160 protein-coding genes, 3 tRNA genes and 2 CRISPR repeat arrays (1 of these 165 cut by a window edge) are annotated in these 230686 nt (G+C 73.3%); of the genes, 73 read left to right on the top strand and 90 right to left on the bottom strand.

Annotated elements, in window-relative coordinates; translation table 11 throughout:
- Window positions 1-2320: the 3' portion of an amino acid adenylation domain-containing protein gene (locus AC07GB_RS10460; protein WP_478843614.1), read on the top strand. Its footprint begins 4292 nt before the window's first position; only the last 2320 of its 6612 coding nucleotides appear in the window; its start codon lies beyond the left edge, outside the window; the stop codon is at window positions 2318-2320.
- A 124-nt stretch (window positions 2321-2444) separates the two neighbouring features.
- On the opposite strand, the gene AC07GB_RS10455 is transcribed toward AC07GB_RS10460, so the two are convergent.
- Together AC07GB_RS10455 and AC07GB_RS10450 are read right to left on the bottom strand one after the other, a co-directional pair.
- The gene (locus AC07GB_RS10455; RefSeq protein ID WP_478843612.1) at window positions 2445-2798 is read right to left on the bottom strand and encodes a DUF397 domain-containing protein; all 354 of its coding nucleotides are present in this window, start codon (window positions 2796-2798) and stop codon (window positions 2445-2447) included.
- Window positions 2780-3622: a helix-turn-helix domain-containing protein gene (locus tag AC07GB_RS10450; protein ID WP_478843610.1), complete on the bottom strand. Its 843-nt coding sequence runs from the start codon at window positions 3620-3622 to the stop codon at window positions 2780-2782. The genes AC07GB_RS10455 and AC07GB_RS10450 overlap by 19 nt, the downstream gene beginning before the upstream one ends.
- 115 nt (window positions 3623-3737) lie before the next feature.
- Between AC07GB_RS10450 and AC07GB_RS10445 the strand changes: the two genes are divergently transcribed.
- The 4 genes from AC07GB_RS10445 to AC07GB_RS10430 all read left to right on the top strand — a co-directional run bounded on the left by AC07GB_RS10445 (window position 3738) and on the right by AC07GB_RS10430 (window position 5865).
- Window positions 3738-3980 (top strand): hypothetical protein, encoded by a 243-nt coding sequence (locus AC07GB_RS10445; protein ID WP_478843608.1) that lies wholly within the window; start codon window positions 3738-3740, stop codon window positions 3978-3980.
- Window positions 3977-4192 carry a hypothetical protein gene (locus AC07GB_RS10440; RefSeq protein ID WP_478843606.1) on the top strand — a complete coding sequence of 72 codons (216 nt, stop codon included), beginning with the start codon at window positions 3977-3979 and terminating at the stop codon, window positions 4190-4192. Before AC07GB_RS10445 ends, AC07GB_RS10440 begins: the two co-directional genes overlap by 4 nt.
- 68 nt (window positions 4193-4260) lie before the next feature.
- On the top strand, window positions 4261-5007 hold the full coding sequence (gene recO, locus AC07GB_RS10435; protein ID WP_478843604.1) for a DNA repair protein RecO: 747 nt from the start codon (window positions 4261-4263) through the stop codon (window positions 5005-5007).
- Window positions 5008-5043: 36 nt separating this feature from the next.
- Entirely contained in the window at window positions 5044-5865 is an 822-nt protein-coding gene (locus AC07GB_RS10430) for an isoprenyl transferase (RefSeq protein ID WP_478843602.1), read from the top strand.
- A gap of 57 nt (window positions 5866-5922) precedes the next feature.
- Here the strand turns inward: AC07GB_RS10430 and AC07GB_RS10425 are convergent, their stop codons facing one another.
- The 4 genes from AC07GB_RS10425 to AC07GB_RS10410 all read right to left on the bottom strand — a co-directional run bounded on the left by AC07GB_RS10425 (window position 5923) and on the right by AC07GB_RS10410 (window position 9222).
- Complete coding sequence (locus AC07GB_RS10425) at window positions 5923-6333, bottom strand: Fur family transcriptional regulator (RefSeq protein WP_242717881.1); 411 nt, start codon at window positions 6331-6333, stop codon at window positions 5923-5925.
- Window positions 6334-6488: 155 nt separating this feature from the next.
- The gene (locus AC07GB_RS10420) at window positions 6489-7382 is read right to left on the bottom strand and encodes a metal ABC transporter permease (RefSeq protein WP_478843600.1); all 894 of its coding nucleotides are present in this window, start codon (window positions 7380-7382) and stop codon (window positions 6489-6491) included.
- 10 nt (window positions 7383-7392) lie between these two features.
- Window positions 7393-8175, bottom strand: coding sequence for a metal ABC transporter ATP-binding protein (locus AC07GB_RS10415; RefSeq protein WP_478843598.1), 783 nt, complete (start codon window positions 8173-8175; stop codon window positions 7393-7395).
- Between the two features lie 42 nt (window positions 8176-8217).
- Window positions 8218-9222, bottom strand: a complete 1005-nt coding sequence (locus tag AC07GB_RS10410; protein ID WP_478843596.1) for a metal ABC transporter substrate-binding protein — start codon at window positions 9220-9222, stop codon at window positions 8218-8220.
- A gap of 1174 nt (window positions 9223-10396) precedes the next feature.
- Between AC07GB_RS10410 and AC07GB_RS10405 the strand changes: the two genes are divergently transcribed.
- Both AC07GB_RS10405 and AC07GB_RS10400 read left to right on the top strand, forming a co-directional pair.
- On the top strand, window positions 10397-11776 hold the full coding sequence (locus AC07GB_RS10405) for a glycine--tRNA ligase (RefSeq protein ID WP_478843594.1): 1380 nt from the start codon (window positions 10397-10399) through the stop codon (window positions 11774-11776).
- Between the two features lie 69 nt (window positions 11777-11845).
- Window positions 11846-12055 (top strand): hypothetical protein, encoded by a 210-nt coding sequence (locus AC07GB_RS10400; protein WP_478843592.1) that lies wholly within the window; start codon window positions 11846-11848, stop codon window positions 12053-12055.
- Here the strand turns inward: AC07GB_RS10400 and AC07GB_RS10395 are convergent.
- The 5 genes from AC07GB_RS10395 to AC07GB_RS10375 all read right to left on the bottom strand — a co-directional run bounded on the left by AC07GB_RS10395 (window position 12052) and on the right by AC07GB_RS10375 (window position 18501).
- A complete protein-coding gene (locus AC07GB_RS10395; RefSeq protein ID WP_478843590.1) occupies window positions 12052-13578 on the bottom strand; it encodes a GMC family oxidoreductase in 1527 nt (508 codons plus the stop codon). The genes AC07GB_RS10400 and AC07GB_RS10395 overlap by 4 nt on opposite strands.
- Before the next feature lie 117 nt (window positions 13579-13695).
- Window positions 13696-14289, bottom strand: a complete 594-nt coding sequence (locus AC07GB_RS10390; RefSeq protein ID WP_478843588.1) for a TetR/AcrR family transcriptional regulator — start codon at window positions 14287-14289, stop codon at window positions 13696-13698.
- A gap of 71 nt (window positions 14290-14360) precedes the next feature.
- On the bottom strand, window positions 14361-15377 hold the full coding sequence (locus tag AC07GB_RS10385) for an aldo/keto reductase (protein WP_478843586.1): 1017 nt from the start codon (window positions 15375-15377) through the stop codon (window positions 14361-14363).
- Between the two features lie 112 nt (window positions 15378-15489).
- Window positions 15490-16944 carry an MFS transporter gene (locus AC07GB_RS10380; RefSeq protein ID WP_478843584.1) on the bottom strand — a complete coding sequence of 485 codons (1455 nt, stop codon included), beginning with the start codon at window positions 16942-16944 and terminating at the stop codon, window positions 15490-15492.
- Window positions 16945-17022: 78 nt separating this feature from the next.
- Window positions 17023-18501 (bottom strand): MFS transporter, encoded by a 1479-nt coding sequence (locus AC07GB_RS10375; RefSeq protein WP_478843582.1) that lies wholly within the window; start codon window positions 18499-18501, stop codon window positions 17023-17025.
- 107 nt (window positions 18502-18608) lie between these two features.
- Here AC07GB_RS10375 and AC07GB_RS10370 point away from each other — a divergent pair, with 107 nt between their 5' ends.
- Entirely contained in the window at window positions 18609-19550 is a 942-nt protein-coding gene (locus tag AC07GB_RS10370) for a helix-turn-helix transcriptional regulator (protein ID WP_478843580.1), read from the top strand.
- Window positions 19551-19612: 62 nt separating this feature from the next.
- On the top strand, window positions 19613-20764 hold the full coding sequence (gene dusB / locus AC07GB_RS10365) for a tRNA dihydrouridine synthase DusB (RefSeq protein WP_478843578.1): 1152 nt from the start codon (window positions 19613-19615) through the stop codon (window positions 20762-20764).
- Window positions 20765-20994: 230 nt separating this feature from the next.
- Here dusB and AC07GB_RS10360 read toward each other — a convergent pair whose 3' ends face one another.
- Window positions 20995-22980: an amylo-alpha-1,6-glucosidase gene (locus AC07GB_RS10360; RefSeq protein WP_478843576.1), complete on the bottom strand. Its 1986-nt coding sequence runs from the start codon at window positions 22978-22980 to the stop codon at window positions 20995-20997.
- Complete coding sequence (locus AC07GB_RS10355) at window positions 22973-24478, bottom strand: MGH1-like glycoside hydrolase domain-containing protein (protein ID WP_478843574.1); 1506 nt, start codon at window positions 24476-24478, stop codon at window positions 22973-22975. Before AC07GB_RS10355 ends, AC07GB_RS10360 begins: the two co-directional genes overlap by 8 nt.
- Window positions 24479-24651: 173 nt before the next feature.
- Here AC07GB_RS10355 and AC07GB_RS10350 point away from each other — a divergent pair, with 173 nt between their 5' ends.
- Both AC07GB_RS10350 and ppdK read left to right on the top strand, forming a co-directional pair.
- Window positions 24652-25902: an ROK family transcriptional regulator gene (locus AC07GB_RS10350; RefSeq protein ID WP_478843572.1), complete on the top strand. Its 1251-nt coding sequence runs from the start codon at window positions 24652-24654 to the stop codon at window positions 25900-25902.
- Window positions 25903-26366: 464 nt separating this feature from the next.
- On the top strand, window positions 26367-29105 hold the full coding sequence (gene ppdK / locus AC07GB_RS10345; RefSeq protein WP_478843570.1) for a pyruvate, phosphate dikinase: 2739 nt from the start codon (window positions 26367-26369) through the stop codon (window positions 29103-29105).
- Window positions 29106-29240: 135 nt separating this feature from the next.
- On the opposite strand, the gene AC07GB_RS10340 is transcribed toward ppdK, so the two are convergent.
- Both AC07GB_RS10340 and AC07GB_RS10335 read right to left on the bottom strand, forming a co-directional pair.
- Entirely contained in the window at window positions 29241-29993 is a 753-nt protein-coding gene (locus tag AC07GB_RS10340; RefSeq protein ID WP_478843568.1) for a DUF4232 domain-containing protein, read from the bottom strand.
- 150 nt (window positions 29994-30143) lie between these two features.
- Entirely contained in the window at window positions 30144-32897 is a 2754-nt protein-coding gene (locus AC07GB_RS10335; protein ID WP_478843566.1) for an AfsR/SARP family transcriptional regulator, read from the bottom strand.
- A gap of 243 nt (window positions 32898-33140) precedes the next feature.
- Here AC07GB_RS10335 and AC07GB_RS10330 point away from each other — a divergent pair, with 243 nt between their 5' ends.
- Window positions 33141-34676 carry an alpha/beta hydrolase gene (locus AC07GB_RS10330; RefSeq protein ID WP_478843564.1) on the top strand — a complete coding sequence of 512 codons (1536 nt, stop codon included), beginning with the start codon at window positions 33141-33143 and terminating at the stop codon, window positions 34674-34676.
- Between the two features lie 22 nt (window positions 34677-34698).
- On the opposite strand, the gene AC07GB_RS10325 is transcribed toward AC07GB_RS10330, so the two are convergent.
- From AC07GB_RS10325 to AC07GB_RS10310, 4 genes are all read right to left on the bottom strand, one after another.
- Entirely contained in the window at window positions 34699-35535 is an 837-nt protein-coding gene (locus AC07GB_RS10325) for a carbohydrate ABC transporter permease (RefSeq protein ID WP_478843562.1), read from the bottom strand.
- A gap of 3 nt (window positions 35536-35538) precedes the next feature.
- A complete protein-coding gene (locus AC07GB_RS10320; protein ID WP_478843560.1) occupies window positions 35539-36483 on the bottom strand; it encodes a carbohydrate ABC transporter permease in 945 nt (314 codons plus the stop codon).
- The gene (locus AC07GB_RS10315) at window positions 36480-37739 is read right to left on the bottom strand and encodes an ABC transporter substrate-binding protein (protein WP_478843558.1); all 1260 of its coding nucleotides are present in this window, start codon (window positions 37737-37739) and stop codon (window positions 36480-36482) included. The genes AC07GB_RS10320 and AC07GB_RS10315 overlap by 4 nt, the downstream gene beginning before the upstream one ends.
- A 134-nt stretch (window positions 37740-37873) precedes the next feature.
- A complete protein-coding gene (locus AC07GB_RS10310; RefSeq protein WP_478843556.1) occupies window positions 37874-39733 on the bottom strand; it encodes an APC family permease in 1860 nt (619 codons plus the stop codon).
- 225 nt (window positions 39734-39958) lie between these two features.
- Between AC07GB_RS10310 and AC07GB_RS10305 the strand changes: the two genes are divergently transcribed.
- Window positions 39959-40531: a hypothetical protein gene (locus tag AC07GB_RS10305; RefSeq protein ID WP_478843554.1), complete on the top strand. Its 573-nt coding sequence runs from the start codon at window positions 39959-39961 to the stop codon at window positions 40529-40531.
- Between the two features lie 13 nt (window positions 40532-40544).
- Here AC07GB_RS10305 and AC07GB_RS10300 read toward each other — a convergent pair whose 3' ends face one another.
- From AC07GB_RS10300 to soxR, 9 genes are all read right to left on the bottom strand, one after another.
- Window positions 40545-41477, bottom strand: coding sequence for an oxidoreductase (locus AC07GB_RS10300; RefSeq protein ID WP_478843552.1), 933 nt, complete (start codon window positions 41475-41477; stop codon window positions 40545-40547).
- Between the two features lie 196 nt (window positions 41478-41673).
- A complete protein-coding gene (locus tag AC07GB_RS10295) occupies window positions 41674-42450 on the bottom strand; it encodes an SDR family NAD(P)-dependent oxidoreductase (protein ID WP_478843550.1) in 777 nt (258 codons plus the stop codon).
- 64 nt (window positions 42451-42514) lie between these two features.
- Window positions 42515-42862, bottom strand: a complete 348-nt coding sequence (gene nirD / locus AC07GB_RS10290) for a nitrite reductase small subunit NirD (RefSeq protein WP_478843817.1) — start codon at window positions 42860-42862, stop codon at window positions 42515-42517.
- Between the two features lie 23 nt (window positions 42863-42885).
- Window positions 42886-45429: a nitrite reductase large subunit NirB gene (gene nirB, locus AC07GB_RS10285; RefSeq protein ID WP_478843548.1), complete on the bottom strand. Its 2544-nt coding sequence runs from the start codon at window positions 45427-45429 to the stop codon at window positions 42886-42888.
- A 1-nt stretch (window position 45430) separates the two neighbouring features.
- Entirely contained in the window at window positions 45431-46663 is a 1233-nt protein-coding gene (locus AC07GB_RS10280; RefSeq protein ID WP_478843546.1) for an NAD(P)/FAD-dependent oxidoreductase, read from the bottom strand.
- A gap of 213 nt (window positions 46664-46876) precedes the next feature.
- A complete protein-coding gene (locus tag AC07GB_RS10275) occupies window positions 46877-47524 on the bottom strand; it encodes a class F sortase (protein ID WP_478843544.1) in 648 nt (215 codons plus the stop codon).
- Between the two features lie 110 nt (window positions 47525-47634).
- On the bottom strand, window positions 47635-48174 hold the full coding sequence (locus AC07GB_RS10270) for a hypothetical protein (protein ID WP_478843542.1): 540 nt from the start codon (window positions 48172-48174) through the stop codon (window positions 47635-47637).
- Between the two features lie 204 nt (window positions 48175-48378).
- Window positions 48379-49197 (bottom strand): aminotransferase class IV, encoded by an 819-nt coding sequence (locus AC07GB_RS10265; RefSeq protein WP_478843540.1) that lies wholly within the window; start codon window positions 49195-49197, stop codon window positions 48379-48381.
- Window positions 49198-49246: 49 nt separating this feature from the next.
- Window positions 49247-49705: a redox-sensitive transcriptional activator SoxR gene (gene soxR, locus AC07GB_RS10260; RefSeq protein WP_478843538.1), complete on the bottom strand. Its 459-nt coding sequence runs from the start codon at window positions 49703-49705 to the stop codon at window positions 49247-49249.
- Window positions 49706-49768: 63 nt separating this feature from the next.
- Here soxR and AC07GB_RS10255 point away from each other — a divergent pair, with 63 nt between their 5' ends.
- The gene (locus AC07GB_RS10255) at window positions 49769-50416 is read left to right on the top strand and encodes an NADPH-dependent FMN reductase (protein ID WP_478843536.1); all 648 of its coding nucleotides are present in this window, start codon (window positions 49769-49771) and stop codon (window positions 50414-50416) included.
- Window positions 50417-50441: 25 nt separating this feature from the next.
- Here AC07GB_RS10255 and AC07GB_RS10250 read toward each other — a convergent pair whose 3' ends face one another.
- Window positions 50442-51830, bottom strand: coding sequence for a sensor histidine kinase (locus tag AC07GB_RS10250; protein ID WP_478843534.1), 1389 nt, complete (start codon window positions 51828-51830; stop codon window positions 50442-50444).
- Window positions 51827-52603: a hypothetical protein gene (locus tag AC07GB_RS10245; RefSeq protein ID WP_478843532.1), complete on the bottom strand. Its 777-nt coding sequence runs from the start codon at window positions 52601-52603 to the stop codon at window positions 51827-51829. Before AC07GB_RS10245 ends, AC07GB_RS10250 begins: the two co-directional genes overlap by 4 nt.
- Window positions 52604-52851: 248 nt before the next feature.
- On the opposite strand from AC07GB_RS10245, the gene cutA reads away from it, so the two are divergent.
- Window positions 52852-53187, top strand: coding sequence for a divalent-cation tolerance protein CutA (cutA, locus tag AC07GB_RS10240; RefSeq protein WP_478843530.1), 336 nt, complete (start codon window positions 52852-52854; stop codon window positions 53185-53187).
- Between the two features lie 29 nt (window positions 53188-53216).
- Here the strand turns inward: cutA and AC07GB_RS10235 are convergent, their stop codons facing one another.
- From AC07GB_RS10235 to AC07GB_RS10210, 6 genes are all read right to left on the bottom strand, one after another.
- Window positions 53217-54620 carry a DUF6177 family protein gene (locus tag AC07GB_RS10235; RefSeq protein ID WP_478843528.1) on the bottom strand — a complete coding sequence of 468 codons (1404 nt, stop codon included), beginning with the start codon at window positions 54618-54620 and terminating at the stop codon, window positions 53217-53219.
- On the bottom strand, window positions 54617-54820 hold the full coding sequence (locus tag AC07GB_RS10230; protein WP_478843526.1) for an Imm49 family immunity protein: 204 nt from the start codon (window positions 54818-54820) through the stop codon (window positions 54617-54619). The genes AC07GB_RS10235 and AC07GB_RS10230 overlap by 4 nt, the downstream gene beginning before the upstream one ends.
- Before the next feature lie 47 nt (window positions 54821-54867).
- Complete coding sequence (locus AC07GB_RS10225; RefSeq protein WP_478843524.1) at window positions 54868-55398, bottom strand: hypothetical protein; 531 nt, start codon at window positions 55396-55398, stop codon at window positions 54868-54870.
- Window positions 55395-57602: a hypothetical protein gene (locus AC07GB_RS10220; RefSeq protein ID WP_478843522.1), complete on the bottom strand. Its 2208-nt coding sequence runs from the start codon at window positions 57600-57602 to the stop codon at window positions 55395-55397. The genes AC07GB_RS10225 and AC07GB_RS10220 overlap by 4 nt, the downstream gene beginning before the upstream one ends.
- Entirely contained in the window at window positions 57599-57997 is a 399-nt protein-coding gene (locus tag AC07GB_RS10215; RefSeq protein WP_478843521.1) for a DUF6507 family protein, read from the bottom strand. The genes AC07GB_RS10220 and AC07GB_RS10215 overlap by 4 nt, the downstream gene beginning before the upstream one ends.
- A 302-nt stretch (window positions 57998-58299) precedes the next feature.
- Window positions 58300-60480, bottom strand: coding sequence for a molybdopterin oxidoreductase family protein (locus AC07GB_RS10210; protein ID WP_478843519.1), 2181 nt, complete (start codon window positions 60478-60480; stop codon window positions 58300-58302).
- A 234-nt stretch (window positions 60481-60714) separates the two neighbouring features.
- Here AC07GB_RS10210 and AC07GB_RS10205 point away from each other — a divergent pair, with 234 nt between their 5' ends.
- The 5 genes from AC07GB_RS10205 (at window position 60715) to AC07GB_RS10185 (ending at window position 67740) form a co-directional block, all read left to right on the top strand.
- The gene (locus AC07GB_RS10205) at window positions 60715-61500 is read left to right on the top strand and encodes a sirohydrochlorin chelatase (protein WP_478843517.1); all 786 of its coding nucleotides are present in this window, start codon (window positions 60715-60717) and stop codon (window positions 61498-61500) included.
- Window positions 61501-61546: 46 nt separating this feature from the next.
- Window positions 61547-62887 (top strand): deoxyguanosinetriphosphate triphosphohydrolase, encoded by a 1341-nt coding sequence (locus tag AC07GB_RS10200; RefSeq protein WP_478843515.1) that lies wholly within the window; start codon window positions 61547-61549, stop codon window positions 62885-62887.
- Window positions 62888-63005: 118 nt separating this feature from the next.
- Entirely contained in the window at window positions 63006-64268 is a 1263-nt protein-coding gene (locus tag AC07GB_RS10195) for an NAD(P)/FAD-dependent oxidoreductase (protein WP_478843513.1), read from the top strand.
- 81 nt (window positions 64269-64349) lie between these two features.
- Window positions 64350-66248 carry a DNA primase gene (dnaG, locus tag AC07GB_RS10190; protein ID WP_478843511.1) on the top strand — a complete coding sequence of 633 codons (1899 nt, stop codon included), beginning with the start codon at window positions 64350-64352 and terminating at the stop codon, window positions 66246-66248.
- A 115-nt stretch (window positions 66249-66363) separates the two neighbouring features.
- Window positions 66364-67740 (top strand): RNA polymerase sigma factor, encoded by a 1377-nt coding sequence (locus AC07GB_RS10185; protein ID WP_478843509.1) that lies wholly within the window; start codon window positions 66364-66366, stop codon window positions 67738-67740.
- A 2-nt stretch (window positions 67741-67742) separates the two neighbouring features.
- Here AC07GB_RS10185 and AC07GB_RS10180 read toward each other — a convergent pair whose 3' ends face one another.
- From AC07GB_RS10180 to AC07GB_RS10165, 4 genes are all read right to left on the bottom strand, one after another.
- Window positions 67743-69641 carry an ABC transporter ATP-binding protein gene (locus tag AC07GB_RS10180; RefSeq protein WP_478843507.1) on the bottom strand — a complete coding sequence of 633 codons (1899 nt, stop codon included), beginning with the start codon at window positions 69639-69641 and terminating at the stop codon, window positions 67743-67745.
- 26 nt (window positions 69642-69667) lie between these two features.
- Window positions 69668-71401, bottom strand: coding sequence for an ABC transporter ATP-binding protein (locus AC07GB_RS10175; RefSeq protein WP_478843505.1), 1734 nt, complete (start codon window positions 71399-71401; stop codon window positions 69668-69670).
- A 699-nt stretch (window positions 71402-72100) separates the two neighbouring features.
- Window positions 72101-73528 carry an FGGY family carbohydrate kinase gene (locus AC07GB_RS10170; RefSeq protein WP_478843503.1) on the bottom strand — a complete coding sequence of 476 codons (1428 nt, stop codon included), beginning with the start codon at window positions 73526-73528 and terminating at the stop codon, window positions 72101-72103.
- Window positions 73529-73698: 170 nt separating this feature from the next.
- Window positions 73699-74001, bottom strand: a complete 303-nt coding sequence (locus AC07GB_RS10165; protein ID WP_478843501.1) for a YtxH domain-containing protein — start codon at window positions 73999-74001, stop codon at window positions 73699-73701.
- Window positions 74002-74168: 167 nt separating this feature from the next.
- Here AC07GB_RS10165 and AC07GB_RS10160 point away from each other — a divergent pair.
- From AC07GB_RS10160 to AC07GB_RS10125, 8 genes are all read left to right on the top strand, one after another.
- Window positions 74169-74241: transfer RNA gene (locus AC07GB_RS10160), tRNA-Asn, on the top strand.
- 5 nt (window positions 74242-74246) lie between these two features.
- Window positions 74247-74319 (top strand) — tRNA-Asn (locus AC07GB_RS10155).
- Window positions 74320-74582: 263 nt separating this feature from the next.
- A tRNA-Ile gene (locus tag AC07GB_RS10150) sits at window positions 74583-74656 on the top strand.
- Window positions 74657-75535: 879 nt separating this feature from the next.
- On the top strand, window positions 75536-75769 hold the full coding sequence (locus AC07GB_RS10145) for a type II toxin-antitoxin system VapB family antitoxin (RefSeq protein ID WP_478843499.1): 234 nt from the start codon (window positions 75536-75538) through the stop codon (window positions 75767-75769).
- Complete coding sequence (locus AC07GB_RS10140; protein ID WP_478843497.1) at window positions 75766-76173, top strand: PIN domain-containing protein; 408 nt, start codon at window positions 75766-75768, stop codon at window positions 76171-76173. Before AC07GB_RS10145 ends, AC07GB_RS10140 begins: the two co-directional genes overlap by 4 nt.
- A gap of 945 nt (window positions 76174-77118) precedes the next feature.
- A CRISPR array of direct repeats spans window positions 77119-78004; the repeat unit is 29 nt; unit sequence GGGACCACCCCCGCACGCGCGGGGACCAC.
- Between the two features lie 534 nt (window positions 78005-78538).
- Complete coding sequence (locus tag AC07GB_RS10135; RefSeq protein WP_478843496.1) at window positions 78539-78817, top strand: hypothetical protein; 279 nt, start codon at window positions 78539-78541, stop codon at window positions 78815-78817.
- A 9-nt stretch (window positions 78818-78826) separates the two neighbouring features.
- Window positions 78827-82801, top strand: coding sequence for a DNRLRE domain-containing protein (locus AC07GB_RS10130; protein WP_478843494.1), 3975 nt, complete (start codon window positions 78827-78829; stop codon window positions 82799-82801).
- Window positions 82798-83241, top strand: a complete 444-nt coding sequence (locus AC07GB_RS10125; protein ID WP_478843492.1) for a hypothetical protein — start codon at window positions 82798-82800, stop codon at window positions 83239-83241. The genes AC07GB_RS10130 and AC07GB_RS10125 overlap by 4 nt, the downstream gene beginning before the upstream one ends.
- A gap of 1189 nt (window positions 83242-84430) precedes the next feature.
- Here the strand turns inward: AC07GB_RS10125 and cas2e are convergent.
- The 10 genes from cas2e to AC07GB_RS10075 form a co-directional block, all read right to left on the bottom strand.
- Window positions 84431-84793 (bottom strand): type I-E CRISPR-associated endoribonuclease Cas2e, encoded by a 363-nt coding sequence (gene cas2e, locus AC07GB_RS10120; protein WP_478843490.1) that lies wholly within the window; start codon window positions 84791-84793, stop codon window positions 84431-84433.
- Complete coding sequence (cas1e, locus tag AC07GB_RS10115) at window positions 84790-85764, bottom strand: type I-E CRISPR-associated endonuclease Cas1e (protein WP_478843489.1); 975 nt, start codon at window positions 85762-85764, stop codon at window positions 84790-84792. Before cas1e ends, cas2e begins: the two co-directional genes overlap by 4 nt.
- Window positions 85761-86519 (bottom strand): type I-E CRISPR-associated protein Cas6/Cse3/CasE, encoded by a 759-nt coding sequence (gene cas6e, locus AC07GB_RS10110; protein ID WP_478843487.1) that lies wholly within the window; start codon window positions 86517-86519, stop codon window positions 85761-85763. The genes cas1e and cas6e overlap by 4 nt, the downstream gene beginning before the upstream one ends.
- Window positions 86519-87262: a type I-E CRISPR-associated protein Cas5/CasD gene (cas5e, locus tag AC07GB_RS10105; RefSeq protein ID WP_478843485.1), complete on the bottom strand. Its 744-nt coding sequence runs from the start codon at window positions 87260-87262 to the stop codon at window positions 86519-86521. Before cas5e ends, cas6e begins: the two co-directional genes overlap by 1 nt.
- Window positions 87259-88458, bottom strand: a complete 1200-nt coding sequence (cas7e, locus tag AC07GB_RS10100) for a type I-E CRISPR-associated protein Cas7/Cse4/CasC (RefSeq protein WP_478843483.1) — start codon at window positions 88456-88458, stop codon at window positions 87259-87261. The genes cas5e and cas7e overlap by 4 nt, the downstream gene beginning before the upstream one ends.
- 94 nt (window positions 88459-88552) lie before the next feature.
- A complete protein-coding gene (casB, locus tag AC07GB_RS10095; protein ID WP_478843481.1) occupies window positions 88553-89371 on the bottom strand; it encodes a type I-E CRISPR-associated protein Cse2/CasB in 819 nt (272 codons plus the stop codon).
- Complete coding sequence (casA, locus tag AC07GB_RS10090) at window positions 89368-94131, bottom strand: type I-E CRISPR-associated protein Cse1/CasA (RefSeq protein ID WP_478843479.1); 4764 nt, start codon at window positions 94129-94131, stop codon at window positions 89368-89370. Before casA ends, casB begins: the two co-directional genes overlap by 4 nt.
- An 856-nt stretch (window positions 94132-94987) precedes the next feature.
- Window positions 94988-95565: a CRISPR direct-repeat array (repeat unit 29 nt; unit sequence GGGACCACCCCCGCACGCGCGGGGACCGC).
- Between the two features lie 801 nt (window positions 95566-96366).
- Window positions 96367-96858, bottom strand: coding sequence for a hypothetical protein (locus AC07GB_RS10085; RefSeq protein ID WP_478843477.1), 492 nt, complete (start codon window positions 96856-96858; stop codon window positions 96367-96369).
- 138 nt (window positions 96859-96996) lie between these two features.
- Window positions 96997-97695: a response regulator gene (locus AC07GB_RS10080; RefSeq protein WP_478843475.1), complete on the bottom strand. Its 699-nt coding sequence runs from the start codon at window positions 97693-97695 to the stop codon at window positions 96997-96999.
- Window positions 97696-97775: 80 nt separating this feature from the next.
- Window positions 97776-99002 (bottom strand): sensor histidine kinase, encoded by a 1227-nt coding sequence (locus AC07GB_RS10075; RefSeq protein ID WP_478843473.1) that lies wholly within the window; start codon window positions 99000-99002, stop codon window positions 97776-97778.
- A gap of 322 nt (window positions 99003-99324) precedes the next feature.
- Here AC07GB_RS10075 and AC07GB_RS10070 point away from each other — a divergent pair, with 322 nt between their 5' ends.
- The 16 genes from AC07GB_RS10070 (at window position 99325) to AC07GB_RS09995 (ending at window position 146713) form a co-directional block, all read left to right on the top strand.
- On the top strand, window positions 99325-99939 hold the full coding sequence (locus AC07GB_RS10070; RefSeq protein WP_478843471.1) for a flavin reductase family protein: 615 nt from the start codon (window positions 99325-99327) through the stop codon (window positions 99937-99939).
- A 534-nt stretch (window positions 99940-100473) separates the two neighbouring features.
- Complete coding sequence (locus AC07GB_RS10065) at window positions 100474-101457, top strand: LuxR C-terminal-related transcriptional regulator (RefSeq protein ID WP_478843469.1); 984 nt, start codon at window positions 100474-100476, stop codon at window positions 101455-101457.
- A 716-nt stretch (window positions 101458-102173) separates the two neighbouring features.
- Window positions 102174-103034, top strand: coding sequence for a 3-hydroxyacyl-CoA dehydrogenase family protein (locus tag AC07GB_RS10060; RefSeq protein WP_478843467.1), 861 nt, complete (start codon window positions 102174-102176; stop codon window positions 103032-103034).
- Window positions 103034-103705: an O-methyltransferase gene (locus tag AC07GB_RS10055; RefSeq protein ID WP_478843465.1), complete on the top strand. Its 672-nt coding sequence runs from the start codon at window positions 103034-103036 to the stop codon at window positions 103703-103705. Before AC07GB_RS10060 ends, AC07GB_RS10055 begins: the two co-directional genes overlap by 1 nt.
- Before the next feature lie 14 nt (window positions 103706-103719).
- Window positions 103720-103995, top strand: a complete 276-nt coding sequence (locus tag AC07GB_RS10050; RefSeq protein ID WP_478843463.1) for an acyl carrier protein — start codon at window positions 103720-103722, stop codon at window positions 103993-103995.
- A complete protein-coding gene (locus tag AC07GB_RS10045; protein ID WP_478843461.1) occupies window positions 103979-105088 on the top strand; it encodes an acyl-CoA dehydrogenase family protein in 1110 nt (369 codons plus the stop codon). The genes AC07GB_RS10050 and AC07GB_RS10045 overlap by 17 nt, the downstream gene beginning before the upstream one ends.
- Before the next feature lie 27 nt (window positions 105089-105115).
- Window positions 105116-106207 (top strand): HAD-IIIC family phosphatase, encoded by a 1092-nt coding sequence (locus AC07GB_RS10040; RefSeq protein WP_478843459.1) that lies wholly within the window; start codon window positions 105116-105118, stop codon window positions 106205-106207.
- An 87-nt stretch (window positions 106208-106294) separates the two neighbouring features.
- A complete protein-coding gene (locus AC07GB_RS10035; RefSeq protein WP_478843457.1) occupies window positions 106295-108172 on the top strand; it encodes an AfsR/SARP family transcriptional regulator in 1878 nt (625 codons plus the stop codon).
- A gap of 83 nt (window positions 108173-108255) precedes the next feature.
- Window positions 108256-114606, top strand: coding sequence for an SDR family NAD(P)-dependent oxidoreductase (locus AC07GB_RS10030; protein WP_478843455.1), 6351 nt, complete (start codon window positions 108256-108258; stop codon window positions 114604-114606).
- A 26-nt stretch (window positions 114607-114632) separates the two neighbouring features.
- A complete protein-coding gene (locus AC07GB_RS10025; RefSeq protein ID WP_478843815.1) occupies window positions 114633-124961 on the top strand; it encodes a type I polyketide synthase in 10329 nt (3442 codons plus the stop codon).
- Between the two features lie 15 nt (window positions 124962-124976).
- Window positions 124977-127826 (top strand): aminotransferase class III-fold pyridoxal phosphate-dependent enzyme, encoded by a 2850-nt coding sequence (locus tag AC07GB_RS10020; protein WP_478843453.1) that lies wholly within the window; start codon window positions 124977-124979, stop codon window positions 127824-127826.
- Window positions 127827-127894: 68 nt separating this feature from the next.
- Window positions 127895-129406, top strand: a complete 1512-nt coding sequence (locus AC07GB_RS10015; RefSeq protein ID WP_478843451.1) for an MFS transporter — start codon at window positions 127895-127897, stop codon at window positions 129404-129406.
- A 369-nt stretch (window positions 129407-129775) separates the two neighbouring features.
- On the top strand, window positions 129776-130981 hold the full coding sequence (locus tag AC07GB_RS10010) for an acyl-CoA dehydrogenase family protein (protein WP_478843450.1): 1206 nt from the start codon (window positions 129776-129778) through the stop codon (window positions 130979-130981).
- A 205-nt stretch (window positions 130982-131186) separates the two neighbouring features.
- Window positions 131187-139655, top strand: coding sequence for a type I polyketide synthase (locus AC07GB_RS10005; protein WP_478843449.1), 8469 nt, complete (start codon window positions 131187-131189; stop codon window positions 139653-139655).
- A gap of 13 nt (window positions 139656-139668) precedes the next feature.
- Window positions 139669-145161 carry a type I polyketide synthase gene (locus tag AC07GB_RS10000; RefSeq protein ID WP_478843448.1) on the top strand — a complete coding sequence of 1831 codons (5493 nt, stop codon included), beginning with the start codon at window positions 139669-139671 and terminating at the stop codon, window positions 145159-145161.
- A gap of 400 nt (window positions 145162-145561) precedes the next feature.
- On the top strand, window positions 145562-146713 hold the full coding sequence (locus AC07GB_RS09995) for an acyltransferase family protein (protein WP_478843447.1): 1152 nt from the start codon (window positions 145562-145564) through the stop codon (window positions 146711-146713).
- A gap of 100 nt (window positions 146714-146813) precedes the next feature.
- Here AC07GB_RS09995 and AC07GB_RS09990 read toward each other — a convergent pair whose 3' ends face one another.
- Both AC07GB_RS09990 and AC07GB_RS09985 read right to left on the bottom strand, forming a co-directional pair.
- On the bottom strand, window positions 146814-153299 hold the full coding sequence (locus AC07GB_RS09990; RefSeq protein WP_478843813.1) for a thioester reductase domain-containing protein: 6486 nt from the start codon (window positions 153297-153299) through the stop codon (window positions 146814-146816).
- Window positions 153300-153310: 11 nt separating this feature from the next.
- A complete protein-coding gene (locus AC07GB_RS09985) occupies window positions 153311-154702 on the bottom strand; it encodes a PucR family transcriptional regulator (RefSeq protein WP_478843446.1) in 1392 nt (463 codons plus the stop codon).
- A 254-nt stretch (window positions 154703-154956) separates the two neighbouring features.
- Between AC07GB_RS09985 and AC07GB_RS09980 the strand changes: the two genes are divergently transcribed.
- Window positions 154957-156285 (top strand): acyltransferase domain-containing protein, encoded by a 1329-nt coding sequence (locus AC07GB_RS09980; protein ID WP_478843445.1) that lies wholly within the window; start codon window positions 154957-154959, stop codon window positions 156283-156285.
- A gap of 75 nt (window positions 156286-156360) precedes the next feature.
- Here the strand turns inward: AC07GB_RS09980 and msrA are convergent, their stop codons facing one another.
- Entirely contained in the window at window positions 156361-156909 is a 549-nt protein-coding gene (msrA, locus tag AC07GB_RS09975; RefSeq protein ID WP_478843444.1) for a peptide-methionine (S)-S-oxide reductase MsrA, read from the bottom strand.
- A 231-nt stretch (window positions 156910-157140) separates the two neighbouring features.
- Here msrA and AC07GB_RS09970 point away from each other — a divergent pair, with 231 nt between their 5' ends.
- The 5 genes from AC07GB_RS09970 (at window position 157141) to AC07GB_RS09950 (ending at window position 163190) form a co-directional block, all read left to right on the top strand.
- Window positions 157141-158202 (top strand): ABC transporter substrate-binding protein, encoded by a 1062-nt coding sequence (locus AC07GB_RS09970; RefSeq protein ID WP_478843443.1) that lies wholly within the window; start codon window positions 157141-157143, stop codon window positions 158200-158202.
- Window positions 158203-158204: 2 nt separating this feature from the next.
- Window positions 158205-159278, top strand: a complete 1074-nt coding sequence (locus AC07GB_RS09965; RefSeq protein WP_478843442.1) for a FecCD family ABC transporter permease — start codon at window positions 158205-158207, stop codon at window positions 159276-159278.
- Between the two features lie 6 nt (window positions 159279-159284).
- Window positions 159285-160070 carry an ABC transporter ATP-binding protein gene (locus AC07GB_RS09960; protein ID WP_478843441.1) on the top strand — a complete coding sequence of 262 codons (786 nt, stop codon included), beginning with the start codon at window positions 159285-159287 and terminating at the stop codon, window positions 160068-160070.
- 173 nt (window positions 160071-160243) lie between these two features.
- Window positions 160244-162142: a serine/threonine-protein kinase gene (locus AC07GB_RS09955; protein WP_478843439.1), complete on the top strand. Its 1899-nt coding sequence runs from the start codon at window positions 160244-160246 to the stop codon at window positions 162140-162142.
- Window positions 162143-162416: 274 nt separating this feature from the next.
- Window positions 162417-163190: an FHA domain-containing protein gene (locus AC07GB_RS09950; protein WP_478843437.1), complete on the top strand. Its 774-nt coding sequence runs from the start codon at window positions 162417-162419 to the stop codon at window positions 163188-163190.
- Here the strand turns inward: AC07GB_RS09950 and AC07GB_RS09945 are convergent.
- The 8 genes from AC07GB_RS09945 to AC07GB_RS09910 are packed head-to-tail and all read right to left on the bottom strand — an operon-like array spanning window position 163165 to window position 170570.
- Window positions 163165-164064 (bottom strand): DNA-binding protein, encoded by a 900-nt coding sequence (locus tag AC07GB_RS09945; RefSeq protein ID WP_478843436.1) that lies wholly within the window; start codon window positions 164062-164064, stop codon window positions 163165-163167. The two genes, AC07GB_RS09950 and AC07GB_RS09945, sit on opposite strands and share 26 nt — an antisense overlap.
- Window positions 164065-164089: 25 nt before the next feature.
- Complete coding sequence (locus AC07GB_RS09940; protein WP_478843434.1) at window positions 164090-165133, bottom strand: pyridoxal-phosphate dependent enzyme; 1044 nt, start codon at window positions 165131-165133, stop codon at window positions 164090-164092.
- Window positions 165054-166067: a GHMP family kinase ATP-binding protein gene (locus AC07GB_RS09935; RefSeq protein WP_478843432.1), complete on the bottom strand. Its 1014-nt coding sequence runs from the start codon at window positions 166065-166067 to the stop codon at window positions 165054-165056. Before AC07GB_RS09935 ends, AC07GB_RS09940 begins: the two co-directional genes overlap by 80 nt.
- Complete coding sequence (locus tag AC07GB_RS09930) at window positions 166064-166891, bottom strand: Rossmann-like domain-containing protein (protein ID WP_478843430.1); 828 nt, start codon at window positions 166889-166891, stop codon at window positions 166064-166066. Before AC07GB_RS09930 ends, AC07GB_RS09935 begins: the two co-directional genes overlap by 4 nt.
- On the bottom strand, window positions 166888-167625 hold the full coding sequence (locus AC07GB_RS09925) for a class I SAM-dependent methyltransferase (protein ID WP_478843428.1): 738 nt from the start codon (window positions 167623-167625) through the stop codon (window positions 166888-166890). Before AC07GB_RS09925 ends, AC07GB_RS09930 begins: the two co-directional genes overlap by 4 nt.
- The gene (locus AC07GB_RS09920) at window positions 167622-168422 is read right to left on the bottom strand and encodes an ABC transporter ATP-binding protein (protein WP_478843426.1); all 801 of its coding nucleotides are present in this window, start codon (window positions 168420-168422) and stop codon (window positions 167622-167624) included. Before AC07GB_RS09920 ends, AC07GB_RS09925 begins: the two co-directional genes overlap by 4 nt.
- The gene (locus tag AC07GB_RS09915; RefSeq protein ID WP_478843424.1) at window positions 168419-169570 is read right to left on the bottom strand and encodes a FecCD family ABC transporter permease; all 1152 of its coding nucleotides are present in this window, start codon (window positions 169568-169570) and stop codon (window positions 168419-168421) included. The genes AC07GB_RS09920 and AC07GB_RS09915 overlap by 4 nt, the downstream gene beginning before the upstream one ends.
- Window positions 169560-170570, bottom strand: a complete 1011-nt coding sequence (locus AC07GB_RS09910; protein WP_478843422.1) for an ABC transporter substrate-binding protein — start codon at window positions 170568-170570, stop codon at window positions 169560-169562. The genes AC07GB_RS09915 and AC07GB_RS09910 overlap by 11 nt, the downstream gene beginning before the upstream one ends.
- A 212-nt stretch (window positions 170571-170782) precedes the next feature.
- Between AC07GB_RS09910 and AC07GB_RS09905 the strand changes: the two genes are divergently transcribed.
- The gene (locus tag AC07GB_RS09905; RefSeq protein WP_478843420.1) at window positions 170783-172042 is read left to right on the top strand and encodes an MFS transporter; all 1260 of its coding nucleotides are present in this window, start codon (window positions 170783-170785) and stop codon (window positions 172040-172042) included.
- A 34-nt stretch (window positions 172043-172076) separates the two neighbouring features.
- Here the strand turns inward: AC07GB_RS09905 and AC07GB_RS09900 are convergent, their stop codons facing one another.
- The gene (locus AC07GB_RS09900) at window positions 172077-173603 is read right to left on the bottom strand and encodes a GAF domain-containing protein (protein WP_478843418.1); all 1527 of its coding nucleotides are present in this window, start codon (window positions 173601-173603) and stop codon (window positions 172077-172079) included.
- Window positions 173604-173641: 38 nt separating this feature from the next.
- A complete protein-coding gene (locus tag AC07GB_RS09895; RefSeq protein WP_478843416.1) occupies window positions 173642-174679 on the bottom strand; it encodes a rod shape-determining protein in 1038 nt (345 codons plus the stop codon).
- Between the two features lie 227 nt (window positions 174680-174906).
- On the opposite strand from AC07GB_RS09895, the gene AC07GB_RS09890 reads away from it, so the two are divergent.
- On the top strand, window positions 174907-176262 hold the full coding sequence (locus AC07GB_RS09890) for an MFS transporter (protein WP_478843414.1): 1356 nt from the start codon (window positions 174907-174909) through the stop codon (window positions 176260-176262).
- Between the two features lie 24 nt (window positions 176263-176286).
- On the opposite strand, the gene AC07GB_RS09885 is transcribed toward AC07GB_RS09890, so the two are convergent.
- Window positions 176287-176646 carry a CU044_2847 family protein gene (locus AC07GB_RS09885; RefSeq protein WP_478843412.1) on the bottom strand — a complete coding sequence of 120 codons (360 nt, stop codon included), beginning with the start codon at window positions 176644-176646 and terminating at the stop codon, window positions 176287-176289.
- 227 nt (window positions 176647-176873) lie between these two features.
- Between AC07GB_RS09885 and AC07GB_RS09880 the strand changes: the two genes are divergently transcribed.
- Window positions 176874-180614: a S8 family serine peptidase gene (locus tag AC07GB_RS09880; protein WP_478843410.1), complete on the top strand. Its 3741-nt coding sequence runs from the start codon at window positions 176874-176876 to the stop codon at window positions 180612-180614.
- Between the two features lie 225 nt (window positions 180615-180839).
- On the opposite strand, the gene AC07GB_RS09875 is transcribed toward AC07GB_RS09880, so the two are convergent.
- Entirely contained in the window at window positions 180840-182303 is a 1464-nt protein-coding gene (locus AC07GB_RS09875; protein WP_478843408.1) for an acyl-CoA synthetase, read from the bottom strand.
- Between the two features lie 467 nt (window positions 182304-182770).
- Here AC07GB_RS09875 and AC07GB_RS09870 point away from each other — a divergent pair, with 467 nt between their 5' ends.
- The gene (locus tag AC07GB_RS09870; protein WP_478843406.1) at window positions 182771-183691 is read left to right on the top strand and encodes an ATP-grasp domain-containing protein; all 921 of its coding nucleotides are present in this window, start codon (window positions 182771-182773) and stop codon (window positions 183689-183691) included.
- On the opposite strand, the gene AC07GB_RS09865 is transcribed toward AC07GB_RS09870, so the two are convergent.
- From AC07GB_RS09865 to pgfA, 9 genes are all read right to left on the bottom strand, one after another.
- Window positions 183688-184305 carry a hypothetical protein gene (locus AC07GB_RS09865; RefSeq protein ID WP_478843404.1) on the bottom strand — a complete coding sequence of 206 codons (618 nt, stop codon included), beginning with the start codon at window positions 184303-184305 and terminating at the stop codon, window positions 183688-183690. The genes AC07GB_RS09870 and AC07GB_RS09865 overlap by 4 nt on opposite strands.
- Before the next feature lie 48 nt (window positions 184306-184353).
- Window positions 184354-184587: a Trm112 family protein gene (locus AC07GB_RS09860; protein ID WP_478843402.1), complete on the bottom strand. Its 234-nt coding sequence runs from the start codon at window positions 184585-184587 to the stop codon at window positions 184354-184356.
- Window positions 184584-185495 (bottom strand): DMT family transporter, encoded by a 912-nt coding sequence (locus AC07GB_RS09855; RefSeq protein ID WP_478843812.1) that lies wholly within the window; start codon window positions 185493-185495, stop codon window positions 184584-184586. The genes AC07GB_RS09860 and AC07GB_RS09855 overlap by 4 nt, the downstream gene beginning before the upstream one ends.
- Before the next feature lie 17 nt (window positions 185496-185512).
- Window positions 185513-186277, bottom strand: coding sequence for a class I SAM-dependent methyltransferase (locus AC07GB_RS09850; RefSeq protein ID WP_478843400.1), 765 nt, complete (start codon window positions 186275-186277; stop codon window positions 185513-185515).
- Window positions 186274-187620 carry a condensation protein gene (locus tag AC07GB_RS09845; protein ID WP_478843398.1) on the bottom strand — a complete coding sequence of 449 codons (1347 nt, stop codon included), beginning with the start codon at window positions 187618-187620 and terminating at the stop codon, window positions 186274-186276. Before AC07GB_RS09845 ends, AC07GB_RS09850 begins: the two co-directional genes overlap by 4 nt.
- On the bottom strand, window positions 187617-192047 hold the full coding sequence (locus AC07GB_RS09840; protein ID WP_478843396.1) for an alpha-(1->3)-arabinofuranosyltransferase: 4431 nt from the start codon (window positions 192045-192047) through the stop codon (window positions 187617-187619). The genes AC07GB_RS09845 and AC07GB_RS09840 overlap by 4 nt, the downstream gene beginning before the upstream one ends.
- Complete coding sequence (locus AC07GB_RS09835; protein ID WP_478843394.1) at window positions 192044-192781, bottom strand: class I SAM-dependent methyltransferase; 738 nt, start codon at window positions 192779-192781, stop codon at window positions 192044-192046. The genes AC07GB_RS09840 and AC07GB_RS09835 overlap by 4 nt, the downstream gene beginning before the upstream one ends.
- On the bottom strand, window positions 192778-193959 hold the full coding sequence (locus AC07GB_RS09830) for a glycosyltransferase family 4 protein (protein ID WP_478843392.1): 1182 nt from the start codon (window positions 193957-193959) through the stop codon (window positions 192778-192780). The genes AC07GB_RS09835 and AC07GB_RS09830 overlap by 4 nt, the downstream gene beginning before the upstream one ends.
- A 270-nt stretch (window positions 193960-194229) precedes the next feature.
- On the bottom strand, window positions 194230-195282 hold the full coding sequence (gene pgfA / locus AC07GB_RS09825) for a cell envelope lipid trafficking protein PgfA (protein WP_478843390.1): 1053 nt from the start codon (window positions 195280-195282) through the stop codon (window positions 194230-194232).
- 397 nt (window positions 195283-195679) lie between these two features.
- Here pgfA and AC07GB_RS09820 point away from each other — a divergent pair, with 397 nt between their 5' ends.
- Both AC07GB_RS09820 and AC07GB_RS09815 read left to right on the top strand, forming a co-directional pair.
- Window positions 195680-195841, top strand: coding sequence for a hypothetical protein (locus AC07GB_RS09820; protein WP_478843388.1), 162 nt, complete (start codon window positions 195680-195682; stop codon window positions 195839-195841).
- 7 nt (window positions 195842-195848) lie between these two features.
- Window positions 195849-197114, top strand: coding sequence for a PucR-like N-terminal domain-containing protein (locus tag AC07GB_RS09815; protein WP_478843386.1), 1266 nt, complete (start codon window positions 195849-195851; stop codon window positions 197112-197114).
- Between the two features lie 110 nt (window positions 197115-197224).
- On the opposite strand, the gene AC07GB_RS09810 is transcribed toward AC07GB_RS09815, so the two are convergent.
- Window positions 197225-197668: a MarR family winged helix-turn-helix transcriptional regulator gene (locus tag AC07GB_RS09810; RefSeq protein WP_478843384.1), complete on the bottom strand. Its 444-nt coding sequence runs from the start codon at window positions 197666-197668 to the stop codon at window positions 197225-197227.
- 149 nt (window positions 197669-197817) lie between these two features.
- Between AC07GB_RS09810 and AC07GB_RS09805 the strand changes: the two genes are divergently transcribed.
- Window positions 197818-198852, top strand: coding sequence for an NADP-dependent oxidoreductase (locus AC07GB_RS09805; protein ID WP_478843382.1), 1035 nt, complete (start codon window positions 197818-197820; stop codon window positions 198850-198852).
- Window positions 198853-198937: 85 nt separating this feature from the next.
- On the top strand, window positions 198938-199366 hold the full coding sequence (locus AC07GB_RS09800; protein WP_478843380.1) for an organic hydroperoxide resistance protein: 429 nt from the start codon (window positions 198938-198940) through the stop codon (window positions 199364-199366).
- Window positions 199367-199417: 51 nt separating this feature from the next.
- Here AC07GB_RS09800 and AC07GB_RS09795 read toward each other — a convergent pair whose 3' ends face one another.
- Window positions 199418-201982, bottom strand: a complete 2565-nt coding sequence (locus AC07GB_RS09795) for a M14 family zinc carboxypeptidase (RefSeq protein WP_478843378.1) — start codon at window positions 201980-201982, stop codon at window positions 199418-199420.
- A 123-nt stretch (window positions 201983-202105) separates the two neighbouring features.
- Between AC07GB_RS09795 and AC07GB_RS09790 the strand changes: the two genes are divergently transcribed.
- Window positions 202106-202891, top strand: a complete 786-nt coding sequence (locus tag AC07GB_RS09790) for an EI24 domain-containing protein (protein ID WP_478843376.1) — start codon at window positions 202106-202108, stop codon at window positions 202889-202891.
- Window positions 202892-202973: 82 nt separating this feature from the next.
- Here the strand turns inward: AC07GB_RS09790 and AC07GB_RS09785 are convergent, their stop codons facing one another.
- Complete coding sequence (locus AC07GB_RS09785; RefSeq protein WP_478843374.1) at window positions 202974-204299, bottom strand: pyroglutamyl-peptidase I; 1326 nt, start codon at window positions 204297-204299, stop codon at window positions 202974-202976.
- A 199-nt stretch (window positions 204300-204498) separates the two neighbouring features.
- Between AC07GB_RS09785 and AC07GB_RS09780 the strand changes: the two genes are divergently transcribed.
- Window positions 204499-205074, top strand: a complete 576-nt coding sequence (locus tag AC07GB_RS09780) for a hypothetical protein (protein ID WP_478843372.1) — start codon at window positions 204499-204501, stop codon at window positions 205072-205074.
- On the opposite strand, the gene AC07GB_RS09775 is transcribed toward AC07GB_RS09780, so the two are convergent.
- Entirely contained in the window at window positions 205006-205959 is a 954-nt protein-coding gene (locus AC07GB_RS09775) for a LysR family transcriptional regulator (protein ID WP_478843370.1), read from the bottom strand. The genes AC07GB_RS09780 and AC07GB_RS09775 overlap by 69 nt on opposite strands.
- Before the next feature lie 58 nt (window positions 205960-206017).
- Here AC07GB_RS09775 and AC07GB_RS09770 point away from each other — a divergent pair, with 58 nt between their 5' ends.
- The 3 genes from AC07GB_RS09770 (at window position 206018) to AC07GB_RS09760 (ending at window position 208169) form a co-directional block, all read left to right on the top strand.
- A complete protein-coding gene (locus AC07GB_RS09770; protein ID WP_478843368.1) occupies window positions 206018-206851 on the top strand; it encodes an NAD(P)-dependent oxidoreductase in 834 nt (277 codons plus the stop codon).
- Between the two features lie 23 nt (window positions 206852-206874).
- Entirely contained in the window at window positions 206875-207252 is a 378-nt protein-coding gene (locus tag AC07GB_RS09765) for a RidA family protein (protein ID WP_478843366.1), read from the top strand.
- A gap of 68 nt (window positions 207253-207320) precedes the next feature.
- Window positions 207321-208169 (top strand): NmrA family NAD(P)-binding protein, encoded by an 849-nt coding sequence (locus AC07GB_RS09760; RefSeq protein WP_478843364.1) that lies wholly within the window; start codon window positions 207321-207323, stop codon window positions 208167-208169.
- Window positions 208170-208172: 3 nt separating this feature from the next.
- Here the strand turns inward: AC07GB_RS09760 and AC07GB_RS09755 are convergent, their stop codons facing one another.
- Complete coding sequence (locus AC07GB_RS09755) at window positions 208173-209078, bottom strand: SGNH/GDSL hydrolase family protein (protein ID WP_478843362.1); 906 nt, start codon at window positions 209076-209078, stop codon at window positions 208173-208175.
- A 404-nt stretch (window positions 209079-209482) separates the two neighbouring features.
- Here AC07GB_RS09755 and AC07GB_RS09750 point away from each other — a divergent pair, with 404 nt between their 5' ends.
- Window positions 209483-209977: a DUF3145 domain-containing protein gene (locus AC07GB_RS09750; RefSeq protein WP_478843360.1), complete on the top strand. Its 495-nt coding sequence runs from the start codon at window positions 209483-209485 to the stop codon at window positions 209975-209977.
- A 99-nt stretch (window positions 209978-210076) separates the two neighbouring features.
- Here the strand turns inward: AC07GB_RS09750 and fabF are convergent, their stop codons facing one another.
- From fabF to AC07GB_RS09725, 5 genes are all read right to left on the bottom strand, one after another.
- Window positions 210077-211339, bottom strand: a complete 1263-nt coding sequence (gene fabF, locus AC07GB_RS09745) for a beta-ketoacyl-ACP synthase II (RefSeq protein WP_478843358.1) — start codon at window positions 211337-211339, stop codon at window positions 210077-210079.
- 89 nt (window positions 211340-211428) lie between these two features.
- Window positions 211429-211677: an acyl carrier protein gene (locus tag AC07GB_RS09740; protein WP_030358543.1), complete on the bottom strand. Its 249-nt coding sequence runs from the start codon at window positions 211675-211677 to the stop codon at window positions 211429-211431.
- Between the two features lie 71 nt (window positions 211678-211748).
- On the bottom strand, window positions 211749-212780 hold the full coding sequence (locus AC07GB_RS09735; protein ID WP_478843356.1) for a beta-ketoacyl-ACP synthase 3: 1032 nt from the start codon (window positions 212778-212780) through the stop codon (window positions 211749-211751).
- A 15-nt stretch (window positions 212781-212795) separates the two neighbouring features.
- Window positions 212796-213734 carry an ACP S-malonyltransferase gene (locus tag AC07GB_RS09730; protein ID WP_478843354.1) on the bottom strand — a complete coding sequence of 313 codons (939 nt, stop codon included), beginning with the start codon at window positions 213732-213734 and terminating at the stop codon, window positions 212796-212798.
- Between the two features lie 89 nt (window positions 213735-213823).
- Window positions 213824-215059 carry a PucR family transcriptional regulator gene (locus AC07GB_RS09725; protein WP_478843352.1) on the bottom strand — a complete coding sequence of 412 codons (1236 nt, stop codon included), beginning with the start codon at window positions 215057-215059 and terminating at the stop codon, window positions 213824-213826.
- Window positions 215060-215121: 62 nt separating this feature from the next.
- On the opposite strand from AC07GB_RS09725, the gene AC07GB_RS09720 reads away from it, so the two are divergent.
- Window positions 215122-215775 carry a pirin family protein gene (locus AC07GB_RS09720; RefSeq protein WP_478843810.1) on the top strand — a complete coding sequence of 218 codons (654 nt, stop codon included), beginning with the start codon at window positions 215122-215124 and terminating at the stop codon, window positions 215773-215775.
- Window positions 215776-215799: 24 nt separating this feature from the next.
- Here AC07GB_RS09720 and AC07GB_RS09715 read toward each other — a convergent pair whose 3' ends face one another.
- Complete coding sequence (locus AC07GB_RS09715; RefSeq protein ID WP_478843350.1) at window positions 215800-216615, bottom strand: serine hydrolase domain-containing protein; 816 nt, start codon at window positions 216613-216615, stop codon at window positions 215800-215802.
- Between the two features lie 111 nt (window positions 216616-216726).
- On the opposite strand from AC07GB_RS09715, the gene AC07GB_RS09710 reads away from it, so the two are divergent.
- Window positions 216727-217167, top strand: coding sequence for a MerR family transcriptional regulator (locus tag AC07GB_RS09710; RefSeq protein WP_478843348.1), 441 nt, complete (start codon window positions 216727-216729; stop codon window positions 217165-217167).
- A gap of 4 nt (window positions 217168-217171) precedes the next feature.
- On the opposite strand, the gene AC07GB_RS09705 is transcribed toward AC07GB_RS09710, so the two are convergent.
- The 3 genes from AC07GB_RS09705 to AC07GB_RS09695 form a co-directional block, all read right to left on the bottom strand.
- A complete protein-coding gene (locus tag AC07GB_RS09705) occupies window positions 217172-218041 on the bottom strand; it encodes a DUF4429 domain-containing protein (RefSeq protein ID WP_478843346.1) in 870 nt (289 codons plus the stop codon).
- A 75-nt stretch (window positions 218042-218116) separates the two neighbouring features.
- Window positions 218117-219328 (bottom strand): alpha/beta hydrolase, encoded by a 1212-nt coding sequence (locus AC07GB_RS09700; RefSeq protein ID WP_478843344.1) that lies wholly within the window; start codon window positions 219326-219328, stop codon window positions 218117-218119.
- 294 nt (window positions 219329-219622) lie between these two features.
- On the bottom strand, window positions 219623-220252 hold the full coding sequence (locus tag AC07GB_RS09695) for a TetR/AcrR family transcriptional regulator (RefSeq protein ID WP_478843341.1): 630 nt from the start codon (window positions 220250-220252) through the stop codon (window positions 219623-219625).
- A 126-nt stretch (window positions 220253-220378) separates the two neighbouring features.
- On the opposite strand from AC07GB_RS09695, the gene AC07GB_RS09690 reads away from it, so the two are divergent.
- Window positions 220379-221998 carry an MFS transporter gene (locus tag AC07GB_RS09690; protein WP_478843339.1) on the top strand — a complete coding sequence of 540 codons (1620 nt, stop codon included), beginning with the start codon at window positions 220379-220381 and terminating at the stop codon, window positions 221996-221998.
- A gap of 196 nt (window positions 221999-222194) precedes the next feature.
- Window positions 222195-222614, top strand: coding sequence for a peptidase inhibitor family I36 protein (locus AC07GB_RS09685; RefSeq protein ID WP_478843337.1), 420 nt, complete (start codon window positions 222195-222197; stop codon window positions 222612-222614).
- Window positions 222615-222663: 49 nt separating this feature from the next.
- On the opposite strand, the gene AC07GB_RS09680 is transcribed toward AC07GB_RS09685, so the two are convergent.
- Window positions 222664-223470 carry a potassium channel family protein gene (locus tag AC07GB_RS09680; RefSeq protein WP_478843336.1) on the bottom strand — a complete coding sequence of 269 codons (807 nt, stop codon included), beginning with the start codon at window positions 223468-223470 and terminating at the stop codon, window positions 222664-222666.
- A gap of 137 nt (window positions 223471-223607) precedes the next feature.
- A complete protein-coding gene (aceE, locus tag AC07GB_RS09675) occupies window positions 223608-226355 on the bottom strand; it encodes a pyruvate dehydrogenase (acetyl-transferring), homodimeric type (RefSeq protein ID WP_478843334.1) in 2748 nt (915 codons plus the stop codon).
- Window positions 226356-226767: 412 nt separating this feature from the next.
- Between aceE and AC07GB_RS09670 the strand changes: the two genes are divergently transcribed.
- From AC07GB_RS09670 to AC07GB_RS09650, 5 genes are all read left to right on the top strand, one after another.
- Window positions 226768-227199 (top strand): DUF3052 domain-containing protein, encoded by a 432-nt coding sequence (locus tag AC07GB_RS09670; RefSeq protein ID WP_058845858.1) that lies wholly within the window; start codon window positions 226768-226770, stop codon window positions 227197-227199.
- Between the two features lie 150 nt (window positions 227200-227349).
- Window positions 227350-227817, top strand: a complete 468-nt coding sequence (locus AC07GB_RS09665; RefSeq protein WP_030678694.1) for a peroxiredoxin — start codon at window positions 227350-227352, stop codon at window positions 227815-227817.
- 148 nt (window positions 227818-227965) lie between these two features.
- Window positions 227966-228541: a TerD family protein gene (locus AC07GB_RS09660; RefSeq protein WP_478843332.1), complete on the top strand. Its 576-nt coding sequence runs from the start codon at window positions 227966-227968 to the stop codon at window positions 228539-228541.
- A gap of 169 nt (window positions 228542-228710) precedes the next feature.
- Window positions 228711-229286 (top strand): TerD family protein, encoded by a 576-nt coding sequence (locus AC07GB_RS09655; RefSeq protein WP_478843330.1) that lies wholly within the window; start codon window positions 228711-228713, stop codon window positions 229284-229286.
- 125 nt (window positions 229287-229411) lie between these two features.
- Window positions 229412-230560 (top strand): DUF475 domain-containing protein, encoded by a 1149-nt coding sequence (locus AC07GB_RS09650; protein WP_478843328.1) that lies wholly within the window; start codon window positions 229412-229414, stop codon window positions 230558-230560.
- Window positions 230561-230686 lie beyond the last annotated feature (126 nt).

Here is a 230686-nt window from a genome sequence, read left to right as displayed (position 1 = left end):
CGTCGGGATGTTCCTCAACGCGCCTCCGGTGCGCGTGCGGTACTCGCCGGGCGACACCGTCGCGCAGGTCCTCAGGAACCTCCAGCGCCGGCAGGCCGCGCTGCTCGACCACCATCACCACAGCCTCGCCGACATCCAGCGCGGCACCGGCCTTCCGAAGCTGTTCGACACGGCCATGGGCTTCGAGTCCTTCCCGCTGGACCGGGCGGCCGTCGCCGAGGCGAGTGCCGCCGCCGGGTTCACGGTGACCGGTCTGCGCTCGTTCACCGCGAGCCACTATCCGGTGACGGTGTTCGTCTACCCCGACGGCCCTCACCTGCGCCTGGTCGTGCACTACCAGCGCCATGTCCTGGACCAGGCCGCGGCCGACAAGCTCGCCGCCCGGTTCGCGTACGTACTCGGCCGGTTCGCGGGGGACCCCCACGTGCGGGTGAGCGAGATCGGGGCGCTCGGCGCGACGGAGCGGGCGCGCGTCCTGGAGACGTTCAACGACACCGTCCGTGAGCGCCCCGAGGAGAGTGTCACCGAGGTCTTCGCCCGGCACGTCGCCGCGACGCCGGACGCCCCGGCGCTCACGGAGGCGGACGGCGTCACCCTGACGTACCGGCAGCTCGACGGCCGGGCCAACCGGCTTGCCCGGCTGCTGCGCGAGCGCGGCGTGGTCCAGGACTCGGTCGTCGCCGTGTCCCTGCCCCGATCCGCCGATTACGTCGTGTCCGCCCTCGCGGTCCTCAAGGCGGGCGGCGCCTATGTGCCGGTGGACCCGGGATATCCCACCGCGCGCCTGGAGTTCATGCTCCGCGACGCCGAGCCCGCCGCCCTGGTGACCAACGCGCGGACGGCGGTCGCGCTGCCCGCGGCGGACTGCCCCCGGCTCGTCCTGGACGAGCCCGGCACGGCGGCGGCCCTCGCGGCGGCGGGGGACGAGGCCCTGCCGCCGTCCTGGCACGGGCACCCGGACCAACTCGCCTACGTGATCTACACGTCCGGGTCGACCGGCACCCCCAAGGGCGTCGGCGTCACCCACCGCGGTGTGACCGGGCTGGCCGCGGACCGGCTCTTCGACGACGGCGCGCACGAGCGGGTCCTGATGCACTCGGCGCAGGCCTTCGACGCCTCCACGTACGAACTGTGGGTGCCCCTGCTCAACGGCGGCACCATCGTCGTGGCCCCGCCCGGGCGGCTGGACGTCGCCACCCTCGCGCGGGTCGCCGAGGAGCACAGGCCGACCGGCGCGCTGCTCGCGACGGGCCTGTTCCGGGTGGTCGCCGACGAGCAGCCCGAGGTCTTCGCGGGCTTCCGTGAGGTGTGGTCGGGCGGGGACGTGCTGCCCCCGGGCACGGCGGAGCGGGTCCTCGCGGCCTGCCCCGGGACCCGGGTCCTCAACCTGTACGGTCCCACCGAGACCACCGTGGGCGTGGCGGCCCACCGCATGGCGGGCCGCGAGGACGTCGGCGAGGTGGTGCCCATCGGCCGCCCCCTGGACAACACCCGGCTCTACGTCCTGGACGGGGCGCTGCGTCCGGTGCCGCCCGGGACGCCCGGTGAGCTGTACGTCGCCGGTGACCACCTGGCCCGGGGGTACCGGGGCCGGCACGCCCTGACCGCCGAGCGGTTCCTCGCCGATCCGTTCGGCGTGGCGGGCGAGCGCATGTACCGCACGGGTGACGTGGTCGCCTGGACGCCCGAGGGCCGTCTGGACTTCCGGGCCCGCGCGGACGCCCAGGTCAAGATCCGTGGCTTCCGCATCGAGCCGGGCGAGGTGGAGGCCGTCCTGGACCGGCACGAGGGCGTGGCCCAGTCGGTGGTGGTGCCGCGCGAGGACGCGACCGGGCAGGGCAAGCAGTTGGTGGCGTACGTCGTCCCGGAGCAGCTCGCCGCGCTTTCGGTGGAGGAGCTGCGGACCTTCGTGTCGGCGTCCCTGCCCGAGCACATGGTCCCGGCCGTCGTCATGGTCCTGGACGAGCTGCCGCTGACCGTCAACGGCAAGGTCGACAAGGGGGCGTTGCCCGCGCCCGAGGCCGCCCAGAGCGCGTATGTGCCGCCGTCCACGCCGCAGGAGCGGCAGCTGTGCGAGCTGATCGGGCAGGTGCTGTCCGTGGAACGGGTCGGGATGAGCGACGACTTCTTCCGCTTGGGCGGGGACTCGGTGTACGCGACGCAGCTCGCGAGCAGGATCAGTAAGGCGATGGGGGTGCGGGTGCCCATCCGGGCGGTGTTCGAGGCCGACAGTATCGCGGACCTCGCGCGGTCCGTGGCCTCGGCCCCCGTGGACTCCGCGCCCAAGCTGCGCCGCTTCAGCTCGGCTGGGACGTCGTAGCCTGCGGGTTCGCTGTGGCTGGTCGCGCAGTTCCCCGCGCCCCCTAGCGGGCGCCGCGTCGTCGTAGCCTGCGGGTTCGTGGGGGCTGGTCGCGCAGTTCCCCGCGCCCCTTTCGGGGCGCCTCTTAGCGGGCCACCTCGCGGATGAAGGCTTCCCAGGCGGCCCCGCCTATCACCAGGGCGGGGCCGCCTGGGACCTTGCTGTCGCGGACGGGGACGACCCCGTCACCCCCGTCCGCGACTTCAACGCAGTCCTCGCCGCCGTCGCCACTGCTGTAGCTGCTCTTGCACCAGCGGGCAGCGCCAGGGAAGCCGTGCGCGACTTCGACGCAGTCGCCGCCGTGCTGATCGCTGTAACTGCTTTTGCGCCAGCGGGCGGCGCCCACGAAGTCGTAGGCGACCTCGACGCAGTCACCGCCTTCGCCGTTGCTGTGGCTGCTCTTGCGCCAGCGGGCGTTGCTCAGGTCGTACTCGCGCATCGTCTGAAGTCCTTAGCCGCCGATTCGATCCGGTCGAGGGACAGCCCCGGCGACAGCGAGGCGCCCCTGAGCAGATCGTATGCGCGCTGCGCGCGCTTCACTACGGCTGGTTCGTCCAGCAGTTCGCCCCAAAACGACGTCTCTGTATAGGCGGTTGGCGGCGCGTCGTCGAACTCCATGAGCTTCAGAGTCCCAGCCATGGAGGCACACGCTCCCTCCGAGCGCGGCAGCACCGACACCAACACCTTGCGCTCACGCGCCAGCGTGGCGATGTGCTTCAACTGTTCCGCCATGGCGGAACAACCACCCACCGGTACGGTCAGCACGTTCTCGTGCAGGATCGCCCAGTACACCGGCCGTGTCGCGTCCGCGAGGATGCGCTGGCGGTCCAGTCGGGCGGACACCATGTCCGCGATGTACTCGTCGGCGGCGAACGGATTGGCCGCCAGGGTGACCGCCTTCGCGTAGGGCGCTGTTTGCAGCAACCCCGGGATGACCGACGGCGCGAACTCGCAGATCTGGGTGGCCAGGGCCTCCAGGTCCGCGACGGCGGCGAAATAGTCCGCGTAGCGCTTGTCGTCGATCAACTTGCGCCAGGTACGTTCGAAAAAGCCCTCGGTTTGCAGAACGGAGTCGATCCGCTGGGCCACATCCAACTGTGGCTTGCGAATGGCCTGTTCGAATTGGCCGATGTAGCCGCCGGACACAAAAACGCGGGCCCCCAACTCCACCTGGGTGAGGCCCGCGTTCTCCCGCCGTCGCTTTAACTCCGCCCCGAAGAACTCCCAGGCCGCCTGGCGTGACCCATGGGCACCTTTGGCCATGGATAACTCCCCTCCTCTGCGTCGAGGTTGTAGAGCACAGACTCCTGCCAACAGTAGACGCACTGCGTCACCGTGGAGACACGAAGCGTGAAATTCGACGGCTAAGGGGAGCCACGTGACGGCGAACAGCGCCGCCGGCGAGTCGCACTCGGCGGCATGTGTGGAGGAAGCGGAGGACACGGTGAAGGAATTGCGCGCTGCCCTGGGGAGGGCGGGAATCTCGTTGCCGTCGCTGCGGCTGGACCCGGCGACCGTCGCGCGGCAGGCGCCGTGCCCGCTGGTGGACCTCGGGCGGTGCTCGGTGGAGGCGGCGGCGCGTCTGGCCGCCTGTCTGCCAGGCCAGGGGGGACACCCATGAGGCTCCCCATCGGAACGTACGCGGTGGACACCCGGACCGGCCGGGTCGGCAGGGTGATGGGCCACGAGGGGCCGTACGTACAGCTGCGCCCGTACGGAGGCGGGCGGGAGTGGGACTGCGCCCCGGAGGCCTTGCGGACGGCGACCTCGGCAGAGCGCCTGCGCGCGGCGACGGCGTACGCGAACGCACGGAGCAGGGGGGAGGTGCCTTGACTGGGGGGCCGGCCGCGACGGGCTGAGCCCGGGCCCGGGGCGGGCGCGGCGTGCGGGACAATGGGCCCATGAGCCTGTTCCGTGACGACGGTGTCGTGCTGCGCACCCAGAAGCTGGGTGAGGCGGACCGCATCATCACGCTGCTCACGCGCGGGCACGGGCGGGTGCGGGCCGTGGCCCGCGGGGTGCGCAGGACGAAGTCGAAGTTCGGGGCGCGCCTGGAGCCGTTCTCGCACGTGGACGTGCAGTTCTTCGCGCGGGGCAGCGAGCTGATCGGGCGCGGCCTCCCGCTGTGCACGCAGAGCGAGACCATCGCTCCGTACGGTAGCGGCATCGTGACGGACTACGCCCGGTACACCGCGGGCACGGCCATGCTGGAGACGGCGGAGCGGTTCACCGACCACGAGGGCGAGCCCGCGGTGCAGCAGTATCTGCTGCTGGTCGGCGGGCTGCGCACCCTCGCGCGCGGCGAGCACGAGCCGCACCTCGTCCTGGACGCGTTCCTGCTGCGCTCCCTCGCGGTGAACGGCTACGCGCCCAGCTTCACCGACTGTGCCAAATGCGGCATGCCGGGACCCAACCGCTTCTTCTCGGTCGCCGCGGGCGGCTCGATCTGCGCGGACTGCCGGGTGCCGGGCAGCGTCGTACCGTCGGCGCAGACCCTGGTGCACCTGGCGGCGCTCCTGACGGGAGACTGGCGGACGGCGGACGCCTGCGAGGCCCGGCACGCGCGCGAGGGCAGCGGACTCGTATCGGCTTATCTGCACTGGCACCTGGAGCGCGGCCTGCGCTCCCTTCGGTATGTAGAGAAGTAGCGCGAAGAAACCCGAAGACACAGGGAGTAGTTCCTTATGGCACGACGCGGAATCCTCGGACGGTCCCGCCGTGAGTACACGTCGCCCGAGCCCCACCCCTCGGGCGCGCGGCCGCCGAAGATCCCCGGCGAGCTGGTCCCGCAGCACGTCGCCGTGGTCATGGACGGCAACGGCCGGTGGGCCAAGGAGCGGGGGCTCCCGCGCACCGAGGGGCACAAGGTCGGCGCCGAGCGGGTCCTGGACGTCCTCCAGGGCGCGATCGAGATGGGCGTCGGCAACATCTCCCTGTACGCCTTCTCCACCGAGAACTGGAAGCGCTCGCCCGACGAGGTCCGCTTCCTGATGAACTTCAACCGGGACTTCATCCGCAAGTCCCGCGACCAGCTCGACGAACTCGGCGTGCGCGTGCGCTGGGTGGGCCGCATGCCCAAGCTGTGGAAGTCCGTGGCCAACGAACTCCTGGTCGCCCAGGAGCAGACCAAGGACAACGACAAGCTCACGCTGTACTTCTGCATGAACTACGGCGGCCGCGCCGAGATCGCCGACGCCGCGAAGGCCATGGCGGAGGACGTGCGGGCCGGGCGCCTCGACCCGTCCAAGGTCTCCGAGAAGACCCTCGCGAAGTACCTGTACTACCCGGACATGCCGGACGTCGACCTGTTCCTGCGCCCCAGCGGCGAGCAGCGCACCTCCAACTACCTGATCTGGCAGAGCGCGTACGCCGAGATGGTCTTCCAGGACGTCCTGTGGCCGGACTTCGACCGTCGCGACCTGTGGCGCGCGTGCCTGGAGTACGCCTCGCGCGACCGCCGCTTCGGCGGCGCGATCCCGAACGAGGAGCAGCTCAAGAAGGGCTAGGCACACGGCAGAGGGCCCGCACCGTCGCGCTGACGGTGCGGGCCCTCGTGCGTACGGCTATTTCTTGGCGCAGTCGGCGCAGGTGCCGAAGATCTCGACCGTATGCGCCACGTTCACATATCCGTGCTCCGCGGCGATGGCCTCCGCCCACTTCTCCACCGCCGGGCCCTCGACCTCCACGGCCTTGCCGCAGACGCGGCACACCAGGTGGTGGTGGTGCTCGCCGGTCGAGCAGCGGCGGTAGACCGCCTCGCCGTCGTTCGTCCGCAGGACGTCGACCTCGCCCGCGTCGGCGAGGGACTGGAGCGTGCGGTAGACCGTGGTCAGGCCGACCGAGTCGCCCCGGTGCTTGAGCATGTCGTGGAGGTCCTGCGCGCTGCGGAACTCGTCCACCTCGTCGAGAGCCGCCGCCACCGCGGCTCGTTGCCGTGTGGCGCGGCCTCGCACGGGGGGTCCCGCCGTCGTCACAGATGCCTCCTCGGCGCTCGTCCGCACAGCTCTCACAGGTCGTCTCTCGCCCCGCCATTGTGCCAGGTCGGTACTCCACCGTGACCAGAGTGCTCTCGGTCAGTGATCCGGCCCGGTCTGGACCACACCGGATCACTGCCCCGGGGACGGCCGCCTCAGACCTTGATCTCGTCCGTCGTGCCTCGCGCGCCCGGCACGTCCGCCGTGCACGCCGCGTCGCCCCTGGCCAGGGACCGCGCCCTGCGCCGCGCGAGGGGAGCGGCCAGGATCGTCAGGGCGATGAACACCCCGATCGTCAGGAGCACGATCGTCGCGCCGGGCGGCACGTCCTGGTAGTACGAGGTGACGGTGCCGCCGATCGTCACGGTCACGCCGATGGCCACCGCGATCGCGAACGTCGCCGCGAAGCTCCGGGTGAGCTGCTGCGCCGCCGCCACCGGCACCACCATCAGGGCCGACACCAGCAGCAGGCCCACCACGCGCATGGCGACGGTGACGGTGACCGCGGCGGTGACCGCGGTGAGGAGGTTGAGCGCGCGCACCGGCAGGCCCGTGACCCGCGCGAACTCCTCGTCCTGGCTCACCGCGAACAGCTGGCGGCGCAGCCCGACGGTGACGAGCACCACGAACGCGGCGAGCAGGCAGATCGCCGTCACGTCGTCCTGCGAGACGGTGGAGAGCGACCCGAACAGATACGAGCTGAGGTTCGCGTTCGAACCGCCAGGGGCCAGGTTGATGAACATGACGCCGCCCGCCATGCCGCCGTAGAACAGCATCGCGAGCGCGATGTCCCCGCGCGTGTGCCCGTACCAGCGGATCAGCTCCATGACCACGGCGCCGACGATCGCGACGGCCGTCGCCATCCACACGGGGGAGGTGGAGAGCAGGAAGCCGAGGCCGACACCCGTCATCGCCACATGGCCGATTCCGTCGCCCATCAGGGCCTGGCGGCGCTGCACCAGATAGATGCCGACGGCCGGGGCGGTGATGCCGACGAGGACGGCGGCGAGCAGCGCCCGCTGCATGAACGCGTAGTTCAGGATTTCCATCGCCCGGTCCTCAGGTCAGCAGGCCGGTGCGGACGGGGGCCGCGTCGGCGTCGTGCGGATGTACGTGGTCGTGGCCGGGCAGCGCGTGCTGGCCCACGGCCTTCGGTGGCGGCCCGTCGTGCAGCACGCAGCCGTCGCGCAGGACCACCGCGCGGTCGATCAGCGGCTCCAGGGGGCCCAGCTCGTGCAGGACGAGCAGGACGGACGTGCCGCGCTCCACCTGGCGGCGCAGGGTGGCCGCCAGGACCTCCTGGCTCGCGAGGTCCACGCCCGCCATCGGCTCGTCCATGATCAACAGGTCGGGCTCGGAGACCAGGGCGCGGGCGATGAGCACCCGCTGGTGCTGGCCGCCCGACAGGGCGTTCACGGAGTCCTTCGCCCGGTCCGCCATGCCGACCTGCTCCAGGGCGTCGCGCACGGCGTCCCGGTCGGCCTTGCGCAGCACGCCGAAGCGGGCGCGCGAGAGGCGGCCCGAGGACACGACCTCCGTGATGGTCGCGGGCACGCCGCCCGCGGCCGTGGTGCGCTGCGGTACGTAGCCCACGCGCGCCCAGTCGCGGAAGCGCCGGCGCGGCGTACCGAAGACCTCGATCTCGCCGCCCGTCACCGGCACCTGGCCGATGACCGCGCGCACCGCGGTGGACTTGCCCGAGCCGTTCGCCCCGAGCAGCGCGACGACCTCGCCCGCGCCGACCGTGAGGTCGATGCCGCGCAGGACCGGGCGCGCGCCCAGCTCGGCGGTCACCCGGCGCAGGGATATGACGGGCTCGCCGCCGTTCCCGGCCTCACTCATGTCGTGCCCCTTTCCGGACGGTGTCCGGCCCTCGGCCGGTGGTCACTTGGCGCCGAGCGCGGCGCGCAGGGACTTCAGGTTCGACCGCATCACCTGGACGTAGTCGTCACCCCGGGACTTCTCCGTGATGCCCTCGATCGGGTCGAGTACGTCCGTCTTCAGCTGAGCGTCGCCCGCGAGCGTCTTCGCGGTCTTGTCGCTGACGAGCGTCTCGTAGAACACCGTCGTCACGCCGTCGGCCTTCGCCATCTTCTGGAGCTGCCGTACGCGGTTGGCGCTCGGCTCGCCCTCGGGGTCGAGGCCCGAGATGGCCTCCTCGGTGAGGCCGTAGCGCTCGGCGAGGTAGCCGAAGGCCGCGTGCGTGGTGATGAAGACCTTGGACTTGGTGTCCTTCAGGCCGTTCCTGAACTCCGTGTCGAGGCCCTTGAGCTTCTTCACCAGGGCCTCGGTGTTCTTCTCGTACGTCGCCCGGTGCTTCGGGTCGGCCTTGGCGAAGGCCTTGCCGACGCCCTCGGCCACCTCGCCGTACCTGACCGGATCCAGCCAGATGTGGGGGTCCTTGCCGCCGTGGTCGTGGTCGTGGCCGTGGCCCTCGTGGCCTTCGTCGTCGTGGCCCTCGTGGCTCTCTCCGGGGTGCTCCTCGCCGTGGCCGCCCACCTCGGTGCCGTGCTTCTCCAGGCTTGTGAGGTCCGCCGCGTCGATCTTCGTCTTGATGCCGGACTGGCTGATCGCTTCGTCCACGTTCGGCTGGAGGCCCTTCAGATAGAGGGCCGCGTCGGACTCCTCCAGCTGGGCGCGCTGCTTGGCGCTGATCTCCAGGTCGTGCGGCTCCTGGCCGGGCTCCGTGAGGCCGGTGACCTCGACGTGCTTCCCGCCGATCTGCTCCGCGAGGTACTGCATCGGGTAGAACGACGCCACCACGTCGAGCTTGCCCTTGTTGTTCGTGGCCGCGGCGTCGTCGGAGGCGCAGGCCGTGAGGGTGGCGAGGCCGAGGGTTGCCGTGGCGGCGAGGGCGGTGGTGCGTATGAGGGGGCGTCGTACGTTCATGACAGTCATTTTCAACAATTATGGAAACGATTGTCAACAAAGTCTGGCCTTCTGTGCGGGGCCTCACGCGGCGGGGCCTTGCGCGGCGGCGGGGCTCGCGTGTGGGGCCTGGCGCGGCTGCGCCCCGCCGTGGGCCGAGCCCTGCCCTCGCCGGCCGGCTCTTTCCCCCACCCGCCCGCCCCCCTCCGTGCTGCGTCCGCCCGTTCGCTCGTCGACTGGTTCAAGCACCGCGCTACCGCGCTTGTCCTCAATCGCCGGACGGGCTGGGTTGGTCGGCTGGGCGCCGTTGTCGTCTGCGTTGGTGTCTGCCGGTGTGCTGCGATTTCCCGCCGGCTTTCGGCCCCCCGGGGTCGCCTTCCGGGCCCGCTGTCCGCTTTCGGCCCCCGCTGGGTTTTCCCCGCCCGTCCCCGTCCTTGGGGTTGGGCGGGTGGCGGTGCGCGTGCCGCTGGGTTGGGGCTCTGTCTGGGTGCTGGGTTTTTCCCGCCCGCCCCTCTTTCCTTCTTGGGGTGAGTGGAGCGGATGGGCGACGGGCCGTAAGCCGCTAGGCCGGGGGCCGGCTGGGTGGCTGGCCAGGTACGGGTGGGCGGGTGGGGAGACCGCCGCGGTAGCGGCGGAGAGGTGGACGACGGGCGTGCGAGCCGCTAGGTCGGGGTCGGGCCTGGTCGCTGGGGCTGTGTGGGTGGGCGGGTGGGTGGAACCGCCGCGGTAGCGGCGGGGAAGTGGACGACGGTGTGCGAGCCGCTAGGTCGGGGTTCGGCCTGGTCGCTGGGGCTGTGTGGGTGGGCGGGTGGGTGGTGCCGTCGCGGTAGCGGCGGGGTGGTGGGCGGCGGTGTGCGAGCCGCTAGGTCGGGGTCGGGCCTGGTCGCCGGGGCTGTATGGGTGGGCGGGTGGGGGGAATCGTCGCGGTAGCGGCGGGGAGGGCGGCGGGCCGTGAGCCGCTGGGTCGGGGGCCGGGCTTGTGGCTGGGGTCGTGGGGGAGCCCGGGTGGGGGCAGGGGCGTGTGGGGGGAATGGGGCGAAGGTGGAGGAGAAGGGCGGGTGGGTGGGAGGGAAGCCGTCGGGGCGGGAACCGATTTGATCCGGGGGGTGCGGGCGCCGGTAACCTGAAGCATTCGCTCCTGGAGCCACCGCCCACAGGGCGGCCGCTCCGTCGTCGTCGTAATGAAGAGAGCACCGTGGCCGCCGACAAGATCGACACCATCGTCAGCCTGAGCAAGCGCCGAGGCTTCGTCTTCCCGTGCAGCGAGATCTACGGTGGCCAGCGCGCCGCCTGGGACTACGGACCGCTGGGCGTCGAGCTGAAGGAGAACATCAAGCGCCAGTGGTGGCGCTACATGGTCACCTCGCGTGAAGACGTCGTCGGTATCGACTCGTCCGTGATCCTGGCCACCGAGGTCTGGCAGGCCTCCGGCCACGTCGCCACCTTCACGGACCCGCTGACCGAGTGCACCTCCTGCCACAAGCGCTACCGCGCGGACCACCTGGAAGAGGCGTACGAGGAGAAGAAGGGCCGCGCGCCCGAGAGCCTCGCGGACATCAACTGCCCCAACTGCGGCACCAAGGGCCAGTTCACCGAGCCCAAGCAGTTCTCGGGCCTGCTTTCCACGCACCTCGGCCCGACCCAGGACTCCGGCTCGGTCGCCTACCTGCGCCCCGAGACCGCGCAGGGCATCTTCACCAACTTCTCCCAGGTGCAGACGACGTCGCGGCGCAAGCCGCCGTTCGGCATCGCCCAGATGGGCAAGTCGTTCCGCAACGAGATCACGCCCGGCAACTTCATCTTCCGCACCCGCGAGTTCGAGCAGATGGAGATGGAGTTCTTCGTCAAGCCGGGCGAGGACGAGAAGTGGCAGGAGTACTGGATGGAGCAGCGCTGGAACTGGTACACCGGTCTCGGCCTGCGCGAGGAGAACATGCGGTGGTTCGAGCACCCGAAGGAGAAGCTCTCCCACTACTCCAAGCGCACCGCTGACATCGAGTACCGCTTCCAGTTCGGCGGCAGCGAGTGGGGCGAGCTGGAGGGCGTCGCCAACCGCACCGACTACGACCTGTCCGCGCACGCCAAGGCCTCCGGCCAGGACCTGTCGTACTTCGACCAGGAAGCCGGCGAGCGCTGGACGCCGTACGTCATCGAGCCCGCCGCCGGTGTCGGCCGCACCATGCTGGCCTTCCTCCTCGACTCGTACATCGAGGACGAGGCGCCGAACGCCAAGGGCAAGCTGGAGAAGCGCACGGTCATGCGCTTCGACCCGCGCATCGCCCCGGTGAAGGCCGCGGTCCTGCCGCTGTCCCGCAACCCGGAGCTGTCCCCGAAGGCCAAGGGCCTGGCCACCGCGCTCCGGCAGAACTGGAACATCGAGTTCGACGACGCGGGCGCGATCGGCCGCCGCTACCGCCGCCAGGACGAGATCGGCACGCCGTTCTGCGTCACCGTCGACTTCGACACCCTTGAGGACAACGCGGTGACCGTGCGCGAGCGCGACACCATGAAGCAGGAGCGGGTCTCCCTCGACCAGATCGAGGGCTACCTCGCCACGCGCCTCGTCGGCTGCTGACGTATCGCTGGTAGCGCGAGCCCCCGGTTCCGGCAACGGAACCGGGGGCTCCGGTGCACACTGAGGGGCATGCAGCCGACGGCCACGACCAAGGTCAGCAGATGGGACCTGCACGGGCGCGGCCACGTCGTGCACCTGCGCAGGACGGGCCTGCGGCGCCATCTGGTCTGCGCCACGTGCGGCTGGCGCGCGAAGGCCCGCTTCCTGCCGTGGCTCAAGGCCGAGGAGCACCTGGAGCGCGCCCACCAGGCGACGGTGGACCCGGCGGGCGCGCCCTAGCCGGCGGACCGCACCAGGTCGGCCGCCTTCTCGCCGATCACGAGCGCCGCCGCGTTGGTGTTCACCGACACGATCGACGGCATCACCGACGCGTCCGCCACGCGCAGGCCGCGCAGGCCCCGCACCCGCAGCTGAGGGTCGACCACCGCGTCCGCGCCCGTGCCCATCGCGCAGCTGCCCGCCAGGTGGAAGTACGGCCCCGTCGCCGCCGTCAGGAACGCGCGTGCGCGCGCCTCGCCCGGCAGCACCTCCCGCGCCCCCCACCGGGCGAGGGGCCCGGTCGCCGCGATCTCCCGGGCCGTCTCGATGCCGTGCAGCATGCGCCGTACGTCGTCCTCGTCGGTCAGGTAACCCGGGTCGATCAGCGGGGGCGTGTCCGGGTCCGCGTCCGCGATCCGCACCGCGCCCCGGGAGCGCGGCACCGTGGCCACGCCGAGCGTGAAGCAGTTCTCCGGCGCCGCGAGCGTCGGCGGGTGGTACGGGACGTGGACGCACAGGAGCTGCATGTCCGGGCCGGGCAGCGACGCCTCGCTGCGCCAGTGCAACGACGCCTCCGACAGATTGACCTTGCCCGCCGGGATCGGGCGGTCCGCCTCGAACACCACCCCGCACAGCGGATGGTCCTGGAGCGCGCGGCCCACGCCCGGCAGTTCGTGCCGTACGCCGACGCCCGCCGCGCGCAGCTCGTCGGCGGGGCCGACGCCCGAGAGCAGCAGAAGCCGGGGCGAGTCGACGGCCCCCGCGCACACGATCACCTCGGCGCGGGCGCGCGCCGTGACCAGGGCGCCCCCGCGGCTGAACTCCACACCCGTGCACCGGTCGCCGCCGTCGCTCTCGAAGAGGAGGCGGCGCGCGCGGGAGTCGGCGGACACGGTGAGGTTCGGCCGGGTGCCGTCCAGGGGGCGCAGATAGGCGTCGGCCGCGCTCTGCCGCGCCCCCTCGGCGATCGTCAGGTCCGGCCACCCGACGCCTTCCTGGACCGCGCCGTTGAAGTCGCCGGTGCGCGTGTGGCCCGCCGCGACGGCGGCCTCGACGAACGCCGCGGACAGCGGGTTGGCGTCCTCGGGCCGCGCGGGCGCGACCCGCAGCGGCCCGGCGTCCCCGCGGTACGCCCGGTCGCCGCCGGGCACCGACTCCATCCGCTTGAAGTGGGGGAGCAGCTCGTCGTAGCCCCAGCCCGCGCAGCCCGCCGCCGCCCAGCGGTCGTAGTCCGCGCGGTGCCCGCGCAGGAACACCATGCCGTTGATGGCGCTCGACCCGCCGAGCGTCCGCCCCCTCGGGCACGGCAGCGAGATCCCGCCGACGCCCGGCTGCGGCACCGTGCGGTAGCCGTGGTCGGCGTCGCCGCCCATGAGTGACGGCCACGCGTACGGCGTCGCGAGATCCGACTTGGTGCGCTCGGGGCCCGCCTCGACGAGCAGCACGGTGCGGCCCCGCTCCTCGCTGAGCCGGGCCGCGACGACACAGCCGGCGGACCCGGCCCCCACGACGACGTAGTCGTACTCTCTCTCCGTCGTCACCACGTCAACTCCCCTACGCCTAAAGCCACTTGGCTGCTCCTGTCTGCCTGGGTGATGGGTGGGGCCAGGCAATCAGGAGGGGCGGGCGGGGCGCAGGGAAACGCCGAAACCGCGGGGAAGTCAGGGCCGGAGGGCGGCCAGTGTCAGCTCGACGACCGCCGTGAAGGCCTCGTCGATGCCGGGCGTGAACCACTCGCGGGAGTAGCCGGGGTCGTGGAAGCGGCCGGTGGCGTCGAAGACCGCGCGGGCCGTGAGCCCCGCGTCCGCGACGGGCGATGCCAACTCGCCCTGGGCCGCGCCCTCTTCGACGATCAGGCGCAGCTGCCCGACCAGGTCGGCGATGTGCTCCTCCACCACGCCGCTGTTCTCGCCGAGCAGCACCTCGTACGTCGCGAACAGCTCCGGGTCGTCGCCCGCCTTCTTGCGCTTGGCCGCGAACAGGGCCGTGAACCAGCGGCGCAGCCGCTCGTCCGCGGGCACCGAGCGGTCCTCCACGACCCGTCGCAGCTCGGCCGTCGTCCGGTCGAGCCAGCGCTTGGTGACCGCTTCCCGCAGTGCCGCCTTCGTACGGAAGTGGCGGTACACGGCGGCGTGACTGACGCCGAGCGCGCGGGCCACGTCCACCACGGTGGCCTTGGCGGCTCCGTGGCGGCGCAGCACGTCCTCGGTGGTGGCGAGGATGCGCTCGGCGGTCAGGGTCTCGGTCGTAGCCATGGTCAAGACGGTACCCGGCGTCTCGGTCGTAGCCATGGTCAAGACGGTACCCGGCGCCTTCGGCGCCCTCGTCAGCGCTCGCTGTCGAGATGTGCCATCTGCGCCTCGGGGTAGCGGTCGCCCGCGGCGGCGCCCGCGGGCACGGCCTGCTCGACGGCGGCGAGGTCGTCGGCGTCGAGCCGGACGTCCAGGGCGCCGAGCGCCTCGGCCAGGCGGTCCCGGCGGCGGGCGCCGACCAGCGGCACGACGCTCGCGCCGAAGAGCGGGCCCCGCGCGAGCACCCAGGCGATCGCGATCTGCGCGACGCTCACGCCCTTGGCCGCCGCGATCTCGCGCAGGGCGTCCACCAGGTCGAGGTTGCGCTGGAGGTTCTCGCCCTGGAAGCGGGGGCTGACCCCGCGGAAGTCGTCCGCGGCGAGCTTGCGGTCGCGCGCGAAGTGCCCGGAGATCAGGCCGCGCGAGAGCACGCCGTACGCGGTGACGCCGATGCCGAGGTCGGCGGCGGTGGGCAGGATCTCGTCCTCGATGCCGCGCGAGATCAGGGAGTACTCGATCTGGAGGTCCGAGACCGGCGCGACGGCGGCGGCCCGGCGCAAGGTCTCCGCGCTCACCTCCGACAGACCGACGTGCCGCACGTACCCCTTCTCGACCAGCTCGGCGATGGCGCCGACGGTCTCCTCGATCGGCACGTCCTCGTCGACGCGGGCGATGCGGTACACGTCGATGTGGTCGACGCCGAGACGCTGGAGCGAGTACGCCGCGAAGTTCTTCACCGCGGCCGGCCGCCCGTCGTACCCCGCCCAGCCGCCGTCCGGGTCGCGAAGGGCACCGAACTTCACGCTGGTGAGCGCCTTCTCGCGGTGCGCGGCGGGCGCGGTGCGCAGGGCTTCGCCGATGAGCAGCTCGTTGTGACCCATGGCGTAGAAGTCACCGGTGTCGAGCAGGGTCACGCCCGCGTCGAGCGCCGCATGGATCGTGGCGATGGCCTCGCCCCGGTCCGCCTCCCCGTACAACGCGGACATGCCCATGCAGCCGAGGCCGAGAGCGGAGGAGACGGGGCCGGTGCTGCCGAGCTTCTGGGTGCGCATGAGGGCTCCTGGGGGTGTGCTGGGTAGAGGGCGGCGCGACGGGCCCCGGCGAGGGGGTGAGCGAACGCCGTGCCTCCACGATGCACCCTCCAGTTACAGATTTCAAGTTTTGTTATCTGTAATCTGTAACTTGATCCTGAAGCTCGGGCGCCCGCAGCCGCTCCGCCGTGTGCTGTGCCGTCCTCCGGGCCCACGTGCCGCTCGTCAGGGCGCCCACGCACAGGACCGCCGCGCCGCAGCCCGTGATGATCCACCAGGCCGGGCGGCTCGCCGTCGTGAAGTCCTGCGCGTACGACGACGTGACGCCGGAGGCCAGGACCGCGCCGATGACCGCGACGCCCAGGGTCTGGCCGATCTGGCGGCTGGTGGAGGCCACGGCGGCGGCGACGCCTGCCTGGGCGCGGGGCATTCCGGCCACGGCGGTGTTGGTGATGGGCGCGTTCACGACGCCGAAGCCGATGCCGAAGACGACGTAGGACAGGAGGCGGGTGCCGCTGGAGTTCTCCGCCTCGAAGGCGGCGAAGAGGACGCCGGACGCCGTCAGGGCGACGCCCGCGATCAGGAGGGGCAGGCGCGGGCCCCGGCTGCCGACCAGGCGGCCGGAGAGCGGGGCGCACACCAGGGTCATCGCGGCCATGGGCAGCATCCACAGGCCCGCGTGCAGCGCGTCCAGGCCGCGTACGTCCTGGAGGTACAGGGTGGAGAGGAACAGGAAGCCGCCCAGGGCGGCGAACGCGCAGATCGCGATGACCGTCGCCCCGCTGAACGGCGCCGAGCGGAAGAACCGCAGGTCGATGAGGGGTTCCGCGCGGCGCGGCTCGTACAGGAGGAGGCCCGCGAGCGCCGCGACGGCGGTGGCCGCGAACAGCATGATCAGGGGTGAGGTCCAGCCCGCCACGGGCGCCTCGATGATCGCGTACGTGAGCGCGCCGAGCAGCACGATCACCAGGAGCTGCCCGACCGGGTCGGCGCGACGCGGCTTCGGCGCGCGGGACTCCGGGACGTACCGCCTGGTCAGGAACAGCGCGGCGAGGCCCACCGGCAGGTTCACCCAGAAGATCGCGCGCCAGCCCACCGCGTCCACGAGGAGGCCGCCCACCAGCGGGCCCGCCGCCATGGAGATGCCGACGACACCGCCCCACACCCCGATGGCGCGGGCGCGCTCGCGCGGCTCGGTGAAGGTGTTCGTGATGATCGACATGGCGACGGGGTTGAGCATGGAGCCGCCCACCGCCTGGATCATGCGGAAGGCGACGAGCGACTCCAGGTCCGGGGCCAGGGAGCACAGGAGCGAGCCGAGGGTGAAGACCGCGAGGCCCGTCTGGAACACCCGGCGGCGCCCGACCCGGTCGCCCGTCGAGCCCGCCAGCATCAGGAGCGAGGCGAGGACGAGGGTGTACGCGTCGATCGTCCACTGCATGCCCGAGATGCTGGTGTCGAACTCCCTGGCCATGGTGGGCAGGGCGACGTTCAGGGCGGTGTTGTCCAGGCTGACGATCAGCAGGCTCATGCAGCAGATCGCGAGCACGAGGTGGCGGCGGCGGGGGCTCAGGTCGGGCTCGGACATACAGTCGACGGTATCCCCGGGCTGGGCGTCACGCTCCGGGCGGCCGTGGCCAGGCCCGGCCACGCCGCGGCCCCGCCCTCAGCCCAGCTCGCGCGGCAGCCTGAGGCCCAGTGCCGCCAGGCCCAGCAGGCCCGCCAGCTGCACGCCCAGCACGACCGCGAAGGCCTCGCGCATGCCCAGGCCGGGTTCGAGCGCCAGGAACAGCGAGCCGAGCGTGGCGACCCCGACGGCCAGGCCCGCCTGCTGGGTCGTCGCGGCGAGCCCGCTGCCCGCGCCCGCCCGCGCGGCGGGCACCGCAGCGAGCAGCACGCGGTAGTACAGGGGCAGCTGGACGCCCTGGCCCAAGCCGCACAGGAGCAGGCCCGGGGCCAGCGTCAGCGGGGTGAGCGCGGACCACGGGGCCCACAGGAGGGTGCCGGCGAGCACGGCGAGACCCACGCCGTGCACCAGGGCGCACAAGACCAGGGTGCGGCCGCCGAACCGGTTCACCACGCGCGGCAGCAGCAGGGACGCGCTGAACTGCGCGACCCCCATGGGGATCAGCGTCAGGCCCGCCTTCAGGGCGCCGTACCCCAGGCCCTCCTGGAGCGTCACGGCGCTGACGAACATGAAGCCGCTGAAGCCGACGAAGATCGGTACGCCGACCAGCAGGCCCCGCGCGACCCCGGGCTCGCGCAGCAGCGACAGGGGCAGCAGCGGGCTGCCGCCGGTGCGCTCCGCGCGCCGCTCCACGGCGGCGAACGCCCACACCAGCAGGGGCGCGGCCAGGAGCGCGAGCACCGACCACAGCGGCCAGCCCGCCGAGCGGCCCTCGGTCAGCGGAAGCAGCAGCGCGATCAGCGCGGCGGCGAACAGGACGGTGCCGCCCACGTCGCTGCGCCGGGGCTGCTCGGCGCGGCTGTCCGGCACCGACCGCAGAGCGAGGGGCCACGCGAGGGCGACGACCGGCACGTTGATCAGGAACGCCATGCGCCAGCCGGTGCCCGCGACATCGGCCGACACCAGGACCCCGCCGAGCACCTGCCCGAGCACCATCGCGAGTCCGCTCACCGCCCCGTACAGGGCGACGGCCCGCGCGCGGCGCTCGCCGCGCGTCGTCGCGTGGATGGTGGCGAGCACCTGCGGGATGAGCAGCGCGGACGCGGCGCCCTGCGCGGCCCTGAACGCCACGAGCGACCAGGCGTCGGGGGCGAGGCCGCAGGCCAGCGAGGTGAGCCCGAAGCCGGCGACGCCCCACAGGAACAGCCGCCTGCGCCCGTACGCGTCCCCGAGCCGACCGCCGAGGACGAGCAGCACGGCGTACGCGAGGGCGTACCCGGCGGCGATCATCTCCAGGGCGGACGGCGAGGCGCCCAGGTCGCGCCCGATGTCGGGCAGGGCGACGTTGACGACGAAGAAGTCGGTGCTCGGCAGGGAGGTGCCGAGCAGGACGGCGAAGAGGCCGAGGGTGCTGAGCGCGGGGGCCGCGGCCGTGGCGGCCTTGCCCGCGGAGGGCGTCGTAGGAGTCGTCGGAGGGGTCTTCGTGGGAGTCGTCGTAGGAGTCGTTGTGCGAGTCACGGATACGACGATGGGCGGGCGCCGAGACGGGTACCAGAGTGTCTTTATCCTGGTAGTAGACGCACCTGGAAACGGGGCGCGGGCTGCGCGACGCTGGGAGCGTGACCATGACCGCAGAGCCCCTGACGCCCCCGGTGACCGCGGAGCCGCTGACGCCCACGGTGACCACAGCGCCCTTGACGCCCCCGGTGACCGCCGCGGACGACGACGCCACCCGCAGACAGGAGCTGGCCGCCTTCCTGCGCAGCCGCCGCGAGCGGATCACGCCCGAGCAGGTGGGCCTGCCACGCGGCGCCCGGCGGCGCACGCCGGGCCTGCGCCGCGAGGAGGTCGCCCAGCTGTCCGCGGTGGGCGTCACCTGGTACACGTGGCTGGAGCAGGGGCGGCCCATCCGGGTCTCCGCACAGGTCCTCGACGCCGTCGCCCGCGCGCTGCTCATGGACCAGACCGAGCGCGGCCACCTCTTCACGCTCGCCGGGGCCGTCGACCCGCGCCCCGAGACCGAGTGCCCGCTCGTGACCGGCACCGCCCTGCGCCTGATGCACCGCATGGCGCCCTACCCGGCGACCTTGCAGAACGCCCGCTACGACGTCCTCGCCCACAACCGCCCCTTCGCGCGGGTCTTCGGCGACCTCGCCGAGCTGCCGCAGCAGGAGCGCAACTGCCTGTGGCTGCTCATCACCAGCAAGCGCTGGCGCGAGACCTTCCTCGACCGGGACGAGATGCTGCGCGACCTGATCGCGAAGTTCCGCGCCGGCATGGCCGAGCACGTGGCCGAGCCCGCCTGGAAGGAGCGGCTCGACGGGCTGCTCGCACAGTCGGCGGAGTTCCGCGAGCTGTGGCGGCGGCACGAGCTGGGCGCGATGTCGCCGCACGTCAAACGCTATGAGCACCCCGTGGTGGGGCTGCTCAGCCTGGAGCACCGCACCATGTGGCTGACGCCGGAGACGCAGGCCTACCGCCTCGTCGCGTACGTCCCCGCCGACGACGCGACCGAGGAGCGCCTGGAGCGGCTCGCGGAGCTGGGGGACGGGCAGGTTCCCGACTGAGGGACAATGGATGCTTGCCCGCTTCTCGTCGAGAGTCCCGTACGTTCCCGGAGAGCAACCCGATGTCCCAGCCGCAGGCCTCACCGTCGACGCTGTCGATCGGCCCCCACGTGGTGCAGCCGCCCGTCGTGCTCGCGCCCATGGCGGGGATCACGAACGCGCCGTTCCGGACGCTGTGCCGGGAGTTCAGCGGCGGCAAGGGCCTCTTCGTCAGCGAGATGATCACGACGCGCGCGCTCGTCGAGCGCAACGAGAAGACCATGCAGCTGATCCACTTCGACGCGAGCGAGAAGCCGCGCTCGATCCAGCTGTACGGCGTCGACCCGGCCACCGTCGGCAAGGCCGTCCGCATGATCGCGGAAGAGGACCTCGCCGATCACATCGACCTCAACTTCGGCTGCCCGGTCCCCAAGGTCACCCGCAAGGGCGGCGGCTCGGCCCTTCCGTACAAGCGGCACCTGCTGCGCGCGATCCTGAAGGAGGCCGTGAGCGGGGCGGGTGACCTGCCGGTCACGATGAAGATGCGCAAGGGCATCGACGACGACCACATCACCTACCTGGACGCCGGGCGCATCGCCGTCGAGGAGGGCGTCACCGCGATCGCCCTGCACGGCCGCACGGCCGCGCAGCACTACGGCGGCACCGCGGACTGGTCCGCGATCGCCCGCCTCAAGGAGCACGTCCCGGAGATCCCCGTCCTCGGCAACGGCGACATCTGGTCGGCGGCGGACGCCGTGCGGATGATGCGCGAGACCGGGTGCGACGGGGTGGTCGTCGGGCGCGGCTGCCTCGGGCGGCCGTGGCTGTTCGGCGACCTGGTGGCGGCCTTCGAGGGCCGTGCCGAGGACCTGGCCCGGCCCACGCTGCGGACCGTCGCCGACGTCATGGTCCGGCACGCCGCGCTCCTCGGCGAGTGGATCGGGGACGAGGCGCGGGGCGTCATCGACTTCCGCAAGCACGTGGCCTGGTACCTGAAGGGGTTCTCGGTCGGGTCCGAGATGCGCAAGCGGCTCGCGATCACCTCCTCCCTCGCGGAGCTGCGCTCCGGGCTCGACGAGCTGGACCTGGAGCAGGGGTGGCCCGACGGGGCGGACGGGCCGCGCGGGCGGACCTCCGGCAACAACCGGGTGGTCCTGCCCGACGGGTGGCTCCGCGACCCCTACGACTGCGCGGGCGTCTCCGAGGACGCGGAACTCGACACCTCGGGCGGCTGACGGCCTTTCCGCCCGCCCGCTGTGGACGGCTCCGCCCTCCCTATGGGCGGCTGGTCCGCCCAGGGGGCGGAACGGGCGGGCACAGGGCGGACCCCGCGCCGCCGGGTAGCGTGCCCCGCCCGAACGCCGGCCCGAGCAGGACGGCCCGGGGCGCCTAGGCGCTGTGCCCACCCGTCCCGCCCTGCGGGACGACTGCCCACAGCGGGACGGGGCCGGGGGCGGGGAGGGGGCTAGCCGCCCGTCACCGCTGTCAGCAGGGCCAGGGGTGCCGCCGCCGAGCGGGCGTCCTGGACGCAGGCGTGGGGGTAGGGGACCGGCTCGGGGTGCGCGGCCCGCTCGTACCCGGCGAGGACCTCCGGGAGCCGGCCGCAGGCCGTGGCCGCCGCGTCCACCAGGGCGTGGGCGACCACCCGGGCCTCGTCGTGGAGCCCGTAGCGGGAGAGCCCGAGGGCGATGAGCGCGTTGTCGTGGGGCCACACCGAGCCCCGGTGGTAGGACAGCGGGTGGTACGCGCCCTGCCCGGAGGCCAGCGTGCGCACGCCCCAGCCGGAGAAGAAGTCGGGCGCGAGGAGGCGGCGCCCCACCGCCTCGCCGTACTCCTTGTCGAGGAGCCCCGACCACAGCAGGTGCCCCGCGTCGGAGGCGAGCGCGTCCACCTGCCGCCCCTGCCCGTCGAGGGCGAGCGCGGGAAAGCCGTGCGCGGCCATCCAGAAGTCCCGCTGGAAGCGGTCCCGCAGATCGGCGGCGGCCTGGGTGAGCAGGTCCGCGTAGACGGGGTCGTCCCAGACGGCCCGGGCGAGCCAGGCCGTGCGCCGCAGCGCGTCGTACGCGTAGCCCTGGGCGCCCGCGGCCATGACGGGCCCGGTCGGCCGGTCCCCGTCGGCGCCGCAGATCGCGCCGGGGGAGTCCTTCCAGTTCTGGTTGGCGAGGCCCCCCTCGTCGGCGCGGTACACGAGGTAGCCGCGCGCGGTGAGCCCGCCGTGGTCGAGCATCCAGGCGACGGCGGCGCGCGCGTGCGTCCGCAGGCGCAGCGCGAGGGCCGTGTCACCGGTGTGCTCGGTGTACGCGCCGAGCAGCACGAGGAAGAGCGGAGTGGCGTCCACGGAGCCGTAGTAGCGCCCGTACGGGACCTGGCCGAAGTGGGCCAGCTCGCCGTGCCGCACCTCGTGCACGATCTTGCCGGGCTGCGCGACCCGCCCCTCGGTGTCCTCCGTGGCCTGCGTCGCGGCGAGCGCGGGCAGCGTGGCGGCGGCCAGGCGCGGCAGGTACGGCAGCGCGAAGAGCGAGGTCAGGAGCGCGTCACGGCCGAGCAGGGTGAGGAACCAGGGGACCCCGGCCCCGGGCACCCGAAGCTCCTCGCCGTCAGGGCCGCGCGCGGGCACCTGGAGCGCGGCGAGGTCGCGGAGCCCGCGCGTGCACGCGGCCGCGAGGCCGGGCCAGGCCGAGGGCAGCGGCACGTCGGCGGTGAACTCCCGCCGCGCCTCGGCGAGCAGGGCGACGGCGGCGCCCGGCGACGCGGGCGCGGGCGGCAGCGGCGGCGCGCCGTGCGGCGCCGCGGTGACGGTCAGGGCGAGGCCGGCGGAGGCGTGCGCGGCCAGTTCGAGGGTCCAGACGAGCCGCCGCGCCCCGGTGCCCGTCTCCTCGACGGCGTCGGGCGCGGGCTCGGCGGTGACGGTGGTGCGGCTCAGCCAGTCGCCGCGGCGGTAGGCGAACTCGATGCCGCCGGGCCCCCGTTCGTCCCCGTCGTCCGGCGCCTGGAGGGCCCGCCGGGAGCGGACCGCGCCCGGCTTCGCGTACGTACGGTGGTCCGCGCGCAGCTCGAACTGGTCGGTGAAGTCGGCGTCGGCGGTCAGCGCGAGCCGCAGCGTCGTCGGCACCGGGCGGTTGCTGGTGATCCGCACCGCCTCGACCAGCGTGCCGTCGGTGACGGCCTGCTCGCGGAAGAGCGTGTACGCGGGCGGCTCCTGACGGCCGCCGCGCGGCACGAGCACGCAGCGCGCCACGTCCGCGTCCGGGCCCTCGCCCCCGGCGGGGCTCAGGACCTCGGGGACGGCGCCGTCCACGGTCAGCTGCCAGCGGCTCAGGTGCCGCGCGTCGCGCACGAAGAGGCCGTCGGGCGAGCCGCCGCCCGGGACGCCGCGGATGTCGCCGCCGGGACCCACGGCCGCGAACGTCGTACCGCGGACGAGGAGGTGGTGGTCGTGCCGGTCAGTCATGTCGAGCCCTCTCGCTCCTGCCAGGCCCCGCTGTGTGGTGTGCCGGCGCGTGGTCCGCGTCCAGACAGAGATCGAGTGCCAGTGCCGCGCTCCAGCTGAAGCCGCGGGTGCCGCAGCCGTGCCCCGTGTACGGATCCACGTACTCGGAGAAGCCGGAGGCCTCGGCCACGTCGAGCAGCGCCCCGCGCAGGGCGTCGGCCCTGCCCCGCTCGCCGTGCAGGCGCAGGCCGCGCTCGATCAGCCAGTTGATGTTGATCCAGGCCGGTCCCCGCCAGTATCTGCGGGCGTCGAAGGCCGGGCTGAGCAGGTCGTGGCTGGGGACGAGCCGGGCCCGGCCGCCGAGTTCGAAGTGCGGGCCGCACGCGGTGCGCACCAGGGCGGTCACGACGTCGCCGGGCAGCCCCGGCAGCAGCAGCGGGACGAGCCCGGTGACCCCGCGCTCGGCGACGAGCGCGCCGTCGGCGGGCCCCGCCCGCAGGTCGCGGCACCGGAACAGCCCGGCCGCCGGGTCCCACAGCCGCTCCACCAGGGCCCGGGTGAGCCGCTCCGCGCGCTCGTGCCGGGCCGTCGCGGCGACCCCCAGCTCGCCGGTGATGCGGGCGAGGGCGTGCTCGGACGCGATCAGGAGGGCGTTGAAGGCCGGGTCCTCCACGGCGAAGTCGCCCCGCCGCTCGTGGGGCGCGGGGTCGGCGGCGCCGTAGCCCCGGTCGCGGTAGTCCGCCGCGAGGCGTACGTACCGGCCGTAGTCGAGGTCCGTCGGCCGGTCGCGCGGGCAGCCGTGGTCGAGGTCGGCGCGGCGGAAGGTGCGCGGAAGGGCGGGCGGGACGCGGCTCAGCGGGCCGTCCCAGCAGGGGCTGTTGTCCATGCCCTGCTCCCAGGGGTGGACGACGGCGGCGAGCCCGGCGCCGCCGAGGTCGCGCCGGCGCAGCAGATAGCGGTGCCAGGCCGCGAGGCGCGGGTGCAGACGGGCCAGGAAGGAGCGGGCCCGGGACAGGCCGGGGTCGGCGAGGTGCACCAGCCAGGCGGCGAGGGCGTGCACCGGCGGCTGCACGATGCCGGAGGTCTGCACGCCGCCCGGCGCGCCCGCCGCGCGCCCCGCGGTGGCGGAGCGCCAGAAGTCGGGGCTCGGGAAGTAGGCGTCCAGGGGCACCGCGGGGTTGAACACGATGTGCGGGACGCGGCCGTCGGCCCACTGCGCGCGCAGCAGCGTCTCCAGCTCCAACTGGGCCCGCAGCGGCGACAGATGGCGCAGCCCGATCGCGATGAACGCCGAGTCCCAGGACCACTGGTGGGGGTAGAGGCCGCGGGAGGGGACGGTGGAGGCTCCGGTCCAGTTGCCGTGCAGGACCCGGGCCGCGGCCGTGCGTAAGGGGTCCGGGTCGCCCCGGGCGCCCGCGTCCCGCGGCGCCGCCGCGCCGGTCGTCGCCCGGTCGGCCCGGCCCGCGGCCGCCGGGGAGTCCTGCGCCGTCGCCGCGGCGCCCGTGGTGGTGCGGTCCACGCGTCACTCCCTCAGCCCGGCGGCGCGCGTCCTCGTGCCGACAGGCTGTCAGTTCGGCTGTTTCCAGCCTAGGGTTACGTCTACTCGACACGCAAAACCCAATATGTAACGCCGAGTTGACGCGCGCAAGGGGAGATGCGGGCAGGCGGGGAACAGGGAGGCGAGGAGCGGCCATGACGAGCGGGACACCGGTGCGCGGGACCGACCGGGCGAGCGCGGGCGACCTGCTGCACCTCGTGCGCAGCGGCCGCGCCACAACGCGCGGCGCCCTCCAGCAGGTCACAGGGCTTTCCAGGGCCACGGTCGGCCAGCGCCTCGACCGCCTCTTCCGCGCGGGCTGGCTGCGCGAGAACGCCGGCGCCCCCGCGGGGTCCCCGCTCGGCGGCAGGCCCGCCGCCCGCCTGGAGTTCGACGACGGGCACGCCGTGGTCCTCGCCGCGGGCCTGGAGACCCGGCACGCCCGCACGGCCCTGCTCACCCTCACCGGGGACGTCCTGGCCGAGCACACCGGGCCCCTGCGGGTGGACGAAGGCCCGGAGCGGGTCCTGGACGAGCTGGGCGCCCGGTTCGCGGCGCTGCTGCGCGAGGGCGGCCGTGCCGCGCGCTCGGTGTGCGGCATCGGGCTCGCCGTGCCGGGCCCGGTCGACAACGAGTCGGGCCGCGTGGTGCAGCCGCCGATCATGCCGGGCTGGGACGGCTACGACATAAGGGCCCGGCTGAGCCGCTCCTTCGCCGCGCGGACGGGCGCCCCGGCCCGCGCGGCGGTCCTCGTCGACAACGACGCCAACCTCATGGCGTACGGCGAGCAGCGCGCGTCCTACCCCGACTGCCCGGCCTTCGCCCTGGTCAAGGTCTCCACCGGCATCGGCGCGGGTGTCGTCGTGGACGGCTGCGTGTACCGGGGCGTGGACGGCGGCGCGGGCGACATCGGGCACATACGGGTGCCGTGGGTGCCCGGCAGCGCGTCCGCCCTGTGCCGCTGCGGCTCGTACGGCTGTCTGGCCGCGGTGGCCAGCGGGCGCGCGCTCGCCGGGCGGCTCGCGGCGGCGGGCGTGCCCGCGCCCTCGGGCGCGGCCGTGACGTCAGGGTCCGACGTGGCGGAGCTGCTCGCGGCGGGGCACCCGGAGGCGGTGCGCCTCGCGCGCGAGGCGGGGCAGCGGGTCGGCGAGGTGCTCGCCACGGTCGTGACGCTCCTCAATCCGGGCGTCCTGATGATCGCGGGAGATCTGGCCGGAACGCCCTTCCTGACAGGGGTGCGGGAGCTGCTCTACCAGCGGGCGCTGCCGCGCTCCACCGCTCATCTGGAGATCGTCACCTCGCGGCTCGGCGAGCGGGCGGCCGTGACCGGGGCGGGAGCCCTGGTGGTGGAGCACTTGTACGCGCCGCGGCGTGCCGAGGAACGGCTCGCGGCCCTCGGATTCTGAGCCGGGCACCGGGTGCCCCGACGCTCTCACCGCTCTCCTCGGAGGCCCCCGGGCGGCCCCTCGGAGATCTCTCGGGTGAGCCGAGAGGCGCTCAGATGCCAAAACTTCGGCAAGTCAGGGCGTGATTCTCGCCACCCCTGATAGCCCCTACGCTCAGATGAGCGGATCTTCCGCCGCTGCACCTTTCCAAGGGGTGGCACTGAGTGCCACGCGTTGACACTTCAAGCGATCGATCAAAATGCCACGCAGGGTAGCCATATTGAGCCCTTGAAGTGACGCTGCGCATCCATGTGTTCAAGAGGTGAAGCCACTCACGTCAAGATCATTACTCGCGCGTTACTTTCGATCTGCTGGCACACGGGTGGTTGCGACCGCATGACCCACAAGTGGACGTACCCAGACGCCTTCGATCTGGGTATGTTCCTCGCCGTCAGGGCAGCCGCGTCCTCGAGGAGTCGAGACCCGTGTCGGAAAACAAAGATCCCCACGTAGCTCAGGGCGTGAAGTTCGTTTACGACTTCACCGAGGGCAACAAGGACCTCAAGGACCTCCTCGGTGGCAAGGGTGCGAACCTCGCCGAGATGACCAACCTGGGCCTTCCCGTCCCTCCGGGCTTCACCATCACCACCGAGGCCTGCAAGGTCTACCTCGACAGCGGCGAGGAGCCCGTGGCGCTGCGCGACGAGGTGAGCGCGCACCTCGACGCCCTCGAGAAGAAGATGGGCAAGAAGCTCGGCCAGGCCGACGACCCGCTGCTCGTCTCGGTCCGCTCGGGCGCCAAGTTCTCCATGCCCGGCATGATGGACACCGTCCTGAACATCGGGCTCTCCGACAAGTCCGTACAGGGTCTCGCCAAGCAGGCGGGTGACGAGCGCTTCGCCTGGGACTCCTACCGCCGGCTCATCCAGATGTTCGGCAAGACCGTCCTCGGCGTCGAGGGCGACCTCTTCGAGGACGCCCTCGAAAAGGCCAAGGAGGCCAAGAAGGTCGCGGTCGACACCGACCTGGAGGCGGCCGACCTCAAGAAGCTCGTCACCAAGTTCAAGAAGATCGTCAAGACCGAGGCGGGCCGCGACTTCCCGCAGGACCCGCGCGAGCAGATGGACCTCGCCATCAAGGCGGTCTTCGACTCCTGGAACGGCGACCGGGCCAAGCTCTACCGCCGCCAGGAGCGCATCCCGCACGACCTGGGCACCGCCGTCAACGTCTGCTCGATGGTCTTCGGCAACCTCGGCCCCGACTCGGGCACGGGCGTGGCGTTCACCCGCGACCCCGCGAGCGGCCACCAGGGCGTCTACGGCGACTACCTCCAGAACGCGCAGGGCGAGGACGTCGTCGCGGGCATCCGCAACACCGTGCCGCTCGCCGATCTGGAGCAGATCGACAAGAAGTCGTACGACCAGCTCATGCAGATCATGGAGACCTTGGAGACCCACTACAAGGACCTCTGCGACATCGAGTTCACCATCGAGCGCGGGCAGCTGTGGATGCTCCAGACCCGCGTCGGCAAGCGCACCGCGGGCGCGGCCTTCCGCATCGCGACGCAGCTCGTCGACCAGGGCCTGATCAGCGAGGCCGAGGCGCTCCAGCGCGTCACCGGCGCGCAGCTGGCGCAGCTGATGTTCCCGCGCTTCGACGCGGAGGGAGCCGAAGGCGGGAAGGTGACGCAGCTGGGCCGGGGCATCGCCGCCTCGCCGGGCGCCGCCGTCGGCAAGGCCGTCTTCGACTCCTACACCGCCATCAAGTGGTCGCGCTCCGGCGAGAAGGTCATCCTGATCCGCCGCGAGACCAACCCCGACGACCTCGACGGCATGATCGCCGCCGAGGGCATCCTGACCTCCCGCGGCGGCAAGACCTCGCACGCGGCCGTCGTCGCGCGCGGCATGGGCAAGACCTGTGTCTGCGGCGCCGAGGAGCTGGAGGTCGACACCAAGCGCCGCCGTCTCACGGTCGGCGGCACGGTCGTCGAGGAGGGCGACGTCGTCTCCATCGACGGCTCCACGGGCAAGGTCTACCTGGGCGAGGTCCCGGTCGTGCCGTCCCCGGTCGTCGAGTACTTCGAGGGCCGCATGCACGCCGGCGCCGACGACGCCGACGAGCTGGTCCAGGCCGTGCACCGCATCATGGCCTTCGCCGACGGCAAGCGCCGCCTGCGGGTGCGCGCCAACGCCGACAACGCCGAGGACGCGCTGCGCGCCCGCCGGTTCGGCGCGCAGGGCATCGGCCTGTGCCGCACCGAGCACATGTTCCTCGGCGAGCGCCGCGAGATGGTCGAGAAGCTGATCCTCGCCGACACCGACGGGGAGCGCGAGGAGGCCCTCAAGGCCCTGCTCCCGCAGCAGAAGCAGGACTTCGTCGAGCTGTTCGAGGCCATGGACGGCCTTCCGGTCACCGTCCGCCTGCTGGACCCGCCGCTGCACGAGTTCCTGCCCGACATCACCGAGCTGTCGGTCCGCGTCGCGCTCGCCGAGTCCCGCAAGGACGCCAACGAGAACGACCTGCGCCTGCTCCAGGCCGTGCACCGCCTGCACGAGCAGAACCCGATGCTGGGCCTGCGCGGCGTGCGCCTCGGCCTGGTCATCCCCGGCCTGTTCACCATGCAGGTCCGCGCGATCGCGGAGGCCGCCGCCGAGCGCAAGAACGCCAAGGGCGACCCGCGCGCCGAGATCATGATCCCGCTGGTCGGCACCGTCCAGGAGCTGGAGATCGTCCGCGAGGAGGCCGACCGGGTCATCGCCGAGGTCCAGGCCGCCACCGGCACCGACCTGAAGCTCTCCATCGGCACCATGATCGAGCTGCCCCGCGCCGCCGTGACGGCGGGCCAGATCGCGGAGGCCGCCGAGTTCTTCTCCTTCGGTACGAACGACCTCACCCAGACGGTGTGGGGCTTCAGCCGCGACGACGTGGAGGCCTCCTTCTTCACGGCGTACCTGGAGAAGGGCATCTTCGGCGTCAGCCCCTTCGAGACCATCGACAAGGACGGCGTCGGCTCCCTGGTCCGCAGCGCCGTCGAGGCGGGCCGGGCGACCCGCCCCGACATCAAGCTCGGCGTCTGCGGCGAGCACGGCGGTGACCCGGAGTCGGTGCACTTCTTCCACGAGGTGGGCCTCGACTACGTCTCCTGCTCGCCCTTCCGCATCCCGGTCGCCCGCCTCGAAGCCGGCCGCGCCGCCTCCCAGGCCCAGGGCAGCGACCACCGCTAGAGCCCCGGGGCCGCCGCCGTGTCCCCGACCCTCAACCGATGCGGCGGCGGTCCCGGTCCACGATGAAGGGGCGGCACCTTGTGCGGGGTGCCGCCCCTTCGGGCTGCCCGGGACTGGGGGGTGTCCGGGCAGGTCTCAGAAGCCGTACGGCCGGGCCGTGTTCCAGTTGGTCACGTCCGCCTCCGACCAGGTGAACTTCGACGGCACGCCCTTGGCGTCGAAGGCGTCCTGGCCGGTGCCGGGGCCGGTGTCGCCGGTCTGGTCGCGCAGGGCCAGGGACAGGCTCACCGACGTGTGGCGCTTCGCGCCGCCGATGAAGAGGTTCACGGCGGAGTAGACCTTGCCGCCGGGCTTGACCGTGAGGCGGGCGGTGCCGCCGGGGGCGTCCTTGGCCGAGTGGCCGAGGACGTTCACGCTGTCGCCGAGCATCACCGACGGGTACGAGGTGACCCAGCACGGCTTGGCGTCGGCGTTCGTCGCGGTGATCAGCAGGTGCTCGCCGCGCTGCTTCGCGAAGCGGTGCGTGACGGAGTACGACATCTCGTTGCCGTCGCACTGCCGGACGGCGGTGGAGCGCGCGGCGCCGACTGCGGCGCCGGAGCCCTTCGCGACCGAGGCCGACGCGGCGCCGGAAGGACCGGTCTGGCCGCCGCCCGCCGCGGCCTGCCCGCCGGTCTTCGCGGCCGTGCCGGCCGTGCCGGCCGTGCCCTCGGACTCGCCGGACGTGTCCGCGGACTTGCCGGACGTGTCCGCGGTCCTGCCGACCGTGCTCACCCGGTTCTTCCCGGCGCCGTTGTCGTCCGAGCTGCCGCAGGCGGTCAGCGACAGGGCCAGGGCGGCGGTGGCCGTGGCGGCGAGAGCGGTGGTGCGGATACGCGACGTACGCATGGAAGGTCCCCCTGTGCGGTGGTGCTGGTCGGTGCGGTCCTCGCGGGGTCGCCCCCGCTGTGAGCACTACTTTCGTCGCCCCCGCTGGCGTTCCGCTTACGCCCGGCTGATGTCCCGCTTACGTGCCGCGCCGCCCTGTCGCCACCGCTCTCAGGACTGCGCCGTGAGCCGCATCAGCGCCGTGTCGTAGCGGGCCCGCAGGCTCACGTCCGCCGAGACGCGCAGCAGCGCACCGAGCGCCCCGACCGCGCCCTCGTCGAAGCCGGAGGCTTCCGCTTCCCGGGCCGCGGTCTCCAGGCGCCGCACGCCCTCCCGCTCGTCGCCCAAGCCGATGAGGGCCTCCCCCGCCGTGGTGAGGAGCAGCACCCGGGAGGCCGCGGAGGCCTCCGCCGGCAGGTCCACGGCCAGGGCCGCGGTGGCCGTGTCCAGGGCGGGCCGCCACTCCTGGAGGACGAGCCGGTGGCGGGCGAGGTGGTGCAGGGCGAGGCGCTCGGTGTGCCGGTCGCCCGCCTCGCGCGCGAGCCCGGCGGCCCGCAGGCAGCCCTCCGCCGCCTCCTCCGGGTCGCCGAGGGCGGCCTGGACGAGCGACAGATTGATGCGTGCCGTCGCCTCGCCGGGGACGTCCTTCGCCCGCGCGGCAAGGGCGGTGGCGGCCTCCAGGTGGGCCAGGGCGTCGCCGGTGCGGCCCTCCTCGGCGAGGACCCAGCCGAGCAGGGCCCGCACCCGCGCCTCGGCCCGCTCGTCGGCGTCGGCCCGGGCCGCGTCGAGCGCGGTCTGAAGGAGCGGGGCCCAGCCGTCCCGGTGCCGCCACACGATGTGCGGCCACAGCGCGAGCACCAGCCGCCAGGTCCTGCCGTGCAGGGCGGCGGCGCGGGCCGCGGCCACCGCGAGGGTCAGGTCGTCGCGCTCGGCCGCGTACCAGGCCATGGCCTCCTCGCGGTCCCTGAACTCCCGTACGGCGGCGGGCCGGTGGAAGTCTGCGGGCAGCTCGAAGCAGGCCTCCTCGCCGGGCTCGGCCGCGGCGATCGCGGCGAGCGCGGTGGCCACGAGGTGGTCGAGGACCCGGGGGACCGCGTCGGGCCCGGCGTCCAGGCCGCGCGCGTACAGCCGCACCAGGTCGTGCAGTGACCAGCGCCCCGGCGCGGAACGGGTGACGAGGTGGGCCGCGGCGAGGCGCTCCAAGGCGGCCTCGGCCGCGTCCGGCCCGGTGTCCGCGAGAGCGGCGGCCGTGAACCGGTCGACGTGCGTGCCCGGGTGGCGGCCCAGGTGGGCGAAGTGGTGCGCGGCGTCCGCGGGCAGGCGGCGCACGGTGAGCCGGAGGGCAGCCCGTACGCCCGTGTCCTCCACGTCGAGCAGGGCCAGGCGGCGCGACTCGTCGGACAGTTCGGCGCTCAGCGCGCCGAGGGAGAGGTCCGGCTGGTCCGCGAGCCGGGCGGCGGTCACCCGCAGCGCGAGCGGGAGCCCGCCGCACAGTTCGGCCAGGCGCCGGGCGGCCACGGCCTCGGCGCGCACCCGCTCCTCGCCGAGGACGGCGGCGAGCAGGGCCGTGCCGTCGTCCGGTTCGAGGACGTCCACCGGTACCGGGCGGGCCGCGTCCGAGGCGATCAGACCGCGGAGCCGGTCCCGGCTCGTGACCACCGTGACGCAGCGGGTGCCACCCGGCAGCAACTCCCTGACCTGCGCGGAGTCGCGGGCGTTGTCGAGGACGACGAGGAGCTGCCGGTCGGCGGCGAGCGAGCGGTACAGGGCGGACGCGCCGCCGGACGACTCCGGTATCCGGCGCGGCGCGACCCCGAGCGCGAGGAGGAACTCGCGCAGCACTTCGAGGTGGTCCGGCTCGCCCGTGTCGCTGAAGCCGCGCAGGTCGGCGTAGAGCAGGCCGCCGGGGAACGCGGCGCGTTCGCGGTGCGCCCAGTGCACGGCGAGCGCGGTCTTGCCCACGCCCGCGGGCCCGGTCACCAGGCACACGGGCGCCTCGCCCGCGGCGGCGCGGGACAGCGCGGTGAGTTCGGCGGCGCGCCCGTGGAAGCCGCGGGGCATCCGGGGCAGCAGGTCGACCGGGGCGGCGGGGCCGGGAGCGGGGCCGGGGCCGGGAGGCGGGGGCACGGGCGGGGCGTCGGCCGTGGCCGTGGCGGAGGTGGTGGCGGTGGCCGTGGTCGTGTCACCCGCCCCGCGCAGCGCCGCCGCGTAGGCGTCCGCGAGTTCGCGGCCCGGGTCCACGCCCAGCTCGTCCGCGAGCAGCCGCCGGGTGCGGTGGAACCAGTCGAGCGCCTCCGAGCGGCGCCCCGCCCGCTGGAGCGCCCGCATCAGGGCGGCCGAGAGGGACTCGCGCAGCGGATGGGCCTCGGCCTCGGCGCGCAGCACGGCCGCCGCCCGGTGGTGCTCGCCCTGGCGGGCGTAGGCCGCGGCGAGGAGTTCCACGGAGGCAAGGCGCAGCTCTTCGAGGGCGTGCGCGGCGGCGAGCAGCGGCGGGCTCGGGTAGGCGCCGGTCAGCGCGGGCCCCTGCCACAGCGACAGGGCCTCCTCGTACATGGCCACGGCGTCGCCCGGCGCGCGCTGCTCGCGGGCCAGCGTGACCAGTTCCTCGAAGCGGTGGGCGTCGAGCAGCGACTCTGGCATCCGCAGGACGTACGCCGGGCCCCGCGTGACCAGCTCGACCCCGAACACCTCGGCGCCCGCGTCGGTCAGCAGGCCCCGCAGCCGCGACACATGGCCCTGGATGACGCTGCGGGCGCGCGGCGGCGGCTCGTCCTCCCACAGGGTGGCGGTCAGCCGCTCCACCGGGACGGGCCGGTTGGGCCGCAGGAGCAGCGCGGCGAGGAGGCTGCGCCGCTTGGCGGGGCCGAGGTGCAGCTCACCGGCCTCGGTGCCGACGGACACCGCTCCGAGCAGCCGGAACTCCACGTACGCAACCTTTCAGGGGAAAGCGGTCAGTTTATCGGAGGGCCCGCGGCCGCCATCCCGCAAACGGTTGGCCGCCTTCCCGTACCGGCCGGCCGCCATCCAGCACCGGTCGGCCGCCTTCCCGCACCCGGTTGGCCGCGTTCGCGCCACCTTTGGCGCGTTCCGAGTGCGGCGGGCGGAGGCGATGTGCCCGCTTTCGCGTCCCCCAGTGCGGTACGTCCACACGAACGAAGGGAGCTATACGTGGCTCACTCCGCACCCCGGCGCCTCGTCGTGCCGCTGCTCGCGCTCGGCCTGACGGCGACCCTCGCGCCCTCCCTGGCCGCGGGCCCGGCGGCGGCCGCGCCCGGCGGCCCCACCGAGGCACGCGACCTCTCGCGGTTCACCCAGCAGAAGCTCACGTGGAAGAGATGCGCGGCCGACAAGCCCGCGAAGTTCCAGTGCGCGACGCTCAAGGTGCCGCTCGACTACGCCGCGCCCGAGGGCAAGACCCTCAAGATCGCGGTCTCCCGGGTGAAGACGAGCAAGCCCGGCAAGCGCCACGGCGTCCTCACCTTCAACCCGGGCGGGCCCGGCGGCCCCGGGCTCGACCTGCCCCTCGAGGCGTCCGAGGGGCTGCCCAAGGCCGTCCTGGAGAAGTACGACCTGCTCGGCTTCGACCCGCGCGGGGTCGGCAAGAGTTCGCCGCTGAGCTGCGGCCTCACCCGCGCCGAGCAGAGCTTCCCGCGCCCCACCCGCTCGCGCGCCGAGTTCGACCGGAACGTGAAGTGGGCCAGGACCGTCGCGGACAAGTGCCGGACGAAGAACCGCGGCGTGCTGCCGTACATCAACACCCGCAACACCGCGCGCGACATGGACGTCCTGCGCGCGACCGTGGGCGAGAAGAGGCTCTCGTACTACGGCGTCTCGTACGGCACCGCGCTCGGCGCCGTCTACACCCAGCTGTTCCCGAAGCGCGCGGACCGCGTCCTGATCGACAGCGCCGTCGACCCGGAGCGGATGTGGCGGGGGATGTTCCGCATCTGGTCGGAGGAGGTCGGACCGGCCTTCGAGCGCTGGTCGAAGTGGACCGCCGAGCGCGACGCCACGTACCACCTCGGCACCTCCCCGCGGAAGGTCCAGCGGACCTTCTGGAAGATCGTGGAGCGGGCCGACCGCGAGCCGATCGTGGTCGACGGTGAGAAGCTCGACGGCGCCGCCGTGCGCGACTACGTCCGGCCCGCGTTCTTCAGCGTCCGCGGCGGGGCCGAGCTTGTGCGCAAGCTCAAGCGTGCCGCCGGGGGCGCCACCGTGTCGGGACCGCCCGCCGCGCCGGTGACGGACAACGAGTTCGCCTCCCAGTTCGCCGTGGTGTGCGCCGACGCGGCCTGGCCCCGCGACCCGGAGACGTACTACCGCGACGTGGTGCGCGACACCGTCCGCTACCCGCTGTACGGGGACTTCACGGCCGGCGTCACGCCGTGCGCCTTCTGGCCGAAGGGCGCCGAGCCCGCCACGAAGGTGGACAACGACGTCCCGCTGCTCCTCGTGCAGAACGAGTGGGACTCGCAGACCCCGCTCTCCGGCGCGCGGAACATGCACCGGCTCCTCAAGGGCTCGCGGATGATCACCGTCGACGAGGGTGAGGGCCACGGCGTCCTCTTCGGCGACCACCGCTACCCGTGCGCGGAGAACCCGTCCATGCGCTACCTGGCCACCGGCAAGCTGCCGGCCAAGGACGTGACGTGCCGCGTCACGCCCGGCCAGCGCCGCGCCGAGGCCGCGCCGAACGCCTTCTAGCGGTCCCGCGGGGGTGGGGCCGTCAGTCGTCGATGCCCGACCGCTCCACCCCCGCCACGATCCACCGCTGGAAGAACAGGAACACCACGAGCAGCGGCAGGATCGACACCGCGGCCGCGACGAACAGCTCGTGCAGCCGGATCACCTGCGAGGTCGTGAACGAGGCGAGCGCCACCTGGACCGTCCACGCCTCGCGGTCCTGGCCGATCACCAGCGGCCACAGGAAGGAGTTCCAGGCGCCGATGAACACGATGGTCCCGACGGCCGCGAACACCGGCCGCGTGTTCGGCACGACCACGCGCCAGTACGTCCGCCAGTAGCCGAGCCCGTCCACGCGCGCCGCGTCCTCAAGCTCCCGGGGAAAGCCCAGGAAGTACTGGCGGAAGACGAAGCAGGCGAAGGCCGAGAACAGCGTCGGCACGATCAGGCCGCGCAGGGTGGAGACCCAGCCCAGCGACGACACGAGCACGAAGCTCGGCACGAAGGTGACGGCGGCCGGGACCATCAGCGTGGCGAGGATCGCGTAGAAGACGTGCTGGGCGTAGCGGTAGGGGATGCGGGCCAGGCCGTAGCCCGCGAGCGAGGCGAGCAGCAGCGTGCCGGCGGTCGTCAGGACGGCGATGAGCGCCGAGTTGAGCAGGGAGCGGGCCATGGGCACCGTCGAGTCCCGGAACAGCTCGGTGACGTTCGAGAAGCGCAGCGTGGACGGGAAGAACGTCCAGTCCGGCGAGGTGATGTCCTCCTCGGACGCGAGCCCGTTGCGCACCAGGAGGTAGAACGGGACCAGGAAGAGCAGGGCGAGGGCGATCAGCAGGGCGAGCCGCAGCGCCCTGCCCACGCGCACCCAGGCGTCGTGCATGGCTCAGGCTCCCTTCTCGTCGCTGCGGCCGAGCCCGAACCAGCGCGCCTGCCCGACCGTCACCACCGCGATGATCAGGGCGAGGAGGACCGCGCCCGCGCTGCCGAGGCCGAGGTTCTGCCCCTGGCCGAGCGCGGTGTAGTAGAGGTAGACCAGTGGCGGTCTGGCGTACGGCGGGTAGCCGCGGGCGTCGGAGAGCAGGTTGTAGAACTCGTCGAAGGCCTGGAAGGCGTTGATGACCAGGAGCAGCGCCACGGCCACGGACGTGGCGCGCAGCTGCGGCAGCGTGATGTGCCGGAGCACCTGCCAGCCGGGCCGGGCCCCGTCCACGGCGGCCGCCTCGTACAGCGTCGGCGAGATCCGCTGGAGCCCCGCCAGGAAGAGCACCATGTAGAACCCGGCCTGGAGCCACAGGCGTACGGTGACGATCACCAGCCAGTACCAGGGCGGGACCGTGGTGGACAGCCAGGCCGTCTGGTCGGCCCCGAACCAGCCGAGCACGGTGTTCGCGAGCCCGAACCGCACCCCGTTGAAGATCGACATCTTCCAGATCAGGGCGGCCACGACATAGCTGCACGCCGCCGGGAGGAAGAAAACCGACCGGAAGAACGCCTGGGCCCGCCGCAGCCGGTTCACCATCAGGGCGAGCGACAGGGAGAGCACGAACGTCGTCGGCACGATGAAGGCCGTGAACACGGCGAACGTCCACAGGCTGTCGGTGAACGCGTCGTTCCTCAGCATCGCCGTGTAGTTGTCGAGGCCGACGAACTCCGTGGGCGAGACCGTGTTGTGGGCGTCGAAGAAGCTGAGGTAGACGCTCCAGCCGAGCGGGACGTACGTGAAGACGAGCAGGCCGAGCGCGAAGGGGCCGACGAACACCCAGAACCACAGGTTGCGGTTCTGCGGCCCGGCGAGCCGCCGCGCCAGGCCCGGCCCTTCGCCGCTCACGCGGACTTCTTCCGCACGCGGGACAGTTCCGCCGACACCTTGCGCACCACGGACCGCAGTTCGCTCTCCGGGTTCGCGCCGGACTTGATGACGCGGCTGAGCGCGTCCTGGTAGGCGACGCGGCTCGCGGGCGTCCACAGGAGCGGCTCGGCGTGGCCGTTCTCGGTGGAGAAGCGCACGGCGTCGGCGGCCGGACCCTCGGTGAGGGCGTCGGCCTTCTTCGCCAGGGAGAGCCGGGCGGGGATGTGGAAGCCGTAGCCGAGCGCGAAGTCCCGCTGGTACTCGGTCTTGTCGATCCACAGCCACTTCACGTACTCCTTGGCCGCGTCCTTGTGCCGCGTACGGGCGCTGACGGCCGCCCCGTACGCGCCCACCGGCACGGCGGGCCTGCCGTCGGGCCCGTCCGCCGGGAACGCGAGCACCCCGAAGTCGTCGCCGAACGCCTTCTTCACGGCGGGCAGCGCCCACAGGCCCGACCACTGCATGGCCGTGAGCCCCTGCACGAACGCCGACGGGTCGGACCAGTCGGACGGCGCCCCGAGCAGCAGCGCCTTCGCCGCGTACAGCTCACGCACCTTGGCGAGCGCGCGGGCGGCGGCCGGGTCGTCGAAGCCGACCTTGCCGTCGTCGGTCACGAGGGTGAGGCCTGCCGCGTACAGGGGAGTGCCGCCGAGGACGCCCGCGCCGCCGTCGTTACCGAGGAAGAGCCCTTTGACCTTCTTGTCGGTCAGCTCCTTCGCCGCGTCGACGAGCGCGTCGAGGGTGCGCGGCGGCTCGACGCCCGCGTCGGCCAGGAGGCTCTTGCGGTAGTACAGCAGCTGCATGTCGACGACCTGCGGGACCGCCCAGATCCGGCCGTCGTACGTCTTGGGCGCGAGCGCCACCGGGTTGAAGTCGTCCTTCACCCCGTCGAACAGGTCCGTGAGGTCCACGACCTGGCCGCCCCTGATCTGGTCCAGGCTCGGCCCGTTGACCTCGAAGACGTCGGGCCCCGACTTGGTGAGCAGCGCGGCGGCGGTCTGCTCGTCGTAGTTGCCCGGACGCCACTGCACCGCGACGTCCGCCTCGCGGTACGCGGCCGCGTACCGCTTGACCGCCTGCTCGGTGCCGGTCTCCCCGTACTGGTGGTACCAGTGCGAAAGCTTCGGCCCCTTGCCGCCCGAACCGCCGCCGCCGCGGCCGGTGTTGGACCCGCACGCGCTGAGCAGGCCGAGCGCCGCGCCCGCGCCGAGCAGTGTCCTGCGACTGATGGTCATGACGTGTCCCCCTGCGTGGATCGACGGGTACGTGTCGGGCCCAACGATCAACCATGCAGGGGGATTACGACAGGCGTATTGCGGCCGTGTGTTTGCCTGGGGCGCAGGTGCGGGAAAGCCCGTCCGGCACCCGGTCAGCGCCTCGCGGCCAGGCGGAAGCGGAGGCGGCAGATGACCGCGTCCGTGTCGCGGCGGACCGCGTGGGCGAGGACGGCGCCGCGCTGGTTCTGGAGCAGCCGCTGCCACAGGTGCGCGGGCTCGACCTCGGGGATGAGGACGGTGACGCGGGTGCCGGGGTGGTACCGGTACACCTTGCGGACGTAACCGGCGACGGGCCGGCCGACCGTGCGCGCCGCGGAGGGGAGTTCCACCAGGTCGACGCCGGGGTTCCACAGCTCCCAGTCGCGCCGCAGCGCCGCCGTGGCCGCGCGGTCCTCGGGGTCGTCGTGCGTGACGGTGACGGCGCGGACCTCGTCGCCCAGGGACACCGCCGCGTTGAGGGCCTCGCAGGTGAGCCGGGAGAGGCCGGACACCGGCACGATCACCAGGGAGTGGTCGCGGTGCGGCGGCTCGGGGACGCGGCCGAGGCCGAGGTCCTCGCCGATGCGCCCGTACGCCCGGTGCACGACCTCGAAGCCGCACACGATCGCGGGCAGCGCGAGCACGATCAGCCAGGCGCCCTCGGTGAACTTGGTGGCCGTGACGACGACCGCGGAGACGCCGGTGAGGACCGCGCCGAAGCCGTTCAGGAGGGCCTTCGCGGGCTTGCCCGCCGCCCGCCAATGGATGACCATGCCGGTCTGGCAGAGCGTGAAGCCGACGAAGACGCCGATGGCGAAGAGCGGGACCAGGGTGTTGGTGTCGCCGCCGGAGAACACCAGGAGGGCCGCGCCCGCCACGGCGAGCGCGAGCACGCCGTGGCGGTGGACCTGCCGGTCGGCCTTCAGGGCGAACACGTGCGGCAGGTAGTTGTCCCGGGCCAGCAGGCTCATCAGGACGGGCAGGCCGCCGAAGGAGGTGTTCGCGGACAGGGCGAGCAGGATCATCGTGGCGAACTGCACCACGTAGAAAGCCCAGTTGTGGCCGAGCGAGGCGTCCGTGAGCTGCGCGAGCACGGTGACGCCCTCCACGGGCTGGAGCCCGAAGCGGGAGATCAGGACGGACAGGCCGATCAGCATGACGCCGAGCAGCGCACCGAGCGCGACCTCCGCGTGCTGGGCCCGCTTGACGCGCGGGGAGCGGAAGGACGGCACCGCGTTGGCTATCGCCTCCACGCCGGTGAGCGCGGAGCAGCCGGACGCGAAGGCCTTGAGCAGCAGCAGCGCGCCGACCGTGGTGGCGTTGTCGGCCAGGGCGGAGGCGTGGCCCGCGGCGGCCTCGGTGGAGACAGGCCCTTCGCGGAACAGACCGGCGGTGACCATGGTGAGGATCGCGCCCACGAACACGGCGGTCGGCACGATGAACACCCGCGCCGACTCGACGATGCCGCGCAGGTTCACCGCGGTGATCAGCACGAGCACGCCCAGGCAAAGCCACAGCCGGTCGCCGTACAGGCCGGGGAAGGCAGAGGTCAGGGCGGCAACGCCCGCGGTCACGGCGACGGCCACGTTCAGGACGTAGTCGAGGACGAGGGAGGCGGCGGCCACCAGGCCGGAGCGGCGGCCCAGGTGCGTCTTCGCGGCCGCGTAGGAGCCGCCGCCGTCGGGGAAGGCGGCGATGACCTGGCGGTAGGAGGCGACGAGGACGGCGAGCAGACCGGCGATCGCGAGCGTCACGGGCAGCGTGAAGCCGAGGCCGTGGCCGCCGGCGGCGGCGAGGACGAGCACGATGGCCTCGGGCCCGTAGGCGACGGAGGCCATGGCGTCCAGGGAGAGGGCGGCGAGGCCCTGGAGCGCGGTGAGGCGATGACGGTCACCCGGGTCCGGGACGCCGGAGCCGGTATCGGGGGGCTCCTCGATGGCCGGGGCGCCGGGGCGCTCGGAGACGGTCGTCATGGTGTGTGCCTTTCGAACGGAAGCGGCCGCGCACGCGGCTGACCTCAGCGTCGGCGGGCGGAGGGGGACCCGCGCCCCTTCTTGGCGGCTCCTTGGCGCGCCTGAGCTGCTTCTTGACGTCTTGTTGAGGGCGACTGTCAGCTCCGCGTCAAGGTGTGGCATGGATGTGTATGCGGTACGTCAACAGCGCGTCCGGGCCCCAGGGGCCGCTCTACCGTGCGGGCCATGGGACTCGACTGGAGGGCGCGGGCCGCGGCGCACCGCGGGACGACGCGTGAGCACCGGATGCCGACGCGGGACGAGGTGGTGAGCGACCGGCGCTGGGGCGCCGACCTGCGGGCCGCCGTCTTCTGTTCGCTCGCCCTGCTCGCCCTGATCGTCCTCGTGGACCTGGCGGCGGGCACGCTGAGCGCGCTCCGGGTGGCGCTGTGGGTGGCGCTCGCGGTGCTCCTGTACGTGATCCTGCACCCGGTGCGGGTCACGGCGGGCCCCGGCTGGCTCGCGGTGCGCGGCCCGCTGCGGCAGCGGCACGTGTGCACGAACCTGCTGACCAGCGTCCACGTGAGCGAGACCGTCGCCGCCCGGCTCGTCCTGTGCGATTCGCTCGGCCACCGCGTCGAGTTCGACCCCAGGGTCCTGGCCGAGAACCCGCTGCTGCTGCACCGCCTGGACGCGGGCGCCCGCGTCGCCCGGGCGTCGGGGCTGCTGCGCTGCGGGGTCGCTGAACTCGCCCGGCTCACGGCACGCGTGGACGGCAAGCGCGCGAAGGCGGTCTTCGAGGCGTCGGGCCTGAGCTGAGGCGGCGGCGCGGTCAGGCCTTGAGGGCCTCGTACCGTACGCCGGTCAGTTCCTCCGACGCCTTCCACAGGCGTACGGCGGCCCGGTCGTCGAGGGTCCACTTCGCGCGCAGGGACGGGGCGGGGGCGCCGCGCCAGTTGAGGAAGCGGGGTCCGATGAAGGAGTCCGGGCGCACCCCGGGCGCCGTGGCCGCGTACAGGACGGGGAGCGCCCCGGCCTCCGCGGGCTGGGCGATCAGGCGGTTGCCGAGGGCGGCCGCCGCCTCCGCCGCCTTGCGGCCCTCCATCTTGGCCCCGGCCGCCTGGAGGTTCGTCGAGGCGTAGCCGGGGTGCGCGGCGGCGGCGACGAGGTCCGACCCGGCGGCCGCGACGCGGCGCGCCAGCTCGTGCGTGAACAGCAGGTTCGCGGACTTGGAGCGTCCGTAGACGAGCCAGCGGCGGTAGCGGTGCTCGCTGTTGAGGTCGCGCATGTCCACGGTGGACAGCAGGTGGAGCATGCTGGACACGGTGACGACGCGGGCGCCCGGGGTGCGCAGGAGGTGCGGCAGGAGCAGCCCGGTGAGCGCGAAGTGCCCGAGGTGGTTGACGCCGAACTGGGTCTCGAAGCCGTCGGCGGTGCGGCGGCGGGGCAGGGCCATCACGCCCGCATTGTTGACGAGCAGGTCGAGCCGCTCGCCGTGCTCGCGGCCGTGGCGCTCCGCGAACTCCCGTACGGAGCCGAGGTCTCCGAGGTCGAGCCGCCACACCGCCGCGTCGGCGCCGGGCACCTCGGCGGTGAGCCGGGTCAGGGCCGTGGCGCCGCGCGACTCGCTGCGGCAGGCGAGCACCACGCGTGCGCCCCGGCGGGCCAACTCCCGTGCCGTGCAGTACCCGATCCCGCTGTTGGCCCCCGTGACCACGGCGTGGCGTCCGCTCAGGTCGGGCATGTCGGCGCTGGTCCATCCCATGCGGCCGAGCGTACGCCGGAACGGAAGGGCGGACGAGCGGCGGTTTCAAGTCGTCCGAGGCGAGGTGGAGCACGGCGGCGGCCGAGGAGTGACTTCGTGCGCACGTGCGTGGCGGTTTCAAGCCCGTCCGGCGTTTGAGGACGAGGCCGGAGGCCGATTGCCCGCGCAAGACGCCCCCGTCAGGAAGAAGCCCCCGTCAGGAAGAAGCCCCGCCGTCGACGACGAGGTCGGTGCCGACCACCGAGGCGGCGTCGTCCGAGGCCAGGTACAGCACCGCGGCGGCGATCTCGGCGGAGTCCACGACGCGGCCGAGGGGCGATTCGTTCAGCATGCGCGCAGCGCGGTCCTCCTCGCTCTCGCCGGGCCGCAGCGACATGGAGGTGGCGGACGCGCCGGGGGAGACGGCGTTGATGCGCACGCCGTCCTGGATGTGGTCGAGGGCGGCCGCGCGCGTCAGCGCGGACACCGCGGCCTTGGAGGCCACGTACCCGGCGATGCCCGGACGGCGCTTGTGGGCGCCCAGGTTGGAGGCGATGTTCACGATGGCGCCGCCGCCCGGCTGCTCGCGCATCTGGCGCACCTGGGCCTGGAGGGCGAACAGCACGCCGCTGACGTTGACGTCGAGCAGGGTGCGCCAGTCGTCCTCGGAGAGGTCGGCGACGGGCGCGCCGCCCTTGAAGACGCCCGCGTTGTTCACGGCCACGTCGAGCGAGCCGAAGCGGTCGACGGCGGCCCGCACGAGCGCCTGGACCTCGGCGGGGCTGGTGACGTCGGCGACGTGCGCGAGCCCCGTGCCGCCCGCCTCCTCGATCAGCGCGACCGTCTCCTTGAGCGGGGCTTCCGAGCGCCCGGCGACGACGACGGCCGCGCCCTCGGCGGCCAGGGCGAGCGCGACGGCGCGGCCGAGTCCCGAGCCGCCGCCGGTGACGAGGGCGGTGCGGCCGGTGAAGCGGTTGCGGGCGGCGACGGGCATGGCGGACTCCTACGGAAGGCGGACGCGGCGGGCCCGGCCCCATTCTGGACCGAGCGATCCAATACTAGGCTCCGAGCCGCGCCGCGTACACCCCCACCCGCACCTCGTCGTCGTCCAGGCACTGCCCCGTCGCCAGGTCGAAGCGCTGCTTCAGCAGGGGCGAGGCCACGAACACACGGCCGTCCGCCGAGCCGAGCAGGCCGCGCGAGAGCACGGTCGCGCCGGAGAACGGGTCGCGGTTGTCGATCGCGTACAGGCGCCGCGAACGGTCGAGGAACACGGCCGCCTGCCGCCGCCCGTCGGGCAGCAGCACGGCCACCCCGCGCCCCGGCGTGAGCCGGGAGGCGGCGCACACGGTCAGCCAGCCCCCGTCGAGCCGCAGCTGCACACTCGTACCGGTCGTACCAGTCATACCCGTCGTGTCGGTCACCGTCGTCACGCGGAGGTTCCTTCCAGGTCGGCGGCCCGGCGGGAGCCGATGGCCAGCAGGGGCAGGTCCGGCTTGATCTGCTCGCGCTCGGGCACGAAGGCCACCATCGGGTCGGGGGCCCCGGGGGCGTTCACGAACGACACGAAGCGCGCGAGGCGTTCGGGGTCGTCGAGGGTCGCCGCCCACTCGTCGCGGTAGTGCGTCACGTGCTCGGCCATCAGCGCCTCCAGTTCCGCGCCGAGGCCCAGCGAGTCGTGCACGACGACGTCCCGCACGTGCTCGACGCCGCCGTCGATCCGCTCCAGCCACGTCGAGGTGCGCTCCAGGCGGTCCGCCGTACGGATGTAGAACATCAGGAACCGGTCGATCAGACGCACGAGCCCCGCGTCGTCCAGGTCCTGTGCGAGGAGGTCGCCGTGGCGCGGGGTCGCGCCGCCGTTCCCGCCGACGTACAGGTTCCAGCCGCCCGACGTGGCGATGACGCCGAAGTCCTTCGAGCGGGCCTCCGCGCACTCCCGCGCGCAGCCCGAGACGGCCGACTTCAGCTTGTGCGGCGCGCGCAGACCCCGGTAGCGCAGCTCCAGGTCGATGGCCATGCGCACCGAGTCCTGCACGCCGTAGCGGCACCAGGTCCAGCCGACGCAGGACTTCACCGTGCGCAGCGCCTTGCCGTACGCGTGCCCGGACTCGAAGCCCGCGTCCACGAGCCGGGCCCAGATCAGCGGGAGCTGCTCGACCCGCGCCCCGAACATGTCGATGCGCTGCCCGCCCGTGATCTTCGTGTAGAGCCCGAAGTCCCGCGCCACCTCGCCGATCACGATGAGTTTCTCCGGGGTGATCTCGCCGCCGGGCACGCGCGGCACCACCGAGTAGGAGCCGTTCTTCTGGAGGTTGGCGAGGAAGTGGTCGTTGGTGTCCTGGAGTGCCGCCTGCTCGCCGTCGAGCACGTAGCCGTCCACGCCGATCGCGGGCGCGAGAGAGGCGATGATCGAGCCGACGGCGGGCTTGCACGTCTCGCAGCCCTCGCCGCCGCGCGCGCCCTTTCGCCCGTGGGTGTCGAGCAGCTCCGCGTACGACGTGACGCGACGGACCCGGACGATCTCGTACAGCTCGGCGCGGGTGTGCGGGAAGCAGTCGCACAGCCCCTGGTCGCCGGCGTCCGGGAGCAGCTGCCCGATGAGCTTCACGCAACTGCCGCAGCCCGTACCGGCCTTGGTGCACTTCTTCACCTCGGGCAGCGTCGCGCAGGCCTGGACCGCGGCCTTCGTGACGTTGTGGCAGGTGCAGATCACCGCGTCGCCGGGCAGCGCCTCGGGGCCGAGCGCCTTCGCCGCGCCCGCGCCCGCGGGAAGGACCAGCTGCTCTGCGGGGACCGGCGGCACCTGCCCGGTGAGCGCGCGCAGCGTGCCGTACGCCTCGGCGTCGCCCACGAGGACGCCGCCGAGCAGCTCGCCGTCCGCGCCGACGACCAGCTTCTTGTACGTGCCCGAGCGCGAGTCGGAGTAGACGACGTCGAGGCAGCCGTCGGCCGCGCCGTGCGCGTCGCCGAACGACGCGACGTCCACGCCGAGCAGCTTCAGCTTCGTGGACAGGTCGGCGCCGGTGAAGGCCTGCCCCGTGCCGGAGGCGATGGCGTCGGCGGCCGTGCGCGCCATCTCGTAGCCGGGCGCGACCAGGCCGTACACGCGCCCGTCGGCGGCCTGCGCGCACTCGCCGATCGCGTACACCGCCGGGTCGCCGGTGCGGCACAGGCCGTCGACGGTGATCCCGCCGCGCTCGCCCACCGGCAGGCCGCAGTCGCGGGCCAGCTGGTCGCGGGGCCGGACACCGGCGGAGAACACCACCATGTCGGTGGCGACCTCCGAGCCGTCGGACAGGCGCATCGCCGCCACCGCGCCCTCGTCCGAGGCGACGATCTCCTGGGTGCCGACGCCCGTGTGCACGCTCAGGCCACGCCCGGTCAGGGTGCGCAGGAGGGCCGCGCCGCCGCCCTCGTCCACCTGCGCGGGCATCAGGCGGGGCGCGAACTCCACGATGTGCGTGGCGAGTCCGAGGCCCTGGAGCGCGCCCGCCGCCTCCAGGCCGAGCAGGCCGCCGCCGACCACCGCGCCCGTCGTGGCGTGCTTCGTCGCGTACTCCTCGATGGCGAGGACATCCTCGACGGTGCGGTAGACGAAACAGCCGGTGGCGTCCCTGCCGGGCACCGGCGGCACGAAGGGGTACGAGCCGGTGGCCAGCACGAGCGTGTCGTACGCCACCGTGAACCCGGAGCGCGCGGTGACCGTGCGCGCCTGCCGGTCGACGTGCTCGGCCGGGTCGCCCACACGCAGCTCGATGCCGTTCCGGGCGATGAACCCGGCGTCGGTGAGGGAGAGTTCGTCCGGGGTGCGGCCGTCGAAGTACGAGGTGAGCCGGACGCGGTCGTAGGCGGGGCGCGGCTCCTCGCACAGGACGACCACGCGGTGCGTGGCGGTGACCCCGCGCTCGGCCAGCTCCTCCAGGAAGCGCTGGCCGACCATGCCATGGCCGACGAGGACAAGGGTGGGCATGTCAGTGACCTCCGTCGTGGGTGAGCAGATGCAGCGGCGGCGCGCCGTCGTCGGGCAGGGGCTCGTCCGCCTCCCAGGCGCGGGCCAGGGTGCCCACCGCCGCGAGGTCGCCGAGCAGGACGCCGCCGACGAGCCGGTCGCCGCGCACGACGACCTTGCGGTACGTGCCGCGCGTGGCGTCCGCGAGCCGCAGCACGTCGTCGTCGGGGCGGGCCTCGGGCTCCCCGAACGCGGCGAGGTCCAGGGGGCGTTCGGCGTCCGGGAGCGTCAGCCGGGTCAGCGAACGGGTGCCCGCGTACGGCCGGGCCGACTCCGGCGCGGTCAGTGCCGCGGCGAGCGCGTCGGCCTGGTCGAGCGCGGGCGCGGCCAGGCAGGCGGCGCGGCCCGCGTGCTCGGCGCAGTCGCCGACGGCGTGGACGCGCGGGTCGCCGGTGCGCAGGGCGTCGTCGACGACGACGCCCCGGCGGACGTCGAGGCCCGCGGCGCGGGCAAGCCCGACGCGGGGCCGGACACCGCAGGCGAGGACGGTCAGGTCGGTGTCCAGGACGTACCCGTCCGCCAGCTCGACGGCTGTCACCGTGCCCTCGTCGCGGCGCACGCCCCGCACCCGGCACTCGGTGTGCACCTCCACGCCGAGCCGCGTCAGATGCTCGCGCACCAGGCCGGAGGCGGCCGGGTCGAGCTGGCGCTCCATCAGCCGGTCGCCCTGCTGGGCGAGCACGACCCGGGCGCCCCGGTCGGCGAGCGCACGGGCCGCGCAGACGCCGAGCAGGCCGCCGCCGATGACCACGGCACGGCAGCCGGGCGTCACGGCGGCCGAGAGCGCCAGGCAGTCGTCCAGGGTCCGGAACGCGTGCACGCCGCCGGGCAGCTCCGTGGCGCCCGGCGGGAACAGGCCGCGCAGCGGGGGCAGCACCGGGTTCGCGCCGGTGGCGAGCACCAGGGTCTCGTACGGCACGCGGGAGCCGTCCGCGCACAGGACCAGGCGGTCCGCGCGGTCGATCCGCACCGCCCGGGTGCGCAGGTGCGCGGCCGGGGCGGGCAGGGTGATCACCTCGGGGGCGAGCCGTCCCGCGAGCACGTCCGTGAGCAGGACGCGGTTGTACGGGGCGTGCGGTTCCTCCCCGATCAGCAGCGCGTCCGCGCCGAGCCGCGCGGCGAGCCGGGCTCCCGCGAGCCCGGCCCCCACCACGACGACCCGGGGCGCCGGGCCCTTCCCGCAGTGACTGGTCATGCCCCGCAGCCTGCGGGCCGGGTGTTACCCGACGGCCACCACGGTGTTTCCCCCGGGGAACGGTGACCTCCGGCCCCGGCGCGGGGCGCTGTGAGGTGGGGGGCAGCTCCGGGCTGTGCCCACCCGTCCCGCCCTGCGGGACGATTGCCCACAGCGGCAGCGGACGGCGGGAGAGCGCTCCGCGGCGGGGAAGGGCCGCGCGGGCAGGGCCCGCTATGGGCGGGAGCCCGTCAAGTGGGCGAAGACCACTACGTTGCCCTGGTAGCCCGTGCGCTTCGAGTACGCCCCGCCGCAGGTGATCACCCGCAGCTCGGCCCGCGCGGCGGCCCCGTACACCTTCTCGTCGGGGAAGGACTTCGCGTCGTAGACCTCCACCGCGTCCACCGCGAAGAGCGCGACCGTGCCGTCGCGCCGCTCCACCTCGATGACCTGCCCCTTCTTGAGGGCTCCGAGGCGGTAGAAGACGGCGGGCCCGTCCGCGGTGTCGACGTGGCCCGCGACGATCGCCGTCCCGCGCTCGCCGGGCGTGGTGCCCGCCTCGTACCACCCGGCGAGGTTGTCGTGCCGCGGCGGCGGCACGTCCAGGCTGCCCTGGCGGGTCAGGCCGAGCCCCATGAGCGGCGCGTCCACGCCGATGGCGGGGACCCGGACGCGGTCGGGCGGCGACGGCGGCAGGGGCGCGGCGGCGGGCGCGGACCGCGCCCCGGGCGACGCGGCCTGCGCGGCCGACGGCTGCGGCGGCGGACGCTCCGCCGTGCCGCTGGTCAGGAGCCAGGCGCCGCAGCACAGGGCGAGCGCGCTGACGGTCGCTATGAGCGCGGACCCGGCCTTGCCGCGGGCCGCGCGCGGGCGGTCAGCCATGGCGTCCCCTCGTCGGTTCGGGGCCCCTCCCCGCCGCCGCGGCCGCGAGGGACACGGCGGCCCGGCGGGGGGAGGGGTCGGTGGTACCTGCGGACAGCGGAGGGTGTCCGTCAGATCCTGTCGCCTCTCGCCCGGCGATGCAGGAGCCAGGTACCGCCCGCGGCGGCGACGGCGAGAGCAGCCACGCCCGCCGCGGTCCGCGCGGGGTCGGGACCGAGCGCGCCGCCGACCCCCGTCTTCACGTGCCCCCTGGGATGCACGGGCTCCCGCTCGCGCGCGGCCGCCGTGGAGGTGAGCGTCACCGTCAGGTCACCCGCCACCTGCCGGCCCCGGGCGGCGGAACCGGAGCAGCGGGCCACGATCTCGTACGTCCCGGGCTGCGCCGAAGGCGGCACCTTGAACCGCCCGGAGGCCTCGGCCGCGCCGGTCGCGGAGGCCAGGGCGAAGGTGCCCGCGCCCACCGCGCTCGCGTCGCCCGCGGCGGTGCCGTCCGCTCCGCAGGCCGCCGTGCGGACCGTGACCGTGGTGCCGGGCGTCACCGGCGTCGGCGTGATGTCGAGGCCGCCCGCCGCCGCCGCGGGCCCTGCGAGCAGGCCCGCCCAGGTGACGGCGAGCGCGGCGGTGGTCGTCAGCTGGCGGGCGGTGCGCATGGGGCGTGCTCCTGTCGGGCCGCGTACGGGACACACCTCCGAGGTAACGTGCACTCCGGCCCGCACGCCTGCTGATGCCTCATCAGAAATGCCGTCCCGGTCCACTCCCCGGCGCCACGAGGACAGCGTTCCAGCAGGTCACCGGCGTACGGGCGGAAAGACCCCGAAGGCGCGGCGCGGCACCTGTGAATGGGTGACCCGGCCTCAGATCACGTCCCGGGGCACCGCCTCGTACAGGCCGGCGACCGTCGCCATGAGCTGCTCGTCCACGGGGAAGTCCTGGCCGTCGACGCGCCGGACGGGGGAGACGCCCCAGGAGTTCGTGACGAAGGCGGCCCGGTAGGAGGGCAGGTCCCGCAGGAACACCGGCCCCCTGCGGGTGGGGAGCCCGGCGTCCGCGAGCCGCGGTTCGAGCAGCGCCATGGTGATGCCGCGCAGGTGCGGGGCCTCGGGCCAGACGATCTCGCGCCCGTCGAAGAAGGCCACGTTCGTCACCGCGCCCTCGCTGACCGCGCCGTCCGGGCCGGTGAGCAGCGCCTCGTCGTGGCCGAGACGCCCCGCCTCGCGGCGGTGGTACGCCTGCCCGAAGCCGCCCAGGTGCTTGAGGTGCGCGACGGGACGTACGTACGGGACGGACTTCAGGGACTGGGCCCGCTCGGCCATGGCCGCGGGCAGCTCGACGGGCGGGCGGACGGTGACCATCAGGGACGGCTCGCCGTCGGGGGCGTGCACGTAGACGCGCACCGCGGCGTCCTGGAGCGGCGGCGCCCCACCGTCCCCGGCGAGCACGTGCCGGATCGCCGCGCGGACCCGGTCGCCGTCCAGGCCCTGGTCGAACAGCTCCCGGCTCGCCGCGTCGAGCCGCTCCAGGTGGAGCGCGAGGCCGCGCACCCCACCGCCCCTGACCTGCATCGCGGTGAAGTGCCCGAAGCTGTCCAGAGCGCGTGCGCGCAGCTGCTCCGGGGTGGCGGGGGCCCCGTCGATCTCCAGGCGGTCGGGGGCGGCGGGGTTCGATGTCGTCATGGGGGACACCGTACGTACGTGATCACCGGCCCGGGCGGGCGGTGCGCGGTCAGTCCTCGATCAGCCGGCGCGGGCCGGGGCCGTGCGCGGCCAGCTCGTCCCACGGGTTCGACAGGGCGCACCGGTCGAGCGAGAGGCAGCCGCAGCCGATGCAGTCCGTGAGGTTGTCGCGCAGCCGCTCCAGGGTGCGGATGCGCTGGTCCAGGTCCTCCCGCCAGCACTCGGATATCCGGGCCCAGTCCGCGCGGGTCGGCGTGCGGTCCTCCGGGAGCAGGGCGAGCACCTCGCGGATCGTGGCCAGCGGGATGCCGAGCCGCTGCGAGGTGCGGATGAAGGCGACGCGGCGCAGCGTGTCCCGGCTGTAGCGGCGCTGGTTGCCGGTGGTGCGGCGGCTGCTGATGAGCCCTTCCCGCTCGTAGAAGCGCAAGGCGGAAGGTGCCACTCCGCTGCGCTCGGCGAGTTCGCCGACGGTGGCTTCCTTGGCGTCCGGCGCGAGGTGCGAGGTCATGACGACAGATTAGTCGCGGAAGCCGCTTGACCTGAACCAAGGTTTAACTAAGAGGCTTGCCGCATGAACACCACCACTGACGCCACCCCGTCCACCGCCACCGATGTCGCCGCCGTCCTGTCCGCCACGGCCGCGCAGCCCGTGAAGGTCGCCGTCGTCATCGGCAGCAACCGCGAGGGCCGCTTCGGCCCGGTCGTCGCCGAGTGGCTGCTGCGCCACGTGCGCGAGCACCAGGGCTTCGAGGTCGACGTCATCGACCTCGCCGACGTCGACCTGCCCACGTCCCTGTCGTACCGGCCGGACGCCGGGACCCGCGCCGAACTCGACAAGGTCTCCCCGAAGCTGGCCGCCGCCGACGCGTTCGTCGTCCTCACCCCCGAGTACAACCACTCCTACCCCGCGTCCCTGAAGAGCCTGATCGACTGGCACCGCCCCGAGTGGGAGGCCAAGCCCGTCGCGTTCGTCTCCTACGGCGGGCTCTCCGGCGGCCTGCGCTCGGTCGAGCACCTGCGCCCGGTCTTCGCCGAGCTGCACGCCGTCACCGTCCGCGAGACCGTCTCCTTCCACAACGCGGGCTCCCTCTTCGACGCCGACGGCAACCACAAGGAGCCCGCGGCCGCCGACGCCGCCGCGAAGACGATGCTGGACCAGCTCGCGTGGTGGGCGTGGGCCCTGCGCGCCGCCAAGGAGGTCCGCCCGTACGGGAGTTGATCCCGTGTGCGGCTCGCGCCGGGGCTCAGGCCTGCGGCAGCCGGACGACCGCGACCGCGCCGCCGTCCGGCGCGTTGGCCAGCTCCACGCGGGCGCCGACCACCGCCGCCTGGCCGAGCGCGATGGTCAGGCCGAGGCCCGTGCCCTGGCCGCGCTCGCGGGCGCCGGTCTTGAACCGCTGCGGGCCCTCGCGCAGCAGGTGCTCGGGGAAGCCGGGCCCGTGGTCGCGCACGGTCACCACGGCCCCGTCGACGCAGAGGTCGACGGGGTCGCCGCCGTGCCTGCGGGCGTTGCCGACGAGGTTCGCCAGGATCCGCTCCAGGCGACGGGCGTCCGTACGTACGACACGCTCCGACGCGCGGCTGAACCGCACGCCCCGTCCCGTCGACTGCCCCGCGAAGAGCCCCCGTTGGACCATCCCCTCGACCAGTGTGCCGAGCGGGTGCGCGTCCAGGTCGGGCCGCTCGGCGTCCGCGTCCAGGCGCGCCACCTCCAGCAGGTCCTCGGTGAGCGTGCGCAGCGCGCGCACCCGGTCGCGCACCAGCTCCGTCGGGCGGCTCGGCGGCAGGAGTTCGGCGGCGGTGTGCAGGCCGGTCAGCGGGGTGCGCAGCTCGTGCGCCACGTCCGCGGTGAACCGCTGCTCGGCCTCCAGGCGCCGCTGGAGCGAGGCGGCCATCGTGTCGACGGCCGTCGCCAGGTCGGCGACCTCGTTCCGGCCGTGCCGGAAGCCGGGCGGCAGCGGATGGCCGATGCGGGCGTCCAGGTCGCCCTGGCTGATGCGGCGGGCGATGGCGGCGGCGGCCCGCAGGTCGCGGCTGAGCCGGCTGGCGAGCCCGGCGCCCCCGAGCGCGGCGAGCGCGACGACGACGGCACCCGACACCAGGAGCTGCTGGTCGAACTCGGCCATCTCGCGGGCCTGTTCCCTCAGCGGGAGCCGTACGGAGAGGACCCGGTCGCCGACCGGGCGCGCCGCCCACACCGCCGGATCGGCGGATCCCATGTCGAGGTACGTGCCGCGCCGCCCGGCGAGCGCGGCCGCGCGCAGCGGCTCCGGCAGGCCGGGCGCGTCGAGGGCGGCGTGCGTGCCGTCCCGGGTGCCGTCCTGGTCGACCTGGCCCGTCAGCTCGTACAGCTGCCGCACCCGCACCAGCTGCGCGGTCGCCCCGGAGCGCGCGCCCGCGCCGACCTGGTCGAGCCGCGCGTGGTGGATGAGGAGACCGATCGCAACGGCCACGACCGCGCAGCCCGCGGCGAGCAGGGCGGCGATCTTCCAGCGCAGGCCGAGCGTGTTGAGCACGGCGAGCACGCGGCGCGGGGCCCGCACGAGCCACCGGGCGCGGGTGTGGCCCTTCTCGGCGGCGAGGTTCCCGGCAGCGGCGCCGCTCTCCGTGCCCTTGGCCTGGCCGGGCGTCACGAGCGGGGTCCCGGGTGGGCGGAGGGCGTGGCCGACGGCGTGGGCGGTGGCGTGGACGACGGCCCGGGCGACGGCTCGGACGACGGCTCGGACGACGGCTCGGACGACGGGGAGCCGCCGCCGTGGCCGGGGGAGCGGTCCGGCCCCCGGTAGTTCTTGGTGTCGCTGACCGTGGACATCCGCTTGCCGTCCCAGTGGTAGCGCACGGCCTGCTCGCCGCCGTCGGCGCACGGGCTGCGGACCAGGAGGTCGGTGCCGAGCACCTCCACGGAGATCCGCTTGCCCGCGGTGAAGAGCACCGGGTAGACCTTGCCGCCGCGCTCGGCGTAGGCGACGACCGCGCTGCGCCCGCTCTCCAGGTCGATCGCGAGCAGGAGTTCGGGCCTGCCGTCCCCGGACAGGTCGACGAGCACCGGCGGCCGGATGCCGGAGCGCCCCGGCTTCTCGATCATCGGCCGGTCCGCGAGCGTCCTCAGGCGCGGGTCCGCGCGCAACAGCTCCCGCACGTCGAGCTTGGCGAGGCCGCCGGGGCCGAGCGCCCCGAGGCCGTCGAGCGGCTCGGGCGGCGGCAGCCTCGTCGCGGTCTCGGCGCCCGGCGCCGACGGCGTCGTACCGGACCAGCCGGGCCACAGCGGCTTCGGGCTCGGCTGGACCGACACCGGCGGCGCGGGCTCACCCGCGTCGAGGCCGCCACTCGCCCCGCAGGCGCAGAGCACGGCGACGGTCAGGACGGCCAGGGGCACGCCCAGGAGGAAGCGGAGACGCAGAGTCATGAGGGGACCGATGGACGACGGAGGCTGGGCGGCGGCCGGCCCGGGCAAGCACCGGGAGTGCGGCACGGGACCGGCCACCCGGCGTCGACGCTAGGAAGGGCGCATCACAGAAACCGGGAGGTTGTGTAACAGACATCACCAAAGCTGGGGAAAACCCCAGCTCGGGACCTTCGGCCAGGCCGGTAGCCTCCCCAGCGCACAGGCCCCTCCCCGCGCGCGGGGCTACCCGTACGAAAGGAACCCACGCCGTGACGGAATCGAGCACCCCCGCCTTCCTGCTGGTCCTGACCACCACCGACACCGCCGACAAGGCGGACACCCTGGCACGCGCCGCGGTCGAGGCCCGCCTCGCGGCCTGCGCCCAGATCAACGGCCCCGTCACCTCCGTCTACCGCTGGGAGGGCGCCATCGAGGAGGCCCGCGAGTGGCAGGTGCTCCTGAAGACCACCGACCGGCGGTACGAGGCGCTGGAGTCCTGGCTGCGCGCGGCCCACGACTACGACACGCCGGAGATCATCGCGACCGCCGTCGTACGGGGGAGCGCGGCGTATCTGGAATGGGTGGAGCAGGAGACGCGCGCGTGAGCGGGGCGCCGGGGGGGGCCTTCGCCGACTCACACGGCTTGGAGGTGGCGGGTGAGGGCCTCCAGCGTTTCCCATGCGGCGGCGTCGCTGCCGTCGCCCAGCGGATAGTGCAGAGCGGGGTGCGCGGCGGAGCCGAGCGGCACGGGAACGACGCCGAGCGGCGGGCGCCGGGCGTGAGTGAGGCCGATGCCGCGTACGGCGTCCGGGCCGAGGGTGAAGGACGCCGGGACGGGCGGGGCTTCGAAGCGCGGGGGGACGAGCAGGTCACGCCGTGCGGCGCGGACCGAGACGAGCAGTGACATCAGGCCGTGCTCGGCGGCCAGGGCCGTGGCCAGGGCCGGTACGGACTCCAGGGGCATGCCGTCGTGAGGGCCGCCGTAGCCGAGCGTGAGGGTGATGTCCTCCTCCACACCCGCGGTGGTCCGCAGGACGCTGACCGTCGCCAAGGCCGGGCGGTCGGCGTGGCCGACGGCGATCAGCCACGTGGGCCGCGGGGCACGGCTGCGGGCCAGGCCGGTCAACTGCCGGGTGGACCACGGGAGGCTGACGGGCTCGGCGGTGCCCCAGCCCGCCGGTGGGGCACCGGTGAGCACGCGGAACGCGGTCTCCAGGGCGCCGCCGATGACGAGGCCCTCGTCGGCGTCGTGCCGGGTGTGGAGGGACAGGACGAGTTGCCGCTCCCGCCGGTCCGGGGCGGGCCGGAAGGCGTCGGCACCCCGAGCCACGCCGTCCGCATCGCGTACCGGCGCGAACGTCCCGTCCCGCCAGTGGAGTTCGACGCCGGAGAGGCCGTCGTAGTAGCCGTCGCCGGGGCCCTGGACGACCCAGCGGTTCGGGTGGCCGTGCAGGGCGACGCGCGCGGGCAGCGTGAACCCGGCGTCGGGCGGGGTGACGATCTGCAACGCCCGGCCGGCGGCGGTGGCCTCGCGCAGCGCGTCGGACAGCCAACTGCTCATGGCGATGACCGGCCGGTCCTGAATGACGACGGCGGCCGTGTCGGTGAGGGCGTCGACGGCCGGAGGAACATCGGCGACCGCGTCGGCCTCCTCGGCGGCGACGGCCACGACATCGGTGTGCGCGACGTCCGACGGCCACACGGTGCCGCCCAGAATGGCGACGAGGCGCCCCGCGAACGAACCAGCGAGCCTCTCGGCTTCCGCCACGGCGACAGAGGCGCGGGCCTCGGTCCACCAGAACGGCACATCAGGGACAGCCACGCCCGCACCGAGCAGCCGCTCGGCCTCACCTGCCGTGTGCACGAGCACGGGCACCTCGACGGACACCAGCCCCCGCCCGTCAGGCGCGCACAACTGCACCACCGCACCGTCAGCCAGAGTCCGGACCTCCAGGTCAGGACCGCCGGCGAGCAGCCCGGCCAGCACGGCCGCGGGGTCGGGCATGGTGGGGGTGAGGGCTATGACGTCTCTGGTCATGCGTACTTCGTTTTCTGTGGTGTGCGGAATGCGGTGACGTGCGGCATTGCGGCGACACAGATGTTACGTATCAAATTCACCGACCCAGGAGCGCTCAAGAACGCCTTGGGCAAGTACTCGGAGTCAACCTCGACGGGGAAGCCGACGTCGTAGGCCACGCATGCGATGGCGAGCGGCCCGAGCGCGACCAATCCGTCCACGCCGAGTGCACGCTCCTCCTGCCCTGTCCAATGCGGAGCCCCAGCCGTTACAGGTGCGCGTCGATGGCGTCCAGTGCTGCCTCATCCAGGTGCCGCAGCGGTTCCGAAGCCGCGTACGCCTCGTGAGTTGCGAGCGGTACGCGGAGCGGCCCGAAATCCACTACGCCGTTCTCCACTGAGAATCCGCCACCTCGTTCAAACAGCAGCAACAACGGCTCGAACGGATCCGGGTGCAGCCCGGCTCGTTCCGGCATCGTCAAGTGAAGGGCCGCCCAGTGCGCAATCGCGGTACACAGTCGCCTCGTCCGGAGCCCGGGAACATGGTCGGACGTGAACTCGTCCAAATCCTCGACCAGGTCAGCGGGCGCACGCACCGACGCCTCGACGCGCAGGGCGATGTCGAAGAAGGGCCACTCATCTGTGGCACCGGTTTCCTGGGCCCACAGCGCCGCACGCCGAAGGTACTCACGGAGCAGCGCGGCGCGCGATGCCGCATGGCTGTCAGCAGCGTCCCAGTCCGTCCAGTCGATGGACTTCAGGCGATCCACCGTGGATTCGACCAGCGTCGTATCCGTCATAGCCCAAGCCCCTTCTTCGCCGCGTTGACTACTTCGTCCAGATTGGACAAGTCATCGGCCACCCTAACGCTTGGGGGCGTGAGCCCCCAGGTCGACCAGAGCTTGAGTGTTCCGTCAACCGTGATCGGGCCGCCGCGGAGGGAAATCGGCGCCACGTCGTGCGCACCCAACAGATGACGGGGCACGGTGGAAGGGCTACCGCTCCACGCGTCCGGATGAGATGAGCGGTAGGGGAGGCCCGCCTCCATAAGCGCGTGCTCCACGTACTCATGCGCGATGAGCCCCTTGAAACTTCCCTCATCAATCGGCTTGAGGCGGCCTTGCTCCGCCTTCTTCCAGAGATCCGCGATCTCATCGTAGGCAGTGAAGTAAACGTTGTGCCGCACCTGGTCGGGGCCGATCTGAACGTCGTGCCGCTTGAGGAAGAGGTTCTGCTTGGCCTTCTCGACTACTCCCGGTGGGAATCCCGTGTTCTCGGCGATCCTGGCGACGTCCTCAGTGTTGGCTCGGATGCGGTCGTACTGTTTCACGGCATCCAAATCAGGCCGGTCCGCGTAATGTACGAGTTCGCCTTCGTGCGTGCCCCAGTTCTCGTTCCCGAACTCGCCGTGGTCCTCTGGACTGCGCGGGCCAGCCGGGGGTTCATCGTGACGTCCACCTCCATGTCCGCCACCGGCACCGCCAGTTGGCCCGTCGCCGTGCCCGGACGTCGGCGTAGCGTCGTCCGCGCGGGAGAGCCCGCCGGACGCGTGCTCACCGGTTGAGGCGTCCCCGCGCCCGCTCGGTGTGACATCACCGTGACGCGTCGGCTCGCCGGGCAGGTCGTGGCTGGCATGGGGAGCCACCCCGTCACCCCCACCGACAGCCCGCTCGGGCCCTCGCGCCCCCGCCCCGGCGAGTTCGTATCTCCGGGGATGCTCAGCCGCGGCGGCACGCGCGGAGGCCGGACGTTCGTGCGGGACGGGGCCGGTCTGGCCGGCGCCGTTCCTGGTGACGGTGAACTGGCCGTCCTCGACGCGGACTTTGGAGATGCCCTTGAACTCAAGGACGGTGTGGACGCCCGGCCCGCCGACTGTGGCGCCGAGGCGGACACGGGTGGCCAGGTCGGAGACCTTCGGCAGTTTGCCGACGGCCTTGCCGCCCAGTGTGATCCCCGCCGAGAGCGGGTCGGCGTACGTGCCGACCTTCGCTCCGACGCCCGCGGCCTTGGCCACGGCACCACCGCCCTTGGAGACGACCGCGAGCGGCCCCGCCCCCAAGGTGAGGGCGTTGAAGGTCGTCGCGCCCGCCGCGCGGAAGGGATTCTCCTTCCACTGGTCCCAGGCGACCACGCCCTTGGCGAACTCGCGGGCGGCCGTCTTCTGCCGCCGTTCCCCCGCGCTGTCCTGGTCCGCCGCGATGGTCTTGTCCAGCACCCAGTCGTACGGCTTCAGGGTGTACTGGCCGATGCCCCCGGCGACGTCGCCCAGCCCGCTCCAGGCGTCCTTGGCCGAGCCTCCGATACCGACCAGGTGTCCCAGGCCCTTCAGCGCCGTGAGGCCGCCGTCGATGACGAAACCGTCCCAGACGTAGCGCTTGGCGATCCGGTGGACCTCCCAGAACTGGAGGGATTCCTGTGCCGGGGTGCCCCAGGGCAGCTCCTTGGCCTTCTTCAGCAGGCCCGCGTCATAGCCGTACGGCACGACCTTCTTGGTCGCCTTACGGCCGCTGCCGTCGTCCTCGACGAACCGGGGGCCGCCCACGAGCCCGGAGATCTTGGTCGCGGCTCGGCGCTCCGCGGCCTTGAACGCGCTCTCCGCCTCGGACACCGCGTCACGCAGCTCGTTGCTCCGGCGGGTCTTCTCGCCGTCCTCCTCCCAGTCGTCGTCGCCCTCGACGTCGGCGGCGAAGGCGACGGCCCGCTCCTTCAGTTTCGCCAGGCGCAGCGCGAGCGGCCGTGCCTCGGCCGCGTACGTCTCCAGCGCGTCGGCCACCGTCTCCAGTTTGGCCGCGAACGCGTCGGCCTTGTCCATCACCGGGCGCGTGCTGGCGAACAGGTCGTCGGCCTCCGGCGCCACGTAGTAGGCGCCCAGCGCCTGGAAGCGCGCGTGCACGTCCGACCCGCCGTTACGGATGCCGGTGGCGTCGCTCCGCAGCGCCGAGACGTCCTTCTCCAACTGCTCGAAGCTGCCGGAGTACTGAGGTATGCCGTCGGGGTCGATCACTGCTTCTCGGGCCCGGTCTTCTTGCGGGCGGCGTCAAGCAGGGCTTTGACGTCGATGGCCTGCTCCGCCTTGCGCTGGGCGTTCGAGGCCTGCTCCAGGTCTCCGGCGATGTACGCGTTCGTCGCCTCGATCGCCCCGTTCACCGACTTCGCCGCCCGTGCCCCGAGATGGAGCACGTCGCCCGTGGTCCTCTCGACGAACAGCGCCAGCGCGGTGCCGACCGGCCCGGGCGGGCCGGGCGCACAGACCTCGGGACCGATCGTCCCGGCCCAGGTCGCGGCGCTCTTCACGTCCTTCCCGTACGCCTTGACGTCCTTGGCCATGTCGTCCATCGCCAGCTTCACCAGCGACACCACCGAACTCACCCCGGACGGCGAGATGTCCCACCCCGTCACGCCGAACCCCCTGCTGATCCCTGTGCGCAGCGCATGCGTAGCGCACCGAACATACTCTCGCTAACGCGGTTGCAGACGCAACGCGGTTGGGGCAGCGGTGGCGCGATTCCGTCAGTGGGAGAGGTGTCCGCCCTCTTCGCCCTCGTGCCAGACCTCGGAGAACGGAAGCTGCGTGAACACCACGTCCATGGCGCCCGGTTCTGCGAACGAGAGGATGCCGAAGGGGCCACCCCTCCCGGGCCCTGAACTGGCTGACAGCGCCGCCCTGTTGGTGTCGTGAAGGGGGGCGGCGCCGGACGTCGTCAGGCGCGCTCAAGGCGGACCGCGCACACCTTGAACTCCGGCATCCGCGACACCGGGTCGAGCGCGGGGTGGGTCAGCACGTTGGCCCGCCCCTCGCCGGGCCAGTGGAACGGCATGAACACCGTGTCCGGCCTGATGCCCGGCGTGACCCGCGCCGGGACGGTGGCCCGGCCGCGGCGCGACACCACGGCGACCGGGTCCCCGTCGGCCACCCCGATCCGCGCGGCGAGCCGCGGGTGCAGCTCCACGAAAGGCCCCGGCGCCGCGGCGTTCAGCTCGGCCACGCGCCGCGTCTGCGCCCCCGACTGGTACTGGGCGAGCACCCGGCCCGTGGTGAGGATCACGGGGTACTCCGCGTCCGGCTCCTCGGCGGCGTCGCGGTGCGCCACCGCCACGAACCGGGCCCGCCCGTCCTCGGTGGCGAACCGCTCCAGGAACAGCCGGGGCGTCCCGGCCTCCGCAGCCCCGCCCGCGCCCGAAGCCTTGCCTGCGCCCGGCCCGTCCGGCCCACCTGGCCCGTCAGGGTCCTTCGGGCAGGGCCAGAACACCCCCTCGCCGTCGCCTTCCGCGAGGCGCGCGTACGTGATCCCCGCGTAGTCCGCGATCCCGCCCGCGCTGGCCCGGCGCAGTTCCTCGAAGACCTCCTCCGGCTCGGCCGGGAACCCCTTGCCGTGGCCGAGCCGGTCCGCGAGGCCGTGGAGCACGCCGAGGTCGCTCCGCACCCCGGCCGGGGGGTCCACCGCCTTGCGGCGCAGCAGCACCCGGCCCTCCAGGTTCGTCACCGTGCCCGTCTCCTCGGCCCACTGCGTCACCGGCAGGACCACGTCGGCGAGCGCGGCGGTCTCCGAGAGCACCACGTCCGCGACCGCCAGGAAGTCCAGGGACCTGATCCGCTCCTCCACGTGCGCCGCCCGGGGCGCCGACACCACCGGGTTGGAGCCCATGAGCAGCAGCGCCCGCACGTCCTGACCGAGTGCGTCGAGCAGCTCGTACGCCGAACGCCCGGGCCCCGGAAGGGAGTCCGGGTCCACGCCCCACACCGCCGCCACGTGCGCCCGCGCCGCCGGGTCGGTCAACTTGCGGTAGCCCGGCAGCTGGTCGGCCTTCTGGCCGTGCTCACGGCCGCCCTGTCCGTTGCCCTGCCCGGTGAGGCAGCCGTATCCGGACAGGGGCCGCCCCGGCCTGCCCGTCGCCAGGCACAGGTTGATCCAGGCGCCCACCGTGTCCGTGCCCTTCGACTGCTGCTCGGGGCCGCGCGCGGTCAGCACCATGGCGTGCTCGGCCGCACAGAACCGCCGTACGGTCTCCCGCAGTTGAGGCACCGGAACGCCCGTGATCCGCTCCACGTACTCCGGCCAGTGCGCCATCGCCGCCGCCCGCGCCTCGGCCCAGCCGCTGGTGCGCGCGGCGACGTACTCCTCGTCCACGTGCCCCTCGGCCACCACCAGGTGCAGCAGGCCGAGCGCGAGCGCCAGGTCCGTGCCGGGGCGCGGCGCCAGGTGCAGGTCGGCCTGCTCGGCGGTGCGGGTGCGGCGCGGGTCGACGACGACCAGCGTGCCGCCGTTGTCCCGCATCTCTGTCAGATAGCGAAGCGCGGGCGGCATCGTCTCCGCCAGGTTCGAGCCGACGAGGATCACGCAGCCGGTGCGGGCGACGTCCGCCAGCGGGAACGGCAGCCCCCGGTCCACCCCGAAGGCCCGCTGCCCCGCCGCCGCGGCGGACGACATGCAGAACCGCCCGTTGTAGTCGATCTGCGACGTCCCCAGCACCACCCGCGCGAACTTGCCGAGCGCGTACGCCTTCTCGTTCGTGAGCCCGCCGCCGCCGAACACCCCGCACGCGTCCGCGCCGTGCGCCGCGCGGGTGCGGGCGAGCCCCTCGGCCACGCGGTCCAGGGCCTCCTCCCAGGTGGCCGGTACGAGCCTGCCCGTGGCGTGAGATCGGACGAGGGGCTCGGTCAGGCGCACCCGGGAGGAGAGCACCTCGGGCGCCGTACGGCCCTTGCCGCACAGCGCGCCCCCGTTGACGGGGAAGGCGGGCCGCTCCACAACCTTCACGCCTTCGCCCTCGCGCGCAAGCCCCATGCCGCACTGGAGCGCGCAGTACGGGCAGTGGGTGGGCGTGACGGCGGGCGTGACGGCGCCTCGCGCGGCGGCCTCGGCGGGGTGGAAGGGCTGCATGCGCCCACCCTCCGACGCCTGTGTTTCCCCCTCGCCCCCGCCGGGTTACGCCCGCGGTACGCGGACCTCCGCGCCCGCCCCGGCCCCTTGTGAGGCCCCTGCCGCCGCTGCCGACGGACCGCCCAGGCCGACGCGGACCCCGCCGCCGTCCCGCCCCGGCCCCGTGAGGCGGACGAAACCAGCCGTGACCGCGCCGCAACGGCCAGGCAACGTGCCCACGCCACGCTCAACTCCATGACACCGCCCCCGCACCCCAGGCCCGGCGACCTGCACCCCGCCCCCACCCTGGTCGTCGTGGCGCACGGCAGCCGCGACCCCCGCGCCCGGGCCACGGTCACCGCGCTCCTCGACGCCGTCCGCGCCCTGCGCCCCGGCCTCGACGTCCGCCTCGGCCACATCGAGCTGAACGAACCCCTGCTCGACCACACCCTCCACGCCCTGAGCCACCGCGCCCGGCCCGCCGTGCTCGTGCCGCTGCTCCTCAGCCACGGCCACCACGCCAAGCGCGACATCCCCGCCACGGCCGCCGCGCACCCGGGTGCGGGCACGCGCGTCGCCGCCCCGCTCGGCCCGCACCCGCTGCTCACCGAGGTCCTGCACGCCCGCCTCACCGAAGCGGGCTGGCCCGCCGCCCCCGAAGGCCACGGCGTGGTCCTCGCCGCCGCGGGCTCCCGCGACCCCGCGTACGCCGCCGACACCCGCCGCGCCGCCGCCCTGCTCGCCCGCCGCCTCGGCGTCCCCGTCACACCCGGCTACGCCGCGCCCACCGCCGCGACACCCACCGGCGTGCCCGCCGCCGTGCGCGCCCTGACCGCCGCCGGGGTCCGCCGCGTCGCCGTCGCCTCCTACTTCACCGCGCCCGGCCGCTTCGCCACCGAGGCCGCCGCCGCCACGCCGTGGCTCGCCGCCGCCCCGCTCGGCGCGCACCCGGCCCTCGCCGCGCTCCTGCTGCACCGCTACGACCAGGCGCGTTCCACCGCCCCCGCCCCGGCGGACGCGCGCTGCCCGGCGCCCGCCTGACGGGGCCGCGGCGCGCCCCGGCGACACCTGCGTCTACTGTCGGGGCATGGCAGGCACCGCACCGCACGCGCAGACCGAGCACCCGGCGCACTCCTCCCCGTATGACGCCGCCGCCACCGAGCGCTTCGCCGCCGAGCCCGACAAACGGCCGGGGCGCACCGCCTTCCAGCGCGACCGCGCCCGCGTCCTGCACTCCGCCGCGCTGCGCCGCCTCGCGGGCAAGACCCAGGTCGTCACGCCCGGCACCCGGAGCCAGGCCTGGGACGCCAGCGCCCGCACCCGCCTCACCCACTCCCTGGAGTGCGCCCAGGTCGGCCGCGAGCTGGGCGCCGCCCTCGGCTGCGACCCGGACCTGGTGGAGACCGCCTGCCTCTCCCACGACCTCGGCCACCCGCCCTTCGGGCACAACGGCGAACAGGCCCTGAACGACCTCGCCCAGGACTGCGGCGGCTTCGAGGGCAACGCCCAGTCCCTGCGCCTGCTCACCCGCATCGAGCCCAAGCGCTTCGTGCCGGGCCCGGACACCGACGACCTGGTCAGCGTGGGCCTGAACCTCACCCGCGCCGCCCTTGACGCCGCCACCAAGTACCCCTGGCCACGCGGTGCCCACCCCACCGACCCGGACTCCGTGAAGTTCGGCGTCTACGAGGACGACCGGCCCGTCTTCGACTGGGTCCGCAAGGGCGCCCCCGGCCACCGCACCTGCTTCGAGGCACAGATCATGGACTGGTCGGACGACGTCGCGTACTCCGTGCACGACGTCGAGGACGGCCTGCACGCGGGCCACATCGACCCGAACGCGCTGCACGCCGAACCCGAGCGCCAGGACGTGTTCGCGGTCGCCATCGGCCGCTACGTCCCCGCCGACACCGACCCCGAGGAGCTGGCCGCGGCCCTCGACCGCCTCCAGGACCAGGAGTGGTGGCCGCACGGCTACGACGGTTCCGCCGTCGCCCAGGCCCGCCTGAAGGACGCCACCAGCCAGCTCATCGGCCGCTTCTGCCTCGCCGCCGAGGCCGCGACCCGCGCGCGGTACGGCACGGGCCCCCTCACGCGCTACGCCGCCGAGCTGGTCGTCCCGCGCGACGCGCGCCTGGAGTGCGCCGTCCTCAAGGCCGTCGCCGACCGCTACGTGATGCAGCGCCCCGCCCAGACCCGGCTCCGCGCCGACCAGCGCGTCTGCGTCGCCGAGCTGGCCGACGCGCTCACCGCGCGCGCCCCCGAGGGCCTCGACCCCCAGTTCCGCGCCCTGTACGACGCGGCGCCCGACGACCGCGCCGCCAAGCGCGTGGTCATCGACCAGATCGCGTCCCTCACGGACGCCGCCGCCCGTTCCCTGCACGCACGGCTCACCGCACCCCACCGGAATACGCACAGCGGTGAGTGACCATGTGAATGAGCACAGGATGTGACGGAAAGTGGCCGGATTGGGGTACAGCCCCTTCCGTCATCACGCTGCGTGCGGGACTCTCCCAGTGGACTCAAAGGTTTCGAGGAGGCATCAAGTGGTCGACGCGGATCAGACGTTCGTCATCGTCGGAGGAGGTCTCGCGGGTGCGAAAGCGGCGGAGACGCTCCGCGCCGAGGGCTTCACCGGCCGGGTGATCCTCATCGGGGACGAGCGCGACCACCCGTACGAACGCCCACCGCTCTCCAAGGGCTACCTCCTCGGCAAGGAGGACCGTGACAGCGTCTTCGTCCACGAGCCCGCGTGGTACGCGCAGGCGGACGTCGAGCTGCACCTCGGCCAGACCGTCGTCGCCATAGACCGCGCCGCGCACACCGTCCGGCTCGGCGACGGCACCGTCATCCGCTACGACAAGCTGCTCCTGGCCACCGGCGCCGAGCCCCGCCGCCTCGACGTGCCCGGCACCGGCCTCGCGGGCGTGCACCACCTGCGCCGCCTCGCCCACGCCGACCGCCTCCGCCACGTCCTGGCCGCGCTCGGCCGCGACAACGGCCACCTGGTGATCGCAGGCGCCGGCTGGATCGGCCTCGAAGTCGCCGCCGCGGCACGGGAGTACGGCGCGGAGGTCACGGTCGTCGAACCCGAGCCGACCCCGCTGCACTCCGTCCTCGGCCCCGAGGTCGGCCAGATGTTCGCCGACCTGCACGCCGAGCACGGCGTCCGCTTCCACTTCGGGGCCCGCCTCACCGAGATCACCGGGCAGGACGGCATGGTCCTCGCCGCCCGCACGGACGACGGCGAGGAGCACCCGGCGCACGACGTGCTCGCCGCGATCGGCGCCGCCCCGCGCACCGCCCTCGCGGAGTCCGCGGGCCTCGCCCTCGTCGACCGCGCGGACGGCGGCGGCATCGCCGTGGACATCAGCCTGCGCACCTCCGACCCGGACGTCTACGCCGCGGGGGACGTGGCCGCCGTGCGCCACCCGCTCTTCGACACCCGCCTGCGCGTGGAGCACTGGGCGAACGCCCTGAACGGCGGCCCGGCCGCCGCCCGCGCCATGCTCGGCAAGGACGTCACCTACGACCGCGTGCCGTACTTCTTCTCCGACCAGTACGACGTCGGCCTGGAGTACTCGGGCTGGGCGCCCCCGGGCACGTACGACCAGGTGGTGATCCGCGGCGACGCGGGCAAGCGCGAGTTCATCGCCTTCTGGCTGAGCGAGGGCCAGGTCCTCGCCGGGATGAACGTGAATGTGTGGGACGTCACGGAGACCATTCAAAAGCTCATCCGCGCGGGCGCCCGCCCCGACCCCGACGCCCTGGCGGACCCGTCCCGGCCGCTGCCGGAGCTGCTCGGCTGACCGCCGCCGGACGGGACGCGGGCCCGCGTCCCGTCCGGCACTCCGCTCGGGCGCGCACGCCGGGGGCCGTAGAATTCCCGCGTGGCTGGGCGGATCAATGACGAGGATGTGAAGGCGGTTCGGGACGCGGTCCCGATCGACGCCGTGGTGTCCGAGTACCTCCAGCTGCGCAACGCGGGCGGCGGGAACCTCAAGGGCCTGTGCCCCTTCCACGACGAGAAGTCCCCGTCGTTCCAGGTCAGCCCCAGCAAGGGCCTCTTCCACTGCTTCGGCTGCCAGGAGGGCGGCGACACCCTCACCTTCGTGATGAAGGTCGACCACCTGACCTTCTCCGAGGCCGTCGAGCGCCTCGCCGCCAAGGCGGGCATCACCCTGCGCTACGAGGAGGGCGGGTACAACCCCTCCCACCAGCGCGGCGAGCGCATCCGCCTGATCGAGGCGCACAAGGCGGCCGCCGACTTCTACGCCGCCCAGCTGGAGAGCGCCGAGGCCGAGATCGGCCGCAAGTTCCTCGCCGAGCGCGGCTTCGACCAGGCCGCCGCCGCACACTTCGGCGTCGGCTACAGCCCGGCCGGCTGGGACCACCTCACCCGCTTCCTGCGCGGCAAGGGCTTCACCGACAAGGAGCTGACCCTCTCCGGCCTCTCCCAGGAGGGCAGGCGCGGCCCCATCGACCGCTTCCGGGGCCGGCTCATGTGGCCGATCCGGGACATCGGAGGCGAGGTCGTCGGCTTCGGCGCCCGCAAGCTCCGCGACGACGACAACGGCCCGAAGTACCTGAACACGCCAGAGACCCCGATCTACAAGAAGTCCCAGGTCCTGTACGGCATCGACCTCGCCAAGAAAGAGATCGCCAAGTCCAGCAGGGCCGTCGTCGTCGAGGGCTACACCGACGTCATGGCCTGCCACCTCGCCGGGGTGCCCACGGCCATCGCGACCTGCGGCACCGCCTTCGGCGGCGACCACATCAAGATCCTCCGGCGCCTGCTGATGGACAACGGCTCGGCGCGCGTGATCTTCACGTTCGACGGCGACGCGGCGGGCCAGAAGGCGGCCCTGCGTGCCTTCGAGGACGACCAGAAGTTCGCCGCCGAGACGTACATCGCCATCGCGCCCGACGGCATGGACCCCTGCGACCTGCGCCTGGCCAAGGGCGACTCCGCGGTCACCGACCTGGTCGAACCCCGCACCCCGCTCTTCGAGTTCGCGCTCCGCCAGATCGTCGCGCGCTACGACCTGGAGACCCCGGCGGGCCGCGCCGCCGCCCTCGACGAGGCCGCGCCCGTCGTCGCCCGCATCAAGAACAGCGGCGCGCAGCACGAGGTCGCCGTGCAGCTCGCGGGCATGCTCGGCATCCTCGACACGCAGTTCGTCGTCAAGCGGGTCGCGCAGCTCGCCCGCTGGGCACGGGACCGCGGCGGCAAGGGCCCGGCCCCGCAGCGCGGCCCCCAGGGGGTCGCCCAGGCCGCGCCCGCGCTCCCCTCCGGGCCCGCGCTGAACCTCCGCAACCCCGTCTACGCCACCGAGCGCGAGCTGCTCAAGCTCGCCCTCCAGCGCCCGGAACTGGTCTCCCCGGCCTTCGACGCGTACGGCGTGGACGAGTTCACGGCCCCGCCCTACGCGGCCGTGCGCCAGGCGATCCTGGAGGCCGGGGGCGCCGAGTTCGGCACCCAGGACCCGCAGGAGTACCTCGTACGCGTCCGGGACGCCGCGCCCGACGACGCGGTCCGCGCCATGGTCACCGAGCTGGCCGTGGAGGCGATCATGCGGCGCACGGTCGACGAGGCGTACGCGGGGGAGCAGCTGGTCACCGTGCGGCTGCGGGCCGTCGACCGCCGCATCCGCGACGTCCAGGGCACCTTCACCCGCCTCGGCGGCGGCCACGGCGACCCCCAGCAACTCACCGCCGTGCAGAACGAGTTGTGGGTCCTCCAGCAGTACGCCCGCGCACTGCGCGAACGGGGCGCGGCGGCCCTCTGACACTCGGGGGCCTGGAGCGGCCCGCGAGGGGTAACCGGGTGGTTACGGACCGGACTCAAAAAGTCACCGCACGCCCCTCGTGGCGGCCGTGTGTCGTACTCCACACTGGGGTGCGGTGCCTGAGTCCTCGGAGCGCGGCCGGACCGCAGACAGCGGAGGCGAGTCCGACACTTCCGCGGTTCCACACATCGTGTTCGGGACGGACAGCGGCGAGGCCGTCAATGCCGGTCCCGTTGTACCGCTGCCACACGCCTCAGCAGCGATCACCCTGGAGGTCGCCCCCGTGCAGACCCAGACCCTCACCCAGACCGACACCGCGCCGGGCGCGGACGTGGAGGCGGAAGCCGACGTCATCACGACCGTGCCGCAGCAGGGCCGTGGCACCCGGCACCCGGAGCTGGCGCCGGACGACCGCCTGGCAGGCCCCTCCGCGCCCGGGGCCGAGCCCGCCGAACCCCCTGAGGCCGCCGAGGCCGCCGAGCCCCCTGAGACCGCTGAGACCACCGAGACCACCGAGACCACCGAGATCGCGGTCGAGGCGATCGAGGTGCCGACCCCGCGCGGCCGGGCCGACACCGGCGGGCCCTCCTCCGACCTGTTCCGCCAGTACCTGCGCGAGATCGGCCGCATACCGCTGCTCACCGCCGCCGAGGAGGTCGAACTCGCGCGCGCCGTCGAGGCCGGGCTCTTCGCCGAGGAGAAGCTGGCCCACGCCCCCGACCCGGACTCCCAGCTGGCCCTCGACCTGGACAAGCTGGTCGTCATGGGCCGCATGGCCAAGCGCCGCCTCATCGAGGCGAACCTCCGCCTCGTGGTGTCCGTGGCGAAGCGGTACGTGGGGCGCGGCCTGACGATGCTCGACCTCGTCCAGGAGGGCAACCTGGGCCTCATCCGGGCGGTCGAGAAATTCGACTACGCGCGCGGCTACAAGTTCTCCACGTACGCGACCTGGTGGATCCGCCAGGCCATGTCCCGGGCGCTCGCCGACCAGGCCCGCACCATCCGCGTGCCGGTGCACGTCGTCGAGCTGATCAACCGGGTGGTGCGGGTGCAGCGCCGCATGCTCCAGGAGCGCGGGTACGAGCCGACGCCCGAGGAGGTCGCCGCCCACCTCGACCTGCCGCACGAGCGTGTCAGCGAGGTGCTGCGCCTGGCGCAGGAGCCGGTGTCGCTGCACGCGCCCGTGGGCGAGGAGGACGACGTGGCGCTCGGCGACCTCATCGAGGACGGCGACGCGGCGAGCCCGGTGGAGTCGGCCGCCTTCCTGCTCCTGCGCGAGCACCTGGAGGCCGTGCTCTCCACGCTCGGCGAGCGCGAGCGCAAGGTCGTCCAGCTGCGCTACGGCCTCGCGGACGGCAGGCCCCGCACCCTGGAGGAGATCGGCCGGATCTTCGGCGTGACGCGCGAACGCATCCGCCAGATCGAGTCCAAGACCCTCAACAAGCTGCGGGACCACGCCTTCGCGGACCAGCTGCGCGGCTATCTGGACTGAGGTCAGCCGACCTCCGCCACCGCCTGGGCGAACTGCGCCGCGTACAGGCGGGAATACGCCCCGCCCACGGCGAGCAGCGCGTCGTGCGTGCCCTGCTCCACGATCGCCCCGTCCTCCATCACCAGGATGGTGTCGGCGTCGCGGATGGTGGACAGGCGGTGCGCGATCACGAACGACGTGCGCCCGTGCGCGAGCCGCGCCATGGCCTTCTGGATGAGGACCTCGGTGCGGGTGTCGACCGAGCTGGTCGCCTCGTCGAGGACGAGGATCACCGGGTCGGACAGGAACGCCCGCGCGATGGTGATGAGCTGCTTCTCGCCCGCGCTGACGCCCGTGCCCTCGTCGTCGATGACGGTGTCGTACCCGTCGGGAAGGGTGCGGATGAACCGGTCGGCGTGCGCGGCCCGCGCGGCCTCCTCGATCTGCTCGCGCGTGACCTCCCCGGAGGCGCCGTACGCGATGTTGGCCGCGATGGTGCCGCCGAACAGCCAGGTGTCCTGGAGCACCATGCCGATGGAGCCGCGCAGCTCGTCCCGCGTCATCCTCGTGACGTCCGTGCCGTCCAGCGCGATGCGGCCGCCCGTGACCTCGTAGAACCGCATGAGCAGGTTCACCAGCGTGGTCTTGCCCGCGCCGGTGGGGCCGACGATGGCGACGGTGTGGCCCGGCTTCACGACGAGCGACAGGTCCTCGATGAGCGGCTTGTCCTCGGCGTACCGGAACGACACGTGCTCCATCTCCACGCGGCCGCGCAGCTCGGCGGGGCGCTCGCCGGGGACGGGGTCGGGCTCCTGCTCCTCGGCGTCGAGCAGCTCGAAGATCCGCTCGGCCGACGCGACGCCGGACTGCACGAGGTTCGCCATCGACGCGACCTGCGTGAGGGGCATCGAGAACTGCCGCGAGTACTGGATGAAGGCCTGGACGTCACCGATCGACAGCGCCCCGGAGGCCACCCGCAGCCCGCCGACCACGGCCACCAGGACGTAGTTGACGTTCGACATGAAGAACAGCAGCGGCTGCATGAGCCCGCTGTTGAACTGCGCCTTGTACGACGCCTCGTACAGCGCGTCGTTGTGCGTGGCGAACGCCTTCGCGGACTCCTCCTGGCGGCCGAACACCTTCACCAGGGCGTGCCCGGTGTACATCTCCTCCACGTGCGCGTTCAGCTGGCCGGTGGACTTCCACTGCTGCACGAACTGCGGCTGCGAGCGCTTGCCGACCTTCGTCGCCACGACGAACGACAGCGGCACCGTCACCAGGGCGACGAGCGCGAGCAGCGGCGAGATCCAGAACATCATCACCAGGACGCCGACGATCGTCAGGAGCGAGCTGATGAGCTGGCCCATCGTCTGCTGGAGCGTCTGGTTGATGTTGTCGATGTCGTTCGTGGCCCGGCTGAGCACCTCACCGCGCTGCCGCTTGTCGAAGTACGACAGCGGCAGGCGCGACATCTTCGCCTGGACGTCGCCCCGCAGCCGGAACACGGTGCGGTTGATGGCGCGGTTCGACAGGCGCGTGCCCACGGTCATCATCAGGCCCGCCGCCGCGAACACGGCCGTGGCGAGCAGCAGCACCTCGCCGACCGCGCCGAAGTCGATGCCCTGGCCCGGCGTGAAGTCGAGTCCGGTGAGCATGTCGGCCATGCCGCCCTCGCCGTGCGCGCGCAGCCGCTCGATCGCCTCGCCCTTGGTCTCGCCCTCGGGCATGGTCCGCCCGACGATGCCCGCGAACACCAGGTCGGTGGCGTGCCCGAGGATCTTCGGGCCGAGCACGGACATGGCGACGCTCAGGATCACCGCGCCGAGCATCCCGTACATCGTGACCCGCTCCGGCCGGAACTGCGCGAGCAGCCGCTTGCCGGAGCCCTTGAAGTCCATGGACCGGGAGTCGGGTCCCATCATGGGTCCACCCATGCCACCAGGGGGCATTACGCGGCCTCCGCTTCCGTCAGCTGGGAGAGGACGATCTCCCGGTACGTCTCGTTGTCAGCCATCAGCTCGTGGTGGCGCCCGGTGCCCACGACGCGGCCCTCGTCCAGGACGACGATCCGGTCGGCGTCGCGGATCGTCGACACGCGCTGGGCGACGATCACGACCGTGGCCTCGCGGGTCTCGTGCGCGAGCGCGGACCGCAGCGCCGCGTCGGTGGCGTAGTCCAGGGCGGAGAAGGAGTCGTCGAACAGGTAGATGTCCGGGCGCTGCACCAGCGTGCGCGCGATCGAGAGCCGCTGCCGCTGCCCGCCGGACACGTTCGTGCCGCCCTGCGCGACAGGCGCGTCGAGCCCTTCCTCCAGGGACTCCACGAAGCCCTTGGCCTGCGCCACCTCCAGGGCGTGCCACAGCTCCTCGTCGGTGGCGTCCGGGTTGCCGTACCGCAGGTTGCTGGCGACGGTGCCCGCGAACAGATACGGCTTCTGCGGTACGAGGCCCACGGTCCGCGCGAGCAGCGCGGGCTCCACGGCGCTCACCGCGACGCCGTTGACCAGCACCTCGCCCTCGGTGACGTCCATCAGCCGCGGTACGAGGCTCAGGAGCGTCGACTTGCCGCTGCCCGTGGAGCCGATCACGGCGGTCGTCTCGCCGGGCCGCGCGGTCAGGTCGATGGCCTTCAGCACCGGCTCCTCGGCGCCCGGGTAGCGGAACCCGGCGCCGCGCAGCTCCAGGTGGCCGTGGCCGCGCAGCTCGCGGACGGGCTCGGCCGGCGGCACGACACTGGTCCCGGTGTCCAGGACCTCCTGGATGCGCTCGGCGCACACCTCGGCCCGCGGGATCATCATGAACATGAACGTGGCCATCATCACGGCCATGACGATCTGGAGCAGATACGCCAGGAACGCGGTGAGCGCGCCGATCTCCATGGCACCGCTGTCGATGCGGTGCGCGCCGAACCAGACGACGGCGATCGACGACAGGTTCACCACCGTCATGACCACCGGGAACATCAGCGCGAGCAGCTTGCCGCTGGCGAGCGAGACGTCGGTCAGGTCGCTGTTGGCGCCCCGGAAGCGCTCCTTCTCGTAGCCGTCGCGGACGAAGGCGCGGATCACGCGGTTGCCGGTGATCTGCTCGCGCAGCACGCGGTTCACCGTGTCGAGCCGCACCTGCATGGTGCGGAACAGCGGACGCAGCCGGCGCACGATCAGGCTGACGCTGATGCCGAGCACCGGCACCACGGCGAGCAGCACGCCGGACAGCGGCACGTCCTGGCCGAGCGCCATGACGATGCCGCCGACGCACATGATCGGCGCCGACACCATCAGCGTGAACGCCATCAGGACCAGCGTCTGCACCTGCTGCACGTCGTTGGTCGTCCGCGTGATCAGGGTGGGCGCGCCGAACTGGCCCATCTCGCGCGCGGAGAACGACTGCACGCGGTCGAAGACGGCGGCCCGCATGTCACGGCCCAGCTCGGCGGAGGTGCGCGCGCCGTAGAGGACCGCACCGATGTTGCACACCATCTGGACCACGGTGACGGCCAGCATGACGGCGCCGAACGACAGGATGTAGCCGGTGTCCCCCTTCACGACACCGTTGTCGATGATGTCGGCGTTCAGGGTGGGCAGGTAGAGAGAGGCGCAGGTCTGCAGGAACTGCAGGAGCACCAGCAGGGCGATGGGCTTTTTGTACGGTCCCAGATGGGTCCGCAGAAGTCGTATGAGCACGCTCGTCTCTCGGCAGGTTCTCGGCGGGTTCTCGGCGGGTTCTCGGCAGTTGGGGCGGCGCAGTCGGGGCGGCGGGCGAGAGCCGCCCACCATCCTGCGTCACCGACCCCGGGCACGTGCAACCGATTAACCCATGACCGGGTCAAAAATCAGCCCTGGTCAAGTTCTGGGCACACTGAATGCTTTGCTTTCCTCACGGAACGTGGCGGAATGGCATATTCCGGGCGGGGGGTTGGGGTCGGGCGGGTGTCTGGGTCGGGGCGGGGGTTCGGTGCTCGGGGCCGGGGCCGGGGCCGGGGCCGGGGGCGCGGGGCCCGGCGGAGGTGGAGCCCCGCCCTGAGCCGGGCTCGGGGGCTGCGGGGCCGGAGCGGGGGCGGGGGCTTGTGGCGCGGGGGCGCGGGGGTCGGATCTCCGACGCGGGGTCGCGGGGTCGCCGGGGCCCCGGGGCTGCGGGGCCCCGGGGCGCGGATCCTCAGCGTGGGGCCGTGGGGCCGTGGGGCCGTGGGGCCGTGGGGCCGTGGGGCCGTGGGGCCGTGGGGTCGTGGGGTCGTGGGGCCGTGAGCCCCTGAGTCCGTGAGCCTGTGAGGTCGTGAAGCCGTGGGGTCGTGAGGTCGCGGGGCGTGGGGCCGGGGGGCGCGAGGTCGCGGGGCGTGGGGCCGGGGGGGCGCGGGGAAGGTGTGGGGCGCGTGCCTCGGGCGGTCAGGGCGTGAACGCGCCCGGGTGCGCCTGCTCGCGCACCGCTACGTACTGCTGGCGCACCGCCTGCCCCACCGCCAGCTCATCGCCCGGCTCGAAGACCTGTGTGACCGCGCCCTGCCACTGCGGCAGCTGCCCGGTCAGCGCCCAAGTCGCCTGGCGCGCGGCGCCGATCGCGGCGTAGTCGGCGGGCTGGACCACCACGACCTGCGTGCCGAAGAGCATCGGCGCGGCGACCCGCACGGCCGGCAGATCGGCGGCCGACCCGAGCAGGAACACCCGCCGCACCTCAACGCCCCGCGCCCGCAGCACGTCGAGCGCGTCGCCGAGCCCGCAGAGCATGCCCTCGAAGGCCGCCCGCGCCAGGTGCTCGGGCTTCATGGACTCCCGCCGCAGCCCGGTGAGGGTGCCCGCCGCGTGCGGCAGGCTCGGCGTCTTCTCGCCCTCCAGATAGGGCAGGAGGACGAGCCCGTGGGCGCCGGGGGTCGACTTGAGCGCCAGGTCGGAGAGTGTCTCCAGGTCCGGCACGCCCAGCATCTCGGCGGTGCCCCGCAGCGCGCGTACCGCGTTCGACGTGTGGACGACGGGCAGGTGCATGCCAGTGGCGTCGGCGAGCGAGGTGATCGTGCCGGTCGGGTCGACCAGGGCCTCGTGGTGGACGGCCATCACGGAGCCGGAGGCGCCGAGCGACACCACCGCGTCACCCCGCATCACGCCGAGCCCGAACGCCGCCGCCATGGTCGCGCCCGTGCCCGCCGATATCAGCAGCCCCTCGGGCGTCGTCCCCGCGGCGTCCGCGGGCCCGATGACCTCGGGCAGCATCGCCTGGTGCCCGAGTGCCAGCTCCACCAGGTCGGGCCGGTACCCGCCGGTCGCCGCCGACCAGTAGCCGGTGCCGGACGCGCCGCCCCGGTCCGTCGTGCGCCGCGCGGGCCGTCCCAGGAGCTGCCACACCAGCCAGTCGGGGGCCTGCATGAGCAGGCTCGTACGGAGCGCAGCCTCCGGCTCGTGCTTGGCCAGCCAGCGCAGCTTCGCCACCGGCTGCGCGGCCTGCGGGACGGAGCCCACGGCCTGCGCCCAGGCCTGGCGGCTGCCGAGCCCGTCGACGAGGTCGGCGGCGGCGACCTGGGCGCGCGGGTTGTTGCCGACGAGCGCGGGCCGCACCGTCGCGCCCTGCGCGTCGAGGGGCACGAGGGCGTGTTCCTGCGCGCACACGCCGATCGCCTGGACGCCTTCGAGGAGCCCGCCGCCCGCCGCCTCGCCGAGGGAGAGCAGCCAGGCCTGCGGATCGACGTCGCTGGGCCGCGCGCCCTCGGGGCCCTCCAGCGGATGCGGGGCGTACCCCTGCCTGAGTACGGCGCCCGTGTCGGTGTCACAGACCACGATGCGTGTGAAATCGGGCGAACTGTCCAACCCCGCGACTATCCCCATGCCAAGGATTCTGCCGCACCCGGGGGGATGCCCCGCACATACGTCCGGGAAGTGCGCCGGGAGGGGCCCCGGGCACGCGTCCGCCCCGGGCGGAAGCTCCGACCCGGGGCGGCACACCGTACGAACCGCACGAAGGGACCCTTCGGGCGCCTAAGTGCTGCCAGGTGTGGCTAGGTGTTGCTGGTCCCCCAGTCGTCCTCGACGTCCCCCTGCCCGCGCTCGCGCAGCGACCGCACGCGCTCGGCCACGGACTCGGGCATGCGGTCGCCGACCTTCTCCGAGACCGTGTGGAACGCCTTGCCCGCGACCTCGCGCCCCTGGAGGGCGGCGGACTCGACGGTGTTGCGCACGGCGGGGTTCTGAGAGACCTCGCGGAAGGATTTCTTCAGCTGCTCGTAACGCTCGCGCCCGGCGCGCGTCCCGAGTACGTACCCCAGAGCCAGACCTGCCACGAACGTGAGCCGGTAGCGCATGACGGCCACCCTTCCCTTGCCTCGACTGCCTGCGTCGGTCGCCTGGGGATACCGATTGGCGGAGCACCCCCCTGCTTGCGCTAATGTATGTGTCGCAGCGAGCGCACGCCGCCCGGGAATCCCCAGGTAAGTGACATTGTTGCAGTGACTCCGTCACCAGGAGTCATTCCCCTGTAGCTCAATTGGCAGAGCAGCCGGCTGTTAACCGGCAGGTTACTGGTTCGAGTCCAGTCGGGGGAGCGCGGTCTCCTGTAGCTCAATTGGCAGAGCAGCCGGCTGTTAACCGGCAGGTTACTGGTTCGAGTCCAGTCGGGAGAGCTGTACGACGAGGACCCCTGAGGCACCACCACGGCGCCCAGGGGTCTTCGCGCGCGCCGGAGCCGCCCCCCGACCCGGCCTCGACGCCCCCTCCACGAAGCCCTTCGCGCCCGCGCGCACGAACTCGTTCCGCCCCTGGTGGAACCACACGGGCCGCAGCGGGGTCCTCATGGTCGTGCGATGCCGACCAGCCGGAGCAGGAGATCGTATGAGCGGCTATGCTGCGGCAGACGGCGCGCACAAATGTGCGCGACGCGCCGTTAGGGGCGGTAGCTCAGCCGGTTAGAGCAGCGGACTCATAATCCGTCGGCCGTGGGTTCGAGTCCCACCCGCCCCACTGCACGGCGCAGGTGCAGAAACGTGACACCTGCCCCTGAGCAAGGCCCCCGCACAACGGCCCCACCGGCCTCGACCCGGCTGGGGCCGCTGTCGTCTGGGGGCCGGGCTCGCGACGCGAGGGCCGCAGCCGGGAGGGCTTCCCCGCACGCGCGGGCCCCGCCCGACGTAAGCGAGCCAAGGCCGGCCCCGCCCTGGACCACCCCGCACGCGCGGGGACCACCCAAAAGCCTATGCGGGACGGGTCTTCAGCCAGGGGCCGCCCCCGCACGCGCGGGGACCACACCTGATCCTCCCCGGCGCATTCGCCCGCACCCGGACCACCCCCGCACGCGCGGGGACCACCCGCCCTCTCCACCGAGTACGTGAAGATCACTGGGACCACCCCCGCACGCGCGGGGACCACAGGCCGTGACCTGCGGCTCTACGTGGCCAGCAGTGGCTTTCCCCTTACTTTTTGAGATACCGGCATTCCACCTGGACATGCGCAAACCCCTGCCATATGCCGCAAACCCTCCAATCGCGGAAGCCTGGCGACGAACTCATGCTGATTCACGTCTGTAAGAGACGCGACGGCGTGAGCCTTGGTTGGCCGTCATCGAGGGAACTGGGTGCATCCCTGCGCCGTGGGTGGCTCTCCGCCGGTGTGAGGGTTCGCCGCTCCCGCGGCTTCTCCGGTCTGCCTGCGCTGCGGATCTGAGCCCTTGGTCAATGATCGAGTGGTCAGGGGTGTGGGCGTCTGGTGCGGAGTGTTGCGTGTGCGGTCTGCGGGCGCCCCTTCGGTGGGCGCGTCGTATCTGCCTCGTATGTGACGGGCTGCGGTGGAGATGTTGGCGACGTACATTGATTACGTACATCACGGACTCATGGGGAGGCTGGTATGTCCGTCACTCAGATCGATCTCGATGATGAGGCGCTGGCCGAGGCGATGCGGCTCATGGGTGCCACAACGAAGAAGGAGACCGTCAACGCGGCTCTGCGGGACTATGTGGCGCGGATCAAGCGGCTGGAGGCTGCGGAGAAGCTGGCCGAGCGGGGCGAGCGGGGCGAGTTCGAGGCCGCGGCTGCGGCGCACACGGCTGCCAAGCGCGCCCGGCGGGCAGCCTTCGAGTGATCACGTACCTTCTCGACACTTCCGCCCTGTGGCACCTCTTCCGTACGGCGGGGGCGTTGCGGCCCTGGGAGGGGCACATCGCCGCTGGCGTGTTCCATATCTGTGAGCCCACGCGGGCGGAGTTCCTCTACTCGGCCACAAGCCCGGCCCACCGGGACGATCTGGCCGACGAGCTGGATGCCTTCTGCCGGTTCTCGCCGGTGCCCAAGAACGCGTGGCGCTGGGTCGATACGGCGCAGTACAAGCTCACCCAGCGAGGGCAGCATCGTGCCGCCGGTGCCATCGATCTCCTGGTGTGCGCGACAGCGGTCCATCATGGCCACACCGTGCTCCACGTGGACAATGACTTCGCCACGGTGGCGGCGGTGCTCAAAGACGTGCAGGAACGGGACGTACGCGCCTGACTGTGCAGGACATCTGATCGCGGTCGAGCGTGTCGATAGGAACCCACTGAGCGAGCGGTAGCTGGTGGCCCCAGGTGGCTGATCGCCTCCCTGATGAAGTCGGCCGAGCCAGTCGTCACTCGCGTCTTTGACCAGGCTGACGCCCGCGCCGCCGGTCGTCACAGCGCGTCCATCGCGCTCGTGGACGGGGCGCAGCGCCAACTCGACCTGTTCTCGCGGGACTTACTTCCTGGGTCTTTGAGGCGGCTTAGCGCAACCCGCACCGTGTCGGCCCGCTCAGCGAGAGAAGCCTGGCTGCGGCAGAGAGGGGGACCAGGGCCCCGAGTGGTGGCTAGCCCGTTCTCGTCGTGACTCATGCGCAGGTAACTGCCGCAGCCAGGCGCCCCGCGGGCACGGCCTTCGCCTCCAGGTTGTCGTATCTCCCAGTCGTCACAAAGAGGTCTGGCCGGCGATGTGTGGCCAGCTGTGATGATGGGCGTCTGCCTGATCAACAGTGTGAGCGCCTGCGACGATGTGAGCATGCCGACGCCTGGAACGCCTCTCCCGGCTGTGCTCGTCCCCGACTGCACCGAACTGGACGCTCACCCCGCGGCCTACAGAAGCGCCAAGGGCAATGGCGATCTTTGTCTGCGTTGCTCGCCAGGGCCGACGTTGGAAGGTGGAGCTTGATGCCATGGCTGGCAGCGGGCCCACCATCCCAGACGAAGCAGTGACAGTCCTTCGGCCCGCGGCTGAAGCATTGGTACTCACTGACGCAGTGACGCAGGTCAACTTCGGGCCTGACTACATTTCCCTGTGGGCGATCAAGAGCGAGGAAAGGGCGCGCGAGATCGCGGCTGCGTTCCATGCCGCTCTGCACGGCTTCCGGCAGCTCTACATGCTGTTCCGAGCCAGCGAAAAGGGACCTAGCCTCCGACACGGTGCTGTCCCCTGCCCTCTGGCCAGGGAGCCACCCCCGCACGCGCGGGGACCACAAAAATGGCTTTGGCAGAACGCCCTTGCTCCTGCGGGACCACCCCCGCACGCGCGGGGACCACATGTTGTCCGCGGCCTTCTTCACCGACTCCGCGGGACCACCCCCGCACGCGCGGGGACCACCGGGGCCGCTTCGTCATGCCCGGGGACAGCTCGGGGCCACCCCCGCACGCGCGGGGACCACCGGCTGCGGGACCGGTCGCTGCACACCATGCGGGGGCCACCCCCGCACGCGCGGGGACCACACGCGTCGGCGAACGACTACCAGCACGCCCTCGGGGCCACCCCCGCACGCGCGGGGACCACGACTCGATCAGCGCGTCGATCAACGCCGCATCGGGACCACCCCCGCACGCGCGGGGACCACGCGCACGGCACTGGGCGACTTGAGGTAGAGCAGGGACCGCCCCCGCACGCGCGGGGACCACCCGTCTTCCGAGTCGCCCCGCTGGAGGCCACCGGGGACCACCCCCGCACGCGCGGGGACCACGAAACCCTGGCCCGCATCAACGCCGGCGAATTGGGACCACCCCCGCACGCGCGGGGACCACCCGCCTCCAGCTCCCCTTCCGGGTCCGTGGCAGGGACCACCCCCGCACGCGCGGGGACCACTCCCGACGGGCGACCCGGTCCGTCAGCTCGGTGGGACCACCCCCGCACGCGCGGGGACCACGAGGCCGCTGAACAGGGAAGGAGCCCCGGATCGGGACCACCCCCGCACGCGCGGGGACCACATGCCGCAAGATCGTGATTCTCAGGCACGACTGGGACCACCCCCGCACGCGCGGGGACCACTGCACCCCCTACAGCTATGGAGTGCGGAAGACGGGACCACCCCCGCACGCGCGGGGACCACACGGCGTGACCTGCGGCTCTACTAGGGCCGCAGTAGGTTTTCGCTTACTTCTTGGGATACCGGCATTCCCCTCACAGGCGGGTAAACAGCGGTCATACGTCGCAAAAGCCCTCCCTACTTGCATCACCCCGGCGACGAACTCCCCCTGGAGCCAAGCCCGTAGAGGCCCATCGGCGAGAGCCCTGGTCGGGGGGCGACCGGCACGGCTGGGGGCACTGCTGCCCCCGTGCCGCAGATGGTGCGCTCCTGTTGCCACCATGCCGTACTTGGCGCCACCGCGTCAGGCGGATCACGGCGGGAGCGCCGGCAGGAGGCCTGCGCGTCCGGGTGGCAGGCGGTGTCCGGGAGGTGTGGTGGCGGTCGCGCGCGGCGAAGGGCCTGGCTTTGCGGACCTTTGCCCCACCCGTTTTGGGACCAATGGCCCCCTGTCATCCCTGAAAGCGCCGATACCTTTGCCCCTTCTTGACACTTTCTTTAACCGGGAGGGGACCCGTGTCAGAGAGTCCGCCGAGGCGTTCGTTCCGGAGGGTGGCGGTGCTGAGCACCTGTCTCGCGCTGTCCGGGCTGCTCACCTTCGAGGCCGTCGCAGCCGGAGCAGCCGGAGCCGTCGGAGCAGCCGGAGCCCCCGCCGCCCCCCGGGCCGGCAAGGCCGACAGCGGCGCGCCCGCCGGTACGCCGAAGCCCGCGACCGATGCCTCAGGCGCCGTGCTGAAGGCGCGCCTCGACGGCAAGCGCGTCGAGGTGGTCGGCGGGCGCACCGAGACCCGAACCCTGTGGGCGAATCCGGACGGGACCCTGACGGAGGATCAGTAGGCCGGACCGGTGCGATTCCGTGCGGAGGACGGCTCCTGGAGAAGCGTCGACATCAACCTCGCCGAGCGAGCGGACGGCAGTGTCGCCGCCAAGGCCCATCCGCTGGGCCTCACTCTCGCGGGCCCCGCCCCCGAGCGCGCCGACGCGGCGGCCACCCGTCGGCTTCGAGCCGATGAGCCGGTGCCCGCAGCCACTCCCTTGGTGGCCCTGAAGTCCCCGGAGGGGCAGCGTGTCGAACTCGGCTGGCGGGGAGCCCTGCCCGCGCCCCGGATCGACGGCACCAAGGCGACCTATCGCGAAGCCCTGCCCCACGCCGATCTCGTCGTGGACGCCACTCGTACGGGCTTCGAGCAGTTCCTGTCCCTCAAGTCCCGCGCGGCCGTCGACGAGGCGGGCACCCTGCGCATGACCCTCACCGCGAAGGGGCTGACCGCCAAGGCGTCCCCGGGCGGCGGCGTGGCCTTCACCGACACCGAGACGGGGAAGACGGCGGGGACGCTGCCCGCCCCCGTCATGTGGGACGCCCGCGTCGACGCGCGCTCCGGCGAGCACCCGCACCGCGCGCCGGTCGAGATGGCCTTCGCCCAGCGCGGCGACATGATCGACCTGACGCTCACTCCGGACGCGAAGTTCCTCGCCGACTCCGGTACGCGGTTCCCGGTCACCGTCGACCCGTCCGTGAACCTGCTGTCCACCTTCACCACGTTCGTACAGGAGGGCTGGACCACCGACCAGTCCACCGCCAAGGAGCTGAAGCTGGGCAACAACGGGCCGGGGCAGGTCGCCCGCTCCTTCCTGAAGTTCGACAACCGGCCGGTGAAGCACGCCGAGATCAAGTCGGCGACGCTCAAGCTCTGGAATCACCACGCGTGGTCATGCCAGGCCCGCGCCGGGGAAGTATGGGACACCAACTCGGCCAGCACCGCGACCCGTTGGGGCAGCCAGCCCAAGTGGAACCGCAAGTGGGCGACCTCCACACAGACCAAGGGCTTCGGCAGCGGCTGCGAAGACGGCTGGGTGAGCGCCGACATCACGAGCCTGGCGCGGGCGTGGGCCACCAACCCGTACAACGAGAACGTCCTGGGCATCCGGGCCGCCGACGAGCAGGACCCGTACGCCTGGAAACGCTTCAACTCCCGCAACGCCGCCGACGGCGTGCCCGTCGTCTCGGTGACCTACAACCGCCTGCCCGCCGCGCCGAGTGCCGTGAAGATCGACCCCTCGGCGTCCAACACCTTCAACAAGCGGACGTACGCCACCTCCCCCACTCCCACCTTCTCCGCGAAGGCCTCCGACCCGGACGGCGGCACCGTCAAGGCACAGTTCGAGGTGACCGCCGACCCGGGCCCCGGTGACGCGGGCTCCTACTCCTGGACCGGCACCAGTACGGGCGTCGCGTCAGGCGCCGTCGCCAAGGTGGCGCTCCCCGCCGACAAGAAGCTCGGCTCCTTCGCGTACCGCGTCCGAGTCCGCGCCCACGACGGATCCGCCTACGGCCCGTGGAGCGAGTACGCGCCCTTCAGGGTGAACGCGCTCAAGCCCGTACGCCCCACGATCAGTTGCGACGGATATCCGCAGGACGAGTGGACCGACAAGAACGGCGAGCTGAGCTGCACCTTCACCACCACCTCCGGCGACGACCCGGCGGGCACCGGCGGCAAGCCGCAGACCGTGAGGCTCAAGGCCGCCAAGGGCAGGCACACCCTGCACGCCCGCACCGTCGACTCGGCCGGGCTGCTCTCGGGCACGAGCACGTTCCAGTTCGGCGTCGGCCCCGAGCCCGCCGCGCTGGTCGTCCCGGACGTACCCACCACGCTCCAGGAAGGCGCGACCGACACCCCGACCCCGCTGCTCTCCGGTGTCGTCACCTCCGCCGACCGGACGCGGGTGAGCGGCGAGTTCGCGCTCTACGGCGCCTCCGGCACGGCACTGTCCGGCGTCGTCCTGCCGCCCTCCACCGAGGAGAGCGGCAGCCGTGTGGCCACGGTGATCCCCGAGGACACGCTCGTCCCCGGCACCAAGTACCAGTGGGCCATGCGCGCCTGCGGTGAGACCGCGTGCTCCCCGTGGACCCCCAAGCGCACGTTCACTGCGAAGGCACCGAAGGCCGACCCGGCCCCGGACACCCGTACGGTGGAGATCGCGGCGCTGACGGACGCCACCGCCCCGGTCGGCGCCGAGGACTGCGCGGGCAAGGACTGTGCCGCCGTGCGTGACGAGACGCTGCGCGTGGGCACGCCCGGCGGTGTCTCCTGGCGCTCCTGGCTCAAGGCCGACCTCGCCGCCGTCCCCGCCGGAGCGCGGATCACCGACGCCCGTCTGAAGCTGCACCGCGCGGACTGCTCCGCCGACGACGACTGCGCCGAGCCCGCCGGGACCCTGAGGGACCTCGCCGAGGCGTGGGACCCCGAACAGAGCGGCCAAGCCCTGGCCGCCGTGAGCGACGAGGCGTTCGAGACGGAGGAGGGACTGCCGCTCGCCCTCGGCGACCTGAACATCGGCCCGCTGGTGGAGGGCTGGCTGGAGACGGGCGAGAACCACGGCCTGAGCCTCCAACTCGGCGACGAGAAGGGCGCCGCCCCGGGCGTGGTCCACCACTCCTCGCGCGCCGCCGACCCGGCGGAGCGCCCGAAGCTCGTCATCTCCTACATCCCCGCGGCCGCGCCCGGCGTCCCCCAGGACGTCAAGGCCGTCCCGGCCGACGGCGGACTCCTCGCCACCTGGAACGCCCCGCGGGACTCGGGCTCGGCGACCGACGCCCTGAAGTACACCGTGGTCCTGCGCGAAGGAAAGGACGAGATCGCCCGCCAGACGGTGGAGGACACCCGCGCTGTCTTCTCCGGCCTCGCCAACGGAGCCGCCCACACGGTCACGGTCACAGCGACCACTGAGTTCGGCACGTCGAAGACGGCCGCATCCCAGACCGCGAAGCCGGTGGCCGTCACCTCTCAGGACCGCTACGTCCAAGCCGTACGGGACTACTTCGCGGCCCGCGCCGCGCTCCTCAAAGGCACGCACTCCACCGCGGAGAGGGCCGCGGCCGCGTCCCCGTACGGGGCGATGTTCCGGGACCTCCTCGCCGACCAGGAGCCCGAGCTGACCCGGGCCCGCGAGGCCCACGCCCGCCACGCCCGCCACTTCTCAGAGGTCAAGGCCACCCTCGACGACCTGCTCACAGGACCGGGCCCGGACGGCACGGTCGTGGTGCGCGGCCGGGGCACCGAGCGGACCGTCCTCACCCACAAGGACGGCACGCAGGAGCCCGAGGAGGGCGAGGGCCCCGGCCGGTTCGTCTTCACCGACGGCGTCCTGCGCATGGAAGCCGACGACGCCGCCGTCGAGGTCACGATGCCCACCGACCAGGCCGCCGTCCAGGCCGCCACGGTCGCGCCGCCCGCCGAGGACAGCCTGGCGGAGGTCGCGCCTCCCGAGGACGAGGCGCTCCCCACCGGGCTTGACGAGGACGGCATGCTCGCCGACGACCCGGCCGCGTCCGGGCCGCCCCTCGTGTACGCCGTGCCGAACCACAGCGGCACCGCCTCCTGGGCCAAGCGCAACGTCAACATCGGTTGGGACCACGGCAACGACTGCGCCAACTTCGTCTCCAAGGCCCTGCACCACGGCGGCAAGATGAAGATCCGCAAGGGACCGCGCAGGAACCTGTCGAGCTGGTACCGCGGGAAGATCTTCTGGAAGCGGGTCGACAGCTTCACGTGGGCCGCCGCGGCCAACCTCCGCAAGCACCTGAAGAACCACCGGGGCGGCCGCGAGATCTCCCGCTACGACGCGCGGCCGGGCGACGTGATCTTCGCGTTCTACCGGAAGGACCGGCGGTGGAACCACGCCGGCGTCGTCACCGGCGGCAAGCGTGGCAACCTGAACATCACCCAGCACGGCAGCAAGAACCACACCACCCTCAACCAGTGGCTCAAGCCCGAGAAGATCACCGGAGTCAGCATCATCAGGCCGGGGAGGCGCAAGTGAGGGCAGCACGTGTCGCGGGCTCGCTGGCCGCGGCGGCGCTGCTCCTGAGCGCCTGCACCGCGGCGGACCACACCCCTCCGTACGTCAAGGACGGCACGGCCGACCTCGACCTGTCCGTGACGGGGCAGCCGGTCCCCAAGACGCTGGCCCTCGTCGAGAAGGCCCTCGTCCGCATCCAGCGACACGACGCCGACGGCCTCGCGGAACTGTCGTACGACGGCGAGCACGCCACGGAGACGGACGGCGCATGGGTGGCGAAGTGGGGTGACGCCGCGCGGAAGCCCATGGTCGCGAACTTCCTCGTCAGCCCGCAGAAGTACGTGGACGTGAAGATCCGCTTCAAGGGGGTGAAGGGAGCCCTGTCCCTCACCCTGCAAGAGGACACGGGTGACTGGACGTACGGGATCGTGACGCGGGAGGGCTTCTACGAGGACGACTGATCCGCCCGGCGAGCGGGGGTGGCCCCGGTGTCCGTGTGCCGCCGGGGCGGCTGCCCTCGGGGGGCGGCCCGTACGCACGCGTGCGGTCCGCCGCAGCCACCGGAACGAGGGGCTGCGGCTGGCTGGAGGTTGCGTTCGCGGTACTGCTACGTCCGGGTGGTGGTCGGTGAACGCTTCGCTTCCGCTCCGCGATCTCGTCGTACTCGCGGCTGGGGCGGGGGCTGTGGAGGGACTCGGTGCGCTGGGGGTAGGGGGAGACGACGGCCTCGGCGTCCGCCGCGCCCTACCTGGCCGACCGCGTGGTGGGACGGCGAGCAGCCGCAGATCACCGAGCACCCTTCTCCGCCCGGCGCCGACGCCCGGCGCCCTCGACAGCTCCCCACTTGCACACGCCCGAAGCGACGACTGCCGCGGGCTGCCCACCGCGGCTGCTCGGCGCTGAACCGGAGGCCAGGCCCCAGGGCCTCCTCCCTGACCCTGGCCATGCCGCACTCGCCTGCGTCCAAGTGTCCGGAAGCTTCCTCTGGGCTTCAGGCGGTGAGGGCGCGATGTCGCTTGCCGACAAGCGCGGCGATCGGTGCTTCCGTGGCCGACCAGCTGATGAAGGCCGCGCCGTTGGGGTCCCGTGGCGCACGGTGTCTAGGGGCCGTGCTGCTGGCGGAGGGGGGCTTGGGGCCGCACCAGAGTCTGGGCCCGCCCTTTGGGCCGGGGGGCTGTCTGCTTGTATTCCGCTGGCCCAAGGGCATCCCCTCATGCAGGGGCCACCGAGAGAGCCTCCCGGCCCACCGCCCGCCTGCTCGGGACCGGCCAGGCACGTGCGGGGACCACGAAAGTGCGGTCGCGTACGTGCGGACTGAGACGGGACGACCCCTGCACGCGCAGGGACTACGTGTCCTTCGTCCGGCGCCGACCGAACAGCGGGGGACCACCCCCGCACGCGCGGGGACCACAGGCCGGGCAGGTGTCGACCGGCGCGAGCATCGGGACCACCCCCGCACGCGCGTGGACCACCCACCACCAGCGAGAGGAGCCCGTGATGGGCCTGGGACCACCCCCGCACGCGCGGGGACCACAGGCCGCCGCCTGGGGTTTCACACGGCGCGGGCGCTGTTTCCGCGTACTTTCATGGATTCCGGCTTAGCGCTCGAAACGGTAGAGGCGGGGCGAGCGCCCGCATAGTGGTCTCCTCTCATCGGCCGCCGAAGCGCCGCCGTTTCGCTGCCTTGCTCCAGCCTTGCTGTGGGGGAGTCGCGGGGTGGCCGCTGGGCGAAGGCGAGGGGAGCGTAGGGCGGTTGAGGAGGGCGAGGCCTTCGTGGTCGGTGGGGTGCCAGGTGTGTTCGTGGGTGTCGAAGGTGAAGCCCTGTTCGTTGTCGGACTGGTAGGCCAGCAGGGCCCGGCCCTTGCCCCGGTATTGGCGGACTTCGTCCCACAGGGTGTCGCGGACCCGGGCCGAGGGAGAACCGAGGAAGACGCCGGGGGAGATCTCCAGGAGCCAGCGGGTGAGGAAGCCGCGGAGGCCGGCGGGGCAGTTTGCCAGCACGATGACGGTCACCAGATCGGCTCCTCCAGGAGGCTGCCGGCTCCCGCGGAGCGACCGTAGTTGCGGCCGCCCTCGATGTGACGGTCGCCGTCGGACTGCAAGGTCACCTGGTCTGCGGTCTCGTCCGGCGCCTGACGGCTGTGAGGTTCGAGCAGGCGCTTGATGTCCGTTACGCAACGGTCGAGCAACCCCGTCGTGTTGATCCGGTCCCGCAGGGCGCGCCGGGTGCGGGAGGCGACGTCGTCTTCGCCCTGGGCTGCCGCGTCGAAGGCGGCGGGGATGCCGATCTCGGTCTTGTAGAGGTCGGCGATGTCGAGGACGAAGGAGCGCTCGTGCCCGGAGTGGACGAAGCCGAGGCCGGGTGAGCAGCCGAGGGCCACCACGACGGCATGGGCGATGCCGTACATGCACTGGGCGGCAGCCGTGACGGCTTGGTTGGGGGTGTCTCCGGAGCCGAAGTCGCCGTGGTGGTACTCGCGTCGCCGCCAGGGCACGCCCGTGCGGGCCGACTCGCGGCGGTAGCACTCCTTGACCCGGCGGCCCTCCATGTTCAGCAAGTCCTGGCGCGTCCGGGTCGAGGGGTCGTCCTGGGGAAAGCGCAGGTGGTACATGGCTCGTGCCACCTGGAGGCGTGTGCGGAGGTTGGCCCATGCTGTGGCCTGTGCTTCGACGAGCCTGGAGGAGCGGGTCAGGGCCCGTCCGCCCGCGTAGAAGCGCACGCCTCGTTCGCCGACCCAGGCGACCCCGGCGCCGCATTCGCCGAGTACGGACATCGCCTGATGGGTCACGCGCGTGCCGGGGCCGAGAAGAAGGGTGCCGATGGGGGCAGACGGGATGTGTGTCACTCCGTCCGCGTCGCTCGCGGTGATCGCGTTGTCCTCGCGGTGGACGGTGCACCGCTCCAGGTAGATGCAGGAGACACGATCACCGACTCGGGTCAGTTCGCGCGGGGCGGAGGCGCCTCGGGCGCCGACGGTGCTCATGACGCCCGGGCCGGGGTGAGCGTCATCAGGCCGCAGCCGTACGCCTTCGCCTTCCCCAGACCATGGGTGAGGGTGTGGCGGAAGGCCTCCAGGTCGGTGATGCGAAGCCGTCCGTCGAAGGTGACCCGGGTGAACTCCACGGGCCGGTTCGTGGACCTCCCTCCGTTCCTGGCTCCCTGGTGGCCCGTGTCATCCGCGCTCCGCTTGCGGAACTGCAAGGGAAGGCGGTCGCGCACGATGACCTCATGCTCGTGGCCGTGCTCGGTGAGCCGGCGCGCAGCAGGGGTGCGCACCACCTCGAACCCGGCCCGCTCCTGGCGCTGGAGCAGCCAGTTGATCTGATGTGCGGGGGTGACGTGCGCGGCACGCTTCGTGCGGGACTTCGGGGCGTCCTCTGGTTTACGGATGTTGTGGACGGGGTTCGCTGTGAGACGGAAACCCCAGATGTCGCCGACCGCGAGGGCGCTGAGGAACTCTCCGTACGCGAACGTGCTCCACCCCTGCTCTTCCAGGGCGGGCCAGCCCGCTTGCTCGACGAGATGTGTCAGGTCGGGCCGGGCGGGGCTGACGATGAACAGGTCGGTCCGCCCGCCGGCCGCCGGGTCGATCCGCCAGAGCACACGCGGCCCTTGGCCATCGCGCGGCGGGAGATCGGGGAAGGACATGTTGACGGCACCATGGAGGAGATGAGGTGACCCGAGGAGCCGACGGGCCTGCGGGCGGCCGGTGTTGATGCGGAAGCGGGTCAGATACATCAGGGAGTCCTCGGAGAAGGCGGAGCGTCCGGCTCGGTGGGGTCGAGGCGGCGGAGGCCGACGGTCGGGTCATGCGCGGAGGGCGCGTCGACGTGTCCCGTCAGGACGCCGCGCAGGTCGTACTGCCGGTGGCGCGGGTCGTAGCTCACCGGGGAGTCCCTCAAGGACAGGTGGGGGTTCTCGCCAGGTGGACAGTCCACGAGCAGGTCCAGCTGGTCGGGAGCGGCTGGGCTCCCGCCACGCTTCGCCTGCCGCGCATACCAGGGGGACGCCTGCCAGGGGGCGCCCCGCAGAGCCTCCTCCAAGGTGACGCCCTGCTGCGGCGGCCCCATGTCGAGCGGGCGGGACGGCGGGCAGGAGCGACGGCCGAGGTAAGGAAGGAAGCGCGGGGCGCGCACCGCCTCGTACAGGCGGTGCACCAGACCCTCGTCGCCCTCGACTCCGGCGACGAAGACGGCGTCGCTGAGGTAGAACCGCTCGGACAGGGGCATGGCCTTGCCCGAGTCGGCATGGTGGGCGGTATGGAAGTCCCGTAGTCTGGAGCCGGGTTGATCGACCCGCACGCCGAATCGCAGCGCCACCAGGTCGGAGAGGTCCGCATCGCGCGGGCGCCCCTCGGCGGCGGCGAGCAGTCCGAGCACGCCGCTCTTGGTCGGCGCGTTCTCGGTGCTGCGGCGGGCGAAGCGGGCAGCCGCCCCCCAGGACTGCAAGGGGCCGGCGAGCCGCAGCAGCAGCACCGTCATGCCCAGGACCCCACCCGCCGCGCCACCGCCGCTGTCACATCCCGCAGCAGGACCTCCAGCGTGACACCTGCGCCGAGCGGCGCCAGCGCCTGTGTGTCCTGACCGACGCGGAACACCCAGCTGTGTTTGTCGGAGGCGATGCCGTACTGGCGCTCCAATTCTGGTACGTACTCGGCGAGGCGGGAGCAGCTCCCGCGCAGGAAACCGCCGCCGTCCCCTTGCGGCACGGGCTCCTCGAAGGCCCCGACGAAGCTGACCGGGCGGCGGTCGCGGAGCTTGACGATGACGGCGGCGGGCAGGGTGTGGTTGCCGAAGGTGTTGATCTTTCCGGTGGGCAGGGAGGTGATGAACGCCTCCAAGAACGCGCTGACGGCCTTCTCCACCGGAGCGCTCGGCGGTTCCCCTTCCTTGAGCCCGGCCCCGAGGTTGCGCTGCAACTCGTCCACGTCGACGGCGGCGTAGCGGTAGAGCGTGGCGGAGTTGAAGTCGACGGTTCCGATCATCCCGGCGCCGGACTCGTCGTCCGGGCTCAGGTCGTCGACCGCTGTGTAGTAGTCGGATTCGACCTCCGACTTGTGCACGCCAATGGCGTGCGCCACCTGGACTGCCGCCTCCACCCTGAGGTCCGCGGAGTCCGCGACCATCCGTCCGAACAACGCGATGTCCACCGAGTGCCGGGTGTCCACGGCCTGCTTGGCCCTCGCCTTGTTCTCCTTGGTTTTGAGGTGCTCCTTGAGCACCTTCACATCGCCGTGGGGCCCGCTGCCCTCGACCACGAACTCGGCGAGGGCGTCCAGCTGCGCTCTGCCCAGGAACATCAGATACGGGGCTTCGGGTGCGGCGGTCTCGCCCTCACCGCTCTTCAGCTTGCGCTTCGGCGGCTCGATCTTGGAGCCAGTGGCCGCTTCGAGGGCCACGGCGGCCAGTTGTGGCGCCGACTCCTTCAGAGAGGCGTCCTTGGCGGTGATCCGCTCGGCCAGGGCCTGGGCGACCCTCTTCGTCCGGACGCCGAGTGCGTCGGCGGGCAGGAAGCCGTTGAACGCCTTCCGCGTGGCGCTCTTCCACGCCTGGCTGGAGACGCGGGCACGCCGTACTCCGCCGAAGATCGCTGACTTGGGCATCCCGGTGTCGTCACGGTTGATGTTGCTCGGCGGGACGGTCTGCAGGATGTGGATGTCGAGGATGGTCCGGGTCACGGTGGTTCCGTTCTTCTCGGATCGGCCCGCGGCGTTCGGCCCGCGCGCAGGTAGGTGGCCAGGTGCGTACTGTGGTGCGGCTCCGCGTGGGGGGCTATTCGCCCGCGTCCGCGGCTGTCAGGTCCAAGCCCTCGGCTGGGGAGTCGGGCGCATGCCGCGCGTCCTCGGCCGTCACCGACGGGTCGTACACGCGGTGGAAGCCCCGCCCCCACTCCCGCCTCACGTCGGCTTGGAACCTCGGCTGCTGCCAGCGGTCGATGTGGTCGGCGAGGAGGCCGTAGTCCAGGGGGATGCGGGCGGAGCGCAGCAGCAGCACCATCTCGCGGAGGCGGACGGCCAGTGTCTCGAAGTCGGTCGAGCTGCCGATGCGTACGAAACGCTTGCGCACGGCAGGGTTGAGTTCCGTGTCCGGGACCATCCTGGGCCGCTCTGTCTCATCCTGGGCATCGCCTGGGCCCGGGCTCTTTTCGCCGTCACGGTCCTTCGTGCCTGCCTTGCCCTCGGCCAGGCGCCGCGTGGCACGGCCCAGAGCCCAGCGGGGGACGTGCATCGCCTCCTCGCGCAGCGACTGCTGGTGCAGAGCCCACAGCGTCACAGCCAAGTGGACCGCGCGGTCCTCGCGGGCCTCCCGCTCTTCACGCCACATCTTTTCCGGATACGACAACGGCTCCGGCGTGCTGGCCTCTCGCTCCCGCGCCGCCTGCTCGCGGAGCCTCGTCAACGCCTCCAGATCATCGAGACCCCAACTGGTGGGCGAACTGTGGGGATCCCGCCCGACCTCGCGGCGCAGCCTGGCCACTGCCGCGACCGAGGACGCGAGGTCGCGTCGGTACCCGGCCTGCAGCCGCCCGACGGTCTCCGCAGCCGCTTGCCCGGCGAGGGAACGTGTGGTGCCGTTGCTGGCTGAGGTCACGGTGTTACCTCCGTACGGATGTCAGTGGCGGCCCGGGATTCGGGGAAGCGCGGCGCCGGCGTTCCGGCAGCGGGTGGCCCGAGGACCTTGTCGAGCCGGGCGCGGAACCAGCTCTCGGCGCGGCCCGTGTCCAGCAGCCGCACCCCGAGCTTCGGGATGTCCACGAGGCGCCCCTCGTCGGCGGCGGGTCCTGCGGAACGGAGGAGCTGCGTGCCGAGCCTCGTCATGTGCCGCCGCACTGTGGCCCGCCACTCCTGCCGAGCCGTGTGCAGATCGGGAAAGGTGAGCAGGTCCTTCAGCCACGCTCGGTACGGGCCGTCGAGCGTCCCGAATCCGAGGTCACGCGCGGTGTCGTCGGGCGCGGTGGGGGCGGCGCCCGCAGCGCGGGCGAGGTTCGCGGCGAGCTGCCCGAGCGCGGTCACGGCCAGATCGGCTTCGCTGACGGCGTCCAGGGCGGCGGCGCCGTAGACCGGGTCCTTCTCGTGGAGGGTGATGACGGGCAAGACGACGGAGTCGTCGGCGATCTCGTCGATCACGGACTGCTGGGTCCCGTACTTGGCACCGATCAGCCGCAGCCGCACCAGTTTGCTGGGGAGGATTTCCCCATTGGTGATCACTTGGGTGATCCAGTCGGTGATGCCGGAGCGCAAGGTCACCGCGGCCTCTCCGCGCCTGGCCACGTCCGACGCCTGCTGCCGGGCGGGCAGCAGGGAGGCGAGCCCCCGCCAGGCAGCCTTGCTGGGGTCGTGCCGTTGGGGCATGTAGACCAGCGGGCGTTTCTGCTTCTTCTCCTGGGTGGGGCTGCGGCGCCAGCTGGACATCGGCTCCAGCGTCCAGGGGGAGGACATGGCGAGCCGGTCGCCGTAGCCGAGGACCACGCCGGTGACGACACCGCCTCGCGCGTGCAGCCGGACCCTGCGGCTCTGCCAGGTGTACAGGTCCCGCAGGCCCCGGGGGCCGCCGGAGGCATCATCACGTTCCTCGGCCCCGACCCGCGGGCGCCGCCACACGGGCCGGTCATCGTCCGCGCTCGGTACCGCGTGCCGTTGGTACGCCTCCTCGAAGGCGATCAGGTTGAGCAGCAGCGTTTCCCGCAGCGTGTCGCCCTCGGCGAAGATCCCGCCGAGGTCTCCCAAGGAGCCCACACCCAGTGGATAGACCTTTCCCGCCTTTGCGCGCGTGTCGCCGACCATGGCGGACTTGATCCCCGAGGTGTCGTAGGCATGGGCGTGCACGAGCCAGCGCGCCGCCTCCGCGTACGACAACTGATCGACTCCCGGGCGCCGCATGGCGAAGAAAGGCTCCCCCACGGGGACATCCGCGACGATGCGGCTGAGCGGGGCCAGCTCGTCCTTGGCCGTGCGGAGCTCCGCGACCTGGTAGAACGGGTCGTCGGGGTGGAAGAGGTCGAAGCGGTCGCGATGACGCTTCAGGTAAGCCGCGACAGCGGAGAACGGGTCGTCCGCGAGCCAGAGGTCCTCCCACGCCTCCAGCTCGGCGGGCCCCTCCAGCGCGTCGTACAGGATGGCGAGCAGCAGCCTCAGCAGGGCCAGCTCCTGCGTGGGGATGTCGCCCACGAGCCGCCGCAGGTGGTGAGCCTCTTCGAAGAGACCGAGCAAAGAGACCTCGTCCACCGTGCCGTCGGCACGCTGGACGGGGAGCCACGGCGAGGACACCAGGTCGAAGGAGGGGGGTTCGGCGGCCCGTACGCTCATCGCGGCCTCCGACTCCTGCGCACGTCCGCCAGCAGGGGGAGGGACGTCGGGGGTGCCCCGCGTTTCGACAAGTCCCCTGACACCGTGCTCACTTGGGCTTCCCTTCTCTGCCGCTTCCACTGCCGTTCCTTCTGGACCAGCAAAACCCTCCGCGGGCATGCCGGGAGCCGTCACCCGCAGCCCGTCGGTCCGGCTGTAGGTGAGAAGGAAGCCTGCCAGACGGGTCTGACAATCGGAGTCCAGGACGAGAATCAGCTCGCCGGCGAGCCAGGGGCACTCCTTGACCTGCCAAGCGGGAATCAGGAAGCGCTCCAGCTCACCGATGGTCCGGTCGACCATCCACCGAGTGCTGAAGCGTCCGGGGAGCGTGAGGGCGCTCGCCGCCACCGCCTCGGCCGCGCGGCGCGACGGTGGGAAGTCGACGGGCAGCTCAAGCCCGCCGCGCCCGTCCTCCGCCCCGTCGTCCAGCCACGGGACGGTCGTGAGTCGCCTGTCGGCTTGCTGCTGTACGACCAGCACCTCCAGCGTCTCTTCGGTGTCGCGGACTTGGGCGCGCCCGGCAGGGCCGTCGTCCGCGTCGCCGGCGTGCGCGTTCAGCCAGCCGTACACCGGCCTCCCCGGCCGCTGTACCGGACTGAGCAGGAAGCTCCCGGCCCGTTCCCGCTTCTGCCCGAGCAAGCGGTCGTGCTCGACCCGTGCCTCGGCCATCGGGTCGGCCCAGGATGCGGGGCCGACCGGCTCGTCGCCGTACACGGCCTGGACGAGTGGGCTGATCCCGTCGGGAAGCACCAAGGCCTCGCCGTCCATGAAGGGGCCGAGCACGGCCAGGGTACGCAACAGCGTGTACGCGCTCCGGTAGACGGCCAGCGTCCCGGGAACGGGCTGGGGCGGCTCGGCTCCCCAGTCCACACCCGTGATCAGGCAACGCGGCCGGGCCAGGCGCGCAGGCCGCGGCCTCACATGCCGATGCAGCCGCCCCATGCGCTGTAGCACCAGGTCCACCGGCGCCGCGTCCGTGACGAGGAAGTCGAAGTCGACATCGAGTGACTGTTCGAGAACTTGGCTGGCCACTACGACGTGCCGGTGTGGCCGATCTGCGCCGTCCGGCCCGAACATCCGCAGCATGGTCGCGTCCTTGGCGGCGCGGTCCGCGGCCAGGAACCGCGAGTGCGCCACGGTCACGGCGTCCGCCCCGAGCCGGGCCCGCAGCGCGTCAGCTGCTTCCAGCACTCGGTCGACGGTGTTGCGGACGACCAAGGCGCAACCACCGGCGGCCAGTTCGTTCTCCAAGCGATCGGCGAGGACGGCGAGGTCGTCGTCGATGCGTTCGATCCGTACGTCGGTACGGCGGCCTGAGGCGGCAGGAGGCGTCGCGGTGATTGCCGTGTGCCCGGGAGCGGCCGCCGTGAGGAGTGGGTACGCCGTGTCGGAGACGCGGCTCCCGTCGTCATTCCCACCGGAATAGGCGGCGATGAGTGCCTTCCTGCGAGCCGCGGGAAGCGTCGCCGAAAGCAGGACGACCGGGACGCGGTAGGCCGCCAGCCACTCGAGCACGCGGTCCAAGTACCGTCCCATGTAGGCGTCGTACGCGTGCACCTCGTCGATGATGACGACCTTCCCCGCGACCGCGAGGTGCCGCAGCGCCAGGTGTCGGCTCTTCAGCCCCGCGAACAGCACCTGGTCGATGGTCGTCACCGCGAAGGAGGCGAGGAGCTGCTTCTTCCGCCCGCGCAGCCACTGATGTGCGTGCAGCCCGGCTGGTCGGTGCGCGGCCGGCGCCATGGACTCCTCGCCGTCGAGGTCCACGGCGGCGATGGTCCGCTGCCCTTGGGCGAGCAGGCCGGCCCATTCGTTGTTGAGTGCGGCCTTGGCATGCGCGAGGACCACAGACCGCGGCGTCTTTGCCCCCTCGGCCTCTGGAAGGCGGCTCAGCCATGCTGTCACCCGGGAGAACATGGCATCGCTCGTGGCGCGTGTCGGCAGGGCGACCAGGACGCCGCCCGCTCCCGCGCGAGCGGCGAGGATCTCCGCCGCCGCGAGCGCCGCCTCCGTCTTCCCTTCACCCATCGGGGCCTCGATCACCACCAGGCCGGGCGTCGGCATCGTCCGGGCCATTTGAACGGCGGCGCTCTGCACGGGCCGGATCTCCGCCCCGGACAGCTGGGGAAACCGCCGCGTGAACAACTCCGCGGGCGAGCCAGGTGGATCCTCGGGTGCCCACGGCCCGGGCAGCGCGAGCCCCTCCCACGCTGCCCGGAACCGCCGCCGCTCACCGACAGGGCCTTCCGGGCGCCACGAGTCGGGGTCGTACGGAAAGAGCTCCGGTGAGCTGGCGATCCAGTCGGCGAGGATCACCACGGCGGTCAGCGCCACCTGCGCGGGCTGAGGCAACCGCACATCGCGCCACTCCGGAAGCCGCTCGGTCACACCTGCCAACTCGGCGCAGGCGTCCATCAGTTCGTATTGAACGCGGCGCCACGCCGCCTCACTGGCACCGGGATGCCGCAACAGATGCGGCCGTAGCTGAAGGTCATGGATCTGCTGGTGATCGGGGGGAACCCCGTGGTGCCCGCCTGCCACCACAGCGAACTGCCCTGCTACCCGATTGCCCAGCCTGAACCGCTCGGACAGCCACTCCTGCAGCAGCAGCTGCCCGGCGAGTCCGTGCGGTGCGAGTCGCCTGTCCTGCCCGTACTCCTTGAGGAGAAGCATGTCGAGCCCGGCGTCCCGCATGAGGCCCGCCAGCGGCTCGACTTGACAGGCGAAGGCGGGTGTCGCCTTTCCGACGTCGTGGGCGGCCCCCAGGAAGCGGACCAGCCGAAGGGCGTCGTCCTCCGCGCCGGGCAGCGCCGCGGCCACCAACTCCACGACCCTCGGAGGCACCCAGTGCTCCCACAACCGCCCGGCTGTGGCAGCGCTGTCCGCCAGGTGCCGCCACAGGGGCAGTGAAGTGACCGACGAGCGCTCGTGCTTAGCCCACACCTGGCGGGCGGCCGGAGACAATGCGGCGAAGGGCACTGGGGTGTCCGGGATGTCTGGGGTCATGGATTCAGGGAACATGCCTGCTATGTCCTGAGTGCGCGACTACGAGAAACGCGCTGATCGGGCTCGGCAAGGTGTTATACGGGCATGACGGGACCCGGTGCGGGCCCGGGGAACCCCTGGCGCCGACGCACGGGCCGGCACCAGGGTGTCCCGCCGTGACCGTCAGGCCGAGCGCGGGCGGAACACGCCCGCATAGACCAGTACGACGATCACGATCACGGCGCCCCACACCCAGGGTGCGTACGGGGAGGGTGTCGAGGGGCATACCGCGATCAGTGCCATGAGCAGGGCGTGCGCGGCGGGTTGAGCTTGAGCTGGTAACGGAGGCTCGGACGGGGATGCGGGCGCACTTCGATCGTCCACGGATATACCATCCTGTCGTGTCGTCGGAGCTCGGCTCCTGCGGCCTTCCGGACCCCCTGGCCTCTCGATCCGACGAGCTGCGGTCAGGGGGTCTGGTCTGTTGGGGCCAAGTCCGTGTGATGGGTGCGGAGTTGAGCGTAGCGTTCGTAGGGTGCTGCGTCATGAGTTCTGTTGATTGATCTCTCCAGCAAAATGAGCTTCCCAGTTCAAACTGGGAAGCGCAGTCGGCAGCCCCGGCTCACCCCGCCCACCTCTGCCGTGCTCGGCGCGCGAGCTGCTTCGAGGGGGCGCGAGCGCGACAGTGGGATTTCCGTTGCCGGGGTGAGCTGTTGGCTGCCTGGCGCAGCGCCGGTGGGCACCTTCTGCTCGTCGGCGGGGGTCGGGCGCCGGCTCATGGAGTTCACGGATGCGCCAGCCCGTCGCAGGGTGACAGCCGCCTCGGTCAGGCGTAACCCCGCATAGGCGGGGAGCACGTTGCCAACTGAGCGTCCCAGGGGCCACCCCCGCACGCGCGGGGACCACGCCAGGGCGATCCTGCCCTACGCCGACGGCTCGGGACCACCCCCCCACGCGCGGGGACCGCCGTCCGCCTCCGCGGCGGCGGTGGATCCACGCGGGACCACCCCCGCACGCGCGGGGACCGCGGCCGCCTGGAGTCCATGAACCAGCGCTCTACGGGACCACCCCCGCACGCGCGGGGACCGCGAGACAGGCGTAATGGTCGGCTGGTCCTCACCGGGACCACCCCCGCACGCGCGGGGACCGCCCCCGCCGCGTTCAGCTTCGGGATCATCGGCCGGGACCACCCCCGCACGCGCGGGGACCGCGCTCGGCAGCGCTCCGGCCCCACCGCCGCGGCGGGACCACCCCCGCACGCGCGGGGACCGCCGAGTCGACCAGTCCGAGGGCTTCGAGGGCGCGGGACCACCCCCGCACGCGCGGGGACCGCCCTCACGGCACGACCGGGAGGTTCAGAGATGGGGGACCACCCCCGCACGCGCGGGGACCGCGCGGTGGTCGCCTCGCTTACCGCAGAGCTGGTGGGACCACCCCCGCACGCGCGGGGACCGCAGGCCGTGGCCTGCGGGTCTATGTGGTCGGCAGTGGGTTTTTGCTTGCTTCTTGAGATATCGGCATTACATCTTCATCTGCCTGAATCCCTGCAATGTGCCGCAAAATCTCTCTCCAATCGCAGCAGCCTCGCGGCGAACCCACGTGGAAGCCGCGACTGTACAGACGCATCGGCGGGAGGCTTGGTTGGGTGTTGTCGATAGAGCTGAATGGTGCCCCTGGGGCGGAGGTGGTCCCCCGTCGGAGGGTGTTCGTCGCCAGCGCGTCGTATGTGTGCAGCGGCGTGCTACGGCGCACGGCACCCTCCTTGGGCGGCCATCGACGGGACTTGGTGCGTCACCGGTTTAGGTTCGAGTCCCGCCCTGCGGCGCGGCGCAGGTGAGGAGTGGCCTGCCACGCGGCGAGGCACACTCGATCCGGCCGGGGCTGTTGCCGTTTCGGGCCGTCGGGTTGGCTTTGCGGGCCGGGGGCACGGCCGGGGAGGGGAGCATGCCGGCGCGAGCGGCTCTTCGTGGCTCCCGCCCGGGTTCGCCCGCGCCGATATGTCGTCGGCAGGAGCATCCCCCTACCCCTCGGGAGCGAGCGCGGCGCCCCGCAGCGCGAGCCCGGTCGCCTCGTGGCGGCCGGGCTCGCTGGCAGGTTCACTGCGGTGTGCTGGGAGGGAGGCGCCGCGGTGGTGTGGTGGCTACCGCGGGCGGCAGGGATGCGGCTTCCGGGTTCCTGATTTCGTGGAGGCCGGAGCCTTGGGGTTCCGTGTGCCGGGCGGGGTGCTAGGCCCGGTGGAAGCCGCGCTGCCAGGCCTCAGTACTTGTTCAGGCGCCAGTTGCTCCAGTGTCCGGGGGCACCCCCCGTGCTGCCCCCGTTGAAGCGCTCCTTGTACCAGGCCCTCCCGTCCGTCCCCTTACAAGTGATGGCGAAGTTCCAGCCGTTGACCCAGGCCATGTCGATCGAGCCGTTGCCGGGCTGGGTGCACTGTCCCCCGAGGGAGGTCCAGCCGCTCGTGCCGCTGCCGGAGCCCCACTTCGTGTAGGCCTGCTTGTTCGTGCCGATGACGAAGACCTGCCACTGGCCGTTGGGCAGCTTGTGCTTGACCTGGCTGTTGCAGTAGAAGCTGCCGCCCCAGTTGCTGTAGTGGCACCATCCGCCGCTCTGGTAGGTCGTGCCCGGGTCCGACACGGCCACGGCCGCGCCGCGGCTCTCGGTGCCCGTGGCCGCCTGGGCCGTCACGGCCGCGCCTCCGAGTGCGAGCGTGGCCCCCATGGCAAGGCCCGTCAACGCGTGTGATGTGCGCACGGTGATTCCCCCTCTTTCGCTTGCCGGTTGTGCGGTCGAGACGAGAACCTAGGCGGCGGGCGGCATGGTGCGCGTCATGCGCTCGTTAGATGTTGCTCGTCAACCGAGCGTGCACCGGGGGTAAACCAGGGTCGCAGCTCAGCGGTCAGGCGACGGGCGGCCGGGCGGGCCCGACGCGGAGCCCGGCACCACGAGCCCGCTCTCGTAGGCGACGACCACGGCCTGGGCGCGGCTCTTGAGGTCCAGCTTGGACATGACCCGGTGCAGATGCGTCTTCACCGTGCCCTCGCTGAGGAAGAGCCGGCCGGCGATCTCGTCGTTGGTGAGGCCGCGCGCCACCAGGGTGAGCACGTCGAGTTCCCGCGCGGTCAGTTCGGCCAGCTGCTCGGGCCTGCGCAGCGCGCCGCCCGGACGTGGCGTGTACGCCTCGATGAGGCGGCGCAGGACCGTCGGCGCGAACAGCGCGTCGCCCCCGGCGATGGTGGCGATGGCGCCGAGCAGCCGCTGCGGCGGGGTGTCCTTGAGGAGGTAGCCGCAGGCGCCGATGCGCAGCGCGTCGTACACGTACTCGTCCACGTCGAACGTGGTGAGGACGACGACGCGCGGTGGCGGGGCGAGGTCCAGGGCGAGGATGCGCTCCGCAGCGGTGAGGCCGCTGATCCCGGGCAGGCGGACGTCCATGAGGACGACGTCGGGCCGGTGCCGCTCGGCCAGGCGGACGGCCTCCTCGCCGTCCGCGGCCTCCGTGACGGACGTGAATCCGGGCGTGGCGCGCACCAGCGCGGCCACCCCCGCCCGGATCAGGTCCTGATCGTCGACAACGAGAACACTGGTCATGTACGAACTCCCCCTTATGGTTCCCCGCCGTCCGGCGCGTGGTTCCCCGCCGTCCGGCGCGTGGTTCCCCGCCGTCCGGCTCATGGTTCCCCGCCGTCCGGTGCGCCAGGTGCCGGCGGCGCGGCGCTGGTCGGCAGGGTGAGCCGCACTTCGTACCCCCCTGCGCGCCGCGGCCCGGCGGACAGCGAACCCCCACAGAGGTTCGCCCGCTCCTGCATGCCGATCAAGCCGTACCCGCTCTCCGGCGCCGAAATGGCCGGTTCGTGGCCGTCACCGGACGTCCTTCCGTCGTCGCGTACGACGACCGTCACCTGGTCCTGCTCATAGCTGATGTGCACGTACGCGCTGGTGGGCGCGGCGTGCTTGACCACGTTGGTCAGGGCCTCCTGGACGACGCGGTACGCGCACAGGTCCGGGCCCAAGGCGAGCTTGCGGGCGGTGCCTTGAGTCCGGACGGTGACGCGGACGTTGGCCGCCTGGAGCCGTTCGGCCAGCTCGCCGACCCGGGCGAGGCCGGGCGGGGCGTGCCGCGGCGCGCCGCCCCCCTGCTCGTCACAGACGTCGTCCACGCGCAGCATCGACAACAGGCGCCGCAGCTCGTCCAGTGCCTCCCGGCTGGAGTCCGCCACGGCGGACAGGGCCGACCGCGCCGTCGCGCCGTCGGAGTGGAAGACGTACGCGGCCAGGCCGGCCTGCACGGAGATCGCCGACAGGTGGTGGGCGACGACGTCGTGCAGTTCGCGGGCGATGCGGACCCGCTCGCCGAGGACGGCGTTGCGCGCGTGCGCGGCCTGCTCGTTCGCCAACTGGGCGCTCAGCCGCCGCAGTTCGCGATTGCGCTCCGTGACGAGGCGCATCGCGTGCCCGAAGGCCAGGGCGATCGCCGGGATGAGGACCCCCTGGGCGAGGACGAGGATCGCGGGGAGGCGCCCGCACACCCCGTTGTAGAGGATCACCGCGCCGGTCAGCGCGGCTGAGGCGAGTGACACGCGGGGCGCGCGGGTCGCGGCCACGCTCACCAGGGCGATCATCGGCGCCCACCAGTTCAGGGACGGCTGGTAGCCGAGCGCGAGATATCCGGTGTACGCCGCGCAGGAGACGACGAGGGCCACCGCGGGGGCCGAGCGGCACCACGCCAGGGGCAGGGCGACCAGGACGGTGAGCAGGTACGCCCACGCGTCGAACGGCTCCCACCCCTCCGGGTGGTACACGTGCCCCGCGACGCTGCCGCTCACCGCGACCCCGGCGGCGAGCGCGGCGTAGACGATCCGCTGAACGGGCACGGACCGCACTGATCTCACCTGCATCGGGGGATGGTAGGCCCGCGCCCGACTCCTGTCGTCAGTCGTACGGTTGACCTGCCGTCAACTGACGGCGGACGCGGTGGGCCCGGATGCCCGCGCGCACGCCACCACCGGCACACAGAGCGTCTGCGCCCATAGCCGAAGAGCCGCGGCCCGTCGGCGAAGTAGGCGCAGCCCGGCGCGCGAGGCCCGTGGGTGCCTCCGGCGTGGCTGTGCTCCGGGGCCAAAACCGGGGGGCTGCCTTGGTGACTCGTCCCAACATGGGAATCCGGGGGCTCCATATACTTTCGATATATCGAGGAGTCGGCTAGTCGAGGAGTCGGTTATGGTTGCCCCGTTCGACGCGACGGAGTTTCGGCGGACCCTCGGCTATCTGCCGACCGGGGTCACGGTCATCACCACCACCGGGGAGTTCGGCGAGCCGGTGGGAATGGCGTGCAATTCCTTCATGTCGGTCTCCTTGAATCCGCCGTTGGTCATGATCTGTGCCGGGCACGCGTCGGCGACCCTCGTCGACCTCCGGCGGAGCGGCGGGTTCTGCGTCAATATCCTCGGCAGCGGCCAGGGAGAACTGTGCCGCCAGTTCTCGATCAAGGACATCGACCGGTTCGCCGGTGTTCCGTGGACCGATTCGGCCGTCGGCCCTGAATTGAGCGATGCCGTCGCCTGGATGTCGTGCGCCATCGAGGTCGAGCACGAGGCGGGGGATCACGTCATCATCGTCGCCAGGGTGACCGCGCTGCGGGTAAACCCGGACGAGCCTGCTCCGCTGGTGTTCCACCGCGGGAAGTTCGGGTCGCTCCGCGAGGCCGCCGAACCGCTCGCCGCGGCGGCCACGCTGCCCCGGCAGGCGACCGGTGGCAGTACGCGCGTACCGGCGGCGGCCGCGGGCGCGTATGGATACGCGCGGGGATACGCGTACGGATACGCGCACGGATAAGGGGCGCAGGCCCCCCGCGTCCCGTACCGCGGGTCCGCTCTTGGAACCGGGCGGGGCATGCGCTGTCCAGATTCTGGACTTCTGACAAATGCGGATCCCCGGAATTCATAGGTCCGGATAACTCCGTCATGGCGGAGGCCGGTGCGGCCGCCGGCGGCGGGCGAGGAAGCCCCTGCCGTCAGGGCCCGGCCCCCGGGAGCCGCGAACGGCCCGCCTTTCCCCAGTTCAGCGAGGTGTGAGCGGGAAGGCGGAAGCTTGCGTTCGGCGCGCCCGCCCGTGCCTTGGCGAAGGACCCGGTCCCCGTGACGCACACGGGAGAGCATTGCAGAAACGGTTTTTCTTCCCTCATGTCGCCCATCGAGGCGGAGAAGCGAATAAACCAGACCAACGGCAGCAACCACGGCCAAGGGGTGCCTGGCTCATCGGGGGTGAGTCCTATACATTGGCGTATTGGTAGAAACATCGAACACCGCTCAGGCAGATCATCCCGTCCGGGGGGAATTGGAGGGGATACTAAGTGAACTTGGAGCGCCTTTGTTTCCCAAGCCGGTTGCTGGGGTTTTTGAAGTTTATGAATGGAGTTTAGACAGGGACGGCTTCGCCGTCGACGACGTCACGCACGAGCTGGGCTTCCGTCCCGCCGAGAGCGAGGAGATCGTCGCCAAGCTCCTGGAGCTCCAGCTCATTCAGCCGTCCCGGGACCGGGATGCCTGGTTCGTCCCGACGGACCCGGGCATCGCCTCCTCGCAGCTCCTGAATCAGGGCGAGCTGGATCTGCTCGAACGAAAACTGGCGGTGGGCCAGCTCAGGAACGATCTGGCGCGGCTCTCGCTCCTTTTCCGGTCGAGCAAGTTCGGCAGCCAATATACAAACTCGTTCGACATTGTGAAAGTCCCCGAGACGGTCAGATTGCTCCTCTCGGAAGCGGCGGCGAACAGTTCCCAGGAAGTCGTCTGCATGCAGCCCGGCAGCGGCTGGCCCGCCGATGAACTGGTCGAGGCGCAGACCCGGGACTTCCAGATGCTCAAGCGGGGGGTGCGGCTGCGAGTTCTGTACCAGCACGCCGCCCGGTTCGACACACCGACCCGCGAGCACGCGGGGAAGCTGATCGAATCCGGTGCCGAGATCCGTACGGCGGGCGCGCTCTTCGGCAAGATAGTCATCTTCGACCGCACTGCCGCGTACATCCCGGCGAGCGGCGATGACGGCGGCGCCGTCGTCGTGCAGGAGCGCTCGCTCATCGACTTCCTCCACTCCTGTTTCGAGCATGTCTGGGCGACCGCGAAGGAGTTCGACACCCGGCGCGCGGAAATCGATGTCATCGGCGGCGACATGAAGAAGGAGATCGTCAAGATGCTGATCTCCGGGGCCAAGGACGAAGCCATCGCCCGACGGCTTGGCGTATCGGTCCGCACCTGTCGTAAACACATTGGTCAGGTCATGCAGATGTTCGGCGCGACGAGCCGCTTCCAGTTCGGCTACCTGGTGAAGGAGGCGAACCTGGAAGAGGACGTGTAACGCGCGACCCAAGGACGCCGTTGCGGCGCCCGGCCTTGCGCAACACGGCCGGGCGCCGCGCGGCCACGCGCTGCCCCGGGGCCTGGCCCGCACCGCCGCACCGGCCGGCCGCCCTGCCCCGGGGCAGCCGTGTGCCCAGGTCGGGCGGGGGTCGGGAGAGCTTCCTCAAGTGGAAGTGCAGCTTGATGAGCGGGCTACGGGGTGGAGCCGCCGGGTGTTCTGTCAGACACTATGGGCCGTTGCAACAGTGCAATCGCGGAGTTGTTCACTGAACACCAAGGGGGCCGCGTTCATCTCTTCATTCCTCGTTTCGCAGACATGTCGGAGCAGTACCTGTTGTGCTTCCGAAGTCACTGCGCCGGGGTAATCTGCGCGTAGGGCGGCGCACGCGAGTTCCGCGGCCCGCGACCCACGCGAACACCATGTGAATGATTTATACTTCTTGGTTATTGCCTTTGGGTCGAGTGTTGTAAAGTCCTCACTGGTGAGTGCTTTATGGTCGGCGCCGCGCCAGCTGCGGCCCTGCCGATCCGGCGATCCATTTTCGTGTCCGCATACATCAAGCGCGGTTCTCTGAATTCGGACGTTGTCTTCCGGAAATTCCTTCTCGGACGTAAAGCTGAGGTGTGCTCAATGAGCGGGTCTGTCGTGTGTGACGCCGGCCGGGGGCCGGGAAACCCCCCGGCCGCTCGGGAACGGACGGGTGTGGTCGCCCGATGACCGGTGACGGGGGAGAGCGGCGGCTCGCGGTCTTCGGCGCGGGCGTGATGGGCATCGGCATCGCGACGCTGGCCGTCGGCCGCGGCGTACCGGTGACGCTGGTGGACGTGGACCAGGAGCGCCTGGGCACGGCCCGGCGCCGGCTCCGCGACGAGCTGCGGCTCGCCCAGATGATGGGCGCCCTGCCGAGGAGCGGCCCGGCCGGTGAGCTACAGCTCGCGGACTCCGTGGCCGCCGCGGCGGACGCCACCTGGGTGATCGAGGCCATCACCGAGGTCGCCGAGCTGAAGACCAAGGTGCACCGGGAGATCGCCGGCGCGGTCGCCCCCGGCACGCTGCGGGTCACCAACACCTCGTCCATCCCGGTCGACGAGCTGGCAGGGCAGGTTCCCGCCCCCGAGGACCTGGCGGGCATCCACTTCATGAACCCGCCGTACCTCATCGGCACCCTTGAGGTCGTGCGCGGGCCGCGTACGTCGGAGCGGACGATGACGGCCGTCCGGGAACTCCTGGCCGTCCTCGGCCGGAAGGGCATCGTGGTCGGCGACGGCCCCGGCTTCGTCACCAGCCGCGTACTGCACCGCATGATCAACGACGCGGCGAACGTCGTCGAGGAGGGCCGGGCCACGGCCGAGGACGTCGACGCCCTGATGGAGGGCTGCCTCGGCCACCCCACGGGCCCGCTGCGGACCGCCGACCTGATCGGCATCGACAACCTCGTCGACTCCCTGTGGGTGCTGCACGAGCGCACCGGGGACGAGGGCTGCCGCCCCAGCGAGCTACTCCTGCGCAAGGTCGCCGAAGGCCACCACGGCCGCAAGACCGGGCGCGGCTTCTACGAGTACGAGGTGCGCTGATGGCCGGTCAGGTACAGCTGGACGAGGGCGTCCTCGACTACGTGCGCTCGGTGTCCCTGCGCGACGACGAGATCCTGCGCGACCTGGTGAACGAGACGGCGTTCATGCCGTCCCTGAACGCCATGGTGACCATGCCCGAGGAAGGGCAGCTGCTCGCCCTCCTCGTCGGCCTCACCGGCGCGTCCCGGGTCCTGGAGATCGGCACGTTCACCGGCTACAGCACGCTGTGCATGGCGCGCGCGCTGCCCGCCGGCGGGTCCATCGTCACCTGCGACATCAGCGCGCGCTGGACGAAGATCGCCCGGCGGTACTGGGAGCGCGCCGGGGTCGCCGACCGGATCGAGCTGCGGCTCGGCGACGGCGCCGAGAGCATGGCGGCCCTGCTCGCCGAGCACGGCCCCGAGACCTTCGACCTGGTCTTCATCGACGCCGACAAGACCGGCTACGCCCGCTACTACGAAGAGGCCCTGACCCAGCTGCGGCCCGGCGGCCTCGTCGTGCTCGACAACACCCTCTACTTCGGGCGGGTCGCGGACCCCGAGGCGCACGACGCCGACACCGAGGCCATCCGCGCGCTCAACACCGCCCTCCACGCCGACAGCCGGGTGCAGCTCTCGCTGCTCCCCATGGCCGACGGCATCACCTTGGCACGCAAGAACAAGGCGCAGTGAGAAAGGGACTTCCCATGACGGACTCGACCACGGAACTGCCTGTCGCCGCCATCGAGCAGCAGATCGGCGCGTTCCTTGAGGCCAAGACCAAGACGACCTGGGAGCCGGAGGTGGACCTGTTCGCCTCGGGCGCGGTCTCCTCGCTCTTCGCCATGGAACTCGTGGTGTTCGTGGAGAGCACCTTCGACGTCGAGGTGGAGGGCCCCGACCTCGCCCTGGACAACTTCCGCACCCTGCGGACCATGAGCGCGCTCGTGACCCGGCTGCGGGGCGGTGGCGCCGGTGCTTGACGCCCTGACGGCGCTGGTGACCGAGACGGTCGGCGACGCCGCGAGCGAATGGGACGTCACGGGTGAGATCCCGCTCGGCGTGCTGCGCGGACTCGGCGCCAAGGGCGTGCTGTGCGCAGAGGCGAAGCCGCAGTTCGGCGGCCTCGGCCTGACCGGCCTGGACAACGCCGCGCTCACCGCGCACACCGGGGCGCTGTGCAGCTCCCTGCGGTCCGTGATGACCTCGCAGGGCATGGCCGCCTGGACGCTCCAGCGGTTCGGTGACAAGGCGCAGCGCGCGGAGTACATCGGCCGCCTCACCGGCGGCGAGCTGGCCGCGGTCGCGTTCAGCGAGCCGGGCGCGGGCAGCGACCTCGCCGCGATGAGCACCGGGATCCGCCGCGAGGGCGACGACATCGTCGTCAGTGGCACCAAGACGTGGATCACGGTCGCCGGGTACGCCGACTGGATCCTCGTCTTCGGCCGCCACGAGGGCGGCGGCGCCGTCGCCGTCGTGCCCGCCACGGCCCCCGGCGTCACCGTCACGCGGGTGCCCGAGCCCCTCGGCTGCCGCGCGGCCGGTCACGCCACCGTCCAGCTCGACGACGTACGGCTGCCCGCCGAGCACCTGCTCGCGGTGGCGGGCCAGCCGGTCGTCATGCTGACCACCATCGCGCTCACCTACGGCAGGCTCTCGGTGGCCTGGGGCTGCGTCGGCATCCTGCGCGCCTGCCTCACGGCCGTCGCCCGGCACGTCAAGAGCCGCGAGCAGTTCGGCAAGCCCCTGCTCCAGCACCAGCTCGTCGCCCGGCACCTGGCCGAGCTGTACGCCGCCGAGCGGACGGCGACCCTTGCCTGCGAGCGGGCGAGCGCCGGCTGGGACAGCGGCTCGCCGGAGCAGGTGCCCGCAGCGGTCCTCGCCAAGCACGTCGCGGCCACGAACGCGGCCCGTGGCGCGGCCTCCGCCGTGCAGGTGCTCGCCTCCGCGGGGGCGGTGGGCGGACACGTCGTGGAACGGGCCTTCCGGGACGCGAAGTTGATGGAAGTCATCGAGGGCAGCAACGAGATCTGCCAGCTGATACTCGCCGAGCACGCCGCCGCGGCGGCGGCCTGAGCGGTCCCACGGAACGGGGGAGCGAACATGTCAGAAGCACAACCGATCGTGAAGTGCCTGGTCTGGGATCTCGACAACACCCTGTGGCAGGGCACACTCGTCGAGGACGGCCACGTCGAGGTCGACGACACCCTCCGCAAGGTCGTCACGGAGCTGGACGCCCGGGGCGTCCTCCAGGCCGTGTCGAGCCGCAACGACCACGACGAGGCGTGGGCCAAGCTGGAGGAGCTGGGCCTCGCCGAGTACTTCGTCCTTCCGCACATCGGCTGGGGCCCGAAGTCGGAGTCCGTACGCAGCATCGCCGAGCGCCTCAACTTCGCGCTGAAGACGGTCGCGTTCATCGACGACCTGCCCACCGAGCGCGCCGAGGTCGCCTACCACCTGCCCGAGGTGCGGTGCTACCCGGCCGAGCAGGCGGCCCAGCTGCTCGACCTGCCCGAGTTCAGCCCGCCGGTGGTCACCGTCGACGCGCGCAGGCGCCGCGAGATGTACCAGGCCGGGTTCCAGCGTGACCTCCAGCGCGAGGAGTACCAGGGCGCCGACGAGGAGTTCCTGCGCTCGCTCGACCTGGTGATGCGGATCGGCAAGGCCAGGGACGAGGAGATCACCCGGGTCGAGGAGCTGACCCTGCGGACCAGCCAGATGAACGCGACCGGCGTGCACTATTCGGACGCGGCGCTCCGCTCCCTGCTGACCGACGCCGGCCACGAGGTGCTCGTGGTCTCCATGGCCGACCGCTTCGGGCCGCACGGCGCGGTCGGGGTCATGCTGATCGAGAAGGCCCCGGGCGCCTGGCGCGTCAAGCTCCTCGCCACCTCGTGCCGGGTCGTGTCGTTCGGCGCGGGCGCGGTGCTCCTGCGCTGGCTCACCGACGCCGCCGCGCGCGCCGGTGTGCACCTCGTCGCCGACTTCAGGCGTACCGAACGCAACCGGATGATGGAGGTCGCCTACCGGTTCGCGGGCTTCGCCGCCGCCGAGTGCGCCTGCCTCGCCTCGTTCTCCCCGCCCGAGGGAACCGAGTGCCTGCATCTGGAGCCGGTCCGCCAGGACCCGCCGACCACCCTGCGCGTCCTCGCCCCCGAGCCGCTCGTCGGCGGGCGCGAGGCGGAGTGGCGGTAGGCGGGCACCTCACGCACGGCTGACGCTGAACACGCACGATCTACGGGGGATGTCTTGCAGTTCTTGGTTCTGGGCCCGTTGCAACTGATGGACGAAGAAAAGCCGATCGCGCTCGGCGGCGACCGCCGGCGGGCGACGCTCGGCCTGCTGCTGCTCAACGCCAACCGGGAGGTGGCGACCAGCAAGCTCCTCGACGGGCTCTGGGGCACCGACGAGACGCCCGTCACGGCGCGCAAGGTCCTTCAGAACGCCGTACGCGGGCTGCGCGTCACCTTCGCCGAGCACGCGCGCGGCGACGCACGGCCGCCCGCCCTGCTGACCTGCGCGCACGGCTACCAGCTGCAAGTCGACCCCGAGCAGGTCGACATGTTCCGCTTCCACCGCCTCGCGCAGGCGGGCCGCGCGCAGCTGGCCGCCGCACGCCCCGGCGCCGCCGCGGCCACCCTGCGCGACGCGCTCGCCCTGTGGCGCGGCCGCGCGCTCGCCGACCTCGTCGAGTCCGGGCACTCCTGGGCGGAGCTGACCGCCCTGGAGAACGCGCGCCTCGACGTGCGGGAGGACTACTACGAGGCCGAGCTGGCCAACGGCCGCCACCAGGCCGTCCTCGGCGACATCGAGGCCATGGTCGAGGCCGAGCCGCTGCGGGAGCGAGCGTGCCACCAGCTGATGCTCGCGCTCTACCGCGGCGGACGGCAGGCCGACGCCCTCGCCGCCTACCGGCGGGTGCGGGTGCGCCTCGCCGAGCAGTTCGGGCTCGAACCCGGCCGTGAGCTGCGCCTGCTGCAACACGCGATCCTCGTGCACGACCCGTCCATCGCGGCGCCCTACGCGCCCCCGCGGCCGGTGGTGATCTCCCGCGCCGGGCAGGAGCCGGAGCCCCGCGAGCGGCCCGTCGCCCGGCCGGTCCAGCTCGTCCCGGCCCAGCGCTCCGTCGCCCGCGGCGGCGTCAGCACCGTACTGATCCGCGCCGACTACGCCACCGGACGGCGGACCGGGGACGTCGGCAGGGCCCTGGAGCGCACCGCGAGGGTCGTGCACGAGGAGGTGGGACGGCTCGGCGGCGTGGTCGCCGGGTCGACCGGGTCGGTCACCCTCGCCCTGTTCCGCTCCGCCTCACCGCGCGCCGAGGGCGCGCAGCAGGCCGCCGAGCGCGCGGTCCGGGCCGCGATGGCGCTGCGCCAGCGGATCTGCTTCGACGTGCCGGACGGCGAACGGCCCGCGCTGCGCGTCGCGGTGGCGACCGGTGAGACGCGGGCGCGGCCCGGCGGACCCGGCGGGCCTGTCGGGGAGTCGCTGCCCGTCAACGGGGCGCTGCTCGTCGACAGCGAGTCCCTGCTCCAGGCCGCCGAGGACACCGAGATCGTGGTGTGCGGCCGTACCAGGAGACTGACCGGCGCCGCGATCGCGTACGGACGTGAGGGCGGACCCCGGCCGCGCTGGACCGTCAAGGGGCGCTACCGCGACTCCTCCGCCCGGGCGGAGGTCTTCGACCGCGAGCCCGAACTCGGCGTCCTCGGCAGCCTCCTGGAGCGGGTCCGCCGCCGCGCGCGGCCCCACCTCGTGCTGGTCACCGGCGCCCCGGGGATCGGCAAGTCGCCCCTGCTCGCGGCGTTCGAGCGGCGCGTGGAGAACGCGGCGACGCTGCGGCTCACCCCTGGCGGGCCCGTGAGCGCGCCGCACGTGGCGAAGCTCGCCGAGCACGGCCCGCTGGTGGTGTTCGCCGACGATCTGCACCGGGCGGGCGACGCGGTCCTCGCCTTCGTCGAGGAACTCCTCGGCGCGCCGCAGCCGCTGCCGGTCCTCGTGGTCGCCGCGGCCCGCCCGGAACTCTTCCGCAGGCGCCCCGGCTGGGGCGCGGGCCAGCGGCACGCCAGCCGCATGACCCTCGAACCGGTGGCGGCCGAACCGCGCGCCGAGGCACCCCGGGCTCCCCAGCTGGCGAGGCTCTGCCATGTCGCCAGTTGAGAACGCGCCCGCCGGTTGGTCCCGGGGGCCAAATTCGCCGCCCGGTCCGGTGTTCTCGAACCCGGCTGCCCACCACCCCCGCAATGTTGACTGGCCGAGCTGAGTACCCCGGCCGGAGGAGTGACGAGACGATGGAGAACGAGGGCAGGCTGCGGAACTACCTCAAGCAGGCCGTCGGCGAGTTGCAGGACACGCGCGAGCGCCTGCACGAGCTGGAGCGGGCGGCCCGCGAGCCGATCGCGATCGTCGGCATGGCCTGCCGCTTCCCCGGAGGCGTCGTCTCGCCGGACGGCCTGTGGGACCTGGTGACCGAGGGCCGGGACGCCATCGGCGCCTTCCCCGCCGACCGCGGCTGGGACGTCGAGGGCCGTTACGACCCGAACCCCGGCGTGCCGGGCACCTATTACGCCCGTGGCGGCGGATTCCTGTACGAGGCGGCCGAGTTCGACGCCGAGTTCTTCGGGATATCCCCCAGGGAAGCCCTCGCGATGGACCCCCAGCAGCGGCTCCTCCTGGAGACGTCGTGGGAGGCCCTGGAGCGCACGGGCGTCGACCCGCAGGCGCTGCGGGGCAGTGACACCGGCGTGTTCGTGGGCCTCATGGGCCACGGCGGCCAGCGGTACGGGCTCGGCGCGGAGGAGTCAGGGCAGGGCGGCGAGGGGTTCGGCGGGACCGGCAGCGCGGCCAGCGTCGCCTCCGGCCGGATCGCCTACCTCCTCGGCCTGGAGGGTCCCGCGCTCACCGTCGACACGGCGTGCTCGTCCTCGCTCGTGACGATGCACCTGGCCGCCCGGGCGCTGCGCGGCGGCGAGTGCTCCCTCGCCCTGGCCGGCGGGGCGGCGGTGATGGCGACCCTGGACACGTTCGTCGAGTTCAGCCGCCAGCGCGGCCTCGCCGAAGACGGCCGCTGCAAGGCGTTCTCCGCCGCCGCCGACGGCACGGGCTGGTCCGAGGGCGCGGGCATGGTCGTCCTGGAGCGGCTCTCCGACGCCCGGCGGCTCGGGCACCCGGTGCTCGCGGTGATCCGGGGCAGCGCGGTGAACTCCGACGGCGCCTCCAACGGCCTGACCGCGCCCAACGGCCCCTCCCAGCAGCGCGTCATCCGCCAGGCCCTCGCCGACGCGGGCCTGACCCCCGCCGACGTGGACGTGGTCGACGCGCACGGCACCGGAACCCGCCTCGGCGACCCGATCGAGGCTCAGGCCCTTCTCGCCACCTACGGCCAGGAGCGCCCCCGGGAGCGGCCCCTGTGGCTCGGCTCCCTGAAGTCCAACATCGGGCACACCCAGGCCGCCGCCGGAGTCGGCGGCGTCATCAAGATGACCCTCGCGCTGTGGCACGGCGTCCTGCCGCGCACCCTGCACGCCGACGAGCCCTCGCCCGCCGTGGACTGGGAGTCGGGCGCGGTGGAGCTGCTCACCGAGGCGCGCGACTGGCCCGGGAGCGACCGGCCGCGCCGCGCCGCGGTGTCCGCGTTCGGCATCAGCGGCACCAACGCCCACCTGATCATCGAGCAGGCGCCGGAGGCGGAGCCCGTGCCCGCGCCGGAATCCGGGGACGCGGACCTGCCGCTGCTCCTGTCCGCCTCGTCGGCGGCGGCGCTCGCGGCCAGGGCGGAGCAGGTGCGCGCCCTCGTCGCGGCGGAGCCGGGCGTGCCCGTGGCCGCCGCGCTCGCCACGCGCGCGCCGCTGCTGTCCCAGCGGGCGGCCGTGACCGGCGACGGCCCGCTCGCGGGGCTGCTGGCCCTCGCCGAGGGGCGGCCCTCGCGTGACGTCCTGACCGGTGCCGCGCGCCCGCGCGGCAAGACGGTGTTCGTCTTCCCCGGCCAGGGCTCGCAGTGGTCCGGCATGGCGCTGGACCTGTACCGCGACTCGGACGTCTTCCGCGCCCAACTCGACGCCTGTGCCGCCGCCTTGGAGCCGTACGTCGACTGGGACCTCCTCGACGCGCTCGCCGGGCCCCTCGACCGGGTCGACGTGGTCCAGCCCGCCCTGTGGGCCGTGATGATCTCGGTCGCCGCGCTGTGGCGCCACCACGGCGTGACCCCCGACGCGGTCCTCGGCCACTCGCAGGGCGAGATCGCCGCCGCGTACGTCGCCGGAGCGCTGTCCCTGGAGGACTCCGCGGCCGTCGTCGCCCTGCGCAGCAAGGCCATCACCCGGCTCGCGGGCACCGGCGGCATGGCCTCCGTACAGCTCCCGCGGGACGAGACGGCCCGGCGGATCGCGACGTACGGCGGATCCGTGGAGATCGCCGCCGTCAACGGGCCCGGCAGCACGGTCGTCTCGGGCACACCCGAGGACCTGGCCGACCTCGTCGCGGCCTGCGAGGCCGACGGCGTCCGCGCCCGCCTCGTCCCGGTGGACTACGCCTCGCACTCGGCCCACGTCGAAGCGCTGCGCGAGGAGATCCTCACCGCGCTCTCCGGCATCGCGCCGAAGCCGTCCCGGGTCCCCTTCCACTCCACCGTCACCGGCGAGGTCGTGGCCGGGCCCGAGCTGGACGCCGCGTACTGGTACGGCAATCTGCGCAGGACCGTCGGCTTCGCCCAGGGCACCCGCGCCCTGCTCGACCAGGGCCACGGCGTGTTCGTCGAGGTCAGCGCGCACCCCGTCCTCGTCAACGCCATCGGGGAGACCGTCGAGGAGGCGGAGGCCGCCGACGCGGTCGTCCTGGAGTCGCTGCGCCGCGACGACGGCGGACGGGCCCGCTTCCACACCGCGCTCGCCAAGGCGTACGTCCACGGCGTCGACGTCGACTGGAAGATCCCGCCCGGCGCGGCGGCCGCCACGGAGCTGCCCACCTACCCCTTCCAGCGCAGGCGCTACTGGCTGGAGGAGCCCGCCCCGGTCGGCGACACCTCGGCCCTCGGCCTGCGCCCGGCGGACCACCCGCTGCTCGGCGCGGCCCTGCGGACCGCCGACGCGGACACCCTCGTCCTCACCGGACGGCTCTCCCGCACCGCGCAGCCGTGGCTCGCGGAGCACGGCCTCGGCACCGCGGTGCTGCTGCCCGGGACGGCCCTGGTCGAACTGGCCCTGCACGCCGGGGACCGGGTCGGCTGCGGGCACCTCGCCGAGCTGACCCTGCACGCCCCGGTCGTCCTCGACGCAGACCTCGACCTCCAGGTCCTCATCGGCGCCGAGAGCGACGACGGGCGCCCCGTGAGCGTGCACACCGCTCCCGCGGGGACCGACGACTGGGCCCGCAACGCCACGGGCCTGCTGACGAACCAGAGCCCCGCGGCGCCCGGCGACCTCACCGCCTGGCCGCCGCCCGGCGCCACCGCCGTCCCCCTCGACGGCTTCTACGAGTCCCTCGCCGCGCGCGGCTACGCCTACGGCCCCGCCTTCCAGGGCCTGCGGGCCGCGTGGCAGGACGGCACCGTGCTCTACGCGTCGGTGGCGCTGCCCGCCGAGCAGGACGTCACCGGCTTCGGCCTGCACCCCGCGCTCCTCGACGCGGCCCTGCACGCGGCGGGCCTGGCCGCCACCGACGGCGTCCGGGCCCCGTTCAGCTGGAGCGACGTGCGCCTGTACGCCACCGGGGCGCGGGCCGCCCGGGTCCGGCTCACCCCGGCGGGCCCCGACGCGGTCGCCGTGCTCGTCACCGACGAGGCCGGGCAGGCCGTCGCCTCGGTGGGCGAGCTAGCGCTCCGCCCGGTGGACGTGGGCGCGCTCGGGCACCGGCGCGTGGACACCTCGGCCCTGTTCGCCCTCGACCTGGTGCCGGTCGACCTGCCGGAGCCGCCCGCCGAGCCGACCTGGGTCACGCTCGCCGCCGACGGCCGAGGCCACCCGGCCGAGCCGGGGGCGGCGACGGCCGCGCTGTGGACGTGCCCCGGCGGTGAGGTCGAGGACGTCGTCGACCTGACGCTGCACGTCGTACGGGAGTGGCTCGCCGAGCCGCACCTCACCGACGTCCCCCTCGTCGTCCTCACCCGGGCCGACGACCTCGCCCACCGCGCGGTGACCGGGCTGCTGCGCACCGCGCGCGCCGAACACCCCGGCCGGCTGCGCCACATCGACATCGACGACCACCCGCTCGCCCGCGAGGCCCTGCCCGCCGCCCTCGCCTCCGACCACCCGGAGCTGACCCTCCGCGGCGGTGCGGCGGCGGTGCCCCGGCTCACCCGCGCGTCCGCGTCCCCGGCCCTGCCGGAGCCGGCGGAGCGGCCGTGGCGCCTGGGCCTGACCTACCGCGGCGACCTCGACAGCCTGTCCCTCACCCCGTGCCCGGAGGTGCTGCGCCCGCTGGAGCCGGGCGAGGTCCGGATCGCCGTGCGCGCGGGCGGCCTGAACTTCAAGGCCGTGCTCCTGGAACTCGGCATGGTGGCCCGGGACGAGTGGTCCTCGCTCGGCGAAGGCGCGGGCATCGTCCTGGAGACCGGCGCCGGCGTCACCGGGCTCGCCCCCGGCGACCGGGTGATGGGCTTGTTCACCGGCGGCCTCGGCACGGTCACCGTCACCGACCGCAGGCTCGTCGCGCCGATGCCGAAGCGCCTGACGTTCGCGCAGGCCGCCGGGGTGCCGGTGGTGTACCTGACGGCGTACTACGGCCTGGCGGACCTGGCCGGACTCACCGCGGGTGAGTCGCTGCTCCTGCACGCGGCGACCGGCGGCATGGGCTTCGCCTCCCTCCAGCTCGCCCGGCACTGGGGTGCCGAGGTCTTCGGCACCGCGAGCGCCGGCAAACGGGACGTGCTGCGCGCCTGGGGCTTCGACGACGACCACCTCGCCGACTCGCGCAGCCTCGGCTACGCCGAGCACTTCACGAAGGCCACCGGCGGCCGCGGCGTCGACGTGGTGCTCAACTCCCTCGCGCACGAGCACGTCGAGGAGTCCCTCGCCCTGCTGCCGCGCGGCGGCCGGTTCATCGAGATGGGCAAGACCGACATCCGCGACGCCGAGGAGATCGCGGCGGCTCATCCGGGCGTGCGCTACCGGGCGTTCGACGTGATGGAGGCCGGCTTCGACCGCATCGCCGAGATGCTTGAGGAGATCCGCGTCCTGTTCGACGAGGGCGCGCTGCGGCCGATGCCGCTCACCACCTACCCCGTGCACCGCGCGCCGGAGGCCTTCCGGTACCTCAGCCAGGCACGGCACGTCGGCAAGATCGTCCTCACCCTGCCCGCGCCGCTCGACCCCGAGGGCACGGTCCTCGTCACCGGCGGCACCGGGGTGCTCGGCGGCCTCGTCGCCCGGCACCTGGCCGCCGGACACGGCGTGCGGCGGCTGCTGTTGACCAGCAGGCGCGGCCCGGCGGCCGACGGCGTGGACGACCTGGTAGCGGACCTGCGGGCCGCGGGCGCCGAGGTGTCCGTGGTGGCGTGCGACGTGTCCGACCGCGAGGCCGTCGCGCAGCTCGTCGCCTCCGCGCACCGGCTCACCGGCGTCGTGCACGCGGCGGGCGTCCTGTCCGACGGGGTCCTGGAGGCCCTGACGCGGGACGACCTGAACGCCGTGCTGCGGGCGAAGGCACGCTCGGCGTGGCACCTGCACGAACTGACGCAGGACCACGACCTGGCCCTGTTCGCGCTGTTCTCCTCGGTCGCCGGGGTGCTCGGCAGCGCGGGCCAGGGCGGGTACGCGGCGGCCAACGCCTACCTCGACGGCCTCGTGGAGCACCGGCGCGGCCTCGGTCTGCCCGGCACGTCGATCGCGTGGGGCCTGTGGGCGCGGGAGAGCGCCATGACCGGCCACCTCGGCGAGGGCGACAAGGACCGCCTGGCCCGGATGGGCCTCGGCGCGATCGACGACGAGCAGGGCCTCGCCCTGTTCGACGCGGCGCTCGCCCTGCACCGCCCCCTCGCGGTGGCGGTACCCGTCGACGTGGCCCGGCTGCGCGAGAGCGGACAGCCGGTGCCGGAACTCCTCTCGGCCCTCGACCCGGCCGCCTCGGTCCGGCGGCGGGTCGTGGCACAGGCCGCGGCCACCACCCAGGCGGACCGGCTCGTCGAACTGCCCGAGCGGCAGCGCCGCAAGGAACTCCTGGAGCTCGTACGGGAGTCCGCCGCGGTCGTCCTCGGGCACGGCACGGCCGAAGCGGTCGACGAGGACAGCGCGTTCAAGGAGCTGGGCTTCGACTCGCTGACGGCGGTGGAGCTGCGCAACCGCCTCGGCAACGCCACGGCGCTGCGGCTCCCGCCGACGGTCGTCTTCGACCATCCGACACCGGCCGGGCTCGCCGCGTTCCTGGACGGGCTGCTCGTGCCCGCGGCGGAGACGACCGTGGGGTCGCTGGTGACGGAACTCGACCGGCTCGCCGTCGCGGACCTGGACGAGGACGAACGGGGCCTGCTCGCCAAGGGACTCCAGGAGGTGCTGCGCCGCCTCACGGCGCAGGCCGAGGCGGGCGGCGACGAGCGGGACTTCACCGAGGCCTCCGACGACGAAATCTTCGACTTCATCGACGGCGAACTCGACATCGCGTGATCTCGCCTGTTCCGAACGAAAGGGGGCTGCCCGGGATGTCCACCGAGCAGAAGCTTCGAGAGTATCTGCGGCGGGTCACGACGGACCTTCAGCGGGCACGTCGTGAGCTGCACGACGTGCGGGCCGCCGCCCGCGAGCCGATCGCGATCGTCGGCATGGCCGGCCGCTTCCCGGGCGGTGCCCGCACCCCCGAGGAGCTGTGGGAGCTGCTCCGCGACGGCCGGGACACGCTCACGGAGTTCCCGGACGACCGCGGCTGGGACCTCGACCGGCTCTCCGCACCGGACCCGGGGACGCCGGGCACCACGTACCTCACCAAGGGCGGCTTCCTGGCCGACGCGGCCGGGTTCGACGCCGAGTTCTTCGGCATCTCGCCGCGCGAGGCCCAGGCCATGGACCCGCAGCAGCGCGTCCTGCTCGAAGCGTCGTGGGAGGCCCTGGAGAACGCCCGCATCGACCCGGCGTCGCTGCGCGGCACCTCGGGCGGCGTGTTCGTGGGCGTGATCCCGCAGGAGTACATGCCGCGCGCGGGCGAGACGCCCGAGGAGCTGGAGGGCTTCGTGCTCACCGGCGGCACCACGAGCGTCGCCTCGGGCCGGATCTCCTACGTGCTCGGCCTGCTGGGCCCGACGATGACCCTCGACACGGCCTGCTCGTCGTCGCTGGTGTCGATGCACCTGGCGGAGCAGGCCCTGCGCGACGGGGAGTGCGACATCGCCCTCGCGGGCGGCGCCACCGTGATGTCGGGGCCCAGCGTGTTCGTGGAGTTCGCACGGCAGCGCGGCCTCGCGCCCGACGGCCGCTGCAAGGCGTTCTCTGCCGCCGCCGACGGCACCGGCTTCTCCGAGGGCGTCGGCGTCCTCGTCCTCGCGCGCCTCTCGGTGGCCCGCGAGCGCGGCCTCCCCGTACTCGCCCTGGTCCGGGGCAGCGCGGTGAACTCCGACGGCGCCTCCAACGGCCTCACCGCGCCCAACGGCCCCTCCCAGCAGCGCGTCATCCGCCAGGCCCTCGCCGACGCCGACCTGTCACCCGCCGAGGTCGACGTGGTGGAGGCGCACGGCACCGGCACCAAGCTGGGCGACCCGATCGAGGTCCAGGCACTGCTCGCCACGTACGGACAGGCGCGTACGGAGGACTTGGACGACCAGCCTTTGCTGCTGGGCTCGTTGAAGTCGAACATCGGTCACACGCAGGCCGCGGCGGGTGTCGCGGGTGTCATCAAGATGGTCATGGCGATGCGCCACGGGATGGTTCCCAGGACCCTCCATGTCGACGAGCCCACGCCTGCCGTGGACTGGACGGCCGGCGCGGTCGAGCTGGTCACGGAGGAACGCCCCTGGCCGACGACAGGACGCCCGCGCCGCGCGGCGGTCTCTTCGTTCGGGATCAGCGGCACGAATGCCCACGTCATCCTTGAGCAGGCTCCGGCGGAGGAGCCCACGGCGGAGGCGCCGAGGGGCTCGCTGCCGGTGGTGCCGGTGGTGGTGTCGGCTCGGGGTGCGGGGGCGTTGCGGGCGCAGGCGGGGCGGTTGGCGTCCGCGGTGGGTGAGGGGTTGTCGCTGCTGGATGTGGGTGTGTCGGCGGTGCGTTCGCGTGCGGTGGCCTTCGAGCACCGGGCGGTGGTACTGGCGGCTGACAGCGAGGAACTGGTCACTGGTTTGGGGGCGTTGGCTCGGGGTGAGTCGGGGCCGGGTGTGGTGTGCGGGGTGGCGGGTGAGGGCCGTACCGCGTTCTTGTTCACGGGGCAGGGTGCTCAACGTTCGGGTATGGGCCGGGAGTTGTACGGAACGTTTCCGGTGTTCGCGGCGGCTTTCGACGAGGTGTGTGCGGGGTTCGAGGGGTTGTTGCCGGGGTCGTTGAAGGAGGTGGTCTTCGACGGTGTCGGGCTGGATGAGACGGGGTGGACGCAGCCGGGGTTGTTCGCGGTCGAGGTGGCGTTGTTCCGTCTGGTGGAGTCCTTGGGTGTGGTGCCGGACTTCGTGACGGGGCATTCGATCGGTGAGCTGGCGGCGGCGCATGTGGCGGGGGTGCTGTCGCTGGCGGATGCGTGCCGGGTGGTGGCCGCCCGGGGCCGTCTGATGCAGGCTCTGCCTGCGGGTGGCGCGATGGTGGCGGTGCAGGCCGGTGAGGCCGAGGTCCTGGAACTCCTTGCGGGGCATGAGGACCAGGCCGGTATCGCGGCGGTCAACGGCCCTACCTCCCTGGTGATATCCGGAGCCGAAGACGTGGTCACGGGTATCGCGGAGGTGCTGCGGGAGCGGGGCCGTAAGACCAGCCGGCTCACGGTCAGTCATGCCTTCCATTCGCCGTTGATGGATCCGGTGCTGGAGGAGTTCGCGGCGGTCGTCGAGGGTGTGACCTTCCAGGCGCCGGTCATTGCGATGGCAGCCGACGTGGAGGAAGTGTGTTCGCCCGGGTACTGGGTGGATCACATCCGGCGTGCGGTGCGTTTCGCCGATCACGTCGTACGCCTTCGGGAGCAGGGCGTGACCCGGTTCGTGGAGATCGGTCCCGATGGCGTCCTCACGGCGATGGGCGCGCAGAGTGTGGAGGCGTCGTTCATCGCGTTGCAGCGCCGTGAGCAGCCCCAGGTGCGCACCGTGCTGGCCGGTCTGGCGCAGGTGCACGCGGCCGGGCATGAGGTGGAGTGGGCGCGGCTGTTCACCGGCACCCCCGCGGCCCTGGTGGACCTGCCGACCTACCCCTTCCAGCACCAGGACTACTGGATGGCGGGCCCGTCGTCCGGCGATGTCGTGTCGGCGGGGCAGGTGGCCGCGGACCATCCGATGCTGGACGCGGTGGTGCGGGTCGCCGGTGCCGACGAGGTCGTGTTCACCGGGCGCCTCTCGGCGCGGACCCACGCCTGGGTGGCCGAGCACGAGCTGGGCGGGCGCGCCCTGGTGCCGGGCACCGCGCTGATCGACATGGCCGTCGCGGCGGGCGACGAGGTCGGCTGCGCCGGTGTGGACGAGATGGTGATCACCGCGCCGCTGCGCGTCCCCGATTCGGGTGGCGTACGGGTCCAGCTCGTGGCGGGCGAGCCGAGGGACACCGGCCACCGGCCCTTCGCGATCTACTCCTGCCCGGAGGCGGGCCACGACGGCCGGGACGCCGAGGAGGAGTGGACCTGCCACGCCACCGGCGTGCTGGCCGCCGAGGCCCCGGAGCCCGCGTTCGAGCTGAGCCAGTGGCCGCCCGCGGGCGCCGAGGCCATGGCCACGGACGGGTTCTACGACCGGCTCGCGGAGAGCGGCTACGTCTACGGCCCGCTCTTCCGCGGCCTGCGCACGCTGTGGCGCAAGGACAGCGCCGCGGGCGCCGAGTACTTCGCCGATGTCGCGCTGCCGGAGGGCACGGACACGGGCCGTTTCGGCATCCACCCGGCCCTGTTCGACGCGGCGATCCACCCGCGCGTGGTCGCCGCGATCGCCGACGCGGGCGAGGACTTCACGCTCCAGCTGCCGTTCGTGTGGAACGGGATCCACCTCTACGCCACCGGCGCGTCCGCCCTGCGGGTGCGTGTGGTCATCGACGCGGGGACCGACGGCAAGACGTCCTGCCAGGTGCAGCTCGCCGACGAGGCGGGGCAGCCGGTCGCCGAGGTGCGCTCGGTGGAGGCACGCCCGGTGTCGGCCGACCAGCCGGCCGGGCGGGACGAGAGTGCCGGTTCGCTCTACGGCGTGGACTGGGCGGCCGTCGACGCGGCCCCGGCCGAACCGGCGGGCCGCTGGGCCCTGCTCGGCACCTCCGCCGTGGCGTTCGGCGAGGCGCTGCCGGTCGACCGCTGCGCGACGCTGGAGGACGCGGCCGGGGCCGACGTGCTCCTGTTCGCCCCCGCCGGGCAGGCGGACACCGACGTCGTCGCCTCGGTCCACGGCGCGGCCGCCGCGACCCTCGACCTGGTGCGGGAGTGGCTGACCGACGAGCGGTTCCTGTCGGGCCGCCTCGTCGTGGTGACCCGCGGCGCCGTGCGCGACGGCCAGGACGACGCCGCGCCCGACCTGGCGGGCGCCGCCGTGTGGGGCCTGCTGCGGTCCGCGCAGGCGGAACACCCCGACCGGATCGTGCTCGCGGACGTCGACGACGACCCGGCCTCGCTCACGGCCCTGCCCGCGGTGCTCGCGGCGGGCCACGACCAGGTCGCGGTGCGCGCCGGTACGGTGACCGCGCCCCGCCTGGCTCCGCAGGCCGCGACGGACGCCGCCGCGCCGGACCTCTCCCCGGAGGGGACGGTGCTTGTCACGGGTGGTACCGGTGCGCTGGGCGCGCTGTTCGCCCGGCATCTGGTCACCGCCTACGGCGTCCGGCACCTGGTCCTCACCAGCCGCCGGGGCCCCGAGGCCCCCGGGGCACGGGAGCTGGAGGCGGAGCTGACCGCGCTCGGCGCGCGCGTACGCGTCCAGGCCTGTGACGCCGCCGACCGCGACGCGCTCCAGGCCGTCCTGGACGCCATCCCCGCCGAACACCCCCTCACCGGGGTCGTCCACACCGCCGGCGTCATCGACGACGGCATCATCACCGCCCTCACCCCCGAACGCGTCTCGGCCGTCCTGCGACCCAAGGCCGACGCCGCCTGGCACCTCCACGAACTCACCCGCGACAAACCCCTCGCCCTCTTCGCCCTCTTCTCGTCCCTCGCGGGCACCCTGGGCAACGCGGGCCAGGCGGGCTACACGGCCGCCAACCACTTCCTCGACGCCCTCGCGCGGCACCGCCACGCCCACGGCCTGCCCGCCCTCTCCCTCGGCTGGGGCCTGTGGGCCACGGAAGGCGGCATGCAGGCCGGGGCCGCCGACCAGGTCGAGCGGACGGGCCTGCGGGCCATCTCCCCGGAGGGCGGGACGGCCCTGTTCGACCGGGCGCTGGCCCTCGGCCGCCCGGTGACGCTTCCGGCGCGGCTCGACCTGCGGGCGCTGCGGTCCGGCGCCGTGCCGGTCCCGGCGATGCTGCGCGGCCTCGTCGGCCGCCCGTCGCGCCGGGTGGTCCGGCAGGGCGGGGGCGACCAGCGGGCGCTGGCCGCACGCCTCGCCGCGCTGCCCGAGCAGGACCGCCACGAGCACGTCACCGAGCTGGTGCGCACCGAGGTGGCCGCCGTGCTCCAGTTCGGCGCGGGCGAGCGGATCAGCGAGACCGTGCCGTTCCGGGACCTGGGCTTCGACTCCCTCACGGCGGTCGAGCTGCGCAACCGGCTCTCCGCGGTCACAGGGCTGCGGCTCTCGCCCGGCGTGGTCTTCGACCACCCGACGACCTCGGCGCTCGCCGCGTACGTCCTGGGCGAACTGAGCGGCGACCTGGCGGCACCGGCCGCGGCCGTCGCGGCGGCGGTCCCGGGCTCCGGCGGCACGAACGAACCCATCGCGATCGTCGGCATGGCCTGCCGCTTCCCCGGCGGGGCCAGTACGCCCGAAGGGCTGTGGCGGCTCGTCGCCGACGGCGTGGACGCGATCGGGGACATGCCGGACGACCGCGGCTGGGACATCGAGCGGCTGTGGGACCCCGACCCCGACAAGCCGGGCACCTTCTACACGCGCGAAGGCGGGTTCCTCCACGACGCCGCCGACTTCGACGCGGGCTTCTTCGGCATCTCGCCGCGCGAGGCCCTCGCGATGGACCCGCAGCAGCGACTGCTCCTGGAGACCTCGTGGGAGGCCCTGGAGAGCGGCGGCATCGACCCGCGCTCGCTGCGCGGCAGCGACACCGGCGTCTACACCGGCCTGACCGCGCAGGAGTACGGGGCGGGCGCGGGCGCGGCCGAAGGGGGCGCCGACGGCTACCTCCTGACGGGCTCCACGACGTCCTTCGGCTCCGGCCGGATCTCCTACGTCCTCGGCCTCGAAGGCCCGACGATGTCCATCGACACGGCCTGCTCCTCGGTCCTCGTGTCCCTGCACCTCGCCTCGAACGCGCTGCGCAGCGGCGAGTGCGGCCTCGCGCTCGCGGGCGGCGCGACCGTGATGGCGCAGCCCATCGGGTTCGTCGAGTTCTCCCGGCAGCGCACGCTCGCGCCCGACGGCAGGTCCAAGGCGTTCGACGAGTCCGCCGACGGCACCGGCTGGTCCGAGGGCGTGGGCCTGTTCGTCCTGGAGCGGCTCTCCGACGCCCGGCGCAACGGGCACACCGTGTTCGCCGTGGTCCGGGGCAGCGCGGTCAACTCCGACGGCGCCTCCAACGGCATGACCGCGCCCAACGGCCCCTCGCAGCAGCGCGTCATCCGCCAGGCCCTCGCCAACGCCGGTGTCGCGCCCGCCGACGTCGACCTCATCGAGGCACACGGCACCGGCACCCAGCTCGGCGACCCCATCGAGGCCGAGGCCCTCATGGCGACGTACGGCCGCGAGCGGCCCGCCGGCCGCCCCGCCTGGCTCGGCTCGGTGAAGTCCAACATCGGGCACGCCCAGCACGCCGCGGGCGCCGGCGGCCTGATCAAGGCGATCATGGCCATGCGGCACGGCGTGCTGCCGAAGACCCTGCACGTCGACAAGCCGACCTCGGCCGTGGACTGGTCGTCGGGCGCGGTGGAACTGCTCACCGAGGCCCGCCCCTGGCCGGACCTCGGCCGGCCGCGCCGGGCCGCGGTGTCCGCGTTCGCGCTCAGCGGCACCAACGCGCACGTCATCCTGGAGCAGGCCCCCGACCCGGCCGCCTCCCGGGCCGACGTGACCCTGCCGGTGGTGCCGTGGGTGCTCTCGGCCAAGTCGCCGCGGGCCCTGCGCGCGCAGGCCGAGCGGCTCCTCGCCGTCCTGGAGTCCGGCACCGGGCCGAACCCGCTGGACGTCGGGTTCTCGCTGGCGCAGCGCTCCGCCTTCGACCACCGCGCGGTGCTCGTCACCGGGGGCGGCGCCGAGGCCGTCGCAGGCCTCCGGGCGATCGCCGCCGCCGACGCGCCCGCCGCCGGTGACGGCCGGACCGCGTTCCTGTTCACCGGGGCCGCGGACGGCCCCGACCGCGAGCTGTACGAGACGCTGCCCGCGTACGCGACGGCGTACGACGAGATCCTGGCCGGGCTCGGTGAACAGGGCGCGCGTGCGGCCGGGTTCGCCGCGGAGGTGGCGCTGTACCGCCTGGTCAGGGCCTGGGGCGTCACCATCGGCTGCGTCGCGGGCACCGGCGTCGGTGAGATCGCCGCCGCGCACGTCGCCGGGGCGCTCTCCCTGGCCGACGCGGGCCGCCTCCTGACGGACGGGGACGCGACGCACGTGACGTACGACGAACCGCGGATGCCCGTGGTGTCGCTGCGCACCGGCGGGCCGCTCACCGCCGCTGACACCCTCGGCCTCGACGGTTCCGACGGCCGGGACGCCGCCGCGCGGTGGCTCGCCGAGCACGGCGTGACCCGGTGCGCCGAGTCCGGCGCCCTGACCCTGCTCGACGGCTCGGTGCCGCTGCTCGCCGCGGGGCGACCCTCCCTGCACGCCGTGCTCGACGGCGTGGGGAAGCTGTTCGTCGCCGGTGCGGCCGTCGACTGGGCGGCCGTGTTCGCGGGCACCGGAGCGCGCCGGACGGCCCTGCCCACCTACCCGTTCGAGCGCCGGAGGTACTGGGCCGCCGAGCCTGGCACCAGCGGTGGCATCGGCGCCGACGACACCGGGCGACACGCCCTGCTCGGAGCAGCCGTCGCCGTGGCGGGCCGGGACGAGACGGTGTTCACGAGCCGTCTGTCCCTGACCAGCCAGCCGTGGCTCGCCGACCACGTCGTCGCCGGGGTGCCGGTACTGCCCAGCGCCGCCCTGGTGGACCTGGCGATCGCCGCCGGGGACGCCACCGGCTGCCCCGACCTCGCCGAACTCACCGTCACCGAACCGCTCGTGCTGCCCGGCGACGGCGCCCTGCGGACGCAGGTCGTGACCGGCGGCCCCGACACCACCGGGCGGCGGACCGTGGGCGTCTACACGCGGCCCGCCGACGCCACGGACGGGGACGGCACCACGCAGGAGTGGACCTGCCACGCCACCGGCGTGCTCGCCCCCGCCGCCGACCGGCCCGACGCAGGACCGGCCCCCTGGCCGCCCGCCGACGCCAAGGCCGTCGACTGGGCGTACGAGGACCTCGCCGACGCCGGTCACCAGTACGGCGAGGCGTTCCAGGGCCTCACGACGGTGCTGCGCCGGGGCGACGAGCTGTTCGCCGAGGTCCGCCTGCCCGAAGGCGCGCTCGCGGACGCCGGCGGCTTCGGGATCCACCCGGCTCTCCTGGAGGCCGCCGTGCAGCCGTTGCTGACCGGCGGAACCGGGGCGGGCCCGGACGGGGCCCCGCTGCTGCCGCTCGCCTGGGAGGGCGTCGCCCTGCACGCCACCGAGGCGACGGTCCTCCGCGTGCGCCTGGCCCCCGCCGGTCCTGACGCCTTCCGCCTGGAGGCGGTCGACGAGACGGGGCTCCCCGTCCTCGTGGCCGACACCGTGCGGCTCCTCCCCGCGGCCCTGACGCCGAGGGACGGCACCGCGGCGCCCGTGTCCGCCGGCACCGCCTCGCTGTTCGCACTGGAGTGGACCCCGGTCGGGTCGGTCGCCGACGACGAGCCGGAGAGCCTGCTCGCCCTGCTCGGCGACGCCACCGGCGGCCCCGCGGGGATCGCCGGGATCGCGCCGCTGCGCTTCGGCGACGTCGACGAGGCGGCGGCGTCCTTCACCCCCTGGGACGTCCTGCTCGTCGAGCCGTCGACGCCGGAGACGGCCGGGGACCCGGTCGCCGCCGCGCACCGGGCCGTGACCCGGGCCCTCGGCGTGGCGCAGTCCTGGCTGGCCCAGGAGGACCTGCCGGACAACCGCCTCGCCGTGGTCACCCGGGGCGCCCTGGCCGCCGTCGCCGACGACGCCGTACGGGACCCGGCCGGTGCCGCCGTGTGGGGTCTGCTGCGCTCGGCCCAGGCCGAGAACCCCGACCGGATCGTGCTCGTCGACCTGGACGACGACCCGGCGTCCGTCGACCAGCTGCCCCTGGTGGCCCAGGCGGGCGAGCCCCAACTGGCCGTACGCGCCGGGAAGTTGTACGCACCGAGGCTGGCCCCTTCGGCCGCCCCGGCCGTGGCGCCGCCCGCCCTCGTGGACGGCGGCACCGTCCTGGTCACCGGCGCCGACGGGGAGCTGGGCGCGCTGTTCGCCCGGCACCTGGTCACCGCGTACGGGGTGCGGCACCTGGTGCTCGCCGACCCGGGCGGCCCCGGCACGCCCGCGGAGCGGCTGCGGGACGACCTCGCGAACCTGGGCGCGACGGCCACCGTGGTGGCCTGCGACCTGGCCGACCGCGAGGCCGTGCGCGCCCTGCTCGCGGGCATCCCGGCCGAGCACCCGCTGACCGGGGTCGTGCACACAGAGAACGTCCTGGACGACGGCGTGTTCACCGCGCTCACCCCCGAGCGCGTCGCCGCCGTCCTGCGGCCCAAGGTGGACGGGGCCCGGCACCTGCACGAGCTGACCGCCGACGCCCCGCCCGCGCTGTTCGCCCTGTTCTCCTCCGTCGTCGGCCTGCTCGGCAGCCCAGGACAGGCCAACTTCGCCGCGGCCAACGCCTACGCGGACGCCCTCGCCACGCACCGCAGGGCGAGCGGCCTGCCCGCGGTGTCCCTCGCCTGGGGCCGGATGGTCGAGGGCGGGCAGCCGGGCCTGCGCGTGATCGCGGGGGACGAGGCGTGCGCGCTGTTCGACGCCGCCCTGGCCACCGGGCTCGCCGTGGTCGCGCCCGCGCCGCTCGACCTGGCCGCCCTGCGCCGCGACCCGGCGCAGGTCCCGGTGGTGCTGCGCGGCCTCGTGCCGCGCGGCGAGCGCCGCAGGGCAGGCGCGGAGCAGACCGTCGACCGGTTCGCGGCGATGAGCCGGGCCGAGGCGGAGACGTACCTGCGCGACCTGGTGCGCGCCGAGGCGGCCGCGGTCCTCGGCCACGCGGCGCCCGACCACCTCCGGTGGGAGGTGTCCTTCCGGGACTCCGGCTTCGACTCGCTGTCCGCCGTGCAGTTCCGCAACCGGCTCGGCGAGCGGACCGGCCTGTCCCTGCCGACGACGCTGGTGTTCGACTACGCCTCACCGGGGGCGCTCGTCGAGCATCTCCTGGAGAGGCTCGCCCTCACCGACGGCGTCAGCCCGCGCTCGGCCCTGGCCGAACTGGACAAGCTGGAAGCCGTCCTGATGGCCGTCCCGGTCGGCGCGGCGGCCGGCGAGGAGTCCGGCCGCACGGAGATCGCCACCCGCCTCGACGCCATCCTCACCCGCTGGAACAAGGCCTGGACCGACGCGCGGCCCGACGCGGTCCCCGGCACCGGCGACACGGACCTGGCCGCCGCGATCGAGACCGCGACGGAGAACGAGGTCTTCGACTTCATCGACCGGGAACTCGGCCGCGCTTCCGCCCGACCCAACCGCTGACCACCAGGAGACACGGTGAACCCACCCACCCGCTACGCCGAAGCCCTACTGACCGGCATGCTCGGCACCTTCGGCCTGAACGTCGAGTACGTCCGGGCGGAGAAGAACTCCCTGTACCACCTCGACGAGACAGGCGCCGAGGTGCGGGTGCTCGACCTGGTCGGCGGCTGGGGCTCGCTCATGCTCGGCCACAACCACCCGGAGATCGTGGCGCACGCCAAGCAGCTCCTCGACACCGGCGTGCCCGTGCACTCGCAGTTCTCCGAGCACCCGACCGCCGACCGGGTCGGCGCGGTCCTCAACGGGATCATCGCCCGGGAGTTCCCCGGCGCGGAGCCCTACCCGGTGATCTTCGCCAACAGCGGCGCGGAGGCCGTCGAAGCGGCCGTCAAGCACTGCGAGTTCGACCGCGCGCTGCGCCTGAAGAGCCTGTTCGAGCAGATCGAGTGGAACGCCGACGCGGCAGTGAAGGCGGTGCGCGCCGGCGCCGCGCGGCTGCCGGACGACACGTCCCTGCTGCCCGGCGACGTACCGGCGCCGACCACCGCCGAGGAGTTCGGCGCGCTGCTCGGCGCGGTGGCCGCGCACAACATCGGCCTCGCGGGCACGAGCCCGGTGTTCTTCGCCCTGGAGCGGGCGTTCCACGGAAAGCTCCTCGGCAGCACCCAGTTCACCTTCAACCCGCTCTTCCGGGCGGCGTTCGCCTCGCTCGGCCTGCCGGTGACGTTCGTACCGCCGAACGACGCGCCGGCGTTGCAGAGCGCCGTCGACGAGCACCAGCTCGCCGCGCTCGACGTCGAGGTCGTGGACGGCCGGGTCACGCTCGTCGAGCGGCCCTTCCCCGTCATCGGCGGGCTGATCGTCGAACCCGTCCAGGGCGAGGGCGGCATCCACGCGCTGACGCCCGAGTACGCGGCCCGCGTCCGGGAGATCTGCGACGCGGCCGGGTGCCCGGTCGTCATCGACGAGATCCAGACCGGCATGGGCCGGACCGGGAAGTTCTTCGCCAGTTCCCACATCGGGCTGCTCGGCGACTACTACCTGCTCGGCAAGTCGCTCGGCGGCGGCATCGGCAAGACCTCCGCCATGCTGGTCCGGCAGTCGCGCTACCGCCCCGAGTTCGAGCTGGTGCACAGCTCGACCTTCGCCAAGGACGGCTTCACCACGTCCGTCGCCCTGCGCACGCTCGAACTCCTCGAAGCCGAGGACGGGGCCGCCTACGACCAGGCCGCCGAGCGCGGCGAGCGCATCCTCGCCATGCTGCGCGAGCTGGCCGACGCATACCCGGACGTCGTGCTCGACGTCCGCGGCAAGGGCCTGCTCATCGGCCTGGAGTTCACCGACCAGAGCCAGGCCGCGTCCCCGGTCATCCGCGAGAAGGCGGCCGCGGGCCTGCTGGTCTTCCTGATCGGCAGCTACCTCCAGCTCGTCCACCGCATCCGTACGGGGCCCACGGCCAGCGTGCCCAACATGCTGCGCATCGAGCCCTCCATCCACATCACCGACGAGGAGATCGAGCAGCTGCGCACCGGCCTCACCGAGGTCTGCCGGATCCTGCGTCACCAGGACGCGCTGCCGCTGATCCACCCGCTGACCGGCACCGCGCGACAGCCGCGCGAGATCCAGGACTTCCGGGAGCGGCCCGCCGGCCCGGCAGCGCCCGAAGGCCCCGCCACCCACAAGGCCGCGCTCGTCGGCTACCCGCTGACCCCGGGCGCCCTGCGGGAGCTGGACCCCTCGCTCGCCGGCCTGGACGACGACGCCCTGCTCGCCTACGTCCAGCGCTCCGAGCTGCTCAAGGACCTGCCCGCGACGGCGCCGGTGCGCTACACCTCGCCCCAGGGCACCTCGGTCGACCTCACCGTCTACCCGCTCCTGGTGTCACAGCAGCAGCTGCGCGCCTACCGGACCACAGGGCAGACCTTCCTGATCGGCCTCGACCTGGACCGCAGGGTGCGCGCGGCCAAGGCGGACGGCCACGAGACCGTGGGCATCGGCTTCGGCCTCGGCGCGGTGAGCGAGCACGGCCGCGCCCTGCGGGTGCCCGGGGTCACGCTGACCGCGGGCAGCACGCTGGCGGTCGGCGCCACCCTGGCCGCCCTCGAGAAGCCCGCGCTCGAACGCTTCGGCGACCTGGGCGGGTTGACGGTCGCGGTCGTCGGCGGCGGTGGCCGCGTCGGCTCCGCGCTCGCCGCGCTCAGCGCCGAGCACGTCGCGAGGATCGTCCTCGTGGGCAGCGGCCGGGAGGGCTCGGCCGACCGCCTGCGCGCCACGGAGCTGAGGATCTACCAGGACGCGTGGACGCGGATCGCGGCCGGGGGCGAGCTGACCGGCATCGCGGCGGCCCTCGCCGCCGAGCCGCTCATCGCCAAGTGGCTGGCCGACGGGCGCCCCGGTGACGAGCCGAGCGCCGAGGCCGTCGCCGCGCATCTCGCCGATTCCCACGACGTCAACCCGTACGTCCTCACGACCGAGGACCATTTCGAACTGCGGAATGCGCACGCGGTGATCGCGGCACATTCGAGTCCGGTTCCGGTACTCGACGAGAAGCATCTCGGGCAGGGCGCGATCGTCGCCGATCTGTCCTTCTTCGGCACCGGTGCGGAATCGGCCATTGTCGCCGGGCGTGACGATTTGCTTTACCTGCGGGGTGGTGTTCTTTCCGGACCGGAGGATACGATTCTACCGCGTGGTTTCAATGGTCCATTGAACACGGGTGAATTGCTGGCGGGGGCTGCGGAAGTAATCGTCCTCGCACTGTCCGGCGCTGACGGAACGTTGAGCGATGGCGCCATCACCCAGGAACGGGTGCACGCACTCATCGATCTCGCCCAACAGCACGGGTTCGAGGCGATTTCCGCCTGACGGCTGCCGGGAATTCAGTTCGCCGGACCATCGGCCGATGGTCCGGCCTGACCGAAAAAGGTAAGTGAATGTCAGAGTCAGCAGATACCCGAGCGAAGGTGGCGGCGGAACTCTCGTCCGATCCGCACTACGCCAAGCGCTGGTTAATCCTCGCGGTCATCGGTGTCGCCCAGTTCACGATCTTCCTGGACACCACGGTCGTCAACATCGCGCTGCCGTCGGCCCAGGCCGACCTCGGCTTCGGCGACGGCGACCGGCAGTGGGTCGTCACGGCGTACGCGCTCGCCTTCGGCAGCCTCCTGCTGCTCGGCGGCAGGGTCGTCGACCTGATCGGCGCCAAGCGGTCGCTGATGATCTCGATCGTCGGCTTCGGCATCATGTCGGTGCTTGGCGGCGCCGCCAACGGCTTCGCCATGCTGGTCACGGCGCGCGCCCTCCAGGGCGCCTTCGCCGCCCTGGTCGCCCCGGCCGCGCTGTCGTTCCTGCTGACCGTGTTCAAGGACCCGAAGGAACGGGTCAAGGCGTTCGGTGTCTACGGCGCGCTCGGCAGCGGCGGCCTCGCGCTCGGTCTGCTGCTCGGCGGCGCCCTCACCGACTGGCTCGACTGGCGCTGGTGCCTGTACGTCAACGTCATCTTCACGGCGGCGGTGTTCGTCGGCGCGATGCTGACCATGCAGAACCGCCAGGCGGAGCACCGCCCGGACAAGCTCGACCTGCCCGGCACGGTGACGGCGTCCGTCGGCCTGTTCTGCCTGGCCTACGGCCTGTCCAACGCCGACGACGGCGAGTGGGGCGGCGCCGACGTGTGGGGTCTGCTCCTCGCGGGCGGCGTCCTGATCGTCGCGTTCGTCCTGTTCGAACTCCGTACGCGCACCCCGCTCCTTCCCATGCGGATCGTGCTGCACCGCAACCGCGGCAGCGCGTACCTGGGCATGTTCCTGCTGGGCATCGGCCTGTTCGTGCAGTTCCTGTTCCTGACGTACTACCTCCAGCTCATCCTGGACTTCTCCGCGATCGAGAGCGGGCTCGCCTTCCTGCCGATGATCGTCGGCATCGCGATCGGCGCGACCACCATCCCACCGGTGCTCGAACCGAAGCTCGGCTCGCGCGTGCTGATCCCGGGCGGGCTCGTCCTCGCCGCCGTGGGCTCGTTCTGGCTCGGGCAGCTCACCGTCGACAGCTCGTACGCCGGCGGCATCCTCGCGCCCATCTTCATCGCGGGCGTCGGCTTCGGGCTCGTGGTCTCCCTGGGCGCGGCGGTCGCCACGGTCGGCGTCGAACCGCAGGACGCCGGTGCCGCGTCGGCCCTGGTCAACACCGTGCAGCAGGTCGGCGGTTCGATCGGTACGGCACTGCTCAGCACCCTGGCGGTCACCGCGGCGGACAACTTCGTCGAGGGCAAGCCGCCCACGCCGCAGCTCGCCGCCGAGGCGTCCGTGGAGAGCTACACCACGGCGTTCTTCTGGGGCGCGGTGGTGTTCCTCGCCGGAGCGGTCATCTGCGGCCTCCTCTTCGACCGCCACGTCACGGCCCAGCCCGATGCTGAACTGGGGGATGCGGCGCCGGTCCCCGGCATGTGAGCCGCCCTTCGTCCGCGGGTGCGTAGGGGCTGACCGCGCAGTTCCCCGCGCCCCTTGGGTGCGCCCCCTATTGAGTCGACCTTTGTCTGCGGGTGCGTGGGGGCTGGTCGCGCAGTTCCCCGCGCCCCTTGGGGTGGTGCCCTTGCACCCCAGGGGCGGGGGGCCGTGCGGGAGTGACCCTGAGGGGCGCGGGGAACTGCGCGCTCGACCACGACACACCCGCAGTCGAAAAGAACGGCCGCCGCGTTGGCCCTTGGTTCCAAGGACCAACGCGGCGGCCGCATTTGGTGTCAGGGGCCCCTGGGGCCGCAAGGCCCCACTCGATTGACTAGCCCGCACGGAGTGATGCGACCTACCGAGGAGGACTTCGTGACAGCAGTGGCCGGTGAGCGGGCTGACATCACAACCGGAGCGGCAGCGGTGGACGCGGCGGAGCTGTTGCGGCGCGCCCGCGAGCTGGGTCCGCTGATCCGCGAGCACGCGGTGAAGACCGAGCAGGACCGCAGGCTCGCGGAGGAGGTCGTGGACGCGCTGCGGGACGCCGGTCTCTTCCGGCTCACGACGCCGGCCCGGTTCGGCGGCTACGAGCTGCGGATGCCGGACCTCCTGCCGATCGTCGTCGAGGTCGGCAAGGCCTGCGGCTCGGCGGGCTGGAACCTGTCCATCGACACCGCGTCGACCCGGTTCGCGCTGAACGCGCTGCCGGAGACCGCGCTCGAGGACGTGTTCGACGGCAACCCCGACGCGTACGTGATATCCACGGCCCACCTGTCCACGACGAAGGCGTGGCGCGCCGAGGGCGGGTTCCGGGTGACCGGCACCTTCCCGTGGAGTTCCGGCTGCGAGATCGCGGACTGGGCGTACATCCCGGTCGTGCACGTCTACGACGGCGACGAGCAGACCACGGACCTCGTGGGCGTCGTGGTGCCGATGAGCGACCTGCGGATCGAGCGGACCTGGCACTCCGCGGGCCTGTCCGGCTCCGGTACCCACACCGTCGTGGCCGAGGACGTGTTCATCCCGGAGCGCCGGGCGACCCCGTTCAGCCTCACGGACCTCGTCGGCGAGGACCACCGGGACAGCATGCTCATCCAGGGCAGCGCGCAGTCGCTCGCCGCGATCGTGGGCGCGGCGCAGGGCGCCCTCGAGGTCACCAAGGCGCACCTGGACAAGGGCCGTCCGATCACGTACGCCAACTTCGAGCGGGCCGCCGACGCGCCGTCGGTGCAGATGTGGTTCGGCGAGGCCGCGCACCTCATCGAGACCGCCCAGATGCATCTGACGGAGGTCGGCAGGGCGCTCGACGGCATTCCGGAGACCCAGCAGATGCCGTGGGCGGAGCGGGCGCGGATCCGCATGCACGAGAAGTCCGCCCAGGAGAAGTCGCGGGCGGGCGTGGAGAAGCTGCTCGACGCGGTCGGCGGCAGCGCCTTCGCCCTCTCGAACCCGCTCCAGCGCCTGTGGCGTGACATTTCGGTGATGAGCCGGCACAACGCGCTGAACGCGCCGCTCATCCTGGAGGACTACAGCCGCGCGGTGCTCGACATCCACCCGGCGGTGACCCTCCTTTACTAAGACGCCTGCCCGGCCCTGTAAAGGTGTCCGGGCCCATGCGTCGCCCGCGCGTCGATATGACCCGGTGGCCGGAAGAATACGGCGGCCGGGTCATAACGGCGCACTTTTCTTTTGTCCGCCCTAGTTCCCGGCCACCAGATTTCACATCGCGTTTTGGTTCCCGACGACAAGCCGGGCCGTGCGCACGCCCTGTTGACTGCCGGACATGAGACAGATCGCCGTGGTCGGAATGGCTTGTCGGTTCCCTGGGGCCGGCGACAGCCACGAGTTCTGGCAATTGCTGCGCAGCGGGGCCGACGCGATACGTGAGGCCCCCGCCGACCGGTGGCCCGGCGCCGGACTGCCGCACCGCATGGGCGGGTTCCTCGACGACGTCGACCGGTTCGACGCCCCCTTCTTCGGCGTCTCGCCGCGCGAGGCCGCCGCCATGGACCCGCAGCAGCGCCTCATGCTCGAACTGGCCTGGGAGGCCCTGGAGGACGCCCGGATCGTCCCCGCCACGCTCGGCGGCGGCGACACCGGCGTGTTCGTCGGCGTGATGTACGACGACTACGCGGCGCTCCAGGACCGCCTCGGCGAGGCCGGGATCGGCCGCCACACGATGACCGGCACCCGCCGGAGCATCATCGCCAACCGCGTCTCGCACCATCTGGGCCTGCGCGGCCCGAGCCTGGCCGTCGACACCGCGCAGTCCTCCTCGCTCGTGGCCGTCCACATGGCGTGCGAGAGCCTGCGGCGGGGCGAGTGCGGCGTCGCCGTCGCCGGGGGCGTGAACCTCAACCTCCTGGCCGAGACGACGCTCGGCGCCGCGCGGTTCGGCGGCCTGTCACCGGACGGCCGCTGCTTCACCTTCGACCGGCGGGCCAACGGGTTCGTCCGGGGCGAGGGCGGCGGCGCCCTGGTGCTCAAGCCGCTGGCCGACGCGCTCGCCGACGGCGACGACATCTACTGCGTCCTCGACGGCGGCGCCATGAACAACGACGGCGCGGGCGAGGGCGACCACGCCGGGCTCACCGTGCCGAGCGCGTCCGCGCAGGAGGAGGTCGTACGGCAGGCCTACCGGCGCGCCGGCGTCGCGCTGCGCGGCGTGCAGTACGTGGAGCTGCACGGCAGCGGCACCCGGGTGGGCGACCCCGTCGAGGCCGCGGCGCTCGGCGCCGCCCTCGGGCAGGCCCGGCGGCCGGACGCCCCGCTCGCCGTGGGCTCGGTCAAGTCCAACATCGGGCACCTGGAGGGCGCGGGCGGCATCGCCGGGCTGCTCAAGGTGGTCCTCAGCATCCGGCACCGGGAGCTGCCGCCGAGCCTGCACTTCACCGCGCCGCCCCCGGACATCCCCCTCGACGACCTCCGCCTGCGGGTGCAGACCGAGCTGACGCCGTGGCCCGAGCCGGACCGGCCGCTGGTGGCCGGGGTCAGCTCGTTCGGCATGGGCGGCACGAACTGCCACCTGGTGGTCAGCGAACCCCCGGCGACGGGCCCGGCGGCAGCACCCGGGGCCGGCCCGGCGGACGGTGAGCGCCCGGCCCCCGCGGCCCTCGCCTGGCCGCTCTCGGGCCGCACCCCCGAAGCGCTGCGCGCCCAGGCCGCCAGGATCCTGTCCTTCGTCGACGCACAGGCGGCGGCGCCCGCCGCCGACATCGGCCTGTCCCTCGCCACCACCAGGACCGCCTTCCGGCACCGCGCCGTCGTGACCGGCGGCGAGCGGGCCGAACTCCGGCGCCGCCTGGCCGGGTTCGCCGGGGGCGCGGCCGTCGCCGGAGTGGTCGAGGGCCAGGCCACGGCGGCCGGCAGGACGGTGTTCGTCTTCCCCGGGCAGGGCTCGCAGTGGGCGGGCATGGCCGTCGGACTCCTCGATGCCGTACCGGAGTTCGCCGCGTCGATGCGGGCCTGCGAGGAGGCCTTCGCGCCCTACGTCGACTGGTCCCTGAGCGAGGTCCTGGGCGACGCCGCCGCCCTGGAGCGGGTCGACGTCGTCCAGCCCGCGCTGTTCGCCGTGATGGTGTCCCTGGCCGCCGCGTGGCGCTCCTGCGGGGTCGAGCCCGCGGCGGTCGTCGGGCACAGCCAGGGCGAGATCGCCGCCGCGTGCGTGGCGGGCGCCCTGTCCCTGGAGGACGCCGCGCGCGTGGTGACGCTGCGCAGCCAGGCCATCCTCGCGCTCTCCGGGCGCGGCGGGATGGTGTCGGTCCTGCGCTCCGCCGCCGAGGTGCGCGACCGGCTCGCCGAGTGGCAGGGCACGGTGTCCGTCGCGGCGGCCAACGGCCCCTCGTCCGTGGTGCTCTCCGGCGACGCCGACGCCCTGGACCACCTCGTCGAACGGTGGACCGCCGAAGGCGTCGAGACCCGCCGGATCGCCGTCGACTACGCCTCCCACTCCGCCCACGTGGAACAGATCGAGGAGCGGCTGCACACCGCCCTCGCCGGGATCAGCCCGAAGACCTCGGACGTGCCGTTCTACTCCACGGTGACCGGCGGCCTCCTGGACACCGCCGCACTCGACGCGGCGTACTGGTACCGCAACCTGCGCCGGACCGTGGAGCTGGAGCGGGCGACCGAGGCGCTGGTGCGCGACGGGCACGGCGTGTTCGTCGAGTGCAGCCCCCACCCGGTGCTCGTGCCGCCGCTGCGGGAGACGGTGGAGCGGGCCGGGGTCACCTCCGGCGTCGTCACCGGCTCGCTGCGCCGGGGCGAGGGCGGCCCCGAGCGGTTCCTCACCTCGCTCGCCGAACTGCACGCGCGCGGCGCCGACGTGGACTGGTCGCGCGTGTTCGCCCTGCGCGGCGCCCGGACCCTTCGCCTGCCCACGTACGCCTTCCAGCGCGAGCGGCACTGGCTGGACGGGGCCGCGGCGCGGGCCACGGCCCCCGACGCTCCAGCGGCCGCGCCCGCCCCGGCCCCGGCGCTCCCCGCCGGGCCCGACCTGCTCACCCTCGTACGGTCGACGGTCGCGGTCGTCCTCGGGCACGCGGGCGCCGACGCGGTGGAGCCGGGCACGACCTTCAAGGAGCTGGGCTTCGACTCGCTGTCCCTGGTGGAGCTGCGGGACCGGCTGAGCACGGCGACCGGCCTCACGCTCCCGGCGGGGACGCTGTTCGGCCACCCGACACCCGCCCGACTCGCCGCGCATCTGCGTACGTTGACGCCCGGCGGGGAGCAGGCCACGCAGGCGCGGCCGGCCGCCGCCGTCGCCGCGGCGGCCGACGAGCCGATCGCGATCGTCGGGATGGCCTGCCGCCTGCCGGGCGGCGTCGCCTCGCCCGAGGACCTGTGGCGCCTGGTCCTGGACGGCACCGACGCGATCTCGGAGTTCCCCGCCAACCGCGGCTGGGACACCGCCCGGCTCTACGACCCCGACCCGGACCGGGCGGGCACGTCCTACGCCCGGCACGGCGGATTCCTGCACGACGCCGACCAGTTCGACCCCGAGTTCTTCGGCATCTCGCCGCGCGAGGCCCTCGCGATGGACCCCCAGCAGCGCCTCCTCCTGGAGACGTCCTGGGAGGCCCTTGAGCGGGCCGGGCTCGACCCCGCGGGGCAGCGCGGCGCGGCCGTGGGCGTCTTCGTCGGGGCGATGGCGCAGGACTACGGCCCGAGCCTGCACGCCGCGCACGCCGAGTCCGACGGCTACCGCCTGACCGGCAGCACGATCAGCGTGGCCTCGGGCCGCATCGCCTACACGCTCGGCCTCCAGGGCCCCGCCGTCACCGTGGACACCGCCTGCTCCTCCTCGCTCGTGGCGCTGCACCTCGCGGCGCAGGCCCTGCGCGCGGGGGAGTGCTCCCTGGCCCTCGCCGGAGGGGTCGCGGTGATGTCGACGCCCGGCATGTTCGTGGAGTTCAGCAGGCAGCGCGGCCTCTCCGAGGACGGCCGGTGCAAGGCCTTCGCCGCCGCGGCCGACGGCACCGGCTGGGCCGAGGGCGCGGGCACCCTGGTGCTCGAACGGCTCTCGGACGCGCGGCGCAACGGCCACCGCGTCCTCGCCGTGGTGCGCGGCAGCGCGGTCAACCAGGACGGCGCGTCGAACGGGCTCACCGCGCCGAACGGCGTCGCCCAGGAGCGGGTGATCCGCCAGGCGCTCGCCGGTGCAGGCCTGTCCGGCGCCGACGTCGACGTGGTCGAGGCGCACGGCACCGGCACGACGCTCGGCGACCCCATCGAGGCCGACGCGCTCGCGGCCACCTACGGCCGTGGCCGGCAGCCGGAACGCCCGCTGCTGCTCGGCTCCCTGAAGTCCAACATCGGCCACACCCAGGCCGCCGCCGGCGTGGCCGGGGTGATCAAGATGGTGCAGGCCCTGCGGCACGGCACGGTGCCGAGGACCCTGCACGTCGACGAGCCGACCCCGCACGTGGACTGGGCCGCGGGCGGCCTGGAGCTGGTGACCGAGGCGCGCGGATGGCCGGAGACCGGCCGGGCGCGCCGGGCCGGGGTGTCCTCGTTCGGCATCAGCGGCACGAACGCCCACGTCGTCATCGAGCAGGCCCCGCAGGAGGCCGTCGAGCGGGCCCCGCGGGAGCGGGCCGCGCGGCCCCCGTCGGCGCGCCCGGAGCCCGGCCCCGTGCTGCCCTGGGTGCTCTCCGCGAGCGCGCCGGACGCCGTCGCGGATCAGGCGGCGGCCCTGCTGTCCTTCCTGGACACCCACCCCGGCCTCGACCCGGAGGACGCCGGGTTCTCGCTGGCCGCCGCCCGCTCGGGGCTGCCGCACCGGGCCGCCGTCGTCGCGGCGGACCTGCCCGCGCGGCGCAGGGGACTCGCGGCGCTCGCCGAGGGCAGCGACGCCCCCGGCGTGGTGCGCGGCACCGCTCGCGAGCCGGGCGGTGTGGTGTTCGTCTTCCCCGGCCAGGGCTCCCAGTGGGCCGGGATGGCCGTGGAACTCCTCGACGCGGCCCCGGTGTTCGCCGCGTCCATGCGGGCGTGTGCCGATGCCCTCGCACCGCACGTCGACTGGGACCTGTTCGAGGTCCTGGGCGACGGCGCCGCCCTGGAGCGGGTGGACGTCGTCCAGCCCGCGCTGTTCGCCGTGATGGTGTCCCTGGCCGCGCTGTGGCGCTCCTACGGCGTGGAGCCCGCCGCCGTGGTGGGCCACTCCCAGGGCGAGATCGCCGCCGCCTGCGTCGCCGGGGCTCTCGGCCTGGCGGACGCGGCGAAGGTCGTCGCCCTGCGCAGCAAGGCCATCCTGGCGCTCTCCGGCACCGGCGGCATGGTCTCCGTCGCCCTGTCCGAGGACGCGGCGGCCGACCGCCTGCGCCCGTGGGACGGCCGGATCTCCGTGGCCGTCGTCAACGGCCCGGGGGCGGTCGTGGTCGCCGGGGCCCTGGACGCCCTCGACGAACTCGTCGCCTCCTGCGAGGCCGACGGGGTGCGCGTCAAGCGGCTCCCGGTGGACTACGCGTCGCACTCGGCGCCCGTGGAGCGGATCGCCGACGACCTGGCCGCGCTCCTGACCGGCCTCACGCCGCGCCCCGCCGAGATCCCCTTCTACTCGACGGTGACCGCCGACGTCCTGGACACCACCGCCCTGGACGGCGCGTACTGGTACCGCAATCTGCGCCGGCAGGTCCGCTTCGCCGAGACCGTGGGCGTGCTCGCCGAGCGGGGGCACTCGGTGTTCGTCGAGGTCAGCCCGCACCCGGCACTGACGACCGCGGTCGAGGACCTGGTGGAGCACGCGGTCGCCGTCGGTTCCCTGCGCCGCGACGACGGCGGCCCGGAGCGCTTCCTGACCTCGCTCGCCGAGGCGTACGTACGCGGCGTACGACCCGACTGGCGGGCCGTCTTCCCCGGCGCCCGGCCCGTTGACGTCCCCACCTCCGCGTTCCGGCGGCGGCGCTACTGGCTGGAGCCCGCGCGGACCGGCGCGTCGGCGGACGTCGAGGCCGCGGGCCTCGCCGCCGCGGACCACCCGCTGCTCGGCGCGGTGGTGGAACTGCCCGGCTCCGGCGTCGTCCTGACCGGACAGCTCTCCGTGCGGTCCCAGGCGTGGCTGGCCGACCACGGGCTCGGCGACACGGTGGTCCTGCCCGGCGCGGCCTTCGCCGAGCTGGCGATCCGCGCGGGCGACGAGGTGGGCTGCGACCAGGTGGCGGACCTGACCTGCGAGGTGCCGCTCGTCCTGCCGCCGCACGGCGGGGCCGACGTCCGGGTCACGGTCGGCGACGAGGACGAGTACGGCCGCCGCCCCCTGGCCGTCCACGCCCGCCCGGCGGACGGCTCCGGCGGCTGGACCCGGCACGCGAGCGGCCTGCTCGCCGCCGGGCCCGCCGAGGACTTCGACCTGGCCGCGTGGCCGCCCCCGGGCGCCGTCGCGGTGGACTGGGACGGCGGCTACGACCGCTGGACCCGGCTCGGCTACCGCTACGGCCCCGCGTTCCAGGGCCTTCGCTCCTGGTGGCGGCGGGGCGAGGAGATCTTCGCCGAGGTCGCGCTGCCCGAGGCGGTCGCGGCGGACGCGGGCCGGTTCGGCCTGCACCCGGCGCTGCTCGACGCGGCCCTGCACGCCGCCGTCGGGGACGGCCCGGACTGCCTCCTGCCGTTCTCCTGGCAGGGCGTGTCGCTGCGGGCCACCGGCGCGGCCGCGCTGCGCGTGCGGATCGCGCCGGAAGGGCCGGACACCCTCGCGCTGTGGCTCGCCGACACCACCGGCGCCCCGGTGGCGTCGGTGGAGTCCCTCGCCCTGCGCCCGATGCCCGCGGGCGAGCTGACCGCCGGGCCCCCGGACGCGCTGTTCCGGGTGGACTGGGCCGAGGCACGCGCCCCGGAGACCCCCGGCGCGCCCCCGTCGTGGGCGGCCGTCGGCACGGACGACCTCACGACCGGCGCGCCCCTCCACACCGACCTCGACGCGCTCGCCGCCGCGGGCCCGATACCCGACACCGTCCTCGCCCCGATCGCCGAGACCGACACCCACGCCGTGGCGGGCCACGCCCTGAGCCTGATCCAGGAGTGGCTGGCAGACGACAGATTCGCCACATCAAAGCTGGTCTTCGTCACCCGCGACGCGGTAACGACGACCGGGCCTGAACCAGGGGCGCCCCAAGGGGGCGCGGGGAACGCCGCGACCAGCCACAACGCAAGCACAGCGGCCCGCACCCGCGACGCGGTGATTACGGACGGGGCCGGGCCGGGGGCGCCCGATAGGGGCGCGGGGAACTGCGCGACCAGCCACAACGGACCCGCAGAGGCCAACGCAAGCTCAGCGAACCGCACCCGCGACGCGGCGGCCGCAGGGGCCGCAGGGGCCGCGGTATGGGGCCTGGTCCGCACCGCGCAGCGTGAGCACCCCGACCGCTTCGCGGTCGTCGACCTGGACGCCCACGAGGCGTCCACCGCCGCGCTGCCCGCCGCCCTCGCCACCGGCGAGCCGCAGCTCGCGCTGCGCGACGGACAGCTGCTCACGCCCCGGCTCGCCCGCGCCACGGGCCTGCCGGCGGCCCGCCCGGACCTCACCCCGGGCACGGTCCTCCTCACCGGCGCCACCGGCACCCTCGGCGGACTCTTCGCCCGGCACCTGGTGACCCGGTACGGCGCCACGCACCTGCTCCTGACCAGCAGGCGCGGCCCCGACGCCCCCGGTGCGGCCGAACTCGCCGCGCAACTCACCGAGTTGGGCGCACACGTCACCGTGGCCGCCTGCGACGTCGCCGACCGGGACGCGCTCGCCGCGCTCCTCGCGACGGTGCCCGCCGAGCGGCCCCTGACCGGCGTGGTGCACGCCGCCGGGCTGCTCGACGACAGCGTGCTCGAGGCGATGCGGCCCGAGCAGCTCCACCGGGTCCTCAGGCCCAAGGTCGACGCCGCGCTGAACCTGCACGAGCTGACGCTGGGGCTCGACCTGTCGATGTTCGTGCTGTTCTCCTCGGTCGCCGGGATCCTCGGCCTCTCCGGGCAGGCGAACTACGCGGCGGCCAACGCGGTTCTCGACACCCTCGCCCAGCGCCGCGCCGCGCGGGGCCTGCCCGGCGTGTCGCTCGCCTGGGGCCTGTGGGCGGAGGCCAGCGGCATGACCGGCCACCTCGCGGACGCCGACCTGAGCCGGATGCGCCGCGCCGGACTCGCCCCGCTGACGTCGGCGGAGGGCCTGGCCCTCTTCGACGCGGCGGTGGCCTCCGGCACGGCCCTGCTCGTCCCGGCCAGGATCGACCCGGCCGCCGTGCGGGCGCAGGGCGCGGTGCCCGCGCTGCTGCGCGGCGTGGTCCGCGAGCGGGTCCGCCGCGCGGAGGCCGCAGCGGGCGGGACGGGCGGGTCGGCGGGCGGCGCCCCGCTCGGCGAGCGCCTGGCCGCGCTGCCCGCCGACGAGCGCGCGGCGGCCCTCCTCGACCTGGTGCGCGAGCACACCGCCACCGTCCTCGCCCACGGCACGGCGGGCGAGGTGGACGCGGCCCGCACCTTCAAGGAGCTGGGCTTCGACTCCCTGACGGCCGTGGAGCTGCGCAACCGCCTGGGCACGGCGACCGGCCTCCGGCTGCGGGCGACCCTGGTGTTCGACTACCCGACGCCGGCGGCGCTCGCCGCCCACATCGGCGCGTCGCTCGGCCCGGCCACGACCGCCGTACCCGAACCGGCCGAACCGGCCGCTGCGGCACCCGACCATGAGTCCGCGCCGCCGGGCGGCGAACTCGACGGCCTTGAGCTCGACGAGCTCTTCGATCTCATCGATGGCGAACTCGGCACGTCCTGAAGCGGGGGTCTTTGTGCAAAGCGAAGAGAAGCTGGTCGACTACCTCAAGCGGGTCACGGCCGAACTGAAGCAGACCAAGCAGCGGTTGTCGGACGCCGAGCGGGCGAGCCGGGAGCCGATCGCCGTCGTCGGCATGGGCTGCCGCTTCCCCGGTGACGTCGGTTCGCCGGAGGAGCTGTGGCGGCTGCTCGACGCGGGCGGCGACGCGATCACCGTGTTCCCCTCCGACCGGGGCTGGGACAGCGAGGGGCTGTACGACCCGGACCCCGACACGCCAGGGCGTACGTACACCCGGCGCGGCGGATTCCTGCGCGGGGCCACGGACTTCGACCCGGAGTTCTTCGGCATCTCGCCGCGCGAGGCGGTGGCCATGGACCCGCAGCAGCGGCTCCTCCTGGAGACCTCGTGGGAGGCCCTGGAGCGGGCCGGGGTGCGCCCGGCCTCGCTGCGCGGCGCCCGGGTCGGGGTGTTCGCGGGCGCCATGTCGCCGGACTACGGACCCCGTCTGCACCAGGCCGCCGGCGGCGCGGAGGCGCATCTGCTGACCGGCACCACCAACAGCGTCGCCTCCGGGCGGATCGCGTACACCTTCGGCTTCGAGGGGCCCGCGGTCACCGTCGACACGGCGTGCTCGTCGTCCCTCGTCGCGCTGCACCTGGCGGTCCAGTCGCTGCGCAGGGGCGAGTGCGCGATGGCGCTCGCGGGCGGCGCCACGGTGATGTCGACGCCGGGCATGCTCGTCGCCTTCAGCCGGCAGCGCGGCCTGTCGCCCGACGGGCGCTGCAAGTCCTTCGCCGACGCCGCCGACGGCACCGGCTGGGCCGAGGGCGCGGGCATGCTCCTGGTGGAGCGGCTCAGTGACGCCCGGCGGCTCGGGCACCCGGTCCTCGCCGTGGTGCGCGGCAGCGCGGTCAACCAGGACGGCGCCTCCAACGGCCTGACCGCGCCCAACGGCCCCGCGCAGCAGCGGGTGATCCGGCAGGCCCTCAAGGACGCGGGCCTGACCACCGCGGACGTGGACGCCGTCGAGGCGCACGGCACCGGCACCAGCCTCGGCGACCCCATCGAGGCGCAGGCCGTCCTCGACACCTACGGCGCCGAGCGCGACCGCCCCCTGTGGCTCGGCTCGCTCAAGTCCAACATCGGGCACACCCAGGCCGCCGCCGGGGTCGGCGGCGTGATCAAGATGGTCCTCGCGCTCCAGCACGGCGTGCTGCCCCGGACCCTGCACGTGGACGCCCCGTCGTCGCACGTGGACTGGTCGGCGGGGGCGGTGAACCTGCTGACCGAGCGCCGCGAGTGGCCGGTGACGGGCGAGCCGCGCCGGGCCGCGGTGTCGTCGTTCGGGATCAGCGGCACCAACGCGCACCTCGTCCTGGAGCAGGCCCCCGAGGCGGAGGAGACCGCGCGGGAGGAGCGCGTACCCCTGCCCGCCGTGCCGCTGGTGCTGTCCGGCAGGACCCCCGAGGCCCTCGCCGCCCAGGCCCGGCAGCTGCTCGGCGCGGTGGACTCCCTGGACCCGCTCGACGCGGCCTTCTCCCTCGCGACCACCCGGACGGCGTTCGAGCAGCGGGCCGCCGTGGTGGCCGGGGACCAGGAGGGGCTGCTCACGGGCCTGCGGGCGATCGCGGGCGGCGGCTCCGGCTCCGGCGTGGTGCGCGGCATCGCGCAGGGGGGCCGCACGGCTTTCGTGTTCGCCGGGCAGGGCAGCCAGCGGCTCGGCATGGGCCGCGAGCTGTACGCGGCGTTCCCGGTGTTCGCGGCGGCGCTCGACGAGGTGTGCGCGGGCTTCGACGGGCTGCTCGAACGGCCCCTGCGCGAGGTGCTGTTCGCGGAGCAGGGAGCGGACACCGGCGCCGGGGACCTGCTCGACCGGACCGGGTGGGCGCAGCCCGCGCTGTTCGCGGTCGAGGTGGCCCTGGCGCGGCTCCTCGGCTCCTGGGGCGTCCGCCCCGAGATCCTCGCCGGGCACTCGATCGGCGAGCTGGCGGCGGCCTTCGTCGCGGGCCTGTGGACGCTTGCGGACGCGTGCCGCGTGGTGGCGGCGCGCGGCCTGCTGATGGAGCGGCTGCCCGGGGGCGGCGCGATGGTGTCGGTGCAGGCCACCGAGCAGGAGGTCGCCGAGGCCCTGGCGGGCACCGCCGGTGACGCGGTCGGCATCGCCGCGGTCAACGGGCCCCGGTCCGTGGTCGTCTCGGGCGCCGAGGAGGCGGTCCTCGGGGTCGCCGGGCACTTCGCGGCCCTCGGCAGGCGCACCAGGCGGCTGCGGGTCAGCCACGCGTTCCACTCACCCCTGATGGACCCCATGCTGGAGCCCTACCGCGAGGTGCTCGCCGGGGTGGCCTTCCACGAGCCGGTCCTGCCGATCGTGTCGACCGTCACCGGTGAGCCGCTGACGGCGGAGACGGTCTGCTCGCCGGAGTACTGGGTGCGCCAGGTCCGCGAGCCGGTGCGGTTCGCCGCGGCGGTGCGCCGCCTCCAGGACGACGGGGTCACCCGGTTCGTCGGCGCGGGCCCCGACGCCGGGGTGACCACGATGGCCGAGGGCTGCCTCACGGAGCGGGAGGGGGCGCCCGCGCCGGTCGCGGTGCCGGTCCTGCGCGCCGACCGGCCGGAGGCCGCCACGGCCCTGACCGCGCTCGCCGCCGCGTACGCGCACGGCGTGGACGCGGACTGGCACCAGGTCTTCGCCGGGTCCGGCGCGCGGGCCGTGGAGGTGCCCACCTACGCCTTCCAGCGCGAGCGGTACTGGATGGACGCGACGGCGGCGGCCGGGGACCTGCGGGCCGCGGGCCTGACCGCGGGGGAGCACCCGCTGCTCGGCGCGGTGCTCCCGCTGCCGGAGTCCGGCGCGACCGTCCTGACCGGCCGGCTGTCCCTTGAGACCCAGCCGTGGCTGGCCGACCACGCCGTGTTCGGCCGGGTGGTGGTGCCCGGCGCGGCGTTCGTGGAGATGGTCCTGCGCGCGGGCCGCGAGGTCGGCTGCGGCCTGCTCGACGAGCTGACCCTGCACGCCCCGCTGGTCATCGGCGAGCGGTCCGGCGCCCGGGTCCAGGTCGTGGTCGAGGACGCCGACGACTCGGGCCACCGGGCGGTGTCGGTGCACGCGCAGGCGGACGGCGGCGCGTGGGTCCGGCACGCGGAGGGCTCGCTGGCCGACTGGGCCCAGCCCGCGGGCTTCGAGGCCGCGGTGTGGCCGCCGGAGGGCGCCCAGGAGGTCGCGCTCGGCGACCTGTACGCGGGCCTCGCCGCGCGGGGCTACGACTACGGCCCGGTCTTCCAGGGGCTTTCGGCGCTGTGGCGGCGCGGCGACGAGGTGTTCGCGGAGGTCGCCCTGCCCCCGGAGGCAGCGGCCGACGCGGACCGCTTCGGCCTGCACCCGGCGCTGCTCGACGCGGCCCTGCACACCATCTGGTTCGGCTCCTTCTTCGACGGCGCGGACGGCACGGACGGCGCGGACGGAGCGGGCGGCACGGACGGCGCGGGCGGGGTGGACGGCGCGGAGGGCGCGGTCCTGCCCTTCGCCTGGTCGGGCGTGTCCCTCTCGGCGACCGGGGCGGCCGCGCTGCGGGTGCGGATGGCGGGCGCGGGGACGGACGCGGTGTCGGTGCGGCTCACGGACACCGCCGGGGTGCCGGTGGCGTCGGTCGACGCGCTGCGGGTGCGGCGGATGCCCGCCGAAGGGCCGGGCGCGCCCGCGGACTCGATGTTCCGCGTCGACTGGCCGGCCGCGCCCGCGGAGGCCGCCGCCGCTGCCCGCTGGACGCTCGTACAGGACCTCGCGGAGGTTCCCGACGACCCGGGTGTGGTGTTCCTGCGCTGCCCGGCCGGCCCTGACGCCCGGCGGGTGACCGCCGACGTGCTCGCCGTCATGCAGGAGTGGCTCGCCGACGCGCGGTTCGCCTCCGGCACGCTCGCCCTGGTGACCGAGGGCGCGGTCGGCACCGCGCCGGGGGAGCCGGTCGACGGGCTCGCCCAGGCGGGCGTGTGGGGCCTGGTGCGCTCGGCGCAGACCGAGAGCCCGGGGCGGTTCGCCCTGGTGGACGTGGAGGAGGCGGCGGCCGGGCCCGTGGCGTGGGGCGAACTCGCCGCGCTCCTCGGCCAGGAGCCGCAGCTCGCGCTCCGGCGGGGCCGGGTGCTCGTGCCCCGCGTCGCCCGGGCGGAAGCGGCCGGTTCCGCCGCGCCCGAGGGGGCGTTCGGCGCCGGTACGGTGCTCGTCACCGGCGGCACCGGCACGCTCGGCGGGGTCGTGGCCCGGCACCTGGTGAGCGCGCACGGGGTGCGGCGCCTGGTGCTCGTCAGCCGCACGGGCGCGGACTCGCCGCGCGGCGCGGAGCTGGCGGCCGACCTGACCGAGCTGGGGGCCGAGGTCGTCCTGGCCGCCTGCGACACCTCCGACCGGGCCGCGCTCGCCCGCGTGCTCGCGGACATCCCGGCCGACGCCCCGCTGACGGGGGTCGTGCACGCGGCCGGTGTCGTCGACGACGGGGTGCTCACCGACCTGACCCCGGAGCGGCTCGACGCGGTCCTCGGCCCCAAGATGGTCGCCGCGTGGAACCTGCACGAGCTGACCCGTGACCTGGACCTGTCGGCGTTCGTCCTCTTCTCCTCGATGTCCGGCCTGATCGGCCCCGCGGGCCAGGCCAACTACGCGGCGGGCAACGCCTATCTGGACGCCCTCGCGCAGCACCGCCGTGCCCGGGGCCTGCCCGGTGTGTCTCTCGCGTGGGGCATGTGGGCCGAGCGCAGCACCATGACCGAGCACCTGACGGACATGGACCTGGCCCGCCTCGCCAGGTTCGGCGTGACCCTGTCCTCGTCGGAGCAGGGCGTGGCACTCCTGGACGCGGCGCTCGGCCTCGACGAGCCGGTCCTGGTGCCGGTGGCCCTTGACCTGGCGTCGATGCGCGCCCAGACGGACGTGCCGCCGATCCTGCGGCGGCTCGCGGGCCGGGGCGCCGCGCCGCGCGCCGCGCGCCCGGCGCCGGTGGGCGCGGGTTTCGTCGCCGACCGGCTCGCCGGTCTTGGGGAGGAGGGCCGCTACGAGGTCCTTCTCGACCTGGTGTGCACGGAGATGGCCCGTGTCCTGGACTATCCGGCGGGCCGGACGGTGGCTCCCGACCGGGCGTTCTCCGAGCTGGGCGTCGACTCGGTGGCCGCCGTGGAGTTCCGCAACCGGCTCGGCGCGGAGACCGGGATGCGGCTGCCGCAGACGCTGGTGTTCGACCATCCGACGGCCGTCGCCGTCGCCCGGGAGCTGGTCCGCGAGCTGGCGGACCGGGCACCGCGCCCCGTGCCGGGCTCGGTCCTGACGGAGCTTGACCGGGTCGAGGCGGCCCTGACGGAGTCCTCGGCGGCCGGGCCCGAAGGGGAGGAGATCGCGCAGCGGATCGAGGGCCTCCTCGTGAAGCTGCGCACGCTGCGGGACGCCGGCAGGTCCGGGCCGCGCCTGGACGTCACGGACGCGACGGACGAGGAGCTGTTCCAGTTCCTGGACGGCAGTTGAGCGGGGAGCCCGCCGTGACCGCGCGCTGAGGCGCCGCGGGCGGCGGGCCCGAGAGCCGCGGAGGGTCCGCTCGGGGCATCGGCCGATGTTCCGAACGGGCCCTCCGCTTCTGCGTGTCCTTTTCCGGGGGCTTCACGCATGCCGCTTCCGAAGCTTCACGAATGCCGCCGGAACGCGCCGCCCACCGCGCGGTAATTCCGTACGAGGCGCGCGGTTACCGCGACATGACCGCGCGCGGGGGAAAGCGTGCCAGTCTGCCGATGCCCAGTCACATTCGCTTTCCGGTACGGAGGCACCCCATGTCAGGTTACCCGATGGCGCGGGCCATTCCTGCGCGATCACAGAGCAATTCCGTCTGTTTTCGGCCGAGTTCAAGCACGGCGATTTCCGGGCGGATCGCATGCTGACGCGGCTGCCGTCCCTGACGGGTCTGCGCTTCGTGGCGGCTCTGATGGTCTTCGCCACGCACGTCGTCTGGTACACCCGGCTCATCCCGGGCGACACGGGGGTGCGGCTCAGAGACGCCTTCGCCCTCTCCGGCTCGTACGGCGTCGGCTTCTTCTTCATCCTGAGCGGCTTCGTCCTGGCCTGGACGGCGCGCCCGAGCGACACGACGCCGTCGTTCTGGCGCCGCCGCCTGGTGAAGATCGGGCCCCTGCACTGGGTCACCTTCGGTCTCGCGGCCGTCTTCGTGCTCAGCACGGACCGGCCCACGCGCACCGTCGACTGGCTCGCGTCCCTGACCATGCAGCAGGCGTGGTTCCCGGACGTCCGGACGAATTCGGCCGTCAACGGGGTGAGCTGGTCGCTGGCGTGCGAATTCTTCTTCTATCTGGCCTTTCCCGTCCTGTTCCCCGTGGTGCGCCGCATCCGCGAGGAATGGCTGTGGCCGGCGCTCGCCGCGGTGGTCGCGCTGATCGTGGGGGCTTTCCTCGTCGCCACGTACGCGGTGAGCGACCGGCCCGGCCTCATCGGCTTCGGTCTGACCGGCGAGGTCTCCTTCGACCAGGTGTGGTTCGTGTACTTCTTTCCGCCGGTCCGTGCCCTCGAATTCGTCCTCGGCATCGTCCTGGCCCGGATCGTCGCGGCGGGCAGGTGGCCGCGCGTCGGCCTGGTACCCGCCTTCGCGCTCGCCGCGGCCGGTTATGTGCTCGCCCTGAAGCTGCCGTACCTGGCGGGCACGGCAGGGGTGTCGACGGTGTGGACCGCGCCGCTCATCGCCGCCGCGGCGGTCGCGGACCTGCGGGGGACCGCGTCGGTGTTCCGCCGGCCCACGATGGTGTTCCTCGGCGAGATCTCCTTCGCCTTCTACATGGTCCACTGGATCATCATCATGACGGCGGCCGAGTGGATCGGGCCCACCCGCACCTTCTCGCTCGCGACCGGCTCGCTCATGGTGCTCGTCCTGCTCGCGGCGGCCGTGGTGTCCGCCACGATCCTGTACTGGTGCGTGGAGAGGCCCCTGATGCGGCGCTTCGGCCGGCACCGCCCGGCCACGGTCACCGCGGTTCCGCCTCCGGCGAGGGTGGAGGGGCAGCGCGTGCTGGACTGAGCGCCTCTCGTGCCGGAGGGCCGGACGCGTCTCGGGGACGCGTCCGGCCCTCCGTGCCTAGCCCCAGCGCTTTACCGGAGGTGCCGCGCCGGGCCGTCGTTCAGCCGCGTGCCGACTGTGGCTGGTCGCGCAGTTCCCCGCGCCCCTGGCGGGTGCGGGTGCTGTTGGGGTCCGGGGCGTGCGTCCCGCGCTCCTGGGGGGTGCCCTCGGGGGCCGGGAAGTATCCGGCGTTCGCGAAGAACTGCGTGTACGTGGCGAACAGTTCGGCGTCGATCTCCGGGCAGGCGATGCCCGTACCGGCCAGGGCGTCCTCCGTCTCGCTGACGTCGACCCGCATGTACAGGGCCTCACCCGCGGTCATGTAGGCGCGGAAGATGTCGATCGTCGGGAAGAGCGCGTTGTCCCGGTCGTCGCGGACCGTGGCCTCGAACTCGTCCCAGGACACCTCGTCCAGGACGTAACCGGAGGCGCGAAGGCGCGTCACCATGTCGGCGAAGCTGACCGCCACCGGGTTGAACAGGTGGAAGGTCCGGCTCTCCGCCGTGCGCGACAGCTCCAGGACGGCCGCGCTGACGTAGTCGACCGGCACCATCGGGAACAGCGCGTTCGCGCCCTTCGGCACCTTGCGCGCCTGGAGGCTGCCCTTGAGGCTCAGCCAGACGAAATCGCGGGTCTGGCAGGCGCCGTCGGTCCGCGCCCCGGAGATCACGTCGGCGCGGTGGACCGACACGGGCAGACCGCGCTCCTGGGCGAGCCCGATGATCTTCTCGGCGACGTACTTGCTCTGCCGGTAGCCGTTGGTCAGCTCCTCCGGCGGGCCGGTCGGGTCCGCGGGGGTCAGACCGGCGCCGCCGGGCGCCGCCTTGGCGAAGACGCCGGTGCTCGACACGTAGTGCAGCGGCACCGTCCGGTGCAGCGCGGCGAGCCGGAGCGCCTCCTCGGTGCCGGTGACGTTGGCCGCCTTCAACGACTGGTACGGGTGCAGCCAGTTGACGGTGGCGCCCGCGTGGTACACCGCGTCGACCTCGCGGGCGAGCCGGTCGTAGCGCTCGGCGGAGAGGCCGAAGCGCGGCTCGGAGAGGTCGCCCGGGAGCACCTCCAGACGGGCGGGGTCGATCTCGTCCCAGATGCCGTACCAGGTCAGGCCCGCGCGCAGCCGGTCGAGCGCCGCCGCCTCGTCGGCGCCCCGGACCAGGCAGTGCACGGTGGCCCCGGTCGACCGCATGAGGTCCCTCAGCAGGAAGCCGCCGACGAACCCGGTCGCGCCGGTGAGGAACACCTGCCCGGGGTCCGCGACCACGGTGACGACCTCGGCGGCCGGGACCACGTCGTCGGCGAGCCGCACCTCGGCCGCGAAGTCCACCGTGGACCGGGCGGGCGCCTCGGTGCGGCTTGCCAGTTCCGCGCGGAGGTGGCCGATGAGCGCCTCGGGGGTGTTGTGGTCGAACAGCAGGGTCGGCGGCAGGCGCAGACCCGTCTCGCTCTCCAGGCGGTTGCGCAGCTCGACCGCCGTCAGCGAGTCGAACCCGAGGTCCGTGAAGACCGTGGTGGGGGTGATGCCGTCGGTCCTGCCGTGGCCGAGGATCGCCGCCACCGACGTACGCACCAGGTCGAGCAGCAGCTCACGCCGGCCGGGCTCGTCCAGCTCGGCGACGCGCTCGGCGAGCTGCCCGCTGTGCGCGGCCGCCGCGGCGACCACGCGCCGGTCGGGCCTGCGGACCAGGCTTCGCAGCACCGGGAAGAGCGGCCCCGGCTGCCGTTCGAGCAGGGCGACGTCCAGGTGCATCGGGACCGTCACCGCGTACGGGGAGGAGAGCGCCGCGTCGAACAGCTCGGGCCCTTCCTCCGGCGAGATGGGCCGCAGGCCCGACTGCGTCGCCCGGCTCCAGTCGACCTCGGAGAGCCGCGAGGCCATGCCGTGCTCCTGCGCCCACGCCGCCCAGCCGAGCGAGTCGGCCGGGAGCCCGTTCGCCCTGCGGTGCTGCGCGAGCGCGTCGAGGAACAGGTTGGCGGCCGAGTAGTTCGCCTGCCCCGGCGAGCCGATGACGCCGGCGACGGAGGAGAAGAGGGCGAAGAGGGCGAGGGGTTTGTCGCGGGTGAGTTCGTGGAGGTGCCAGGCGGCGTCGATCTTGGGTCGCAGGACGGCCGAGACGCGTTCGGGGGTGAGGGCGGTGATGATGCCGTCGTCGATGACTCCTGCGGTGTGGACGATCCCGGTGAGGGGGTGTTCGGCGGGGATGGCGTCCAGGACGGCCTGGAGCGCGTCACGGTCGGCGGCGTCACAGGCCTGGACGCGTACGCGCGCGCCGAGCGCGGTCAGTTCCGCCTCCAGCTCCCGTGCGCCGGGGGCCTCGGGGCCCCGGCGGCTGGTCAGGACTAGATGCCGGACGCCGTACGCGGTGACCAGATGCCGGGCGAACAGCGCGCCCAGCGCACCGGTACCACCCGTGACAAGGACCGTCCCCTCCGGCGCCAACTCCGGCGCGGCCGTGGCGGCCGGGCGCACCCTGGCCAGCCTCGGGGTGCTCGCGCGGCCCGCGCGGAGGGCCACCTGCTCGTGGCCCGAGGCGATCGCGGCGGCGAGGCGCTCGGCGCTCGCCGGGTCGCCGTCGAGGTCGATCAGGGTGATCCGGCCGGGGTTCTCGACCTGGGCGGACCGGGCGAGGCCCCATACCGGGGCCGGGCCGAGGTCGACGTCCTCGCCGTCGTGCGTGGCGACGGCGTTCCTCGTGACGAGGACGAGCCGGGACGTCTCCGAGGCGAGGCCGGCGCGGACCAGTTCGAGCGCCCGCAGGGTGCTCCGGTGCGCCGAGTCCACCGTGTCCGCCGTGCCGGCCGTCGTGTCCCCGGCCGTCCCGTCGAGTACGGCCACGAGGACGTCCCCCGCGGCGTCCGCGACGCTCTCGACGCGCCGCCCCAGGCCGCCCAGCGGAGTGTCACCGAGGATGGCCAGGCGGGTGGACGTGAGGTCCTCCGGGTCGGGCAGGGCGACCGGCGACCAGACCACGTGGAACAGCGAGTCACCCGTCGCCCCGTCGGCGCGCTCGGCGGGCGCCACCGGGGTCGGCCGCAGCGCGCGGGCCTCGGCGACCGGCTCACCCGAGTCGTCGGCCAGCCACAGCCGGAACGCGTCGTCGCCCTTGGCCCTGAGCCAGACCCGCAGCGTGCGCGGCCCGGAGGCGTACAGGTTGAAGCCGTGCCAGGAGAGCCCCGTGGTGTCGCGTCCCGCGGCGAGCAGCGGGTGCAGCGCCGCGTCGAGGAGCGCGGGGTGGATCCCGAACGTGTTCAGGTCCGCGTCGTCGGGCAGCCGCACCTCGGCGAACAGGTCGTCGTCCCGCTGCCACAGCGCGCGCAGCCCCTGGAACACCGGCCCGTGCGCGTAGCCCTTCTCGTCGAGCCGCTGGTAGAGGCCGTCGAGCCCGACCGGAGCCGCGCCCGGCGGCGGCCAGGCGTCCAGGGAGACCAGGGGCGCGGGCTGCGCCTCGGTGAGCAGGCCCGTGGCGTGCGTCCGCCACGGCGCGCCCTGCTCGTCCCGGTCGGGCCGCGAGCTGATGGTGATCCGCCGGTACGCGTCCTCGCCCGCGGCCCCGATGGCCACCTGCACCTGGACGCCGCCGCTCTCGGGCACGGTCAGCGGGGTGCCGACCGTCAGCTCGGCGACGCCTGAGCAGCCGGCCTCGTCACCGGCGCGGACCGCCAGCTCGACCAGGGCGGCCGAGGGCAGCGCCGCGGTGCCGCCGACGCGGTGGTGGCCGAGCCAGGGGTGGGCGTGCAGCGAGAGCCGCCCGGTGAACACCGCGCCGTCACCACCGGCGAGTTCGACGGCCGTGGTGAGGAACGGATGCCCCGGCGCGGCGAGCCCGAGCCCGGCCGTGTGCCGCGCTGCCGCGGAGGTGCTGTCCAGCCAGTAGTCCTGGTGCTGGAAGGGGTAGGTCGGCAGGTCCACCAGGGCCGCGGGGGTGCCGGTGAACAGCCGCGCCCACTCCACCTCATGCCCGGCCGCGTGCACCTGCGCCAGACCGGCCAGCACGGTGCGCACCTGGGGCTGCTCACGGCGCTGCAACGCGATGAACGACGCCTCCACACTCTGCGCGCCCATCGCCGTGAGGACACCATCGGGACCGATCTCCACGAACCGGGTCACGCCCTGCTCCCGCAGGCGTACGACGTGATCGGCGAAACGCACCGCACGGCGGATGTGATCCACCCAGTACCCGGGCGAACACACTTCCTCCACGTCGGCTGCCATCGCAATGACCGGCGCCTGGAAGGTCACACCCTCGACGACCGCCGCGAACTCCTCCAGCACCGGATCCATCAACGGCGAATGGAAGGCATGACTGACCGTGAGCCGGCTGGTCTTACGCCCCCGCTCCCGCAGCACCTCCGCGATAGCGGTGACCACGTCCTCCACGCCGGATATCACCAGGGAGGTAGGGCCGTTGACCGCCGCGATACCGGCCTGGTCCTCATGCCCCGCAAGGAGTTCCAGGACCTCGGCCTCACCGGCCTGCACCGCCACCATCGCGCCGCCCGCAGGCAGGGCCTGCATCAGACGGCCCCGGGCGGCCACCACCCGGCACGCGTCCGCCAGGCCCAGTACCCCCGCCACATGCGCCGCCGCCAGCTCACCGATCGAATGCCCCGTCACGAAGTCCGGCACCACACCCAAGGACTCCACCAGGCGGAACAACGCCACCTCGACCGCGAACAACCCCGGCTGCGTCCACCCCGTCTCATCCAGCCCGACACCGTCGAAGACCACCTCCTTCAACGACCCCGGCAACAACCCCTCGAACCCCGCACACACCTCATCGAAAGCCGCCGCGAACACCGGAAACGTCTCGTACAACTCCCGGCCCATACCGGCGCGTTGAGCGCCCTGCCCCGTGAACAAGAACGCGGTACGGCCCTCACCCGCCACCCCCGACACCACGCCCGGCCCCGACTCACCCCGAGCCAACGCCCCCAGCCCGGAGAGCAGTTCCTCGCTGTCGGCGGCCATCACCACGGCCCGGTGCTCGAAGGCCACCGCACGCGAACGCACCGCCGACACACCCACATCCAGCAGCGACAACCCCTCACCCACCGCGGACGCCAACCGCCCCGCCTGCGCCCGCAACGCCCCCGCACTGCGAGCCGACACCACCACCGGCACCACCGGCAGCGAACCCGTCGACCCCTCCACCGTGGGCTCCTCCGCCGGAGCCTGCTCGACGACCAGATGCGCGTTGGTGCCGCTGACGCCGAACGAGGACACCGCGGCGCGGCGCGGGCGTCCTGTCGTCGGCCAGGGGCGTTCCTCCGTGACCAGCTCGACCGCGCCCGCCGTCCAGTCCACGGCAGGCGTGGGCTCGTCGACATGGAGGGTCCTGGGAACCACGCCGTGGCGCATCGCCATGACCATCTTGATGACACCCGCGACACCCGCCGCGGCCTGCGTGTGACCGATGTTCGACTTCAACGAGCCCAGCAGCAAAGGCTGTCCGTCGGGGCGGGCCGTGCCGTAGGTCGCGAGGAGCGCCTGGGCCTCGATGGGGTCGCCGAGCATCGTGCCCGTGCCGTGCGCGTCGACGACGTCGACCTCGGCGGGGGAGAGCCCGGCGTTGGCCAGGGCCGCGCGGATGACGCGCTGCTGCGAGGGCCCGCTGGGGGCGGTCAGACCGTTGGAGGCGCCGTCGGAGTTCACCGCGCTGCCGCGGATCACCGCGAGGACCGGAAGGCCCCGCCGCCGGGCCTCGGAGAGCCGCGCGAGGGTGAGGACGCCGACGCCCTCGGAGAAGCCGGTGCCGTCGGCGGCGGCCGCGAACGCCTTGCAGCGGCCGTCGGGCGAGAGACCGCGCTGCCGTGAGAACTCCACGAAGGGGTCCGGCACCGGCAGGACCATCGCCCCGCCGGCGAGGGCGAGCGAGCACTCGCCGCCCCGCAGCGCCGACACCGCCTGGTGGATCGACACCAGCGACGAGGAGCAGGCCGTCTCCACGGTGACCGTCGGCCCTTCGAGGCCGAGGAGGTAGGAGATCCGGCCCGAGGCGACGCTGGTCAGCATCCCGGTCATCATGTAGCCCTCGGTGCCCGCGGCCGAGGCGTCGACATCGGAGGCGTAGCCCGTGTACATCACGCCGACGAACACGCCGGTGTCGCTGCCGCGCAGCGAGCGCGGGTCGATGCGGGCCCGCTCGATCGCCTCCCACGTGGTCTCCAGGAGCAGCCGCTGCTGCGGGTCCATCGCGAGGGCCTCGCGCGGCGAGATCCCGAAGAAGGCCGCGTCGAAGCCCTTCACGTCGCTGAGGAACCCGCCCTCGCGCGCGGAGACCTTGCCCACGGCGTCGGGGTCCGGGTCGTACAGGTCGTCCACGTCCCAGCCGCGGTCGGCGGGGAAACCGGAGATCGCGTCGACGCCGTCGGCGGCCAGACGCCACAGCTCGTCCGGCGTCGTCACGCCGCCGGGGTAGCGGCAGCCCATGCCGACGACGGCGATGGGCTCGGAGCGGCTCGACTCCAGCTCCTCGACCCGGGCCCGGGCCTTGTGCAGGTCCGCGGTGACCCACTTGAGGTAGTCGAGGAGCTTCTCGTCCTTGTTCATCTGCTGACCGCTCATTTGGCTACCGCCCGAATCGAGTTCTCAAGGCCTGTCGCGGGATCGTGGTCGGCGAGCACCGAGGTGCCGAGCCGCCCCGCCAGGTACAGCGCGAGGTGCAAGCGGAGGCGGTCCTCGCGCAGGGACCGCCCGAGGAGTTGCTCCGCCTTCTTCACCCGGTAGACCACGGTGTTCTTCGCGATGTGCAGGTGTTTGGCGGTCAGGGCGACGCCGCGCTCGTTGTCGAGGAGGCAGCGCACGGTCTCGCGCAGCGCGGCCATGGACCTGTTGTCGGCCGCGAGCGGGCCGAGTTCGCGGCGTACGAAGTCCGCGGCGGCCTCGGCGTCGTTGCCGAGCAGGATCACCGGCTCCAGGTCGCCGTAGTCGCAGAGCCCGAACGGGCCCGGCTGGATGATGCCGCCGACCCGCTCAGCGGTGACGGCCTGCTCGTGGGAGCGCTGGAAGCCGGCCACGCCGTCGCCCGGAAGGCCGGAGGCGACGTGGATGTGCGGGGGCAGGTCCACGGGCTCGGCCGAGCGCCGCAGCTCGGCCGGGCGGTCGGTGGCCCGGCCGCCCCACGCCCACAGGCGCCCGGGGCCGGCGGGCAGCATCAGCATCGAGGAGCAGCCGACCTGGTCGAGCAGGCGCAGCGCCGTGGCCTCCAGCTCGCGGCTGCTGTCCGGGGTGATCTCGTCCTGCCACAGCACGAGCGCGACGTGGTGCAGCGTCAGGTCGTACCCGAGCTGGCGCAGCGCTCGCATGGTGTCGACGGGCTTGCCCTTGAGGATCGAGGAGACGAGTTCGAGGCGCTCGCCCACGGAACCGGCGAACCAGCGGTCGCGTTCGGCGGCGAACTTCTCGGTGACCGCGGCCGACAGCGTCTCCATTCCCTCGAAGAGGTCGGCGGAAATGGACCGCATCATCGTCGCCTGGTCCTCGGCGGGGATCACGGCGTCGCGGAACTCGAACAGTTCACGGGTGAAACTCGCGTGGGCGGCCCGGACATAGCGGAGCAGGTGGTCGACGGTCGTGTTGTCCGAGATGCGTTCCCGGATGGTGTGGGTGAGTTCCGTGGAAAGGACACCGGTGATGGATCTTATGCCGCTGAGCCGCAGGACCACCCAGAGCGCTATCGCCTCGACGAGCCTGGTCTCACTGCGGGACTTCTGGTCGAATCGGGCGAACGGCTCTCCGGAGAGTTCGGCAAGCAGCAGGCGGCTGTTCTCGATCGCCCAGCCGGTCGCACCCGAACCGACGCGGGCGACTACCTCCTCGACCAGCTGCGGATTCGTCGCCGGTAAATGGAGTACGGAGTCGTCAGCGGGGCGCAGTAGATGCAGCAGGGAACTGGTGGACGTGATCTGGGGACGCGCAGGAATAGTGGCCTGCGATGTCGGGCAGCCTGACAACGAGTAGCCTCCCTAACGGAAAGCGGACGCGACTGGGTGCCGGCAGCCTATACGTGCTTTCGGCCACGGCGGGTAACCGCCCGGTAACCGCGTCTCACCGGCGGAATTACCGCGCGGTGGGCGGGAGTTGTGGGTGTGCGGGATATCTTGCGCTGCGCGGTCCACCGGTTGGCAGCGATCGCGCTGTCCGGTCCCCTGATGGGCAGCGATCTTGGCTGCGCGACCCCCCTGATTGGCAGCGATGAGGAGTGCTCGTGACCCAGCCCGCCACGCAAGACCCTCGTATCGGCGCAGTGACCGGCGCGGTGCCGTGGGTGCTGTCCGGGCGCAGCGCGGCGGGGCTGCGTGCCCAGGCCGCGCGGCTGCTCGCCCGGCTTGAATCCGACCCCGCCGCGGGCGCGGCCGATGCCGCCCTGCTCGCCGAGGTGGGCCGGTCGCTCGTGGCGGCCGGGGCCGCGGGCGAGCACCGGGCCGTGGTCGTCGGGCGCGACCGCGCCGAGCTGCTCGACGGGGTGCGCGCGCTCGCCGACGAGCGCCCCGCCCCGCACGTGATCAGCGGCCGGGCGCCCCGGCAGGCCAGGGAGGGCACCCGGCCGGTGTTCGTGTTCCCCGGCCAGGGCACCCAGTGGGCCGGCATGGCGGTGGGGCTGCTCGACGCCTCGCCCGAGTTCGCCGACGCGGTCCGGGCCTGCGAGAAGGCGCTGTCTCCGTACGTGAACTGGTCGTTGGAGGACGTGCTGCGCGGTGTGCCCGGCACCCCGCCGCTCGACCAGGTCGACATCGTGCAGCCCGTCCTGTTCTCGATGATGGTGTCCCTGGCCCGGCTGTGGCGCCGCTTCGGTGTCGAGCCGGGCGCGGCCGTCGGCCACTCGCAGGGCGAGATCGCCGCCGCGCACGTGGCGGGCGCGCTGAGCCTCGACGACGCCGCGCGGATCGTCGCGCTGCGCAGCCAGGCCCTGACGAAGATCCGCGGACGCGGCGAGATGCTGACCGTGCTCGCCCCGAACGACCAGGTGCGCGCGATGCTGGCCGACTGGGAGGGCACCCTCTCGGTGGCCGCGGTGAACGGCCCGGCGACCCTCACCGTCTCGGGCGACGTGGCCGCGATGGCCGACTTCGGCGCCGCGCTGCGGGCGGCCCGGATGATGCGCTGGCGGGTGCCGGGCGTGGACTTCGCCGCGCACTCGCCGCACGTGGAGGACCTCCGGGAGACCCTCCTGGACCTGGCGGCGAGCGTCCGTCCCGCGCGTGGTGACGTGCCGTTCTACTCGACGGTGACCGGGCGGCGCGCCGACACCGACGGGCTCGACGCGGAGTACTGGTACCGGAACCTGCGCCAGACGGTCAGGTTCGACGACGCCGTCCGCACCCTGGTCGCCGACGGCCACGAGGTCTTCGTCGAGTGCAGCGCCCAGCCGGTGCTCACCGTCGGCATGCAGGACATCGTGGAGGAGCTGGGCCGCTCGGCGGTGCTCATGGCGACGCTGCGCAACGAGGACGGCGGCGCGGCCCGGTTCCTCGCCGCGCTCGCGGAGGCGTATGTGCACGGGGTCGCCGTGGACTGGACGGCGGCCTTCGCGTGACGCCCGCCCGACGGGCGGAAAGGCCCTGACCGGAGCCCGGTCAGGGCCTTTCCGCCCGCGGGTCGCGCCGGGTTCTCAGCCGACGTCGATGCCCAGATTGCGGAGCTTCGGCTCTATGACCGCCCGGCAGTACGGCTGGAAGCGGTTCTTGTTGTAGAAGTCCTGCTGATCGGAGTCCGCCTCGAAGAACTGCTGATAGGGCCGGAGATCGGTCACGATGTTCTGACCCAGTTCCCGCCGTACGCGATTCATGACCTGCTCGGCACGCGCGCGCTGGTCCTCATCGGCGTAGAAGATCGTCGAGTGGTAGACGGTGCCGTGGTCCGCTCCGCTCTGATTGGGCGTGGTCGGATCGTGGCTCTGGAAGAACAGGTCGAGTATCTCCTCGAAGGAGATCTTGTCCGGCTGGAAGGTCAGTCGCACCGCCTCGACGAACTTCTGCGGATTGAGTCCGTAGCGTTCGTAGTCCTCGTAGTTGGGGGGCGGGCCGTGATCTCCCGCGAAACCCGCGACACTTGATGTGACACCGGGGGTTCGACGCATCACCGCGTCGAAGGACCAAAAGCAACCGGGGCCGAGTGTCGCTGTCTCGGTATTCCCTGCTGCGGGTATTTCATCGGCCATCGGAGTCCTCCCCAGACTCTGGTCCGAATTTTCGCTGAATTGTAGCAGGAATAACAATTCCGGCGGGTGGGTCAAGCTGCCGTGAAAGAAGGGGAGTTCGGGTTCCTCGCGGGCCCGGCGCGGCTTTCGTCCGCGCCCCTTGTGAAGCCGCGGGAACCCGGACGGGCCCCGGCGCGACTCCTGGGCTGCCGGTGCGAGAGGCCCGGCTCCGCGAGTTCCAGGAGAGGTGCGATGCGTACGCGTACGGGGTGGGGTGCGGTGGCCGTGGTGTGCGGCCTGCTGGTCTCGGGCTGCGGCGGTGGCGGCGACGGCACGGACGGCTCCGCCGCAAACGGCGCGGCCACGGGCTTCCCGGTGCGGGTCACCGACTGCGAGGGCAACGCGACCAGCTTCTCCGCCGCGCCCCAGAAGATCGTGACCAGCAACGCCGCCGCCCTGGAGCTGCTGCTCCGGCTCGGCGCCGGGGACCGGGTGGCCGGCACCGGCTTCCCGCCCGGCAAGGGCACCCTGCCGGGGGCCCTCGGCAAGCGCGCGGACGCCGTGAAGGTCCTCGGCAAGGCCGTGATCCCCAAGGAGAAGCTGCTCGGCTCCGGGGCCGACCTGTACATCGACAGCTTCGCCTCCATGGGCGGCATGGGCGGCGGCATGGGCGACGTACCGACCCCCGAGGAGTACAAGGCGGCCGGGATGAAGCACATCTACCTGAAGTCCACCGCCTGCGCGCAGGACCGCGAGGGCCCCGTGACCGACCTGTCCGCCGTCGAGCGGGACATCACCTCGCTCGGCGCCGTCACCGGCAACCGGAGCACGGCCGCCGAACTCGTCGACGGCATGCGGACGAAGCTGGCCTCCGTACGCGCGGCGGTGCGTGGCGTCCCCGAGCGGAAGCGGCCCACCTACTTCTTCTTCGACTACGACGCCGGGACCAAGCAGCCCATCGCCGTCTGCAACCGCCAGGTCGCCCACGCCGTGATCACCCTCGCGGGCGCCCGGAACGTCTTCGCGTCCTGCGACGGCGCGTTCAAGCAGGTCGGCTGGGAGGACGTGGTCTCCAAGAACCCGGACTGGATCCAGCTCGGCGTCCGCAACCGGGGCAGCGCCGCCGCCAACGAGAAGGCCTTCGACGAGGCCAGGAAGTGGCTGGAGGACAACCCGGCCACCAAGGGCCTGCGCGCCGTGAAGCAGGGCAAGTTCCTGCGCGTCGGGTCCGAGGCCACCACCATCGCGGGCGTCTCCAACGCCGACACCGTGGTGCGGATCGCCAAGACCCTCTACCCCGGCAAGGTCCGCTAGCCATGGCACTCCCGCGCACCAGGACCGGGCGCGCGGCCCGCGCCGAGGGCGACGCGCGGGTCCTGCCCGCGGTGCCCGTCGCCGCGGCCCTGGCCGTGCTGCTCCTCGCGGCGCTCACCGCGGCCGTGTCCTGGGGCTCGACGTCCCTGCCGCCGGGCGAGGTGTGGGGCGTCGTCGGGCGCAGACTCACCGGCGCCGCGCCCAGGGCCGGGACCAGCGACCTCATCGTGTGGCAGCTGCGGGTGCCGCGCGCCCTGCTCGCCGCCCTCGTCGGCGCCGGACTCGGCCTGGTCGGCACCGCCGTGCAGGCCCTCGTCCGCAACCCGCTGGCCGACCCCTACCTGCTGGGGGTCTCCAGCGGCGCCTCCCTCGGGGCCGTCGCCGCGATCGTCCTCGGGGTGGGCGCGGGCAGCGCCATCGGGCTCTCCGGGGCGGCCTTCGCGGGCGCCCTCGTGACCTTCGCCCTGGTGTGGGCCGCGGCCCGGCGCGGCGGCGGCTTCGCGCCCCTGCGCCTGGTGCTCGCCGGGGTCGCGATCGGCCAGTTCCTGTCCGGGTTCACCAGCTACCTGGTGCTCCAGGCCGGGGACGAGCAGCAGACGCACAGCGTGCTCTTCTGGCTCATGGGCAGCCTGAGCGGGGCCACCTGGCCCCTGCTCGCCGTGCCCGCGGTGACCGTCCCGGCCGCCCTCGTGCTGCTCCAGGCGCGGGCCCGGAGCCTCAACGCGCTCCTGATGGGCGACGAGACCGCGGCCGGGCTCGGCGTCGACGTGGGGCGCCTGCGCCGGGAGCTGTTCGTGGTGACGAGCCTGCTCACCGGCTCCCTGGTGGCGGTGTCCGGGGCGATCGCCTTCGTCGCCCTCATGGTGCCGCACACCTGCCGCCTCCTGGTGGGCGAGGACCACCGCAGACTGCTGCCGCTGTCCGCGCTCGGCGGGGCGGTCCTCATGGTCGGCGTCGACATCGTGTGCCGGACCGCCATGGACGCGCAGGAGCTGCCCGTCGGCGTCGTCACCTCGCTGATCGGCGCCCCGACGCTGCTGTTCCTGCTCGACCGGCGCCTGAAGGACGGGAGTTGAGGCCGCGTGCGCGTTGACATCGAGGACCTGTCCGTCGCGTACGCCGGGCGCACCGTCGTCTCGGGCGCGCACCTCGTCGCCGCCGAGGGCGAGATCACCGGGCTCGTCGGCCCGAACGGCAGCGGCAAGTCCACGCTCCTGCGGGCCGTCTACCGCCATCTGCGGCCCGTGGCGGGCCGGGTGCTCCTGGCCGGCACCGACCTGCGCGAGCTGACCCCCGCCCGGTCGGCCCGGCACGTCGCGGCCCTGCCGCAGGAGCGGGGCGCGGACGTCGAGCTGACCGTGCGCGAGGTCGTCGCCATGGGCCGCACCCCCTACAAGCGGGCCTTCGCCGGGGACGACGCCACCGACCGGGACGCCGTCGCGCGCGCCCTCGCCGAGGTCGGCATGGACGGCGCGGCAGGGCGCCGCTTCACGGCCCTGTCCGGCGGCGAGCGGCAACGCGTCCTGCTGGCCCGCGCGTTCGCGCAAGGCCCCGACGTGCTCGTGCTCGACGAGCCGACCAACCACCTCGACGTACGCCACCAGGTGGAGCTGCTCGCCCTGCTGCGCGGCAAGGGACGCACCACGCTCGTGTCCCTGCACGACCTCAACGCCGCCGCCTCGGTCTGCGACCGCCTGCACGTGCTGCACGGCGGGCGCGTCGCCGCGTCCGGGCCGCCGCGCGAGGTGCTCACGCCCGCGCTGCTCGCCGAGGTGTTCGGCGTCCGGGCGGCCGTCGTGGACCATCCCCTGACCGGCGACCCGCTGATCGCCTTCGACCACCGGGAGCCCGCCCCGCGGCCGGGCTGAGCCGCCGCGCGCCGTCGCCGCCCCCGCCGTCCGCCGCCCCGCGCGCGGCGGGGGCGGTGCGCGGACATCCCGTGAAGGCCCTGTGGCGTGCCCCGCGCCCGCAGTAGGTTCGGGGAGCGCGTGGCCGCCCACGGCCGCCCGCGGGGTCCGGACCACGGCTGAGGGGAGCAGGGGTGCGCCGGGGCACGACGGTCGGCGGGCGCTACCGGCTGGTGCGCGGCCCCCTCCACGGGGGCATGGGCGAGGTGTGGATCGCCCGCGACCAGCGGCTGCCCCGCCAGGTCATCCTCAAGCGGCTGCGGCGGCGCGGCCGGCGCGGCACCGACCGCAGGGAGTCCGAACGGCTCGAAGCCGAGGCCCGCGCCCTCGCGCGGTTCAGCCACCCCCACGTCGTCACCCTGCACGACGTGCTCACCCTGCCCGAGGGCCGCTGGACCCCGCCCCGCCGCAGGACCGCGTCCTGGCTCGTCATGGAGTACGTGTCCGGGGGCAGCCTCGCCGACCGGCCGCCGCTCACGCCCGCGCGGGCCGCGCGCGTCGGCGTCCAGGTCGCGGCCGCGCTCGCCGCGCTGCACGCCGAGGGGATCGTGCACGGCGACGTGAAGCCCGGCAACGTCGTCGCCACGCCCGCGGGCCTCGCCAAGCTCGCGGACTTCGGCGCCGCCTACCGGGTGGGCGGGCAGGAGACCATCACCCGGCCCGGCGCGCTCAGCTACACCCCTGACTACGCCGCCCCCGAGGTCGTCAGGGGCCGCCCCGAACCGGCGTCGGACGTCTTCTCCCTCGCCGCCCTGCTGCACGCCCTGGTCACCGGCCGCCCGCCGCGCCCGCACACCGGCGACGTCGACCCCTTCGTCGCCGAGCGGCAGGCCGAGCGCGGCGAGGTCGCCCTGGGCCCCGGCCTCGGCCCGCTCGCCGGACTGCTGCCCGCGATGCTCGGCCCCGCCCCGAAGAACCGCCCCGGCGCGGCGGAGGCCGGCCGGCTGCTCGCCCAGGTCGCGGGCCCGCAGGAGCCGCTGCCGCGCGGCGACATGGGCGGCGACGGCGAGCCGGGCGGGGTCGGCCAGGACAGCGAGAGCACCGGCCGGATGGTCCTGCCGGGCCGGTCACGGCAGTTCGTGGTCGTGGCCGCCCTCGCCGTGGTGACGCTCGCCGCCGCCGTGTGGCTGCCGCGCCTGTGGCCGGACGGCGCTGACGGTACCGACGGCGGGCCCGGCGCGCCCCGCACCGCCTCCGTCCTCGGTGACCACCGCACCCTCGACCCGTGCGCGCTCGCGGACCCGGCCGTCCTGAAGCGCTTCGGCGACGCCGAACTCGACCGGGGCTACGGCAACTTCGACCGCTGCGACATCCTCGTGGACGCGGGCGGCGACGCCCCCGTGGACGTCCAGTTCCACTACGACACGGGCGGCGGCTCCGGGCTGCCCGCGCCCCACCGCACCGAGGGCGGCGTGGCCGTGGTCAAGGAGTCGGGCGACAGCGGCGAGTGCGTCCGTACGATGCTCCCGGCCACCGACCGCGACGCGCACGTCACCGTCGTGGCGGAGGACGCGCACGACAGCGGGGACAGCGGCACGGCCCGGCTGTGCGCCATGGCCGACGCCGCCACGCGCGTGGCCGTGAAGCGGCTCAACGCCGGGCCGCTCGACCGCCGCCCCGAGGCCCCGCCCGGCTCGCTCGTCCACGAGGACGCCTGCGCGCTCCTGGACACGCGGGCCCTCGAAGCCGTCCCCGGCATCGACGCCCGCGACCCCGACGTCGGCTTCGGCAACTGGGACTGCGAGTGGGCGAGCACCACCAGCGACCTCTGGCTGGAGCTGCGCTTCGACCAGGGCAGGTCGTGGGACGCGGGCGACGGCACGCCGACCCGTGTCGGGGGCCGCCGCGCCGTCGTCGAGCCGGACGCGGAAGGGCCGCGCACGTGCCGCGTCCGCGTGGTGCACCGTGCCTACGGCGACGGGGGCCGGGCCGTCGAGACCCTCAACATCACCGTTGGCGGCGATCCCTCCCAAGACCGGCTGCGCCGTCTTGCGCTGCGCCTGGCCGCGGATGCGGTGGCTGAAATCCGTTGAATCTGCGGGCCGTCGGTGGCTGGTCGCGCAGTTCCCCGCGCCCCTTAGGGGGCGTACTTCGGGACGGGTCCCGGGACAGGGCGGCCACACTGGCGGACACCGCGGCCGGAGGAGGCGCTCATGAACGGTTCCGCGAGCCTCGCGCGCGGCGTCGCGCCCGCGCGGCGGAGCCGCATATGGACACAGCCCCGCGCCCCTTAGGGGCGTACTTCGGGACGGGTCCCGGGACAGGGCGGCCACACTGGCGGACACCGCGGCCGAGGAGGAGGCGCTCATGAACGGTTCCGCGAGCCTCGCGCGCGGCGTCGCGCCCGCGCCCCCGGGCACCCTGCACGCGCGCACCGTCACCGGCGACCTCCAGGCCCCGCCGAGGCCCGGCCTGACCGTGCGGTTCGGGCGCGGCGAGGAGCCCGGCGTCGACCTCGGTGTCGGCGAGCACGACCTGATGGTCAGCCGCCGCCACGGCGAACTCACCTACCGCGACCGCGCCTGGTGGCTGCGCAACACCGGCCGCCAGCTGCTGCGCCTTCCGCGCGGCCGGATGATGCACAGCAGCACCGAGCCGGTGCCGCTCGCGCCGGGCTACACCCCGCTGTTCGTGCGCGGCTCCGGCTACCGCGAGCACCTGGTGGAGCTGTACGTCACGGGCCACGACGACCTGGGCCCGGTCTCGCGCCGCCGCGCCGACACCGTGCCGCCCAAGCGGTGGCCGCTGTCGGACGACGAGCGGCTGCTGCTCGTCGTCCTCGGCCAGGAGTACCTGCTGTACGAGGAGAGCCCGCGCCCGCTGACGTACCCCAGGGCCGCGAAGCAGCTCGCCTACCTGCGCCCCGACGAGCACTGGGGGGAGCGCAGGATCGAGTACCGGATCGAGGGTGTGCGGCGCAGGCTGCACGACAGCGGCTTTCCGTACCCGCTCCTGCACGACACGTCGGTGGGCCGCCCGTCCGACAACAGCCTGCTGCACAACCTGCTCAGGGGCCTGGTGGAGTCCACCACCCTGGTGCCGCCCGACCTCGGGGTCATGGACGACGAGCGGGACCGGTAGCGGGCAGCGACTCCAGGAGGAACACGGCGGCGTCCCGCAGGGCTCCGGGCGCGGCGCCGGGCTCCCGCAGGTGGCGCGCGATCCGCCCGAGGACCTCGGTGGCGCGCGCGGAGCCGATGGTCCCGGCGCGCGGCGCGAGGTCCGCGACGAGCCGCTCCGCGTCCCGCCAGGCCCCGGCCCGGACGAGGGCCGCCAGGAGCTGCGCGGTGAACAGGTGCCGGTAGGACGGGCCGGGCGCGGTGGCGGCGCCGTGCAGCGCGGGCAGCGCCCGGTCGGTGTCGCCGAGCCGGGCGAGGACCCAGCCCCGGTGGCCGAGCAGCTCCCACTCGTCGAGCCACCACGCCCACGGCGGGTCGCGCCGCGAGACGCCGTCCAGGAACAGGCTCCCGGCCCGGGCCAGGAGCGCGCGCGGCTCACGCCGCGCGCCGAGCAGCGCGGTCGCGTGCGCCTCGCGGATCGCAACGAGGCTCGCCACGCGCGGCGGCAGCGGGCGCGGCCCCCGCGCGCGGGCGGCGGCGGTGAGCGCGGCGCGGGGGCGCCCTGTGTGGGCCAGGAGCATGCTGTCGTTCAGGAGGGTGAGGCGGGCCGTCCAGCGGTCGCCGCTCCGCTCCGCGAGGGCGAGCGCGCGGGCGTTGAGGCGGTGGGCCTGCCGGTGGCGGCCCGCGTCGAACAGGATCCACCCGGCGACCTCGTACAGCTCGGCGAGCGCGGCGAGCCGGTCGCTGTCCGCACCCCGCGCGGCCCCGGGCAGACCGCGCAGGGCCGCGCGTACCAGTGGCACGGCGGCGCGGGCGCCCCGCGCCGCGTCCACCGCGACGAGCCGCCGCACGGCGTCCACGGCGTACGCGGTGACGTCGCCCTCCTCGTGCCCCACCACGCCCCCCGGCCGCCGATGATCTCTATGTGCGCTGCAACGGCCCCCGCGCGGACTCTGTTCCCGCCCCGGCGGGGGCCGCCGCGCCCGCCCACTCCATCCGGGCCCAGGGCAGCGCGAGTTCCTCCGGGGACGTGACCGTGCGCGGCGAGAGGGACGCCAGCGGGGCCGCCTGCTCGTGCCGGGCGAAGACCGTGTCCACGTAGCGGTGGCCGGTGTCGGCGGCGATGAAGACCGTGGTGCGGCCGGGGGCCTGGGCGTGCTCCCAGCGCGCCGCCGCGTAGCCGGCGCCGGTGGAGAGGCCCGCGAAGAGCGCGTGCCGCCGCAGCAGGTCCACGCTCCCGGCGAGCGCGGTGTCGAAGGACAGCCAGTGCACGGTGTCGTAGGAGGCGTGGGAGACGTTGGCGAACGGGATGGAGCTGCCGATCCCGGCGATGATGATCTCCGGGTCGGCGACGTGCTCGCTGCCGAAGGTGACGCTGCCGAAGGGCTGCACGCCCACGAGCCGCACGTCGGGGCGGCGGGCCCGGCAGTAGCGGGCGAGGGCGCCGGTGGAGGCGCCGGAGCCCACGCCGCCGACGAGGGTCAGGCCGCCGGTGGCGCCGGTCTCCGCGCACACGCGCTCCGCGACCGCCTCGTAGCCGAGGTAGTGGATGTCGTCGTGGTACTGCCGCATCCAGACGTACTCGGGGTGCTCGCGCAGGATCTCGTGGACGCGCGCGACGCGCCGCTTCTGGTCGAGCTTCAGGTCGTCGCTCGGCGGCATCTGCTCCAAGGTGGCGCCGAGGACCGCCAGTTGGGTGCGCAGGGTGTGGTCGACGGTGGTGGAGCCGACGATGTGGCAGCGCATGCCGTAGCGGTGGCAGGCGAGCGCGAGTGCGTAGGCGTAGATGCCGCTGGAACTGTCCAGGAGCGTGTCGCCGCGGCGCACCGCGCCGGTGTCCAGGAGGTGGCGCACGGCCGCGAGGGCCGAGACGACCTTCATGGTCTCAAAGCGCAGGCAGATGAACCCGTCGGCTACACGTATCAGGTCGGGGCGGCCGATCGCTTCCGCGATGTGCTCGTCCATGCGGGGGCTCCTCGTTCGTGGTCGTACACGTGGGGGCGGTGGTGTGGAAGGTGTGCGTGGCGGGCAGGCCCGTGGCCGCGAGGGCCCGGCGGCAGTCGCGCACCCGGCCGCGCAGGCCGGGCGCCGCGGGGTCGAAGAGCAGGCCCGCCACGTTGCCGCTGTGCGCGACCTGCACGCCGAGGGCGCCGACGCGGCCCGCGACGCGGGTGAGCGTGGCGAACTCCGCGTGCGGCAGGACGCGTTGGCGGAGCCGCGCGCTCTCGGTGGCGACGTGGCCGAGCAGCGCGGGGTCGGCGGTGGCGACGGCGTGGCGCAGCTGGTCCCGCAGCCGCTCGTAGGCCCGTACGCCGGCGCTGTCCGCCAAGGCGTCGGCGGGCAGCGCCAGGGTGTCCACCGGGCTGCCGCCGCCGAGCGCGCAGCCGACGACGACAGCGGGGGGCAGGGCCGCGCCGAGGTCCTCCAGGACGCGGCCCTCGCGCTGGGCGAACAGCAGCGCGCGACCGTCCAGCATCAGCGGGTCCGACGCGCGCTCGGCGCGCACCGCGAGCCGCGCGACCGTCTCCGGCGCGAACCGCGTGCCGAACGCGTCGGCCACCGCGCGCACGGCGGCGATCACGTCGCTGCTGGACGAGCCCATGCCGAGCCCGACCGGGACGTCACCGGCGAGCCGCAACTCGCCGCCGCACGGCTCCGCGCGGCCGCGCGGAGCGCACTCGGCGAGGGCGTACGTGGCGGCGCGCAGCGCCTTGGTGCGGTCGGCGGGGACCACCGTCACCTCGGCGGTGCCCGGGCGGCGGGTGAACTCCGCGCGGGTGCCGAGCCCGGTGAGCGGCAGCGTGACCAGGCCCGCCACGCGCCGCCCCCGCTCGTCGAGGAACACGCCCTGGAGGATCTCGCCGTGGTGGCAGGCGGCCCGCCCGGTCCCGGCCCTCACGCCCCGCCCTCGTCACCCGGCGCGGCCCGGTACCGGTACAGGACCGTCGGCTCGGCGCTGAACTGCGAGAACGGGAACGGCTCCGCGGACAGGGCGGTCACCCCCGCGCCCAGGAAGGCCCGCGCGACCGCGCTGCCGGACTGCGCGTAGACGACCAGCGGGACGCCCCGCTCGCGGCAGCGGGCGAGGATCGTGTCGAAGCTGCCGTTGGACAGCGTCATGCCGGTGGCGACGACGGCGTCGGCCTTGTCGAGGACCTCGTGCATGTCCCGGCTCACGGGGTCGCCCCACTGCGTGGTGCGCAGGTTGAAGTCGCAGGGCAGCGGGTCGCCGCCGCGCTCGCGGATCGCCGCGACGAGCGGGTTGACGACGCCGATCAGCGCCACCTTGGCGCCCGGCTCGACCGCGAGGAGGCCCGCGATGGCCGTGTCCCGGGCCACCGCGCGCACCTCGGGCGGCCCCGCGGGCAGCGTCACCGGCTCGGCCCCCGCCTCCCGGTGCGGGGCGACGGCGGCCAGGTAGGCGTCGAGGGCGGCCGTGCGCAGCGGCGCGGGGGCGTCCTTGAGGAGCGCGCCGAGCGAACTGCCCGACGCCTCGCGGCAGACGGCCGGGTCGATCTCGCCCGCCTCGAAGGCGCAGCCGCCGAAGGCGGCGCCGACGCGGACGAGGACGTACTGGTTGAGGTAGGTGACGTCGCCCCCGGCCAGGCGGGTGCCGTGGTGGATCCAGAACACGCTGGTGGCGGTCAACTCCGCCGGGTCCGGGCCCAGTTCACCCGCGAGGACGGCGCCGAGCAGCTCGGTGACGTTCTTCGGGTGCTTCATGCCCGGCCTCCACGGGTGAACGCGAACAGGAAGGTGAGGACGCCGTCGCGCCAGTCGCGCACGTGGACGACCCGCGGCGTGAAGCCCAGGTCCCGCGCGTCCTGGACGATGCGGCGCAGGTCGGCGGTGTTCGACGCGATCACGTACGCCTCGCCGTCCGGCGCGAGCAGCTCCCGCTCGGCGAGCTGCGCGAAGAACCGCGCGAGCAGCGGGGCGCCGACGCACGTGTTGCGCACGACGTCGGGGTCCTCGCTCACCGCCTGGCTGACGGCGGGCGGGTTGAAGGTGACGACGTCGAGCCGCGCGTCCGGCGGAAGCCCGTCGAAGAGGTCGCCCGCCGCGGGCAGGAACGCCGTGCCCTCCCGCGGGCCGACCAGGCGGGCGTAGTGCCGGGCCGCGGTGGCGACGCTGGTGGCGTGCACGTCCATGGCGTAGATCTCGCGCGCCCCGCGCACCCCGGCGGCGACGGTCTCCACGCCGAGCCCGGCGCCGATCGCGCCGTAGCGCAGGCCACGCGTCTCTATGCGGCCGTCGAGGATCCGCTCGTGCACCATCCGGCTGGTGGCGCCGGGCAGGAACACGCCGGGCGGCACGTCGAAGCTCCAGCCGTTCCACTCGTACGTACGCGTGGTGTGCAGGTCCGCCTTCGGCTGGTTGAGCGCGACGATCCGCTCGGCGGGCAGGGGCGGCGGCAGCTGCCGCAGCAGGTCGGGTCCGGTGGCCGGGATGTTCATCGACTGTCCTTCTGTGGTGGGGAGTCGGGGGAGGGCAGGGGGCCGCGGCAGCTGACCGCGAGGTGCCCGAAGGTGTCGGGGCCCGTCTCGGCGTCGACCTCGAAGACCTCCGCGAGCAGCTCGGGCGTCAGGACGTCCTTCGGCGGCCCGGCGGCGACGAGACGGCCGCCGCGCAGCAGGAGCAGCCGGTCGCAGTGGCGGGCGGCGAGCGACAGGTCGTGCAGCGCCACGAGGACGGTCTGGTCGGTGCCCGCGAGCAGGGCGAGCAGCTCCAACTGGTGCTTCACGTCGAGGTGGTTGGTCGGCTCGTCGAGCAGGATCGCGTACGGCTGCTGGGCGAGCGCCCGGGCGATGTGGGCGCGCTGGCGCTCACCGCCGGACAGCGCCTTCCAGGAGCGCTCGCGCAGGCCGGTCAGGCCGAGGCGCGCCAGGGCGGCGTCGACGACGGCCCGGTCGTGGGCGTCGAAGCCGCGCCACCGGTCCCCGAACGGCGTCCGGCCCAGGCCCACCACGTCCACGACCCGCAGCTCGCTGTCGGTGTCGGCGGACTGCTCCACGAAGGCGACGCGCCGGGCGACGCGGCGCGCGCTCCAGGTGTGGATCGGCTCCCGGTCGTAGCGGACGACGCCCGCGGTGGGGGCCCGGAGCCCGGCCAGGCACCGCAGCAGGGAGGACTTGCCCGACCCGTTGGGCCCGATCAGGCCGACGGTCTCGCCCGGGGCGATGTCCAGGGACACGCCGTCGACGACCGTCCTGCCCGCGACCGCCCAGGTCACGCCGTCGGCGGTGATCCTCACAGCTCCCCCCGCCCGCGCAGGACGAGCAGGAACAGCGGCACGCCGAGCAGCGCGGTGAACACGCCGACGGGCACCTCCTGCGGCGTGAACGCGACCCGCGCGAGCGCGTCCGTCCACACCAGGAACACCGCGCCCACCAGGGCCGACAGCGGGAGCAGCACCCGGTGCCCGGGCCCGACGAGGAACCGTACGCCGTGCGGCACGATCAGGCCGACGAACCCGATGGCGCCCACGGACGCGACGGCCACGGACGTCATCAGGGACGTCACGACGAGCAGCACCCGGCGTGTGGTGCGCACGTCGACACCGAGCGACGAGGCCGTGTCCGTACCGAACGAGAATCCGTCGAGGGCCGCCGAGTTGAGCCAGAGCACGAGGAGCCCCACCGCCGTCACGGCGGCCGTCACGGCCACCGCGTCCCAGCGCGCGGGCGCCATCGAGCCGAGCAGCCACTGCGTGATCGCCCGGATCATCTCCGCGTCGCCGGACGCCATCAGGACGAGCGAGGTGAGGGCCGTGAACAGCTGCGACACCACGACGCCCGTCAGGACGATCCGCACCGAGTCGAGGCCGCCGCGCCGCAGCAGCAGCATCAACAGCGCGAACGACACCATGGCGCCCACGAACGCGCCGCCCGTCACACCGAGCGAGGCGGAGCCGACGCCGAGCACCACGACGGTGACCGCGCCGGTCGACGCGCCCGATGAGATGCCGAGCAGATAGGGGTCGGCGAGCGCGTTGCGCGTGACGGCCTGGAGCGCGGCGCCGCACACCGCGAGCGAGGCGCCGACCAGGGCCGCGAGCAGCACACGCGGCACCCGCAGCTCCCAGATCAGCGAGTCCACGAGCGGCGCGGGCGGCTCGGCGCCCAGACCCAGGTGGTAGCCGGCGCTGCGGGCGACGTCCCCGTACGAGACGTCCGTGGTGCCGATGCGCACGGACACGGCGGCGGACACGACGAGGGCGAGCACGGCGAGCACGAAGAGCCCGACGCGCCTCCCCGTCCCGCGTGGCGCGGTGCGGGCGGCCGCGGGGGAGGCGGCGGGGCCGGGGGCCGCCGTCCCGCGCGCCGAGGGGTGCAGCAGGTCCGGCGCCCCGCCCGCTCCGGGCGGTGCCGCTGTGCCGACCGCGCCCGGGCTAGCGGACATACCCGAGGTCCTCCATCCCCGAAACGAGCCGCGGCAGGGCACCGACCGCGCGGACCGAGGGGTCCATCTCCGTGCCGGGGATCTCGATGAAGCGCTTCTCCCGCACGGCGGGCAGCCGCGCCATCACAGGGTGGGCGCGGACCGCCTTCAGCTTGTCCTCGGCGCTGTCGCCGGGCTTGCCGCGCTCCGACAGGTCGCCGACCACGATGAAGTCCGGCTTGCGCTTGGCGACTTCCTCCCAGCTGACCTGCGGCCAGTCCTCGTCGACGTCGTCGAAGGCGTTCCTCGCGCCGACGACGCGGCTCATCTCGCTCGGCATCGCGGACCTGCCCGCCACGTACGGCGTGTCGCCGTACACCGAGTACAGCCACACCACGCTGGGCTCGCCCTCGACCCGCTTTTTCGTCCTCGCGGCGGCGGTGAGCGTGGCGCGCTGCTCCTTTTCGAGCTTCTCCGCCCGCTTCTCGACGCCGAAGATCTTTCCGAGGTCGGCGTAGTCCTTGAAGAGCAGCTCGAAGGGGGTGCGGCCGGCGCCCTCGCGCGGGCAGTCCACGGCGCTCACGAACGACGGGAGCCCGAGTCCTGCCAGCTCCTCGCGGGTGCCGACGCGGTCCTTGGTGAAGTAGTCCGTGAACCCGCCGACGGCGAGGTCCGGCGTGGCGGCCCGCAGCTGCTCGCTCGTGAGGATCTTCGGGCTGAGCACCTTCACGTCGTCGTACGCGGCCTTGTACTCCGGCGCGATCTTCGTCTTGAGGTTGGACGTGCCGGCCATGCGATCCCCGAGGCCGAGCGCGAGCAGCACCTCGGTGGAGGACTGGTCGAGGGCGACGGCGCGCCGCGGCGCACGGTCGAAGCTCAACTTCTTCCCGCAGCTCGTGACGGTCGTCTCGCGGGCGCCTGCCCTGTTGTCCGACGAGTCCTCGCCGGAAGCGCAGCCGGCGGCCGTGAGGGACAGGACCAGGGCGGCTGTGCCGAGGCGGACGGGGTGACGCGGACGCATGGGACCTCCGGTGTGGGTGGGGACGCGACAAGGGTACTGTAATGGCAATCATTTTCATTAGTGGCTCCCGGGGTGGGTCCGGCCGAAGGGTGGCCGCCCACGAGGAAGCGCCGAAGTCCGCACTCCGTACGGGACTTGGGTGCTCCGGCGGAACCGCATAACGATTTCGAGACCGCGCGGTGAGCGCGGACGACAGCAGAGGAGTACGTCACGTGACGACCACGCCCACGCGAACGGCCGGGCCCGCCGAGGGTGCGGAAGGGGGCGCGCCCCCCACGCGGGGCGTCCTGCGGAACCCCGCCTTCCTGCGGCTCTGGTCGGGCACCACCGCGTCCGGGCTCGCCACCTGGGCGCTGCCCTTCGTCCTCGGACTCGCCGTCCTCGACCGCACCATAGGCGCGGCGACGCTCGGCCTCCTGCTCGCCGCCCGCACCGCGGGCTTCCTCGTCGCGGTCGCCGTCGGCGGCGTCCTCGCCGACCGGTACTCGCGGCGCGGCGTCGTCCTCTGGGCGGGCCTCGCCGCCGCGGCCGCGACGCCCCTGCTCGCGCTCGGCCTCGGCCGCTCGCTCGCCCTGATGCTCGCCGCGGCCGTGGTCGCGGGCGCGGGGCAGGGCGCGTGCCGCCCCGCCTTCCAGGCGCTGACCGCCGAGGTCGTCGACGAGGACAGGCGCCAGGCCGCCAACGCCGCGATGACCCTGTCCGTACGGGCCACCACGCTCGCCGGACCCTCCCTCACCGCCCTGCTCGCCGTCCTCCTGGACACCTGGGCGCTGCTGCTCGGGATCGGCCTGCTGTGGCTGGTCGCGGCGCTCGTGCCGGGACCCGGCCGGGCGGACGCCGTGGGTGCGGCCGGGGAACGCCCCTCCTTCCTCGCGGAGTTCGCCGAAGGGCTGCGGGAGGCGCGGCGGCACCCCTGGTTCCTGGCCGGGCTCGGGGCCCTGACCACCGTCATCGCCACCGGCTACTCGGCCACCGGCGTGGCACTGCCGCTGGTCAGCCGCGACAAGTACGACACGGGGGTGGTGCTCGCCGCCGCCATGACCGCCTACACGCTCGGGGCGCTCGGCGGGGCCCTGGTCGTCGCCCGCTGGCGGCCGCGCGCGCAGGGCTGGACCGCCCTCGCGGGCCTCGCCCTCTACGGCCTCGCGCCGCTCGGCCTGCTCCTGCCGGTGCACTGGGCGGTCGTCGTGGGCGCGTACGCGGTGGCCGGGGTCGGCATCGAGCTGTTCAACGTGCCGTGGTTCACCGCCACGCAGCGCGAGGTCGCGCCCGACAAGCTGGCACGCGTGTCGTCCCTGGACTTCATGCTGTCCTACGGCCTCGCGCCCGCGGGCCTCGCGCTGATCGCCCCGGCCATCGAGGAGTTCGGCCCCCGCCCCGTCCTCGCGGTCTGCGCGGCCCTGTGCTTCGCGGCCCCGGCGGCGGCGGCCCTGGTGCCGAGCAGCCGGGGCTTCAGCAGGTCCGAGGCCTAGCGGGCGCGGCGTGCGGCCGGTGGGTGCGGTCCGGCTACAGCGGGGCCTGCCAGGTGACGGTGGTGCCGGTGCTGGCGCCGTCCGTCTCGCCGTCGTCATGGACGACGAGCCGTACGCCCTCGCGCCCGTCGGGCAGCTCCGTGCCGGCCTCCACCGTCACCTCGACCCTGGACACGCCGGGGCGTCGCGACGCCGCGGCCAGGGACCGGCGCAGGGCGGCGAGGAGCCGCCCCGCCGCGGGCTCCGTGACCTGCGCGTCCACCGCCCCGGTGAAGTGCACCGACGGCTGCACCCCGAGCACCGCGCCCGCCCCGGCCGTCTCCTTGAGGACCTTGCCCCGGAAGGTCGTCGGGGCGTCGGCGGGCGGCTGCTGGAGCGCGAAGATCGCCGTGCGCACCTCCTGGATGGTGGACTCCAGCTCGTCCACGGCCTGGTCGAGCGCCGACTGCTCGGGGGCGGAGCCGGCCCTGCGGCGCGTGGACTCCAGCATCATGCCGGTCGCGAAGAGCCGCTGGACGACGAGGTCGTGCAGGTCGCGGGCGATGCGGTCGCGGTCCTCGAACACGGCGAGGCGCTGCCGGGACTGCTGCGCGTCGGCGAGCACGAGGGCGAGCGCGGCCTGCGAGGCGAACTGGGTGGCGAGCAGCCGCTCCACCGGCGTGTACGGGCGCTCGCCGCGGCGGCGCGGCAGCGCGAGCGTACCGATGAGTCGGCCGCCCGCCTGCAACGGCAGCATCATGCTCGGCCCGAACCGGGACCGCACACGGGTCGTCATCCGCGGGTCGGTCGCCGAGTCCTCGATGAACACCGGCTGCCCGCCGAGGAGTTGCTCAAGGACCGCGCTGCCGGGCTCGATGGTGGTGCCCATGAGGTCGTTCTGCGCGGCGGCGGCGGGGTGGCGCCGGTGCCCGGGCGCGGGCCCGGCGGGGGCCGCGTCGCCGGGCGCCGCCCGGCTGACGTCCCCGCCCCCGTCCGTCGCCGCCGCGACGATCCGCATGCCGCCCTCGTCCGTCGGCTGGAGGACGACGCCCGCCGCCGCGTCCGCGAGGAGCCGGGCCTGCTGGGCCACCGTCATCAGGGCGTCGGGCGCGGCCTCGCCGGTGAGCAGGGCCGTGGTGACCGCCGCCGCGCCCTCGATCCAGCGCTCCCGCTGACGGGCGGTCTCGTACAGGCGGGCGTTGCCGATCGCGATGCCCGCCTGGCTCGCCAGGACCCGCAGCATCCCCCGGTCCTCGTCCGTGAAGGTCCCGCCCCGCCCGTGCGTGAGGCGGAGCCGGCCGAACTCCTCGCCCTGGACGTGGATGGGGATGCTCAGCACGCAGGCGCCCGCGGCGGTCGCCGCGCCGGGCTCCGGCTCCGCTCCCGCCGTGAACCGCTCCGGCGCTCCGCCTTCCGTCGTCGCGGCCCGCAGCACGCCGTACCGGGCCCCGGCCAGCGCGACGGCGCTGTCCACGATGTGCTGGAGCGTGGGGCGCAAGGACAGCTCCGTGCCGACGCCGAGGACCGCGTCCAGGAGCAGCGGCAGGGGCGGCGGCGCTTCGCTGACCACGTCGTCGGTCATGGCGGCGGCGTACTCCCGTACGAGGTGTGGGGGCCTCGTCAGCCTGTCAGGGGGGCGAGGGCCAGCGGCTGGATCTTGCCCTCCAGCATGGCACCGAGGCCGAGCACCGCGCACACGTCGGGTCGCTCCGCGATGTGCACGGGCATGCCCGTCGCGTTCCGCAGCATCTGGTCGAGGCCGGGGAGCAGCGCGCTGCCGCCGACCATCGTGATGCCCCGGTCGGCGAGGTCGGCCACGAGGTCGGGCGGGCAGTCGCGCAGCACCTTGCCGATGCCGTCGAGCACGGCGGTGAGCGGGGTGTGGATGGCGTCGCGGACGGCGGCCGTGTCGACCCGCACGGAGCGCGCGAGGCCCGTCGCCACGTCCCTGCCGTGGATCTCCGTGGACTCCGGGCCGTGCGGGGTCAGGCCGTTGCCGCTGAGGGCGAGTTGCAGGGGGCGTACCGACTGCGACGGCAGCATCAGCTCGTGCTGGTGGCGCAGGTGCTGCACGATCGCGTGGTCGATGGCCTCGCCGCCCACCGGGATCCGCTCGGCCGTCACGATGGAGCCGAGGGAGAGCACCGCGACCTGCGTGGTGGCGGCCCCGCACACCAGGATCATGGTCGCTTCCGCGCGCTCCACGGGCAGGCCGCTGCCCACCGCCGCCGCGATGAGCGTGTCCACCAGCTCCACGCGCCGCGCGCCCAGGCCCACCAGGGTCTCGGCGGTGGCGCGCTGCGCGAGCGGGTCCGTGTCGTGCGGGGTGCACGCGGCCGCGCGCAGACGGGGCTTGCGGCGCAGGGTGCGGCGCAGCTTCTCGCCGAGCAGGCTGCGCAGCATGCGCTGGGCCATCTGGATGTCGACGACCGTGCCGCCGGACACGGGGCGTACGACACGGATGTAGGCCGGGGTGCGTCCCGTCATCTGCTCCGCGAACTGGCCGACCGCGATGAGCGCGCCCGTCCGCGTGTTCACGGCGGCCACGCTCGGCTCGTCCACGACGAGCCCGGCCCCCTTCACGAACACGCGCGTGCGGGCCGCCCCCAGGTCGACGCCGATATGGCAGCGGCGCAGCTGTTCCAGACTGACGGTCACGGCGGATCCTCCCGAGAGCACGCGCGGGCCCACCGGGCGGTGGACCCTGCCCTTCGCATCCTGCGGGCGCCCGGGGACGCCCGCACGCGGGGGTGGGCCGGGCGGGGTGCGCCCGAGCGGGTGGTTCCGCGCACCGCGCGGACCGGGCACCCCGCGCGTGATCCGGGCCGGGCACCCCGGTGCGTAAATCGGTACGTGGCCTCCGGAGGGGCCGGTTAGCATCCCGTGTGACACGAGCATCGACAGAAGACGCCACTGACGACGAGCGCCCCGCCATAGCGGACCCAGGGCCCGGTTCCGGCGCGTCCGCCCCGCCCAAGCGCCGTATCCTCGCCGACCTGACCCCGCTGCGAACCTCCGCCGACTACCGGCGCCTCTGGTTCGGCAACACCATCTCCTGGATCGGCCAGGCGATGACCGCGCTCGCGGTGTCCCTCCAGGTGTACGACATCACGGGGTCCAGCTTCTCGGTCGGCCTCGTCGGCCTCTTCTCACTCGTCCCGCTCGTCGTCTTCGGCCTGTACGGGGGCGCGATCGCGGACACCGTGGACCGCCGCAAGCTCGGCCTGTACTCGTCCCTGGGCCTGTGCGCCCTGTCGGTGATCCTCGCGGCGGCGGCGTTCGCGGACTTCCACCACGTGTGGTTCCTGTACGGCGTGGTCGCGCTCCAGGCGACCTGCGGCGCCCTGAACTCGCCCGCCCGCACCGCGATGATCCCCCGCCTCCTCCCGCCCGAGCAGCTGCCCGCCGCCAACGCCCTCACCTCCCTGACCACCACGTCGGGCACGACCGTCGGCCCCATGCTGGGCGGCCTCATCGTCGGCCTGTGGGGCTACCAGGCCGCGTACGCCATCGACGCCGTCGCCTTCACGGCCGCGCTGTACGCGATGTGGCGGCTGCCGTCGATGCTGCCCGGCGCCGACGGCGCTGAGGGCGCCGACGGCGGCGCGGCGGACGGCGGCAAGCGGCGCCGGGCCTCCGTCGTCGACGGCCTCCGCTTCCTCGCCACCCGGCCCAACCTGCGCATGACGTTCTTCACCGACATGTGCGCGATGGTGCTCGCGCACCCGCGCGCGCTGTTCCCCGCCATCGCCGTCGTCTGGTACGGCGGCGACGCGAAGACCGCGGGCCTGCTCGCGGCGGCGCCCGCCGTGGGCGCGCTGCTCGGCGGCGTGTTCTCCGGCTGGCTCGGCCGCGTCCACCACCACGGCTTCGCCATCGCCCTCTCCGTGGCGGGCTGGGGCACGGCCGTCGCCGTCTTCGGTCTCACCCGCGACCTCTGGCTCGGCGTCGTCTTCCTCGCCCTCGCGGGCGCCGCCGACACCATCTCCATGGTGTTCCGCAGCACCATGCTCCAGGCGGCCACGCCGGACGCCATGCGGGGGCGCCTGCAAGGCGTGTTCATCGTGGTGGTGGCGGGCGGCCCCCGCCTCGGCGACTTCCTCGCGGGCACGGTCGGCGACCTGGCCTCGCCCCGGGTGGCGATCGTCGGCGGCGGCGCGGCCTGCGTCCTCGCGGTGGGCCTCCTGGTCCTGCGCTGGCGCGCCTTCCTGCGCTACGACGCCCGCGACCCGCAGGCCTGACCGGGCGCGCGGTCACCTGGGCGCTCAGGAGGCGGCTTCGGGGGCCGGGGTGCGTGGGCTCTGCTGTTCCGGCGACCAGGAGAGGCGGACCAGCAAGTGCCCCTCGGCGGAGCCCTTCACGAGTACCGCCCCGGCCTCGGCCGTCATCCGTACCCCGAACTCGATCTCCACCGTGTCCGGCTTGAGCGTGCCGTCGCGGAACACCTGGAGCGCCGCCTCGGCGGCCGCCCGCGCGCTGTCCAGGGTGGCCTCGAAGGTGCGCGCCGCCTGCGCGGGCCCGTCGCCGCGCGCGACGAGCCGGACGCCGTCCAGGTCGTCGGGGTCGAGCGCCACGACCACCCGGGCGCCGCTGTTCGTCGGGTACTCGACCAACCCACCGTCCATACCGCCCATGCCGCCCCCGCCGTCACGCGGGCCCGCCGCGGCCCGCTGCTCGGTCTCCGAGCCCACATTCTGGCCGAGGCACCCGCTGGCGGGAAGCCGCCCTGGCAGCTTCCCGCCAGGACCGCGCGACTCTTACGTACCGCGAGCGGACCGACACTTGCCGCAGCGCTCGCGGCCCCCGCGCCCCGGGCGCCACCCGTATGTGGTGCCGACGAAGAGAGGTCGCCTTGAGACCGAGACCCCGTCAAGCCCGCCGCCCCCGGCAAGCCCGCCGCGGACTCCTGCCCGCCGCACTCGCCCTCGCCCTGCTGCCCGCGGGCCTGACCGCGACCGCCACCACCGCGACGGCCGCGCCGGGACCCCGTACGCCCCAACCGGCCGCGCACGCACGGCAGTCCACCGCCACCGTCACCCTCCTCACCGGCGACAAGGTGACCGTCACCCGGCTCGGCGGCGGCAAGCAGACCGTCACCGTCGACCGCCCGCCCGGCGCGAACGGCACCGTGCGCACGCGCGTCGTGGACGGCCGCGTCACCGTCGTACCGGACGAGGCCCGCCCCTATCTGCGCGCGGGCGTCCTGGACGAGCGCCTCTTCGACGTGTCGGAGCTGATACGTCAAGGATTCGGAGTCCGGCACGGAGGACGACGGGCCGCGTCCGGTGGCCTTCCGCTCATCGTCACGTACGAGAAGGACGCCCCGGCCGCCCGCACGGCGCCGCGCGGCACCCGCCAGGTCCGCTCGCTGCCCAGCATCCGGGGCGCGGCCCTCAAGGCGGCCCCGGGCACGGCCTTCTGGCGGAGCGTCACCGGCGGGAGGCACCCGAGCGCGCTGGGCGGCGGCGTCGGGAAGGTGTGGCTCGACGGCCGGGTCGAGGCGGACATGGCGGCGAGCAACGCCCAGATCGGCACCCCCGCGGCCTGGCGGGCCGGGCTCACCGGCAAGGGCGTGAAGGTCGCCGTCCTCGACACCGGCGTCGACGTCACCCACCCCGACCTCAAGGGCCGCGTGAGCGCGACGAAGAGCTTCGTCCCCGGCCAGGAGGTCGCCGACCGCGACGGCCACGGCACCCACGTCACCTCCACGGTCGGCGGCAGCGGCGCCGCGTCCGACGGCGAGGAGAAGGGCGTGGCGCCCGGCGCGGACCTCGCCGTCGGCAAGGTGCTCAGCGACGACGGCTTCGGCAGCGAGTCGCAGATCGTCGCCGGGATGGAGTGGGCCGCCAGGGACGTGGACGCCAAGATCGTGTCCATGAGCCTCGGTTCGGGCGAGCCGAGCGACGGCACCGACCCGATGGCCGCCGCCGTGGACGCGCTCACCGAGGAGACGGGCGCCCTCTTCGTGGTCTCCGCGGGCAACACCGGCGCGCCCTCCTCCATCGGCTCGCCCGCCGCCGCGGACTCCGCGCTCACCGTCGGCGCCGTCGACTCCGCCGACGAGGCCGCGTCCTTCACCAGCCAGGGCCCGCGCCACGGCGACCAGGCCCTCAAGCCGGACCTCTCCGCGCCCGGCGTGGACATCCTCGCCGCCCGCTCCCGACTGGCCCCCGGGCAGGGCGACTACACCACCATGAGCGGTACGTCGATGGCGACCCCGCACGTCACGGGTGTCGCCGCGCTGCTCGCCGAGCGCCACCCCGCCTTGGGCGGACGGCAGCTCAAGGACGCCCTGATGTCCACGTCGCACGATCTGGACGCCTCCGCGTACACGCTGGGCGCGGGCCGCGTGGACGTACCCTCCGCGATCGGCGCGGACATCACCGCGACCGGCGCCGCCGACCTCGGCTTCCACCCGTGGCCGTACGGCGGCGACAAGTCGGTGCGCAGGACGGTGACGTACGTCAACTCCTCTGATTCGTCGGTGGAGTTGGACCTGACGGCGGAGGGCGCGGCGGACGGCGTCGTCACGCTCGCGGACAGGAAGCTCACCGTGCCCGCGCACGGCACCGCGGCCACCACCGTCACCGGCGACGTCGCGACGGCGCCCGTCGGCAACACCAGCGGCCGGATCGTCGCGACCGCGGGCGGCAAGCGCGTCGCACACACCGCGTTCGGCCTGGTCAAGGAGGAGGAGCGGTACACGCTCACGCTGCGGGTCAAGGACCGCGACGGCGCCCCCGCCGGCGCCGACGCCGTGGTGCACCCGCTCGCCAAGGGCGAGGACCCCTACGCGGTCGCGGTCGGCGCGTCCGGCGAGCTGAAGCTGCGGCTCAGGCCCGGCGCGTACTCCCTGTCAGCTTTCCTCGACGTCCGCGGCGCACACGGAGCCGACTCCCTCGGCCTCGGCTTCCTCGCCGCGCCCGAGGTCACTCTCGACCGGGACCGGACCGTCACCCTCGATGCGCGCGAGCTGCGGGAGATCACCGCGAAGGTGCCGCGCCGCAGCGAGACCCGGCAACTGGTCATGGAGGTCAGCCGCACCGCGCACGGCTCCTCCTACCAGGACGCCGCGCAAGTGCCCGTCAAGTACGACAGCGTCTTCGCGGCCCCGACCCCCGAGGTCCGGCAGGGCACCTTCGCGTACCGCACGGTGTGGCGCCTCGGCAAGCCCGTCCTCGACGTGAAGGGCGTCGGCGCGGCCGTCGCGCAGCCCGGCGGCACGGTCACCGAAGGCAGGTCCCGGCTGAGGCTCGTGGACGCGGGGGACGGCACCCCGGGCGCGTACGCGGGCAAGGACGTGCGCGGCGGGGCCGCCGTCGTGCGCCGCACCGGCGCGGCGGGACAGCCCACGCCCGCCGCGCTCGCGCAGGCCGCGCAGGACGCGGGCGCCAAGGCCCTGTTCGTCACCGACGGCGTGCCCGGACGCCTCAACGCCTGGTTCGGCACGGACGACAACGCGGACCGGCCCCTGACGATCGCCACGGTCGGCGCCGCCGACGGGGCGCGGCTGCGCGCCGCCGCGCGCGAGGGCCGCCGCGTGGAGACCACCGGCACCCCCTACACGCCCTACGTCTACGACCTTGAGGACGGCTTCACCGGCGCCGTCCCGGACCGCCCGCTGACCTACGCGCCCGGCGAGCGCGAACTCGCCGTCGTCGAGGCCCGGTTCCACGCGCCCGCGCGCGAGGCCACGCCCGGCGGGGAGTTCCGCTACTCCCTCACCGACACCTTCCCCGTCGGCATCGGCTTCCTGGAGCGGACCGCGTACCCCGCAGAGCGCACCGACTACGTCGCCTCCGGCAAGGGCCGTCTGTGGCACGAGACCGTGTACGCCGGGCCGGCCGCCCTGGAGCAGCGCGGCGGGCTCGTCGGCTACCGGGGCGGCGAGCGCACCCGGCTCGACTGGTTCAAGCCCCTCTGGCACCCGTGGCTCGGCACCGGCCTCGGCTGGGGCCAGGAGCGGACCGGCGACGACCTGGCCTTCAACGTGCCCGGCTGGGGCGACTCCGGGCCCGACCACACCGGCTTCGGCGACGTGTGGAACGACGACTCCCTGACGCAGGTGACCGCCGTGTACGCCGACGGGGAGCTGGTCGACCGGCGGCAGGGCTCCGGCGTGTACGTGGGGGACGCCGCGCCCGAGGAGCGCACGTACAAGGTCGTCACCGACACCACGCTCTCCGCCGGGCGCTGGCGCCTCGCCACCCGGGGCCACTCCGAGTGGACCGTCCGCTCGGCCCGCACCCCCGCCGACCGCAAGACCGTCCTGCCCGTGCTCAACCTCGGCTTCGACGTCGACACCGACCTGTACGGGGACGTACGCGGAGGCCGGACGCTGCCGGTGGGCCTCTCGGCCGCGTACGTCCGGGGCGCCACCGCCCCGGGCACGGTCCGCTCCGCGCGCCTTGAAGTGTCCTACGACGACGGGGCCTCGTGGGCGGATGTCCCGCTGTGGCGGCACGGTTCCTCGTGGGACGGCGTGCTGAGGGTGCCTCGGGGGGCCTCTGCGCTGTCCCTGCGAGGGGCGGCTTCGGACGACCGGGGCGGGTCGGTGACCCAGGAGGTCCTCCGGGGGGTGGGCGTCCGCTAGCCCCGCCCCGCCGCGGTGGCGCGCCTCACCCCACCGCGCTACCGCGCTCGTCCTCAAACGCCGGACGGGCTGGATGGACTCGGCTGGGCCCGTCCTCTTGCCCCCGATGACGGGGGCAGACGGGGACGGCGTGCGAGCCGCCAGGTCGGGACCGGGCCGGGTCGCCGGGGCAGGTACGGGTGGGCGGGTGGGGGGGAATCCCGCCGCGGTAGCGGCGGGACGGGTTCAGCTGGACGCGGTCAGGGACCGCTTGAGGATCTTGCCCATGTCGTTGCGCGGCAGGGCCTCGAGGACACGCAGGACCCGGGGTCGCTTGTGGGGGGCGAGGCGCGCCGCGACGTGAGAGGCCAGCTCGTCGAGGGAGGGCACGCGCCCGGGGTCGGCGGGGACGATCCACGCGACGACCCGCTCGCCCAGGTCGGGGTCGGGCTCCCCGGTGACCGCGGCCTCCCGCACCCCCTCGTATTCGAGGAGCGCGTTCTCGATCTCCCCGGCCCCGATCTTGTACCCCCCGCTCTTGATGAGGTCGGTCGCCTTGCGGCCGACGATGCGGACGTACCCGTCGGGCTCCCGCACGGCCATGTCCCCGGTCCGGAACCACCCGCCGGAGGCGAACGCGGCCGCCGTGGCGTCGGGCCGGTTGAGGTACTCGGTGAAGAGGTTCGGCCCGCGCACCTGGATCTCGCCGACGGAGTCGGGCCCGTCGGGGACCTCCTGGTCCGCCTCGTCGACGAGGCGGAGGGAGACGCCGGGCAGCGGCACGCCCACGGTGCCCGCGCGGGCCTCGCCGTCCGCGCGGACGCTGGTGTTCATGAGCGTCTCGGTCATCCCGTACCGCTCGATGACGCGGCGCCCGGTGGCGGACGCGATCCGCTCGTGGTCGTGCACGGGCAGCGCCGCCGAGCCCGACACCAGGAGCCGCGCGCCCGCGAGGGCCTTGACCAGCTCGGGCTCGTCGGGCAGCGCCTCCGCCACGCGGTGGTACATCGTGGGCACGCCGAAGAGCATCGTGGCCCCGGAGGCCAGCTCCCGCGCCACCCCGGCCGTGCTGAACCGGCCCAGGTGCCGCATCGATCCGCCGCGGCGCAGCGGCCCGAGGACGCCGAGGATCAGGCCGTGCACGTGGAACAGCGGGAGCCCGTGCACCAGGACGTCGTCGCCGGTCCACCGCCAGGCGTCGGCGAGCGCGTCGAGCGTGGCGGCGAGCGCGCTCCGCGGCAGGACCACGCCCTTGGGCGGACCCGTCGTACCGGAGGTGTAGACGACGAGGGCGGGGGCGGCGGGGGAGACCTCTCGGGGCGCGGCGGGCGCGGGGCCGTCCGGCGGCGCCGGGCTGACGTCGATCCGGTCAAGTCCCGCAAGGGCTGCGGGCAGTTCGTCGCCGGGGGCGGCGAGCACCAGGGCCGGCTCGCTGTCGCCGACGATGTGCCCCAGTTCCTTCTCGCCCGACTTGGGGTTGAGCGGCACCGCGGGCACCCCGGCGAGCAGCGCCGCCACGACGCCGACCGCGGTCTCCAGGGTGGGGGTCGCCCAGACGGCCACGCGGGCCGCGCCCGCCCCGGTGAGGCGGCCGGCCAACGCTCCGGCGGTGGCGGCGAGTTCGGCGTAGGTCAGGGACCGGTCGCCGAACCGCAGGGCCGGGGTGTCGTCCGGCGCCGTCAGGGCGGGGATGAGGGGTTCGGGTTCCACGAGTCGTCCTCCGTAGGTGCTCAGCGTGTGCACGGCGGCTCAACGGGAGCGTTGCGCCGCCGAAGGCGGGGTGTCGCCGTGATCGTCGAGGCCGAGGCGGCGGGCCGGCCCCGGTGCGCGCGGGTCCGCCCCGCCCGCGTACCGCCGGTCCACCCCCGCACGTCCGAGCCGGACGGGACCACCACGCGTCTCACCTCGCACCGCTCATCTCGTCGGCCTCCGACGATCCGGCCCTCGACATCACGATCACTTCCCCCGCAAACCTATCCACCTCCCCGCCCCCGCAAGCCCCACGCCCCCACAGCCGGGGCGCGCCCGGGGAGTTCCATCCGGTGCCGGTGGGGGTACCCGCCGACGCGGCGGCGCCGCCTCCCCTGGGACGAGGGGAGGCGGCGCCGCGTCGTACGAAATCCACTTTCCCGCGCGCACGGGCCGCGTTAGCCTGCGGCCGTCCCGCCGTCCGGCTCATGGTGCCCCTCCCGGGCCGCCCGTACCCGAGGAGAGCGCCCGTGGCCCTCGCCGTCGCCCTGACCACCTTCCGGCCCCAGGACCACATCAACGCCGTCGACCGGGACCTCCCGGACCTCGTGCGCGCCGTCGGCGCGGCGGGCGCCACCGCGCGGGTCGCGCACTGGGACGACCCGGACGTCGACTGGGGCGCGTACGACCTCGTCGTCATACGCTCGACCTGGGACTACATCGAGCACGTCGCCGAGTTCACGGCCTGGGCCGGGCGCGTGGCCGCCGTGACGCGGCTCGCCAACCCCGCGGGCGTCGTGCGCTGGAACACCGACAAGCGGTATCTGGGCGAGCTGGCGGCGGCCGGGATACCGACCGTGCCGACGGCGTACGCGGCCCCCGGCTCCGGCAGTGAACCCGGCCTGCCCGAGGGCGATTTCGTCATCAAGCCCACCGTCGGCGGCGGCTCCCACCTCGCCGGCCGCTACCGCGCCGGCGAGCACGCGGCGGCCCGCGCCCACGTCGCCCGGCTGCACGCCGAGGGCCTGACCGCGATGGTGCAGCCCTACATGCGCCGGATCGACACCACCGGCGAGCGCGCCCTGATCTTCTTCGGCGGCCACTACCGGCACGCCATCCGCAAGGGCGCCGTCCTCGCCCCGGGCATCGCGTACGACGCCGACAAGATCTCGCACCCCGACGTCCGCGCCCATCAGCCGGCCGAGGCCGAACTCGCCCTCGCCGAGCGCGCCCTGGCCGCCGTGCCCGGCGCGTCCGAGCTGCTCTACGCCCGCGTGGACCTGGTCGACGGCGACGACGGGGCGCCGCGCGTGATGGAGCTGGAGCTGATCGAGCCGAACCTGTTCCTCGGCGTCCACCCGGAGTCCCTGCCGGTGGTCGCGGAGCTGATCGTGAAGGCGGCCCGCTAGCGCCCGGGGCCCGCGGGGCTGTCGGGATACGAGAACCGCTGCAACAGGCCCCAGGTGAACTCCGCCACGCAGGGGCGCCGCCGCCCCGTCTCCCCGTCCGGGCCGTCGAACGCGAGCCGCCACCGCGTCGGCGCCGTGCCCTCCATCGGCCGCGCGGGGGCGAAGGCGCGGGCGGCCTCGTCGACCGTGCAGGACCAGGGTGTGAGGTCGGCGAGCGTGCGCAGCTCGGGGGGCGCGGCGCCGGGGGCCCGCACCAGCCACTCGTTCCAGACGGCGTTCCGCGGCCCGAGCAGCACCTCGAAGCGCAGGTCGGGCCAGAGCGGCACCGGCCACAGCAGGGCCTCGCACTCCAGGTCGCCGACCGTGCGCCGGGCGGTGGCCGCGGGCTCGCCGAGGACCGAGCGGTAGCGGGAGACGGCGGCGCGCGACCTCGGGGAGCGCACCATCGCCTGCCAGCGCCGGTTGGCCTCGCGCATCTCGCCGATGGAGACGCCGAGGGCGTGCCGGGCGTCCTCGACGAGGTCCGGGTTGTGGTCGGCCATGCGGCGCAGCAGGACCAGCTGGAAGTCGAGCGGGGTGAAGGGCGCGGAGGGGCTTGAGGGCATGGGACCCATCGTGGCCCATCGCCCGGCCGGGGGTGGACGGCCCCTCCGCGCCCCGGCTCAGGGCGCGGTCTGCGTGAGCAGCCGCTCGTGTTCCTCCTCGGTGACCTGCTCGCCCGAGGACGGAAGGAGCTGCGGAATCCCGTCGACGATGGGGTAGCGGCGGCGAAGCCGCGGGTTGTACAGGGCCTGCTCCGCCTCCGCGGGGTCGGACCGCTCGGGCAGCACGAGCACCAGCGGGCCCTTGTCCAGCGGGCAGGCGAGGATCTTCAGAAGCGGGTCGTCGGGGTTCATCCGGAGGTCAGCTCCTTGGGAGGTGCGGGGGTGGGGGCGGCGGGCGGAGCGTCGTGCTTGGGCATGACGAGCAGGACCGTCACGGCCAGGGCCGTGCCCGCGACGCGCAGCGCCAGGCGCACCGGCTCGTGGGGCAGCGCCTCGCCGAACGCGAGCGTGCCGAGCACCGCGGTGAACAGGCTCGTCACCGTCGTGCACACCGGCACGATCAGCGAGGCCCGGCACCGCTGGAGCGCCGCCTGCGACATGATCAGGCCGAAGGCGCCGGTGAAGAGCAGCAGATAGGGGTACGGCGAGCGCAGCAGGTCGAGCAGCGCGCCGCCGATGTCGTGCGTCGTCAGGGAGCTGGAGACGCCCTTGATGGCCAGCGAGCTGACGCCGTACAGGAGGCCGACGGCGACGCCGTACTCCACGCCGGACGTCGGCTGCCGGTGCTGTTGCCCGGCCCGGCGCTCGCCGTTCGCGTACAGCCAGACGCCGATGGCGAGCGAGGGCAGGCTGACCAGGAGGACGAGCGGCACGGGGGCGTCGTCGCCCACCGTGTCGGCGCCCTCGTCGAGGGAGAGCACCACCATCAGGAGCGCGACCAGGATCGCGGCGACGGCGATCCGCTCGCGCCCCGATGTCCGCTCGCCGAGCAGCCGCGACGACAGGACGAGCAGCAGCACGAGGCCGGAGACGAAGATGCCCTGGGCCGCGGCGATGGGCAGCGTGCGGTAGACGGCGAGCTGCGCGCCGAAGCCCGCCGCGAGCGCGAGGGAGCCGCCGAGCCACAGCGGGCTGGAGACGACCTGCCCGAGCAGCCGCAGCGGTGCCCGCACGCTCACCGAGGGCATCGCGGACAGGGCCCGCTTCTCCAGGACGAAGCCGGTGCTGTAGAGGACGTTCGCGAGCAGCGCCGCCACCACACCCACCCACATGGGCCTCAGGCCTTTCGGGCGTGCAGCAGCAGGATCGAGGCCGCGCCCGGCACCGCGCAGGCGAGCCGGTCCAGGGCCCGCAGCGGCCGGGGCACGCCGTGGAAGGGCGCGCCCGCGAGCCGGACCACGTCGAAGCCGGAGGCCGCGACGAACTCCCGCAGCGCGCGGGCGGTGTACAGGCGCAGGTGCCCGACGACCTCGCGCCCCGGGCGGCCGTGGATGGCGCGCAGGCTCACCTCGGAGAACACCGGCTGCACCCCGGCGAGCAGCAGGCCGCGGTTGTACCAGGCGGCGAGGTTCGGCGTGGAGAGCATCAGATGGCCGCCGGGGCGCAGCACCCGGCGCAGCTCGTCGAGCGCGGCGTCGGGGTCGACGAGGTGCTCGACGACCTCGCTGAACAGCACCGCGTCGACGGTCCCGGCCGCGAACGGCAGGCCCCCGTCGGTGAGTTCACCACGTACGACGTACGGCAGGTGACCGCTCGCGCGGCGCAGCGCGTCCTGGGACCAGTCGACGCCGATGACGCGGTGCCCGGCGAGCAGCGGCGCCGCGACCCGGGCGGCCGAGCCGTCGCCGCAGCCCACGTCGAGGACCACGCGGGCACCGCGCGTGGCGGGGCCGAGCGCGGCCGCGAGCATCCGGGCCTGCCGCAGGCTGCGGGCGTCCCCCGAGGCGACGGGGACGGCGGGGTTCTCGTAGAAGTCCCGGAGTCCGTGCGGGCGTTCGGGTGAGGTCCGTTCGGCCGTGCCGGGCGTGCCGGTTGCAGTCACGGGGCGGGCTCCTCCTCGGTTGCGTGGAGGTAGTGCTCGAAGAGGTCGCGGAGCCGGGCGCCGTCGCCGTGCCCGAGCAGCGTCCGGGACCAGCGCAGGGCCAGGTGGAGCCGGCCACCGGTGGACGCGGTGGTCACGGTCAGGCCGCGCGGCATGCGGGCGGGCGCCGAGAACCACACCGCGTGCGCCGCCCCGGCGTCGCCGAAGTCGAGCGCGTACGGGATCCGGCCGATGTTGCTGAGCAGCGTCGTCGACGTCCACGGCGCGGCGGCCCTGCGCAGCCCCCGCGTGACGGCGGCCCGCACCCCGACCGGCAGGACCGGCGCGGTGAGCAGCGTCGCGCCGTGGCCGAGCTGCGGCCGGGACAGGGCCTTGAGGGCCCGGGTGCGGTCGGAGGTGCGGCGAAGGAGCGTACGGACGTCATCGGGGCGGGGCTCCGCGTCCAGGAGCGGGGTCAGCTCGTCGGCGCCGAAGGGGACCTCGACGAGCCGCGTGCCGTTGCCGATGGGCATCGACATGTCGCGCGGCCGGTCGTCCACGGGCATGGTGATGCGCAACGGCCGGGGCTTCGCCCCGTGTTCCCGGTTCCAGTGCGCGATCATCAGCGCGGTCGCCACCATCAGCTGGTCGTTGACGGTGAACGGCGAGCCCTTGGGCCTGCGCGGCACCGGCAGCTCCGCGACCAGCATGCCGTTGCCCGGCGAGGGCTCCGGGGAGCCGTGGGCGACGCGGGCGGGCGGCGCCCACGGCGAGGGCAGGTCCGGCGCGTCGGCCGCCACGGCGGCCGCGGGGGCACGCGTCGGGGGCGCGGCGGGCGCGTTGTCCCGGCCCCCGTACAGCTCGGCGGCCGTGGCGAGGACGCGCAGACACGCGGGCCCGTCCAGGGCGGTGTGGTTGATGGTGAGGAACAGGACGCTGGCGGTGCCGCTCGTCTGCGGGGTGGCCACGACCTCCAGGCGTACCGGCGGGGACGCGGTCAGCGGCGGCGCGTCGTACAGCGCCCGCTCCCGCACTCGCTTGAGGCCGTCCGCCCGCGCGTCCGGGAAGGTGACGACCTCCACGTCCGGGCCCTCGGTCAGCTCCCACTCGTAGCGGCGCCGGTACCAGGCGCCGCGCGCCTCCCGCATGAGGATGCGGGGGTGGCGGCGCAGCGCCTCGGTGAACGCGGCCCGCAGCCGGTCCGGGTCCGGGGTGCCCGGCAGGTGCACCTCGATGTGAACGGTCTCCGGCTCCTCCTCCTGGAGGCAGTGCCGGGCGACCTCGTCGACGACGGGGAACGGCACGCGGCGCGGCGGACGGCCGGGGCCGTCCGCACGCCGGGCCGGATGCTCCAGCGCGGTCATGGCCGGTGTTCCTCTCCTTGCTGCTCCGTGCCGTCGGCGGGCTTCCGGTCGCGCGGCGGCGGGGCCGGCTGTGTCCCCGCCGGTGGCCCGGCGGGCCCCGCGGGGCCGAGCGGCAGCGTCGTCGCGGACGGGTCGCTGCCCCGGGGCGTCCCGGGCTTCGCCAGCGGATCGGCGCCCGTGGGCCCGGCCCCCGGCGCCGCCGGGGCGGCCGCGGGTGGCTTCGGCGATCCGGCGGGCGGCGCGGCCGGCCCGGGCGCGGGCGCTCCGCCCGGGCCCTGGGCCCCGGCCGGGGCGGCCTCCCGCACCGACACCAGGGCCGCGAACAGGCCGATGAACGCCATGACTTGGGCCGCGTGCCCGAAGGCCCCCTCGTCCGCCGCGACCGTCTCCCCGGCACCGACGGCGGCGGCGATCCCCGCCCCGGCGAGCGCGACGAAGGCCAGCGGCGCGAGCAGCTGGTGCCGCCGCCACGCGAGCACCGCGAGGGCGGGCACGAGCAGCGCGAACCAGCCCGCGACGACCACGGCCACCAGGGTCAGGGCCACCGTGCCGAGGATCAGGCCGGGCGCGGGCGGCGCCACGTCGGGGCCGTCCGGATTGGCGTCCTTGCGGCGCACGAACACGAGCACCACGAGCGCGAGGACACCGACACCGCCGCCGATGAGCCCGGCCTCGTACGCCGTGGACGGCTCGTAGCTGAGCTTGACGGTGCCGCCCTCGCCCGCCGGGATCAGCCAGCCCTGCTGCCAGCCGTCGAGCCGCACCTCGCGCAGCTCCTCGCCGTTCAGGGTGGCCTTCCAGCCGTCGTTGACGTTCTCGTACGTGGTGAGGTACGAGGCCGCGCCGTCCCCGACGGTCAGCTCGCGCCGGTCGCCCAGCCAGTCCTTGACGCGCAGCTCGCGCGCGGTGGTGTCGAGGTTGCCGGGCGTGCCGCGCGTCAGCGTGACGTCGGTGAGCGCGAGCGGGCCCGCGTCACCGGCCTCCACGGTGTGCTCGCCCGCGCCGAGGTTCACCTCGGCCTGGGGCTTCGGCCGCCGTTCGCCGCGCTCGCAGAGCGTGACCTCGACGGGCCGCCGCTGCACGAGGTCGCGCACGGTGCCCTTGACGGACGTCGGGTACAGCTTGCCGTCGACGGCCACCTCGGGGCCCTGCCCGCAGGCGAGTTCGAAGGTGCGCCCGGCCCGCGGCTGCTTGGTGCGGAACTGGTCGAGCGCCGGGACGTACGCCTCGGTGAGGCCCACGGGCAGCTGGAGCTTCTCGTCCGCGACCGGGTTGTGCAGGGTCAGGGGCGCGGTCTTGGTGATGGTGATGTCGAGCCGGTCGGTGGTGATCGGCGTGAAGCGCGCCATGCCGTTCTCGTCGACCCCGGCGACCGCCGCGCCGTCCGGCGAGCTGATCTCGATCTTCTCGGCCCTGGTGGAGAGGCCGCCCGCGGGGGGAAGCACGATCTCCCCGACGGGCACCTTCCCCGGCCAGCGCAGATGGATCACGGGGCTGTCGCCGGCGATCCACGCGGTGGTCAGGTCGCCGTCCGTCAGGTTGCGCGCGGACAGGCCCGTGCCCATGCCGGACGTGGAGTCGGCGCTGGCCCGGATCTGCTGGCGCTGGTCGGGCGCCACGTCGTAGAGCAGCTCGTCGAGCCGGGAACCGGGCACGGCGACGGCGCTCATCCGCACGTCGTACGTGTCCTGCCCCTCGGTCGTGAACCGGCGGTGCAGGCCCGGCTCGGAGGTCACGGGCGACAGGCCGCTCTGGTCGGCCGAGCGGTGCATGGAGTACGTCGTCGCGTCGGCGTCGGCGCCCTCCGTGCCCTTCACGTCGTTCGGCATCCGGAGCAGCTTGGTCACCTGCACGCCGGGGATGCGGATCTCCGCGAACCCGGCGCCGGTCAGACCGTGGGTCGCGATCTGGGAGTCCAGGATGGTGATCTTGATCCAGTCGGTGTCGCCCGGCACGGCGGCGACGCGCTGTGTCGTGCCGTTGGCCTTGAGGAACGACTCCTTCGCGCCCTTCTCGGTCTCCACCCGCACCCGCGTCGGGGCCGCCCGCACCCCGTCCTGGGGCAGCGGCGTCACCTTGAACGACGCGGGGACGGCCGTCTTCTTGCGGAACTCCGCCTTGATCCACTCACCGTCGGGGCTGCCGGGGTTGCCCTCCGTCCAGGCCGTGTCGGGGTTGCCGTCGAAGGCGTTCACGGGGTCGTACTGCGGCAGGTGGAAGAGCCAGTTGCCGTAGGAGGACGCCGTCACCGACTTCGCGCCGCGCAGCTCCGCCGTCGTCTGGTGCTCGATCCCCTTGGTCGGCAGGATCTGATGCGGCTTCCTGCCCGGGTCCTGGAGCGCGTCCGGCGCGTTCTTCTCGTCGCGCGTGTACGTGTACGAGGTGTTGGTGTTGATCAGGCCGAAGCGCGTGTCCGCGCGCCGCAGCCCGTCACCGACCGCCTGGAGCCCGGGCGCGGACCCGAGGCCGGGGTGGTTGTCCCCGGTCAGGACCACCGGCCGGTCGCGCAGCTGGGGGTCGGCGGACAGCGGGAGCAGCGCCTCCGGGCCGCCGCTGACGACGGCCGTGTTGGACACCGGCTTCAGGCCCGCCTGGCCGGGGCGCGGCGTGCCCTTGCCCGGCGTGTAGATCTCCACCGCGCGCTGGCGCGGGTACAGGCCCTCGACCTGCACGGGCGTGTCGTCCGCGATCCGGCCGCCGGTCTGGGTCGGGCCGAAGCCGGTGACCCGCGTGTAGCCGGACTGCTCCAGGGTGCGCTTGACGGTGGCCGTCGGGACGTGGCCGATCTGGTCCGGGTCGAGGTCGTTGCGCACGACCACGTAGTACAGGCCCGCACGCGTCAAGTAGTCCTTCAGGCCCGGCACTTGGCCGCCGGTCATCAGGGCCTGCTCGACGGCGTCCATGGCGCGCCGGTTGCCGGGCGTGCCGAAGGGCACGTAGTCGCGCTGGGCCCAGCGCGAGTCGGCCTGCACGTCGAGGGGCTGGTCGATCGGGGAGCCCCAGGTGTAGATGCCGTGCGCGGACGCGGGCACCACCAGGGCGCGCGAGTCCGGTGAGTACTTGTCCAGCCAGTCGGCCGTGGCCTGCCAGTGGTTCGGCAGCTTCTTGAACGAACCGGGCTGGAGGATCGAGCCGTTGAGGTAGGGCCACAGCAGGCCCGGCAGCACCAGGACGGCGGCGATCAGGGGTGCGTACCGCCGCCCCGGCAGGGCCCGCGCGCCCCGGGCCCGGCCCACCACGCCCGCGAGGTGCGCGAGACCGAGGGCGAGGGCGAGGGCGAGGCCCGTCTGGAACTTGTAGATGTTGCGGAACGGCACCAGCCAGCCGTTGAGCCAGTCCTGCACCGTGCCGTGGAAGAGCGCCCCGAAGGCGCCGCCGTACCCGGCGAGCAGGACCAGGGCGGTCGAGAGGACCGTCAGGGTCAGCCAGCGCCGCTCCGGCAGGTCGCGGCGGGCGAGCCCGGCGAGCCCGAGCCCGGCCGCGAGCGCCGAGCACACGACGGTGACCACGGAGGTGGCGACCGTCCAGCCCGCGGGCAGCCAGGCGTCACCGAAGTGCAGATACGCCACCCAGTTCCCGGCGCCGCGCAGCGCCTCGGTGGCCGACATGGTGCCGGTCGTGGTGGCCGAGTTCTCCACGTACGGCAGGAAGTTCTCGCCGTAGATGCCGAGCAACAGCAGCGGCACCACCCACCAGGCGGTGGCCAGGATGACGCCCGGCACCCACCAGGTGATGAGCTTGCGCTTGCGCGGCCCGTTCGGGCGCGAGAGCAGGTACAGCGCGACGGGAAGCAGCGAGGCCAGCGTCGAGGCCGCGTTCACACCGCCCATGAACGGAATGACCAGGGCCGAGCGGAACGCCGCGATCCGCGCGGTCACGCGGTCGTTGGTGAGCGGGAGCAGCACCCACGGCAGGAACGCGCCGGGCAGCGCCGCCGCCGACGTCGAGCCGATCACCACGGTGAACGTCGGCCAGAGCGCGTACACCGCGGCGCCGAGCAGCCGCGAGCCGCGGCTGCCGATGCCGAGCCGCTCGGCGAGCCGAAGGGCGCCCCAGAACGCGGCCGTCACGATCAGCGAGAACCACAGCCGCTCCGCGATCCACACCGGCACCTGGAGCAGGTCGGTGAGCGCGTAGTACGGCAACATCGGGAAGGCGTACCCGATGTACTGGTCCTGGAGGCCCCCGAAGCCGCCCCGGTCGTGCCACAGCTGACCGAGGTCGGAGAGGAACTGCCATGGATCGACGGCGACACCGAGCTTGGTGTCGAACGTCATCCGCCCCGGCTTCACCGCGAGGAAGCACACGAACGTGACGGCCCAGAACCCGACGGGCCAGCGCCGCCGGCGCGGGCCGTGCTCGGGTTCGGGCCGGCGCGCCGCCGGCCGCGTCGCGGCCGGGGGAGGGGCCTGGACCGTTGTGGTCATGGACACCGCCTGAGGATGAGGAGAAGGTTCCAGGTCGTGAACTCACGCACGCCCGGAACCTTCGCCACGGACTCGGCGAGGAACGGCCAGTAGCGCGAGCGCGCGGTGACGACGGTGACGTCGTCGCGCGCCCGCACCTGTCTGAGCGTGGGTCCTATGTGGTGCTTGTGGAGGTTGACGCCGAGCGTGTGCTTGGCGGGTGTGCCGGTGCGCCGCTCGTAGCGGGCGCGGGCGCGCTCGGCGCCCAGGTAGTGCCAGGGCGCCCACTCGTGGCCGCCCCAGGGGGACAGCCAGTTCGTGAACGCGACGTAGATGAGGCCGCCGGGGCGGGTGACCCGCACCAGCTCGCTGAGGAAGGTCTGCGGGTCGGCGACGTGCTCCAGGACGTTCGAGGAGAACGTGACGTCGGCGGCGCCGGTCGCCACGGGCAGCAGATAGCCGTCCGCGACCACCGCGCCCTCGGGCGGCTTGGCGCCGGAGGCGTCCCGCGCGCCCAGCTCCCGCAGGTCGGGCTCGAAGAGGAACGCCTGGGCGCCGCGTCTGCGGAACTCCTCGGTGAAGTAGCCCGCGCCGCCGCCCACGTCCACGACCACCTTGCCGTTCACGGGCAGATACCGCTCGACCTGGTCGGCGGCGTCCCGGGCGAGCAGCGCGTAGCACCGCTCCGGTTCCTGCCGCTCCCGCAGGAAGGCCCGGAAGAGGGTCGCGGAGCGGCGCAGCGAGGGATCCTTCACCCGGACCCCTCAGGACGTGCAGCGGACGGCTGCTCGTGCGCGGCGACCGCCTCGGCGGCCACCGCGGCGAACTGCCGCACCGTGTTGGCCCAGCGGAACTGCGCGGCGCGCTCGGCGGCGGCCTTGCCGAACGCCCGGCGCCGCTCGGTGGAGAGCGCGAGCGTGCACCAGGCGGCGGCGAAGGAACTCTCGCCGCCCGCGAGCAGCCCGGTCACGCCGTCCTCGACGGAGTCCCGTACGCCGGGTACGTCGAAGCCGATCGCGGGCGTCCCGCGCGCCGCGGCCTCGGTGACGACCAGGCCCCAGCCCTCCACGGCGGAGGGGTGCAGGAGCAGCCAGGCGGCACACAGCAGCCGGTGCTTCTCGGCCTCGGAGACGTGCCCGGTGAAGTGCACGTCCGGGCCCGCCATCCGTTCGAGGCGGGCCCGCTCGGGGCCCTCGCCGACGATGACGAGCCGGCCGCCGGTGACCGGGCGGACCCGCTCCCACAGGCGCAGCAGCAGGTCGACGCGCTTGTACTCGACGAGACGGCCCATGGCCAGGAAGAGCGGTTCGTCGGAGCGCTCGTGCAGCGGCCCCGGCTCCTCGACGCCGTTGTGCACCACTCGGATGCGGTCGCCGTCGACGCCCAGGTCGCGCAGAGCGGTGGCCGTTGATTCGGAGACGGCGACCAGGAGGTTGCCGCGCTGGGCGCCGGCGAGCGCCCAGTGTTCGAGCTTGCGCCCGAGCCGGGCGGCCGGGGCGAGGGGGCCCTGGAAGCGCATCGCCCACAGCTCGGTGTGGACGTGGTTGACCAGGCAGAGGGTGGGGCCGCGGTGCCACAGGGGCGCCAGGTACGGCATGCCGTTGCACACCTCGACCAGGAGGTCGCTGCCGCCGACCTGGCGGCGGTAGGCCGAGCGGGCACGCAGGTAGTGCCCCAGGTCGCCGCCCGCCGACACCACGCGGTAGTCGCGGTAGGCGGCAGGACCGCCGCACAGCAGCGTGACCTGGTGACCCCTGCGGGTCAGCCCGTCGGCCAGGCGGTCGACGAGGAGTTCGGAGCCGCCTGCCGCGGGGTTGTCGAGATCGCGGCGGGCGAGGAAGGCGATCCGGCGCGGCTGCGGGGGGAGCGCCGGAAGGAGCCGCGCGGTCCGCTGGGCGGCGGGGCGCAGCGACGACGGCACGTGCTGGGGCATGGGGTGCTCCAACTCGTCTCAGGGTGCGGTGTGGGGGGATCGGACGGCGGTGCGGTGGCGCTCTTTCCTCGGCTGTGGTGGCGGACGGATGGGGCTCGGCGGGTTCCGCGTACTGCGTGGGGGCGGGATCCCGCAGGTCGGTCGGGGTGGTCGGGTGCTCGGGGGTGGTGCGGGCCGGTGCGTGGGTGGGGTGGATAGTTTTCGCCGCACCGAACGGTGCGGCTACTCACCGGCGTGACAATTTCGGGCCTTCTTAGAACTGACGTCTCATCACATCGTGCTGGATTGCAGGGCGCTTCGTGAGGTATCGGAATGTGGACCTTCCGCATCCGGATTTCCACCGGGTCCGTCCGGGCCATTCGGGCCGCTCGCGCCGTTCGCGCCCGCCCTGCGGCCGCGGACGACCAGAGCGCCGCCGAACACCGTGAGCGCCCCGCCCAGGACCACGCAGAGCAGCGGCAGCGTCTCGCCGACCAGCTTCAGGCGCGAGCTGTCGTCCTCGGCGAGCTTGACCTGGGCCCGCTGGGTCTTCTCGGTGAACGCGATGCGCTGACTGTCCAGGAGGACCGTGCGGTCCTTCTTGCCGCCGGGCGCCCGCAGCGTCTTGCGCGGGCCGAGGGCCGCGTAGATGATCCGGCCGGTGCGCTTGTCGGCGACCAGCTCGATCTTGTGGTTGGCGTACCACTCCTCGGCCATGACCTGGCTGCGCCTCGGCAGGCCGACCAGGCGCCCGGGGACCTGCCGCGTGCCGGTCTTCGTGGCGGCCACCGTGCCCGTGAAGCGGTAGCCCTCGTACCCCTGGATCTTCTTCTCACCGCGGAACTTCAGCGGCACGGTGCCACCGAGGGTGGGGTCCCACCACAGGTAGTCACGTTCCTTGAGGTCGAACGGGAACTTCAGATACGCGTCGCCCTCGAAGCGCGGCTTCTCGCCGCAGCAGTGGACGGGCTTGTTGGTCCTGCGGTCGGTCACCCAGCGCTCCTGGGTCCACTGGAGCGCGTCGTGGGGGTCGGCCGCGGGCAGCGTCTTGTCGGGGTCGATGGAGGTCACCACGTCCCAGATCGCGCGGCCCGACTTCTCGCTGTCGGCGACGTCGCCGCGCACCTGCCGGGTGATGGTGAGGTTCTGATCCGTGACGGTCTTGATCTTCGAAGTGTCGAAATAGCTGCCTTTGCCCTTGAATACGGTGATCTGATCGACGTCGATCGGCGTGCGTTTCGCCCGCGGCTCGACGTACCAGGCCAGCATCGGGGCCAGGACCAGCAGAAAGACACCGAGACCGAGCAGGACCAGGGACAAGGGCGAGGCTGTACGGCGCGTCATCCGGCGCTCCTGCCGTGAGGTGAACAGGGGGACGGTCGAACACAGAGCTGTGGAACGGTCGGGAACAAGCTGTGGAACCGTGGAGCACGAACATCTCGATCACGGGTCGGTCACACGCCGGTCCGGCGGCTCAACTGTGAGGCATTACCGCTGAGTTGCGCCGGTGCTTCGGTTCTGTTGCTGCTGAGTTGCCCGAATCGCTGCGGCGGTGTCACCGGGGTGTTACCGACCCGTATGAGCCGCGAACGCTAGGCGGACCCTTGACGCAGTGTCAATGGTTGTCGACACTGGGCACCTGCCGGACGGGGCCGGTGACGGGCCGGTTATCGCCTCCGCACGACCGGACAGATCAGGACCAGGGTGGGGTCCGACCTCCAGCAGAGAGGCTGACCCTCGTATGCACCGACTGCTCGCCGCGGCACTGACCGCTGCCGTCGCCGCGGCCCTCGCCGTGGGCGCCGGCCTCGGTATCGTCGCGCTCCTGAACGCCACGCCCGACCAGCCCAACCGGCCGCTCGTGCACTACGAGTCACCGGACCGTGACCAGCGGGACCAGTGATCCGTCCATGTCCGCCGTCCCCGACGTCTCCGAGAGCGAGCGCCCGACCATGACTCGCTCGGCCTGGCGCGACGTGCCGCCCCTCCAGGTCAGACGCTTCGCCGCGCTGGCCCTCGAAGAGGTGCCCGTGCTCGCGCAGGACATCCTGCGCGAGATCCGCGCCGAGTACCCGGGCCTGCCCGTCGTCCTCGACGACTCCGGCGAACCCATGGCGCTCGTCGGCATCCGCCGGGCCCTCGAAGGCTTCGTGCAGCAGCTCGCCGCCGCCGACCGGCCGCGGTACCACCCCGAGGTCTTCCAGGAGTTCGGCCGCGGCGAGGGCCTGGAAGGCCGCAGCCTCGACTCGCTCCAGGCGATCTATCGCCTCGGGGTCCGGCTCGCCTGGCGCCGCCTCGCCGAGATCGGGCAGCAGACCGAGATCCCGCCCCCGGCCATGTACGAGCTGGCCGAGTCCGGCTTCGAGTACCTGGACGGCCTGGTCGACCAATCGGTGCGCGGCTACGCCGAGGCCGCGGCCCGCCAGGCCGGGGAGCGGTTGCGGCTGCAACGCAAGCTGATGGAGTCGCTGCTCGCCGAGCGCCGCCCCGAGCCGCAGCCGAACTCCGTGCTCGGCGCCGACGGCGGCCTGGACGAGCGGGCCGCCCGGGTCGGCTGGCCGCTGCCCGAGCGCGTCGCCGTGGGCGTGCTCCTGCGCCCGGCGCGCGAGGCGGTCGCCCCGGCCGTCGGCGAGGGCGTCCTCCTCGACATGGAGGCCGAGCAGCCCCGGATGGTCGTGCCCGACCCGGACGCCGCGGGCCGCCCCGAACTGCTGCGCCGCGCCATGGCCGGCTGGTCGGGCGCCATCGGCCCGCCCGTGCCGCTCGCCGACGCCGCGAAGTCGCTGCGCTGGGCGCAGGCGGCGGTCGCCTTGATGCAGCGCGGACTGCTGCCCGCGGGCGAGGTGCTGCTCTGCACCGAGCACACCGAGGCCCTGGTCCTGCTCCAGCCCGAGGAACTCGTCGAGGACCTCACCCGGCGCTGTCTCGCCCCCCTCGAACACTGCGGCCCCGCCCATGGCCGCCGCCTGGCCCAGACCCTGCTCGCCTGGCTTGAGACCCGCGGCGGCGCCCCCGAAGTCGCCACCCGGCTCGGTGTGCACCCGCAAACCGTGCGCTACCGCCTGCGTCAGATCAGGGAGCTGTGGGGCGACGAGATAGACGACCCCGACCGCCGCTTCGAACTGGAACTGGTCCTACGGGCCCGCCGCCTACGAGGCGAACTGGGCCGCCCCTGACTTAGCGCCCCAAAGGGGAGCGGGGCTGTGTCCATGTGCGGCTCCGCCGCGCGGGCGCGACCAGCCCGAAGGGACCCGCAGACGAAGAGGAAACGGGGAGGGCGAGGGCGCTAGCCCTCGCCCAGCATCCTGCGCAGCAACCCGCGAAGGGACTCACGCTCGGCCCGGGAGAGCTGAGCCAACGGCTCACGCGCGAAGTCCAGGGACTCGCGCAGACTCCGCGCGGTCCGCAGCCCCTCCTCCGTCGGCGCCGCCAGCTTCACCCGCCGGTCGGCCGGGTCGGGGCGCCGCTCGACGAGGCCGCGGGCCTCCAGGCGGTCGACGATCCCGGTCACGTTCGACGGCTCGCACTTCAGCTTCTGGGCGATGCGGCGCATCGGCATCGGCTCCAGGGACAGCAGCCCGAGGACGCGCGCCTGCGCCCCGGTCAGGGTGTGCTTGCCCGCCGCCACCTCGTACTCCTCGTGATAGCGCGCCACGACGGTGCCGATCAGCTCGACGACCTCGAGCGTCAGCGGGTCGATCCGGGAGGCGGGGGAGTTCTGCGTGACCATGTCCCTCAGCGTACCCATTTACTTGACAATCTAAAATATCGAAGCGCATGCTTATTTCAGAACCTGAAGCATTGGGCCCGAGGCCCCGGACCCCAGAAGGTGCCCGGGGCCCGGCCCGACGTCCGAGGAAGTCTGAGGAGGACACCCCCATGTCCGTCACCCCCGAGCAGCTCCCCGCCACCGGCCGTGCCTGGCACCTCGTGCGGCGCCCGCACGGCTGGCCGGTCCCGGAGGACTTCGCGCTGCGGGAGGTCCCCGTCGAGGCCCCGGCGGAAGGCCGCGTCCTGGTCCGGAACCTGCACTTCTCCGTCGACCCGTACATGCGCGGCCGGATGAACGACGTGAAGTCGTACATCCCGCCGTTCCAGCTCGACCGGCCCATGGACGGCGGCGCGGTCGGCGTGGTCGTGGCCTCGAACGCGGACGGCCTCGCGGTGGGCGACCACGTCCTGCACTTCGCGGGCTGGCGGGAGTACGCCACGGTGCCGGCGCAGCACGCGACGAAGGTGGACCCGGACCTGGCCCCGCTCTCGGCGTACCTGGGCGTGCTCGGCATGACGGGCCTGACGGCCTACGCGGGCCTCCTGGAGGTCGCCTCCTTCAAGGAGGGCGACGCCGTCTTCGTCTCCGGCGCGGCGGGCGCGGTCGGCAGCCAGGTCGGGCAGATCGCCCGCCTCAAGGGCGCCTCGCGCGTCGTGGGCTCGGCGGGCTCGGACGACAAGGTCAAGCTCCTGGTCGAGGAGTACGGCTTCGACGCGGCCTTCAACTACAAGGACGAGAAGCCCGTCGTCGACCAGCTCAAGGAGGTGGCCCCCGACGGCGTCGACGTCTACTTCGACAACGTGGGCGGGGAGCACCTGGAGGCCGCCATCAGCCGGATGAACGTGGGCGGCCGCGCCACCATCTGCGGCATGATCGCGGGCTACAACGACACCGAGCCGACCCCCGGCCCGCGCAACATGGCCATGATCATCGGCAAGCGCCTGCGGCTCCAGGGCATGCTCGTGGGCGACCACGAGAGCCTCCAGCCGCAGTTCGTGCGCGAGGTCGGCGCGTGGGTGCGTTCCGGCGAGCTGAAGTACACCGAGACGTTCGCGCACGGCGTCGAGAGCGGTGTGGAGGCGTTCCTCGGCATGCTGCGCGGCGAGAACACCGGCAAGATGATCGTCTCGCTGGACAGCTGAGAACTTCCGCTACTCGGTAAGGTAATTCCAGATCGCCGGGCCGTCGGGCGCGCGGAACGGCACACACCAGGAGGATCCGACACTCATGTCCATCCAGAACATCGACGTCAAGTACACCGCCGTGGCCACCGCGGAGAACGGCCGCGACGGCCGGGTCGCCTCCGACGACGGCAAGCTCGACGTCGTCGTGAACCCGCCGAAGGAGCTGGGCGGCAGCGGGGCCGGCACCAACCCCGAGCAGCTCTTCGCCGCCGGCTACAGCGCCTGCTTCCAGGGCGCGCTCGGCGTCGTCGCCCGCCGCGAGAAGGCCGACATCTCCGGCTCCACGGTCACCGCCAAGGTCGGCATCGGCCAGAACGAGTCCGGCGGCTTCGGCCTGGAGGTCGAGCTGGTGACCTCCATCCCGAACGTGGACGCGACCACCGCGCAGTCCCTGATCGAGCAGGCCCACCAGGTGTGCCCCTACTCGAACGCGACGCGCGGCAACATCAAGGTCGACATCAAGCTCGCCTGACCTGCTCCCCGCCCACCCGCCCCGACGCAGGGGCGGGTGGGCGGGTGCTTCTCAGCCCGCCCGCCGGAACAGGGCCTGTGCCACCTGGGCGTACAGCCCCTTCGGGTGCGCCCGGAACAGCGGCTCTGTGCCGAACAGGGTCACCCGGGAGCCCCCGGCGGCACCGGAGACGACGGCCGCCTGCCCGGCCGCGTCCGACGGCCCGCCCCGGCCCCCGGCGGCGGCCCGCCAGTGCCCGGACACCAGCGGATTCCCCGAGCCGTACGACTGCTCGACCCGCACGCCGTCCCCGAGCCCGGTGAACCACACCGGGGCGTAGACGAAGCTGGACCCGGCCGCCCCACGGGCATCCCGCACGCGCACCACGCCGTTGGCGTCGCCGTTGCCCTCGACGGCGGTGACGGGCAGCAGCCCGGCCGCGGAGTTCAGCGCGGCGCCCTCGGCACCGCGCCCCACCAGGCCGCCCCCGCGCGTGAAGAACGCGTCGAGCCGGACCCTCGCCTCGCCGGTCAGCTTCCCGCGGTCCAGGCCCGCCGACACGAACAGCACGTCCGTGCGGCCCCAGTCGAAGCCCGAGTTGAGGACGTCCGTCGACACGGGCACCACGTCGAAGCCCATCTCCCGCAGCGCGAACAGTTCGCCCGGTGTCACCGCGGCCGCGACCCGCGTGCGCCGCAGCACCTCGCCGCCCCGCGCCTTCGTCGCGAAGAAGGCGACGTCGTACTCGGCGGCGGCCTCCCGAGCGAGCCGCCGCGCGGAGCCGGGCACGATCGCGCTGCCGTCCCCGGAGTCGCGCACCACGACCCCGTCCCCGAGCAGCGAGTTCAGCGCCGCGACCGCGCGCGGGTCGTCGAGCCGCAGCCGCAGGTCACCGCGCGGGGCGACGTACGCGACCCGCGCGGAGGCGTGCACGCGCCGCGCGGGCACCCGCGCCGGGTCGCCCTTGCCCACGGACGTCACGGTCGCGCCCCACAGCCGCCCCAGGCTCCAACCCGAGATGTCGTACATGGCCGACACCTTGGCGCTGATGTCCCGGCCGTCGGCCAGCAGCACGTTCGCCAGCCCCCGCTTGGGCTGGCGCATGTCGACCACGTACGAGCCCTTCGCGTACACGCGCCCGCCGAGCCGGAAGCCCTCGGTGGCGCGCCGCACGCGCACGTCGTTGGCGAGCAGGTGGTCCACGAGCCGGGACGCGGCCGCCGCCGAGCGCTGGTCACGGCCGCCCGCCGGGATCACGTACGCGCGCGGGAACCTCGTCGTGTAGACGTCCTCCGGGCCGATGCCGGGCACACCGGGCACCGTCTCCTTCGAGACCGGCACCTGCTTCGCACCCGCCGCGCCGCGCCGGAACACCTCGATCTGGTCCGCGATGAGCGACCGCCCCTCGCGGTCCGCGAAGGCGATGCTCGCCTTCATGGCCGCGCCCGCGATGTCCACGTTGATGGCCGAGCGGCGGCGCAGCTCGGCGACCGGCTGGGAGTCGTACTCCTTGTTGTTGACCTGCATCGGGAACTCGATGGTGTGCGCCGCGACCGCGCCGTGGAAGGGCATGTACTGCGGCGTGAAGATCGGCGGCCAGTCGTCCCAGCCCTCCTTCTGGTCCCGGAAGGGGATGATCGCCGGCTGCACGCCGTCCTTCGCCTCGGTGTAGCCGAGGCCGTTGACGGCCTTCTCCATGCCGAGGGCGTTGGCGTAGCTGTTCTTCAAAAAGAGGTCGTACTCGTAGTTCTCGCCGTGCGGCGGCGTGGTCGGCTCGATCAGCGTGCCGTTGACGTAGCCGTGCAGGTCGATCATCACGGCGGGCTGCTTGGTGACGGCGACGCGCCGCACCGCGCGCGTCTCGGGCTGCGATGCGGTGACGAAGTCGCGGTTCAGGTCGAAGCCGCCCGCGTTCGCCCGGGTGCCCGCGATCCGGCCGTCGGGGTTCATGGTGACGTTGAAGTACAGGCGGTTGCGGCTGAGGAGCTTCCGCGTCCCGGCGTCCTTCGCCTTCGCGAGCTTCCTGATGAGCTTGAGGGCCGCGTCTGTGCCCTCCCACTCGTTGCCGTGGATGTTGTTGTTGATGAACACGGGCGTCTTGTACGAGGACTTGATCGCCTTGTCCCTGGCGGCCGCGGCGGGCGCGTCGCTGATGAGGCGGCGCATCCGCTCCTGCCGCGCGGCCTCGCGCGCCGACTCGGGCGCGGTCACCGTCACCAGGTACAGCTCGTGGCCGCCCGCGGAGCGCCCGGCTGTCTCCACGCTGACCCGGTCGCCGATCCGCTGGATCTCGTTCAGCTCGGGCGCGATGGCGTGGTACGGGGTCAGGCCCAGCTTGATGGACTTGTCGGCGGGGTCCGCCGGCTCCGGGTCGAGCCTGCGCTCGCGCGGGTAGCCGCGGACCGCGCCCCCGCCCAGTGACACATCGGCGCCTTCGAGGGCCCGCCGGGCCGCGGCCTCCGGCGTCCTCGCCGCCTTGTGGGGCGAATCGAGCGGCGTCCCGTCGCGGATGACGGGGCGCGGCGCGGGCCGGGGGTCGGCACTGGCGCCGCCCGGCGTGAGCGCGGTGAGAAGGAGCGTGCCCGCGGCGGCCGACGCGGTGAGCAGAACCGGTCTGGATGGCCGGGATGTCCCCATCCGTACCTCCCTTGGAAGATCCTGAGAAACGCTGGGAAACGCTGAGAGATCAGGTAGGGGAGGTCTACAGGGTGAACTCCTCCGCAACAAGAGGGTTTTCACCTACCGGATAAGGTGTGCCGCATGCGTGATCTAGGTCAGGGCTTCGGCTATCTGGTGAAGGGGCAGCGCTGGGTCGCCCAGCACCGCAAGCAGTACGGCTGGGGGCTGCTGCCCGGCCTCATCACCCTCGTCCTCTACGCGGCCGCGCTCGTCGCGCTCGCGCTGTGGGGCACCGACGTCGTGTCCTGGGCGACGCCGTTCGCCGACGACTGGGGCTCCCCGTGGCAGGGCGCCTTCCGCGGCTTCCTCACCGCCCTGCTCTTCGCCCTCGCCCTGCTGGTGTCCGTGGTGAGCTTCACGGCCGTGACGCTCCTCGTCGGAGAGCCGTTCTACGAGTCCCTCTCGGAGCAGGTCGACGTCTCCGTGGCCGGCTTCGCCCCCGAGTCGGGCCTGCCGCTCTGGCGCGACCTGTGGATCTCCGCGCGCGACAGCCTGCGCATCGTGGTGCGGGCCCTGCTGTGGAGCGTGCTGCTCTTCGGGCTCGGCTTCATCCCCGTGGTGGGCCAGACCGTGATCCCCGTCCTCGGCTTCCTCGTCACCGGCTTCTTCCTGACGGAGGAGCTGACGGCGGTCGCCCTCCAGCGCCGAGGCGTGCAGCTGCGCGAGCGCCTCGCCCTGCTGCGTGCCCGCAAGACCCTCGCCTGGGGCTTCGGCGCGCCGCTCGCGGTGGTGTTCCTGGTGCCGTTCGTCGCCGTGTTCCTGATGCCGGGCGCGGTCGCGGGCGCGACCTTGATGGCCCGCGACCTGCTCGACGAGGACGCCGACCCCACCCCCGCGGACCCGCCCCGCACCTCCACCACGGCGTAGCTCCGCCTCAATCTGTCAGCCCCTCCGGCGTTTGAGGAGCGGGGGTCTGGGGGCGGAGCCCCCAGGAAGCGGGAAGGGGCGCCTAGCCGTCGGCCCCGGCCTCCACCGCGGCCACCACGATCCGCCGCGTCTGCCCGACGATGTCGGCCCGGTTGCGCAGGAACTCGGGGTCGGTGACCGCCCCGGTCGCCGGGTCCGTGTTGCCCGCACCGAACTGGAGCACCGGCGTGTGCACATGCCCGCCGGGCAGCCGGTCGTGCAGGCCGAGCCGGTCGCGGAGCAGCGTCGCGCGGTAGGCGATCTCGTTCGACAGGTAGTCGCCGCCACCGCCCTGGCGCGCCGTCGACCCGGGCGTCGGCCCGTCGGGCCGGTTCACGGGGGCGCTGCTCCCCGCGGGGATCTCGGTGACGGCCGTGTTGTCGTAGACGGGGAAGCGGCCGGTGGAGGCGGCGACGATGTCCTTGTACGACAGGGTCGTCGTGGTCCACTGCGGCTGCGACGCGGGGTCGGCGACCGGGACGGTGCCGGTGCTCGACAGGTTCTCGTTGTCAGCGAAGCCGCCGCGCCAGGCGCCGTTGGTCCGCTCGACGTCGAACTTGCCGACCCGTCCCTGGCTGACGGTCGTGAACAGGTCCACGCGCGGCAGCTGCCGCCGCAGCGCCCGCTCCACGGCACCCTCCGCGAAGTCCGTCCAGCGCACCGGGAACGTGACCGTCTCGATCCGGACGGGGCCCGCGGCCGTCCGCACGACCGTCCCGTCGAGGGCGAGCGCCGCCGCGCCGGACGGGTTGCTGATCCGGACGTCCCGGTCGAGCGTGAACGGGTCGAAGCCGGTGAGGAGCACCCGCTTCATCCGCTTGCCGTGCCCCTTGGGGTACGTGACCGCGTCCTGGCCCCGGGACGACGTCTCCAGCTTCCGCAGCAGCCGCGCGCGCCGCTCCGCGCCGAGTTCGAGCCCCTTCGGCTCCCAGGCCCGCAGCTCACGCGTCATCCCGAGCCGCGCCCAGTACAGCGGCCGGTCGTCGTCCCGGCTCAAGCCCGCCCGTCGCCCGCCACCACCCTTCTGAGGAAGCGCTTCGCGCCCTTCTTCCCCCTGCGGCCCCCGCCCCTGCACCCGGTCCACGGCACGCTGCCACAGCGCCTGCCCGTGGCGTACGACGATCCGCTCGGCCTGCCCGTACGACTGCGCCCGCTCCAGGGCCCGCGCGAACGCGGGCGCCACCGCGTCGAAGCCGCTGCGGCGCAGGATCTCCTGGGGCACCGCGCGCTCCAGGCGCTGCTCCTCGACGGTGGGCGCGGCCCCGCGCGCGGCGGGGGAGTCGGCGAGGGCGGGCGCGGCCGAGGCCCCGAGCAGCAGTGCGGCGCCGAGCGCCCCGAGCCGGAGGCCGACTATGTGTGACGAAGCCACGAGAGTCCTTCCGTTGCAGGTGAGGTGGCCGCAGTATCGCGGGGCGGGGGAGCCGCGCGCTACGGGCAGGGGATCTTCGACCTGGCTTCTCGGCGGCAGGCCTCCGCCCCGCGGCGCGGCCCGCCTCCCCCGCGCGGCGGAGGCGGACCCCCCTCTGTGCCGACGCCCCGGCCAGGGCCCGCGCACCAGCATGGGACGCATGCCGAGAGTCAACTCCCTGCCCGGCGTGCCCCGCTGGGCCGCGCTCGCCGCACACGCCGTGCCGTGGCTCGTCCTGCCGTCGAGCCTGTGGCGCGTCGCCCTCGTCCTGCGCCTGCCCGTGTCCGACTACGCGCCGGGGCCCGGAGAGTCGCTGTACGTCCTCGCGCTCAGCGCCGTCTCGGAGGGCCTGGCCCTGCTGACGCTCGGCCTGGTGCGGCCGTGGGGCGAGGTCGTGCCCCGCTGGATACCGCTGCTCGGCGGCCGCCCGGTGCGCCCGCTCGCCGCCGTGGTCCCGGCCGCGCTCGGCTCCGTGGCGCTCGCCGTGATCTGGGCCTACGCCTTCTGGAGCGTGGGCACCGGCATGGAATCGGGCGTCGGCCCCGGCGGCATGGGATCGCCCGCGCAGGACGCGTTCCTGGTGCTCTGCTACGCCCCGTTGCTGCTGTGGGCGCCCCTGCTCATGGCGGTGACCCTGGCCTACCACCGCCGCCGCACGGCGCGCCCCTCATCCGGCGAGCCGTCGCCCGGACTCCCGCAGGGCGGCCAGGAACGGCTCCACGCTGGGCGCGCGTGAGCGTCCCCGCGCCGTCGCCGCGTACACCGCGCGGGCCGGCGTGCCCTCGTCGCGGACCGGGACGAGCGCGACGTCCCGCCGTACGCCCTGGGCCGCGAGCGCGGGGATCAGGGTGACGCCGAGCCCGGCGGCGACGTACCCCTGTTTGGCGGTCCACTCGCCGACCACATGGGCGACCCGCGGCGCGAAGCCGTGCCGCAGGGCGGCGTCGAGCAGGGTGCCCGCGGGCTCCGCGCTGCCGGAGATCCAGTCCTCGCCGGCCAGGCGGGCGAGCCCCAGGGACGCCTCGCCCGCCAGGGGGTGCGCGGCGGGCAGGGCCACGTACAGCGGCTCGTCCAGGAGGTGGTGCAGCTCGTACGCGTCCTGAGGCAGCGGGCCGCCCGTCGTCGAGACCACGGCCAGGTCGAGGTCGCCGTCCGCGAGGCGGGTCAGGAGCGCGCCGGTGAAGCCCTCCTCGCGCGCGAGCGTCACCCCGGGGTGCCGCGCACGGAACGCGGCGATGGCGCGCGGCACCAGGGCCACGTCCGCCGTCGCGAACGCCCCGAACCGCAGCAGGCCGCCGGCGGCACCGTCCAGGTCCGTCAACTCCTGGCGCAGCCGCGCGAGTTGGTCGGTGACGGCCTGCGCGTGCGGAAGGACGGACCGCCCGTGCGCCGTGAGCCGCACCCCGCGCGGCAGCCGGTCGAAGAGCGGGGCCCCGCCCAGCGCGGCCTCCAGCGAGGCGATCTGCCGGGACACGGCGGACTGCGTCAAGGAGAGCCGCCGCGCCGCCACCGTGAACGAGCCCTCCCTCGCCACCTCCAGGAAGGCCCGCAGCCAGAAGGTGGACAGATCGGCGTCCCCCGGGCCGCCCGGCCCGCCCGTCCCACCATGCGTGGTCTGCATGCCAGCCATGCTAGACATTCGCTTGTCGCATCCCCTGCGCGGCCCTAGCGTCTTCCCCATGGAACAGCGCTCCCAGCAGCCCGAACGCGTCGCCTTCCTCGGCCTCGGCCACATGGGCACGCCCATGGCCCGTCACCTGCTCACCGCCGGGCACCCGTTGACCGTCTGGAACCGCACGGCGGCCAAGGCGGAGCCCCTCGTCGCGGAGGGCGCGCGCCTCGCGCCCTCGCCCGCCGACGCCGTACGGGACGCCGACGTCGTGATCACGATGCTCGCGGGCCCCGACGCCGTGCGGTCCGTGGCCGACGCGTTCCTGCCCGCGGTCCGCGAGGGCGCGTACTGGGTGGAGATGTCGACCGTCGGTCCTGACGTCGTCCGGGAGCTGGGGGAGCGGGCCGCGGGCCGCGTCACGCTCGTCGACGCGCCCGTCGCGGGCAGCACGGACAAGGCCGCGGCGGGGGGCCTCGGCATCCTCGCGGGCGGTGACGCCGACGGGGTCGCGCACGTGCTCGCCCGCTTCGGGACGGTGACCCGCACCGGCCCCTCCGGCTCCGGCGCCGCCCTCAAGCTCGTCGTCAACACCGCGCTCCTCGGCGGTGTGGCCCTGGTCGCCGAGGTCCTCGCCCTCGCCGACGCCCTCGGCCTCGACGGCGACACGGCCCGCACCGCCCTCGCCCACGGACCGCTCGCCGGCGCCGTGAACCGCGCCTTCGCCCAGGACGTGCACTTCGGCGCGGCCCTCGCCGCGAAGGACACCGCCCTGGCCGCCCGGGTCACCCACCTCCCCGTCACGACGGCGGTGGCAGCCCACTTCGAAGCCGCGGCCGCCGACCCCGACACCGTCGACCAGGACATCTCCCACACCGTCCCCCGCACCGCCCACACCGACTGAGCCCCACCCCGGAGGCCCCACCCATGCACATCACCCTGGCCAACCCCGCCGGCGCCCCCCAGCCCCTCGGCCCCTACTCCCAGGTCGCCCGTGTCCCGCTCGGTGACGGTCACGCGCTGCTGTACGTCTCCGGTCAGATCGCCGAAGGCGACGGCATAGCGGAGCAGAGCCGCGGGGTGTTCGAGACGCTCACCGCGCTCCTCGCGGCGTACGGCGCCACCCTCGGCGACATCATCAACATCCGTACGTTCCTCACCGACATGGACGACCTGCCCGGCTACGCGGCCGTGCGCCGCTCCTACCTCACCGGTACGCCGCCCACCAGCACGACGGTGGAGGTGGCACGCCTCTTCCGGCCGGAGGCGCGGATCGAGGTGGAGGTGGTGGCGGTGGGGCGGTAACGGGCCCCCGGCAGGCCGTCGCGGCTTGCGGACAGAAGCTGACCGCAAGCCCCCTTAACGTCGTCCCCATGACGAACACCACCGCTTCCGACGCCCGCCCGATCCACCTCGTCACCGGCGCCACCGGCACCGTCGGCCGCGAGGTCGTCCGCGAACTCCTGGAGCGCGGCCAGCACGTCCGCGCGCTGACCCGCGACCCGGCGAAGGCCTCCTTCCCCGAGGGCGTCGAGGCCGTGCGCGGCGACCTCACCGACCCGGCGAGCCTCAAGGACGCCCTCGCCGGTCTCACCGGACTGCACCTGATCACCTTCGCCGGGGCCGCCTTCGAGGCCCTGGAGACCGGCCCCGAGATCGTGCGCCTGGCCCAGGAGGCCGGAGTGCGGCGGGTCACCGTCCTCAACGGCGGCGGCCGGACACCGCTGGAGGACGCCGTGCGCGCCGGCGGCATCGACTGGACCGTGCTCATGCCCGTCGAGTTCATGGCCAACACCCTGGAGTGGGCGGAGGAGGTACGCACCGGGGACACCGTCCGCGCGCCCTTCGCGGACCGGCTCAGCGCGATGGTCCACGAGGGCGACATCGGCGCGGTCGCCGCGGTCGCGCTCACCGAGGAGGGCCACGCGGGGGAGACGTACCTGCTCACCGGACCGCAGGCGCTGACGGTCCACGACAAGGTGGCGGCCCTCGCGGGCGCGCGGGGCCGGGACATCGCACTCGTGGAGCTGAGCGAGGAGGAGGCGGCCGAGCGCATGCGGTCCCAGGGCCAGGACGAGTACACGATCGCCTGGCTCCTGGACGTCTACAAGAACACGCCCCCGGAGGGGCGCACCGTCGTCGACACCGTCGAGCGCGTCACGGGCCGCCCCGCCCGCCCCTTCTCCGCCTGGGCCGAGGCCCACGCCCCGGCCTTCCGCTGACCGTCAGGGACGGCGGGAGGTGATGGTGCGGTAGGCCATCTCGGCGAGCCTGGCCTGGCCGCTCTTGCTGGGGTGGAACCAGTCCCAGTGACTCAGGTGGTCCGTGCCGAAGCGGAAGTCGAACACCGCCCCGCCGTCGTACCGGCAGCGCAGGTCCTTCGCACAGACCTCCTTGAGCACCTCGTTGTACGCGACGACGCGCTCCTGCACCGACTCCCTGCGCTCCGTGGCCGCCGCGTCCATGGCGTCCGCGTCCTGGAGCATCGACTTGCAGATGCCGAGCTTCCACACCTGCTTGCCGAGCACGTTCTCCCGGCCCTCGGACCACAGCCGCTTGAGATCGGGCACGCTCGCCACGAACACCTGCGCCTTGGGCCGGGCGGTACGCAGCGCGGCCATCGCGTCCTCGAAGTCCGCCCTGAACTCCGCGACCGGCGTCATCTCGGCGACGGAGGACCGGCAGGCGTCGTTGGCACCCGCCATCACGGTCACCAGGTCGGGCCGCCGGGCCGCGGCCTGCTCCATCTGGCCGGGCAGATCGGCCATGCGGGCACCGGTCTTGGCGTAGTTCCAACTGTGCGTGGCGGCGCGCTGCTTGCCGAGCAGCCGCCGCGCCAGGCTGCGCACCTCGCCGTCGCTGCCGGTCGCCCAGGACGCCTCGGGGCAGTCGGAGAGCACCGAGCAGGCGTCGAAGCCGCGGGTGATGGAGTCACCGACGGCGGCGAGGGAGCGCGGGCTCGCGTCCCACTCGGGGACCGCTTTGCGGCCCGCTCTGTCCTGCGCGGAGGGGCCGTTCGGCGCCGCGTCGCCGCCGCCGGACGCGTCACACGCGGTGAGCGTGGCGATGCCGGTCAGAGCCGCCGCCGCGACGGCGACGGCGGCCCGGGAGCGGTGCCGTGAATTCCGCATACTCGTCCCCTCTGTCCCGCAGACCGTCCCGCCGGCCGTCCGGTCGTCGTCCAACGGGACGTCGTACGGGCCCTTCAGGTTGCGTGCCACACATGGTGAGATGTCCCGGCGACGGCCGTCGGACACCCGGCCGGGGGGCCGACGGGCCTCCCAGCGAGTGAAACATCCGTGTTCCGCGGCATGCGGACCGACGGTACGTCACAATCCATGCCTCACATCACGGTAGCCTCGCCACCCAGTGGCAACCGATTTTTTTCGGTTCCGCTAAATTACATCACGTCACATCTGTCCCGTTTTCAGACTTTCCTTGACTTTCCTCGCTTCCGAGGAACAGCTGGAATACCGCTCGGCACGGGCCCGAGGCCGCCGCGAACGGCGTGTCTGGTCCCACACTGGAGGTCCCGGTGACGACACGTGGAGTTCTGTACGTGCACTCCGCACCGCGCGCGCTGTGCCCGCACGTCGAGTGGGCGGTCGCCGGGGTTCTCGGCGCCCGCGTCAGCCTCGACTGGATCAGGCAGCCCGCGGCGCCCGGTACGTGGAGATCCGAGTTCTCCTGGCGCGGCGCCATCGGCACCGCCTCCAAGCTGGCCTCCGCGCTGCGCGGCTGGCAGCTGCTGCGCTTCGAGGTCACCGCGGAGCCGTCCGCCTCGGCCGAGGGCGAGCGCTACAGCGCCACGCCCGACCTCGGCATCTTCCACGCCGTCACCGGCATCCACGGCGACATCCTGATCCCCGAGGACCGGTTGCGCGCCGCCCTCGCCCGCTCCAAGGGCGGCGAGAGCGACCTGGAGGCCGAGGTCGCCAAGCTCCTCGGCAAGCCCTGGGACGACGAGCTGGAGCCGTTCCGGTACGCGGGCGAAGGCGCGCCGGTGCGCTGGCTGCACCAGGTCGTCTGACGCCCCCGCCGCACACACCGGGCAACGCGAAGGGCCCCCACCGGGCGGTGGGGGCCCTTCGCGTCGTATGACGGCTGACGGCTGACGGCTGACGGCGTATCAGACAGTCCGGAAGGCGAGCACCACGTTGTGGCCGCCGAAGCCGAACGAGTCGTTCAGGGCCACGATCGTGCCCTCGGGCAGCGGGCGGGCCTCGCCGCGGATGATGTCCGCGTCGACCTCGGGGTCGAGGTTCTCGACGTTGATGGTCGGCGGGGCCATGCGGTGCTTGAGCGCGAGGACCGTGGCCACGGTCTCCACGCCGCCCGCGCCACCGAGGAGGTGACCGGTCATCGACTTCGTCGACGCGATCGCCATGTGGTCGACGTCGTCGCCGAACGCCTTGCGCAGCGCCTTGATCTCACCGATGTCGCCCTGCGGCGTCGAGGTGGCGTGCGCGTTGATGTGCGCGATCTCGGACGGCTTCAGGTCGTTGTTCTCGACCAGGTGGCGCAGCGCCTGCGCGATGCCGCTGCCGGACGGCTCCGGCTGCGTGATGTGGTGCGCGTCGGCCGAGATGCCCTGGCCCACCGCCTCCACGTAGATCTTGGCGCCGCGGGCCCTGGCGTGCTCCTCGGACTCAAGCACGACCACGCCCGCGCCCTCGCCGAGCACGAAGCCGTTGCGGTCGACGTCCCAGGGGCGGGAGGCGCCCTGCGGGTCGTCGTTGTTCTTCGACATCGCCATCATGTTGCCGAACGCGACGATCGGCAGCGGGTGGACCGCCGCCTCCGTGCCGCCCGCGACGACGACGTCGGCGCGGCCGGTGCGGATCATCTCGATCGCGTAGCCGATGGCCTCCGCGCCCGACGCGCAGGCCGAGACCGGGGTGTGCACACCGGCGCGGGCGCCGAGGGTGATGCCGACGTTCGCCGCGGGCGAGTTGGGCATCAGCATCGGCACGGTGTGCGGGGAGACGCGGCGTACGCCCTTCTCCTTCAGCACGTCGTACTGGTCGAGCAGGGTCGTCACGCCGCCGATGCCGGAGGCGATGACCGCGCCGAGGCGGTCGGGGTCGACGCTCGCGTCGTCACCGGCCTTGGCGGTGAAGCCCGCGTCCTGCCAGGCCTCCTGGGCCGCGATCAGCGCGAACTGCGCCGAGCGGTCCATCTTGCGGGCCTGCGGGCGCGGGATGATCTCGGTCGGTTCGACGGCGATCTGGCCCGCGATGCGGACGGGCAGGTCCGCGGCCCAGTCCTGCTCCAGGAGGCTGACCCCGGAGCGCCCGGCGAGCAGGCCCTCCCAGGTCGAGGCCGCGTCGCCACCCAGCGGTGTGGTTGCGCCGATACCGGTGACGACCACGGTGCGATTGGTCGAGTTCACTGGATTTCTCTCTCCACGATTGGTTCAGATGCGGATGCGGCGGCGCCACCGCCGGGTGGCGGCTGGCCAGAGCCTGCTGGCCGCCAGGATCAGGCCTGGTGCTCGAGGATGTACTTGGTGGCGTCGCCGACCGTCTTCAGGTTCTTGACGTCGTCGTCGGGGATCTTCACGTCGAAGCGCTCCTCGGCGGCGACGACGACCTCGACCATGGACAGCGAGTCGACGTCCAGGTCGTCGGTGAAGGACTTGTCCAGCTGGACGTCCTCGACCGGGATGCCGGCGATCTCGTTGACGATCTCCGCGAGACCGTCGACGATCTCCTTCTCAGTGGCGGCCATGAGGCGCTCCTTCTTGTGTATCCAGAGGGTGTGACGGCATCCGTACGGATCCGAAGATCCGTGAGCGGTGCCTAGGGGAGGGTAACGACCGTGGCGGCGTACACGAGACCCGCCCCGAAGCCGATGACGAGAGCGGTGTCGCCGCTCTTCGCCTCGCCGGTCGCCAGAAGCCGCTCCATCGCGAGCGGAATCGAGGCGGCCGACGTGTTGCCGGTGGTCTCGACGTCACGGGCGACCGTGACGTGCTCCGGCAGTTTCAGAGTCTTCACCATCGAGTCGATGATCCGCATGTTGGCCTGGTGCGGGATGAAGACGTCCAGGTCGTCCGCGGTGATGCCGGCCGCGTCGAGGGCCTCCTTGGCGACCTTCGCCATCTCGAACACGGCCCAGCGGAACACCGCCTGGCCTTCCTGCGTGATCGCGGGGAACTTGACCTCGCCGTCGGCGCCGACGGGCAGCTGGGTGACGTCGCCGATGCGGTACTCGTCCCAGGCCACGGTCTGCTTGATGGTCTCGGACTTGTCGCCCTCCGAGCCCCAGACCGTCGGGCCGATCGCGGGCTCCTTGGCGGGGCCGACGACGACCGCGCCCGCGCCGTCACCGAACAGGAAGGCCGTCTTGCGGTCCTCCAGGTCGGTCAGGTCGCTGAGCCGCTCCACGCCGATGACCAGGGCGTACTCCGCGGAGCCGTCGGTGATCATGCCCTTGGCGAGGGTCAGGCCGTAGCCGAAGCCCGCGCAGCCCGCGGAGATGTCGAACGCGGCGGGCCTGCCGGTGCCGAGCTTGTCCGCGATCTCCGTGGCGATGGCCGGGGTCTGCTTGAAGTGCGAGACCGTGGAGACGATCACCGCGCCGATCTGCTCGGGCCGGATGCCCGCGTCGGCGATGGCCTTGCCCGCGGCCTCCACGGACATGGCCGCCACGGTCTCCTCGGGGGACGCCCAGTGGCGCGTGGCGATGCCGGAGCGGGACCGGATCCATTCGTCGGAGGAGTCGATCTTCTCCAGGATGACCTCGTTCGGCACCACCCGGACCGGGCGGTAGCCGCCGACTCCCATGATGCGCGCGTACGGGGCGCCCTGGCTGGGCTTGATCTTCGTCATGCTCCAGGCTCCTTCTCAGGCACCCGCCGCGTCGGCGGCGGAGGCGGCGGTCTCGGCGATCAGCTCACGCGCGGCGTCGAGATCGTCCGGCGTCTTCACGGCCAGGTTCTTGACCCCCTTGAGCGCGCGCTTGGCGAGACCGGTCAGCGTGCCGCCCGGGCACACCTCGATCAGCGTCGTCACGCCGAGCTCCCGGAACGTGTCCATGCACAGGTCCCAGCGGACCGGGTTCGCCACCTGGCCGACGAGGCGGGAGACCACCTCGGTGCCGCTGGCGACGGCCTTGCCGTCCCGGTTCGAGATGTACGTGAACCGCGGGTCGGCGCTCTCCAGGCCCTGGGCGGCCTCCTCGAGCGCGGCGACCGCGGGAGCCATGTGGCTGGTGTGGAACGCGCCCGCGACCTTCAGCGGCACGACCTTGCGAACGCCCTCCGGCTTGTCCTCGGCGAGCGCGGCCAGCTGCTCGGCGGTGCCGGCGGCCACGATCTGGCCCGCGCCGTTCACGTTCGCCGGGGTCAGGCCCAGCTTCTCCAGGTGCGCCACGGTGACCTCGGGGTCGCCGCCGAGCAGCGCGGCCATGCCGGTCCGCGTGACGGCGGCGGCGTCGGCCATGGCCAGGCCCCGCTTGCGGACGAAGCCGAGCGCGGCGTCCTCCGACAGGACGCCCGCGTACGCGGCCGCGGTGATCTCGCCCACGCTGTGGCCCGCCACGGCGCCCGGCGTGATGTCACCCAGTGCCCGCGCGGAAAGGAGTCCGGCCGCGACGAGCAGCGGCTGCGCCACGGCGGTGTCACGGATCGCGTCGGCGTCCGCCTGCGTACCGTAGTGGACGAGGTCGAGCCCGATGGCGTCCGACCAGGCGGCGAGGCGGTCCGCGGCGCCGGGAAGGTCGAGCCAGGGGGTCAGGAAGCCGGGCGTCTGAGCGCCTTGGCCGGGAGCGACGAGTACGAGCACTCTCACACTCTCTCTTGTGGACAGGACTAACCGCCCGTGGGGACAGGGACGAAGAACCGCTAGGGGAATTGTAGGGGTCCGACAAACCCCTAGGACGAGGGATCGCCAGCGGCCAGGCGCCCCAGGATCAGCGCGATCCGCAGTGTGAAGGCGGAGCGTACATCTGAAGGAGACCATCCGGTGACGTCGGTCACACGTCGAAGCCGGTAGCGCACGGTGTTGGGATGCACAAAGAGCATCCGGGCGGCGCCTTCGAGACTGCTCGCCTGTTCCAGGTAGACGCTGAGGGTTTCCAGGAGCGCGGAGCCCGCTTCCTCCAGTGGTCTGTAGATCTCCTCCACCAGCTGTTCCCGCGCCGCCGGATCGCCCGCCATCGCCCGCTCGGGCAGCACATCGTCCGCGAGCACAGGGCGGGGCGCGTCCTGCCAGGCGGCGCAGGCCTTGAGCCCGGCGGCGGCGGCCTGGGCGGAGCGGGTCGCGGCGAGCAGGTCGGGCACGATCGGGCCTGCCACCACGGGCCCGGCCGCGTACGGGCCGATCAGGGCCTTGGCCACGGCCAGGGGGTTGTCGTTGCCGCCCGCGATGACGACCAGGCGGGCGCCGAGCACCCCGGTGAGGACCTGGAGCTTCGCGTGCCGGGCGGCCCTGCGGATGGCCTCGACGGTCAGCTCGCTGTCGCCGTCGGGCGCGGTGCCGAGGACCACGCACACGTGGTCGGGGGAGTTCCAGCCGAGCGCGGCGGCCCGGGACACGGCGCCCTCGTCGGCCTCGCCGGACAGCACGGCGTTCACCACGAGGGACTCCAGGCGGGCGTCCCAGGCACCGCGTGCCTCGGCGGCCTGGGCGTACACCTGAGCGGTGGCGAAGGCGATCTCGCGCGCGTAGACGAGCAGCGCCTCGCGGAGCACCGACTCGTCGCCGGGCGCGGCCACCTCGTCGATGGCGGACTCCATGACCTCGATGGTCGTCCGCACCATCTCCACGGTCTGGCGCAGCGTGATGGCGCGGGTCAGCTCGCGCGGCGCGGTCCCGAAGACGTCCGTCGAGATCGCCTGCGGGGCGTCCGGGTGCCGGAACCACTCGGTGAACGCGGCGATGCCGGCCTGGGCGACCAGGCCGATCCACGAGCGGTTCTCCGGTGGCATCGCCCGGTACCAGGACAGCGTCTCGTCCATGCGCGCGATGGCCTGCGCGGCGAGGCTGCCGGACGACTTCTCCAGGCGCCTCAGGGTCGCGGCGTGCGCGTGGGCGCGGCCGGTGCGGGCGGGACCCGGGGCCGCGGCACCTGTGTCCTGGTGGATTTCGTTCGCTGAGGGTTCGGGCACGGGGACAAGACTGCCTTATCGGGGCGGCGGCGTGCGGGGCCGGGTCTAACGTGGGGGTCGTGATGGATGTGCGGCGCTCCGGCGAGCGGTACCCCGGCGGCGACCCCGGGGCGGGGATCGACTCGTACCACGCGTTCTCCTTCGGGCCCTACTACGAGCCCGACAACCTCCGCTTCGGCGCGATACTCGCCTGCAATGAGGAGAGCCTCGCCCCCGGCGCCGGCTTCGAGGAGCACCCGCACAGCCACACGGAGATCGTCACGTGGGTGGTCGAGGGCGAGCTGACCCACCGCGACTCCGCCGGACACGAGTCGCTGATCAGGCCCGGCGACGTCCAGCACCTCAGCGCGGGCGCGGGCGTACGGCACGTGGAGCGCAACGCGGGCCCCGCGCCCCTGACCTTCCTCCAGATGTGGCTGGCCCCCCTGGAGCCCGGCGGCACACCGCGGTACGCGGTCGTCCCCGGCATCGCCGACTCCACCCCGTACGCGCTCCCGGCCGCGGGCGCCCTCCTGCATGTGCGCCGCCTCGCCCCGGGCGAGCGGACGGCGATCCCGCCCGCGCCGCACGTGTACGTCCACGTGGTGCGGGGCGAGGTCACCCTGGGCCAGGAGGAACTGGGCCCCGGCGACTCGGCACGCCTCACGGAGGAAGAGGGCCTGGAAGCCGTGGCGTACGAGGTCTCGGCGGAACTGCTGCTCTGGGAAATGCCCTAGCCCGCCCCCGCGTACGGCCGGGGCTCAGACCTCGGCCAGGACGGCGTCGGTGAACGCGGGCCACGCCTCCACCGCCCAGGGCCCGAAGGCCCGGTCCGTCAGCGCCACGCACGCGGCCCCGGCGTCGGGGTCCACCCACAGGAACGTTCCCGCCTGCCCGAAGTGCCCGAAGGTCCGGGGCGAGGACGAGGCCCCCGTCCAGTGCGGGGTCTTCCCGTCCCGGATCTCGAAGCCGAGCCCCCAGTCGTTGGGGTTCTGGTGCCCGTACCCCGGAAGCACCCCCTTGAGGCCCGGATACGTCACCGACATGGCCATCGCCACGGTCCGCGGATCGAGCAGCCGCGGCGCCTGCACCTCGGCGGCGAACCGCACGAGGTCGTCGACGGTGGACACCCCGTCCTTGGCGGGTGACCCGCCGCCCGCGAGCCCCGTGGACGTCATCCCGAGCGGTTCGAGCACGGCCTGGCGCAGATAGTCGGCGAAGGGGATGTCCGTGGCCTTGGCGATGTGGTCGCCGAGCACCTCGAAGCCGGCGTTGGAGTACAGCCGCCGCGTCCCGGGCGCGGCCGCCACCTGGTGCTCGTCGAAGGCGAGGCCGCTGGTGTGCGCGAGCAGGTGCCGCACGGTCGAGCCCTCGGGCCCGGCCGGCTCGTCCAACTCGACGGCGCCCTCCTCGTACGCGACGAGCGCCGCGTACGCCGCGAGCGGCTTGGTGACCGAGGCCAGGGCGAAGCGGTGCGCGGTGGGCCCGCGCGTCCCGGCCACGGTGCCGTCCGCGCGGACGACGGCGGCGGCAGCGGTGGGGACCGGCCAGTTCTCGATCAGCTCCAGGCTCTGCATGCGTACGAGCGTAAGCGTCGCGCCGCGGCGCCGGCAGCCAGGGGGGCCGGGCCGGCGGAGCGGGGGAAACCCCCTTGCTTGGAGTGCACTCGAAGGTCATAACGTGGGGCCATGACGGTGATGGAGACGCGGCCCGCACCCGCCGGGAGCCACTACACGATCAGCGAGGTCGCCACGGCGACCGGCCTGACCGCGCACACCCTGCGCTGGTACGAGCGGATCGGCCTGATGCCGCACATCGACCGCTCCCACACCGGCCAGCGCCGCTACCGCGAGCGCGACCTGCGCTGGCTGACCTTCCTCGGCAAGCTGCGCAGGACCGGCATGCCGGTGGCGGACATGGTGCGCTACGCGGAGCTGGTGCGCGCGGGCGACCACACCTTCGCCGAGCGCCAGGACCTCCTGGAGGAGACCCGGCGCGACGTCCGCGCGCGCATCGCGGAACTCCAGGACACCCTCGCCGTGCTCGACCACAAGATCGGTTCGTACGCGGTGGCGCGGTCGGAGGCCGCCGTCAGCGCGGAGGCGGCCGCCGAGCCCCGCCGTCCCTGACCGCTCACAGCTCGGCCAGCAGCTCCGCCTTCTTCGCCGTGAACTCGTCGTCCGTGAGCAGGCCCGCCTGGTGCAGCTCGCCCAGGTGCCGGATGCGCTCGGCGATGTCGGCCGGGTCGCGCCGTACCGCCGGGGCCGCGGGGGCGCTCTGCGCCACCGGGGCCGGGCCCGACGCCCTGACGGCCGCGAGCACCGCGGCGGCGAACGGCAGTGACTCGTGCACAGGGCCGTAGCCGAGCCCGAAGACGACCGCCGCCGGGTCCTGGTCGGCCTGGGCGGGCTGTGCCACCGGCGTCTCGCGGCGCAGCAGGCGCAGATGCCCCTCGAAGACCTCCGGGGAGCGCCACTCGACCCCGCTGAGGTCGGTCACGAGGAAGCTCTGGTCCCCGGCCTTCCACTTGGCCGACGAGGCGCCGGTCCAGAACCAGCGGAAGGCCACCGACTTGCCGTCGAAGGACGCCTTCCCGTCGTACGCCTTGAACTGCAACGGCGCTTCGGGCGCGGCCACCAGATAGCGGTCCGCGTCCCCCGGGTCCTCGACGGGCAGCAGGGCCCGCAGCTCGTCCGCGTAGTACTCGGCGAGCGTCTCCCGCTCCGCCGGGAGCACCAGGCGGTACGGGTCGGCCCCGTCCTTCAGCTGCCCCGCGGCGGCATCCATCAGTGGATCGGCACCTGGTCTCGGGACCAGGTGCAGAACCGTCGTCCCCCGTTTGCCCGGTGTGAGCGTGACCCCCGCGATCGCCTCAAGGGGGATGCGGCGCTCGCCGAGAGCCTGGAACAGCTTCGGCGTACGGATCCCCCGTTCGAAGCGGATGAGCACGGAGTCGGGCTCGAACTCCCAGGCGGCGTGAAAACCGGCCAGTACATCACCCATGCGGCTCATCGTATGCGGCACGCGCTCCTCCGTCTCTCCTGCGGCGGGCCGCTGTTTCGCCGATTTCTACGCGCGTCAGGCCGCCGTCGTACCGGAAATTCCGTCGTGGCAGCCCGCATCCCCACCGGCGCAGCGCACCGCGTCGTACGCGCCGACGCCGATCCGGGCGAAGTTGCTGAGGCTATCCGTGCCCGGCTCGAAATAGCCGGTGTGACCCCGGGCGCGGTCGGCGGACACCACGCGGGCGCCGAAGCCGCCCGACACCGGGTCCGCGCCGTGGCCGAGCCCGCCGACCTCCATGTGCGGCACATCCTGGATCCAGTCGTCGCTGTCCCGGGCGGCCCAGACCCGCGCGCGGGTGCCGAGCCCTGACACGTTGTCCGCGCGCATCCCGGGGCTGCCCGCGACCGCGATGTCCGTGACCCGGCCGGGCAGCCGCCGCGCCGCGACCCCGCACACCACCGAGCCGTAGCTGTGGCAGTACAGCGCCACGCCGGCGCGCCCCGGCAGGGCGCGCACCAGGGAGTCGAGCCGGACGGCCCCGTCGTCGGCCCGCATGGAGGTGGCGGCGTCCACACCGAGCCCGACGGGCGTGGTGTAGTCGGCCCAGGCGATCACGGCGGTCCGCGTGCCGGGAGCGGCCTTCCGCTCGGCCCTGTAGAGGGCCCGCGCCATGCCCACCGGCGCCGCGTACTTGCGCTGGGTCCGCTCGAAGGTGAGGACGTCGGTGTCGACGCCCGGCACGACGACCGACACGCGGCGCGCCTTGTCGAGGTCCCCCAGGACCTCGGCCATGCGGCCCGAGCCCATCGGGTCGAAGGCGAGGACCTGGCGGCCGGGGCGCATCATCACGCCGAACCGCTTCATCCTGCGCTCCGCCTCCTGCTTGCCGACCGGCGAGAGCCTCTCGTCGTGCATGCGCTGCCGCTCGATCGCGCGGGCCTGCCGCAGGGCGATGCGGTTCGCCTCGTAGCGCAGCGGTACGGGGGCGCCGTTCATGTTGCCCACCGCGAGCGGGTAGCGGGCGGCGAGCCGGTCGCGCTGGTGCGCGGTGAGCGAGGCGAAGAACCGCGCGAGCCGGTCGGCGGGCGCGCCGGCCTCGGGCAGGTCGCGCCCGTCGATGTGCCCCCGCTCCCAGGCGGCGAGGGTGGCTTCGAGCGGCGACGCGGCGCCTCTGTTCTGGCGCACCGCGGTCCACCCGGTGGTCGCCAGCATGACGAACACGACGGTGAGCGCGAGCAGCGCGCGCCAGATGCTGAGTTGGGGGGATGAGTCGAAGGAAGTCACTGCGGGACACCCTAGGAGAAGCCTGAAGCCCGCCGTGCACAGGGTGAGGCAGATCACGTTTTACGCTGGGTATTTGCGGCAAAGCGGGCACACCCCGTACCGGATCGTCACGCTCCGTCGAAGGGGCGTACGGATGGCGCGCGTGGGGCGCAAGGGGGAGCGGGGCCTGTGGATGCCACGAAGCGTCAAGCTCCGCTACTCAACGTAGTGAGCCGTGGGGGTCGTTGACCGGCATGCGCCGACAGGGGTCGGTAGCGCCCGGTGCCGGCTCACCCCACCTGCGCGCGGGGCGGGTCAGCGGCCGCGGTGCCAGTCCTCCGCGAGCGCGCCCAGGTGGTCGAGGTACTCCTCCGTGGTCGCGCGGATCGACTCGACGCTGGCGTCGTCGCCGGTGGCCCACAGCCGCCCCGCCGCCCGCATGACCCCGCCGAACGCGGCGGTCGCCACGCGCGGGCGCGGATCCGCGGGGTCGAGGCCCTCCCGCTCGGCCAGCACGCGCGCGGCACGCGCCTCCAGCTCGGTGGAGCGGTGCAGATGGACGGCGAGCAGCGAGGGCGTCGCCTCGATCATCTGGTACGTACGGATGTGGAGTTCGACCGGGATCAGCTCGGCCATGGCCTCGTTCATGGCCTCCCAGGAGTCGAGCACGGCGCCGCGCAGCGCCACGAACGGCGGCTCCTCCGGCGGGCGTTCGCCCAGGGCCCGCATGAAGCGGGTCTCCACCATCTCGGGCACGGCGAAGGCGGTCTCCTGCTTGCTCGCGAAGTGCCGGAAGAAGGTGCGCTGGGAGACCTCGACGGCCTCGACGATCTCGTCGACCGTCGTCTCCTCGAACCCCTTCGTGGTGAACAGTTCGAGCGCCGCGCGCAGCAGGGCGTCACGGGTGCGCCGCTTCTTGAGTTCGCGCAAGCCGGGCCTGGTCACGCCGCTCTCTTTTCTCTGGAGTCCGCTCACCCTACCCGCGGCCTCCGGAGAGCGTGAGCCCACACGTCAGTGGCTGTCTTGTGAAACTCTTTGTCAAGTGTCAGCGGCTGACCCTAACCTCGGTCCATGACGACTCAGACTCCGGTCGGTGCGGCGGACAAGCCGCCGGAACCGACCTCAACCTCCGCTTGGGGCAAGGGACTTCGTGGTCATCCCTGGCTGACGCTGATATCCGTCGGGATCGGCGTGATGATGGTGGCCCTCGACGGCACGATCGTCGCGGTGGCCAACCCGGCGATCACCAAGGACCTGGACGCCACGCTCGCGGACGTCCAATGGATCACCAACGGCTATCTGCTCGCGCTCGCCGTCGCCCTCATCACGGCGGGCAAGCTCGGTGACCGCTTCGGCCACCGCCAGACCTACCTCATCGGCGTCGTGGGCTTCGCCGCCGCATCCGGCGCGATCGGCCTGTCCGACACCGTCTCGCTCGTCATCGCCTTCCGCGTGCTTCAGGGGCTGTTCGGCGCGCTCCTCATGCCCGCCGCGCTCGGCCTGTTACGGGCGTCCTTCCCGGCCGAGAAGCTGAACATGGCCATCGGCGTCTGGGGCATGATCATCGGCGCCTCCACCGCGGGCGGCCCCATCGTCGGCGGCCTGCTCGTCGAGCACGTCAGCTGGCAGTCGGTCTTCTACATCAACGTGCCCGTGGGCGCCCTCGCCCTCGTCCTCGGCCTGGTGATCCTCAAGGACCACCGCGCGGAGAAGGCGCCCCGGTCCTTCGACGTCCTCGGCATCGTGCTCCTTTCGACCGCGATGTTCGCCCTGGTCTGGGGGCTCATCAAGGCGGGCGACCCGTGGGGCTGGGACAGCGGCAAAACCTGGGCCTTCCTCGGCGGCTCCGTGCTCTGCTTCGCCCTGTTCGCGTTCTGGGAGACCCGGGTCAAGGAGCCGCTGATCCCGCTCGGCCTGTTCCGCTCGGTGCCGCTGTCCGCGGGAGTGGCCCTGATGGTCCTGATGGCCTTCGCCTTCCTCGGCGGCCTGTTCTTCGTGACCTTCTACTTGCAGAACGTGCACGGCATGAGCCCCGTCGACAGCGGACTGCACCTGCTGCCGCTGACGGCCATGATGATCGTCTCCTCGCCGGTCGCGGGCGCGCTGATCACCCGGGTGGGGCCGCGCCTTCCGCTCATGACGGGCATGGTCTGCACGGCCGTCGCCATGTTCGGCATGACGAGCCTGACGGAGAACACCGGCACCCTCGCGATGTCCCTGTGGTTCGCGCTGCTCGGCCTCGGCCTCGCGCCGGTCCTGGTCGGCGCCACCGAAGTCATCGTGGGCAACGCCCCGTTGGAGCTGTCCGGCGTCGCGGGCGGCCTCCAGCAGGCCGGCATGCAGGTCGGCGGCAGCCTCGGCACGGCCGTCCTCGGCGCGGTCATGTCCACCACCGTGGACTCCGACCTGGAGGGCAACTGGCGGGACGCCGGGCTGACCGGCTCCCCGCCGCCCGGCCTGGAGAAGGCGGCCTCGACCGGATCGGTGCCCGAGGAGATGGCCAAGGCCCCCGGCATGACCGAGAGCACCTTCGGCCGCGTCACGGACGTCGTCCACGACACGTTCATGTCGGGCCTGGGCGTCGCGTTCGCGGTGGCGGGCGCGGTCGGCGCACTGGCGGCGGCGGTCGCCCTCCTGACCAAGCGGGGCGCGAACGCGGAGCCGGGCGGGTCAGGCGCGGGCCACATCTGACCGACGCCCCGCCCGGACAGCGCCCCAAAGGGGCGCGGGGAACTGCGCGCCCAGCCACGACGCACCCGCAGGTGACGGGCGGCCGGCGCGGGGGTTTCGCCTATCAGGGTGAGCCCCACCGAAACCCCTTCCCGCCCCCGGCGCCCGCGGCGCAAAGTGGCGACAAGTGATCGATACGACACGGGGGTTCACGCACATGCGTACGACCATGCCCACCGCCGCCTTCACGGCCCTCACCGCCGCCGCCCTCGCCGCGGCGGTCCTCACCCCCGCTCATGCGGGTACGGCGGGCACGACAGCCCCGGCACGGGCCGGTGCCGCGCCCCCGGGCAAGCTCGGCGCGTGCGGGCCCGGGGAGCTGTGCCTCTGGGAGAAGGCGGGCTTCAAGGGCACGCGGCACGTGTTCGAGCTGGCCGGGGTCGACATCGAGAGCTGCGTCGCGCTGCCGGAGGGGGGCAGCGCGCAGGCCCTCGCCAACCGCACCGGTCGGCCCGTCACCGCCTATCAGTCCCGGGAGTGCGCCGAGACGGCCGAGTTCAACACCTATCCCGGCGGGGGCACCTGGGCCCCCGAATCGCCCTACCGCGTCAGAGCGTTCAAGGTCTGGGAGCGCTGAGGCCCGGGGCCGCCGCGCGCCGCGGATGCCCGGCCCGCGGGGAGACGGGTCAGGGCCTGTGGGGCCTGGGGAGGGGCGGGGCCGCCGTCTCCCCCTCGGGCTCCTGGCGCGGCACGGGGCCTGCGGACAGCGCGGCGACCTGCGCCCGCAGCGCCGTCACCTCCGCCGTGAGGGCCTCGATCGCCGCGGTCTGGCGCCGCTCCTCCAGGTTGTCCTTCTCGAAGCGGGAGATGAACCACGCCGCGATGTTGGCGGTGACCACACCGAGCAGCGCGATGCCCGAGAGCATCAGGCCCACCGCGAGGACCCGGCCGAGCCCGGTCGTCGGCGCGTGGTCGCCGTAGCCCACGGTCGTCATCGTGGTGAAGGACCACCACACGGCGTCCCCCAGGGTCTTGATGTTGCCGTCCGGCGACTCCCGCTCCACGGACAGCACCGCGAGCGAGCCGAACATCAGAAGGCCCACCACGGCCCCCACCACATAGGTGGTCAGGCGTATCTGTGATGCCATCCGGGCCCGCCGCCCCACCAGGAGCAGCGTCGCGACCAGGCGGAGCAGCCGCAGCGGCTGGATCATCGGCAGGACCACGGCACACAGGTCCAGCCAGTGCGTGCGGACGAACCGCGCGCGGTGCCCGGTCAGGAAGAGCCGCACCAGATAGTCGACGGCGAACGCACCCCAGACGAACCACTCCACCCCGGTGCAGGCGCTCGTCAGGGACGCGCTCGCCTCGGGCCTGACTATCGGTACGGCATAGGCGACGGCGAAGGCCACGGCCAGGGCGAGCAGCGGACGTTGCGTGCGGCGCTCCCAGCGGACCTGTGCCGACTGCTGCTGCTCGGCCATATGCTCCATGAGCGCATCGTAGGAAACGCCCGAAGGGCGGCGGGCCCCAGGCCCGTCGCCCTTCGCACTGATGAGGTGTTCCCCCGCGGTGAGGGGTGATGCCAGAGGCGCGGCGCGCTACGCGTCGCCTCCCGCGGCGGAGCACGCTACGCGTCGCCTCCCGCGGCGCCCGGGTCGGCCGCCGTCACGTCCAGGAGCTGGTAGCGGTCGATCGCCTGCTTCGGCGCGGAGCGGTCGACCTTGCCCTCCCGGGCCAGCTCGGTGAGGACCCCGAGCACGATCGACTGCGCGTCGATGTGGAAGTAGCGGCGGGCCGCACCCCGGGTGTCGGCGAAGCCGAAGCCGTCGGCGCCGAGCGACTGGTAGGTGCCCGGCACCCAGCGGGAGATCTGGTCGGGGACGCTGCGCATCCAGTCCGAGACCGCCACGAACGGGCCCTCGGCCCCCGACAGCTTGCGCGTCACGTACGGCACGCGCTGCTCCTCCTCCGGGTGGAGCAGATTGTGCCGCTCCACCTCCACGGCCTCACGGCGCAGCTCGTTCCAGGAGGTCGCGGACCAGACGTCCGCCTTCACGTTCCACTCGTCGGCGAGGATGCGCTGGGCCTCCAGGGCCCACGGGACCGCGACGCCGGAGGCGAGGATCTGCGCCGGAACGGCGCCCCCCTCACCGGCCTTGATGCGGTGGACGCCCTTGAGGATGCCCTCCACGTCCACGTCCGCCGGCTCGGCCGGGTGCTGGATCGGCTCGTTGTAGACGGTCAGGTAGTAGAAGACGTCCTCGCCCGGCTTGCCGTCGGCCGTCTCGCCGTACATCCGGCGCAGGCCGTCCTTGACGATGTGGGCGATCTCGAAGCCGTACGCCGGGTCGTACGCCACACAGGCCGGGTTGGTGGAGGCGAGCAGCTGCGAGTGGCCGTCCGCGTGCTGGAGCCCCTCGCCGGTCAGCGTCGTACGCCCGGCGGTCGCGCCGAGCACGAAACCGCGCGAGAGCTGATCGCCCATCTGCCAGAACTGATCGCCGGTCCGCTGGAAACCGAACATCGAGTAGAAGACGTACACCGGGATCAGCGGCTCGCCGTGCGTCGCGTACGCGGAGCCGGCGGCGATCAGCGACGCCGTGCAGCCCGCCTCCGAGATGCCGTCGTGCAGCATCTGGCCGGTCGGCGACTCCTTGTACGCGAGCAGGAGTTCGCGGTCCACGGCCTCGTACTGCTGGCCGAGCGGGTTGTAGATCTTCGCGCTCGGGAAGAAGGAGTCCATGCCGAAGGTGCGGTACTCGTCCGGCGCGATCAGCACGAAGCGCTTGCCGATCTCCTTGTCCCGCATCAGATCCTTCAGCAGCCGTACGAACGCCATGGTGGTGGCGATGGACTGCTGGCCGGAGCCCTTCTTCACGGACGCGTACGTCTTGTCTTCCGGCAGCTGAAGCGGCTTGGCGCGCACCACCCGGGTCGGGACGTAACCGCCGAGGCCCTTGCGGCGGTCGTGCATGTACTGGATCTCTTCGGAGTCGCGGCCCGGGTGGTAGTAGGGCGGCGCGCCGTCCTCCAGCTGCTTGTCCGTGATCGGCAGGTGCAGCCGGTCCCGGAAGCGCTTGAGGTCGTCCACGGTCAGCTTCTTCATCTGGTGCGTGGCGTTGCGGCCCTCGAAGTTCGGGCCGAGCGTCCAGCCCTTGATCGTCTTGGCCAGGATCACCGTCGGCTGGCCCTTGTGCGCCTTGGCCGCGGAGAACGCCGCGAAGATCTTCCGGTGGTCGTGACCGCCACGGCCCAGGTGCAGGACCTGGTCGTCGGTCATGTTCTCGACCATGGCGCGCAGCCGCTGGTCCTCGCCGAAGAAGTGGTCGCGGATGTATCCGCCGGTCTCCGTGGCGTACGTCTGGAACTGACCGTCCGGCGTCGTGTTCATCTTGTTGACGAGGACGCCGTCGCGGTCCTGCGCGAGCAGCGGGTCCCAACTGCGGTCCCACACCAGCTTGACGACGTTCCAGCCCGCGCCCCGGAAGATCGACTCCAGCTCCTGGATGATCTTGCCGTTGCCGCGCACCGGGCCGTCGAGGCGCTGGAGGTTGCAGTTCACGACGAACGTGAGGTTGTCCAGGCCCTCGCGCGCGGCGAGCGAGAGCTGGCCGAGCGACTCCGGCTCGTCCATCTCGCCGTCCCCGAGGAAGGCCCAGACGTGCGACTTCGTCGTGTCGGCGATGCCGCGCGCCTCCATATAACGATTCATGCGCGCCTGGAAGATCGCACCGAGCGGCCCCAGACCCATCGAAACCGTCGGGAACTCCCAGAAGTCCGGCATGAGCCGCGGATGCGGATACGAGGAGAGGCCATAGGGCTCCTTGGACTTCTCCTGCCGGAAGGCGTCCAGCTGCTGTTCGCTCAGTCGGTCGAGCAGGAAGGCGCGGGCGTAGATGCCCGGTGACGCGTGCCCCTGGAAGAAGATCTGGTCGCCGCCGTCGCCCTCGTCCTTGCCGCGGAAGAAGTGGTTGAAGCCCACGTCGTAGAGCGAGGCGGAGGAGGCGAAGGTGGCGATGTGGCCGCCCACGCCGATGCCGGGGCGCTGGGCGCGCGAGACCATCACCGCGGCGTTCCACCGGGTCGCGTTGAGGATCTTCCGCTCGATCTCCTCGTTGCCGGGGAAGAACGGCTCGTCCTTGGTGGCGATGGTGTTGACGTAGTCCGTGCTGCGCATCTCGGGCACGGCGACGCGCTTCTCACGTGCGCGTTCGATCAGCCGGAGCATCAGATAGCGGGCTCGCTCACGGCCGCGCTCGTCGACGGCGGCGTCGAGGGAGTCGAGCCATTCCTGGGTCTCTTCGGGGTCGAAGTCCGGGACCTGGCTGGGAAGACCGCCAATGATGATCGGGTTGCGATCGGATCCGGAAGCCACGCTGTTCCTTCGCTGTGTTGTCGCGCATGCACGCGATCGGATTCGTGCTCTGCCTTGACTCTGCTCTGCGCTGTACGTGTGCTGTACCGGTACGTACGACGTTCACCATCGTGTACCCCGGTGGTGGATACGTCATCTCTACCGGGGGGTAACCGGGATCCTGACTGGTGACCCTGGGGTAGGCTCGGTCAAATCGCAACGATACGCCCATCCTGCCTAAGGGCCGCGCGGCCCTTCCCGGGCCCGACGGATGTGGCGGGAGTTGCGGTGACACGGCCGGGAACGTCACCGTTTCGGCGGTCTCGACGGCCGGGTACTTGCGCGATCCGTCCCGCCCGTGTGGACTACGGCCAATGCCCCGCGCACGCGCGTGGCTGAAGGCATTCCCGAAAACATGATCAGGAGGCAATCCGTGAGCGCGACCGCGGACCACGCGGAGACGAACCTTGCCGTAAGGCTGGGTTTCCAGCCCGACATGGTGGTCCAGGAGATCGGCTACGACGACGACGTCGACCAGGAGCTCCGCGAGGCCATCGAGCAGGCTACCGGCACGGAGCTCGTCGACGAGGAATACGACGACGTGGCTGATGCCGTGGTGCTCTGGTTCCGTGAGGACGACGGGGACCTGACTGATGCGCTGGTGGATGCCATCGCGTACATGGAGGAGGGCGGCTCGATCCTGCTCCTCACACCGAAGACGGGCAGGGACGGATACGTCGAGCCCAGCGAGATCGGTGAGGCATCCACCACGGCGGGTCTGTCCCAGACCAAGAGCATCAACGCGGGCAAGGACTGGAACGGCAGTCGGCTCAGCACGCCCAAGGGTGCCGCCAAGAAGCGATAACCGGCCGTAGGCCCACCGCAAGGTCCCCGGCGGTTCCGTCCGCCGGGGGCCTCACGTGTCTTCCCCGCCCTCCCCTCCCTGCTCCCGTTCCGGGGGCCGGCCGTAGGCTGGGGGCGCCCCAATGGCGTACCCGAAGGGAAGTGGGTCCTCGTGACGGTTGCGGTCGGCGAGACGGCTCCGGAGTTCGAGCTCAAGGACAATCACGGGCGAACCGTGCGGCTTGCGGACTTCCGGGGGCGGAAGAACGTCGTGCTGCTGTTCTACCCGTTCGCCTTCACCGGCGTGTGCACCGGCGAGCTGTGCGCGCTGCGGGACGAACTGCCCAAGTTCGTCAACGACGACACCCAGCTGCTCGCCGTCTCCAACGACTCGATCCACACCCTGCGGGTCTTCGCGGAGCAGGAGGGCCTCGAGTACCCGCTGCTCTCCGACTTCTGGCCGCACGGCGAGGTCTCCCGGGCCTACGGCGTCTTCGACGAGGACAAGGGCTGCGCGGTGCGCGGCACCTTCATCATCGACAAGGACGGCGTGGTGCGCTGGACCGTCGTGAACGGCCTGCCCGACGCCCGCGACCTCAACGAGTACGTCAAGGCCCTCCAGGAGCTGGGCGGCCGCTGAGGCGGCAGGTGGTCCCGGGGGCGACACCCTGGGATTCTTCAGGTGCGGAGCCTGGGGCGGCCGGGAACCGGTCACTAGGATCCACACGTTGATCCGATGGCAAGCACGACTGGGGCTCCCCGCCCCTGGACACTATTTGGGAGGACTCGTGGGAGTCAGCCTCAGCAAGGGCGGCAACGTATCGCTGAGCAAGGAGGCGCCTGGCCTGACCGCGGTCACCATCGGCCTCGGCTGGGACGTCCGTACCACCACCGGTACGGACTTCGACCTGGACGCCAGCGCCATCCTGACGAACGCGGAGGGCAAGGTCACCAGCGACCAGAACTTCGTGTTCTTCAACAACCTGAAGAGCCCGGACGGCTCCGTCGAGCACACCGGTGACAACATCACCGGTGAGGGCGAGGGCGACGACGAGCAGATCAAGGTCAACCTCGCCGGCGTCCCGGCCGACGTCGAGAAGATCGTCTTCCCGGTCTCGATCTACGACGCCGAGAACCGCCAGCAGTCCTTCGGCCAGGTCCGCAACGCGTTCATCCGCGTGGTGAACCAGGCGGGCGAGGCGGAGATCGCCCGTTACGACCTCTCCGAGGACGCCTCCACGGAGACGGCCATGGTCTTCGGCGAGCTGTACCGCCACGGTGCGGAGTGGAAGTTCCGCGCCGTCGGCCAGGGGTACGCATCGGGCCTGCGCGGCATCGCGCAGGACTTCGGCGTCAACGTCTGAGCCGAGCAGATCCGCAAGTCCGAGCCGTCCGGCGCCGCACACCCGAGTGCGGCGCCGGACGCGCTCGGCACCGCACCATCCGCCGCCCCGCGCCCGGGCCACCGCTTCGGTCACCGGCCCCGGGCGGGCGGCAGCCCAACGGCAGGCACCACCCCGGGGAGGACACATCATGGGCGTCACACTCGCCAAGGGAGGAAACGTCTCCCTGTCCAAGGCCGCACCCGACCTCACCCAGGTGATGGTCGGACTCGGCTGGGACGCTCGCTCCACCACCGGAGCCCCCTTCGACCTCGACGCCAGTGCCCTGCTGTGCCGGTCGGGCCGGGTCCTGGGCGACGAGTGGTTCGTCTTCTACAACAACCTGAAGAGCCCGGACGGCTCCGTCGAGCACACCGGTGACAACCTCACCGGCGAGGGCGACGGCGACGACGAGTCGCTGATCGTGGACCTGTCCAAGGTCCCGGCCCACTGCGACAAGATCGTCTTCCCCGTCTCGATCCATGACGCGGACAACCGTGGACAGACATTCGGCCAAGTCAGCAACGCGTTCATCCGCGTGGTCAACCAGGCGGACGGCCAGGAGCTGGCCCGCTACGACCTCAGTGAGGACGCCTCCACGGAGACCGCGATGATCTTCGGCGAGGTGTATCGCTACGGCGGCGAATGGAAGTTCCGCGCCGTCGGTCAGGGGTACGCGTCCGGTCTGCGGGGCATCGCTCTAGACTTCGGAGTCAATGTTTCCTAAAGGACTCTCCCCGGGCTCCTCAAACGGCTGACGCGGTCGGCCCGAGGGTTCCCGGGAAGCCCCCCAAGGCGCGAGCCGCCGGGGACGGCGCGGGGGAGACCCGTACACATACGATTGGGTAGCCAGTGGTTCTGAAAACCTTCGGCTGGTCGTTCGCAGTCACTGCGCTCGGCCTGGTCGCAGCGGTGCTCTTCGGGGGGTGGACGGCGTTCGGGATCGTGGCGATCCTGTCCATCCTCGAGATCTCGCTGTCCTTCGACAACGCGGTGGTCAACGCCGGAATCCTGAAGAAGATGAATGCCTTCTGGCAGAAGATCTTCCTCACCATCGGCATCCTCATCGCCGTCTTCGGCATGCGCCTCGTCTTCCCGGTCGTGATCGTCGCCGTCAGCGCGAGCATGGGCCCGATCGAAGCGGTCAAGCTCGCGCTCAACGACAAGGACCAGTACCAGCAGCTCGTCACGGACGCGCACCCGTCCATCGCCGCCTTCGGCGGCATGTTCCTGCTGATGATCTTCCTCGACTTCGTCTTCGAGGACCGGGACATCAAGTGGCTCGGCTGGCTGGAGCGCCCCCTCGCCAAGCTCGGCAAGGTCGACATGCTGTCGGTGTGCATCGCGCTCATCGTCCTGCTCGTCTCGTCGATGACCTTCGCCAAGCATGCGCACCAGCACGGCGGCACCCACGCCGACAAGGCGGAGACCGTCCTGATCTCCGGCGTGGCGGGTCTCATCACGTACCTCATCGTGGGCGGCCTCTCCAGCTACTTCGAGAACAAGCTGGAGGAAGAGGAGGAGCGCGAGCACGAGGCCGAGGAGGAGGCCAGGGCCAAGGGCAAGCAGGTCTCCGTGATCCAGCTGTCCGGCAAGGCCGCGTTCTTCATGTTCCTCTACCTGGAGGTCCTGGACGCGTCGTTCTCCTTCGACGGCGTCATCGGTGCCTTCGCGGTCACCAACGACATCGTCCTGATGGCGCTCGGCCTCGGCATCGGCGCGATGTACGTCCGGTCGCTCACGGTCTACCTGGTCCGCCAGGGCACCCTCGACGACTACGTCTACCTGGAGCACGGCGCGCACTACGCCATCGGCGCCCTCGCCGCCGTCCTCCTGGTCACGATCCAGTACGAGATCCACGAGCTGATCACCGGCTCCATCGGCGTCATCCTCATCGGCGCCTCCTTCTGGTCGTCCGTGCGCCGCAACAAGGCGCTGGCGGCGGCCGAGGGCAGGGACTCGGGTTCGGACGAGAAGGCCGAGGTCTCCTCGGGCGTCTGACGGGCCCTGGCCCGGCCACGAGCACCGCACTGGGGGGGGGGGCCGGGGGGGGGGGGGGGGGAGGGGGGGGGGGGGGGGGGGGGGGGGGGGGGGGGGGGGGGGGGGGGGGGGGGGGGGGAGGAGGGA

Source organism: Streptomyces sp. NPDC045778 (genome assembly GCF_056431945.1).
This window is presented reverse-complemented; position numbering and strand designations above follow the sequence as displayed.

Bases quoted from the DNA above. Each gene is read 5' to 3' on its own strand.
- AC07GB_RS10455 (WP_478843612.1), bottom strand. From the start codon at position 2,798: ATGCGCGAGTACGACCTGAGCAACGCCCGCTGGCGCAAGAGCAGCCAC.
- AC07GB_RS10450 (WP_478843610.1), bottom strand. From the start codon at position 3,622: ATGGCCAAAGGTGCCCATGGGTCACGCCAGGCGGCCTGGGAGTTCTTC.
- AC07GB_RS10440 (WP_478843606.1), top strand. From the start codon at position 3,977: ATGAGGCTCCCCATCGGAACGTACGCGGTGGACACCCGGACCGGCCGG.
- recO (WP_478843604.1), top strand. From the start codon at position 4,261: ATGAGCCTGTTCCGTGACGACGGTGTCGTGCTGCGCACCCAGAAGCTG.
- AC07GB_RS10430 (WP_478843602.1), top strand. From the start codon at position 5,044: ATGGCACGACGCGGAATCCTCGGACGGTCCCGCCGTGAGTACACGTCG.
- AC07GB_RS10420 (WP_478843600.1), bottom strand. From the start codon at position 7,382: ATGGAAATCCTGAACTACGCGTTCATGCAGCGGGCGCTGCTCGCCGCC.
- AC07GB_RS10415 (WP_478843598.1), bottom strand. From the start codon at position 8,175: ATGAGTGAGGCCGGGAACGGCGGCGAGCCCGTCATATCCCTGCGCCGG.
- AC07GB_RS10410 (WP_478843596.1), bottom strand. From the start codon at position 9,222: ATGAACGTACGACGCCCCCTCATACGCACCACCGCCCTCGCCGCCACG.
- AC07GB_RS10400 (WP_478843592.1), top strand. From the start codon at position 11,846: ATGCAGCCGACGGCCACGACCAAGGTCAGCAGATGGGACCTGCACGGG.
- AC07GB_RS10390 (WP_478843588.1), bottom strand. From the start codon at position 14,289: ATGGCTACGACCGAGACCCTGACCGCCGAGCGCATCCTCGCCACCACC.
- AC07GB_RS10385 (WP_478843586.1), bottom strand. From the start codon at position 15,377: ATGCGCACCCAGAAGCTCGGCAGCACCGGCCCCGTCTCCTCCGCTCTC.
- AC07GB_RS10380 (WP_478843584.1), bottom strand. From the start codon at position 16,944: ATGTCCGAGCCCGACCTGAGCCCCCGCCGCCGCCACCTCGTGCTCGCG.
- AC07GB_RS10370 (WP_478843580.1), top strand. From the start codon at position 18,609: ATGACCGCAGAGCCCCTGACGCCCCCGGTGACCGCGGAGCCGCTGACG.
- dusB (WP_478843578.1), top strand. From the start codon at position 19,613: ATGTCCCAGCCGCAGGCCTCACCGTCGACGCTGTCGATCGGCCCCCAC.
- AC07GB_RS10360 (WP_478843576.1), bottom strand. From the start codon at position 22,980: ATGACTGACCGGCACGACCACCACCTCCTCGTCCGCGGTACGACGTTC.
- AC07GB_RS10350 (WP_478843572.1), top strand. From the start codon at position 24,652: ATGACGAGCGGGACACCGGTGCGCGGGACCGACCGGGCGAGCGCGGGC.
- AC07GB_RS10340 (WP_478843568.1), bottom strand. From the start codon at position 29,993: ATGCGTACGTCGCGTATCCGCACCACCGCTCTCGCCGCCACGGCCACC.
- AC07GB_RS10325 (WP_478843562.1), bottom strand. From the start codon at position 35,535: ATGCACGACGCCTGGGTGCGCGTGGGCAGGGCGCTGCGGCTCGCCCTG.
- AC07GB_RS10315 (WP_478843558.1), bottom strand. From the start codon at position 37,739: ATGACCATCAGTCGCAGGACACTGCTCGGCGCGGGCGCGGCGCTCGGC.
- AC07GB_RS10310 (WP_478843556.1), bottom strand. From the start codon at position 39,733: ATGACGACCGTCTCCGAGCGCCCCGGCGCCCCGGCCATCGAGGAGCCC.
- AC07GB_RS10305 (WP_478843554.1), top strand. From the start codon at position 39,959: ATGGGACTCGACTGGAGGGCGCGGGCCGCGGCGCACCGCGGGACGACG.
- AC07GB_RS10300 (WP_478843552.1), bottom strand. From the start codon at position 41,477: ATGGGATGGACCAGCGCCGACATGCCCGACCTGAGCGGACGCCACGCC.
- AC07GB_RS10295 (WP_478843550.1), bottom strand. From the start codon at position 42,450: ATGCCCGTCGCCGCCCGCAACCGCTTCACCGGCCGCACCGCCCTCGTC.
- nirD (WP_478843817.1), bottom strand. From the start codon at position 42,862: ATGACTGGTACGACCGGTACGAGTGTGCAGCTGCGGCTCGACGGGGGC.
- nirB (WP_478843548.1), bottom strand. From the start codon at position 45,429: ATGCCCACCCTTGTCCTCGTCGGCCATGGCATGGTCGGCCAGCGCTTC.
- AC07GB_RS10280 (WP_478843546.1), bottom strand. From the start codon at position 46,663: ATGACCAGTCACTGCGGGAAGGGCCCGGCGCCCCGGGTCGTCGTGGTG.
- AC07GB_RS10275 (WP_478843544.1), bottom strand. From the start codon at position 47,524: ATGGCTGACCGCCCGCGCGCGGCCCGCGGCAAGGCCGGGTCCGCGCTC.
- AC07GB_RS10270 (WP_478843542.1), bottom strand. From the start codon at position 48,174: ATGCGCACCGCCCGCCAGCTGACGACCACCGCCGCGCTCGCCGTCACC.
- AC07GB_RS10265 (WP_478843540.1), bottom strand. From the start codon at position 49,197: ATGACGACATCGAACCCCGCCGCCCCCGACCGCCTGGAGATCGACGGG.
- soxR (WP_478843538.1), bottom strand. From the start codon at position 49,705: ATGACCTCGCACCTCGCGCCGGACGCCAAGGAAGCCACCGTCGGCGAA.
- AC07GB_RS10255 (WP_478843536.1), top strand. From the start codon at position 49,769: ATGAACACCACCACTGACGCCACCCCGTCCACCGCCACCGATGTCGCC.
- AC07GB_RS10245 (WP_478843532.1), bottom strand. From the start codon at position 52,603: ATGACTCTGCGTCTCCGCTTCCTCCTGGGCGTGCCCCTGGCCGTCCTG.
- AC07GB_RS10235 (WP_478843528.1), bottom strand. From the start codon at position 54,620: ATGACCAGAGACGTCATAGCCCTCACCCCCACCATGCCCGACCCCGCG.
- AC07GB_RS10225 (WP_478843524.1), bottom strand. From the start codon at position 55,398: ATGACGGATACGACGCTGGTCGAATCCACGGTGGATCGCCTGAAGTCC.
- AC07GB_RS10210 (WP_478843519.1), bottom strand. From the start codon at position 60,480: ATGCAGCCCTTCCACCCCGCCGAGGCCGCCGCGCGAGGCGCCGTCACG.
- AC07GB_RS10205 (WP_478843517.1), top strand. From the start codon at position 60,715: ATGACACCGCCCCCGCACCCCAGGCCCGGCGACCTGCACCCCGCCCCC.
- AC07GB_RS10200 (WP_478843515.1), top strand. From the start codon at position 61,547: ATGGCAGGCACCGCACCGCACGCGCAGACCGAGCACCCGGCGCACTCC.
- AC07GB_RS10180 (WP_478843507.1), bottom strand. From the start codon at position 69,641: ATGATGGGACCCGACTCCCGGTCCATGGACTTCAAGGGCTCCGGCAAG.
- AC07GB_RS10170 (WP_478843503.1), bottom strand. From the start codon at position 73,528: ATGGGGATAGTCGCGGGGTTGGACAGTTCGCCCGATTTCACACGCATC.
- AC07GB_RS10165 (WP_478843501.1), bottom strand. From the start codon at position 74,001: ATGCGCTACCGGCTCACGTTCGTGGCAGGTCTGGCTCTGGGGTACGTA.
- AC07GB_RS10145 (WP_478843499.1), top strand. From the start codon at position 75,536: ATGTCCGTCACTCAGATCGATCTCGATGATGAGGCGCTGGCCGAGGCG.
- cas1e (WP_478843489.1), bottom strand. From the start codon at position 85,764: ATGAGCACCGTCGGCGCCCGAGGCGCCTCCGCCCCGCGCGAACTGACC.
- cas6e (WP_478843487.1), bottom strand. From the start codon at position 86,519: ATGTATCTGACCCGCTTCCGCATCAACACCGGCCGCCCGCAGGCCCGT.
- cas5e (WP_478843485.1), bottom strand. From the start codon at position 87,262: ATGACGGTGCTGCTGCTGCGGCTCGCCGGCCCCTTGCAGTCCTGGGGG.
- casA (WP_478843479.1), bottom strand. From the start codon at position 94,131: ATGACCCCAGACATCCCGGACACCCCAGTGCCCTTCGCCGCATTGTCT.
- AC07GB_RS10080 (WP_478843475.1), bottom strand. From the start codon at position 97,695: ATGACCAGTGTTCTCGTTGTCGACGATCAGGACCTGATCCGGGCGGGG.
- AC07GB_RS10075 (WP_478843473.1), bottom strand. From the start codon at position 99,002: ATGCAGGTGAGATCAGTGCGGTCCGTGCCCGTTCAGCGGATCGTCTAC.
- AC07GB_RS10070 (WP_478843471.1), top strand. From the start codon at position 99,325: ATGGTTGCCCCGTTCGACGCGACGGAGTTTCGGCGGACCCTCGGCTAT.
- AC07GB_RS10060 (WP_478843467.1), top strand. From the start codon at position 102,174: ATGACCGGTGACGGGGGAGAGCGGCGGCTCGCGGTCTTCGGCGCGGGC.
- AC07GB_RS10055 (WP_478843465.1), top strand. From the start codon at position 103,034: ATGGCCGGTCAGGTACAGCTGGACGAGGGCGTCCTCGACTACGTGCGC.
- AC07GB_RS10050 (WP_478843463.1), top strand. From the start codon at position 103,720: ATGACGGACTCGACCACGGAACTGCCTGTCGCCGCCATCGAGCAGCAG.
- AC07GB_RS10040 (WP_478843459.1), top strand. From the start codon at position 105,116: ATGTCAGAAGCACAACCGATCGTGAAGTGCCTGGTCTGGGATCTCGAC.
- AC07GB_RS10035 (WP_478843457.1), top strand. From the start codon at position 106,295: ATGGACGAAGAAAAGCCGATCGCGCTCGGCGGCGACCGCCGGCGGGCG.
- AC07GB_RS10030 (WP_478843455.1), top strand. From the start codon at position 108,256: ATGTTGACTGGCCGAGCTGAGTACCCCGGCCGGAGGAGTGACGAGACG.
- AC07GB_RS10015 (WP_478843451.1), top strand. From the start codon at position 127,895: ATGTCAGAGTCAGCAGATACCCGAGCGAAGGTGGCGGCGGAACTCTCG.
- AC07GB_RS10005 (WP_478843449.1), top strand. From the start codon at position 131,187: ATGAGACAGATCGCCGTGGTCGGAATGGCTTGTCGGTTCCCTGGGGCC.
- AC07GB_RS09995 (WP_478843447.1), top strand. From the start codon at position 145,562: ATGCTGACGCGGCTGCCGTCCCTGACGGGTCTGCGCTTCGTGGCGGCT.
- AC07GB_RS09990 (WP_478843813.1), bottom strand. From the start codon at position 153,299: ATGAACAAGGACGAGAAGCTCCTCGACTACCTCAAGTGGGTCACCGCG.
- msrA (WP_478843444.1), bottom strand. From the start codon at position 156,909: ATGGCCGATGAAATACCCGCAGCAGGGAATACCGAGACAGCGACACTC.
- AC07GB_RS09970 (WP_478843443.1), top strand. From the start codon at position 157,141: ATGCGTACGCGTACGGGGTGGGGTGCGGTGGCCGTGGTGTGCGGCCTG.
- AC07GB_RS09965 (WP_478843442.1), top strand. From the start codon at position 158,205: ATGGCACTCCCGCGCACCAGGACCGGGCGCGCGGCCCGCGCCGAGGGC.
- AC07GB_RS09950 (WP_478843437.1), top strand. From the start codon at position 162,417: ATGAACGGTTCCGCGAGCCTCGCGCGCGGCGTCGCGCCCGCGCCCCCG.
- AC07GB_RS09940 (WP_478843434.1), bottom strand. From the start codon at position 165,133: ATGGACGAGCACATCGCGGAAGCGATCGGCCGCCCCGACCTGATACGT.
- AC07GB_RS09930 (WP_478843430.1), bottom strand. From the start codon at position 166,891: ATGAAGCACCCGAAGAACGTCACCGAGCTGCTCGGCGCCGTCCTCGCG.
- AC07GB_RS09925 (WP_478843428.1), bottom strand. From the start codon at position 167,625: ATGAACATCCCGGCCACCGGACCCGACCTGCTGCGGCAGCTGCCGCCG.
- AC07GB_RS09915 (WP_478843424.1), bottom strand. From the start codon at position 169,570: ATGTCCGCTAGCCCGGGCGCGGTCGGCACAGCGGCACCGCCCGGAGCG.
- AC07GB_RS09910 (WP_478843422.1), bottom strand. From the start codon at position 170,570: ATGCGTCCGCGTCACCCCGTCCGCCTCGGCACAGCCGCCCTGGTCCTG.
- AC07GB_RS09900 (WP_478843418.1), bottom strand. From the start codon at position 173,603: ATGACCGACGACGTGGTCAGCGAAGCGCCGCCGCCCCTGCCGCTGCTC.
- AC07GB_RS09885 (WP_478843412.1), bottom strand. From the start codon at position 176,646: ATGGACGGTGGGTTGGTCGAGTACCCGACGAACAGCGGCGCCCGGGTG.
- AC07GB_RS09870 (WP_478843406.1), top strand. From the start codon at position 182,771: ATGGTGCCCCTCCCGGGCCGCCCGTACCCGAGGAGAGCGCCCGTGGCC.
- AC07GB_RS09865 (WP_478843404.1), bottom strand. From the start codon at position 184,305: ATGGGTCCCATGCCCTCAAGCCCCTCCGCGCCCTTCACCCCGCTCGAC.
- AC07GB_RS09860 (WP_478843402.1), bottom strand. From the start codon at position 184,587: ATGAACCCCGACGACCCGCTTCTGAAGATCCTCGCCTGCCCGCTGGAC.
- AC07GB_RS09845 (WP_478843398.1), bottom strand. From the start codon at position 187,620: ATGACCGCGCTGGAGCATCCGGCCCGGCGTGCGGACGGCCCCGGCCGT.
- AC07GB_RS09840 (WP_478843396.1), bottom strand. From the start codon at position 192,047: ATGACCACAACGGTCCAGGCCCCTCCCCCGGCCGCGACGCGGCCGGCG.
- AC07GB_RS09830 (WP_478843392.1), bottom strand. From the start codon at position 193,959: ATGCCCCAGCACGTGCCGTCGTCGCTGCGCCCCGCCGCCCAGCGGACC.
- pgfA (WP_478843390.1), bottom strand. From the start codon at position 195,282: ATGACGCGCCGTACAGCCTCGCCCTTGTCCCTGGTCCTGCTCGGTCTC.
- AC07GB_RS09820 (WP_478843388.1), top strand. From the start codon at position 195,680: ATGCACCGACTGCTCGCCGCGGCACTGACCGCTGCCGTCGCCGCGGCC.
- AC07GB_RS09815 (WP_478843386.1), top strand. From the start codon at position 195,849: ATGTCCGCCGTCCCCGACGTCTCCGAGAGCGAGCGCCCGACCATGACT.
- AC07GB_RS09810 (WP_478843384.1), bottom strand. From the start codon at position 197,668: ATGGTCACGCAGAACTCCCCCGCCTCCCGGATCGACCCGCTGACGCTC.
- AC07GB_RS09805 (WP_478843382.1), top strand. From the start codon at position 197,818: ATGTCCGTCACCCCCGAGCAGCTCCCCGCCACCGGCCGTGCCTGGCAC.
- AC07GB_RS09800 (WP_478843380.1), top strand. From the start codon at position 198,938: ATGTCCATCCAGAACATCGACGTCAAGTACACCGCCGTGGCCACCGCG.
- AC07GB_RS09795 (WP_478843378.1), bottom strand. From the start codon at position 201,982: ATGGGGACATCCCGGCCATCCAGACCGGTTCTGCTCACCGCGTCGGCC.
- AC07GB_RS09790 (WP_478843376.1), top strand. From the start codon at position 202,106: ATGCGTGATCTAGGTCAGGGCTTCGGCTATCTGGTGAAGGGGCAGCGC.
- AC07GB_RS09780 (WP_478843372.1), top strand. From the start codon at position 204,499: ATGCCGAGAGTCAACTCCCTGCCCGGCGTGCCCCGCTGGGCCGCGCTC.
- AC07GB_RS09775 (WP_478843370.1), bottom strand. From the start codon at position 205,959: ATGCAGACCACGCATGGTGGGACGGGCGGGCCGGGCGGCCCGGGGGAC.
- AC07GB_RS09770 (WP_478843368.1), top strand. From the start codon at position 206,018: ATGGAACAGCGCTCCCAGCAGCCCGAACGCGTCGCCTTCCTCGGCCTC.
- AC07GB_RS09765 (WP_478843366.1), top strand. From the start codon at position 206,875: ATGCACATCACCCTGGCCAACCCCGCCGGCGCCCCCCAGCCCCTCGGC.
- AC07GB_RS09760 (WP_478843364.1), top strand. From the start codon at position 207,321: ATGACGAACACCACCGCTTCCGACGCCCGCCCGATCCACCTCGTCACC.
- AC07GB_RS09755 (WP_478843362.1), bottom strand. From the start codon at position 209,078: ATGCGGAATTCACGGCACCGCTCCCGGGCCGCCGTCGCCGTCGCGGCG.
- AC07GB_RS09740 (WP_030358543.1), bottom strand. From the start codon at position 211,677: ATGGCCGCCACTGAGAAGGAGATCGTCGACGGTCTCGCGGAGATCGTC.
- AC07GB_RS09735 (WP_478843356.1), bottom strand. From the start codon at position 212,780: ATGACGAAGATCAAGCCCAGCCAGGGCGCCCCGTACGCGCGCATCATG.
- AC07GB_RS09720 (WP_478843810.1), top strand. From the start codon at position 215,122: ATGGATGTGCGGCGCTCCGGCGAGCGGTACCCCGGCGGCGACCCCGGG.
- AC07GB_RS09715 (WP_478843350.1), bottom strand. From the start codon at position 216,615: ATGCAGAGCCTGGAGCTGATCGAGAACTGGCCGGTCCCCACCGCTGCC.
- AC07GB_RS09710 (WP_478843348.1), top strand. From the start codon at position 216,727: ATGACGGTGATGGAGACGCGGCCCGCACCCGCCGGGAGCCACTACACG.
- AC07GB_RS09705 (WP_478843346.1), bottom strand. From the start codon at position 218,041: ATGGGTGATGTACTGGCCGGTTTTCACGCCGCCTGGGAGTTCGAGCCC.
- AC07GB_RS09690 (WP_478843339.1), top strand. From the start codon at position 220,379: ATGACGACTCAGACTCCGGTCGGTGCGGCGGACAAGCCGCCGGAACCG.
- AC07GB_RS09685 (WP_478843337.1), top strand. From the start codon at position 222,195: ATGCGTACGACCATGCCCACCGCCGCCTTCACGGCCCTCACCGCCGCC.
- AC07GB_RS09680 (WP_478843336.1), bottom strand. From the start codon at position 223,470: ATGGAGCATATGGCCGAGCAGCAGCAGTCGGCACAGGTCCGCTGGGAG.
- AC07GB_RS09655 (WP_478843330.1), top strand. From the start codon at position 228,711: ATGGGCGTCACACTCGCCAAGGGAGGAAACGTCTCCCTGTCCAAGGCC.